This window comes from Lactococcus termiticola (assembly GCF_003116835.1).
GTDB classification, from domain to species: Bacteria; Bacillota; Bacilli; order Lactobacillales; family Streptococcaceae; genus Lactococcus; species Lactococcus termiticola.
Window position 1 is genome coordinate 57672 of the sequence record NZ_BFFO01000003.1, and the last position, 162863, is coordinate 220534.

A 162863-nucleotide genomic window follows, 5' to 3' on the forward strand; every position below is an offset into this window, starting at 1 on the left:
CAGTCACGGTAGTTTTTCTGAGCTTTCAGCCAGGGCTCAGTCTCTATGCTTTCATTATAAACTTGTTTGAGCCTTTTTTCAAGGTTTATATTGTAAAATCTTTGATTAATTTATGACGACAGGCAAAAAGCCTCGGACCTCCCAGGCCGAGTTTAAGACAGGTCTGTGACGACAGCTTAATTCAAAAAATCAAAATATCCTCCGCCTCCGCCCAAATCTCCTGAATCGATCTTCCCTCCCAATTTCCATGCTTCACAAAATCCTCCAGGTCTGCATATTCATTGGGCCACTTGTCCAACTCATAAAAGGAGATGGGCTTGCCTGATTTGGTCGGATAGTAGCTAATAATATAGTCCTTTCCTCGAGAGCTGAACTCGACTTCTCGTCGCTGTTTCACCTTGTCAATGAGCCTTTCAAAGCTGTATGCTGTTTTCTTTTTATTTTCCATACTTATTTATCCGTAAAAAATCGAGAATGTAAAAAAACACTGAAAAAATTTCAGTGTTCATTTAACAATTTCCTATTCCACATCCTTAAAAACAAACATCGCATTCTTAAAGTAATCATAGCCAGAATAAATCGTAAAGAAGAGGCAGACATAAAGCAAAATCGTCCCAATGTAAAGCGGGTCGCCAATCAAAAGAAAGATAATCGCTAGCATCTGTGTCGCCGTCTTAATTTTCCCAGGCATGGCCGCCGCAAGGACCGTCCCGCCCTGCTCGACAAGGAGCAATCGCAAACCAGTCACAGCCAGCTCCCGACAGATGATAATCGCAACAACCCAGGCCGGAGCCATGTGCAGCATAATCAGGAGGGCAAAGGCCGTCATGGTCAGCATCTTATCGGCCAGTGGGTCGGCAAATTTTCCAAAATTGGAAACGACATGCCACTTGCGGGCCAGATAGCCGTCCAGCCAGTCTGTAAATGAAGCCAGTGCAAAGACCACAGCAGCAACAATCCAGCTGACATAGGTCTCGCCAAGATGGGCTCCTCGGGGAATATAGAGCAAAATAATAAAGATAGGAATCATAAAGATTCGCAAAATCGTCAGTTGATTGGGTAATTTTTCTTTCATAGTCTTCCTTTTTTATGAGCTTGCGGTCGTCGCTGCTGCTACATTGACCGTGATGGTCCCAGGTCCTGTCATAGCAGACAAATCAACCGCTTTACCATTGATGGTCATGGTCAGGCCTGCCACAGCATTGACCGTGATGGCAGAGCTGGTCGCAGCAGCTGCCAGCGTGGCCGTAAGCGTAGGATTGCTGGCATTGATTTCCTGAGCTGTCGCCTGGTCTGTATTGGTCAGGCTGAGGACGATATCTGCATCCGCAGAGGCCGTAAAGGTCATCTTGACCGGCTGGCTGGCGTTCGTCAGATTGACAGTCAGGGCCGTGCCACTACCGCTGACAGCGACCTGGTTTTGCTCAGCAGGCTGACTGCTAGAGCTGGCCTTGCTGGCTGGCGATGAGGACGTTGGGTTTTGAGACGTTGATAGACTGTAGGCTGCACCATTGCTGTTGATCGACGGAGCCGGCCGGTTCAAGACCACAGCGACCGCGACAATAGCGACAATGGCAATGGCCGTTGCCGACAGGCTGATGATGGGAAGATAGTACTTCCAGCTAGGGACCTCTTCTTCGACCTCTTCAAAGCGTTCAGACGGTTTAATAAATTGATAAGTATCTTGAAGTTCTTCTTCCTCCTCGACACTGATGCCGGACTTACTTTCATGGGCCTGGAGGAGGATGTCTGAGTTCAGACCAAGTTTTTCTGCGTATTGTTTAAGATAAGCCCGGACATAAAAGTCACTGGGCATGGCCTTGTAGTCGTCTGTTTCAAGGGCGACAATATAGAGTTTTTGTACTTTGGATATCTTTTCTGCTTCAGCGAGACCGAGCCCGAGCTCTGTCCGCTTTTCTTTAAGGACCTGGCCGATTGTTTTTACTGCCACGTTTTCACCTTTCAATCTTTATCACATAGAATTTTTATTATAACGAGTAGAATTTTTTATTATTTAGATTTAGGATAGAGTGTATAGTCCAAAATCTGCATCTGACTGGTGAAGGCCTCTGCGTGTTTACTGATGGTTGTTAAGTCCAGATTTTTGAGAATGGCTTCCATGTCAAAGAAATTGACGTCGCCGTAGAGCTCGCTGGCAAACTGATTTGCGATGTATTCCAGTGAGTTCAGGGCTTGGAAATAGTCTCCGATCATCTCCTTTTTTATCAGGCTAAGGTGCTCTTCATTGAAGTCATCTTTTATTTTATAACTTTTTAGTTGAACTTGCAAAAGTTCTTCGACTTTTTTAGGCTCTTCAGTATCGACCGTCATGCTGGCAAAATGAAAGCGGGCATCCATGTCAAAAGCAAAGGCAAAAGAGTCGTCAATCAGGCCAGAATTGTAGTGTTCTTCATAGAAACTACTGGTCTTGCCAAAGAGCAGGCTAAGTAAAAGCTGAATCGAAAGCTTGTACTCCATCCGCTCTTTAGGGTCGGCCGGCAGGGCGTCTTCACCCCGGAAGCCCATGGCAAGCTTAGGCATGGCAAGCTCAAATTCACGGGACTGGCCAGGACGGGCAGGCTCGGCCAACAGAGGCTCAACCGCAATCTTCTTGGCTTCTGGGAAGCTCTTCTTGGCCTGATTTTCCCGGACCAGCCCAGACATTGCATCAATGTCAAAGGGGCCGGTCAGAAAGAGGTTCATATTGCTGGGCTGGTAGAAGGTCTCGTAGTTTTCATAGAGCTCATCGACCGCGATTTTCTGGATGGTCTCAGGACTACCGGCAATATCCGCGGCAAGGGCGGAAGCAGGATACATTTGCTCGAGTAAGCCACTAAAGAGGGCCCAGTCGCTGTCGTCCTGATACATCTGGATTTCCTGCTGGATGATGTCCTGTTCTTTGGCCACATTTTCAGCTGTAAAATAGGGCTCTTGGACAAAATCAAGGAGGAGCTCAACACAGGCTTCTGCATTTTCACGGGTGGAAAAGAGATAAGAGGTCCTTGAAAAGCTGGTAAAGGCGTTGGTCTGGGCTCCCAGGGCTCCAAACTTATACATGGCGTCGCCGTCTTCTTTTTCAAAGAGCTTGTGTTCAAGAAAGTGGGCAATGCCTTCAGGATAGGCCCGGCCGTTAAAATTGGTATCGAGCGAGCCAAAATTCGTCGTAAACAGCCCGTAGGTCCGGTTATAATCTGGCTTTAGCAGATAGTAAACCGTCAGGCCGTTGTCCAAGACCTCCTTATAGAGGACCTCGCCGAGATTGTCATAATTAAGCTTCTCCATAAGCTGCTCCTCTCATAAAGTATTGGGCCTGGAGTTCCAGGCGACTTGCGAGCTTCATGACATCTGCCTTGGTCACAGCATCAAGTCGTCGCAAAAATTCATCATCGTCAATGTGTCGCTCAGGCACCAGGGCTTCGACATAGGCCATCTCCAGCAGGTTGCCAGCTGAGTCTAGGCCAATGTAAAAGCTGTTTCTCAGCATGGTCTTGGTCTGCTCGACCTCATCGTCTGTGAAGTCGCCGTCTGCCATCGCTTGGACCTGGGCCTTGGTCAAACTGAGGGCCTGCTCATAATTTGAGGCATCGATACCGATGGCGATTTTCAAGAGACCACTAAAACTGTCAAAAGTCGATCCGGCAGAATACGCCAGCTGGGCCTTTTCACGAACATTCATAAAGAGCTTAGAGTGGGCAAAGCCACCTAAGAGGCCATTCATGACCTGGAGGGTCAGATAGTCCTCGTCGCCATAACTACAAGGCAGGAGATAGGCCAGCTGGAGGATGGATTGGGCGACCTCCTTGTCTTCAACCTCAGAGACCAGGGCTTTAGGATCTTGATGATAGAGGACTTCTGTCAACTCTTTACGCCCTTCAAAGGAAAAGGCCTGAAATTGTTGGACAACTTCATCTTCATTGACATCGCCCAGGACGATGATGTCAATATTGTCCTTGGCCAACATCTCTTGATAGTAGGCATAGACCGACTCAGGCGTTTCTGGCTCAAGGAGTTCACTATTGGCGACTCCAGGCAGGCCCTGCTCCTTGTCACTAAAGAAGAGGCTGGAGAGCTTGCGACTGGCATAGTAGCCCCTATCTTCATTCATGGCTTTTAGGTAATGGCTGAGATTACGTTTTTCCCGCTCGAAAACGGCAGGATTAAAACGTCCGGCTTTTTCTTCATCCACATCCGGCTCAAAAATCACGCTTTTGACAAAGGCGATGGCTTCTGCCAGGCTGTCCTCGTCGATAAAGGCCTGGTTGACAAAGGCCATATTGATGGTTAAAAGATGCTGGGTCCCTTTTTTGGCCACAGAGGTCGAAAAATTGGCCCCATACATCTCAGAAAGCCGGCGAGCAAAGCTCTGTGCCGTCGGATAGGCCTGGTTGCTGGTCTCCCAAAGATTAGAAATCAAGACCCTTTTAGCGAGTGTCTCCTCAGTTAAAAGGCCTCTGAATCGAATCATGAGGCGGACCGTCTTAAACTTTTTAGTGGGAATAATATGAAGCTTGACGCCTTCAGTTAATTTCATGTTTCTACCTGTCAATCCTTTATTTTATCTATTATATCAGAAAGGAATAGCTTTTTGGCCGGACTTCCCTAAAAAATGTTAAAATAAGAGCATGCAAAATTTTAGTCTTTATCAGGAATATTTAACACTGGGCCAGTTTCTCAAAGAGGCTGCCCTGATCAGCACAGGAGGCCAGGCCAAGCTCTTTTTAGCTGAGCATGAGGGCGGTGTTTTTGTCAATGGCGAGCTTGAGAATCGCCGTGGCAAAAAGCTCGTCCCAGGCGACCAGTTAGAAATCCCAGCCCTTGACCTCGCTGTCAGCTTCGTTGCTGCAAGCCCAGAAGACGTCGCAAGCCGTGAAGAAGAAAAGCTCGAAGAAGAGCGGGTACGGGCCCTGGTCAAAAAAATGAACGCCCAAAACAAGCCTGCTAAAGCTGAAAAATCAAAGAAGCCAAGCAAGCCCCGTAGCCCATTTAACAAAAAATGAAAATCGACAAGATTCGCCTTCATCATTTTAGAAATTATAAGGACCTCAGCCTGGACTTCCATCCCAATCTGAATATTTTTCTGGGCCAAAATGCACAAGGCAAGACTAATCTCCTGGAAAGCATCTATTTTCTGGCCTTGACCCGGAGCCACCGGACCAGTCATGACAAGGAATTGATCAGCTGGGAGGAAAAAGAGCTGTCGGTCTCAGGTCTGGTCTCTAAGCAGAACACGACGGTTCCTTTGGAAGTTCGCCTCAATCGCAAGGGACGCGAGGCCTATGTTAACCGGCTTAAAGAGGCCAGATTAGCAGATTATATCGGGCAGCTCAACCTCATCATGTTTGCCCCAGAGGATCTGGAGCTGATAAAAGGCTCTCCAGCCGTCCGCCGACGCTTTCTCGATATGGAAATCGGTCAGATTCGGCCAGTCTACCTCTATGACAGCCTCCGCTACAACCGGGCCCTCAAGGAGCGCAATGCCTATCTGAAATTTGATGAAGACAAGATTGACTTAAATTTTCTCTCTGTTTTAGACAATCAACTGATTGCCCATGGCGAAAAAATCATGGCCGAGCGGGAAAACTTTATCAAGAACTTGGAATACTATGCTCAAAGCATCCACCAAAAGCTGACCCACGGCAAGGAAAACCTGACCATCAGCTACCAACGCAAGGTCCAAGAGGACTTCCTTAAAGAGGTCGAAGGCCGGCATCGACTCGACATCATGCGGCATCAGACCTCGATTGGCCCCCATCGCGACGACCTCCTCTTCTTTGTCAACGGCATCAACGTCGCTGACTTCGGTAGCCAGGGCCAACAGCGGACCGTCGCCCTCTCTATTAAACTAGCCGAGATTGATTTGATTCATGCGGAGACCGGAGACTACCCTATTCTGCTGCTCGACGACGTCATGAGCGAGTTGGACAATAGCCGACAGCTGGACCTGCTCGAGACCAGTCTCGACAAGACCCAGACCTTTATCACAACGACAACGCTTGAGCACTTACAGCATTTGCCAGAGCAATTAAGCGTGTTTCATGTTGATGATGGAAATGTTGAAGTTGAAAATCAGGTCTAAGAAAAGTCGATTCCCTAAAAAAAGCAGTCTCTTAGAAAGACTGCTTTCTTGATTCACGCTGTTTCCGTGCATTCTTATTGCGCTCGGCACGGCGTTTTTTCTTGTTTTCTTCTTCTATTTGCCATTTAATCGCCCGCTTGTAGCCCGGCTTAACCTTTTTCTTACCCTTTGCAATGGCACCCCGGGTCAGGTTTGAAATCTCGGCAGGCGCCTTGGTCCTCTTTTCACGACGGTCCCGGTCATAAGAATCGATGATTTCGCCATTGCGAATAGCTTTTGGCTCAAATTTCACGCCCATTTTTTCAATCTCACGAATGCTGGCATCATCAGACGGCGCATAAATCGTAATCGCTGTCCCCTTAAGACCATTTCGGCCAGAACGGCCCACCCGGTGGACAAAGAAGGTCAGGTCTTGAGGAATCTCATCATTGATAATGTGACTGACGCCCTCAATATCAATCCCACGAGCCGCAATATCCGTCGCAATCACATATTGATAATCCAGATTCTTGATGGCATTCATGGTCCGCTTGCGTTCGCGAGGTGGGATGTCACCGTGAATCTTGGCAGCCTTGACGCCATTATTGGTCAAAAAGGCATGAATCTCATCAACCCGCCCCTTGGTATTGGCAAAAATCATGGCCATATATGGGTTGATGATTTGGGTCAGTTGGAGGATCAGCTGGTTGTTAGAAGCCCCTTTATTTGAGAGCAACCAGTTTTCAATCGTGTCAGAGATGACCGTCTTGTTGGCAATCTTTTCCATGACCGGATTTGACAGGTATTTCTTGAGGAAGGGCTGGAGCTTTTGGGGAATGGTCGCTGAGAAGACCAGCATCTGGACCTTGTCTCCAAAGCTAGCCGCAATCTTGTCAACCTCTGCCAAAAAGCCCATGTCCAGGGTCATATCAGCCTCGTCGACCACGAAAGTCTTCGCCGTATAAGCCTTGAGGCTGCCCTCGCTCATCAAATCCCAGAGCCGGCCTGGTGTTCCAATGACGATATGGGGCTGGCCAGCCTCGAGTTTTCTGATTTGACGGACCTTGTCGGTCCCGCCTACAAAGTTAGACACTTTAATCCGTTCATCAAATTTCACAAAGACCTTGGCAGCCTCATAAATCTGAGTCGCCAACTCACGAGAAGGAGCTGCAATCACAGCTTGGACTTCATCCAGCTCAGGATTTAGCTTTTGGAAAATCGGCAAAAGAAAGGTATGGGTCTTTCCAGAACCTGTCTTTGATTCGCCGACCAGGTCACGACCTTTGAGGATGATAGGAATCAGCTTTTCCTGGACCTCGGTAGGCTGGATGAACTTAATCGAGCCGAGGGCCTGATTGATATTATCGTTAAAATTAAAGTCTGTAAATTTCATGTTTCTCCTAGCCAGCTTAAAGTGGCCTTTTTCTAGTCCTACTCATTATAACAAATGCTGGCCTTTTTAGCTAATGGCCCAGGCTCCCATCCATATATAATGGCAAAAGAAAAACCAGCCTCAGCTGATTTTACTAAGAGAACTTATTTCGCAGCAGCGTAAAGTTCGTTGACCTTGTCCCAGTTGACCAGGTTGAAGAAGGCTTCAATGTAGTCAGGACGGACATTGTGGTACTTCAGGTAGTAGGCATGTTCCCAGACATCAAGGCCAAGAACTGGTGTTTGACCATCAGTGATTGGGTTGTCTTGGTTTGCAGTTGAAACGACTTTCAGTTCACCTTTTTCAACAACGAGCCAGGCCCAGCCTGAACCAAAGCGACCAGTTGCCGCAGCCTTAAATTGAGCCTTGAATTCTTCAAATGATCCAAAGGCCTTAGCGATGGCATCGCCGATTTCACCGTCTGCATGGTTTTGTGAGCCATCAGTATTAGGACGGAGCCAGTTCCAGAATTGGCTGTGGTTCAAGTGTCCACCACCATTGTTGCGGACTGCCATCTGGATGTCAGCTGGGACATCTTTCAAGCCAGCGACCAATTCTTCGATTGATTTTTCACCGAGTTCAGGATGCTTTTCAATCGCAGCATTCAAGTTTGTCACATAAGTGTTGTGATGCTTGTCATGGTGGAGCTTCATGGTTGCTTCATCAAAGAAGGGCTCCAAGGCATCGTAAGCGTAAGGCAGGTCTGGAAGTGTGTAAGACATGGGATAAATCTCCTTTTCTCTATTCTAATTCGATTATATGCCATTGGGCCTAAAGTTTCAAATAATAAGCTTAAAAACTTTTAATCAAAGCCTTTAATCTGGTCGATAAAGGCCTTAGCAGATGGGCTGTAGAGGAACTTCTGGCTTTGGAGTTCTTCCCAGTTTTTGGCCCCTTGAAGGAGATAAAACTTTGTCAAGTCCGCCTTCCAGGCTTGGATCGTCTTGGCCAGAGCCTCTTGGCCCTCAGTCATCAAGACTTTCAGGAAATAGCCAGCAGAGCTGACAAGATTGGCCCCTGATCCCAGGCTCTTAAAAATCTGCTCAGCCGACTGGATGCCACCCGTTGCGACAAGAGCCTTATCAGCTTTGACCTGCTTGGCCGAAAGCAAACTCTCGACCGTCGTCAGGCCAAAGTCCTGGAGGCTGAAGTCGCCCCCCCGGTCATGCTCGATTCGGGCAAAATTGGTCCCGGATTTCCCGCCAAGATTGATGCCGTCAATCGCTGTCTCTGAAAGTCTTTCGAGCATCTCTGGACTCATGCCAAAGCCGACTTCTTTGACGATGACGGGGACTTCTAGGCCTTCGGCAATCTTCTGGATATTGTCCAACCAGTAAAAAGCCCTGTCGCCTTCACCCTGCTTCATTGAAAGCTCTTGGGCTGTGTTGACATGAATTTCTAAAGCATTGGCCTCGAGCATGTCGACTGCCTTCTTGGCAGATTCTAAGTCATGGCCGGCACCGATATTAGCGAGGATAAAGCCATCTTTATGGATTTGTCTGACCCGGCGAAAGCCAGCTTCCAATTCTGGAAATTTGAGGGCAATCGACTGGGAGCCGACGGCCATCGACAGATTTTCTTGGCTGGCGACCTCGGCCAGCTCTTCATTGAGCCGGTCGCCCCGCTCAGAACCGCCGGTCATGGCCTCGATATAAAAAGGAAATTCAAAGCGATTTCCAAATACGGAAACAGACAGGTCAATGTCAGTCTCAGCCAGCTCAGAAAAACGAGGCAGCAGGCGAAGGTCGTCAAAAGAGAGGCCTGAAAAAGACTCTGGGCCCGTCTTCCACTGCTTCAAGGCCAATGAGAGATGCTCATCCTTGCGGTGTTGATGTATTGCTTTATCTGTGCTCATTGTCCTTCACTGTCCTTCGTTTGTCTTGCTAGCAATCTTTATTTTTTCAAGGATGATGCCTTGCTCGGCCAGCTTTTCAGCCAGCTTGGTCAGGTCTCTTCCATTTTTGGAGAAAAGAATAAGGTTCTCTCCAAAGCCAGAGCCTGAGACCTTGGCGACCAGGTCGGTTTCTTTATTGAGCGTTTCAAGTGCCAGGCTGAGCTTATCTGTCAGGTAGGCTTCGGGTAGGCTGTCAATCAGGAGCGCTTGATTTTCTATCAAGGCCAGCTTGAAGGCTTCAAAGTCAGCTGTCTGAATCGCCCTAGCAAGCTCTTCTACCAACTGGTCTGAACGCTCGAAAAAGCCTTCAGGCAGAGCAATCTTCAGCTTGTCGCCCGTCTTAACAGACTTGCCTGTCTTGACGATATAGGTCTCCCAGGCTGGCAGAAGCAGGCTGTCAATTTTCCAGTTTTGAAAATCAGCATCAGGCGACTGGTAGGCCATCAGGCCACCGGTCAAGATACTGGCCACATCCCCCATAGAGCCAGAGCCCTGAACCTCTCGGTGAGCCCGACCAGCGATCTCAAAGCAAGCCTTCTGGTCAAGGCCGAGCCCCAAAAAGCTATTGACAGCCTGGACTACAGCCACAACAACTGCGGCTGACGAGCCGTAACCCGTCTTATCCTCTCCGTAGCCCAGCGGGCTGTCAATCTCAATTCCCAATTCTGGAAATCCCTGTCTGCCTGAAGCCTTCAAGGTCTTCTGCAGGGCGGTCAGGGCAAAAGCCCATCCGCCGGCTTCGATTTCAAAGGCATTGATTAAAAAGTCATGGTCGGCTAAGGGCACATTGGTCCTAAGCCGTGAATGGCCTTGTCTCTCAGAAATCCTGACCTTCAAGCCGGTCTCGACTGCCACACAGATGGCCTTGCCATTGCTCCTCGTCACAGCATATTCTCCTGCGACAAAGAGCTTGCCGGGAATCGTCAGCTCAATCATAGCTCAAGCCTCCGCCAGCATGGGCAATTTCAAATGCCATATTTGGAAATTCATTCTTGAAACGGGCCAGAAGCTCAGTCTCGCTTGCCTTATCTGTAATGATTTTTACATTAGGCCCAGCATCCATGGTTGCAAAGGCCAAGAGGCCAGACCTATAGCAAGCCTCTGTAAAGGCCAGCACCTGCCGGGTTTCATCGATAAAATAGTCAAAAGGCTCCGGGCAAAGGCGGTTTTGCTCATGCATGCCGAGGGCATTATCCTGGGCAATCAGGCCGATTTGTTCAATGTCATGGGCCTGGACGGCCGACTTCATTTCCTTAAGCTGGCGGGCAGATTTTTCGACCCAGGCCCCATAAGATGGTGCCTTTTGGGCCAGCTGCATGCCACGGGTCGACGACATCTTCTTTTCCTTCTGGGAAATCTCGGCGACAATCATCGACAGGCCGATGTCCTCATCATAAAAGGGCTCGGCATAAGAGCTGGCATCGTCATGGCCCTTGTTCCAGATGGCGAAATTTCCAAAAATGGAACGAGAAGCAGAACCTGAGCCAATCCGAGCAATCCGAGACATCTCTCTATCGTTTTCAGGCAAGTCTAGCAATCTAACGAGGGCTCCGGTCAAGGCCGCAAAGCTTGAGGCACTTGAAGCAAGGCCTGCCGCCGTCGGCACATGGTTCTGCGAGTCAATCAAGAGGCCAGGAAAATCCTGGCCGGTCTTCTGCCGGACAAGGTCTAGAAATCCCTTGACCCGGGTCGCATCCGTCCCTTCGCCGTTCAAAATCAAGCGGTCTTGCCCTGACGCGTCAAAAGAGAGCTCGGTCGTCGTATAAAACTTGTCGAGTGTCATCGACAGGCTCGAGGTTGTCGGGATATTAAGGCTGACATCAGCCTTCCCCCAATACTTGATCAGGGCGATATTGGTGTGGGCCGTTGCCCGAACTTTTGCTTGCTTTATCATATTTCTAAAAAATTAAAATTGGTCGTAAATCCGGGTCTGGGCTTCTGGGTAGCTGGCTTCAAGCTCAGTCTTGAACTGGCTGCTGTATTTTGAAAAGATGATTTCGCTGTCAGCTCCTTTGCTTTCGCCAAGAGCGATTTTCAGCTCTTTGAGCGTGACCTGCTCAGCTTCTGGCAGGGCCTGTTTGATTTCATCAAAATAGGCGGTTGCCCTTGGCGATGCCCCAAAGTCGTGGCCCTGAATCAGGCCACCTTTTGTTTCGGTTAAAAAGAATGATTTCATGAGAAGCTCCTTTTCTTAGTGAATATCTGCTTCTATTATATCATGAAAGCAGGAAAAAAAGGCCGGAGCTCCGACCTTAGAAAGAATAGATCCAGGTGTTTTTAGCACCGGATTTCAGTAGTTTTTGGCTGATGTGAATCGCATCTTCTTCGTTTTTCGCCAGGGCAACCATGACGCCACCTAGGCCAGAGCCAGTCAGCTTGGCACCCAGGGCCCGGTTGGCCATGGCTGTCTGGACCAGTGCATCCAGGCGAGGGTGGGAAACGCCGAGGTTGACAAGCTTTTCATGGGCTTCGCTCATGACCTCGCCAAGGCAGGCCATGCTATTATTCATGAGGCAGTCCTTGGTTTCCTTGGCCAGCTGACCCAGCTTTTCGATGGAGGCTTCTGCTTCTAGCTTAACTTCACTGAGTTTTTCAGAAACCACGCTGATGGCCTGGCTAGTGTAGCCGTGGATGCCAGAGTCTCCGATGACTAAGAAGCCGGTAAATTCGTGGTCAAAGCCTTCGACAGCCTCTCCCTTGATGAACCAAAGGGGGCGTTCAGAGTTGACCGTCGCAACATCAATCCCTGATGAACGACCGTGCGTAATATTCTCAGAAAAATTAGCATAGGCCAGAAGGCTTTTCTCAGAAAGCTCTTCTTCAAAGAAGTCGTAGAAGGCCCGTGTAATGGCAGTAGCGAGAGCCGCAGAAGCGCCAAGGCCACGACCGAGCGGGATATTTGAGTCGATTTCCAGAGAAAACTGGAGCTCGCTTGATTTGAAGTGCTTCAATAGGCGAAGAATCAACTGTCTCACACCCTCAAACTCATCACCCATCAAATCTAAGCGTCGTCTGAATTCATTATTTTCAATATATTGCCCCCGGCGGATTTGGGAAATCGTGACGGTGGTCTTTAGGATTTTCACAGGCAGAGCAATCGCAGGCTGTCCGTAGACGACCGAGTGCTCTCCAATCAGGATGAGCTTGGCATGGGCCGAGCCAGAGCCTATTTTATTTTGTGTCATAGTTGTATGGCTGCAAGGCAGCTATCCTCCAAATGTGTTTTTTAATTTACTGCTTAAAAAACTTACTTAGCTATTTTACAAAATGAAGACCTTAAAATCAAGTCTCCTAAATTTTCGACCTTTCTCTGATATAATAGAGGCATGGAAAAAGCATGGGAAGACCTGATTTTAGGCATTCAAAAAATGGAAATCGTAAATCTAAGCTCAGCCGTCAAGGCGACCGGCCTCGACCGCCAAGCCATCGCCGATTTTGTCGCTTCTGAGCCCGGGATGCGGATTTTTGATGATCTAAAAGGTGAGTGGATTAATGAGAGTGTGGATGGGCATTGTTAAAACTGTCCGAGGGACAGTTTTAATCGATGGATAAAATTTGCGGGAGCAAATTTCCTTTTTCCAGAAGATGGAGGAGCGTCCCTTTGCTAGAAGTTCGTTCCGTTCCAGAAATCCCGCTCAGCCACTGTGAGGCCACAAGCGGAGCCCTAGGGCTTTCATTGCTAAATCATGAGCCCTTTCAGATCTCCTGATTTGCCTATTTTCACGGTGACTGGGCGGGATTTCTTGCACTGCACTTCTGCCAATTATTTTGCTTAATAAACTATCCTTTGAGCCGTTTGCACGATTCTTACCATGAAGCAAAATCTAGCTTTTGAATATATTTTTACCAGTGCAACGGAAGAAAAAACGCCAATTTGCTATGAAAAAGGCAATTCTGGAGACCAAAGGGCTCCAGAATTAGCAATGGAAGCCGGAGGCTTCGCTTGCGGCCCATAGCAAATTGGCGTTTTTTCTGTAGTGGAACGACTCCCCCAGCGCTATACATAAAGGTCGAAATCTCACAGCTCTTAGCCCTAAGCTCGTAGACTTCTCTGGAATAAAAAGTCGACATTCCTTTCAAAAGATGCTTAATAACAGCATTCTTCGAGATTAGAAAAAGTGTCCACTGGACACTTTTTTATTTGAACTGATCCGCAGCCGGTACATGGTCCGCCTTGAAGTACTTCTCAGAGAGTTTCTTCAGCGTCCCGTCTTCTTCCATTTTCTTGATTTGGGCATTCAGGTCTTTTTGGAGCTGACTGTCATTTTGGGCGAGGATAAAGTACTCGTAGGTCTTGAAGTATGAGTAGTCTCCAAGGTCGCTTGGGATATTGTCAACGACGCCGTTGATAGCGTGTTCCTTGATCAGGTTTTCAGCGGCACTCTTGGCAGCAAAGAGGAAGCCGATTTTACCACTGGCAACGTCTTGGAGGCGTTCTACCAGCGTGTTTTGTGAGTAGTTGATGGTGATCTTGTTCTTTGGATTTTCAGTATTCCACTTGCTCAGGATGTCGCCGTAGTTGGTTCCTGTAGGGATGGTGGTGTTGCTACCACCCAATTCTGAAATTTTCTTGAAATTATTTTTTGAACTTGAGAAAATTGCATTGACCCCTTCGAGGGTAGGATAGCTAAAGAGGTACTTTTCTTCCCGGGCCTGGGTCTTACCGAAGTTGTTGGCGGCAATGTCTGCACGGCCGGCATCAATCTGGGTCAAGAGGGAATCGTCCTGATAATTCTTGTAGACAAACTTGTACTGGGGCAGGTTAGCCGCAGCCTTTTGCAGGATATCATACTCAAAGCCAGTCATCTTGCCGTTTGCATCGGTGTATTCATAGGGATTTGAACTAGCTGAAATCGCTACGTTGACAGTCTTGACAGACTTGCCGTCTGATGATTTGTTGTCGCTCTTAGAATTGCCGCAGGCGGCAAGCAGGGCAACAGAGGCCATGGCCAGAGCTGAGATGCCAATAATTTTACTGATTTTCATCATTTCGCCATTCAATATATAAAAGTGTTTAGTCTTTTTTATGTCACTCATAGCTTAGCACAGAATAAAAAAAATCGCCATTGATTTGCTCATTTGAGCAAGGGCGATGTTTCTTTATAGATCGTGGTAGGCTTGATAGAGCTCCTGGCGGACCAAGTCCCGCTTTTTAGCGACCTCTTTGATGGCCTGATTGGGCTTCATGCCAGCATCAATCTTGCTCTGGACCTCTTCGAGCGGGCTCAGGGCCTCTTCTTCCATATTTGGCACTTCTCCAGAAAAACCAGAGACAATCAAGAGGCATTCCCCTTTGACTAGGTCGGTCGAGAGGCTCTCAATCAGCGCGCTGATTGAGCCACGTCGGTATTCCTCATAAATCTTGGTCAGCTCACGGACCAGGACGGCCTCCCGGTCGCCGTAGATGGCCTGCATGTTCTTGAGGGTATCCCCCAGGCGAAAGGGACTCTCGTAAAAAATCTGCGTCTCAGGATAATAGCGCTTGCTCTCAAAAAACTTCTTCTGCTCGCTCGCCTTTCTCGGCAAGAAGCCATAGAAGATATGGGGCTGTGGCACCAATCCAGAGGCAATCAGGGCCGTAATTCCAGCCGAAGGGCCGGGCAGGGCCACCACATCGATGTCCTCCTGAATCGCGGCCTTGACCAGGTCCTGGCCGGGATCAGAGATCGACGGCATGCCCGCATCCGAGACCTGGGCAATCGAACGACCGGATTTTAAGATGTCCAATAATTTAGGAATCTTCTCCTTGGCATTGTGCTCATGAAAGCTCTCCTGGCCGACCTTGATATCAAAGTGATTGAGGAGCTTTTGCGTATTTCTCGTGTCTTCAGCCGCAATCAGTTCGACGGTCTTTAGGGTCTCAAGGGCTCTCAGGGTCATGTCCTGCATGTTGCCAATCGGTGTGGGCACTAAAAAGAGCTTCCCTGAAGCTTTTTGAGACTTAAATGATTTTTGAATACTGGCAGTCATCGGTATAGAATCTCCTGGCAAATCAAGCATTCTTCGCCTTCTCTTGAGGTCCCAAAGAGGCTGTTGCAGATGTGTGAGCCCTTGTCGTAGTAGACACTCCTGAGGGTTGCGTTGACCGTCGGCTCTCGGTCGCCCTGTTCTTCATTGAAGCGGTTGCGGAGATTTTCATTTTCAACGCTGAGCTTGGTGTTTTCTGAGAGGGCGGCTTCAAATTGAAGCTTGATACTGCTGACTTCTTTGAGGGTTTTGCTGAGCTGTTCTTCTAAATTTTCTAATTGTTTTAATACTGGATCCTTAGGCATGAATGACCTCGATTTCTGAGAGGGCGAAGTCCTGGACACGCTCGGCTAAGCGGACCTTGACGCTCTCTCCTAAGATATTTAAGCCAATGACCTTGCCGTCGCCCATCGCTGTCTTGACCCGTTTGCCCCAGTCAGGAAAGGCGCGACTTGCTTCCTTATAAAAGTCGTCTTCATAGGTCAGACAGCACATGAGACGACCACAGAGGCCGTTGAGCTTGTTTTGCTTGAGTGATAGCTGTTGGTTTTTGGCCATCTTGATGCTGACATTGGGGAACTCATAGATAAAGGTCGAACAGCAAAGGGGACGACCACAAGGGCCCATCCCGCCTTGGAGCTTGACAGCATCTCTGGCTCCAATTTGTCTGAGCTCGATCCGGCTCCTAAAATTGCCGGCCAAGTCTTTCAAGAGCTCACGAAAGTCGACCCGCTTTTCAGCTGTAAATGAGATAAAGAGCTGGGTCTTTTCCATATTGTAGGCGGCGTGGATGATTTTCATGTCAAGGCCCCGCTGTGCGACCAGCTGACGGCTTTCCTTGACGGCTTCTTGGCCGTCGATTTCGAGTCGGTCGATGGCCTTCAAATCACGCTCGTCAGCTTCTCGGAGAATTTTACCTTCGGCCTCGTAGTTAGATGGCAGGTCTTTAAGCTCACGCAGGACCTTCCCCCAGCTGTTGCCCCGTTTTGTCCGGATGATGACAGTGGTCTTTGGCTGGTAGGCTTGCTCGGATTCCGCAAAAAGATTTTGCTCTCCATGTTCAAATTTTATTTCATAAATCATTTCTTCTCCTTATATTATAGGACAATCAGTGATAGGCTGGACTCAAAATTCACGTTTTGCTTCCAGTATTTTATGGCCTTGAAGGCCTTTTGCATGGCCGATTTCTGGCCTTTTTGATGCAAGAGGTTGAGGGTCATCTCAAGGGCCAGTTGTTGTTTGGCCTTGTCGTCAAAGACTTCAAGGAGGCTCCCCAGATAGAGATAGGCCTCATCCAGCTTTTGGCTGGCAATCAGGTCAGTCCAGTGCTGGAGCTTCTTTTGGCCGTCGATAAACCAGACCGCCTTGGCAAGGCTCAAAGCCTCGTCAACCGTGCTCGTAAGCTGGGCAAGGAGACTGGCCTGACTCTTGAGGAGGCCGGCTTCTTCGAGCTTGGACTCCATATAGGCGATGTTTTTAGGAAATTTGACCAGCTGGCTTCTGGAGCGGATGGTCGGCAAAATCAGATTTTCATTTTCTGTCAAAAGGAAGATATGGACTTCGCTTCTGGCCTCTTCCATCGACTTGAGGAGGGCGTTAGCCGCTGTAGCGTTCATTTTTTCCGCCTGACGGATGATGACGACAATCTGACTACCCTCCATGCCGGTCCGGCTAAAGACCTCGCTCAGGGCACGAATCTGCTCTGCCTTGATACTCTGGCCTTCTGGCTCAATGATATGGAGGTCGGCAAATTCAAGGTCGGCGACCAGCCGGCAGGCCCGGCATTGCTCACAGGGCAGGCCGTCAGCCGTTTTATTTTCACAAAAGCAGGACTGGGCCAGATAAAGGCTCATCTCAAAGCTGCCAAAACTGCCAGCAAAAAGATAAGCATGGCTGAGGCGATGGCTTGCGATGACCTGTTGAAATTGTCCTAAAATCTGCCTTTGAATCTCAGCAAGCTTCATGATAAATAATCAGCCTTCCTTCTTAAAAATTGTCTGGAAATCTTTCTTTGATGGCTACAATGCTGGCTTCAGCCACGGCTTCTGGGCTCATGCTGGCGTCGATTTTGATAAAGCGAGCCGGCTCTGCCTCGATCGCTGCTAGGTAGCCTTCTCTGACCTTGCGGTGCATCTCTGCCCGCTCGAGGTCAAGGCGGTTGACCTCGTCAGCCCGGTTTTTCATGATTCGCTTGAGGGCGACGTCGGTATCAATATCGTAGTAGAGGGTCAAATCAGGCTTGAGGCCGTCGGTCGCAAAGTCATTGAGCCAGTCGACCACGCCAAGGCCCAGGTCACGCCCGTAGCCCTGGTAGGCGACTGATGAGTCGATAAAACGGTCGACCAAGACCAGCTTGCCCGCCTCAAGGGCAGGCGTCAGCTTGGTCTGCATGTGGACACGACGGGCTGCCTCAAAAAGCAAGAGCTCGGTCTTGCTGTCGATATTGGTGTGCTTGACATCTAAGATAATGTCCCGGATCATTTCTGCAACGGGGACACCACCGGGTTCACGGGTGGTCACGAGCTCACGCTGACCTTCCCCAAGAGCCGGTAAAATATTTTCCAGTGCGGTAGATTTACCAGCCCCATCAGGGCCTTCTAGACTGATCAAAATTCCATTCATAACTTATAGTATAGCAAATTTTAGGCCTTTTTGCTGAGCCTTCTTTAGGACTTTCTGGCCTGTAAATTTTCTAAAAATTAACTCCGATTGTTTGCAAATTCTCCCCAAAAACTCTATAATATAGTGGATAAACTACTAGTAATAAAGGAAGATAGACATGGAAAGCAAAAAAATTCTCGTTGTCGATGACGAAAAGGCCATCTCAGACGTTATTAAATTTAACCTTGAAAAAGAAAACTTTGAAGTTTTGACAGCCTTTGACGGCGAAGAAGCCTTGGAAGTTTTTGAAGCTGAAAAGCCAGATTTGGTCCTGCTCGACCAGATGTTGCCTAAGATCGACGGGGCAGATGTCCTCCGTGAGATCCGCAAGAACTCTGAAGTGCCGATTATCATGGTCTCAGCCAAAGACTCTGAATTTGACAAGGTCATCGGTCTTGAGCTCGGTGCTGACGACTATGTAACCAAGCCCTTCTCAAACCGTGAGCTCCTGGCCCGGATCAAGTCTAACCTCCGTCGTTCTGTTGCGACACCAGCCCAGCCTAAAATCAAGGACAACAAGGCTGAAATCACCGTAGGCAATATCCACATCTCGCCTTTGCGTTATCAGGCGACCAAGCACGGCCAGCCTGTTGACCTGACTCACCGTGAATTTGAGCTCTTGCATTATTTGGCTCAACACCTGGGCGAGGTCTCAACCCGTGAATCGCTTCTTGAGACAGTCTGGGGCTATGACTACTTTGGGGATGTCCGGACAGTCGACGTGACCATCCGCCGTCTTCGTGAAAAAATCGAAGACACACCTAGTCGCCCTCAATATGTCTGCACCCGCCGTGGTATCGGCTACTATATGTCAAATCCTGAAGCATAAGCTTTGGCTTTGCTAGATTTGACTAGGAGAAGACGATGAAACTCTTTCATTCCATTCTTTTTAGGGGGGTAAGCTTTTACCTCCTTGCTTTTATTTTATTTATCATTCTCTATTTTAGGTTGTTGACTGAAGAGCCGACCAGCTTTATTCTCTTTGTCAGCTTTGGTCTCTTTGGCCTCTTTTTGGTCGTCTATATCCTGATGCGCTTTAAGATTTCAGCCCGCAAGGCGACCCGCCAGCTGAATCACTTTTTACCAGAGAATGTGGTCGACCAGCTCAGCAAAAAAAACCTCTCTGAGCTGGAGCTGATTTATGAGCAATCCCAGGCCCTCAAGCAAAATCTCTCACTTCCAACTGACCGACTGGAAGACCAGGTCCAACAGCTGGACAATATCCTCTCTTATATCACGGCAGGCCTGATTGCGACTGACCGCAAGGGCCAGATTATCCTGGCAAACTCGCCGGTCGAGAGCCTGCTGGATGTCGACATCCAGAGCATCAGCTGTTATAACCTGCTCGAGCTCCTCAATCTCAGCGACCAATACAGCTTCCACCAGCTGGTCGTTGAGCAACCTGTCATCAGCATCCCCAATCCTTCTGAGGACCGGGAGGGCGAATGGCTGGAAGTCCGCTTTACCAACATGAGAGACGGCTCAGGGATTCTCTCAGGGATGGTGGCACTGCTTCGTGACACGACCTTTGAAGTCCGGATTGAGAAAAAACGCCAGCTCTTCTTGAGTAATGTCTCCCACGAGCTGAGAACCCCGCTGACCGTGATTTCTTCTTATCTGGAGAGCCTGGACGACGGGGCCATCAATGACCCTGAGCTGGCTCGGACCTTCATCAAGACCTCTATCGAAGAGAGCAACCGCCTGATTCGGATGGTCAATGAACTCCTTGAGATCTCCAGAATCAATCGGGAAGACTTCCAGGAAAAGAAGGAAATCGTCAACCTGCAGAACTTTATGGACTATCATATCGGTCGCCTCCAGCAGGTCCTCCACAACGACCCGGTTTATTCTAAGCGGGGCTTCCGCATTGTGACCGACTTCCCCAATGAAGAAGTCTGGGTGGAGATGGAGACCGACAAGGCAGGACAGGTCGTCGACAACCTCGTGACCAATGCCCTGAAATACTCGCCAAACGGCGGGACTATCCGCATTGGTATGAAAATCGAAGGCGATCTCCAAGACAAGATCCATCTCTGGATCTCCGATGAAGGGTTGGGAATTCCTAAAAAAGAACTGCCAAAAATCTTCGACCGCTTCTACCGGGTCGATGCCTCCAGAAACTCCAAAATCCCAGGGACTGGCCTTGGCCTCTCCCTGGTCCAAGACATCATCGAGCTCCACAACGGCCGTATCTACGCCGAGTCCGATGGTGTCTCTGGCACGACCATCCACATGCTCCTCCCTTATGACCACCACCTGATGGATGATATTGACAATGACTTTTAGAAGGACAACATGACTGACGAAACAGGTTTCAAATATTCTATCTTGGCTTCCGGCTCGACGGGGAATTCCTTTTACCTCGAGACGCCAAAGCAAAAAATCTTAGTCGACGCAGGACTCTCCGGTAAGAAAATCGAGAGTCTTTTATCTGAAATCGACCGGGACATCAAGGATATCGATGCCCTCTTGATCACGCATGAACACAGCGACCATATCAAGGGTATTGGAGTACTCGCCCGCAAGCACGGCCTTGAGCTCTATGCCAACGAAAAGACCTGGCAAGAGCTTGACAGCAAGAGTATGCTGGGCAAGATTGATCCCGAGCGCAAGCACATCTTTGAGATGGGCAAGACCATGACCTTTGGCGACCTGGATATCGAAAGCTTCGGAGTCAGCCATGATGCGATTGCACCGCAATTTTATCGCTTTATGAAGGACAATAAATCCTTTGTCATGCTGACCGACACTGGCTACGTCTCTGACCGGATGCGGGGGACCATTGAAAATGCCGACGCCTACCTGATGGAGTCCAACCACGACGTTGAGATTCTCCGGATGGGTCAGTACCCCTGGAAGACCAAACAGCGGATTCTCAGCGACCAAGGCCACTTGTCCAATGAAGACGGGGCCGAAGCCGCCTTTAACGTCCTGGGCAACAAGACCAAGAAGATTTTCCTGGGCCACCTGAGCCTCAATAACAACATCCAAGAGCTCGCCCACATGACCATGAACGGCTTTCTGGCCCAGCACGATGTAGATACGCAACGTGAGGTCAAGATTATTGATACGAGTCATGAGCATGCAAGTAAGCTTTATGATATTTAAGAAAGTCGGGTCGGGAGATTCGGCTTTTTTATTATCATATAAAAAAAGGCAGTCCAAGTTCTGGACTGTCTTTTTATACTAAGGCTTAAATATATGCTTTCTCATAACACACGCTTCCACTTCTTTTTCATTTAGCTTCTCCCTTTTCGAAAAGTTCATATACTTTTTAATAGCCATGGATTAAAGCTTATTCTGCTGGTCAGCCCGCCAGACAATCTCTTCTGGGCTGTCCAGGCTGGTCTTTTGCTGGTGTGCCCCGTCTTTTGGCTCTTCGGCTGAGACTTCAAAGTCCAGCTCGTCAATCTGCCAGCTCTTTTGTTCAGGATTGAAGACGGCGGTCACGGTCACATTTTTGCGATTGTCCGAAGCTGACTTGCCGGTCTTCGATTTGAGGGTCAAGCTGTCGTCAAAGTAGACATCATAGATGACCGTCTCTTTATCAGTACTGTCATCGCTAAATTTCAGAGAGTCTGTATTAATGACAAAGTGCTGAAAGCTCTCTTGATAGCTGGCAAGCTCTGGTATAATCTCCTTCCAGCTGTCCTTCTCGCCAGCAATAAGAGCTGCTGTCGCACTCTTAATAGCTCCAAAATTGAAGTTCCCATTTACGCAATCTGCCCAGGAAGTATAATAATTGACCATCAGCTGAAGAAATCCCTTTTGCGTTTTTTCAGCTTCTAGGAAGCCCTGCTTTTCTTGAACGTCTAGGTTGCCATCTTCAGTGGTCAAGTCGATGCTTGCCTTTTCTTCAAATTTTCCAAAGGCATCTGAAGCGACCTGGTAGGTCAGCGGGTAATTCGCTGGGATAAAGTCCCCGACGCTCGCCCCGGTCTCAGCAGGCTTTGTCAGCTGATCTTTTCCTTGTAGAAAGCTGATTTTCGTCCCTTCCTCCTGGCTGGTCAGCCTGATTTTTCTGTCCTGGGGAAGGTACTGTTTGCTGGAAAAGAAGCCTCTGTCCTTCTCCTTGAAGGCCTCGCTCTTGATGAGCTGTTCTACTTCTCCAGATTTCGCCTGCCTTTCCGCGGTCACAAAGGCTTCAAATTCCAGTCGGCTGATTTTTTTGCCATTGCTAAAAGTCGGGACAAACTGGCTAAAGGCTTGATAATCCCTGCTTTGGATGGCCTTTTCAATGCCTTGAATCGCATGGGCTGCGCTACTCTTCCTAGAATAATAGCTGTAAAGGCCGATTAATCCTAGAAAAAAAGCGACAGCCACAATGATTCCGGCAATCTGCTTAATTTTTTTAGTCTGCATTTTTAGTAGTTTGAAACTCCTCCCATGAAGTCAGACTGGAGTTGCTTGAAGTCATAGTTTGAGTCAGAGTCTGTATCGTTGACCTTCCACTTGCCATCGCTTCCCTTGGTCAAAATCAGCTTTTCACCACCTGAACTCATCGTTGAAGGTTGGCTTGGTGTGATGGATGAGAATTTTGTCGGCAGGTTTTGAATCAGATTCTTCGCTGCTGCCTTCATCGCTGCATCATAGTCATCAAACTTGCCTTCATTGGCATTGACCCAATCAGTCGTGATAGAGTCTGCATTCAAGTCATCAAAGTCGAGGACGCTAGGAGATACCTTGACGACAGCATAGTCTGGGAACATGCTGCTGACCGTATATTCGACCGTGCCACGTTTGGCATTTTCAGCCTCAAAGCTTGTGACCACCTTATCCAACTCAGCTTGAGAAGGTTGATAGTAACTATCAATATTCAATTCCTTATCAAAGTTCTTTGCAAAGAGGCTATTAAAGTCGTTGTGGGCCTTCTTCAGGTCATTGCTTAGACCAGAAACTTCTGAAGTTTTAGCAAGAAAGACATTGTCAACATAGCCCTGGGCCATCTTCTTCAGATTGACTGTTGGGTCTGAGTACTTGCTACTATCAACTTTGACAACGATGTCTTTGGGTTTGTCCTTAGACGTTGGCATTGGCGAATAATGGAGCTCATATTTTTGACCCTTGTCAACCTGGAAGACCAGGTAACCGACCAGGTCCTTATCTGGAGCGAGGTTTCCCATCGACAAGGTCTTAAATTTTGAATCAGAGCCGTCAGCATAGACACTTTCTGTGCTGATTTGATTGCCCTTATCATCATAGAGCTTGAAACTGCCATCATAGATGCCGTCAATTGTTTTACCAGAAGTGTTTTTCATGTCGATGTTGAGGGCCAGATAGCCTTCGTCCGTATCAACATTCTTGCCTTCTTGCAGGACATAGGTCCCAGACTTGATGTCCAGCTTAGCTTCAGCCTTGTTTGAGTTGCCACAGCCTGAGAGCAAGCTCAATCCAGCCAGGGCAGCCGCTGCAAACATTAGGGAGTGTTTCATTTTCATTTTGTCAGTTCCTCTTCTATTTTGTTGAAGGCCTATAGGTTTCTCTGTTGGTACAACAGAGAAAGGCTAGCCTTTCTCTGTTGGTACAACAGAGAAAGGCTAGCCTTTGGTTTTTTATAAGCTCAATAGCTTAAAGTTGCTAACAATGATATTTCAGTCCTGAAAGGGCTTAACTTAAGTTTAGCATAATCTATATAATATTGCACGAATTTATTAAAAAGCTTCCGGCTGAAGGATTCTAAAAATAAAAAAAAGCCCTTGGCTAGAGGACATTTTAAGCAAGTGCTTGATAGCTTTTTTCAAAAGACTGATGGAGTTCCTGCTTCACAGCCTCAGCCACAAAGGCCCCATCAATCGCATAATGATTGATTTGCTCAAAGTCAGAAAGCTTGAAGTCCGGGTACCAGCCGGCAATTTTTTCATATTCCTGCTGGAGGTTGGTGTTGCTGACCGTGCGGTTGTCGGTGTTCAGCGTGACGTGAAGGCCCTTGTCATAGAGGGTTTTGAAGGGGTAGTCAGCAACCGTCTTGATAGCCTTGGTCTGGAAATTGCTGCTTGGAGCCATCTCAAGGACAATCGCCTTTTCCTTGAGGCTTGCTTGCTCGGCTTCGCTCAGGTCTTTGGTCATGATGCCGTGGCCAATCCGGCTAGCCCCCATCTTGACCGAGTCCAGGACGTTTTGGCTACAGCCTGGACATTCTCCGGCGTGCAGGGTGATATGAATACCTCGACTGGTCATCTCGCCGAGCAGGGGATCAAAGCCAATTTGCGGGAAATTCAGCTCGTCGCCGGCCAAATCGAAGCCGGCCAGTTTTGTTTCTTTTGATGAAAGCTCGTCAAAGATGGTCGTCAGCTCAGAGAGTGAGGCCAGGCTTTCTTGTCTGAGGCCACAGACAAGGGCATTAGCGATGACAGGAAAGTCTGCTTCTGCTTTTTTCAGGCCAGCAATCACGGCTTCTACTGCTGTGGCTAGGGTCAGACCCTGCTTAAGGTGTTGGCTTGGAGCAAAGCGGATTTCGATGTATTTGACATTATCAGCCGAGGCCTGGGCGACCACGTCGTAGGCTGCTAACTCAAGATTCTCAGCGGTCTGCAAGAGGGGAAGGACAAAGTCAAAGCGTTCGAGATATTCGAGGAGGCTCTGCGTGTGTTCAGGGGCCTGGGCCCGCTCCAGGATTTCCGCATCTGTCGCAGGCAAAGTGATCCCTGCATTTTCAGCCAATTGCTTGATTGTCCCCAAAGACAGTGAGCCATCCAGATGGCAGTGGAGTTCGATTTTGGGCATTTGAGCAATAAGGGCTGGGCTGATCATGGGCTTCTCCTGAAAAATATATTTTTACTATTTTAACACTTTTAGTTAAATTTGCAAGAAAAAAAACAGCCGAAGCTGTTTCTTATAAATAAATCAGTTTGAAGAGGGCTACAGCAATGATGGCTGCAAGGATTGGAGCCGCAACTGGCACCCAGCTGTACCACCACTTAGAATCGCCCTTGGCTTCGCCGAGGACTGCTTTTGGCAAGAGGCTGTGGACGATACGGGGACCAAGGTCACGGGCAGGGTTTAGAGCAGGACCTGTCGCACCACCAAAGGCGGCAACCAGGGCGAGGACCAGGAGTCCGAGCACCAGGTGAGAAACGGCCAAGCTTGGATATTGCACGCTTGTGATTTGGGCAAAACCTTGTTTGATTGAGTCGACAAGCGAAACACTGCCGAGGTTGATGGTTTGTCCAGATTCCTGGAGGGCTTTTTGGAGGCCTTTTGTCAATTCGCTACCGAAGAAGACCTTGGTCAAGCCCATCGCTCCAAAGAAGAGGATGAATGAGCCGACAAACTCGTTCAGGAAACCATTAATCATGGCACCTGTACGGCTAGCTGCTGTATTGTCATCCACATTGTCGATGGTAGAGAAGCTACCCAGGATGGCGTTTGGATTTTCCGTCTTGAGGAAGTAAGGGCGATAAACCATGACGATCAAGAGCTGACCGACCATTGCACCGAGGAGCTGGGCAATGATGTATTGGGCAACGTGTGCCCATGGGAAGAAGCCACTGATGGCCAGACCGAGCGTGAAGGCTGGGTTCATCTGGGCTGTGATGCTACCAAAGGCAACGGCTGGCAGCATAACGGCCATCCCGTAACCCCAGGCAATGATAATCCAAGACTGGCCGTGGGCCTTTGTCCCTTTGAGTTCTACGTTGGCAACTGAACCATTCCCCAGCATGACCAGAAAGGCCGTGGCGATAAATTCAGTGATGTACTTAATCATCCATGAGTAATCCATGAAATTCTCCTATTAAATTTGTTTTTTGTGCTTGAGTTCACATGCTTTTCTAGTATACAGAAAAAAAGGGGTGTCGTCAAGCCCTGTTATTGGAAGGGGTTGGGGAGCCGTTTCGCTACGAAAAAATTGCCAGCGAACTGTGGAGGCCACAAGCAGACAGCTTCGCTGTCTCATTGTTAAATCTGGAGCCCAAGGTCTCCAGATTTGCCTATTTCCACGGTTCGCTGGCAATTTTTTCTCCACTCCACTGTCAACACCTATTCCTCCAGCACTCCACGCCATCCCTTCTTTTATAATATTTTATAGATCAGGCACAAGTGAAGTTACAGCCTTCCGGGCAAACTGCTGTGAAAAGTGGCAAATGGCGAGACCTGAGGGCTCGACATTTAGCGATGAGACAGCAAAGCTGGCTGCTCGCGGCCCCACAGCAGATTGCCCGGAAGGCTGTAACGCAACGACCAACTCCCAAGAACCTCAACACCAGACCAGATGCCTTTTCCAGCGGATTTTGTTATAATAACATAAGAATATTTTCTTATAGAAAGAAGGGGACATGGTCACATTTAACCATTTTTCAATCGTTGAAAAGTCAATGGACGAAAAGCTCGCCGAGCTTGATCATCTGGGCTTTCACTGGTCTGTTTTTTGGGAGCCAAAGAAAATCCTTCGAGACTTTCTCATCACTTCTCCGGTCGATATGACCAAGCTCCTGGCCAGCCCTTCTCTGGCCTTGACTGACTTCTTGAAGCTCGACGTCGCCCTAGACTGGGAAATCTACTGGGCTATCAGCCTCCAGCTCCTGGGCTTTACGGCTAATTTTGAATACGACCTGAGCCATGCGGTGGATTTTGCCAAGAAAAGCAAGCTCCCCATGCTTGACGACGAGCTCGAGCTGACCTCAGAAGTTCTGATTGAAGGTCTTTATCTGCTCCTGGCCAGTCGCCGGAAAAACGGGATGACCCTCGTCGAGCAATGGGTCTCTGAAGGTCTGATTCCAGTCGACAATCAATTCCACTTCTTTAATGACAAGTCACTCGCCACTTTTGACACCAGCAAGCTCAAGCGGGAAATCCTCTGGGTCGAATCTAACGTTGACAGCTGGGGTCGAGGGCAAAAAGACCTCATCAAGCTCCAGATTATCCGGCCAAGTTTTGATGGAGGCAAGCTCCCTGTCGTCATGACGGCGAGCCCTTATCACTTGGGCATCAACGGCTGGGCCAATGACAAGCAACTCCACGACATGAAGGTCGACCTCAACGAAAAGGCTCAGGGCAGCCTACACGTCAACCCCGAAGCCATTCCCAGCCAAGAATACGGCCAGCAGGCTGAGGCTGAGACGGCCAGTGAAGCCAGCTACGACTTCACCCACGGCTGGACCTACTCGCTCAATGACTACCTCCTGGCTCGTGGCTTTGCTAGCGTCTACGTGGCCGGCATCGGGACCCGTGACTCTGACGGCTTTCAGACTTCTGGCGATTACCAGCAGGTCCTCTCGATGACCGCTGCCATTGACTGGCTCAACGGCCGGACCAAGGCTTATACTTCTAAGCGACGTGACCATGAGGTCAAGGCTGACTGGGCCAACGGCAAGGTGGCCATGACCGGCCGTTCATACCTGGGTACCATGGCCTACGGGGCAGCAACGACAGCTGTCGACGGTCTCGAGGTCATCCTGGCTGAGGCCGGTATCAGCTCCTGGTATGGCTACTACCGTGAAAACGGCCTGGTCCGATCTCCTGGTGGCTATCCCGGCGAAGACCTGGATGTCCTGGCCGAGTTGACCTATTCTAAAAACCTGGATGGGGCTGATTTTCTGGAAAATAACGAAGCCTATCAGGAAAAGCTCAAGGAAATGACCATCTCACTTGACCGGGCTTATGGCGACTACAATCAGTTCTGGGAGGCGAGAAACTACCTGCCTCATGCTGACGAGGTCAAGGCCGATGTCCTGATTATCCACGGCCTCCAAGACTGGAACGTCACGCCTGACCAGGCCTACAATTTCTGGCATGCCCTGCCTGAAGGCCATCGCAAGCACTTGATTCTCCACCGAGGCGAGCATGTCTACATCAACAGCTGGCAGTCGATTGACCTCTCAGAGCTGGTCAATAGCTACTTCTCTGCCAAATTGCTGGATAGAGCACTCAGCCTCGAGCTCCCTCCAGTCATCCTCCAGGAAAATGGCCGGGCTCAAAGCTGGTCGGCCAGAAGCGAATGGGGAAGCTCGGAAATCCTCCAGATTCCGCTGGCCAAGACTGCTGTTTCGATTGAAAAATTTGAGAATCACTATGATGAAGCCGACTTTGAGCGGTACAGCAAGGATTTCAAGGTCTTTAAGGAAGAGCTATTTACTGGTAAAATCAGCCAGCAGACCAGTGTCATCGACCTGGACATCCTCGATGAGGTCGAAATCAACGGTCGTGTCGAGCTCCAACTCAAGGTCAAAGTCTCTGACAGCAAGGCCCTCCTCTCTGCTCAAATCCTTGATTTTGGCAATAAAAAACGCCTGCCTGATCGGGCAAAAGCCATTGATATTAAAGCCCTTGACCGGGGTCGCAACTTTGCCCAGGAAGACCTGCTTGAGCTTCCTCTGGTTGACAGTCCTTATCAGCTGGTCAGCAAGGCCTTTCTCAACCTGCAAAACCGGGAGGGCCTCATGGAGCACAAGGCCGTTCGACCTGATGAATGGATGGAATTCCGCCTGAGCATGCAGCCCAATATCTATCGCCTGGAAAAGGGCGATAAGCTCCGGATCCTGCTCTATTCGACCGACTTTGAGCACACCATCAGGGACAACCGGGAGGTCAGCTACGAGATTGACCTGGGTCGCTCACACCTGATTGTGCCCTATAGCGATGGGGAATAGGACCTCATCTCATAAAGAAAATAAAAAAATAATTTTGGAGATACAATGTTAAAAGAATTCAAAGAATTTATCCTACGTGGCAACGTCCTTGACCTGGCTGTCGGTGTTATCATCGGTGGTGCCTTCACGCTGGTCGTGACTTCACTCGTCAAAAACTTGATTAACCCACTCGTCGGTCTCTTCTTACAGTCAGGCGCTTTGACTGGCCTGGTCCTACACATTGGCAAAGCAAAATTCATGTACGGAACCTTTATCAATGATGTGCTGAACTTTGTGATTACCGCTTTCGTGATTTTCATCCTCATCAAGTCCATCAACAAGCTCTTCCCTAAGAAAAACGGCGAAGATGCGGTGGTTGTCAATGAAGAATTGGAGACGCTTAAGGAAATCCGGGATTTGTTGTTAGAACAGAAAAAAGAAGGTTAGATTTGGCCTTCTTTTTTGTTTGTGCCGGTGTATTTGGTTTGTGTCTGGGAGTCGCTTCACTCCGCTCAAGGTGGAACTAATCGGCGGAACATGGTCTTTGTTCTAATTTGCCGATGATTTCCACACGCTGCGTTTCGCTTGGTTGCTACTGCTAATCTTTAGGCATCTTTATTTGTAAGCTAATTCTCTTAATGATTCACTGGGACAAGTAAGATGATTTAGCTATAAGAAACGCGACTAAGTGTAGCTGTGGGAAAACCGCAAGAAACTGTGTCATTAAGGCAAATTGGGAGACCTTGGGCTCCCAATTTAGCGATGAGACCGCGAAGCGGGCTGCTCGCGGCCACACAGTTCTCTTGCGGTTTTCCCACAGCGGAACGACTCCAAAGAAAAAAGCCCCAAACCAAGGGCTTTTCTTTATGCCTCAGGCAATTCATCAATCTGATGCATGTCCAATTCAACCGGTGTTTCACGACCAAACATATCGACCATGAGTTTGACCTTGTCGCCGACGACTTCTGTGATTGGGGCTTCAAATCCTGAGAAGGCTCCGTCGATGATGCGGACCCGTTTACCAGGCCAGACTTCAAACTTGATTTCACGGATGGCTTGACCCATGCCAACCAAGATGTCTTGGATTTCTTCTTCAAAGAGTGGTGTTGGTTTTGAACGGTTCCCGTGGGAGCCGACGAATCCAGTGACGTTTGGTGTATTACGAACGACAAACCAAGCTTCGTCGGTCATGTTCATTTCAACCAACACATACCCTGGGAAGAGGTTTTCTTCGACATCCTTCATCTTGCCGTTGACTTCTTGGCGGATGGTTTCGGTTGGGATTTCTACCCGAAGGATGTTTTCAGACATGTTGTAGAGCTCAGCCCGCTCCAGCAGGTCTTCTTTGACCTTCTTTTCATAGCCTGAGTAAGTCTGTACGACAAACCAGCCCTGGTCTAAGTTTACTGTTTGATTTTCGTCCATGATGGTCTCCTATTTTTAGTATAAGAAAAAGCCTGCTGGCCTTTTTTCTTATTATATCACGTTTATTTTGTAAATGGAAGTAGCCAGTGCACGATGGCCAAAAGCCCGTGCTGACTGATCCAGTCAAAGATAGCGATAAAGAAGAGCATGAAAATCGCATATTCCAGGACCTGGAAAAAGTCACGGATGGATTCTTTTCCTGTTGGCCAGGTGGTCAACTTCAATTCTTGTCCAATAGATTTAATAAATTTCATCTTTATCTCGTTTCCTTATGTAGTGTGTGCTTGCCACATGTCTTACAAAATTTCTTGACTTCTACTCGCTTTTCTTTGGCGTTTCCAGAGAGGTTCAGCGTATAATTTCTTGAACCACAAACGCTACATGCGAGTCCTGCTTTTTTTAACATAGTCTTATTCTATCAAAAATGAGGCCTGATTACAAATCTTGCTATCCAGCCAGGTCATTGACGACCAGCTTGGTGTACGCGACGGCTCCCGGTCCTTGCGGATGGATGTCGTCAGAGTAGAACCAGCCAGTCTGGCCGTTAGAGGTCCCGTGCCAGTCGACCAGATGCAGGTTCTTGTAGGTCTTCAGGTTGGCCTGGATCAGGCTGTTATTACCAGATTCCCAAGGCCGAGTTGGCACATGGAGATTAATCCAATAGACCGGCTTGTCGCCTGCCAGTTTCATGATGCCATCAATATCCGCTTGTTCAAGCGGGCCGTTGGTCCCTAGGCCAATGAGGATGGCATCAGGCTTAGGCGTTTTCGCCAAGAGACTCGTGAGCACGGATGGCCCGTCAAGCGCCTGACGGCCTACTGCCGCATCGATTTGCATATTTGGAAATGCCTCTTGCAAGTCGGCAGAACCCGCCACCATAACAGAGTCTCCGACAGCAAGGACCTTCATCTTGCTGGCCTTTTCAGCGACCAATGAATCAACGCCATATTTAGAGGCGATGGTCTTGGTCGAAGCCGAGACATTGGCCCGGGCCTGCTTGAGCTGTTGCTCTTGGAGGACCTTTTGTTGGGCCAAAATCTTGTCCTGGAGGAGTTGCTGGTCGTGAGGCGACTTAGGCGAAGCCAAAATCATCACGGTAGAAAAGAGGGCCAAAGCCACAATCACATAGGTCACAATGGCCTGACGGCTCTTCCAATGGGCTGTAAAAAAAGCCTTAAGTCGCTGGATTGGCCGGCTGAAATCAAAGGCGATGACCGGCTTTTCGACAAAGCGGTAAGAAAGCTCTGCCAGGCCCCATATGAGGAGGAGCTGCCAGAGCACATGATACCAGGCCGTCACATGGACAATCTTGCTGGCTGCCAATGCAAAGACCGGCAACTGCCAGAGGTAAATCCCATAAGAACGACTGCCGATATAGTCAAAGACCTTATTAGAAAAGATTTTCCCAGCAGCAAGGGACGGATGGGCGACCAAGGCAATCAAGAGCATGGAGAGCAGGCTGATCAACCACATGCCACCATAGTAGGTAAAGGCAGACTGGTCAGGCATAAAGAAGTAAGCCAGGGCAAGAAGGGCCAGGAGGCCAATGGTCACTTGCAGACTCAGCTTGTAGCCCCGCTTGTTGACCTTACCACCGAGCTTGTTCATCGGATAAATAAAGGCAAAACTGGCTCCTATCAGAAGGCTAAAGGCCCGGGTGTCCGTTCCGTAATAGACCCGGCTTGGGTCCATGCCCGGATGAAACATGGCCATCATCAAGACCACTGAAATCAGGGTCAAGACGCTTGTCATTACAAAAGAATGGAAGCGACTTTTGACAAACTTCAACAGCAGAAAGACAATCAGAGGCCAGACAATGAAGAATTGCCCCTCAATCGAGAGATAGTAGATATGCTTAAAAGGATTTTCGCCTCCGCTATTGGCAAAGTAGGACGAGCCTTGAGAAATCTGCCACCAGTTTTGGACCGTAAAGACGCTCGAGAGGAAGTTGGCCCGCAGGCCCTGGAGGAAGTTTTGCTGGAAAATCAGCAGGTAGGGCGTTACGACCAGAAAGACCGTAATCATCTGGGGATAGAGGCGTTTGATCCGCTTTCTATAAAAGCCCAGCACATCAATCTTACCACTTCGCTCAAATTCTCCGACCAGCGAATTGGTCACCAAATAGCCTGAGAGTACAAAAAAGAGGACAACACCAAGAAAGCCTCCCCTAAAGCCATGCGGGAAGAGGTGGTATAAAATGACGGACAGGACACCCAGTGTCCGGAGCCCATTAAAGCCATTAATATAACGCTTCATTGATGTGTTCTCTCTTTTTTCCTATAAAATCTTTTAGTGGTGGTTGAGGACCTTGCCTGTTCGGCTCAGCCTTGTCACATTAGTCATCTGTTACTTCTAATTTTACCATATATTTAATTTTTTTCGAGCCCTTTCGACAAATTAATTAAAAATATTTGAGGCCTTGTCCCAGAGGTCTTTAGCGGCGTTGCCGACGTCGTTTAGACCCTTTTTGATTTTCTCGCCGAGCTTGGAATCATTGCTAGAGCTGTCAGAACTATTGCTCCCTGAGCTTTGTACAGGGGCGTTGCCTGTTGTGTTGTTTTTATATTGCTCGGTCGCGACGATGTTATCCTGATTTTGCCGGGTCTGTGTCCAGTCGGCAGCAAGCGGACTGATGCCGTGGGCGGCGTAGGCATTTTCAGAGTTGAATTTCGTCCCTGGCGTATAAGGCAGAATATAGCTGGCCTCATCCCGGAAGATGACGGAAGTCTGACCTGAGGATGTGCCTTCGAGCTGATACTGAGCATTGCTTTCCTGAGGGAATCCGACCCAGAGGGCGATAGCGATGTCAGGTGTGTAGCCGATGACCCATTGGTCGGTGGTGTTGTTGGTCCCGGTCTTGCCGGCCATGGCATAGCTTGACGGTGCGGCGTTCCAGGCAGAGCCGTTGGTAAAGGTCCCCTGCATCATACTGGTCATTTTGTCGGCGTCAGACTCACTCATGACCCGGGTCTGGCTAACCTTGGCCTTATGGATGGTCTGGCCTGCCGCATTTTCGACCTTGTTGATGATATGAGCCGTGTTCATGACCCCACCATTGGCAAAAGTCGCATAGGCCTGGGCCATCTGCCAGGGATTAGTCTCGACCCCTGATCCCAGGACTGTCGGCAGGATGTTGTTCTTGTCAGTCAAATTCAGGCCAAAGGTCTTGCCGAGTTCATTCCCTTTTTCAGGGCCGATGCTCTGGTAGGTATTCAGGGCTGGGATATTGTAGGAATTAGCCAGGGCCTGGTACATCGGCAGGGTCCCGCTGGCGTAGTTTGTCCCATCGTATTGGCCGGTATGACCGGTCATGCCATCGTCATCTTTAGGCTCATAAGGATTGCTTGAGCTGCCAAAATTTTTGCCGACGTCTGAGAGGACTTTGTCTGTCGACCAGCCTGACTGGACAGCCGGCAGATAGGCAATCAATGGCTTGATGGTCGAGCCGGTTGACCGCTTGGACTGGGTCGCATAGTTAAAGTTCAAAAAGGCATTGTAGTCACCCGTGTCCACATTTCCGACCAAGGCCGACACACCGCCAGTCTTGGGGTCAATGGCGACAGAGCCTGACTGGGCATAGGTCCCGTCAGCCGCCTGAGGAAAGAGGGAAACATTGCTATAGGTCGCCTGCATGCCGGTCTGCATGTTGCTGTCTAGGCTGGTGTAGATTTTATAGCCATTGTTCATGATTTCCTGGAGGGTCATGCCAAATTTATTTTCAGCCTCAGTAATAACGGCATTAAAATAGCTTGGATACTTGTAAGACTTGGTCTGAGGGACATAGTTGTCCTTGAGCTCAGAGAGCAGGTCGACCTTGGCATAGCCATCCGCCTCATCTTGCTTGAGGAAGCCGGCATTGACCATGTTTTGAAGCACCGTATTCCGGCGAGGGACGGCGTACTGAGCGTTCTTATAAAGAGGATTGTAGATTTCAGGCCCCTTGAGCATGCCAGCAAGCGTCGCCGCCTCGTCGACCGTCAGGTCGCTGGCAGGTATGCCAAAGTACTTTTCAGAAGCGTCTTGAATCCCCCAGACCCCATTTCCAAAATAGGAATTATTGAGGTACATGGTCAGAATCTGTTGCTTGCTGTAGTGCTTGTTGATTTCAAGGGCCAGGAAGAACTCCCGAGCCTTCCGGTCAATGGTCTGGGCCTGGGTCAGATAGGCATTTTTAGCCAACTGCTGGGTAATGGTAGAACCACCCCCAAAACGGCCCAGCGTCACGGTTGCCAGGATAAAACGGCCAAGGTTGACCCCGTGGTTCTTGTAGAAGGTCCGGTCTTCGGTCGCCACGACAGCATTTTTAACATTGTCAGAAATCTGATTAAATTCGACCGATGAGCCCTTTGAGCCATAGAGCTCGCCGGCAACATTACCGTTTTTATCGATGATTTCTGTCTGGGCAGAAATCGAGCTCTGCAGGACAGAAACATTGGCCGACTTGGCCAGATAAAAGAGATAAGAGCCGGTCGCTACAACTAAGACAATCAGGGCAATCAGGCTGACCTTGGTCAGGCTGTATTTTTTCCAAAAACGACGAAAAGGACGCCAGACCTTACTAGCGTAGTATTTGACTGGGTTGCTTTCCTTATTGATGATGGTTTCTTTTTTGGCTGTCTTCGACTGGTCGCCTGTCGCCTTCTTCCGGCGACGGGTCAGTCTTTCTTGTTCTTCAGTCACACAAGATTCCTCAATTTCATTTGATAAGCTATTTTAGCAAAAAAAGGCTAATTTGGGCTAAAACTTTAGTATGATTGGCAGATTTTCTAAGAGGACAATGCGACCAAAGGAAGCATTGAAGGCCAGAAAATTCCAAGAATATCTGCGGATAGGGAAAGCGAAGCTTTTCTCTTTCGCTTTACTGATTCGTTTCGTTCCAGAAATCTGGCAAAGCTTAGTGAGGCCGACAGCGAAGCCTTACGGCTTCCATGTCTAAATCATATGCTCCTTTGAGTCTTCTGATTTTCCTTATGCCACTAATCTTTGCCAGATTTCTTCCACTCCACTTAGATTCCTCATTTTTGCCCATTAACAAAAGAGAAACATAGAATTCCTCTCTGCATACCCCTATTTTATCATTTTTCCGACAACTCATAGTAGAAAAATGAAAATGAAAAAATAAAGATGTGCTAAAATAAAGACATGAAAATTGAGATTCAAATCCAGGATAATATCAGCGAGCAGAGTATTGAAGAGCTCTTGATGACGAGCTGGCAACTGCCTAAGAAAATGCGACATTTGCTAAGGATGCAAAAAGGTCTGGCCGTCAACGGAGAAAGCCTCGCCTGGTCAAGCAAAGTCAAGGCTGGAGACTGCATCCAGATTAGCCTCAGGCCAGAAGACTTTCCTGAACCAGAGCTGCTCCCAGGTAATCCCGAGCTAGCTGACATTCTCTATGAGGACGAGCATCTCATAGTCGCCAACAAGCCTGAAGCTATGAAGACCCATCCAAATAGCCCTGGCGAATTTGCCCTGCAAAATCATCTGGCCAGTAAAATCGGACATCCTGTCTATGTTGTCCACCGGCTCGACACGGAGACCTCGGGAGCCATCCTCTTTGCCAAGCATCCGCTGATTCTGCCCATGCTCAACCGCCTCTTGGAAGAAGGAAAAATCCACCGCAACTACCTGACCCTAATTGAAGGCCAGCTCCCAATGCCTGAGATGACTGTCAACAAGGCCATTGGCCGTGACCGACACGACCGGCACAAACGCCTGGTTACTAAGTCCGGCCAGACTGCCATCAGCCATTTTAAGACCCTTGAAATTTTTAATAAAAAAAGCCTGGTCAGCTGTCTGCTGGACACAGGCCGCACCCATCAAATCCGGGTACATCTGACTTCTATGGGTCATCCGATCATCGGTGATCCGCTCTATAGCAAGGCCAAAGACCGGCTCATGCTTCACGCCCGGCAAATCAGCTTTCCCCATCCTTTTACTGGACAAGTCTTGAACATCTCAGCCTCTAGCAAAACGTTTGATGAGGGTTACCAAAAGGAAAAGCAGGATAAAAATCAGCGTGATAGCTGAGCTCGCCGGGGCATTGTAGTAATAAGAGGCGACAAGGCCAGCATTCATCCCAATAAAGCCGATGACCACTGAAAAAATCAGGACCTGCTTAAAGGACTTGCCAAAAATCATGGCAATCGAGGCTGGAAGGACCATGATGGCTGAAACCAGCAGGGCCCCACAGATTGGAATCATCAGGGCGATAGCAAGGCCAGTCACAACATTAAAGGCCAGCGACATCAGGCGGACCGGCAAGCCATCGACCAGGGCCGTGTCCTCGTCAAAGGTCATGACATAAAGTGGTCGCATGAAGGCGATAAAGGCCACTAAAACGATGACAGCAATCACAAAGAGCATGATGACCTGGCCAGAGCTAATCGTCAAAATCGACCCAAAGAGGTACTGGTCCAGGCTGACAGAGCTCTTAGAGCCTGCCATATTGATAATAAACAAAGCCAAAGCAAGGCCAGCCGACATCAGGATGGCCGTCGCCAACTCCATGTAGTTCTTGTAGACCATCCGGAGCCACTCCATAAAGATGGCGGCCAGGATGACAATAATCAGAGTCGTCCAGCTCGGATTGATGCTAAAGAGCACGCCAAAGGCCACACCAGCCAGGGAAACGTGAGAAAGCGTGTCCGATAAAAGCGACTGACGACGGAGGACCAGAAAAACTCCGAGCAGGGGGGCAAAGAGGGCAATGGCCGAGATGGCCAAAATTGCATGCCGCATAAAGGGATAAGTGAGGATTTCAAGCATCTTGAAGACCTCCTTTTTCTTTATGGTCCAGGTGGACCTCAAAGCAGCAAAATTGACCAGCTTTATCCCGGGCCAAATGGATATTGCGGTCCACATAGGCCTTGACCGACTCAGGGTCATGGGTAATCATCAGGACCGCCTTGCCATGGGCGTGGGCCGCATGGGCCATAAGCTCATAAAAGGCCGCTGTCGTCGCATCATCCATGCCGACCGTTGGCTCGTCTAAGATAAAGAGGTCCGGGTCACTGGCAAAGGTCCGAGCAATGATAACCCGCTGCTTCTGACCACCCGAAAGCTCGCCGATTTTCTTATCCCGATAGTCCCACATGTCCACTGCCTCCAGGGCCTTCTGGACATGTTCCTGGTCATGGGCCTTGAGCCGGCGAAACCAACCCTGCCTTGGATAACGACCACTGCGGACAAACTCAAGGACCGTTGACGGAAAGCCGGCATTAAAGCTAGAAATCTGCTGGGGCACATAGGCCATCCGGAGTTTTCGGCCCTGGGCGTCTTTTTTAGCCAGCTGGACCGTTCCTGTCTTAGGCTTTAGTATCCCCAGGGTCAGCTTAATCAGGGTGGACTTGGCCGCCCCATTTTCTCCTGTCAGTGTCACAAATTCGCCTGAATTGACCTTGTAGGAGACATGGTCGAGGACCGGGTCAGCGTCGTAGGCAAAGCTGACATTATTGACATTGATATATTCCATATTATTCGTTGAGTGTGCTTTCTAAAGTCTTCAGATTATCTTCCATAATTTTAATGTAGGTCTCACTGTCCATGCTGTCTTTGTCTGTGATAGACTCAAGGGTATTGAGCTCGACCAGCTTTGCCCCACTGCCTTCTGCCAGGGACTTGGCAATCTTGTCGTTGACGTTCATTTCAGTGTAAACGTATTTGACCTTATTTTTTTGAAGCTCTTCTTTGAGCTTGACCAAGGTCGCACTCGATGGCTCAGCTTCTGGGTCTACGCCAGCTACTGCGACATTTTTCAGGCCATAATCACGGGCCATGTAAGAAAAGGCGTCATGCTGGGTCACAATGACCTTCTGCTTGGTATCTTTGAGGCCCTTTTGATAGTCAGCATCTAGCTTTTCTAACTTTTTAATATAGGCTGTCTTGTTCTTTTCAAAGCTGTCTTTCTTGTCTGGAAAAGCCTTCTCCAAGCCTTCAGCAATGGTCTCTACCTCTGTGATTGCTTCTTTCGGAGCCAACCAGGTATGAGGGTCGCTCTCGATGGTCTTGATGGCTTCAGCCGCCTCGATCTTCAGGCCCTTGGTCTGGACGCCTGAGGCCCATTTTTCAAGGTCTTTGTCATTGTAGACCAGGGCTTTGGCATCAGTCATCTGGGCCGTTGCCTTGGCAGAGGGTTCAAACTCATGGATGTCCTGGTTGGACGGGAGGATGTTGACCACATTGAGCTCATCGCCCGCTACCGCCTTGGTAAAGGCATACATCGGGTAAAATGAAGTCGCAACAAGTGGCTTGTCATTGGACTTGCCGGCTTGACTAGAGTCACCCGACTTGGCACAGGCCGCCAGGCTGACCAGGGCAAGAGGGAGGGCAACAAGGGCGAGCAGAGCTTTCTTCATCATTCAAATTCTCCTTTGATTTCTTCCATAAAGCGACGGATGGTCGCCTGTTCTTTTTCATTAAAGCTTACGGCAATCTTGTGATAGACCGCCAGCGTCTTTTCGTGATGCTGATGATGCTCTTTTGCAATCGGCAAACCTGCCTGGGTCAGCTGGCAGAGGACCCGGCGTTCGTCTTTAGGGTCCTTTTTAGAGGCAATCAAGCCTTCTGCCTGAAGCTTTTTCAAGGCCTTGCTGACCGCAGCTGCTGAAATGCTGAGGACTTCAGCCAGTTCACTATTGGTCAGGCTCTTTTCAGCCAACAACATCAGTATATGCTCCTGGGTACTGGTCAGCTTAAGCTCACTCTCGCAGTGACCTAAGAGAATCTCATGCTTGTTTTCAGAGAGCTGTCGTAACCTGCTCAAGAATGCATCAATTTCAACTTCTAATTTTTCCATGTTGACCGTCCTTTTACTTTACCAGTTAATTATATCTTTTCAAAAGAAAATAGTCAACCAGTTAAGCTCTTTTTTTCAAAGTAAAAGAGCCGCTAGGGAGTAACGGCTCTTTAAGGAGTTTTATGAAAAGATTTTTAGGAAGGACTTTATTATACACCCACTCGCTTAAACCGAGCTTAACCGTGATTATTTTTTGACATTTTAATAATCCTTCCTGAAGAAAATTCGATAAGATAGTGTCGGGAAGGCCCATCTGTCAGCCATTTTAAGCTTCCCTTGTCAAAGCGGATTTCTCCTTCTTTTTCTGACTTTTTTGATGCGATGTTGACGAGGAGCTCGGCAGTCAGATTTTCCTTATGAAGGACAAGATTTTGCTTCGTCCTCAGATTGGACTCCAGATAGGCCTGCAAGAGTAAACTAAAAAGCAGGCTGATAAAGAGGACATAGAGCAGGATTCCTGCCCTTATTCTGGGGCGTGATAGAGAAATGTCTTGCTCCCTCCTTTTTCAAAATGAATCCGGATGCTAAGTTGCTGTTGGGATTTTTGAACGTCGACCGAGCGGACATGCTGAAGGAGTGGCTCATAGCCCCTGTGATTTTGATTGGACTTTCTAAAGTCATTTCCGCTAAAACCCTTGCCAAAGCGGAGTTTCTGACCCTGTTTGTCTAGGATAAAGGCGTCTGCCTTAACCTCGGCAATCCTCCCAGTGGCCAGTTCCTCTCTCATCTGGGCGACGAAGAGTTGCCAGTCCTGCTCTGTGTTTGTCTGGGCCCTGCTTATCTCTTGACTGAAAAGCTTGGTCAGGCCTGTAATGACTAAGATGGCACCGGATAAGACCATCAGGGTGACCAGCGTTTCTAGCAGGCTAAAGGCCTTTATCTTTTTCTTCCACATTGAGGATTAGCCTCCCTTGACCTTTGATTTGAAGGCCCTGGTCAGTTCTGGCGAGTTCGACCTGCAGACCCTTTTCCTTGATGCTCTCTTGCTCACTTTCCAGGAGATATTGAGCCAGGTTCAGAGCTTCTATGTCCTGGTTGAGCTCAGCCTCCTGCCCCCTGCTCTGGGTTAGACCGCTCAGCAGGAGGCTTGTCAGTGTCAGGAGAAGTCCCATAGCGATTAAGCCTTCTAGGAGCAGGTAGGCCTTAATCTTTTTTCCGTTTGATGTTGCCATTGCCGATGCCCAACTGATAGGTGATTTTTCTCTTTTCATGGCCCCATTCCATCTCGATTTTTTTCAAGGATGAGTTGCCACCCCGTTCGTTAAAAACTAATCTAAAGGGCTTGATAGAGAGCTCTTCCGGCAATCTTATCCGCCCTGTCGAAGAAGTCAGCCAGCCTGATTCTACGGAGAGTTCCTGCCTTTGTCTGAGCAAGCCCGCCCTCTGCTGGGTGGACTTATAGAGCCCTTCAAACCTGATAAGGAAGACCTGGACCCTGGCCTGCTCTAGCCCCTGCTTAATGCCTAGGGCAAAAATTTCTAAGCTGATAAGGACAAGCCCTAAAACAATCAGACTTTCTAAAAGGCTGAAGGCCTTAATTCGGAATCGAGCGGGATTCGTTCTTGTTTTTAGCATAGTAATCATTGTAATTGTCGGCCTGCTGCTGGCTGATAAGGCCGTTTGATAAGAGTTCTGATAATTTCACTTCTCCAGTATGGTCAATCCGGTAGAGCTCTGCCTGACTTTCTACGACTTTGACAATGGCCCGGCTTCCCGTCTCTTTGACCTTGTCTTTTTCCTTGACCAAATTCGGTACGAAGAGCAGGATGAGGACGGCGATGATTGCCAAGACAATCAACATTTCTATAAGCGTAAAAGATTTTATTCCCTTTTTCATTTCTCCTCCTAAAATTGATTGAAACTATTATATATCGGCAGTAGCATGGCCGCATAAATTAGTAGAATCATCAGGGCCACAAAACTGAAAATCAGAGGCTGGATGAAGAGCATGGCCCGGTTGAGCCTGTCAAAGAAGGCTTCCCAGCTCTCATCGGCATAGAGGCTGAGCTCTATGCCTAGTTTGTCTTTGAACTCGCCATATTCGATCATGAGGGCCAGCTCTGGCTTGAGATAGGGCTTGCTGGCGACAGAGGCCGAAAAGCTCTGGCCGGCCTGCATTTCTGCCTGGAGAGAATGGCCAACCTCCTGAAAAATTGGGCTCTTTTGATCCTGCATGACCTGGCTGATGGCCTCAAGTGTCAGACCTTGACTGATGAGATTCCCCCACTCTCTTGCGAAGAAGGCGGTCAGATAGGTCTGGATATAGGCCTTGAGAAAGGGGAGCTTCATCAGCTTTTCATAACGCTGGCTGACGGTCAATCGCTTGAAATAAAGTCGGACAGATACGACAAGCAGGGCGACAATAGCCAGAAAGCCGAAGCTAATTTCCAGCAAATGATTAATGATAAAGACAGCGAGCGTCGTCTCCATTTCCAGATTTGGAAGAAGATAGCTCTTCATGACGAAGATGATGACAAATAGGAAGAATAAAAGTATCAAGGGATAGGTCAGCAGTCCCAAGAGCTTCTGCTGGACTTTCAGCTTCTTTCTCAGCTGGGTTTCAATCAGAACAAGGGTTGAAGCCAGGTCGCCATGCTCTTCTGCCAGACTCAGCTGAGTTAGGACTAGCTTTGAGAAATCCAGTTCTTCTAAGATGTCGGAAAGCCTTTGACCAGACAGGAGTCCAGCCTGCATTTGCTCGACTAGTCGGTTTTCCGTCAGCCTTGACCGTCTCAAAAAATCGACGACTTCGGCCAGATGAAAGCCGGCCGAAAAAAGATTAGCCATCAGCTGAATCAGCTTCAGTTGCTCTTTCAGGCTTAATTTGCTCCGCCTCCAGCTGATGAGCTGTGAGATGTCCTGTTGCATGAAGCTCTGAAAGCTTTTGATTCCAAGCTTCTGGACTTTTAGTCTCAAAATTTTCCTTGGCAAGATCGACCAATCCTTTCCCAGCAATCAACCGCTGATAGAGCACACTTTTCAGGCTTGCCTTGATTTCCCAGTCTCTGAGGCCAAAATCCCTAAGACGACTGATCACGCCCGGAATAGAACCGGCATGAATGCTCGAGAAGACCGTCATACCAGTCAGACTAGCCCTGAAGACCATCCTGGCGGTTAGCGGGTCACGAATTTCCCCGACGATAAGAAGCTCCGGCCGATGTCTCAGAGCCAGCTTGATCAGGCTCTCATAGTCGCTGCCAATCACTGAATTGAGCTGGAGCTGGAGGAAGGCCTCCTCTCTGATTTCGACCGGGTCTTCAATGGTCATAATCTGCCGGCCGGCAAAGTCCTTTCTGGCCAGCTGGTACATGAGCGAGGTCTTGCCCGAGCCAACGGGACCAGCAAAAAGATAGAGGCCAGGAGCTTTTGGGAGCTCAGCAAAGAAGCTGTCGTCCCAATAATGAAGGCTCTGCTGGCCTGCTTCAGGCAGGAGGCGGATGACCATGCTCTCATGCCCTCTAAAGTCGCCAACAGTCGACAAGCGAAGGCGGACCTGGCTCTCGCTGAGCTCATAGCTCGTCGCTCCAAGCTGACTCCGCCTGTGCTCGCCCAGATTCATCCCGGCTAAAAACTTGAGATGGCTCATAAGGGCCAGGGCCTCTCCTGCTGGTAAGTGACTGCTTTCCTCTCTGGTAAAGGCCGTCCTGAAATAGATCTGATAGTGATCTCCCAAAGGCAGGAGATAAATGTCCTGAACCTGCTTGCTGACTGCTTCTTCTAGTAGATTTTTCGCGTAGATCTGTGCTTCAAATGCTTCCATGCTTTCTATCCGTTTTTATTGGGAGATGTCAATTTTTTGGCAAAGAAAAAATCAGCTTGTCTTCGTTTGAGGATATTAAAAAAAGCCCTATTTAAGGGCTTTTTCTAAACTGATTCAAGATTAGACGGTGCGGGTCAGGAATTCGTTCAGTGCCTGCTCATATCAATCTGATGCTTTGAGAAAATTTCTTTGGCATGACTGACTAGTTCTGTATTGGTAGGGAAACTGATTTGGGTGTTCTTTGTGATGTTTTCCGATGTAATAGGCTTTTATATCAAATCTTATGGCTCCGAAAATCTGAAAATAAAAAAGTTGAACAGCTTTACTAAGCAATCGTTCAACTTTTTTCTGCAAAATCTCAGCAGGATTCAAATCAAGCATTTCCTAGAAAAAATCCGCAAACAAATCCAACTGATTATCCTCAGGCAGATTGCCGAGAATGCCCATGTCGTCCATGGCTTCGACGGCGGTCTGGGAGACGCCAGCCCGCTTTCTGAGTTCCATTTTGCTGAGGAATTCACCTTCTTTACGGGCTTCCACAATTTGTTTGGCGACGTTTTCGCCTAGGCCATCCATCGTGACAAATGGCGGAATCAGTGTGTCACCCTCGATGATAAATTCTGTTGCTTCTGATTTATAGAGGTCAATCTTAGAAAACTTGAAGCCCCGCTCCAGCATTTCATTGACCAGCTCAAGGGTACCAAGCAAAGCATCTTCGGTCGCTGAAGAGTCAAAGCCCTTGTCTCTGATTTCCTTCATCTTGGCCTTGACGGCGTCGAGCCCTGCCCCCATGGTTTTGATGTCAAAGGCATTGGCACGAATCGAGAACCATGCACAGTAGTAATAAATCGGGTAATGGACCTTGAAATAGGCCACGCGCAGGGCCATCATGATATAAGCCGCCGCATGGGCCTTAGGGAACATGTACTTGATCTTAGAACATGACTCGATGTACCACTCTGGGACATCGTGGGCCCGCATTTCTGCCAGGTAGCCCTCACGTTCTTCTTCGTCCATCTTGCTCCACATCCCCTTACGGACACGTTCCATGATGTTAAAGGACATGGACTCAGAGAGGCCCTGGTGGATCAGGTAGACCATGATGTCGTCACGACAACCGATGACGTGACTGAGGTCGGCAATCCCTTGTCGGATCAAGTCTTGGGCATTACCCGCCCAGACGTCTGTCCCGTGGGAAAGGCCTGAGATTTGCAGGAGGTCGGCGAAAGTCTTTGGCTTGGCCTCTGCAATCATGTTCATAGAGGTGAAGGTCCCCATTTCAGGAATCCCTAGGGTTCCCAGCTTGACCCCAATCTGCTCAGGCGTCACACCCAGGCTCTCGGTCGAAGTAAAGAGTTTCATGACCTCCGGGTCATCCATAGGAATGTCTTGGGGCACGATGCCAGACAGGCTCTGGAGCTTCCGAATCATCGTCGGGTCCAAGTGACCCAGAATATCGAGTTTCAGGATATTGTCATGGATGGCGTGGAAGTCAAAGTGGGTCGTTTTCCACTCGGCATTGACATCATCTGCTGGAAATTGGATTGGCGAGAAGTCGTAAACATCCATATAGTCAGGGATAACGATGATCCCACCCGGGTGCTGACCGGTCGTCCGCTTGACGCCAGTCGCTCCGATAGCAAGCCGTTCAATCTCAGCCCCCCGGTACATCTTGCCATAATCACGCTCATAACCTTTGACATAGCCAAAGGCTGTCTTTTCTTGGACACCGGCAATGGTCCCGGCACGGAAAGCATGGTCTTCACCGAAAATATCGCGGACGTCCAAGTGGGCATCAGGCTGGTCTTCCCCAGAGAAGTTCAAGTCAATATCGGGCACCTTGTCACCTTTGAAACCAAGGAAGGTTTCGAAAGGAATGTCATGGCCGTCTTTGATGAGCTTGTGGCCACAATTTGGACAGTTATCATCAGGCATGTCATAACCAGAGCCGCATTCCCCGCCCTCAAAGGCATGGAAGTACTGGCAGTCAGGACAGCGATAATGGGGTGGCAGAGGGTTAACCTCGGTAATCCCAATCATGGTCGCAACCAGTGATGAGCCGACGGAACCCCGGGAGCCGACGACATAACCCCGCTCATTTGAGCGTTTTACCAGCTCTTGCGAGATGATGTAGACGACGGAGAAGCCGTTTCCGACAATCGAGCGGAGCTCTTTTTCAAGCCGGGCGTCAATCAGGTCAGGAAGTGGATTGCCATACCATTCGTGGGCCTTTTCATAGGTCAGGCGGACAATGCGTTCTTCTGAGGTCTCGCCACCTTCAAAGGTCATGTTTGGTGTATAGAGGTCATCACGGACGGGCGTGAGGACGTCAAACTCTTCAGCCAGGGCCTGGGTGTTGTCGACGACTAGCTTTTGGGCTGTTTCTTCGCCGAGGAAGGCAAAGGCCTCTAACATCTCGTCTGTCGTCCGGAAATGAGCCTTGGGCAGGGGTGCTGGCAGGGCGTGTTCGCCACGGCCGATGGGCCGGTTAATCATAGCCCCCTGGCCGAGCGATCGGATAATGATTTCCCGGTAAATCTCGTCTTCTGGGTTAAGATAGTGGCTATTGCCGGTCGCAAGGACAGGTTTCCCCAGCGTCTCCCCAATTTTCAATAGGTCGCGCAGTGCATTTTGCAGGGCTTCTTCGTCGCCGATTGTTCCCTGGGCAATCAGGGGCAGGTAGTATTCTGGTGGCATGATTTCAATGAAATCATAAAATTTTGCGACTTCTAAGGCCTGGTCAAAAGACTGGGTGGTAATGGCCTCCCAGACCTCGCCCTCAGAGCAGGCAGAGCCAACGATAATGCCTTCCCGGTGGGCCTCAAGGACGGTCTTTGGAATCCTTGCTACGCCAGAGAAGTAGTTAACATTAGAATATGAGACAAGCTTAAAGAGGTTCTTTAGGCCTTCCTGGGTCCTGGCATAGAGCGTCGCATGCTTGACTCTGGCCTTCTTGTAGGAATCCTCGGCGACCAGCTCGGTGTTGAGCTGGTTGAGGTTTTGGATGCCCCGCTCACGGGTCTCTTCGATAAAGATAAAGAGGAGACGGCCGGTCGCTTCAGCATCGTAGTTGGCCATGTGGTGGTGCTCAAGGCCGACGCCAAAACGCTTGGTCAGCGGGCCAAGGCCGTGTCGCTTAAAGTCCGGATAGAGATTGCGGGCGTATTCTAGCGTGTCAATGACGGGCTGTGTAATGACCGGCAAGTCATTTCTCCGGTAGTTTTCATTCATGAAGCCCACGTCAAAGGTCGCATTGTGGGCGACGAGGATGCTTCCTTCGCAGAAGGCCTGGAATTCTTCGAGGACCTGCTTGAGGGGCTTGCTCCCCCGGACATGCTCATTGGTAATCCCGGTCAGGTCGGTCGTAAACTCGCTCAGCGGGTGGCCCGGATCGATAAATTCATCAAATTCCTCGATGACATTGCCCTTATACATCTTGCTGGCAGCGATCTGGATCAGGTTGTTGTAGACGGCAGAGAGGCCGGTCGTTTCCACGTCAAAGACGACGTATGTTCCTTCATGTAAGTCGGCATCGACTTCATTGTAGGTAATCGGCACCCGGTCTTCGACCAGATTGGCCTCGACACCGTAGATGATTTTAATGCCATTTTTCTTGCCTGCCGAGTGGGCTTCTGGGTAGGCCTGGAGGCCTGCGTGGTCAGTGATAGCAATAGCTTTGTGGCCCCATTTTGCGGCTTGTGCGACGAGGTCTGTCGGCGTGGTCAGGGCATCCATGGTTGACATATTGGTGTGAGCGTGGAATTCGACCCGCTTTTTATCTTCCGGAGCCTTGTCATGACGGACATTTTGGGTTGGGATTTCTTCGATGTTATTGGCAGACATGATGATCTCATGCTTGTAGTTATCCATCTGAAGATTGCCTTGGACCTTAAGCCAAAGTCCCTTTTTGACCTTGTCAAACTGGGCAATGTCTTCTTCCTTCCGGCCCCATTTTTGGATGATATAGCTCGAAGAATAGTCGGTCATCTTGAACTCCAGCATATGGCTTTCCTTGCCGGTCGAGCGATTCTTGAAGGTCTTGTGCTCAGCGGCAAAGACGTAGCCCTGGAAGAGGACGTTGGACTCCTCGCCGATAACGTCCGCCATGCGGGAAATCATGCCCTTATTGCCGATGGGCCGGCCGAGTTGAATCGTGTCGGGTGCCTCGACTGGGGCCTTGTTGCTCTTGGACTTCTTAGGTTCTTGTTGGCGCTTGACCGCGACCTCTGCCTGAGCCATGCTTGCCTGCTCGAGCGTGGCCTGAAGCTGGGCCTCGTAGGAAGCCAGCCGCTCCTTGCTCAGGCTCTCGTCAATCATGGGCCGGAGCGTGATCTTTCCAAAGCCAAAATCTTCAAATCTTTTTTCCAAAAGTGGAAAATAGCGGACGATGAAATTGTCCATCATAGGATTGTCTTCGACGACCAGGTTGATCTGGACGCCTCGTTTTTCGATTTTGTAAGGCTTGAAAAGGCTGACAAAGGCTGGGTCATCGAGACCTGGCAGGCTGAGGGCATACTGGTAGTAGGCGTTGAGGGCTTCTTCATTAGCCTCTTGTTCTGTTTTGAGCTTGACGGCCACCTCGGTCTCAGCAATGTTTTGAAAGGCCACAGCGGTCAGCTCTCTGATCAGCTTGAAGTCAGCGACAGGCAGGAGCTCGTCAAAATTCAAGACAAAGCGCCAAAGCCCGCTCTGGGCATGGACTTCGACCGCCTCCAAGTCACCGGACAGAAAAAGACCCGCCCGTCTTTTTTCTTCAGGCAGCTTGATTTGATCCATCCATTTTTCAAAAAGATTTTCCATTGTAGACCTCGTTTTCCCCAGCTTTTTACTGAGAATCTTATCTTTAATTATAGCATATTTTGAGGAGGGGAATTTGGCTGGGAAGTCTGTTCATGTGGTCCGTTTTCGTTCCAGAAATACTACAAAGCACTGTGAGGCCGCAAGCGAACGCTTTGCGTTCCATTGCTAAAACTGGAGCCCTTCGGTCTCCAGTTTTGCCAATATTTCACAGTGTTTGCAGCATTTCTGGAACGAAAACTCCTAGCTGACTTTAGTCATCAAAAAAACACCTTGCCAATGGGCTGGGTGTTATCTTTTTTCCTATGCTAGAACATCGGCCCGATAGAAATCAATCCTGACCCGAGAGCTTGGTCTCGGAAGCTTCGAGCTCTGATCCACTTATAGAATGTCTGGAACAAAGCGGTTCTCAATCCATTAAGCATCCTGATTCAAAATCTTAACGGTATTCACCAGCTCTTCCTTATTGACTTCAATCGTCTCACCAGTTGCACGGATCTTGAGCTCGACGATACCTTCAGCTGCCTTCTTACCAATAGTTACTCGTACTGGCAGACCGATCAGGTCGCTGTCTGCAAACTTGACGCCGGCACGTTCGTTACGGTCGTCAACAAGGACATCGTAGCCTTCAGCCTTGAGCTCTGCTTCGAGCTCTTCTGTTAAGGCCATTGCCGCCTCGTCCTTGGTATTAACTGGGACCAGGTGGATGTCAAATGGAGCCAGGCTCTTAGGGAAGTTGATCGACCAGCTGAATTTGAAGTCTTCCTTCGGTGTCTTTTCAACATAAATCCGGGCAAATTGCTCGAGAATCGCTGAGAGCAGGCGGCTGACACCGATACCGTAAGAACCCATGATAATAGGAATAGCCTTGCCATTCTCATCAAGAACCTTGGCATTCATGGATTCAGAGTAGCGGGTACCGAGCTTAAAGATGTGGCCAATCTCAATCCCACGTGCAAAGGTCAGCGTACCACGGCCGTCAGGTGAGACTTCACCTTCTTTGACTGTCCGCAAGTCTACGAATTCATCCACATTGAAGTCGCGCTCAAGATTGGCATTGATATAGTGGAAGCCGTCTTCATCTGCCCCAACCACGCTATTGTTCATGATTTCAACTTCGCGGTCAGCAATGATCCGAAAACCTTCCAGCCCAACAGGGCCGAGGGAACCGAAGTGGGCGCCGAGTTTTTCAAAGACTTCATCTTCAGCAGCCGGCTCAAGGAAATCAGCCCCCAAGAAGTTGGTCAGCTTGACTTCATTGAGTTCGTCAGTTCCACGGAGGAGAACGACAACCAAGTCTTCATCAGCTTTATAGACCAGGGTCTTGATGAGCTTGCTGGCATCTACATTAAGAAATTCAGAAACTTCTTCGATGGTCTTGGCATCAGGTGTGGCAACCTTTTCAAGCTCGAGGAGCTCTGTATGTGAAGGATGGTTTTCAAACTGGCTAGCTGCCATCTCTAAGTTGGCAGCATAGTCGCCACCTTCGGCATAGACAATCGTATCTTCGCCGGCCACCAGCCACTTGTTGAGCTCGTCGACGATGTCATCTTGAACGCTGGCAGGAATTTCATCGATGCTAGCAATAGATTTATCCAAAATCAACCATTTGTTCAGGTCGCTCCGGTCGTCAGTCACGGCCATGAACTCTTGCGAGTCCTTGCCACCCATGGCACCACCGTCACCGATAATCCCCTTGAAGGTCAGGCCAGCCCGGCTGAAGATGTTTTCGTAGGCCCGCTTGTAGTCATTATAGGTCAGGTCAAGACTCTCATAATTGGCGTGGAAGCTGTAACCGTCTTTCATGATGAACTCACGACCGCGGAGGAGGCCGTAGCGAGGGCGTTTTTCATCCCGGTATTTTGGCTGAATCTGGTAGATGTTCAGCGGAAGTTTCTTGTAAGATGTGATTTCATCACGGACAAGTGCCGTCATGGTTTCTTCGTGGGTTGGGCCCAGGATAAAGTCTGAGTTATCCCGATTTTTCAGCTTGTAGAGGTCTTCTCCGTAGGTATCGTAACGGCCAGATTCCCGCCAGAGGTCGGCAGTGAGGAGGGCAGGAGCGAGGAGCTCGACCGCCCCGATTTCATCAAATTCTTCACGCATGATGCCTTTGAGCTTGCTCAGGACACGCTGGGCCAGGGGCAGATAGGCGTAAATCCCTGAAGTGACCTGGCGGACATAGCCGGCCCGCAAAAGCAGGGCATGGCTGATGACTTGGGCGTCTGAAGGCATTTCCCGGAGGGTTGGGATGAGCATTTTTGATTGTTTCATTGATGGATTCCTTTTTTATTGGTGTTGGGCTTGTTTGTTGATGATGAATTAATGGCCGAGGGCCCGCAGGATATCATTCCAGGTGACCGCAATCATCAGGAGAATCATGAAGACCACGCCGATTAGCGTAATGATTGATTCCTTTTCCTGTGACAGGGGCTTTCTGCGGATGGCCTCAATAATATTGAGCAGGATTTTACCGCCGTCGAGGACCGGAATCGGGATCAGATTGACAATCCCGAGGTTAATCGACAGCATGGCCAGAAATGACAGGACGGTCGTAAAGCCGCCTTGGGCCGCCTGGCCAGAAATCTGGAAGATGGCGACCGGACCGCCCAGCTGATTGAGCGAGGGCTGGGTGATCAGATGGCCCAGGGCCTGGAAAATCAGGGTCATGGCGTTGAGCGTTTGTGTAAATCCGCCCGTGAGCTTGTCGACAAAGCCAGTCTTCATGGCTTGACCAATGCCTAAACGATAAGCTCCGGCTTCTTTTTTAGCGGCAACATTGATGCTCTTCGACTGGCCGTTCCGCTCAATGTCGAGCTTCATCTCACGGCCGTCAGAAGCTGCGATGGTCTGTGCGACCTCGTTCCAGCTGATGGTGGCTGTGCCATTGATGGCAATGACCTTGTCGCCGGATTTAAGGCCGGCTGTATAAGCTGGCGTGTTTTCTGCGACGGTACCTACGACATTATCCGGATTGGGCACGCCCCCCTGGAGAAAGGCCAGGAGGATAAAGGCGACGAGGCCCAGGATAAAGTTGTTGAGCGGGCCTGCGAAGTTGGTCAGGATTTTACCAGGAATGCTGGCCGATTGATATTGAACGTCGAGTGGAGCTATCCGGAGCTCTGTCCCGTCTTCTTCAATGACAGTCGCATCATGCAAGACCGGATAGCGTTTGACTTCGCCGAAGACCTCACCTTCTATGAAGAGGGCCTCTTCAAAGTCGTATTCTGTGACCAGCATCGGGATGGCCTGCTCGAGGGTCAGCCGGTCAGACAAGTTAATCCGGCTGACTTTTTCATTTTCTAGAAATAAGGAAACCGGCTGGCCTTTTTTAATTTCTGTCGTATCATCGCCCCAGCCAGCCATGCGGACATAGCCACCAACTGGGATGATGCGGATGGTATAGAGGGTCCCGTCCTTGGCCCGGTGGCCAAAGATTTTCGGCCCCATCCCGACCGCATATTCCCGCACCAGGATGCCCGCCTTCTTTGCAAAGAAAAGATGACCATACTCATGGATGGACACAATGATTCCAAAAACAATGATAAAGGTAATGAGTGTGATAAAGAAATGGCTCATGGGCATCCTTTCTCAGGCTTAAAACAAGCCCAGCAAGTGCATGATAGGGAAGACGAAAATCAGATTGTCAAAGCGGTCTAAGATACCGCCGTGGCCAGGCAAGAGCTTGCCAGAGTCCTTGACACCAAAGTGTCGCTTGATGGCAGACTCGACCAGGTCACCGATTTGACCAACCACTGAGAAGATAATGGCAAAGATAATTAATTTAATAAAACCAATCTCAGGCAGGTCATGCTTGAAGAAGAGGAACATCAGGATGGTCACGACAACAGCCGCAGCGACACCACCGATAGAGCCTTCAATCGTCTTGTTTGGCGAAACCGAAGGAATCAGCTTGTTCTTGCCAAAGTACTTGCCGACAAAATAGGCTGCAATATCGGTCGCCCAGACAATCAAGAGGGCGAGAATCACGATGTATATGCTGGCATTTCTTGCCCCAAGCAGGCTCTGGAAACCAATTCCCACATAAAATGCAGAGAGAAATGGAAAGCCGACATCCTCAAAGCTGTATTTTCCTTTTGAGAAAACCATCCCAGCCAACATGGCAAAGAGGAAGAAGGTAAAGAGCATGAGGTGACCGTCAGCACCCGGGAACCACTGGTCGCTAATTGGCAGGGCCAGGCTCAGCGCTGCGAGCGTCGCCAGCACACCTTCAAAAGAAAGGATGCTGAGCTTTGCCATCTTGAAGAGCTCCTGCATGGCGATGATCACCAAGAGGGCTGTAAAAAGTTCAAACCAGGCACCACCAAGGACGAGCAAGGCAATAAAAATCGCTCCCCCGATGACTCCTGTAATAATACGTTGTAACATGTTTCCTCCGTAATAGAGTTAGAGTTTTTTCAGACTATAAATAAGGTCCTTTTCGTTCCAGAAATTCTACAAAAAGCACTGTGAGGCCGACAAGCAAAGCTTCACAACAATAATCTTAAAAATTTTAACTTACTTAGACAGGCCACCAAATCGGCGGTCACGGCTGGCATAATCCTCAAGTGCAGCGTCAAGTGCTCCCTCATCAAAGTCAGGCCAGGCTGTCTCCGTGAAATAAAGCTCGCTATAAGCCGCCTCCCAGGGCAGGAAGTTGGACAGGCGGAGCTCGCCAGAGGTCCGGATGACCAGGTCAGGGTCCTGTAGGTCACCTAGAAATGCGGTTTGTAGATGCTGGCTGATGAGTTCTTCTGTGATCTCCTCAGCAGGCAGGCCCGCCTTTGCAATGGCCTGCATAGCCAGGACCAGCTCACGACGTCCGCCGTAGTTCATGGCAAAATTAAGAATCATGCCGTCATTTTCACGTGTTTCTTCCATGGCCCGGTCGATGGCGTCAAGCGTTGCCTTAGGCATGGCTTCACGTTCGCCCGTCATCCGGATCTGGATATTTTCTGCCTTGAGTATCGGCAAATACTTACTGTAAAAGTCGATGGGCAGGCTCATGATGAATTTGACTTCATCCATAGGCCGGCTCCAGTTTTCAGTGGAGAAGGCATAGACTGTCATCGCCTGGATGCCCCGGCGGGAAGCATGGACTGCAGCCCGGTTCAAAGCATCCATCCCGGCCTTGTGACCAAAGATGCGAGGCTTGCCCTGAGCCTTGGCCCAGCGACCATTGCCATCCATGATGACAGCAATATGGCCCGGCAGGCGAGATTGACTTGTTTCATTTTTTTTCTTAAACATAAGACCTCTGTCAGCTGCAGGCTTCTTTTGCTTACAGTTAGTAGGTCTATTTTACCATATTTTGCTGGCTTTTTGTAGGATAGGCAAGTATTCCTGGCCTCTGATCTGGATAAAAATTAGGAAATCCTCCTAAAATATTAGCAGATAAAAATTTGTGTTGCTTTTACTCTAGCACAAAGGGGACTAAAACAGGGCTGAGAAGACATAAAGGCAGCTCCCTATTGCTAGGAAGCATGCCTTCTGATTTTTTTATTTTGCATACCAGGCAATGCCTTCGTATTTCCAGCCTCGTTTTTTAAGCGTGTCCCGCTCATTTGTAGATGCTGTCACAAAGTGGCTTCCCACGCCAGCTGCTGGATTGAAGAGGCGATAAATTGCCTTTCCTCCTCCTGAGTAGAAGGCAGTCCCTTCACGTTTCCAGCCATGCTTGCTGGTCAGGACACTGGCTTCATAGTTGTCTGTGGTATAAAGGTGCTCACCTGACTTTGGATTGTAGACACGGAAGACGCTCTTAGAGGCTGATTTTGGCGAATACCAGGCCACACCTTCATAGGTCCAGTCCACTGTTCTTTCTACAAGGGTCTGGGCCTCATTGAGGTCTGTCGTGTAGAGGTGCTCCATACTTCTTGTGTTATAGAGACGATAAACATTGTTGTAGCCTGCCGGTGGTGTTGGTGGCACAATCGAAGCCGAGAAGATGTTCTTGTAGTCAATCGATACATCTACTGGATTTGCTCTAAGATTGCCAGTCCCTTGGAAGTACATCTGACTAGAGTACTGCCAAGCCCCGTAAGCTGTGTTACGGAGGTCGCTTGCACTTGGCTTACCATAGAGGTATTGGGCGACCCACATGTTTTTCACACCGAGTGTATTCCCATTGATTTTGCCTGAATTAATCCAAGACGCTGACGCATAATAGCGAACATTGTAATATCCAGCAGACTTCAACGTATTTGCAAATGTTTGAGAGGCAGAGGTCCAGTTTCCTGCGTAGCCACTTTCTGCATCTTCAATCACTACCGTGCTGGTTGGTAGGCCAAGCGCCTTGGCCTGTTTGGCAAAATAAGCGGCTTCCCCTGCTGGGTTATTGTCAATTTCAAAACGAGCAAAGTGGTAAACAGCAACCCGGAGGCCTGCCGCACGGGCCATGGCAATCTGGCTTTTAGCGTAAGGATTGGTATAGGTCGTGTGTTCTGTCAGCTTCACAACAATCGTCTTTACGCCCGCAGACTTCAAGGCGTTAAAATCAGCCTGATTCATCCAAGACTGGTAAGAAGCGATATCTACCGCATCCTTACGTGGAAGACTGCTATCGCTGGAGCTAAGATTGTCTGGTGCATAGTCGCTGAACTGGACAACACTCCGCTTCGCTCTTGCAACTGCAGAACTGTCTTCAGAAGTCTGGGCTTGTGAGTCCTGGACTTCTTCAGCCTGGATAAAATCGCCCATCCTATGGTTTCCCACCGCTTCATCAGCGTGAACCGTCGAATAGCTCAATAGACTAAAAAGGACAATAAAAAATGACGTGATTACTTTTCTCATACACCCATTTTAACAAAAATAACATCAAATGCAAAAGCAATCATGTGAGATTTCTTTATTTCGATTTCTCAGACTTTTGTTTTATAAGCGTTAAGCCTTTGGCTAAAGACAATTAAAAAGCCCCACTAGGGAGCTTTTTGGATAAGTATGTTAACAGGATTGAGTTAGCCAGGAGTGGAACGAAAGGGACCACACGAGAAAGCTCACTACTTCTTCAACTCCTCAATTCGAGCCACCGTACTATCAAACTTCTCCTGATAATCCTCCAGCTTATCCTTCTCCTTCTGGACGACTTCAGGTTTGGCATTTGCTACAAACTTCTCGTTAGAAAGCTTGCGGTTGACCATGTCGAGTTCTTTTTGCCATTTGGCGAGCTCTTTATTAAGGCGTTCGATTTCTTCGTCGATGTTAATCAAACCAGCCAGCGGGAAGTAAAGCTCAGCCCCCGTGATGACGGCAGACATGGCCTGCTCAGGCACGTCGACCTGCTCAGCAATCTGGAGCTCAGATGGATTGGTGAAACGTTCGATGTAGGCAGATACAGCATTCAAGAAGTCTGCTTTATCAGATTTCACAAACATTGGCACAGCTTTAGAGAGCGGAGTGTTCACTTCTGCGCGGATATTGCGGACAGCTGTGATAAGCTCAATCAGCATGGCAACGCCGTCATTCGCTTCAGCATCATCAAATTCTGGACGCACTTCTGGGTATTTCGCGACCACGATAGAACCCGTGGTATTTGGCAGCTTCTCAAAGATTTCTTCTGTGAAGAAAGGCATGATAGGGTGGAGGAGACGGAGCACTTGGTCGAGGACATGCACCAGCACACTACGTGTGACTTCTTTTTCAGCTTCGTCTTCACCGTAAAGGACTTCCTTGGTCAACTCGATGTACCAGTTAGCAAATTCGTCCCAGATGAAGTTATAGAGCATGTGCCCAGCCACACCAAACTCGAACTTGTCCATTTGCTCAGTGACACGTTTCACCGTGTCATTGAGACGAGTGAGAATCCAGCGGTCTGTAACGTTACCTGCCGACTTTTCAGCGACTTTAGCGAGATTGCTTGCGACCATCTCCGCTGAAATTTCACCGACATTCATGAGAATGTAGCGGCTAACATTCCAGATTTTGTTAATGAAATTCCAGGCGGCGTCCATTTTATCATAGCTGAAACGAACATCTTGACCTGGTGCAGAACCATTTGAGAGGAACCAACGGAGGGCATCCGTCCCATATTGCTCGATGACATCCATCGGGTCAATCCCATTGCCGAGGGATTTCGACATCTTGCGCCCTTGTTCGTCACGAATCAGACCGTGAATCAGGACATTTTCAAATGGACGCTGATCTGTGAACTCAAGACTTTGGAAAATCATCCGTGACACCCAGAAGAAGATGATATCATAGCCTGTCACCAAAGTTGATGTTGGGAAGTAGCGTTTGAAGTCTGCCGAGTCAGTGTCAGGCCAGCCCATTGTAGAGAAAGGCCAAAGGGCAGAGCTAAACCAAGTGTCCAGCACGTCTTCTTCCTGCACCCAGCCTTCGCCTTCGGGTGCTTCCATACCAACGTAAGTTTCGTCGCCACGATACCAAGCAGGAATTTGATGTCCCCACCAGAGTTGACGAGAAATCACCCAGTCATGAACGTTTTCCATCCATTGCATGAAGGTGTCATTGAAACGAGGGGGATAGAAAGTGACCTTGTCGTCTGTGCCTTGGTTGTCAATGGCTTGCTTAGAAAGCTCATCCATTTTAACGAACCATTGAGTTGACAAGCGTGGCTCTACGATAACGCCTGTACGCTCAGAGTGGCCGACTTCGTGAACAAGCTCTTTTACAGAGACGAGTTGACCGAGTTCCTTGAGGTCCGCAACAATTTGCTTGCGGGCTTCAAAGCGGTCGAGGCCTTCGTATTTACCACCTTCAGCGTTGATGGTGCCGTCGTCATTCATCATGTTAATCATCGGCAAATCATGACGACCAGCGACTTCAAAGTCATTCGGGTCGTGAGCAGGCGTGATTTTAACGACACCGGTTCCTTTTTCCATGTCAGCGTGTTCGTCAGTGAGGATTGGGATTTTACGATTAACCAATGGAACAATCACATTTTTACCGACCAAATCCTTGTAGCGGTCATCGGCAGGATTGACGATAACAGCTGTATCTCCGAGCAAAGTCTCAGGACGAGTCGTCGCAATTTCCACCGTGCCTGAGCCATCTTCGAGTTTGTAGAGAATGTTGTAGAAAGCGCCGTTGACTTCTTTGTGGATTACTTCGATATCAGAAAGGGCAGTTTTGGCTTTTGGATCCCAGTTGATGAGCTTTTCGCCACGGTAAATCCAGCCTTTTTCATACAGTTTAACAAAGACCGTACGAACAGCCTTGTTCAAACCTTCATCAAGGGTGAAACGCTCTCTGTCATAGTCAACAGAAATCCCCATCTTCGCCCACTGCTCGTGGATGGTTTCAGCGTACTCATCTTTCCATTCCCAGACCTTGTCAAGGAATTTTTCACGACCAAGGTCATAACGCGAAATGCCTTGCTCTGCAAGACGTCCCTCAACCTTAGCCTGAGTCGCAATCCCGGCGTGGTCCATCCCCGGCAACCAAAGCGTATCAAAGCCCTGCATGCGCTTTTGACGAATGATGATATCTTGAAGCGTCGTATCCCAAGCGTGCCCGAGGTGGAGCTTACCCGTCACGTTTGGTGGTGGAATCACGATGCTGTAGGGATGACTTTCAGATGTTGAGCCATTTGAGCCCGGCTTGAATACGCCAGCATCAAGCCATTTTTGGTAGCGGCCGGCTTCTACTTCTTTTGGGGTGAATTTTGTGTTTAGTTCTTGCATAGTTTCCTCCGAAATTACATTACAATTATATTCTATAGCTCTGTATACTTTTTATTGTTATTCTTACTTTTTTCAACTGGATATTTCTTGTTATTTTTGACTAGTTTTTCTTTAATAATACTATCAATATCTAAATTCAAATTATCAGCCATCATATAAGAATATATTAAAACGTCCGCTAATTCATCCTTTAATTTTTCGATGTCTGAAATACCTTCACTAGCACTTTTCCATTGGAATAATTCCAATAATTCTGAGGCTTCAAGGGAAATAGAAATCGCTAAATCTTTTTCATTATGAAACTGTCTCCAATTCCTATCATCACGAAATCTATTGATATCATCTATTATCATGGCTTTTTCCTTTCTGGGCCTCAATCAATGCTTTTTGCAATGATTCGTCGCAGGCATAAATATAAAGTCCATAAACCCCTCGAGTTAACAAAACATTAAGTTCATTATTTAGGTTCCGTTTTATTGCAGCCTCTCCATGCTTTCTTTCGATTGCTTTCTTATTTTTCGACGCCCTTGCATCAAAAAAGATTTCCTTTTTTTGAGAATCATATTTGACGCTAGGACCTATAATAACTCCTGCAAAGTTTAAATCAAAGCCTTGGATTGTAAATGTGCTTCCAACTTCTTTAATTGATTCAACACTCTCTGCCCAGGGCAACTGATCCGAATTGCTCGTATAGTAGTAATTCCAAGGCATTGAAAATCCATCAATCTCTACAGACCACATTTGTTTATCACTTTTCCAATCCCAATCGTAAGAAGCAAGCATCCTTGATAATCCATATTCTGTATTTTTTGCCTTATTTTTTATTGCTTCATACATCTCTTCAGGTGTTTCAAAAATTTTCAATTCATACGTGTCATCCTCAGGAATTTTACCAATTTTATGTTTCCAGATAAAGTCATCTAACCAATTATTTGTTTCCTCCAACATCTGCATTCTATGCTGTTCCTGGAGCTCAATTAATTTATTTTCCAGATTAGCTTCATGTTTTAATTTCAAAACTTCTTCATTATCTACAAACTGTTCTCCAGTTAATATTTGGTTCTCATCAAAAACCAAGATAACTATTTTAGCTATTTTTCTCAGAGCCTCCAAATGCGTTGAACCAAATTTCTTGGGAAAAGCCTGGCCATTTCTAGTCGCAAGCAGATGTCCTTCATCCACAATAACAACGTCAACTTTTTTGCCCTGAAATTGCTTCAAAAATGAATTTGGCTTCATCACTCGCTGCTCATCAAACCCCAGTTTTTTTGAAATTTGCCGGTAGACAGATAATTGTTCATTATGGTTGACTAAAACAAATGGTGCCAAGCCATTTAGCAGGACGTTATCATCTCCTTTTGATTCAAGTTGCAATTCATAAAAAACATTGGACATTAAAACAGTTTTACCACTTCCAGCATTTCCCGTAACAAGTATTAAAGCATCCTCATCTCGAGAGAGTGACTCTTCAATTTTCATGATAATCTGTTTCTGAGCCCTTCTTTGTGAATCACTAAGCTCTTTAAAAGGTGATGACTTATATAAGGCAGAATTTTTCACATTATTCAAATCCGGGAAAAGTAGTGGTTCTTCCTGGCTTAATTTTTTCCAACTCTCTTCAAAAATTTCTTGAATTTTTTCTTTTGGATAATATTTCCCTTGCGGATTACCTTTACGATTATTAATTCCCCCATCACTTTTTATAGATTCTACTCCTAAAAAATAATTTATGAATCTATTCTCTAAATCAAGTGTCACTGATTTATTCGAAAATTCATTTCCCAAAACAAGCATTCGAGAAGAAGGAGATGAATTTAGTTTCTGCCAATCATTTCTTTTCTCAATTAGATGCTGCTTTGTCCTCCGAGAGATATCATTTGTCTCTCCAACATAAACAGTATACTTTGTGTCTTTAATATCATAAACAAAATAAACTGTTGGAAAATCAATTAAGAATCTATTATAGGAGGCATCAATCGATTGAAGGGCTTTACCAGAGTAATCTATTTTTTTAACAGCAATATCTACCATTATTCATTCTCCAAAATTCCAAATAAAATACCGCACCCAAACACCCTAAAAATAGGACGCTCACGCGCGGTACCACCTAAATTCCTGTCAAATTTGACAGACACTCATTCATATTTAACTGAAAACCCAGCAACCTTCAGTCCCGTCGACTAACGCTTTCCAGCAAACAGCGCCTCTCTTAAAGTCTAGGTGACTTACTCCTCTGAGTGATTTAACCTGATTATAGCATGAATAGATAGGCTTTTCAACTTTTGATAAAGCCTATGGTTGAGGCAATTTGTATTTTTGCAAATTGCTTTAGTCTCTCTATTTCGGCCGAATACTCTCCAAAAAGCCATTCAGCCCTTCCAACTGCTGAATCTGCCGGTTACACTGCTCACTATCCAGACAAATATAATTCCCCTGCTTGGTATAAGTCCCGTCAGCCCCAGACTTGGTCACAGCGAGAAACTGAGTTACCGCGCTGGTCTTCTGACAAATACTGCAGATGTTCTGAGTCTGACCAGAAATAGTCCCCCAGTAGCCTTGACCATCCCCAGTGACGATGTACTTGCGACCTGAGGCAATATCATTCCATGCGTAGAAGCTGTAAGCTTTCAGGTCAGTCATTTCCATATCTGGAACTTTTAATTTTTTGACCTTCTTAAAGAGCTTCGCCATATTGCCGGGCATCTCAAAGGCTTCGACCATAGGTTTCAAGCCTTCCAGCAGGCGCTCAGCCTGCTCGGTTGACAGCTTCTGGTCGCCGATAGCCTCGATAAAGTCGGCCAATTCATCGGTCAAGCCTTCAATTTCAGCTACGACTTGGGCGTAAACCGCTGCCAGCGTATCCTTGTCATTCACCGAATGATAGGCGTTTACCATGTCAAAGGTCAGATGCTTGATTCGGTTAAATTCATGATTTTTTAACATTTAATAATCCTTCTTGCCAAGGTCTGGCATTTCATGAAAGCCGAGCCCTTGCTCATAATTCTTAAATTTACTTTGAAGGAAGCGGTAGGCGTCCAGCCGGCTCTCATAGCGGATGGCCGCATCATGCTGCTTTTCAGACTCGGCCAGCTTTTGGGCGGTCTCCATCAGCATGGTCTGCTGCGCGATAAATTCTTGAAAATCTTTTAGAAATTCTTCTTCGTAAGTCATACTAACTCCTTTTGATAGGCGATTCTTACGCCGTTAATGTCGACAAGGCCTCGTTTGACAAAGCCTTCTCGCTCGAAAATATGCTGCATAATCAGATTGGCCGGATGGGTATCAACCCGAAAGTCCCGGTAGCCCTTGGCAGCCATCAAATTAAAAATGTTTGAAAATAGAAATTGGGTCAAATGCTGTCCCCGAAAAGCCTTTGATGCTGCAATCCGGTGGATGGTCACATAGTCGCGACTGCTATTGCTCCAACTTCCCTGCGTCATCTTGCTGTAGGCCGGCTCCTCGCCGGCAATCACCGAAGCGTAGGCAGCAATCTTGTCGCCAGAGACCAGCACATGGCCTTGCGATAGCAGCAAGTCGCGCTCGATGTCGGCCAGAGCCGGGTAAGCCCCCTGCCACTGGTCACTGCCCGAGGCCGCCAAAAAAAGCCTCGCCTCTTGGATCAGCTTCATAATCTCTGAAATATCCTTGGGCTCAGCCTTTCTTAGGTAAATCATTTTCTTGCTTTCTTTCTTGTCAACTTGACCACGGCCTCAGCACGGGCGGTGTCTGGGAACATGTCAATGGACTGGATGTATTCTACTTTATAGAGGTTGGCGAGGACAATCAGGTCCTTGGCCAGGGTTGACACATTGCATGAGACGTAAACCATCTTTTCAGGTGGGAATTTTGCAATGGTCTCAAGGAGTTCTGCGTCAAGTCCTGTACGGGGTGGGTCGACCAGCAGGGCGGTTGCCTTGTGTCCTGACTTGTACCAATTTGGGATGATGACCTCGGCACGCCCCGTCTCATAGTGGCAGTTCTTTAGGCCCAGACGTTTGGCATTATGCTTGGCGTCTTGAATGGCTTCTGGCGTGGTGTCCATGCCGTGGACGCTCTTGACCTTCTTTGCCACAGCAAAACCGATGGTGCCCACACCACAGTAGGCATCAATCACCCGGTCTGTCTTATGAGGGCTCAGGGCAGCAGCGGCTTCAGCATAGAGAACATTGGCCTGAGTGGGATTGAGCTGGTAAAAGGCCCGAGGCGAGAGCTCAAAGTCGTAGTCGAGGACACCCTCAGTGATGCGTTCTTTTTCATTGAAGAGGGTCTGGGTCCGGTCACCGTAAATCTCTGAGGATTTCTTCGGATGGTGGTTGACAGCGATGGTGACGATGTCTTGGAATTCTTCGGTCAAGTCAGACAAGATATTGTCCATCTTGACAAAGGATGCCCGCTGTTTCTTGGTTGGCTCATCACGAAGTTGTGGCCAGATTTGCCCGTCCAGTGTGATATTGGCTGAGCTCACAAAAATCATCTGGACCTCGCCTGTCTTTTGAGAACGGCGAATCATGACGGTCCGGATGCCGCGCAATTTACGTTCATCGTCAACCGGCAGATTGTACTTTTCAATGAGTTGGCAGACCCGGTTGATAATCTGCTGGCTGAGCTCTTCCTGGACGATACAGTGTTCGAGATTGACCAGATGGTGGGAGTTTTCCTTGTAAAGGCCGGCAATCACAGCCCCGCTATTGAGCCGGCGAACTTGATAAGTCAGCTTGTTGCGGTAGTGGCTAGGATTGTCCATGCCAATGGTTGGGCGGAGCTCATAGCTCTTCCAGCCGGCTGGCCGGTATTTCTCCAGAGCCTGGCGGACCAGGTCCCGCTTAAATTCCAGCTGAGCAGGATAGGCCAAGTGAGAGATATGGCTGCTTGAGAGCTCGTGATAAACCTTGTCTTTAGGCTCAACCCGGTCTTTTGAGCGCTTGTTGACCTTGAGCAATTTTGCACGTGAAAAATTTCTGGCATTTTCAGTAATCTCAACCAGAACTTCTTCTGTTGGGAGAGCATAAGGTACAAAGATTAGGCGGCCATGATATGAGGCGATGCCTTCTCCATTGATTCCCATCCGCTGGATATTCAGCGTAATTTTTTGTCCGATTTTTAATGTAATCATATGGCTTATTATAACGTAAAAAGGCGGAAACGACAATTTTCCGCCTTTTTACTAATGAGGTAGCCAGGAAGTTTACCCTAGCAACTTCCGTTTGCTTGTTGCTACTTTAGTAGCTTACAAACTTTGCTACTTATAACATAGTTTAGAGCTTCTTCTGCAGTTTCGTCCGGTCAAAGATGAAATAAAAAATGAGGAAGAAGACCAGCGTCGAGACTCCATGGGCTAGGTCAAAGGGCAGTCCGGCTAGCCAGTAGGCGTAGAAGGTCTGACCGTAGAGGCCGAAGAGGGCAGCAGACATGAGGTCGGTGCCTAGACCGTAGAAGAAGGGCAAGACAAAGGCAAGGCCAGCCATCAGCCAGATTGGGGCTTTTCGCTTGCTCAAAAGCCAGAAGACTAGCATCAGCAGGGCATAGACCAGGACTTGTCCGATGACCAGTGGGGAAAAGCCAAGCATGAAACCTGTGAGCAGCATGGTCAGAGTCATGATGATGAGACTGTCTGACAGGCCCAGAAATAAGATAAAGAGGAAAAAGAGGGCTGTGATTGGCTTGATGTTGGGGAGTTCGACCAGGGCGAGTCGGAGGATAGTACAGGTTGCGACGAGCAGGGCTATGGTTGTGATTCTTCGTGTAGTCATATTTTCTATTATAGCATGAAGCTGGAAGGCTTGAATTTCCTTATCTACAGCCTTCTTTGCGATGTTTTGGGCCTCAATGGCTATGACGAATGAGGAAAGCTTCGCTTTCCTTATCTCCCACCTTTTTTGCAGGCTTTTGGGAAAGATTGCTCCCCTTGGTCGCATTCTTTGCCTCAAAAGGCTAGCACGAATGAGGAAAGCTTCGCTTTCCTTATCTCCCACCTTTTTTGCAGGCTTTTGGGAAAGATTGCTCCCCTTGGTCGCATTCTTTGCCTCAAAAGGCTAGCAAAAAAGCCATGAAATCACAGCTTTCAAAATCTTTAGTTATTCAACGCAGCTTCAAGATTAGCTAGGCTCTGCTCTTTACCGAGGAGCTCAATAGCCACATGGAGTTCTGGACCATGCATCGAGCCGGTCGCGGCGATACGAATCGGCATCCAGAGGCCCTTGCCCTTGACACCAGTGTCTTTTTGGACCGCCTTAAATAATGGGAAAATATTATCTGCCACAAAGTCAGCTTCTGGAATCTCAGCCAGCTTATCTTTGAAGTCTTTGACAGCGACTGGGGCAGTCTCTTCTGCCATGATTTCTTTTTCAGCCTCGTCCCATGGGGCCAGGGGCTTGAAGAACATGTCTGTCAGCTCTACGATTTCTTCAGCTGAACGCAGTTGAGGTTGGTAGAGCTTGACAAAGCTTTCGAGCCGGTCATCGGCACGACCAGCTTCTTCCAAGAAAGGACGGCACATCTCTACGACACGGCCGAGGTCGGCATGCTTGATGTAGTCGTTGTTCATCCAGTCAAGCTTCTTCTGGTCAAATGCCGCAGGGGCCTTGCTCAAACGTTTTTCATCAAAGAGCTTGATAAGCTCCTCACGAGAGAAGATTTCTTCATTGCCACCAGGGTTCCAGCCGAGGAAAGCGATGAAGTTGAAGACCGCTTCAGCCATATAGCCTTTTTTACGATAATCTTCGATGAATTGCAAAGTGTTTGTATCACGCTTAGAAAGCTTTTTACCAGTCTCAGAATTGATAATCAAAGTCATGTGACCAAACTGAGGGGCTTCCCAGCCAAGTGCTTCATAAGCTACAAGCTGTTTAGGCGTATTGGCAATATGGTCGTCGCCCCGGATAACGTGGGAAATCTGCATGTCATGGTCATCAACGACAACCGCAAAGTTGTAGGTAGGATAGCCATCACGTTTTTGGATGACATAGTCACCACCAAGGTGGGCTCCCTCAAACTCGATGTCACCCTTGACCAGGTCAGTCCAAGTGTAGGTCTTGTCTTCAGGAATCGCAATACGGACGACTGGCTGGATGCCCGCTGCCTTGCGTTCTGCGACATAGGCTTCTTTTTCGCTGTCCGTCATGCCCTTGTACTCATTCACATAGTGAGGGGGTTGGCCGGCCGCCTCTTGAGCAGCGTGATCGGCCTCGAGCTCTTCCGGCGTCTTGTAGCTGTAGTAGGCCTTGCCAGATTCAAGGAGCTGGTCGATATATTTTTGGTAAAGGGGCAGCCGCTCAGACTGGCGGTAGTTCTCATGGGTCTCTGGGCTTTCATCCCAGTCCATGCCCAGCCAACGCAGGTTTTCAAGCTGGCTGCGTTCACCGTCTTCGACATGACGCTCCCGGTCAGTATCTTCGATACGGATGATGAATTTTCCGCCGTGATGACGGGCAAAAAGATAGTTAAAGAGGGCCGTTCTGGCATTCCCGATATGGAGCAGGCCGGTTGGCGATGGGGCATAACGGACACGAATTTCGTTTGACATGTTAATCTCCTGTATTTTTCGATCCCTCTTATTTTATCATATTTTAAGCGACTTGGCGATGGAAAAAAGCCTGGGCTCAGGCTTTCATCATTCCTTTTTTCATGTCTGATTTCATGTCCTTGGACATCTCCATATCCATGTTCATCTCTTTTTCTGCCTTCTCGATAAAGCTCAATCCCATCATCTTTGTGAGTAAGAGCGAGGTCAGGCCGGCAATCAGAATGGACATCATCGTATCGGTCATCCAATGGGCACCAATTCGGATGCGTCCAAAGGCCATGAGAAAGGCAAAGATGAGGCCGGCGTAGGCCAGGATTTCCTGGAGCTTGATGTTCTTCCGGTCAACGTAGAAGGGCAGGAAGAGGGCGGCAGCCCCAGCAATCGTGTGGCCGCTCGGGAAGGAGCGATGGCCGTTCTTGCCGTTAATGACCCACCAGTCCGTAAAGTGGCCCTTGCTGCCATTGACGACCTCTGTGACCTCATAAGGTCGCCAACGGCCCCAGTTGGCCTTGGAGATGTCGACGATGGACTCACTGAGGTAGATGAAGGCGACAGCTACGACCGACACCATCAGGAGGTACTTGAACTCCTCTGTTGTCTTATTGGCCAGCCAGCGGTAGGTAATGCCCAGGCCAATCAGGGTCAAGAGCAGCGTAATGAGGGCCTCAAGGCCAAATGAGTAAACGACCTGCTCTCCCGAGCCATTACCTGCAGCACCTAGGGGCTTGTGATTTTTGATATTGTCTAGGCTTGAGGTCGTGTAAGACATCCAGATGTCCACGCCCTGCCAGATGGACCAATAGCCAAAGCCAGCCCCCGAGATGGTCATGACAGCCTTGCCCAGGGGATGCTCGTGCTTGAGGCCATAATGAAAGACACTCGCCCCAGCAATAAAGGGAATCAGGGCCTGCGGAAACATCATGTAGGCCTGAAAGATATTGCCATAAATGGAATTTTGGTCAAACAAGGCTCGACCAATCGACAGGTCAGCAAAAGAGCCGACGATAAGGAGGAGCAGAGCTGCTCCAAACAGAATGCCAAGAAAACGGCTTTCTTTTTGATTCATGAAACCTCCCTAATTTCAAGAAATAATAATGGCTACAAGACTATTGTAACCTGAAAGTCGGGGCGGAAATGTAAACAGAAGGCAAATAGTTGGTAAATGGAATGTAACTGTTGTGGGATTTTCTTAGAAACGGGCTGTGATTTCGGGCTTAGCTTTCAGAAAACAGGCAAAGCATTTTTCATGCAATAGCCCCTTAAGCAAGGTATTCATCAGTAGTTTTCAAGTCCGCAAAGTTCTGAAGTGCTGATACAAAGGCGTTTTGGACTTCTTCTGCCTTCGTGACCTTGCCCTGATAAGCCAAGGCCTTGGTCGCCGTCGCATCGGTCACTAAAATTGGCTGATAGCCTAATTCTTTTGCCTGCCTAGTCGTAGAATCCACACACATGTGGGTCATCATCCCTGTGATGACCAGCTGTTCTACGTCGAGCTCCTTCAGTGTTGCTTCTAAATTTGTCTCTAAAAATGAATTTGGAAAGTGCTTCTCAATCACGATAGCATCTGAATCCACTGATAGGCCTGGATGAAGCTCAGCTCCTGGCGTCCCCACTTCAAAGAAATCTGCATTTTTCATGTGCTTGATGTGCTGAATATAGATGATAGGTTGTTTTTCAGCCGTGAAGCGGTCTTCCAGGCGATTAATCTGCTTGAGGGCCTCTTCTGGACGGTTCAGAGCCATCTTTCCATCTTCAAAATAATCATTTTGGATATCAATAATAAGCAGGGCTTGTTTCATCGCCTTCTCCTTTTTTCAAAAAAATCCCTTGTAACAAGGGATTTCGCAGTCATTATCACCCCACGGGGAATCGAACCCCGATTGCCGGAATGAGAATCCGGATTCCTAACCGTTAGAAGATGGGGCGGAATACCTCTATTATAGCACTCCTGAAACTAAAAGTGTCAGACAGGGATTTTAATCGCTTCTTCTGCCGGCCTATGCTAAAATGGAAGCATGACGAAAATTAGCTATGACACTGTAAAACCAAGTGACATCGATGCCATCATGGCCATCGAAGAGGCCGACTTCAGCCCGGAAGAAAGCCTGAGCCGGACAGCCATCCTGGAAGAAATCCAGTTGATTCCAGACAGTTTTATAGTGGCCAGAAATGAGACCAGCCAGGTCGTCGGCTATATCTCCGGTCCCACCTCCAAGGAGCGCTACCTGGTCGACGAGATGTTTGAGCACAATCAGGCCAGCAGAAAAGACGACGCCTATCAAATCGTAACCAGCCTGGCCATCCATCCGGATTATCAGGGGCTGGGAATTGCGACAGAACTTATGGAGCGACTGGCAGAGACAGCCAAGGCCAGCGGGCGACAAGCCATCAGCCTGACCTGCCACGACTATCTCATTCCCTATTACGAAAAGCACGGCTTTGTCAACGAAGGTCTTTCTGAGAGTAAATTCGCCGGCGAGGTTTGGTATAATCTTGTTCGAGAACTGTAATTATAAAGGCAAAACTGGAGACCCATAGGGGATCCAGTTTTAGGAATGAGACGCCACAGGCGCTGCCTCCGTCCCATAGGATTTCCGGAACGCAAGGACTCGCAAAAAAGCCCTCAGGCCCCTTAAAAATTCAAAACCTTAATCCCATCCTTAAAGTCTTCATAGAGGGCGGATTTGATAGTCATTTTAATGATCGCCATATTGACCGCATTTTCATGGAGGCTGACGAGGCTTGGCTCAAGCTCGATCAGCTGTTTATTGGCTTCGGCATCCTCAAAAACCTCGCAGACAGCTTGGTTAGAGGATAGGCGAGCCCCCGTCTCGAGGCCTTCAAACCAGCTCGTAAAGCTGACCTGGCCATTTTGCTTGAGGTTAGCGACCTTCTTGGCGTCGGGCTCAGCGACCATGTAGAGCACGCCTTCATCTTGAGCAGACTGGCTGAAACTCATGATGGTCGTCGACATCTTGTGCTCTTCATTTTGGACAGAGAGGGCAATATAGCCCGGCAACTTCTTCAGGATTTCCGCCAGCTCGCCCGCCTTAGGGGCAGCACCGACGATGTTTTCCTTCTTCCTAGCCTTGGCAATGGTCAAGATGACTAGAGGCAGGGTCAGGACGATATAGGCGACGATGCTTGCGACGATAAAGTTGACGACGCTATTGCCTGAAAAATTGCTCTCAAAGATGGCTACAAAGACCAGGGCGGCGACTAAAAATATCACAAATAATTGCACAAAACGCTTGAGGTACATGAAATTTTCTCCTTAACTTCTCTGTCTATTTTATCACAAAATAAAAAAGAGCACAGGGCTCTTTTTATTTCTTAACTAAATCTGCGAAAATCATCCGACCGGCAGAGGTCTGGAGGACCTTGGCGACTTGGACGGGCAGGGTCTTGTCAATCTTATCTGCCGTGTCTTCGACGACAATCATGGTGCCGTCAGGCATGTAGGCAACACCCTGCTGACGCTCAGAACCGGCCCGGATGATGGTCACGTCTATGACCTCGCCCACCACCAGCTGGGCCTTGACGGCATTGGCCAGGTCGTTGATATTGAGGACTTTCGTGCCCTGGATGGCGGCGACTTTATTCAAGTTAAAGTCGTTAGTCACGAGCTTAGCCCCTTCTTCACTGGCAAAACGCAGGAGCTTGGTGTCGACCTCTTTAATTTCCGGATAATCTTTATCAGAAATTTCGACATTCTCAAAATCCTTGAGCTTTGTCACCAAATCGAGGCCACGACGGCCCTTTGCCCGCTTGAGTGGATCTGAGCTGTCTGAAATCAGCTGGAGCTCGAGTAAGACAAAGTCAGGAATAATAAGGCGTTCGCTGATAAAGCCGGTCTTTAAGACATCATAAATCCGGCCATCGATAATCGTGCTGGTATCAACGACAAGCGGTGACACGACGTAGGCTGTGGGCTCTGCCTTAGTCGTAGTCACGACTTCTTCATCTACAAGTTCCATCGTCTCCCGGCGTTTTCTCGAAAGAAGTCTGAAAATCTCATCTCCCCGCCGATGAAAGAGCATGTAGCCCAGATAAGTCAGGCCAACAATCAGGATAAAGGCCAGGATATTGGTCAAAAGCGGGATGTGCAAGAGGCTCAGCGGAATGCTAATCAGCACCCCCAGGACCAGACCGATAATCGCCCCAATCAGATTAAAGACCAGGCTTGAAAGCTCGACTTTTGAAATTTTCTGGTCAATGCGTTTGAACAAGGCCAACAATAAGGTCGCGACAAATAAAAATGATAAAACAAATAAAATAATTGCACCGACGAAACCATTAAATACATTGTGTGAGGTCAATCCCGAATGAAAGCCGACCAGATGCCAGAAATCTGGTAGGACGGCGATCCCTATCGAGGCCCCGACAATCGCCATGACCAGGTGAATCATCCAACGTCTCATAAAATTCTCCTTTTTTAATATAAGCTTCAACTTCCTATCACGAAAGCGTACTCTCTTATTATAGTAACTTTTATACAAAAAAGCCAACTATAGCTGGCTTATTTGAAAACTTTTTTCAGACATTCATCAAGTGTGGTCACAGGGACGACCTTGAGTTTGGCGGGCACTTCGACGCCGGCCAGAGAATTTTTAGGGGCGTAGACCTTCTTAAAGCCGAGCTTGCTGGCTTCATTAAGGCGTTGCTCCATCCGGACAACCCGGCGAATTTCGCCGGTCAGGCCGATTTCGCCGATGAAGCATTCGTCAGCTGCCGTGGTCTTTTCCTTGTAGCTTGAGGCAATGGCGACGGCAACAGCTAGGTCAATGGCTGGCTCGTCCAGCTTGACACCCCCGGCTGACTTGAGGTAGGCGTCCTGATTTTGCAAGAGGAGGCCGGCCCGCTTTTCAAGGACGGCCATAATCAGACTGACCCGGTTAAAGTCCAAGCCTGAGGTGGTCCGCTTGGCATTGCCAAACATGGTCGGCGTCGTCAGGGCCTGAATTTCGACCAGAATCGGCCGGGTACCCTCAAGAGCACAGACGATGGCTGATCCGGTCGAGCCTTCCAGACGTTCTTCGAGGAAGACCTCGCTGGGATTGGTGACTTCAGCTAGTCCGTGACTCTGCATTTCAAAGATGCCGATTTCATTGGTCGAGCCAAAGCGGTTTTTGACCGCCCGGAGTATGCGGAAGCTGTTGTTGCGTTCCCCTTCAAAATAGAGGACGGTATCCACCATATGCTCCAGCATTCGGGGTCCGGCCAGCTGGCCCTCTTTGGTCACGTGGCCGACGATGAAGGTCGCAATGTCGTTGGTCTTGGCAATCTGCATGAGTTCGCCTGTGACCTCACGGACCTGGCTGACAGAGCCCTGGGTTGAGGTGATTTCAGGCGTCATGATGGTCTGAATCGAGTCAATGATGAGGAAATTCGGCTGGAGCCGCTCAATCTCTGCCCGGATGCTCTGCATGTTGGTCTCAGCGTAGAGGTAAAAGTCCGTATCAATGTCGCCCAGGCGTTCTGCCCTAAGTTTAATCTGCTGGGCTGACTCCTCGCCTGAGACATAGAGGACCCGGCCTCTTGAAGCCAGCTGGGTCGCCGCCTGGAGGAGCAGGGTAGACTTCCCGATTCCAGGGTCACCACCGATAAGGACCAGTGAGCCCGGCACGACACCACCGCCAAGGACCCGGTTGAATTCCTCCAGGTCGGTCTCGACCCGGGGCGTATCCATCAGCTCGACTTCATCAAGCTTCATCGGCTTTGAGCGTTCGCCATCCATTGAAACCCGCTGGTTCTTGACTTCAGCCACTTCTACTTCTTCAATAAAAGAACCCCAGGCCCCACAATCCGGACAACGGCCATACTTTGTGGCAAAACGGTGTTCACAATTTTCACAGACATAGGTCGTTGATTTTTTCTTAGGCATGATTTCTCCTTGTTCTGACATTATAACATAGTGCTTGGCTGCTGTTCCGCTCCAGAAATCTGAAGAAATGCTGTGGTGGCACGCAAGCAGACGCCTTCGGCGTCTCATTGCTAAATCTTGAGCCCTCACGGTCTCCAGATTTGCCTTATACCACAGCATTTCTACAGATTTCTTCCGCTTCACGCTATCAATCAAAAAATAGACAAAACAGCCAATCCGAATTGGCTGAATTCTAAATATAAATATTCAAATTGGTACTAGTGGAGTGGAAGAAATTCCACTATGCTTTTGCAGAATTTCTGGAACGAAACCAACCTCCAGAATTACTGCGTATTCTCAGTTAACTGACTCAACAGCTCCTCAAAGGCCAACTCATACTTCTGGATATTCCCAGCCCCCATGAAGACGTAAACCGCACGGTCGTGGTCGAGGAGGGGCGAGACGTTCTCAACATTGATAACCCGGGCAGGCTTACGGACCTTATTGGCCAGGTCTTGTGCTGTGATTTCATGCTTGTCGGTCTCACGGGCTGAGCCATAGATTTGGGCCAGATAGACCGTGTCTGCATGGTCGAGGACCTCTGCAAATTCATCAGCAAAGGCAATCGTCCGAGTAAAGGTATGGGGCTGGAAGACAGCGACAATTTCACGGTCTGGGTATTTTTGACGAGCTGCGTCAAGCGTTGCTTCAATCTCTGTTGGATGATGGGCGAAGTCATCGATGATAACTGTTTCATTGACTTTTTTCTCTGTGAATCGACGTTTGACCCCTCGGAAAGTCAGCATTTCGTCAGCGACTTTTTCCATGTCAATGCCAAGTTCATGGCAAACCGCCACAACAGAGAGGGCATTCAAGACATTGTGCTTACCGTAAGTTGGCACAACAAAGTGACCAATCAACTCGCCTCGGAAATAGGCATCAAATGAAGAGCCTCGGGTCGAGCGGACCAGATTCTTTGCCTGATAGTCGTCATTGTCCTCAAAACCATAGTAGAAAATCGGAGCTGGCGCTGTAATCTTGCGAAGATAAGGGTCTTCACCGTAGACGAAGATGCCCTTTTGGATGTTTTGGGCATAATCTTGGAAGGCAGCCGCCACATCATCAATGTCCGTAAAATAGTCGGGATGGTCAAAATCGACATTGGTCATGATGGTGTATTCAGGATGATAAGGCATGAAATGGCGTTCGTACTCATCAGACTCGAAGACAAAGTAGTCGCTGTCTGCCTTGCCACGGCCAGTCCCGTCACCAATCAGATATGAGGTGTCGACGATATTGCTCATGATATGGGCCAGCAAACCTGTGGTAGAGGTCTTCCCGTGGGCACCAGCGACACCGATGGCTGTGTGGCCCTTCATAAATTCGCCTAAAAACTCATGGTAACGCTTGAAGGCAAAGCCGTTTTTATCAGCATAGGCCACTTCGACGTTGTTGTCGTCACGAAAGGCATTGCCAGCGATAATCTCATATTCTGGCTTGATATTGTCCGCATCAAAGGGGAGGATAGGGACACCAGCCTGCTCGAGGCCACGCTGGGTAAAGTAGTAGTCGGTCGTGTCAGAGCCTTGGACCTGCCTGCCCATCTGATGGAGCATGAGGGCGAGGGCACTCATCCCAGAGCCTTTGATACCGATAAAATGATAAGTCTTTTCCATAATTCGTCGTCTTTCTTCACAAATCAAGTCTGCCCTATGAATAAGACAGACTTGTTAATTATAAACCGCGATCAAAGAGGCTTTCGCGTTTTGACTTGAAGTAGTCTTCTGAGGCCTTGGTGTCCTTGTGGACGACCGTGCCACGCTGCTTCATGTCTTGGATAGGATTATTTTTGATGTTGCCCAGCGGACGTTTGCCAGCAGCAGTGCTCCTGCGACTTGTGAAATCGTCCTCGTCACGGTCCAGGGGATGAACGTAGGCTTTAGGGCGTTTTGGTGGCACAGAGGCTGCCCGCTTGATGCGTTCACGAGACTCGTCGACACTGGTCTTCTTTGGTGCCTTTTCAAAGCCTGAAGCAGAAGAGTGGTCGGCGTTGAGTGGCCGGTGCTGGCTCTTGTAGCTGACCTTGGCGTCGAGCGTCCGGTTGTAGCCCCGGTTTGAAGCCAGACCAGTCGTCTTTGGTTCATTGTAAAATGGCCGTTCCACCTGCTCGCTTGGATTACGTGTAATAAGCTGTTCATTGGTCATGATAACCCGACTATCTTTTTCAAGAATTGAGTCATCTGGAATAATCGGGAAGCTTACTCTTCTTTCTGCCATAGTTGTCCTGCTTTTGTTTCTATTTTATTTCTATTTACCATTATAGCTTAATCTTGGGGATTTTGCAAAATTGATATGGGGGTTATTGGATGGGGGTCGTTTCGTTGCGGAAAGCCCGGCTGTTGGCCGTGAGGCCGCAAGCGAAGGGCTCCACCCTTCCATTGCTAGAACTAGAGCCCTTCGGTCTCTAGTTCTGCCTTTTTTCACGGCCAACAGCCGGGCTTTCCTCCACTCCACTCCTACCAATCAATTTTGGGCTGGTGTGGACGGACTTCCACAGCATTCCGAAAAGAAGGGCATGGAAAACTTACCAATTCCAGACCTAACAGGCACAAGTGGAGTGGAAGAAAATTTCTGTCGAGCCGTGAAAATAGGCAAATGGCGAGACCGATAAGGCTCGCCATTTAGCAATGAAACCGAAGGTTTGCTTGACCCATGCGACTAGTCGCTTTAGCGCCTTAGCGAGCATGGAGAGCCTAGTGGCGTAGCCATGAAGATGGCCTCACAGATCGACAGAATTTTTCTGGAACGAAAGGTCCTAAAGCCCCAGAATCTCCCGAATCTCAGACTCACTCAAACTACTGCTTGCCGCATCTCCGTCAAGGACGTTGGCAATCAGGTCTTTCTTGCGGTCTTGGATGGCAATCATGCGTTCTTCGATGGTGCCTTGAGTAATCAGGCGGATGACTTCGACCCGATTCTTTTGGCCCATCCGGTGGGCACGAGCGATGGCCTGCTCTTCGACAGCCGGGTTCCACCAGAGGTCAACGAGGATGACCACGTCAGCTGAGGTCAGATTAAGCCCTACGCCCCCTGCCTTCAGGGAAATCAAGAAGGCGTCCCGACTACCTGCATTAAAGGCCTGGACCATAGACAGCCGCTCTTTCGGCTGAGTAGAGCCAGTCAGCCGGTAATTACTCATGCCGAGCTCCTCAATCATTTTTTCAATCTCGGGGAAGAGCTTGGTAAACTGAGAGAAAATCAGTGGCCGATGGCCTGAAGCCTTCATGTTGACCAAGAGCTCACGCAGACTCTCCATCTTGCCAGAACCGCCCTGGTAGTCCTCGATAAAGAGGGCTGGCGTATCACAAATCTGCCTCAGACGGGTAATCCCGGCCAGGATTTCCATCCGTGAACGCGACAGGTCTTGACTGGACATGCCAGAGACTTGTGACTGCATGACCTGGAGCTGGGCCAGATAAAGCTTCTTCTGCTCATCTTCGAGACTGTTGAGGAGGACTTTTTCCATCTTGTCTGGCAATTCTTCGAGGACATCCTCTTTTTTCCGTCGCATGATAAAGGGCTGAATCATCCGGGCAATACTTTCTGACGGCATCTTATTGAATTTTTCCCGCTTGGGCAAGAAGCCTGGCATGATGACCTGGAAAATGGCCCAGATTTCTTCTATCCGGTTTTCCAGCGGGGTGCCGGATAAGGCAAAGCTGTAGTCGACATCAAGGGCCATCAAGGCCTTATTGGTCTTGCTCGAATAATTCTTAACGACCTGAGCCTCATCGAGCAAGAGATAAGTCAGCTCCTTGTCATTGTAGGCCTCAACATCCTTCAGGAAGCTACCATAGCTGGTGATATAGACCTGGTGGTCACTGGCAATCTTCTCGTCCCGCTCAGGCTTTGAGCCATCGATGACTTCTATATCAAGGCTTGGAGCAAATTTCTTAAATTCGCTGGCCCAGTTGTAGGTCAGGCTGGCTGGGGCTGTGATCAGCACTCGCTCGCCAGCTTTCAGATTGCTCAACAAAAAGACGATGGCCTGGAGGGTCTTACCAAGCCCCATATCGTCGGCCAAAATTCCACCTAAATTGTAATGACTCAGCATGCTCAGCCACTTGACACCGGTCTCCTGATAGGGACGGAGATTAGCATTGAGCTCTGCTGGCTTCTCATAAGGAAAGAGCTCTGGCTGGGTCAGCTGGCGATAAAAGTCCTTGAAGGCCTCAGAAAGCTCGCTACTACTCAGGCCTTCAAAAATCCGGGAGACCTGGAAGGTCCGGCTGGCTGAAATCGTCAGGTGATTGCCCTGAATCTCGTAGGCATCGTCCATCTCACGGAGGGCCGCCTTGAGCTGGTCAAATTCGCCAGAAAGCTGATAAAAACGACCTGATTCGCTGACATAGTAGTCAGCATCTTCTTGAAGCTTCTTGACCAGGCCTGAAAACTCGCTGTCAGAGACATTGGGCAGGTCAAAGGAGATGTCGAGCAGGCTCCCCTTGCGGTCAATTTCAATTTTTGGAATCTGGTCAATCCGGAGGAAACTCAAGTCACGACTGAGCTGAACTTGTCCCAAAGCCTCAAAGGCTGGCACCATCTCTAGGAAGAAGTCCTCAACAAAGCCAGGCTCAATCGCAATTTGACCGTGAAATGACCTCGGAAAATCAAAGCGGTCCATCAGGTCAAAAATCCGGGCTTCTTTTTTGAGGTCACGAGAAAAGTCGAGAGTCTCCAGCTCCTGAAAATGCTCGAGGATAAAGTCGCCATAGTCAAACTGGATATCGAGTTTCAGGGCTTTTTCGTCGTCAGAGATGCCAAAGGCAAAGGCCGGCTTGAAGTTTTTAATCCGGAAAAACTCAGCCGCATCAATCTTACCGATACTGGCCAGCAACTCGAGGCCCCGGGCCAGCTTGTCCTTATCAGCATAGGCAAAGAGGATTTTTGATTCGCCCTCAAAAGAGAGCAGGGACTGGTTGAGGAAGCGGATGAGCCGGTCCTGCTGGCTGTTGACATGATAAAAAACATGGTCAAAATAAAGGAGGCGTTCATCGTAAAAGCTCAGGAAGTCCTCTGCTGAGGCCTGGAGCTCGATGGCATCCTGCTGGCTCTCGACCTTAAATGAAAAGAGCTCTTCGGCCCCCTCAGCCCGGTCGCCCAATTCTAAATATGAAAAATAATTCAGCTTTCGGCCGTCGATCTCCAGCTCATGACTCCGCAGGTCGGCAAGAAGGTCAAGAATCGGCTCTACAAATAAGAGAGGCAGTCTTAAATAGCGGCCACTCTTTAATAGCAACTGTTGACTGAAGGCCTCATCCTCTTTTTCTGTGATGCTCAAGAGGAACTGGAGGAGGCTCTGGCTGGCCTCGTCAAAGAGGTCGAGACTCATCCGCTCAATCTGGAGCTTGGCAGCTGCGTAGCTTTCATTTCGCCTGAGGGCTATCAAAAAACTGTCGACATCCTTGATGACATAGGCCTTGTCAAGCTTTTTACTGCGGATACGGAGGTCGAGATAAAGGCTCCGTTGACGGCTAAAGACATCGTAGAGGTCCAGCGTGTCGCCGATTTTAGCTTCTAGCCGGTAGCTGTCATCTCGAGAAAAGACCGTCTGGTCTCTGGCCTCGAGGGCAGTCAAAAAGTCAGCCCCCGCCTTGTAGCTCTGCTCTTCGTCATTGTCAGCGGCATCTATAGCAGAAGCCTCTGCGTTCATCTGCTCTTCATTGGCCTTGAGAAATTCCTCGACCGCGGCGATATGCTTGCAATAGCGTTTGGTCCGCTGAAAGTCCTCACAGGAACAAAAGTCACTCGTCCCATCTAGGTCGTACTTGACCTGGGCATCATCGACGTCAAACTGGATGGCGTACTGCTCTTGGCTTAGCTCCGTCAAGAGGCCTTCCTTATAGAGGGCAATTCCCTCTGCCCTGACCTTGGCCGGCATCATTCTACTCATAAAAAATCTTCTCAATTCTCTTCACAAAATTTGGCCTTATTATAGCATTTTTCGGGCAATTTTACCATAGTCTTAATTTAATTTTTCTGTGAAGAATGATGACAAGAAATTTTGAAGCTGGTCGTTTCATTCCAGAAATCCCGCAACTTTACTGTGGACACGCAAGCGAAGCCTTTGGCTTCCATTGCTAATTGCCGAGCCCTTCGGTCTCTGCTATTGTCTTTTTCACAGTAAAGTTTCGGGATTTCTTCCATTCCACTAGTGCTAATTTATGATTAGCATTTCACTCATTCTTCCTTATTTCAATCCCTTCCGCCTTCGCTTCTGCGCCTGAATGATTTTTACTGCCCGCTTCCGGGTCTTGATATTGGGGCTCTTAAGCCGTCTGTAGGCCGATGATAAATCCGTCTTTTCCATAAAATCTCCCTTCATCGCAAGGCCCTACCAGCTGGCCTTTTTGACACCTGGCAGTTTGCCCTCGTGGGCAAGCTTTCTAAAGTTGACCCTGGACATGCCGAATTTTCGCATATAGGCCCGGGGCCGGCCGTCAATCCGGTCCCGCTTCTTCAAGCGGATGGGGTTCGCGTCCTTGGGGAGCTTTCTTAGCGCCTCATAGTTTCCCTCTTTTTTGAGCTGGCTCCTCAGCTCTCGGTAGTGCTCGACCAGCCTTTCTTGCCGTTCAAACTTTGCGATTTTTGACTTTTTTGCCATGAGCTTCTCCTTTTTATTTTAGTTAACCAATTAATTATAAAAGAAAGAGCGAAATTAGTCAACCAGTTAAGCTTTTGCTTTTCAAAAAGAAAAAGCCTGACTTTTTAAGCCAGTGCCTCTATAAAATCTTCTATCAAGCGATTCCGCTCTTCAATCCAGACAGCCCGCTCATCCTTGAGGTGGACCCGGTTGGACATGAAAATCACGGCCTGCTTGCTCGGCAGGTGCATCAGGATAAAGGTGCCCGTGTAGCCGGTATGAAGGAGCCAGTCGCCTTCGAGTAGGTCCCAGGCCAGGCTCCGCCTTCTTTCTTGGCCTGAATAATTTTTCAGGAGCTTGAGATAGCGGTCATCGCTAAAATAATAACGAACGATCTTGACCAGGTCGGCGACCGTAGAAAAGAGGCCAGCCGAGCCACAGTGAGGGCCGAGGACCCGAGCCTTGGGGTCGTGGACAATCCCAGCAGGTAAGTCATGCCAGGTCGGCACGGCATTTTCCACCGGTCCAAAGCTCGTTTCGTTCATTCCCATCTTGGCAAACTGGGCAGTGAAAATCTCGTCAAGCGGTAGTCTTAGGCGTTTTTCCAGCATCAGACCTAAGAGGATAAAATTCACATCGCTATAGAGAAAGTCATTGTTTTCTCGCAATTTTAGATGACACATCGCATCTATTAAGCCTTCGGCATCCATGCTATCCCGGCCGGGAATAAAAGGGTCTAGGCCTGTCGTATGAGTCAGAAACTGCCTGATGGTAATGTCTTTATGAATAAAGTCTGGATAATAATCCGCCAGCGGATAATCCAGGCCAATCCGGCCGTCGAGCAGGAGGTCAATCATGACCGCCCCCGTCCCAACCACCTTGGTCACAGAGGCCAAATCCCAGTGCATGCCTGCTTTGAGGGCTGTCACCTCAGGCAGAATGCTGGCCTGGCCAAAAAGAAAATGCTGTGTCTCATCATCTTCAGAGCACAGCATGACCTCGGCAGACGGAAAAACACCTGCCTGCAGGTAGTCTTCAATTCTTTGAATGGCCTTATCTAAATTTTTCATGATGATTTTACCAGCCAGACATCAATAGAGCCTGGGATTGTCAGCAAGAGGGTCTTTTCAGCCTTGTCGAGACTGGCTTCAAGGCTCGCTGGAAGACTGGCCTTGACTTCAGCCAGGTCCAAGTCCTTTTCGACCTCAAAGAGGAGGAACTCGATGTCCAGGACCTCTTCAGTATCAGCCGTCAGGTCTTCACCAGTCGCTTGGCTAAAGCTAAAGGCTGGATGTTGCCATTTTTCGCCACAAAGGCTGTCAAAGGCTGTCTTGACCTGGTCATCGGCGACATTGAGCTCAATCTCAAGAATCTCAAAGTCTGAGAGGAAGACAGGCTCATCGGCCTTGCCTGCTTCAAGCTTCAGCTGGTCTTTATCGAGCTCTTTCAAGCTGGATAAATCCTTATCAGAAAGGACCAGGAAGCGGTCATTTTCAGGTGAAAGGGCCTCGAAAGCCCAGTGCTTGCCCTGACTATAGACCTTGTCGACAGCTTCTATATTGCGGGCCAGCAGACCTGCGATTTCTTCAGCATCTGCCAGGACGACGGTTCTAGCGTGCTTTTTCAGACCTTTGACCACTCTCGCCTCAGGGCTTTCTTCTATAATCAGGCGTTTGGCTTTGGTTTTTTGACCACCGAGATAGCAGCAGGCCCCCTCTTCAAGGAGGACCTTAAAGCCTAGGACTTCCCGGTAAAAAGTCAAATTTTCCTCCCGGTCATGCACACGGTAGGCCGGCACAGAGGCCTTCAGTTGATCCAGTAATTTTTGCATCTTGCTCTCCTTATCTTCTATTCTAGTAAAATCAGAGGAATTTCGCAAAGAATTATATTTCTTTTTTCGAGGCTGTGCTATAATAAAGCCATGAATATTTTGCGTAAATACAGCCTGCTCATATCGCTCATTCCAGGCATTCTCCTTGGCCTGCTGGTCACTCAGGGCCATATCGGCCTGAGCCTGCTTTGGTCGGCCCTCTTCTTTTATGCGGCGAGCCTGCTGGTTATCCACCAAAAGCTCTACTGGCTGGCCCTCTTTGTCCTCTCGCTTTTGCCCATGCTCAGCATCACGATCATAAACCAGCAAAATCAACGGCAACACCAGCCCTTTAGTTTTTTAGAAATTTTAATTTTCCTGGTCATCTTTCTTTTTGCCCTGATTCTTTCTTATAGAATTGCCCGGAAGAAAGAGCTCATCGAGCCGATCCACATCAGCCGTTTTCCCCTTGGTAAAATCCTGATTGGCTTTCTCATGATTTTTGTAGCCAGCTTGCTGACTAGCTTTATCGGGAGCCTGCTCAAGGAGACCGGCACTGAAAATCAAGCCGCCCTCAATCAGCTGGCGACCGCTATTCCCACGATCGTCTACGCTATCGCCGTCGTCGGGGCCGGCTTCTTTGAAGAACTGACCTACCGGGTCGCCATCATGGACGGTGTCCTCAAGAAATACCAGCCCCTGGCCTTTCTCGCCGCCCTCCTCCTCTTTACCCTCATGCACAGCCCTAGCAATATCTACAGCTGGCTGACCTACGGCCTCATGAGCCTGATTCTGACAACCTTTTACTACCGCTATCGGAATTTTTATCTGAACATGGGAATCCACATGCTTTGGAACGGCTTTGGAATTTTGATTTCATTGTTGGTGCGTTAGGCGTTCCAGTCCAGAAAAGGGCTGAAGGACACTGTTAGGGACGCAATGGAAGCCAAAGTCTTCCAAGTCCCCTTTTTAACAGTGGCTTTCAGCCCTTTTCTTCCCTTTCACTGAGACACTTATAAGAAATCCCAAAAAACTTGCACTTGGAGCAGGATTTTTAAGCCTCGAACTTCCCCAACAGCGAAGTGGAGAAATCCAGGGGCATCTGCCCTGAAAAAGGCAGATTTGAAGACCAACAGGCTTCAAATCTAGGAATGGAAGCCGAAGGCTTCGCTTCCGGCCCAGGGCAGTATGAGCCTGGATTTCGCAACGTAGCGACTCCCTAGGTACTTCGAAAAGTCTAAACGAAAAGCCAAATCAAACGATTTGGCTTTCCTTATCTATTAAGCTTCCTTAACACTCAAAACCATAAAGCCTGATTTGCCATCTTCTGAGATAACAAAACCATTGTTATCTGCAACAAACTGGAGGGCGGCCTTAAGGTCAGCGAATTCTTTGGTCAGCTGATGGCTTTCAGCCACAGCTCCAACGAAGCTTTGTTCACTTCCTTCAAAGGCAGAAATTCCCTTAAAAACGAATTTTGTCATATGAATACTCCTGTGATTTATTTTACAACGGCAGTAGAAGTGATGGCTTCAACAGCCTTCTTCATTGCGATGTCGTGCTTAAGCATGTCAACTGGAAGAAGTTGTTCTACTTGTTCCACTGGCATGTTGTATTGACCAGCAAGGTCTTCGATTTCTGACTTCACTTCTTCATCAGAAGTTTCAAAGTTTTCTTTTTCAGCAATCGCTTCGATTACAAGGTTTGTACGAACACGTTTTTCAGCATCAGCTTCGTATTGCTTGTGGAGGTCGTCTTCAGTTGTACCAGTGATTTGGAAGTACATTTCTGGAGAGATGCCTTGTTGTTGCATCCCACCCAAGAATTCGTTCATCGCACGGTGTACTTCTTCGTGGATCATTTCTTCTGGGATTTCTTTGATTGTAGCATTTTCAACTGCTGCTTCGATAGCTGCAGTTTCTACAGCGTCATTATAAGCTGATTCTTTAGCTTCTGACAATTCTTTGCGGAATTTTTCCTTGAGCTCATCCAAAGTTTCCACTTCTTCGTCGATGTCTTTTGCAAGTTCATCGTCAAGTTCTGGCACTTCTTTTGCCTTGACTTCATGTACTGTTGTAGCAAAGACTGCGTCTTTACCAGCCAGGTCAGTCGCTTGGTAGTCTTCAGGGAAAGTCACTTTGACTTCTACTTCATCACCAGCTTTTGAGCCAACGAGTTGTTCTTCAAAGCCAGGGATGAATTGACCGCTGCCGAGTTCGAGGCTGTGGTTGTTCCCTTTTCCGCCTTCGAATTCTTCGCCGTCAACTGAACCTACGAAGTCAATCACGACAGTATCGCCGTTTTCAGCTGCTCCGTCTTTCACTGCAAGTTCTGCGAGGTTGTTTTGTTCGCGAGCGATACGGTCTTCAACGTCTTTATCTGATACTTCTTTTTCAAGATCAACAGAAACTTCAAGCTTTTGGTAGTCGCCGAGTTCAACTTCAGGTTTAACGATGACTTCTGCAGTCATTTCCCAGTCTTGGCCTTTTTCCATTGATTTCACGTCAACTTTAGGTTGAGCAACAGGTGTGATGCCAGCTTCTTTTACAGCTGCGTCGTAGGCTTGTGGCAATACAGCATTCAAAGCTTCTTCGTAGAGGGCTTCTTCACCAAACATGCGGTTAAACATTGTGCGAGAGATTTTACCTTTACGGAAACCTGGGACAGTGATATCTTTTTTCACCTTGTTGAAGGCTTTGTCAAGACCACCAGCGATTGTAGCTTGGTCGATTGAAAATGTGAGTGTACCGTTATTTGTACCTGTTTTTTCAAAACTTGCAGTCATTAATAGTTCTCCTTATTTTAAGCGTTCCGCTTAGAATTTCATACCTTTCAAGAATAGCATAAAGGCTTGATTTTTTCAAGTTTTTGTGCTGGTTAATAGGGTCGTTCCGCTACAGGAAAGCCGTTCCTTAGCTGTGAGGCCGGAAGCGAAGCCTTCGGCTTCCATTCCTAACTTTGGAGCCCTCCGGTCTCCAAAGTTGCCTTATTTCACAGCAACGGACCGGCTTTCCTGCAGCTCCACTCACACCTATTAAATATATTTTTTATAAAAAAAGAGCCTTGTTACAGGCACTAATGGAGTGGAAGAAATCTCGCCAAAACACAGTGTTATCAAGGCAAAATTGAAGACCACAGGGCTTCAATTTTAGCAATGGAAGCCAAGGGCTTCGCTTGCGGGCCACACTGTGCTTTTGGCGGGATTTCTGGAACGGAATGGTCCCTAATATCACTGATAACTGAGCGTCTTAATCGTATTCCCCGAAGCATCGGTCAGGTTAATCTGGACCTTAGGGTTTTGGGTGCCGGCTTGTCGCATGGCTTCTAGGGCCTTGTCGGCGATGGTTTTCATGGAGTCAGCATTGGCTGAGGCGACGGCAGCGGCTGTGACATTATTGAGCTTGGATGAGCTGAGGTTGTAGGTTAGAGTTGAGCCATTGACACTGGCCTGGGCAGAGTCCAAAAGTCCGGCTGAGCGGTCGATGATGCTCTGGCTGAGCTCGTTGAGTTTGCCGGCCAGCTGTTCAGGATTGGCCGCAGGGACAGAGCCCGTCGTCGCCCCTTCCAGGTTGTTGCTAGCCTCCAGATGATTGACAATTTTATCGGTCGCCTGCTTGACGACATAGCGTTCTGCAAAGTAGAATCCGGTCGCAAGGATTGCCAAGACAATGATAAGTCCGATGATAAATTTCAAAAAGCCGTGCTTCTTGCGTTTTTTAGGTGTTCTTTCCATTCTTGATTGAGCCATGGGCTCTCCTTTCTTGGCCGGCATTTCCCGGGCCATTCATTTTCTAGCCAAACATGAGCTTGAGCAAGAGATAGGGCAACAAGAGGACACCGAGGACAATCCGGTATTTCCCGAAGGCTGTAAAATCATGTCGCTTGACAAAGCTCATTAGCCAGCGGATGGCCAGCATCGACACGCCAAAGGCCACGGCAAAGGCGAGGATGAGAATCAAAAATTGCTCGCCCGTAAAGCCATTGCCAGCAGCAAAATATTTAAGCAGCTTGAGGAAGCTGGCTCCAAACATAATCGGCACGCCCAAGAAGAAGGTAAACTCAGCCGCAACAGCTCGCGAGACTCCAATCAGAAGGGCACCGACGATGGTTGCCCCTGAGCGGGAGGTCCCAGGCACCAGTGACAAGAGCTGGAAAAGCCCGATATAGAGGGCATAACGATAGCTCAGCCGATGCAGGTCAAAGACCTTAAAATCATGGCCGGGCACATAACGCCGTTCAATCACGATAAAGAGGACACCATAGATAATCAGGGTCAGGGCGACCGTCCCGATGTTCATAAAATGTTCTTCCAGCCAGTCATTGAGCGGAAAACCGATGATAACAGCAGGAATGGTCGCAATGATGATTTTGGCCCAGAGTTGCCAGGTCAACTGAACCTCTCGGGCTGACTTCTGCTTGTCTTTTTTGACCAGCTTGTTAAAGGGCATCAGCTGGTTCCAGTAGAGGACCACGACAGAGAGAATCGCCCCCAGCTGGATGACCACGTCAAACATGTTCTTAAAGTCCTGGCTTTGATTCAGGCGAATAAATTCTTGGGCAATCAAGAGGTGGCCGGTCGAGCTAATCGGCAACCACTCGGTCAGCCCCTCGATAATCCCTAAAATAATCGCTACAATAATATCCATAGTTTTCTCCAATTTTTTCTGCTATAAATTGATTATAACGGAAAAAGATAAAAACGACAATTTTTAGCCATAGCTCCAGACTTTGTCTGTTGCGTTCCAGAAATTCTGCAGAAAGCACTGTGAGGCCGCGAGCAGCCAGCTTCGCTGTCTCATCGCTAAATGTCGAGCCCTCACGGTCTCGCCATTTGCCTTTTTCTCACAGTGTTTATACAGGATTTCTTCCACTCCACCCCCGTCTATCTCCCAATCATAAACCTCATACATTCAAATTATTCATCAACTTTATTTATAAATTTTTAGCCCTCTTATGACCTCGTCAGATTCCCACTTGACAAACTCGGAATTTTAATGTAATATAGATAAATAATTATTAATTCAATAGAGGTCGCAAACAATAGGAAAGCCTGTCGAGCTGGAAGCACAGCTGAGACACAGGCCGGAGGAGCGTTTGCCGAAAGCCTTGAGCCGCTTCAGCTCAGGGTTTGGGCAGGCAGGGGGAACCCTGCTTGACTGTCGCAGGTCTTTTATATCCAGGCCTGCGGGGTGCTATTCTTCCTTTCATTATTGTCATTTGCACATGAAAAAGAATAGCAACTTCTCGATTGAAGTTGCTTTTATTTTTAAGAGTTGAGGCTGACTTTTCCTAAGTCGCCAAGCTCTATTCGCTTCCATAAAAAGGAGAACACTATGGAACAAAATGCAAACACTGAGGTTACACGTGGCCTCAAGACCCGTCATGTCTCGATGATCGCCCTGGGCGGAACCATCGGGACCGGCCTATTTTTGACCTCAGGCGAGGTCATCCATCAAGCAGGGCCTTTCGGAGCCCTCGCTGCCTACGTCCTGATCGGAGCCATGGTCTACTTCCTGATGACTTCGCTGGGCGAAATGGCGACCTACCTCCCAACATCTGGCTCATTTTCAGACTATGCTGGGCGCTATGTCGACCCGGCCCTTGGCTTTGCCCTGGGCTGGAACTACTGGCTCAACTGGGCCATCACGGTCGCTGTTGACCTGACCGCCGTGGCCCTGGCCATGCAGTTCTGGTTTCCCCATGTGCCGACCTGGATCTTCTCAGCGGTCGCCCTGGTCCTGGTCTTCTTGATCAATGCCCTGGCCGTCGGTATCTTCGGCGAGACCGAGTACTGGCTCTCTGCCATCAAGGTCACGGTCATTATCATCTTCCTGGTCGTCGGATTTGCTTCGATTTTTGGCATCATGGGCGGTCATATTGATGTCTTGAAAAATCTTTCTGTCGGCAACCACGGCTTTATTGGCGGTATCGGTAGCATTACCACGGGCGGTGGAATCCTCGGCGTCCTGCTCGTTGCCGGCTTCTCCTTCCAGGGGACCGAGCTTCTTGGAATCACTGCCGGTGAGGCCCATGACCCTGACAAATCCATTCCTAAGGCCATGAACTCTATCTTCTGGCGGATTCTGATTTTCTATATCCTGGCCATCTTTGTCATGGCGGCGATCATTCCTTTCAGCGACCCTCATTTGGCGGGCGGTGACTCTGCTGTGACTTCGCCTTTCACTCTTGTCTTTGAGCGGGTCGGCCTCTCGATTGCAGCCAGCGTGATGAACGCCGTCGTCCTGACTTCTGTCTTGTCAGCGGCCAACTCAGGCATGTATGCCTCTACACGGATGCTTTATTCACTGGGTAAACACGGCGGTGCCCCTAAGTTCTTTGGTAAAATCAGCCGGACAGGGATTCCTATCTTTGCCCTGATTGCCACGACGCTCATCGCCCTCCTGACCTTCATGACGTCAATCTACGGCCCTGAAATCTTTACCATCCTCGTCTCAGCCTCTGGACTGACCGGCTTCATCGCCTGGATCGGTATCGCCATCAGCCACTTCCGCTTCCGTCGGGCCTACGTCAAGCAAGGCAAGGACGTCAAAGCCCTGCCTTATCACGCGAAGCTCTTCCCATTTGGGCCGATTCTGGCCCTCATCATGACCGTCCTCGTCTTGATTGGGAACGGCTCGCCTCAAAACCTCTTTTCTCATAGTTGGTTGCAGAGTGTGATTATGTATGCGGCCCTGCCTTTGTTCCTCGTGCTTTATCTTGGCTATAAATTTACGCATAAGACCAAATTGGTGCCTTTGGATAAGGTGGATTTGAGTCGGGAATAATAGATATTTTTGAAACAGCTCTTGATGAGCTGTTTTTTTGACAGTTTCAATCTGCTTTCGGATAGTCAGGTATCAAAAAGAAAGTAGGTCACCCATGAAAGCAAAAAACACCCTCTTTATTGCAGTCGCTAGCCTTCTCCTTATCCTAGAAGCATTCCCTATCAAGGCAGAAGCCTTATCTCCGGCAAATCTCTCCTCTAATGACAACAGCCTCCCTAGACGAGACGCCGTCGACATCGCCTCCTACCAGTCCTGGATGACCCAGGCAGACTTCAATAGCCTCAAGGCCTCTGGTGTCAAGAGCATCGTCGTCAAAATTTCTGAAGGCAACTACTATATCAACCCCTATGCCAAAAGCCAGATTGACATGGCCAAGAGCGCTGGCTTAAATATTGCTGTTTACCACTACGCCCGCTTTGACTACAGCAATAACCCGACTCAAGAAGGAAATTATTTTGCCAGTGCCACAAAGGCTCTGGGACTGCCCGTCTCGACCGTCATGATCGAAGACGCTGAGCAGGATGGCTATAACGGAAACTGGACCATCGCCTCTCAGCAGTTTGCTCAAGCACTGAGAAATAACGGCTTTAAGAAGCCTCGCTACTACACCTCCCAGTCCTGGCTGGCCTCTGGTATCATGGATGCTTCTATCCTCGGAGCAAGCAATATCTGGGTCGCCCAGTACCTCTACGGCAAGCCCTCAGCCAGTCGCCTGCAAAACGCCGCCTACGGGGCCTGGCAGTACAGCAGTCAGATGTATTTCCAGGGGACCGCAAATCTCCAAAGGCATCCCCTCGACGTTTCCATCGACTATCAAAACTTTTTTGGAAGGCTTCAGCCTGTGATTCCAGCTCAAGAAAGGGCCGTCTATCGCCTCTATAATCCTGATAATCACGACCATCTCTATACCAGCAATAAGACTGAGGCCCAACAGCTCGCAGATAGTGGCTGGGACTATGAAGGCATCGCTTGGAAGACGGCCAAGTCTAATGGCCAGCCCGTCTATCGGCTCTATAGTCCTTCTGCTGCTTATCATTTTTATACGGCAAGCAAGGTCGAAAAAGATGCTCTGGAAGGTCGTGGCTGGAGAGCCGAGGGCTTTGGCTTCTATGTGGATGGTTCAAGTCCTGTTTATAGGAGCTATGAGCCGGGGACTGGCCAGCATCTTTTTACTAAAGATGCCTATGAGCATGGCAAGTTACTCCGGCGTGCTTGGAGGGATGAGGGGCTGGCTTGGCGGGCGGACTAGTCCTTGCTCTCCTGATCGCAAGCTCCAAGGCCTTAAAGTCCTCCTTAACAAAAAGAAGACTTTCCTTTACAAGTCTTCTTTTTGTTTTTTATTCTATCACTTATTTTGCTCTCCAAGAAACGCCTTCATAGGTCCAGCCTACTTTTTGAATTTCTGAGCTTTCATAGCTACTTGTTGTATAGATGTGCCATCCTGTGATTTTATTATAGAGTCGGTATACTGCTTTTTAAGTCACTTAAATAGATTTAGTTCTTTTTCAATATCTTATTAAGGTAAGGGCCAACAACAGGTTTTACAACTGGAATCACACCAGCCCTAAAGAGAAAGAGACAAACCACATAGACCAAAAATCCAGTAATGGCCTGAATCAAATAACTTACAATGCTAACAGGCATGATGTAATCTAAATAGAAAATTGCAGCGAAACTCAGAAAAGCTGAAAGCACATATTTCCAAAGACCATGGAAAAATTCACTTGGTCGGAACAGCTTTCTAAGAAACCAGAGTTCTGTAAAGGCTACCGCAGCTTCTGTTGCTATGGTTGCTATAACAGCACCCATTACCCCAATGATAGGAATTAAAATAATATTAAGTAGAACATTGGCAATCACGGCAGGAACATGGGCCAGAGCAAACTCCTTGTTTCGTCTTGCAGCGAGTAAATACTGTTGGCCTAGAACAAATGACCAGGCAATAAAAATAATCATCAGCGACTGAACAAACATGACATCACCGACTTCTTTGAATTCTTTACCAAAGAAAAAGATAGCAAAGCTGTGGGATACACCCATGATACCAGCAACAATAAAGAAGGTCAAAGCATTGCTAATTTCAAGTGACTTCAAGGACATTGCCTTTGCTTCATCTGTCTTCTTCTCAGATAACATACTTGAGAGACGTGGCAAGAAAGCCGCTCCAAAGGCAGTAACCAGAGTATAAGCCGCCCGTACAATCGAATCTGATTGAGCAAAGAAACCTGCAGATTGAACATTATCCAAGGCTCCCAGCATGCTTTTATTCAGCGATAAGTAAATTGAAATGATGATTGAAGGCAAAAAAAGAGCAAGCGTAGGTTTAAGGTGTCTCCAAACTTGAAGCTCTTTGATTTTTACTCTGACAAGCTCTCGCTTCAAGAAAGGCCAGACCGTAAGATTTCCCATCAAAGGTGAACCCGCAACCAATAAAATATAAATCCATAAGTCATGTGTCGACCTCACAAAAACAAAGGTAGCAACGACAAAAAGAACCTGAATGGCTGTGTTTCTAAGAACGATGATTTGAAAATTTTCGACGCCCATAAAATACCAAGAGCTATCGAATAAGACGGCTAAAATCGCTAAGCCCTGAAGTAGAAAGTAAAGCTGCCAGTGAGACTGAAATGCAATAAAAATCAAGTAACCTATCACTGCAATCAGAACCGTGATAAATTTCAAAATATTGAGCTCAAAGAAAATCTTGCTTCGCTCTTTCTGATCTCTTTGATGGTAGGCAATCTCCCGATTCCCATAAGTCTTAATGCCAATATAAGCAATTAAAACAAAGTAGGCAGCAAAAGAACTGGTAAAGGCGTTAATCCCGATACCTGTCGCTCCTAGAACCCGTGAGACATAAGGGATGGTTACAAGTGGAAGTATCAATGCCAGCATCTGATAAACCGTGCTGTACATCATGTTTTTTATTAGTTTCATATTTTTCTTTGTCTATAAAGACTAAAACTTGTGCTGTCCTGCACAAGTGCTCTTAGTTGTCCTTAAATTCCTTCTCCACAGCCTTCAAAGCCGCACCAAAAACCTGGTCCATATCATAATACTGGTAGTTACCAAGACGACCACCAAAGATGATCTTGTCTTGCTTGCCAGCCTCTTCCTTGTATTGCTTAAACAAAGTAGAGTTCTTCTCGTCATTGACAGGATAATAAGCTTCCTTGGTCCGGTCCCAGTCTTGTGGATACTCCTTGGTCAAGATGGTCTTGCCTTCGTCTGCCTTTTGGTCGAAGTGCCGCCATTCCATGACGCGAGTGAACGGTGTTTCAGCATCAGTGTAGTTGATAACCGCATTCCCCTGCTTGTTGTCTGAGTCAAAAGTCTCAGACTTAAAACGAACAGAGCGGTATTCGAGTTCTCCGAACTTGTAGTCAAAGAAGGCATCAATCATGCCGGTGTAGACGACTTTAGGAAACTCTTCAAGATAAGTGTCCTTGTCAGCCATGAAGTCCACATTGGTCTGGACGTCAATCAGCTCGCTGTCGAGCATTTTGTCAAAGATGGCGGTATAGCCGTCTACAGGTACCCCTTGATAGCGGTGATTGAAGTAGTTATTGTCAAAGATATAGCGGACAGGGAGACGACGGATGATGAAGGCTGGAAGTTCAGTGGCCTTGCGTCCCCATTGCTTTTCAGTATAGCCCTTGATGAGCTTGGTGTAGATATCTGTCCCGATGAGGGAAATCGCCTGCTCTTCAAGATTCTGTGGAGCACCAGAGATGCCAGCCGCTTCTTTTTGCTCAGCAATCTTGGCTGCCGCTTCATCTGGTGTCTTCACGCCCCACATTTGGTAGAAAGTGTTCATGTTAAATGGGAGGTTGTAGAGCTCGCCATTATAGTTGGCCACAACCTGGTTGATATAGCCATTGAATTCTGTAAATTGGTTGACATAGTCCCAGACCATCTTGTTGTCAGTGTGGAAGATATGGGCCCCAAAGTCGTGGACATTAATCCCGTTTTCCTTGTGGGTGTACATGTTTCCACCGACGTGTGGCCGTTTTTCAATGATGAGCGAGCGTTTGCCCCGCTTTGCTGCCTCATGGGCAAAGATAGAGCCGTAAGGACCGGCACCAACGATGAGGTAGTCGTAGTTTTTGGTGTTGTGTTTCATGTCAATATTATAACAAAAAAAGAGCTTTTTCGCTCTATTCTTATGTATTGATGAGGGAGAACCAGGTGCCAAAGACGAGTAAGCCATTCGTCAAGATGACAACAATAATCATCATGGTCACCAAAGAGGCCTTACTCGTCACTTTGAGCTTAAAGCCTTTATAACCGACGATAAGAGGAAGCAACAAGGCAGAAGGTGTAAAGTAACGTCCTTGAATTTCTGCAATTTGTCCCAAAATCATCCCTCTAGGAGTTGAATCATAGTTTGCTGCAAAATAGCCGTAGTAGACAGCTGCAATTCCTCCTAAGAATAGGACAAGGCTACTATAGGCAATCCACTTGCTCTTGATAAACTTCTCTTCCGAAAAAGCAATCAAGGCAATCAGAATAAACCAGAGGGCTGTTGCATAAAGTGGCACATGGTTGGCTAAACCAAGTGGAGATGCGAAGACCTGCATGATATTTCTGCTCAGCAATCGACCATCGCCCCAGAAATAAGTAAAGTTGACCAGGAGCCGGCCTAGCGTTGAGAAGATCCCTCCATATTTTGCTGTAATGATTTGTCCTATCAATAAGATAATCACTATGGCAACGAGACCAGCAATGAGGACCCTCGTCCTATTAAACTTCTGCTTGACTCCTTCATGCTTTAACAGGTCATCCTTTGGCTTTCTATTTGCCAGCCAGAGGCCGATGATTAGGATAGGGAAGAGGACGAGGAACAAAATTAGATTGGTCTTCAAAAAGAAGAAGGAAAGTAGCGAGATGACCAGCATCTCTGCAATGAGCCTAAAGCTGAGCTTTTCTCTAAAGCAGGCATTGATGGCAAAGGCGACAATCCCCGCCGCAAAGAGGTAACTGGTCATGTCATAACTCAGGCTGGCCATCTGGTTCATAATGGTCGGACTGAGGGCGACAGCTGCAAATAAAAGCTGGCCCCCCTTTAAGCGTTTGATGATGAAATAGAGGACAAAGCTCGAGATAAAGGTCTGAAGGAGCCTAGCCACAATAATCATTATCCCCATAGAAGGATAGATATGGTAGCCTAGCCAGACCCCAGCGGCCGGGATAAGATGACCCAAATAGTCAAAACTCAGAATAGGGCTTATCTTGTTAAGGCGAGGCAACTGACTCATGTCAGCACTATGGACTTTTTGAACGAAATAACGGTCAAAATAATCGCGGTCCTGAATAGCACTGGCCACACTTGAAAACCCGTTCCAGTTTGACGCACTTTCCCCGTAACTGGTAATATCTGTCGTCAAGCCCACCATGTTTGTCGCATCGACAAAGTGATACTGGCCGTCTGACTCATTAAATAAGGGGAGGCTAAAAGAAAGCAAGATACCGATTGTAATGGAAAGCAAGAGGAAGATTTTAGGGACATTAAATCGACCAACTGCCTTGGCTGCTGAAGCTTTCTTGGGCTTTGACCTCCGCTCTTTCCGAGAAGAAGCCGGAATACTGATACTATTTTCCAAGATATTTTTCCTCCTTACTTCTTCCTGACTAAGATGACCAGCATGGCAACAAGCATGATGATGACCATCCCTAAGATCAAGGCGATACCCTTAATAAGGCCCCATGAGATCAAGGCTTGCTTGCTATTTGACTGGGAGACGTCTAAGACATGGTATTCATTGTAGCCTGTCGCATAGTCATCGATTTTTTGGTTGAGCTCACTGGATTGGACACTTGCCCTTGAAATACTGCTTTCGATATTAAAACGGCCGTCATTTGGACTGAGCTTCTTAGACCAGTCAACAGAAAATTGGCTGGTTTTTGTTTGTAGGGCGTAGCCGTCTGCAGCAGTCACTTCCTTTAAGAAATAATCATTTGACTTTCCTAATCCATAGATCTGAATCAAGGAGGCATTGACCTGCTTTGCCCGGTCCGTATTAAAACCGATGATTTGTGAGTTAAATGGAATCGGATGAACGGCTGTCTGACTGATGACATAACGATTGCCACCATCGAGGAGCAAGAAGTTTGTTGGATTTAACTGGTCTAAGCTAGAGACCAGTGTCCATTGACCACTTTTATTATAAAGATAGTTTTGGCCGTTGACCACTTTGCCAAGGATATATGAGGCTCCTTGAACCAGCTTTTCCTTTTTCGCATCCGCCATGGCAAAGTTGATGCCGGATGTCGTCACTGACTCAGACTGAGCATTGACTGTACTATAATCACTCAGAGCTTGGGCAGAGGCTGTATAAATGGTATTCGTATTATTTTGATAAAAGGCTACGCCTGGGTCCATCGGCCCGATATGGGCATTGATATCCATCGTGAGGTCACTGTCTTGCGGAGCGACAGCAAACTGGTAAGATTTCACATTTGGATTTGTCGAAGGTATTATCGCTTCACCAAGTTGAGCTGGTGGATTGTCCAAAATAATATTCGCCGGAAAGGTAAGTGTTACCGTATTGTTTGCCGAGAGCTGCTCGCTGCTGATTTGGAGGTGATAGGTAAAGTTATCCCCTATCCCTACAACATAGGTGTCAGCTGCTCCCTTTGTTTTTCCATCTAAGTTTTCAACTTTCAAGGAAATATCTGAACTAGGATTTAAAGTGTCAATGGTCTGTTTTTTAGTATCAGAGTTGATGTTGACAAAGCCAACCACAGCAGGACTATCACTTGAGCCCCCATTCGCATCAATAATGACGGTCGGACCATCAGGAAGATTTGCTGAAAGCCGCCCGCTAGCATCCGTAAATTTCTTTGAGGTGACTTTACCTTGAAAGCCTCGAAATTGATTTTTAGGTGCCTGATAGGTGTTGATGGTGCCGCTGGATGTTTCATTAAGGCTTTGGATGAGTTTCGCTCTACCTTGGATAAGCTTGGTTAAGATGCCCTGAGTTTGGAAGTCATTGAACTTCTTACCAGGCCCAATATAAACATCTGGGTAAGAGACAGAAATAAAGTTAGGACCGGCAGGATTAGGAGCCTGTTGCAATGCTTCTTGATAGCTTGATGAGGCCATATCTTTATCAGAAAAATCACCATTCTTGATTTTTTCATAGGCCTTCGCATAGTTCAAAAAAATATAGGTCCTGTTTTTATTTGGAATTCCTGTTGAAGTAAAGGTAAAATCGACCTGGTGTCGATTTTGAAGCTCATCAGCTGAGCCATGGAGACTAGTAAAAATAGAGCTCGCAAAAAACAGCATCAGAATCAAAGCTGTGACTATAAGGGTTTCCTTTATCTTTATAATGCTTTTTATCAAAAGCTCTCTCCATTTCTAAACTTGTTTAATAATATTATATTATAATCTAATGACTTTTGGCCATAATAAGCAAACAGACCTCAAGCTTTCTTTCTCGATTGGATGATACTGGCAATCAAGCTGACAATTGGAGCCTTAATCAGATAAAGGACCAGGACATAGACTGCTGTTCCAGATAGAGCTTGAATCACAAAGCTGATTAACGTCGCCGAGCTGTGCTGATTGATTGATACCACCACTAGGTATGCAAGGCCGGCAGCAATCAAATATTTCCAGATTTGATGAAAGAGATCACGGTATCTAAAGTTTTGGCGAACAGTCCACAACAAATAAAAAGTTACCATAGCCTCAGTAAACATCACCGTAATGGTCGCCCCAAGTGCCCCTAAGAGAGGAATCAACGGAAAATTAAAAATGATGTTGATAAGCAGGGCCAAAATTGACGCAATTGTGATTTCTTTTGTCCTTCTCACAGCCATCAGGTACTGACTTCGCAATACGACGGCAATACCGAAGAAGAGTATCACAGACGCTTCAATAGCCATCAAGTTACCCACTGCCTCAAAGCCTTTACCAAAGAAGAAGACGGCGAAGTTGCTAGAGACACCGATAATTCCTGCTATTGCAAGGAAACTCATGACATACATCAGCTGAAGTGACTGGAGAATTAGCTTTTTTCCCTCTTCAATCTTTCCTTCTGAAAAGAGATTAGAAAGGCGGGGAAGAAAAGCAGCTGCAAAGCTTGATACTGCGGTGAAAGCTGTACGCACAATCATATCTGCCTGAGTAAAATAGGCTACACTACTGCTAGAATCCATCCAACCAAGCATGCTTTTATTGATGTTCATATAGGCGGTCGTTGCAATCTGAGGGACTAGCAAAGCAACAGCTGGTCCAATGTGGGGTCTCAGTTCAAGTTCCTTAATGCTTACTCTTACAAGTTCTCTCTTCAAAAAAGGCCAGACACTAAGATTTGCCAATAAGAAGGAGCCCATCATGAGTAGAATATAAATCCATAAGTCTCCCGGCCTTCTGACTAGGACAAATGTCAGGATTACAATGATTAAATTAAGAATGGTGTATCTAAAAACGATAATTTCAAAATTTTCAAGGCCCATAAAGAACCATGAAATGTTGACCATCGCTGAAACTAGGGTCAGAGCCTGCAATAAAAAGTAGACTTGATATTGTCTTTGAAAAGCTAAAAAAATAAAAAAGGCAAGAATAGCAATTAAGGACGCCGCTGCCTGAAGAATCACAAGCTCCCAGAATATCTTTGACCGGGCCTTAACATCATTTTGATGATAGGCAATTTCCCGGTTACCGTAGGCTTGAATCCCCAGCGCTGCAAAGAGGGCAAAATAAGAAAGGATGGAGGCCGTAAAGGCATTGATTCCAAGTCCAGAAGAGCCTAGAACCCTAGAAACATAAGGGGCTGTAACTAACGGAACAAGCACTCCCATCAACTGATAGAAAGTACTTAAGGTCATGTTTTTGATTAATTTCATAGATTTGCTCTTCCATATTGAACGGTTAAAGGAATAGAGCCTATCTAAAAATCTCAGTTTTAGTTAAGGCCTCGCTTTAACTACATTAAAGAGCCTAGGCTAGTATTTTACAGATATCCTAGAGCAAGAGCTCCTTTAGATTTTCCATTCCATGATTGACTTACCCCAGCCATTGGTCAGGTCTTCTTCAAAGAAGTGCTTAATGTCTTCGATAGAACGAATCTCTGACTCAATACCGACGAGGTTTTCATAGCGTTTTCTAGCCTGTGGATGGTCAGCTAAAAAGCGGATGCTATCTGAAAAGTCCTGGGCACTTGAGCGACTTGTCGCTGAAAAAGAGAGGCCTTTTTCAAGCGAGAGTCTGGTGTTAAATTCGATGGGTTCTTCAGAAACCCCCATCAAGGCCACTGAACCCATCGGCTCAATGAGCTCAATGATTTGCTCGAGGGCGTACTGGCTACCAATACCACCGACAGCTTCAATGGCATGAGAAACGCTCAAGCCTTCAGGGATATCATCAATCGTATAGGTCTCATCGACAAAGCTAAAGAAATTCAACTTTTCGGTATGCTTACCAAAGACGATGATCTTTGACGCTGGATAAAGCGACTTGGCCATATTGGCTGTGATATAGCTGAGATTGCCGTCTCCCCAGATACCGATGCTCTCAGGATTTTCATTCATGAGGCGGGACAATCGCTTGATGGCATGCATGGCCACAGAAATCATCTCTGTATAGGCCGCGACGTTGCTAGGCACCTCATCTAAAATCTTGACCAGGCGGTCAGGCGTCGTGACGACGTATTCTTGCATCAGGCCGTCAAATCCAGAAGAACGAAAGCTTGAGCTTGGGAGATAGTTCTCTGCAATCTCAGTATTTTCTTCTGTTGGCGTATTGGGCACAATCGCAACCCGACTGCCAACGGGGAAGGTCCCCGTATTATCACGCACGACCTCTCCCACACCCTCATGAATCAAGGCCATCGGGAGCTTCTTGCGAAGGACTTTCGCATCTCGTGAACCTGTATAATAACGCTGGTCAGCATGGCAGATGGAAAGAAAGGTAGGTCTTACAATCACTGAGTTTTCAGTGAGGCTTTCATCAAAGGAAACTGCTTCAATCTGTCTCGGAGCAGTCAGACGGTAGACGGTATTAAGCATTAGTGTATGTTCTCCAGAATCGCATTGGCAATCGTCAAATCATAAGGGGTCGTAATCTTGATATTGAAGACTTCAGAATCCACCATCTTGACTTTTTTGCCATCGAGCAACATGATTTTTGCAGAGTCAGAAAGCTCTTGACGTTTTTCGATACTGAGCTTCGACAGGCTTTCTTTGAGGGAGTTGATTCTAAAGCTTTGTGGCGTATGGCCTTGATACATGAGGTCACGGACAGGAATATTGCTGACTTCGCCGTCTTTTCCTTCAACGATGGTGTCGAAGGCAGCAATGACGGTGTCTGCTGCATCATAGTCTTCCAGAGCCTTGATATTGTCTTCGATGATACGGCGGGTAATAAATGGCCGGACTGCATCATGGGTAATCAAGAGGTCTTCATCAGTGAGGGCCTTATTTTGCTCGATGTACTTCAGGGCGTTGTCCAACGTGTCATTACGTTCAGCTCCGCCTGAAATCACGCGGAGCCTCTCATCAGTGACGGCATGCTTTTTCAAGATGTCTTCGGTATAAGAAATCCAATCTTCTGGCACAGAAACCAGAATAAGTTCAAACTCCGTGTGGAGAATGAACTTTTCAATCGTGTGAACGATGATTGGCTTTGAGCCAAGCATCAAGAACTGCTTAGGTAGAGGGACATTACCCATACGTTTGCCGATACCGCCTGCCATGATTTGTGCGTAGATCATTTTTCTTTTCCCTCTTTCCAGTACCATTTATAAAAGTCGTGGCTTTCTCTATCTTCCATTGGAGGCAACTTCATATAATCACCGTATAAGTCTCCAAGATATTTCTTATGATCTTCAATTTTTCTAACCGTCAATTGCTCAAAGCTAATATCTTCATAGAAATCAAAAATCTTTTTCGGAAAATGTTCATTTTTATATCTTGAGCGAATAAATCCCATAGAATTCGTCTCTTTTTTTTCATATTTTCTTGAATATTGAGTTGATTTTGAAACTAGGCTTTCGTACTTATTTTTCACAAAAAGATGAAGAAATTTCAGAAAGATATTTTTAAGAAACTTTCCTTTTTCCCACGGTCTTTTGATTACTGCCACTAGAAGTATATCTATATATTTAGATCTCATCCTAAATTTATTTGACTTTTTCTTTTCATCTGGCAAAGCATCATACGGAAACACATCAATATATACGCCAGATGCAGTATTCACATAATCTAGGTCACTTTCAAAATATGTTCTATTATCAAATATCTTTGCATAAGGTTGGAAGGCATTTTTATGTCGAAAATCCATCACGTCTAAGTTAGCTGGGAGCACGTCATCATTATACAAAAGCTCAAAAAGCTTTTCATAGTTATCTCTTGTAAGCATAATATCAATGTCATCATCCCAAGGAATGAATCCTTTGTGCCTAATCGCTCCTAAAAGAGAGCCACCAATTAAAGAATATTCTATGTTATAATGACGACATATTTCGTCTACATTTTTCAAAATATTTAATTGAATTTTATGAATTTCGGCTAGGCCAATTTCTTGATGCTTTTTTTCCATTCTAGAATTTCCAATCTAATAACGCAGAATAAGTTGTTTCAACCCCATCAAGCTCTTTGTCTAATTTCAGCTTATAAGTGAGCTTAAAGAAGAGACTATTTCCATTAATTATTTCATCCAGTTTACTTCTATCATACGGTTTTTCTAACATCTCCATCACTGAAAAAACATTCTCATTGTTTACTGGCAAACGGTCAAGTTCTTCTCTTACTGATTTAATGATATATTCATCTAGATTATCTTTCGATACTATAACTACTGTCCTACCATTACTGTTGTGTTTAATGCTTTCAAGACACTTCTTCACTATAGGTGGAGCACTATCTATGCCTTGCCACCAAAAAAACCATATTATTTGATTCCCTTGGCTTTCTTCTTTTTCAAAGTCTTCATTGTATCTTGAAATTGTCAAATTAAACTTTGAAAAAAGCTTCGCTATAATTTGTTTATCTTTTTTTCGGACTAATTTTTTTCCTAACTCTCGAAATCCCAACATTGTTAGGCTTAAAGAAAGCAAATCTAAAAACGGTATTATCAATCCAAACTCTCTAATTGATTTAATCCTATCTATTAGATAGTTTAAATAAAAATTTAAATTCTTCACTTTAAGTGCTTTCTAGGTTAAGTTAATATTTTTTTTGCTAATCCTCGTAAAAGATCACTACTATATATTAGGCCAACCAACTTAGAATATGTTTTATAAATTATCTTGGAGCTATAAACTGCTGCCCTAATGCCAGATATCTTGTTTGAAAAAAGTTTATTCTGCTGATAAAGCTCATCAAAAAGTTTCGCCGATATTCCGGATTTATCCTTCAAACAATTCATCGACACAAAATCATTCTCGTTTAGACAAAGTCGGTAAACATAAGTCAATAGCTCTGGCTCTCTTTCTTTCGCAAAAGCTATTTGCATTTGATTCTTATTGAAAACAGCGAAATTTTTCTCGGAAATCTTTGACTGAGTTAAGCTCCCTGCGTTAACACGGTAATACCAGTCCAACTTATCTACCAAGACTACTTTTTTAGCCTTATCCAATATGGGTAAAATCACAGCAGTATCTTCGTGAATTTGAAAATTAGGAAAGCGGATTTCATCAAAGATATCTCTTGAGTAAAGTTTCCCCCAGGGACTAAAGGAAGGGTATCCACTAGCTTGAATCAACTTGAGCTTTGCGAGCAGTTCCCCTGCCTCTTCCAAGTTTGGTCCAAAAGAGTTCCTCTTTTCAAACAAGTCACGTTCTGTCGTATACTTCGACATAGAAAAGCAAGACTGCTTATCTTTGATTGGCTCGTAAAGACCTGCCAAGGTGTCCGTGCGTATCAGGTCATCCGCATCCACGAAGAGGATGTAATCACCTCTTGCAATGTCAAGCCCTGCATTTCTTGCTAGACCTGCTGAGCCCCCTTCAATGCGTTGACTCCTAACACGACTATCTTTTTCTTGCCAGGCTTGAATCAGCTCTGGTGAACGATCACTAGAGTTGTCATCAATCAAAACAAGCTCAAAATTTTGATAGGTTTGGTCTAATATGCTTTGTACCGTCTCATTGAGAAAGGCTTCCGCATTATAAACCGGGACAATGATACTGATGAGTTGTGTTTGAGACATCATGCCCCTCCTAGCTTTTATTTTTTCATCCGTTTGACCGTGTTTAGTAGCCCCCGCTCAACACCCCGCCAAAGCTGATTATTCTGCATCATATTCCGGAACTTCACAGCTGGTGCAATGCTCCGCCCACCGGTCTTAATCAGCCGTTTGCTCAAGGCCAAAATATCCGCCTCTTGCTCGACCTGCTCAGCCTTGAGCCAGGCCGTAAACTCAGCTGTCTCAGCCTTCCGCTCTTCTTTTTGTGGGATTGACAGGTTGATGACATATTGAGCCAAAATCAGCTCTGAAAAACGCTGGAGGAGGACTTTTTTTACGCTAGCATGTGTGTTAGCAGGCAACTTCTTGATAAAGTCCCACTGGTGCTGGAGCATGGTATAGTGCATCTGGCGATTCTTGACCATGTTGCCGACGGCCATGCTTTGTGTGCCTGAGTTGACCCGGTAGACATAGACGGGGAAGTCCAGGTAGACCTGGCTCTCAACAAAGGGCAGGGGGTAGGTGATATACTCCACATCGACATAAAACATTTTTTCATCGATGCGGATGTTATGCTCTTTGAGAATCGCTGTCCGGTAGGTCACCGTGTGCATCGGTGGAATCTTGATGTTTTCGACAATCTGAGGGTAGACCTTGATTTGGCCTGTTGGGACGTTGAGGGCCATCATCAGGGTTTCTTCACGGGTCTGCTCATCGTGCTCGAAGTAGGGGTTGTTGATCAGGTCGACGTCGTTATTCCGAAGGAAGTTAACCAGACGTACCAGGTTGTCGGTCTTGACCCAGTCATCGCCGTCAACGACCTTGAAGTATTTCCCGGTCGCTTCTTGAATTCCCCGATTGATGGTCGAGCCGTGGCCACCATTTTCCTTGTCAATCACACGAATACTGTTCGGGTATTTTTCAGCCCAGCGGCTGGCCACAGCGACCGTATCGTCTTTTGAGCCGTCGCTCACAATCAGGAGCTCGACCTCGTCGATGATGGCTTCGTCGATGAGATATGGGAGACATTCATCGATGTAGGCGGCTGTATTATAGCTTGGGATGGTAATGGTTAAGAGTTTATTGGCCATCTTGGGGATCTGACTCCTTAACTTTTTTCTTTAAGATAGATACTTCTTGCACGAGTTTTCTGATTTGCTTATCTGCTGAGATCAGAGAAATCTGGAAACGCAGGCAGATGATAAGCAAGAGGCCGACCAGGATAAAGAGGGAGAGACTCGTCAGCGTCTTGATGCCCAAAAAATGGGCCACTTGTCCGCCAAGCTCTGGCAAAAAGCTTCCTAGTAAAATCACCAGGGCTAAAACCAGCCACTTGAGCATGTGTCGCACCTCTGCCCGGTCTTTTCTGACCAGACTGACGGTATAGACAAAGAAAAGTATGGCGAGGATAATGGCTAAAATTCTCAGTTGAATAGGCATCTTATTCTCCCCCTTTCAGTACAGATGTAGCTAGGATGGACAGAGAGACCGAAATCATATAGCTGATCCCCTTCCAGAAGTTGATACTGGACTGGCCGGTCTCACGTTCAAACATTTTCACGCCCACTTCTTTCACGACAAAATTTCGTGAAAAGAGATGCATGTAGCTTTCTGGCTCTGGATATTGGCTAGGATAGCGGTTGATAAATTGCTCGATGACCTTGCGGTTTCCCGCCCTATAGCCACTGGTCACGTCTTTAATCGTCACTTTTGAGGTCAGCTTGATCAGCCAGGACAAAATCGTGATGCCGGCCTGCCGGGCCCCTGTCGACTTAAACTCTGAGGTCGAATTTTCAACAAAACGTGAGCCGACCACAAAGTCAGCCTCGCCTTTAAGAATAGGCTCGACCAGCTTTGGCAGGCTCTCAATGTCGTGCTGGCCATCGCCATCAAACTGGATGGCGATGTCATAATCATGATCGGCCGCATAGATATAGCCGGCCTGGACGGCACCGCCGATACCCAGGTTTTGAATGAGCTCGACGTGGTTGATGTTGTGCTCACGCAGGACTGCTTCTTCATTATCTGTTGAGCCATCATTGATGACGACATAATCAAAAGCATAGGGGCTCTCTAGCCGATATGTTTCTACGCTATTGATGGTTTCTAGGATTCCTTCAGCTTCGTTATAAGCGGGAATAATCAGTAATATTTTTGACGTCATGGATTCTTTTCTATGTTGTTTGCTTAGTGACCGTCACAAGCAAGGTCTATCTACTTATTTTATCATATTTATGACATTTTCGGGAGTTGCCCTTGCAAATCCTTTAGACCAGGCCTTTTAGCCATTGAACAAAGTCAAGGAAGAAGCTGGCTCCAAAGCTTGGGGCATAGTTTACAAGAAGGCTTAGGATCAGGAAGTAAATCAGGTTGAAAGACATCAGCCCGATAAAGGCCTTCTTAACATATTGCTCTGAAATTTCAAAGCGAACATACTTTTTCAGCTTGATGAAGAAGGGCGTCAGGAGAATCAAGAAGGGCGTATAATAACGGCCTTGATTTCCGAGAGAGACGAGATATTCCTTGAAGCCCAGATTATTAATCATCCAGCTGATCATATAGACGGCCGTCATCAGAATGACCCCGATATAAATCAAGAAGCCTGACAGGGCAATCCGCCGGTCGAGACGGACCTCTTTTTCATTGAGCATCAGGGCAAAGAGGAAGGCAAAGTCAATAATAACAAGCCACTCTGGCAGGCGATAGGTTAGGCTGGCAAAGTTTCCGATGATTCCTGAGGTCAAGTCTGAGTCCAGACCCTTGTAGAGGTCAGGCCTGAAGAAGGTGTTAAAGAGGGCTTGAAGGCCTCTGACCAGACCGCCGTATTGCCTCAGCTCAAAGCTGACAGCAGCAAGGGCAAAGATAAGGATGAGGAGGCCTGAGAGCCATTTATGACGATACCAGAAGGCCCAAAACTTATCCAAGAAGCTTTTGAACCTTCCTGCGCCAAAGGAGTCGCTCGGGATGGTCAAAAAGTAGAGGAATAAGAGCAAAACAGCCGACTTGGGAATCAAGAGGGCAACCAAGAGGCCCAGGCCATAAAAGAGATGCCTGAGCTTCAGCTTTTCTCGCTTGACCCAAAGGTTTGTAAAGGCTGAAAAGACCAGAAAGACGACTGCAAAATAGCTCACATCATAAGAAAGCGACGCGGCCTGGGCAATGCTTGCAGGAAGCAGGGCGACTGCCGCCATGACCCACTGGCCAAGCTTGGCCTTTTTAATGGCAAAATAGATGATGCCAATGTAGACGGCCAGATTAAAGAGGCGACCAAGGACATACATGAGCCCGATGCTCGGATGAATGAAGCTGGCAAGTAAGATGCCCAGAGCCTGAGGCAACCATTTGATGCTACTAAAAGAAAGATGAAGACTCAAGCGGCCTGCTTCAGGCACTGTCGTCACAAAATAATCCTTAATGAAGGTCCCGCGACGATAAGGGGTCTGATAGGCTTCAGAAATCGGTGTCGTAAGCCCTGAGCCCTTATGGAGAAAGGGGTCGTAGTCGCTGACCAAGATGTTGTTTTGATTCAGTGCCTTAAACATCCCGTCCGCATCTCTATGAAAGATGCTATAGGCATTTCTAAAATGAATGGCCTCGTCAGGTGCAGAAAAGATGGGTTGAATAAAGACCGTCAAAAGGCCAAAGACAATGGCCATCATCAGGAATAGCTTTTCAATGCGAAGCTTTTTTTTACGGGTTTGAGTCATGATGTCCTTTCTTGGAAGAAGTTAGAGGCGTTTATGCTTTTCCTATAAGCTTCTTAATACGATATTTGATGAAGCGGACCGTCCGCTTGACAAAGAGTTTTGTGAGGACTCTGAGCGGGACGTCGTTGGCATTTTGTGGGCTGATGCTCCATCGTAAATTAAAGGTCTTTTGGTCGACGAAGGGCGTCATCTCGACCGGGTTCTTACTGATGGCAAAGTCCATGTCCTTACCCCAGGCCATGTAGACCAGGATTCGCTCGATGGCGTGGAGCATGGTGTTTTGAGGGAGTGGCTCTGGCGGAATCTCTGAAGGCTTGATTTCTACGGCAAAGAGGGGCTCGATGACCTCTGTCTTCGCCCAGAAGAACGTCCCGTAGCTCATGGTATAGGTCGAAAAGTCATGGAAGTTGACCTTACGGATGTCGCCCAGGCCCATCCGCTCCCAGAGGTTATTCAGATAAGGGGCAATCTTCTTATTTTCATTGTCTGGGTCAACAATCTTATTCAGCCGGAAGAAGCTTGGCATGTCAGCAATGACAATGCCGAGGTCAGGCCGGGCCTCAAAATTCCGCATGATATTATCTGCAGGCTTGAGAAGCATGTCCATGAGCTCAGTCCGCCAGGATTCGCCGGCAAAGAAGGCCGCTTCAAGCGAACGCTTAGTATGGAAGTGTCCGACAATGTCGTATTGTCTCAGCTGGTCTCGCAAGGCCAAGAAAGGCATGACATCCCGGCCAAAGTTTTCCGTCCGGATGACCTCGGCCTTGACAGCCCGCTCTTCCAGCTCTTTTTTGATCATCGCTTCTTTTTCATCCGTATTGGTCGTCAAGAAGAGGTCATAGGCAAAGCTAAATTCCCCGAAGGCTTCAAGGAAGTCAGCCAAAAGCTCTGGATAAAAGACATGGAGATGGACGGCGATTTTTTTATTGATGGCTGTCGTGTCCTGGACTTCTGGCAGGTATTTCCGGGTCAGGAGGTAAGGCTCGTCTGGGAAGGTAATCTTGGCCATGTGCTTGACAATCAGGTCAACAGGATAGTCGCTGTGCTCGTCAACGTAGTCCAGCATATAGCGGGCAACAGAGCGGTTTTCCAATGCCTGAAAGGCCTTGACCTTGATAAAGGGAACCTTTCTCTGCAAAATCACATCTGGAGCATAATATGAAAAGTCTGGATGCAGGATGTTTGAATCGTCCAGCTCTCTGGTGTCAAGAATGGTCTGGTAGCTAAAGCCGGCGTCCATAAAGACAGAAGTCGAGCGGATTTCATAGTGGTCAATGACCTCTTGGACATCACTAAAGTCTTCCACGCCCTGCCAAAAGTCTTTGAAGACCTGGCTTTGAAGCATTTTTTGACTGAAGACCTTATAGTAAGACTGGATGTGCTCAGCAAAGGAGTGGCCTTTAGACTCCTGATAGGCCCGGTGATTGGTAATCCCCCAAAAGTCGACTCCTTCGGCTTCATAGCCTTCATAGATAGGGGCCATGTCATAGAGAGGACCAAAGCAGGTGTCATTCATCAAAGTGACATTGTCATAAGCTTCGAGTACATCAAAGCCGACAAAGACCATCCCGTCTCGCCAGGCAGCAAAGTCAAAGCCGGTGTTTTTTCTTTGGATAAAGTCATCGATTAGGCCTTGCTTTTCGAGCCTTTCTTGGTCTGTCGCTTCAAACGGACTGTTTGAAATGAAGACCACCCGCTCAAAGAGGCCTCGCATCTGCTGGAGCTGATAGACCACATGGTCGCTCAGCTGATTAAATTTATTAAAATGAACGTAGAGCAGTAAGCGTTTCATGATTTTCCTTTTCTAAATTGTCTCAATTTTTCCATGAGGCGGTAGCTTCTTGAGGCCTTAATCAGGCCTAATTCTTCTTCGAGCTCTGATTTTTGCTCTCTGAGTTGGCTCACATCAGCCCTCAAGTCCAGAATCTTTTGACCTTCTTCAGCCAGCTGGCCTTTTAAGACGGCGACTTCTGCTTGAAAGTCACTGATTGCCTGGTTGTGGGTCGCTTCAATCTCACGGAGCATGAGGCGTTCGGCCTCTGCCTTGTCGTAAGATAGAGCAAGCTCACTGAGATTTTTTTGAAGGCCGCGAATGACATCGCCGGGAGCTTTGTTGACGTGTTTGCCTAAGACATAGCAATAGCTCTCATAATAACGGCCCCAATTTCCCCGCTCTGTCATCGAACTGTTAAGCAGGCGATAGTTCAACTTGGTATTCTCTGCAAAGACTGGTCTAGCCCCATTATTCAAAATCAATCGGAGCCAGAAATCATAGTCTTCCAGCGGTTTATTATTGAGCTGGAGGTCAAACGTCTCATCGCCAATAGCAGATTTTCTGACCAGGGCTGAGGCATCAATCAAATTGCCCTCAAACTCTTTTTCTAGGCTAAAGTCCATGTCCTCACGCAGGACATTTTTTTGCCCTTCAAAGTCCCAGAGTTGGCAGTAGGCGATGTCAAAGGGCTGATTGTCCAGGTAGCCAAGGAGTTTTTCGACATGGTCTTTGGATAGGAAATTATCACTGTCGACATAGAGGAGATAGTCTCCTGTCGCCCGCTCTAGGCCTTGATTTCGCATGTAGGCCAAGCCTTGATTGCTTGCCGAAGAGAACTGAGTCTGCTCAAAGGGACTGTCTGCCAAGACCTTCTCAATAACGGTCTTTGAGGCATCGGTCGAGCCATCATCAAAGACGATGAGCTCAATCTCCTGGTAGCTTTGCTCGAAAATCGAGCGGAGGCATTGTTCGATGTAGGCTTCGTGATTGTAGCAAGCGACTACAATCGATATTTTTGGACGAGCCATAGAATTTCCTTATCTAAAAATATAATGTGAGATACCTGAGCGGAACTCATCGGCCGGCAGTTGTAGCCAGTAAAACTTGAGCACAATTAGGCCAAGGCAGACGATAAGACTGACAACTGACACGGCGTAGGCCAGCAGTTGCAGTTTTGCATGAGCGCCTTCTCCTTCAATCCCTTTGGGCTGAAGACCGAGCCAGCCGCCAAATCGAGCGAGGACCGGTGCCAGCAAGAGCAGGTAGGGGGTAAAATAACGTCCCTGAGGGCCTGTGATGACATTGCCCACAAAGTGTGAATTGCCCGCATACTGGAACATGATGCCAAAAAAGTTGAGGACAACGAGACCGAGCCCTGTCCAGGCAAACGCCTTGGGCAGGCCCTCTTTTTTTTCTGTCAAAAAGACAAGGGCCAAGGCCAGATACTGGATTGGAAAGAGCCAGGCTGGTAGGCCGACCGTGTTGGTTCCTGAGATGACTTCTGTTGTCAAGACCGTATAATACGGCTCGAGCAGGCTAAAGGTCAGCTGCTTGCCCTCCAGCTTGATCTGGCTAAGGCCAATCTTGAAGAAGGCAACAATAAGGCCGATAAAAATCAGAAGGACAGGCCCATAAATCATCCATTGCTTCAGCCGTCTTGACTTGAGTCGCCTGTAGATATAGGCATAAACTAGCAACATCAAGGGAATAAAGAGCAGTTTGGAGTTAGTCTTTGAAAAGTAAAGACCGATAAAGATGATGGCGGTCAGAGGGACATAGAGCCACTTGTCAATTTTTGCCTTGCCATAAAAGGCCATTGAAAGATTGACCAAGAGAGCCGATGCAGCCGCAAAAATGAGATAGTTAAAATTATCATAAGACAGGCTGGTCGCCAGCTGAATCACGGTCGGTGTCAGCGAGACAAAGACGAAAATCCGCTTGTAGGCCTTGACCTTCTTGATGATAAAATAAAGGCCCAGCAAGAAGACGATCGAATTGAGGAGGCGGGCCGTCACAATCATCACACCCACAGAAGGGTAGATGGCGTGGCCTAGCTTAACCCCAATCGCTGGCACCAGGTGCATGAGGGTATATGAAAAACCTGCATTGATGACCCGCTTGTCAATCACCTGGTCCCGTGGAATCACGGGCAACTTTTGGACAAAAAGGCTTGAAAAATAAGTATGATTGCGTTTGAGTCCTGTCACTGTGTCAAAGGGCGTTGGCTCAGACATATAGTCTTCTGTCGGCATACCGACACTTGCACGATCAACGACGGTATGCGAGATATAGGTCGCACTGTCAAAATGATAGCTGGCGTCAGGTTCAATAAATAAGGGCTGAAAAAGACTAAAAGCCAGACAGAAAATAGCCCCTATCAAAAGGAAGATATTTTCCGGCTTGCTCCATCTTTTCGTCAGTTGTGTTCTCATGCCTGCATTTCCCAAATGCCGTTTCTTTGGATGAGCCCGGTTGCTGAATCTTTTGCACTCAGGTCATCTTCGGCAATGTCTTTGCGACTCACGATGATTTTCTTTTCGTCGTTGGCATAGGCAATCATCTGGTCTTTATCATTTCGGACAGAAACTTGAAGCTTGAGCTTTAAGTTATTGATGCTGTCCAGCTTACAGCTATATACCGCTGTTTTTTGGCCTTCGCCAGTCGTCATATGGTCCATTGAGTTATCATTGTAGATCCAGATGTTGCGGTCAACATCGGTCAATGAGAAGGCAATGTAGGTCTTGATGTCTTTTGTCAGCTTGTAAGACACTTCAAACTTGACCTCATCAAGAGGTGTCAGGCTCTCTTTAGAGAGGAGTTTGACCTCAAGGTCTTCGATAAAGTCACTGTCTGCGGCAACTTCAGGGCCTTTGGCTTCCTCTTCTTCTTGAGCTTGGACGCCTAGACGCTTCAAATTATCCAAACTATACTGATTCGCCACATCATCTACATCGCCTGCGACCTTAATTAGGCCTTTTTCGATAAGAATGGCCTTGTTACAGTATTTCTTGGCTGCGTTCATGTCGTGGGTGACGAGGATGGTCGTCAGGCCGCTGGCCTTGCGTTCCAGAAAGTAGTCATTACACTTGCGTTGGAAGGCTTCGTCTCCGACGGCAAGGACCTCGTCGAGGACGAGGACGTCGCCCCGGGCCTTGATGGCCACTGAAAAGGCCAGGCGGACCTGCATGCCTGAAGAGTAGTTCTTGAGCTTTTGATTCATGAACTCTTCAAGCTCAGCAAATTCGACGATTTCGTCGTACATCTCGTCAATCTCGTCTGTCGAGAAGCCCAGCATGGCCCCGTTGAGATAGACGTTTTCCCGGCCGGTCAGCTCAGGGTTAAAGCCGACACCGAGCTCGATAAAGCTGACGAGCTTACCGTTGACGGTCACTGTGCCTGATTCTGGGGTGTAAATTTGTGAGATGATTTTAAGAAGTGTGGATTTCCCAGAGCCATTTCGGCCGACAATCCCAAAGAAATCGCCTTTTTTAACTTCAAAATCAATGTCACGCAGGACGTGTTGTTCCTTGTAGCCTTTGATGCCTCGCAGGCGGTTGACCAGTGTGGTCCGCAAGCTTGAGCTTGCCTCAGTTGGCAGTCTAAAGAACTTTCCAACATGGTCTATTTTTACTGCAATATTGTCACTCATTAGATAATCTCCGCAAATTTATTGGCGTTCTTACTGAAGACCCAGAGGCCCAGCCCAAAAATAATAAATGGGATGATATAAGGGATGATAAAGTAAGGGGCATGAACCATCTGCCAGACTGTTGGATTGGTATTGTTGCTGTAGGCAAAGATATACCGCATGTCTTGGACGATTTGAGCCATTGGATTCATCATCAAGATCTTGGCCACGGTCGCATGGGTCGCTGAGACCTGCGTGATCGGATAGATGATAGGGGTCCCGTAAAGACCGGCCTGCATGGCCACTTCCCAGATAGGGCCGAGGTCACGGAAACGCACAAAGATCGTTGACAGGATAAAGGCAATCCCTGTCGCAAAGAGCACCAGCTCAAACAAGAGGGGAATCACCCAAATCACAGTCCAGGACAGGGTCACGCCGTTCAAGATAGAAAAGACAATGACCACGAGCAGACTGATCAAGAGGTTGATCATGGCGTTTGCCGCTACTGAAAAGACGATGATCTGCTTAGAGAAGCTGATCTTCCGCAGGAGGTCACCCCGTGAGACAATCGACAGCATGCCGACATTGGTCGTTTCAGCAAAGAAATTCCAAAGGGTCAAGGCGAGCAAGAGGGCAATCGCAAAGTGGGGCACGGCTGATCCAAAACGCAGGAAGCGGACAAAGACCAGATACATGATCACAAAGAGGAAGAGGGGCTTCAAAATCGACCAGAGATAGCCAATCGCAGAGCCCTGATACCTCAACTTAAAGTCTGTTTTAATCAATTCCCGGAGCAAAATCCGGTTTCTACGGTTAAAAAAGTTCATTGTATTTCCTTATTTCATTGACTTTCAATAATGGAAAGAGGCCTTCCCATTAGTCAAAGCCAATTAGCTTTGTTTTTTTGATATAGTCGGGGCGTTGCGTTCCAGAATTTCTACAAAAATACTGTGAGACACGCAAGCAGACCTCGCGGTCTCATTGCTAACTGTCGAGCCCTTCGGTCTCGCCAGTTGTCTTTTTCACAGTGATTTTTGCAGAATTTCTTCCACTCCACTCCTAAGACTTTTTACTAGACTGTGAAAAATCAACCTTGTTTTTTATAGGCCAGCTTGGTCAGGATCAATGTCCGAAAGACCAGCGCGTGGACGAAGCGGTTCTTCTTGAGCTGCTGGCTCTTAAGCAGCTGACGTCGCCCAGCGAAGTCCTGCTCAAGAATGCCAACATAGTCTTCGATGAGCTGGCGATTTTCAGCTGAGAGCTCAGAATTGGCCAGGAGCTTTGCTCCTTGCTTCTGCGAAGAAGTAATCAGCCACCAGTACTTCTTGAGCCAGTTATTGGTCCAGTTTTTGATGCGTTTAGAAAGCGTTCTGGCCCCCAGCACATTGTCGCCGTGCTGGCGGTAGAGGACGGTAGGCTGGTCAATGTAGACCAGCTCGCCCAGAGCCGCCGCTGCGACCGCCAGATACCAGTCGTGCATGATGACGTCATCCGTGTCCGTCCAGCTGTCAGCCAGCTTTTGATTGATCATCATGGTACAGCCTGTGACCGTGTTTTCAGTCAGTTCTTGATTCAGCCGGGTGTTGGCGTGGTCGGACTGGCTCTTGATCATCGAGTTGCTCAGGACATTGAGTTCCTTATCGACAACCTTGAGGTCAGTATAATAAAGGACCGGCTTGTCATTGTCATGCAGGTCGGCCGTGGCCAGGACCAGCTCGAGCTTGTTGGGGAGCCAGACATCATCCTGGTCGCAGAAGAAATAAAAGTCTGCGTCCTCAAGCTTTAAGGCTTCAAAAAAGGAGGGGATGACACCGACATTGGCCCCTTGGACCAGGCGGATGCGAGGGTCGCTCTCGGCAAGACCTGCGACAATCTCACAGGTCCGGTCTTTTGAGCCGTCGTCTCTAACGATCAACTGCCAGTCTTGGACGGATTGGGCTTGGATGCTCTTGATTTGTTCTGCAATATATTTTTCACCGTTATAGCTAGAGAGTAAAATATTAACTTTCAAGGAAGAGCACCTCATATTCTTGGCAGATGGCATCCCAAGTGTACTTGGTCTGGACCAGCTGCCTTGCCTTTTCCTGGTAAATCTTGCGGTCATAGTCAGAGAGCCCCGGCAGGGCAGAAAGCTTGTCCGGCAGGTTTTGGATGTTAAAGTAGAGGACCGCATCTTCTGCTGTCTTCCGGTTAAAGTCACAATCCAAGACCAGGCTGACCGGCGTTGACCAGAGGGCTTCAAGCAAACCAGGATTGGTGCCTCCGACCTCATGGCCATGCAGGTAGGCCACAGCGTGTTCACGGATAAAGCGGAGCTCTTCCTGATCATAGACGGTGCCCACAAACTTAATCCGCGGGTCTGCCTTGAAGCCAGTCAAGCGGTCAAGCTCCTCATAAAAAGGATTACCCTCATAATTGGTCACAATGACCAAGTCCTGCTTGAGCTGTGAAGTCACAAAGCTTCTGACCAGCATCTCATAATTGTTTTCCGGCACAAAACGGCCAACAATCAGAAAATAGTCGCTGACCTCAAACTTATCAAGTGTAGGCGAGCTCGTCAGGCGAGAACTCATCTGCTCAGTCCCGTAGGCGATGACCCGGGTCTTGACCTCGCCGTATTCGGCGGTCAGATAGTCGGCAATCCCCTGATTATCTGAGACAATCAGGTCGGCATGCTGTACCATCTTCTTTTCGGCATACTTGAGGTAGGCCCGCACAGGCCCAGACCACTTGGTCCGTCGCCACTCGAGGCCGTCAGGATTGACGAAGACAAGGCCACCGACCTTGTGAATCTTGCGGATGTACTTCTTGATAAAACCGCCGATGGTATTGCCTAAAATATAGAAAATCGGAGCTTCGATGTTCTCTTCCTTGATGTATTTCAAGGCCTGCTTGATGGCCCGGGCATCATAGGACATGACAGAAGCAGGGCCAAGCTTGGCCGGTTTGACCACGAAGCAGTCTGCCCCCTCATAATCAAAATGTCTGCCTTTTTCAGTCTTATCATGACTCAGACAGGCGACGTGATAGCGGATGTCTTTTGATTTTTGATTCTTCACGAGGTTTTCGACAAAGGTCTCAAAGCCACCGTACTGGGCCGGAAGCCCCCGGCTACCGATGATAAAGACGTCGCGCATCTCCGTCTCCTTTCTTAGATTTTGATGATTTTATTTTTTAATCTCGCCCTTGGCAGCGTCCTTGTTTTCACGAAGGTCGCCCTTGGCCATCATTGAGGCGAGGGCATCCTGCCAGCTTGGAATTTCAAAGCCAGTCGCCTTGGTCTTAGCCAGGCTCATGGTTGAGTTAAATGGCCGTTTCGCCTTGGCTGGGAATTGACTTGAGTCGACAGGCTTGACTTCAGTGTCTGTATCCTTGAGGATTTCCTTGGCAAAGTCATACCAGGTCACGTCTTCGCCAGGAGCCGCATCATTGGTCAGGTGGTAGAAGCCGTAAGCTTGCTTGCTATCGACCAGATAGGTCATGAACTCAGCAAGCGTACGGGTCCAGGTAGGACGACCGTGTTGGTCGTTGACGACTGTCAGTGTCGGATGGGACTTAGCCAGATTTTGCATGGTGAAGACAAAGTTGGCCCCGTAATTCCCAAAGACCCAGGCCGTACGGATGATGAAGTAGTTGACACCAGAATCCTTGACGGCTTCTTCACCCAGGTGTTTGGTGCGACCGTATTCTGACTCTGGATTTTTTGGAGCATCTTCCAGCCACTCTTCGCCAATCGGCAGAGTGCCACCAAAGACGTAGTCGGTCGAGATGTAGACCAGAGTTGCTCCCACACGGGCAGCTGCTTCAGCGATGTTTTTGGTCCCGTCGACGTTGATGAGCTCGTTCAGAGCCTTGCCTTCGTCTTCGGCCTTATCAACAGCGGTATAAGCCGCACAGTGGTAGACCAGTTCTGGTTTGTTGGCGTCAAAGAAGCTGTCAACCGCAGCCTTGTCAGTGATGTCCAGCTCAGTTGCATCTGTCGCCGTATAAGTGATATTGCGTTCGTCAAGCAGACGGCGGACTTCTGTACCGAGTTGGCCGTTGCCTCCTGTGATTAAGATCATGGTGTTTGTCTTATCCTATTCTGTGATGTACTGATATTTTTTGTGGAAATTAAAGGCGGAAATGTCCTTGATTTGCTTGCTTTCATCGTCATTCCCTCCCGGTTCATTCCGATAAATCTCTACTGTTTTTCCAAAATTTGATACTTCTTTGCAAAGCTCCTAGCAGAGACGATTTTACCATTGGTCAGGTCAATCACGTCCCCCAGGTCAGCCATTTCAAGCTGGCCAAAACCAGCGACATAACCTCCGACACCACCAGCAGCTCCTGCAGAGAAGCTCCTAGACGCCGAGGGCTTGAGATAGGCCCAGCGTAAGCGCAAACGATTGCCGACCCAGGTCAGGTTGCCCGCTTCAAAGGCGGAGCGGACCCAGTCGGGTTGCTCGCCCGTCTTTGAGATTTGCCAGACCTCGACTTCTTCTCCCTTAAAAATCACCTTCATAGGATGTCCTCCTAATTGCCGTAAATACCGATGTGCTCCCGCTGATGCTCGCCAGTGACGACCAGGTCAATCATGGCTGCAGCGTAGTCTTTATATGAGACTTCAGACTCGCCCTTGCTGTTAAAACGCAAGATATTGTCTGTGATGGTCACATCGCCCGTCTCTTCTCCGTCAGGATTGAGCAGGTCGGCTGGTGAAAAGTAGGTCCAGTTGAGCTCGGACTGCTTGATGATTTCGCTGGCCTTGGCAAGCTCACGAGGTGTGGCAATCCAAGGGGCATTTTGGTCCATGGTCTCCCAGTGCTTCTTGCTGTGGCTCTCGTCAGTATAAAGCGAGCCGGCCCCCCCATGATGAGGAGACGGACATTTGAACCCGTCAAAATCTCCTTGAGATGGGCAAAGAGCTTGTGGTAGCTCTCTTCGTCGCCTTCAGCCGCCCGATAAGCGACAATGACCGCATCAAAAGCGGTCAAATCACTGGCAGTGAGCTTGAAGACGTCTTTTTCGAGTGCCGGCACGTCCTGCTTTAATTTCTTAGCATCGCGGACGATGGCTGTGACATCAAGGCCTCTTTCGACAGCCTTGTCGAGCATGAGACCGCCGGCATGGCCGGTGGCTCCGATGACGGCGAGTTTTGTCATAAGGCGCTCCTTTACATGTTGGATCGATAGTTAGTTATTTGTTGTGTTCATCTTTCAGACTTCTTCGTCTTACTCAGCATAAATGCTGCAATCATCAACCCTGAGGCAACGAGCAGCAATAGGCCGCTGATGGCAGCTAAGCCAGAAAGCATCTCATAACAAGCCCAAAGGGCGTTAAAGATGCCGAGCAGTAGGGCAATTACCGGCCAGACCCCTCCCTTCTTAAAAAAGACAAAGGAGAGCCAGACGAGGAGAAATTGAAGGGCAGCCAGGAATAAAACTAAGCCTGCATTGCTACCACCCACCAATACTACGGGCCCGCCATTGATCAGCGTGCCGTTGGCTCCCCAGCTTCCAGCAGGACCAAGGCTTGCGAGCATCAAGGCCTTATAATTTTGATTGGACGTGGCCAAAAAATATAAGATAGCGGCCGCCAGCATGACGCCTCGGCCCGATGAGAACATTTGCCGATTGCTACGGCTTGCTGGATTATCTGCTAGACTGACCGGCAGGTCGTCATAAAAAGCTTGGAGCGAGAGGGGCAGGAGCTTGTGCTCAGCTTTCGTCTCAAGAAAAGCTTGAATCTTTTCAAGAATATAAGTGACGTTTGCCCCCTTTTTCTAGGGCCTCTTTACTTTTCAAAAGATAGTCACGTTCTTCAGAAGAGACTGCCTCGTCTAAGATAAGATTATAAAGCCTGACTAAAACTTCTTCTCGCTCCATCTTCCCTCCTCCTTTTAGAGGACTTTTTGAGTCTCAGCGTATTTCGCCTCAACCGCTTCCTTCTCAGCCTTCCACCAGTCTTCGTTTTCACGGTACCAGTCGATGGTTGCCTTCAGACCTGACTCGAAGTCAGTGTGCTTAGGTTCCCAGCCGAGTTCTGTACGAAGCTTCGTATTGTCAATCGCATAGCGGAGGTCATGGCCTGCACGGTCAGTGACACGGTCGTAGGCGTCAGACGCTTGACCCATTTCAGTCAGGATTTGCTCCAAGACTTCCTTGTTGTTCTTTTCGCCGTCAGCGCCAATCAGGTAAGTCTCGCCCAGTTTACCCTTAGTGAGAATCGTCCAAACCCCTGAAGAATGGTCTTCTGTATGGATCCAGTCACGGACATTTTTACCATCTCCATAAAGTTTTGGCTTGATGCCTGAGAGGATATTTGTGATTTGACGGGGAATAAATTTCTCGATGTGTTGGTAAGGACCGTAGTTGTTTGAGCAGTTAGAGATAGTTGCCTTGAGGCCAAAGCTGCGCACCCAAGCACGGACAATCAAGTCAGAGGCAGCTTTTGTTGAGCTGTAAGGGCTTGATGGATTGTAAGGAGTCTTGTCTGTAAACTTCTCGCCTTCGCCTTCGCCGTGACCTGGCAGGTCTTCTCGATAAGGCAGGTCACCGTAAACCTCATCGGTTGACACATGGTGGAAACGCAGGTCATACTTACGGGCCGCCTGGATCAGTGTATAAGTCCCGATGAAGTTAGTTTGGATAAACTCGTCTTGTGACTTGAGCGAGTTATCATTGTGTGACTCAGCAGCATAGTGGACGATAGCATCTGCCTTAGCAGCCACTTGGTCAACGATATCAGCGTCAGCAATGTCGCCAACGACGAGCTCTACCCGGTCGCCAAGGATTGAAGCAATGTTCGCCTTATTACCAGCGTAAGTGAGCTTGTCCAAGACCGTGATATGCACGTCTGGGAAGTTGTTGTAAACGTAGTGGACGAAGTTTGAACCGATGAAGCCTGCGCCTCCGGTCACAACGATATTTTTATATGGTGATTCAGTCATTGATAGCTTTCCTTTTTGATATTAACCTAAGAGGTCTTTTGTTAACGGCTTAACGTCTTTAAGCATGGGGTGATTCTTGTCCGCTTCAGAGACTTCAGCCTCGGCCAAATTCTCCCATTTCACACCGACCGCTGGGTCAGCGTAGTTGACAAAGGCGTATTTTGGCTTGAGTTCGAGGGCCCAGTAGTCATTGACCAGGTAGCTGTAAGACACCGTGTCAGAGAGGACCTGGAAGCCATTGGCTACGCCACGAGGGACAAAGATGCCCTTGCTGGCGTCGATGACCGTCTGGTAGGTCTGGCCAAAGCTCTCTCCTTCGCGCAGGTCAACCCAGGCACCGAGGACCTTTCCGCCGTCAGCAACAGAGATGTACTTGTCCCAAGGCTCAGCGTGAAGGCCGCGCAGGACGTTCTTGCGGGAAAAGCTGACATTGTTTTGCAGCTTGCCTTCAGCAAAGAAGCTCTCAGGAAAGCCCAGTGGCAACATCTTTTCTTTTTGGAAATTTTCCTTAAACCAGCCCCGGTTGTCGCCGTGGACAGGGATGTCAAACTCCAGCATGCCTGGAATCTGCTCGATTTTGCGAGCAGCCAGTGTTTTTTCAAAAAATTCTTCAGTCATATTTACTTTATTTCCTGTTAATGCTTATTTGTCGCCGACCAAACGGAGCAGATACTGGCCGTATTCATTTTTCTTAAGCGGTTGAGCAAGCTTGCGGACATCGTCAGCTGAGATGTAACCCACCCGCCAAGCGATTTCTTCAAGATTGGCCACTTGGACATTTTGCATGCGTTGGACAGTCTCGATGTATTGAGCGGCTTCCAGCAAGCTTTCATGTGTCCCGGTGTCAAGCCAGGCGAAGCCACGGCCCATGAGTTCGACTGAAAGGTCGCCGCGTTCAAGATAAGCCTTGTTCACATCTGTGATTTCAAGTTCACCACGAGGAGATGGCTTGATGTTTTTAGCGATTTCTACCACGTCATTGTCATAGAAGTAAAGACCAGTGACGGCATAGTTAGACTTAGGCACTTCAGGCTTTTCTTCGATAGAGACAGCGTTCATGTCTTTGTCAAACTCAACGACACCAAAACGTTCTGGGTCTGGGACCTGATAGCCAAAGACTGTCGCACCTTTTTCTTTAGACGCCGCCTTTTGGAGCATTTTAGACATGCCTGGACCGTGGAAGATATTGTCACCGAGAATCAAGGCAACAGAGTCATCTCCGATAAAGTCCGCCCCGATGATAAAGGCTTGGGCGAGGCCGTCTGGGCTAGGCTGTACGGCATATTCCAGATTGATACCAAACTCAGAACCGTCCTGGAGGAGGTCCTTAAATCTTGGAGTATCTTCTGGTGTAGAGATAATCAAGATGTCTTTGATGCCAGCCAGCATCAAGGTTGACAATGGATAGTAAATCATTGGTTTGTCGTAGATAGGCATCAGTTGTTTTGATGCCGCCCGAGTCAATGGGTAAAGACGTGTGCCGGATCCACCAGCTAAAATAATCCCTTTCATGAGCCACCTCATATTCATAGTTATTCAGGCTAATTATACCACAAATGCCATCTGCTGTCACAAATGCCATCAAAAACAGCTCGCAAAGCACCGCCCTTAAAGGCTTTCAAGCAATGAAAAAACACCTTCAAAATGAAGATGTCTCATTATTGCTTATTTCTAACCGTAGAAGTCGGAGCCATGGCAGAACGGATGTCATAGCGTTTCTTCAGCCACCACTTGAGGACCAAAAGAAGGACACCGACCAAGGCCATCAGCCAAGGGTTAAAGCTTGGATTGACAGAAGCTGGCAAAAGGCTAGCCCCAAGGGTCAGACCAAACCAGGCCGCTGTCGCAAGGAGGACCAGGCCGACACCCTTCCAAGACCACTTGTTTCCAGAGCCCGCTTTACTATAGAAGAAACGGTAGACCAGATACATAACCAGCCCCGCCATCGCTGCCATGACGACCGCCATGGTCAAGCCGTAAACACGGGCTCTTGGTGTAAACATCGTCATGACACCGTTCAGGAGCATGATGAAGCCGAGAAAGAGCAGGCTAGAGTCCAACCACATGAGCCAAGGGGTCTCGTTACTACCGACACGGCTACCTGCCGCAGGCTTGGCTTTTTTCTTGTCCGCTGTCAGGCTGGCCACAAATTCGGTCGGTGTGCCCAGGATTTTTTTAGCGAGCAGGCCGTTGCCTTGGCCTTCGATGATTTTTGGCAGGGCTTCAGAGAGAATCGTCTTGATTTCCTCGTCGCTTTTTCCAGCCAGGACCAGTTGCTTGGTCACGCTGTGGATGTATTCCTTGTTTTTTCCGGTTAATAGGTCGATTGATAGATTTTCCATAAGCCCTATTTTATCAAAAAATAGACTTTTTTTCATCTTCTTAAAAAAATATCTTGATTTTTTTCCCTGACTTTGTTATACTATTCCAGTATGTGATCTTTGATGAAGAGCATAGAATATGTATAGGAGGATAAGCACATGTCAAAAGTATGTTATTTTACTGGTCGCAAGACTGTTTCAAGTAATAACCGCTCACACGCGATGAACCAAACAAAACGCGTGGTAAAACCAAACCTTCAAAAAGTTAAAATCGTTGAAAACGGTAAAGTGAAAGAAGTTTGGGCATCTGCAAAAGCATTGAAGAAATTGCCTGCAGGCGTTGAACGTGTTTAATTAATAAATTGAAGCACCTTAGGGTGCTCTTTTTATTTTTCTCTGGGGCATTTGGTTCGCTGCGTTTCAGAAATCCAGCAAAAACATTGTGGGGCCCGCAAGCAGACTGCTTCGCAGTCTCATTGCTAAAACTGGAGCCCTACGATCTCCATTTTTGCCTTATTCCACTATGTTTTGCTGGATTTCTTACACTCCGCTTGTGCTATTTCTGACCTGAAAATCGGAATGCAAGGAAATCTAGGCACTAGTGGAGCTTCAGGGCAGTTGGGATCAAGCATGAAATTTGGCAGATTCGGAGACCCGAAGGGGCTCAAAATCTAGGAATGGAAGCCGAAGGCTTCGCTTCCGGCCTCACGCTTGCATCCCAACTGCCCTGAAGCGGAACGCCCCTATAAGCTCCCCTACTATATAATTTCTTAAAAATATGGTAAAATAAAGTGATTATTAAATCTAATATGGAGGAAAATGCAGTTTTTCACCTGCATGACTAAAGACATGACTGTTACGTTTAACACACAACAAGGTAATGTTGACATTGCCACAGAAGTCATCGCAACCGTTGTCGGTGCCAGCACGACTGAAATTTTTGGTGTCGTCGGCATGACCAGCCAAAATGCGGTCAAAGACAATGTCAGAAACATCCTTCGCCAAGAAAATTATTCTAAGGGCGTTGTGGTTAAAACAGAAAACAATGAAACCTCTGTCGATGTCTACGTCGTGGTCAGCTACGGCGTAAAAATCTCAGAAGTCGCAAAAAATATCCAAGAGCGTGTTCGCTTTAACTTGGAAAATCAGCTCGGCATTATGGCTGCTAAGGTCAATGTCTATGTACAAAACGTGAAGGTGGTCGAAGACTAGTGGCTAACATTAACGCAAGTAAATTTCAAGAAATGATTCAGGCAGCTTCTAGCCGCCTCAATGAACAAGCAGAATACGTCAACTCGCTCAACGTCTTCCCTGTCCCAGATGGTGATACAGGAACCAACATGGGAATGACAATCACAAACGGTGCTAAAGACGTCGCTGATAAGCCTGCCAATACCGTTGGTGAGGTGGCACAAATTCTCTCTAAAGGTCTCCTCATGGGAGCACGGGGGAATTCAGGTGTTATTCTCAGTCAAATCTTCCGCGGCTTCGCTCAATACGCCAAAACTTTTGAAGAGCTTGATGGCATCCATCTCGCTGCTGCTTTGCAATCTGGTGTCGAAGTGGCTTATAAAGCTGTCATGAAGCCCGTCGAAGGAACGATCTTGACCGTTTCTCGCGGTGCTGCTGAAATGGCTAACAAAAAGACAGATGAATCCGACGATGCCGTTGTCATCATGGAAGCTGCACTCGAAGGAGCCAAACGCGCCCTCGCTAAAACTCCTGATATGCTTCCTGTCCTCAAAGAAGTCGGCGTGGTCGACTCTGGTGGTCAAGGACTCGTTTACATCTATGAAGGTTTCCTGATGGCCTTGAAGGGCGACTTCGTTCCTGAAAGCCCTGAAGCTGCACTCGGTGCCATGGACCGGATGATCAACGTCGAGCACGAGCACAATGTCGCCAACGCTTCAACTAGCGAAATCGAATTTGGCTACTGTACTGAAATCATGGTTGAGCTCGGCGAAGGCCCTACAGCCCAACATGATTATGACCACGATACTTTCCAAGCTCATCTGGCCGGCATTGGTAATTCACTCCTTGTCGTTGACGATGATGAAATCGTCAAAGTACACGTCCACACTGAAGACCCAGGCCTTGTCATGCAAGAAGGTTTGAAATACGGACGTCTTATCAAGGTTAAAGTCGACAACATGCGCATTCAAAACGAGGGCGTAGCTGAAAAAGAAGCCGCTTCTTCAACTTCTGAGACAAAACAAGATTGGGGCTTAATCGCCATTGCAGCCGGCGACGGTTTAGCTGAAATCTTCAAAAAAATGGGTGTCAATCACGTTGTCTCTGGCGGTCAAACCATGAATCCTTCTACAGAGGACATCCTCAAGGCCATCGACCAGGTCAACGCAGAAAAAGTCATTATTTTACCTAATAATAAAAACATCTTCATGGCAGCTAAGTCTGCGGCTGATGTGGCTGAAATCCCTGTCGAGGTCGTAGCTTCGGCTACTGTGCCTCAAGGCTTCACCGCCCTCCTCAGCTTTGACCCAGCAGCCAGCCTCGAAGACAATGCAGCCGCAATGACAGAGGCCCTGTCCGATGTTAAATCCGGTGCGATTACTCACGCTATCCGTGACACCAACGTTGATGGCATCGAGATCCATAAAAAAGATACCCTCGGCATGCTCGACAACAAAATTGTCGCTTCAACCCGCAAGCCAGCAGATGCCATCTTCGCCGTCTTTGAAAAGATGATTGACGAAGACAGCGAAATCGCTGCGATTTACTACGGCGAAGAAGCTAAGAAGTCTAACGCTGAGAAGATTGCTAAAGAGCTCGAAAAACGCTATCCTGATTTGGAAGTGGAAGTCCATGAAGGCAAGCAGCCGGTTTATCCTTACCTCTTCTCAGTAGAATGATACTGTCTACAAGGACCGTTGCATTCCAAAAATTCTGAAATAACACTGTGAGGCCGCAAGCAAACCTGCGGTTTCATTGCTAAAAGGCGAGCCCTTACGGTCTCGCCTTTTGCCTTGCTTCACAGTGTTATTTCAGAATTTCCTCCATTCCACTCGGATCATTTTCTAAAATCTAATCCACTTTTAGTGTCCTTCCAAACACGCACTAATACTTCGTAAACAAATCTCCCAAAGACTTTCTCACTTTCTCTCCTTTTGCTGCTTCTTCCTGGTAGCCAAAGGCGGCTGCCACAACAAGCTGTTCATCAGCCTGCAGGAGGTCTTGCTTGATTAAAAGTGCTTCAATCTTAAATCGATCAAATCCTTCCATAGCGCAGGCCTGAATTCCTATCTGTCCTGCAGCCAGCAACATCTGCCCCAGAGGAATAAAGGTCTGACGGGCCAACCAGCCATCAAGTCCTTCTTCCGTGAAAATCCCTATGGCTCCGGCCAGCCGGTCGATGTGCTCATCCCGTTCAATGCCCTTTTTGGCGATAAAGAAAATGAACTTGTCGGCTGTCGCAAGTTGTCTGGTCATTCCGGGGGCATGGAGGGCAATCTTCTGTCTTAAGCCTGCATCATCCAGCTGGAGCAATCGCCAGAGTTGCCGTCCCTGGCTTGATACGGCCTGCTGGGCCACTGTGAGCAGGTCCTGCCAGTCTTCTTCAGGAATGGCCTCCTCCTTAAATTCTCTAATTGTTCTTGCAGCTAAAATTTTCTGAATATCCATCTTCTTCTCCTTTATGCTATAATCATAGCAGTTTCAAAACATCAGAAAAAGAAGGGAAAAAATAGTAAGCATGTCTGAAGAGCACTGTCTGGCCAGTGAAGCCATTAGCATGATTAAGGGCCGTTATTCGATTGAGATTTTAACCGCGATTTACCGGGGAAACCAGCACTACAACAGCCTGCTAAGAGAGATTCCTGGCATCAATTCTCGCATTCTCGCCTTGAGATTGCGAGAATTTGAGGATAAGGGACTCCTAACCCGGACCGTGCTTCGGGCGACAGCTCCTTATTCAATTCGCTATGAGCTTAGAGAGAAAGCATTAGCACTCGTCCCGATCATTCAGGCCCTGAGCGATTATGCAAAAAAAGCCTAGTTCTACAAGAGAGCTAGGCTTTTTTAGAATAGGAGGCCGATATACATCAAGACAGCCTGGACCAATGAAAAGACCATCAGGATTTTCACTGAGGAAATAAAGGTTTCCCGCTTGATTTGTACCTTCAAATAAGGCTTTGCAAACTTAATCATCAGCGGAATCAAGAGGACCATTGCCAGCATAGTCACAGGAATCAAGCCTAAGGCGACCGCTACAAAGATAGCAACAAAACTCAGGACAATCGCTGCAATCCACCAGCTCAAGGCCCCCTTACGTCCGATATAATGGACCACCGTGTAGCGATGATTGGCCTCGTCTTCATCCAGATCGCAGGTGTTGTTGGCCAGCATTAGATTCGCAATCAAGAGGATACTTGGGGCTGCAACCAGCAGGGTCTGGCCAATCGTCAGCCAAGACCAGCTGAAGGCTGGATAGGCTGAGATATAGACGGCGATCAAGAAAATCAAGTAGCCCATGGTAAAGCCAGAAGCGACCTCACCAACCGGCAAGCTTGAAAGTGGCTTCGGACCCGCCGCATAAAAGACACCGACAAAGTAGCAAATCAAGCCTAGCCAGAAGACCGGCCAGCCGGTCATCAAGGCAACGACAAGACCCAGGACCAGCGAGAGGCCAAAGAAGCCAGCTAGCAAGAGTTTAATTGTCGTCAGCGAGAGATTTTCTCGGCCGATGATATTGGTGTTCTGCTTATAGTCATCCTCGTCGACCGCATTGTGATAGTCATTGTAGTTATCCCAGATGTCCACAAAGCAGTTAAATGAAAACATGGCGATAAAGTAGATGATGAGGGGCAAAATATTGACCACCCCATAGTGAAAGAGGCTGTAGGCCAGGCCCAACAAGAAGGGGAAGACACTGGCTGTCTTAGCCTTGAGCTCGATTAGCTCTGCAAATATCTTAAAATTCATAGCATTCCTTATCTTATAAAAATGAAAAATGAGCCTGTGCCCATTTTGTGCTTAATAATTTCTTTCGAGCAAGGCTTTGACAGCCTTGATGAGTTCGTCTTTTTTCTCTGAATCCGGGAACTTCCCGATTTCTTCCAAAGCCTTGTCGGTCAGGAGCTGGGCCAGACCCAGACTCTCGTCAATCCCGCCTTCTGCCTTGACCAGGTCGGCCAGAGCCATCGCCTCAGCTTGTGTGAGTTGCTCGGGAGCCTCAAAATAAGGGGCCAGAGCTTCTGGATTGTTTTCCCTGGCAATCAGGACAGGCAATGTGAAAATCCCCTGCCTGAAGTCGGTCAGAACTGGCTTGTTCTCTTCTTCTAAATTTGGCGTGAAATTTAAGACATCGTCATAAATCTGGAAGGCCAGACCAATTGCAAGGCCTACCTTTTTCGATGCCCGCTGGAGCTCAAAGTCACCACCTGCAAAGAAGACCCCTTGGAGGCAGGCCAACTTCAGGAGCTCTGCTGTCTTGCCCGAGATGACCTTGAGATAGCGTCGAATGCTAACCTTACTGTCAAAGCTAGACGCCATCTGATTCAGCTCACCCTGGAGGATTTTTTTCATGGCCTGGGCGTTTTGTGCCAGCATCTTTGTCTCTGCCATGCTTTCAACCAGGAGCTCAAAGAAGACCGTATAGAGGAAATCGCCGGTGTAGACGGCTGTGTCCTTGCCAAATTGGGCTTCAATGCTGGGCAAGCCACGGCGGAGGGGCGAGTCGTCGATGATGTCGTCGTGGACCAGGGTGGCCGAGTGCAAAATCTCAAGCGAGGCTGCAATCTTGAGCATTTTTTCTTCGTCTTTGTTTTGGCCCTGCGTGACCAAATCGGCAAAGAAAAAGAAGAGTGCCGGACGAATCATCTTGCCACCATTGCTGACAAAGCTGTCAACCGCAGCTTTGACATCAGGAGAGCTGATGTCAAGTCTCGTCCGCATCAAGGCCTGGACTTTTTCTAATTTTTCTTGAAGCTCAGGGTAGTCCTGCCAGTAATTGTGCACTTTTTCTTATCTTTCTGTCTTGTTTTCTATATTTTATCAAAAAAAAGCTGAAATTTCAGCTTTGTTGGTGTTTTTTGGGAATTACTCCTGCATTCGCTCCAGAATTTTCACCCCTTTGCTGTGAGGCCGCGAGCGAAGCCTACGGCTTCCATCGCTAAATGGGGAGCCCAAGGTCTCCCCATTTGCCTATTTTCACGGCAACGGGGCAAAAATTCTTCCGCTAGGTCTTAATATTCCAAAGCTGAAATCCATGGAACTGGGAGATCCGAGAGTCTAGCGAATCTCAATGATCTCCTCTTGAGGCAGACGGTAGCTAGCAGTACCTTTATCCTCTGAGCTGCCAAAGGTAAAGATGAGCTCAGCCTTGTAGCGTTTATCGACTTCTAAGGCCTCATTTGCCACCTCAGAGCGGTCAAAGCCCATGATGATATTGCCGACGTAGCCGCGGTTGTAAATGGCGTAGGTCAGGTTCATGGCAACGAGACCGGCGTTGATGCCGAGGTAGTTTTCCTCACGGATTTCGTCAAAATCATCATAACGGCCTGGAAGAATACTGTTAAAGTAGCTGAGCATATCATCCGTCAGCTCTTCATTGCCTTGTTTTGCAATCTCTCTGGAGCGTTCGGCCAGGGCTGTGTCGCTAAAGAGGACGACGACCGCCCCTGCCGTCAGGATTTGCTGGGCGTTGCCTTCAGGGGCGAGGCTCGCCAGCTTCTTGATAGCTTCCTCAGACTCCGCAATCACAAAATGCCAGCTCTGGATGTTATTTGCCGATGGGGCCAGACTCGCCGCTGAGATAATCTGCTTGATATCGATGGTCGGGACTTTCTTGCCATCAAAGCTCTTGACTGCGTGCCGTTCCTTGTTGAGTTTCACAAAATCCATTTCATCTTCTCCTCTTTCTTTTCTAATCCTATTCTAACAAAAAACTTGGGATTAACAAACTAAACGACCTAATTTATGGCTTAGAGGAAAGGAGAAAAGCTCCGTTTTCCTATCTGCAACTTTTTGGGACAGTTTTGGGCCTCAATGCTCCCTCAAAACTTGTAAGAAAAAAGCCACCATAGCAGGTAGCTTCCCAAACAGATTACATTTGTTTGTTGTAGTATTCAACGATAAGAGCTTCGTTGATTTCTGGGTTGATTTCGTCGCGTTCTGGAAGACGAACCAATGAACCTTCAAGCTTTTCAGCGTCGAAGTTTACGAAGTTAGCACGACCTTTTGTAGCTTCAACAGCTTCAAGGATTGCAGGAACTTTCATTGATTTTTCACGAACTGAAATCACTTGACCAGGTTGTACACGGTATGATGGGATATCAACGCGTTTTCCATCAACGAGGATGTGACCGTGGTTTACGAATTGACGTGCTTGACGACGAGTAGTCGCAAGACCAAGACGGTAAACAACGTTATCAAGACGTTGTTCAAGCAAAGTCATGAAGTTGAAACCGACAGTTCCTTCTTTGATTTTAGTTGCTGCAACGTACAAGTTACGGAATTGTTTTTCAGAAACACCGTAAGTAAAACGAAGTTTTTGTTTTTCAGCAAGTTGCAAGCCGTATTCAGAAAGTTTTGAACGGTTGTTAGGACCGTGTTGACCAGGTACGTAGTTACGACGTGCAAGTTCTTTACCAGAACCTGTAAGTGAGATACCGTAGCGGCGTGATTGTTTCCATGATGGACCAGTGTAACGTGACATGTTTATGTCTCCTTCAAATTTGTTTTTTGAAGAATATTACCAACCCCGAATTCGTGCATTTTACTTTCGCCGTATAGCTTTGGTTACTCAGCTTAGTCATGCTTAACTGTAAACTGTTGACGAGCTTTCTGGTTGGAGGCTATATTCAACTTTTCTATTCTATCAAATTTATTTAGGAATGTCAAAGAGCTGAGCTATGGCTTACCGCCTGCTCCCCTCATCCATTGCTATTACTTGACTTGAATAAAGAGCACCTTCAGATAATCCCCCTCTGGGAAGCTATCAGCCACATGAAAATCAGCTGGCAGACTCTCCCTCTGGAAAATCTCATAGCTCACGCCCCGCTTAGCAAGTGCTGCCTTGACCATTTCCTCAAACTTCTTCGCTGAGACGTTGGCCGCATTGGTCGAGGCAATGATAATCCCTTTCTTGGCCAGGATGTCTACGGATTCCTCAATCAGCTCGCCGTAGTTCTTGGCCACAGAAAAAGTCTTCTTGCCGTTTCTCGCAAAGCTTGGCGGATCGAGGACGATAAGCTCATAGCTAAGCTTCTTCTTTTTGGCATAGTTGAAGTAGCCAAAGACGTCCATGACATAGATTTTTTGACTGTCGGGATCAATGCCGTTAACGCTAAACTGCTCGCGGGTCTTGTCCAGCGAACGTTTGGCCAGGTCGACAGAAGTCGTCTGACTGGCTCCACCAAAGGCTGCAGCGGCCGAGAAGGCTCCAGTGTAGCTGAACATGTTGAGGAGGCTCTTGCCGGCGGCGAGGCCATTGACCAGGCTACCACGGACATTTTTCTGATCGAGGAAGATGCCAGTCATCAGGCCTTCGTTGAGATAGGTCGCATAGTTCACCCCATTTTCCATGACCAGGAGGGGCTCCGGGGCTGATTTGCCGTATAACGGGGCACTTTCAAAGTCCAAGCCAGAAAATCTGATTTTTTCATAAGCACCCAAAATCTCAGGAAAGACCTGCCGGAAGGCCTCGACAATCGCTGTCTTCTGTGCATAAATAAAGCTGTTATACCAGCTAAAGACCGCAAAGCCAGCATAGTAGTCAACCGTCAGACCTCCCAGGCCATCGCCTTCACCATTAAAAAGTCTGAAAGCCGTGGTCAACTCATCCTCAAAAAAGTTCGCCCGCAAGGCCTTGGCCTCCGCAAACTTTTCCATATAAAAGGCCTGGTCAATTTGGATATCTGCCCGGCTGAGCAGCCAGCCAGCCCCCTTGTTTTGCTTGGAGAGGTAGCCGGTCCCCAGAAAATCAGGCCCTGCATAGAGCTTGACAAAGTCGTCTTTTGGCAGGTCACTCGTCAGGTCTTCGGCCAGAATCAGCGGGTAACCCCGCTTGAACTTCTTAATAGCTCGCTTGTTCACTTGGATTTTTTTCATAGCTCTATTTTATCAGAAAAAGCCAGATTCCTTAGAATCTAGCTTTTTAAGCCTTCACATGGTCGTGAAGATAACATGCTTCCGTATGGTATTGCTTATGTTCATCCTTGAAGCAGTCTTCACAGACCAGCATGAGCTGGTTACAGCTCACATCTTGGCAATTTTCAAAGTTCGACGTTGGCTTGCCGCAGTGCATGCACTTTCCGATGGTCTTTGCCTCATCTGTAAAGGTCATGACCTTGCGCTTGTCAAAGACCCGGAGGGCACCCTCCCAAAGGCCGGAGTCGCCGTATTTTTCACCGTATTTGACGATGCCGCCGTCAATCTGGTAAACATCGTCAAACCCCCGGTTTTTCATCATGACAGAGATGAGTTCACAGCGGACACCACCCGTACAGTAGGTGATGATTTTCTTGCCCTTCATATGGTCGTACTTGCCGGACTCCAGCTCACGCTCGAAGTCACGAGAGGTTTCGGTATTTGGGACAATCGCTCCCTTGAACTTGCCGACGGCAGCTTCTGGCTCATTTCGGCCATCAAAGAAGACCACGTCATCCCCGTATTGCTCGACCATCTCGTTGACCTTTTCAGGTGAAAGGTGGACACCGCCACCAATCACGCCGGTCTCGTCGACTTGAAACTCATCCGTCGTATTGCGGAAGCCGACTAGTTCCTTACGGACCCGGACCTGCATTTTTGGAAAATCATCACGAGAGCCATCTGACCATTTAAAGACGGTCTTACGGAAGCCTTCATAGCCACGGGTCGCTTTAATATAAGCTTTCACATCTTCCAGCTCACCGCCAAGTGTGCCGTTGATGCCTTGTTCATTGATAAGGATACGCCCCTTAAGATTCAAGCTATCACAAAGCAGTTTTTGCCATAGCTGAATGGCTTTAGGGTCTGATATGGGTGTAAATTTATAAAATAGAATAATCTTTTGCATGTTCTCATAGTAGCACAGGCCCTAGCAGTCTGACTGCAAATTGGCTTGTTAATTATTTATCAAAGCGCCCAAGCGGAAGGAAAGGAAATAGGCAACATAGTGAGAATAGGTAATTCTGGAGACCTTAGGCTCCAGAATTAGGGATGGAAGCCGTTAGGCTTCGCTCCCGGCCTCACCATGTTGCCTATTTCCTGGACTGGAGCGATTTCCAGACATAAAAAAACAGCTCAGAGAGCCATTTTCAAAAATTATTTGTCAGTCAATGCTGTCAAACCTGGCAAAGCTTTACCTTCGAGGAGTTCCATAGAAGCGCCACCACCAGTTGAGATCCAGCTGAATTTTTCAGCATAGCCAAGGTTGATCGCAGCAGCTGCTGAGTCACCACCACCGATGATTGATTTAACACCTGGTTGAGCAACGATCGCATCCATAACACCGATTGTACCCGCTTGGAAATCAGGGTTTTCGAAGACACCTACAGGGCCATTCCAAACAACTGTTTTAGCACCAGCAAGTTCTTTACCGAATTCAGCGATGGTCTTAGGACCAGCATCAAGACCGAGGAAGCCTGGGTCAACGTTTTGATCTTCAGTATCTTTCACTTCAGTGTAATCAGCAAATGCGTTTGCTTCTTTTGAGTCTACTGGCAAGATGAGTTTGCCGTTTGCTTTTTCAAGCAAAGCTTTTGCCAAGTCAAGCTTGTCATCTTCAACGAGTGAGTTACCGATTTCATAACCTTGAGCTTTGAAGAAGGTGTAAGCCATCCCACCACCAACGATAACCTTGTCAGCTTTCGTCAAGAGGTTTTCGATGACACCGATTTTATCAGAAACTTTAGAACCACCAAGGATCGCTACAAATGGACGTTCTGGAGCTTCAACGGCTTCTTGGATATAAGCAATTTCGTTTTCAAGCAAGAATCCAGCAACTGCTTTTTCAACATTTGCAGAGATACCAACGTTTGAAGCGTGCGCACGGTGAGCTGTACCGAAGGCATCGTTAACGAAGATGCCGTCACCGAGTGAAGCCCAGTATTTACCAAGTTCTGGGTCGTTTTTAGATTCTTTCTTACCGTCGATATCTTCGAAACGAGTGTTTTCAACGAGCAAGATTTCACCGTCAGCCAAAGCATTGATGGCTTCTTCAAGTTCAGCACCACGAGTAGTACCAGTGAAGACAACATCTTTACCAAGCTTTTCACCAAGCGCTTTAGCTACAGGTGCCAAAGATTTACCAGCTTTGTCAGCTTCTTCTTTCACACGACCAAGGTGTGAGAAGAGGATCGCACGACCACCGTTTTCAAGGATGTACTTGATCGTAGGAAGTGCAGCATTGATACGGTTGTCATTTGTGATGACACCGTCTTTTACAGGGACATTAAAGTCCACACGGACAAGAACTTTCTTGCCTTTAAGTTCAACATCTTTGACTGTCAATTTAGCCATTTGAGGTTCTCCTTTAATTTCTATGTGATAATGTAAATTATATCACATAAGGCTTTTTTTTGCTTTTGAGAAAGGCTTTTTTGATAAAAATGGCGAGATTTTATAAGGTAAATTTCTTGCTATAATAGGCTCTGGCACTAGCCAAATCTCAGACTGCAATGGGAGGAGGTGATTTTGTGTTAGGAGATATCTTCAAATTAGTCATCGTGCCAATTCTCGTTGGTGCAACGCTCGAGCTCTTCCGCCAGTTGCTCAGTCGCCGCTTGGACGACAAGAACGATGACAAGACTTAGTGCCCTCCAAGCTGAGTTGCCCTCGCAAGGCAACAAAAAAGCCGTAGGCCCGCCAGCCTACGGCTTCTTTGATTTTGTGTTTGAAGCGATATCTTCAAATTCGCTATCTTTATTATAGCATATTTCGGAAGGCAGTCAATCGCTTTGGGCTTCGGATTTATCGTTGCATTATAGAAATTCCCTGACCCATATCAGAGTCCTCAACCATTTTGCGAAGCAATTCGCCGAAGGAGAGAGCGAATCTCGTATACCAAGGGGATTTTCTAGTAGTGGGATTATGAGAAAGCTCCGCTTTCCCATAATCCGCACAGGGGAGATCCGCAAGTACTATTTCTTAGGCTGATGACGGCTCCCGTAGGGAGACTAAATCAGACTTAGAAATAGTCGAAGCTAGCTCACCGAGCACTCCACTACTGGAAACATCCCCACCCCGAAGGGAAAATCCGGCCACAGGCCACTAAAGAGCACAAAAAAAGCCCAGCGGCAACTGAGCTAAAAAATTAGAATTTTTTACGTTTACGAGCTGCTTCTGATTTGCGTTTACGCTTTACAGATGGCTTTTCGTAGTGTTCGCGTTTACGGAGTTCTTGGAGTGTTCCAGCCTTCGTTACTGAACGTTTGAAACGGCGGAGTGCGTCGTCGAGCGATTCGCTCTTACGTACAACTGTTTTAGACATATTCATTTCACCCCATTTCTTATTCAGATTTGCCAAGCGGCACTGTCATATAGAATAGCAAATTTCTTGAAGGCTGTCAAGTCCGATTTCCCTTATTTTTTCAAGGCCAGGGCTGGATTTTCCTTCCACATTGCCAGCCATTCTTCCATGCTTATATTCTTTGGATGCTTGCCCTTGTGCACTTCAATCTTATAATCTAAATAATTCATCGTCTCTTCCAAGGCCAAGATTTCAGCAGCCAGTTGCTTTCGCGTCGCCTCTAAAATCTCCAGATGAAAGGCGTCATCATCTGGACTATTAAAGATTTCCTTGATTTGAGCCAATGAAACGCCAGCCCGACGATAATGCATAATGGCGTAAATCCGTCTGAGACTGTCTTCATCAAAATCCCGAATCCCATTTTCATCCCGAGGCGGACGAATCAAGCCCTCTTTTTCATAATAGCGCAGTGTATAAGCCGTCATATTTGTTTTTTCAGCCACTTGAGCAATCTTTGCCATTTTTTATTCTCCTTTCAATCTTTTCACTTGCCTTAGAGTAACTCTAAGAGAATATACTAGCATTATAAATCTTTTGGAGAAAAAAAACAAATGAATACCCTACAAATCAAACGTTCTTCTCAAGCCTTGCTCTTTTCAAATCTCATGGTCGGTCTCGAAGGCACCATCATCGCCACTGCCCTTCCTGCCATGATGGCTAACCTACACGGGATTGCACTGATGAGCTGGGTCATTGCTATCTATATCTTGATGATGTCAGTGACGGGCCCTATCTGGACAAAGCTCGCCGACCGTTATGGCTATAAAAAGCTCTTTATCCTCGGCAGCCTACTTTTTATCGCAAGTTCTCTGGCTGAAGGTTTAGCCGTCAACATGACCATGCTCATTATTGCCAGGGCGATTATGGGCATCGGTGCCGGTGCCATGCAGCTCCTGCCTTTTGTTATCTACGGTGTGCTTTTTGATGCTGAACAACGCAGAAAGGCGACCAATAATGCGATTTCTGCCTATTCTATTGCTGCTGTCGTTGGACCCTTGCTGGGTGGTCTCATCGTGTCGAGCCTGGGCTGGCGTTGGGTCTTCTTTATTAACATTCCGATTGGTCTGATAATGATTGCTGTTTTTGCCCACTACTTTTTCCACGACTTTAAGCCCAGTATCAAGGCGATTGACTTTGCCGGTAGCGGCCTGCTTTCAGCCGGCTTAATTTTCTTCATGCTGGCCTTACAGTTCTTGGGCCAGGCCCAGCCAGCCCTCATGACCATCTTCAGCTTTCTTGCGACTGCCTTAGTGCTCTTGATACTTTTTTACTTCGTTGAACGCAGGGCGACTGACCCCTTGATTCCCCTCGAGCTTTTCAAAAATCGAGCCCTGATGGCCCGAAATCTCATGATGTTTCTCCAATACGGTTTCTTTGGCTTTTACAGCAACTACCTTCCAACTTGGGGACAGGGTGCCCTGGGCCAGTCTGCCTTTGTCGCTGGCCTGATTTTAGTGCCTAGCTCATTGATGCTTGTCCTATCCACCCAGCTTTTGAGTCGCCTGAGAGCTCGTTTTAGTGAAAAGAATATCGTGAGTACCGGCTATGTCTTCATGCTGGCTGGCGACCTCTGCCTGGTTTTTCAGGGCTTTATGGGCAATGCTAGTTGGCTCTTTGTTGCCGCCGCCTGCTTTGGAGTCGGCTTTGGCTTGACCAATCCAATCTTGCAGGTACAGGTCCAAGAAGTCGTCGCCCCAGCAGAGATTGGAGCTGCGACTGCCCTCAACGCCCTCATCCGGACACTAGGCAACGCTCTGGTCCTTTCCGCCATGTCTGTCAGCCTCAACAGCACTTTTTCTTCTGCTGTCCATGACAACCATCAGATTAGTTTCGACCTACTCAATAAGATTTCTGATGCCCATGCCCTCCATCAAATTCCAAGGGTTTTAGTCGAGCCCCTTCGTTACATTATCTACCATGGCATGCACAAGCTCAGCCTGATTGGCCTCTGCCTTATTATTGTTGCCATGCTGATTAATTTTTTGGACAAAGAAAAAAAGCATGCTTGATGCCTTAATTATAACGTTTTCCTAGGCCTTCATATCGCTTGATGGCCGACTTCAGGAGCTCCTCCATCGTCAGCTCACTCCCCTTTTGCCAGCTCTTAAAAGCCAGATTGTAAATCGCCCGGCCAATCGAGACAGCAAGCTCGGCATCCTCTGGCTCAAAGCTCTGAGACATTTCTTCCAGCAGGATGCCTTCAATCTTTTTGAGCTTGAGCAATTCACGTTCTTCTAGGTCGGGATGGCTATGAATAACCCGCTGTCTCAAAAGCGTTCGCTCTCTGTTCTCATCAAAGAAGACAGCCACGCCCCGGTAGCCGTCAAGGACCTGCTCGATGGGATTGCTGGCCTGAGAGCTCTGGATATGGTCAATAATCATCTCCGCAAAGCCATTGCCCGCATCAAAGAGGACATCCGCCTTGTCCTTAAACTGTCGGTAAAATGTCCGCTCGGTCAGCCCGGCCTTGTCGGCAATCTCCTGGACAGTCGTTTCGTCATAGCCCTGCCTTGAAATCAAGGCAATCGCTGCCTCATATAATTTTTCCTTGCTCGTTTTTTTCATAAGCTTATTTTATCACAAAATGTCAGAAACTGACAAAATTCTTGACAAGGGATTTTTGAAGTTGTAGAATAAGGTCAAATGTCAGAAACTGACATCTCCGAAAATGAAAGAAGGTATAATATGAAAATCACACTCCTCGGATCCCTCGGAAACATCAACCAACACACTATCCCCCGCCTCGTCACTGATGGCCACGAGGTCACGGTCGTCACAAGCTCTAGCGAGCGGGTCGCAGCCATTGAAGCACTCGGCGCCAAGGCTGCGGTTGGTCAGATGGAAGATGTTGATTTTTTGACCAAAACTTTCACTGGGCAAGACCTGGTCTACCTGATGATTGCCATGAGCGGCACGCCAAATGAAAAGGCTGTTGAAGAGCGGGCGGCCATCTATAGCCAAGCCATCAAAGACAGCGGTGTGAAGCAGGTCGTCAACCTCAGCTCTGTTGGTGCCCAGACGCCTGAAGCAGGCATCCTTTATCAATACCACCATATGGAAGATGCACTCGACGCTGTTGAGACGTCGACGGTTAGCCACATCCGCCCTGTCGGCTTTTATACTAATCTCTTTGCCCAGCTTGAAACTATCAAGAGCCAAGGCAAGATTTTTGATGCCATCAGCCCAGAGACCAAGCGGGCTTGGGTAGCAACGGAAGACATTGCTGATGCTGTCTACGCTAGAATCAAGGCCCTGCTTTCTGATGAAGAAGTCAGCAAATCTCAATATGTCCTCAGCGACTTTGCCAGCGGGCAAGAATGGCTAGCTGCACTGGCTGAGAATGGCGTCCAAGCTGACTATGTGAAAATTTCCGTTGACCAGCAGATTCAAGGTATGCTGAAGGCTGGCCTGCCAAAAGAAATCGCTGAAGGCTTTGGGCAGATGAGCCGGATTCAAGAACAGCCTGATCGACTCTATGAAGAAATCACTGCTGGCAACTATCATCAGGGTAAAGTAAAAATCACTGACTTTGCTAAAATCTTTGCGGCCGCCGTCAAGGCCAACTAAAGCAAAAAAGCTTTGCCAAGAGCAAGAGCTTTTTTATTTTGACCAATCAATCGGATCACGGCCCTGTTCTTCTAAGAAGCGATTGGCCTTTAGGAAGCTATCCGAGCCAAAGAAGCCCCGTCTGGCCGATAAGGGCGAGGGATGTGCTGATTCTAGAACCAAGTGTTTCGTCTTGTCAATCAGCTTCGCCTTCTTCCTAGCATAACCACCCCAAAGGAGGAAGACCTTGGGCCTGGCGTCTTCGCTAGCCAGCTGAATCAGGCGGTCAGTCAGTGGCTCCCAGACCTTGCCGGCATGACCGTTGGCCTGGTTTTCAGGGACGGTCAGGACAGCGTTGAGCAAGAGCACGCCCTGCTTAGCCCAGGCGGTCAAGTCTGTGTCCTGCTTGTCGAAGCCCTCTTCCTGAAGCTCTTTTTGAATGTTGACCATCGAGTCGGGCCGGCTGACCTTGAAGCTGTTGGGATAGGAGAAGGCTAGGCCCTGCGCCTTGCCAGCTTGGGGGTAGGGGTCTTGACCAAGGATGACGACCTTGGTGTCGGCGAGGGGGGTCAGCTCAAGTGCGGCATAGATTTTTTCTTTTTTAGGGTAGACGGGGCCAGACTGATAGACCTTCTCCACAAACTCATCAATCCCCCTAAAATCATAGTCGGCCAGTGCCCTTGCCCAATCTGTATTTTTCATGTCTACATTATAGCATAGTCCTTAATCTTCCGTTAAGACTGCTCTCAGTATCTTTTAAGCTGGTCAGGCTATACTAGATTTATTCCAAAAAAACTTTTTTCATTTCTTTACTCCTCAAAAGCAGGCCAGTGATGGGCCTGTTTTTTTGCATCTCATGAAGTAATCGCATAAGAAAAATCGAAAAATTAAAATAAAAAAGCCGTCCAATCAACTGGGACAGGCCTAAATCTTATGTTATACTAGCCTTGTAGAAGTTGAAGGACGGTAGCCTAATCTATCAGTCAGGAGGTATTGCCTATGGAGCTAATTCACGGGGCCGCCTCCCGATAGAAAGGCGAAAACTTTGTCGATTTTTGAAGCCTTGACCTTAATGATTGCTTTTGCAACGCTGATGGTCCTGGTTACCAATAAAAACGATAAAAAATAACCGCCCTAAACTTTAGCGAGTCGGCGGTTATTTTTTAACCCATTCAAGCTACCGTTCTTTAGACGGCTACAGGAGCACCTGTTTCGAGCAGGTGCTTTTTTTCATACCTTTATTTTATCAGAATCAAAGGAGCTTATCAATTTTTATTGATTTCTTTTTAGACCTGCTTAAAGATTCTCCACGTTATGGTAAACCTTCTGGACATCATCATTGTCTTCCAAGGCGTCAACCAAGCCTTCAAAGATTTCAACATCTTCTTCAGACAAGGTCACTTCAGATTGTGGGATGAGCTCGAGCTCAGTCGTTGAAAACTCGCTGATGCCTTTTTCACGGAGGGCTGAGATGGCCTTGTGGAGGTCAGTTGGCTCAGTGTAGACCACGATGTTTCCTTCTTCTTCCATGACGTCACGGACATCGATGTCTTGGTCAATCAGGTATTCAAAGATGTCATCTGTGTCTGTACCAGCAAAGACGATCACGCCCGTATTGTCAAACATATAGCTGACTGAGCCTGCGGCACCGATGTTTCCGCCATTTTTGTGGAAAATTGTACGGATGTCAGCGATAGTCCGGTTGACGTTTGAAGTCAGGGTTTCGCAGACAATCATTGAACCGTTGGGACCAAAGCCTTCGTAGCGGCCTTGTGTAAAGGTCTCTTCACCACCGCCTTTAGCCTTGTCGATGGCCTTGTCGATGACATGCTTAGGCACCTGGGCCTGCTTGGCACGTTCGATGACGAATTTCAGAGCGGAGTTAGACTCTGGGTCTGGCTCGCCCTGCTTGGCTGCAGCGTAGATTTCTACACCAAATTTAGCATAAACTTTTGAAGTAGCCCCGTCTTTAGCAGTTTTCTTGGCAACAATATTGGCCCATTTACGTCCCATAAATGAATTCCTCTTTCTTTGTTTGTGATAATCTTCTTCTATTATAGCAAAAAAGGCCTGAACTTTCAGGACTTTATGGATGTCAGCCTAGTATCAAGGGCTTACGGCCGTAGTTTTGCTCAGTAATAGCTGGATTCCCCAATCGGTAAATCTCGTCAGCCCGCTGTGTGACCGCATCCCAAGGGAACTGGCCAATCCGGCTACAGAGCTCGATATCAGACTTTCTGGCCCGGGCTAAAATTTGCCGGCCTTTTTCATTGAAGCCGAGAACCCTTATGGCTTCTGGCAGGACGGCTTTCTTGTCGACATCGTTGAGGATATAAGCCATCAGCCGACGGATGTGGCCCTTGGTATAGCGTTTCGTATAGACCTGCTCAATGAGGGCGTCAAGGCTGTCCGCCGTCTTGACCGCCTTTTTTATCCGGCTAGCCAGCTCATCATTGACCTGATAAATCCGGCGAATATCTGTGGCGATGATTTTGTATTTCAAAAGTGGCCAAAAGTCAGACCAGCTGATTTTTGGAGCCTCCTGTAAAATCGGCCAGATATTGGCAGGCACAAAGGACTCTGCCGTCTCTAAATGCTGACGAATCGCCGTCGCTGAGGCAAAAGTCTCGCCCAGCTCACTGTCATTGTAGGCTGTATTCCGCTGGATGGTCTTTAGCTGAATGCCCCGGCCTGCGACCGCCTTAGCATAGGCCAGGCCTAGGATATGGTTGGGTGTATTGCCATCAAACTGGACAGCGGCAAAATGCTCCCAGGCCTGCTGGGCCCGGACAGGATAAGAGATATGGCTGGGCAGAGCCTCGATATAAGCCTGCATCTCATCGGCTTTCTCAGCATAAAGCACAGCAATCTGCTGATAGTCTGTGTCAGATTCTGTCCCGAAGGCCAACTCATCAATCCCCAGTCGGCTCAGGATGTCCACGGCCCCCTTTGCAAAGAAGTCCGCCCCCTGGACGCTTGCCAAGAAAGGAAGCTCGACCACCAGGTCTGCCCCGTTTTTGAGGGCCATCTCAGCCCGCAACCACTTGTCAATAAAGGCCGGTTCCCCCCGCTGCATCCAGTTGCCACTCATGACGACGAGCTGTGTGCAGTCACTCCCTGCATCCAGCAGCCGCTTGTGGCCAAGGTGGAAGGGGTTGAACTCGGCGATGATTCCTCTTGTTTTTTGCATAATTCAAGTATAACAAAAAGCCGGCAGCCTCTGCCTGCTTTTTCATAAAATTAACCTTTCGCCACAAAAAACCAACGCAGACTCTCAGGCCCAGGAGCCTCATCCTCAAAGTCGGCAAAGACCTGTACGTCCTTAAAACCGACTTCCTCAAGCAAACTCCGATAGACCTCAATCGGATAAGTCCTCTCCTCATGAAGCTCGTCCTTTCGCATGAAACGGCCGTCTTCTTCTTTGACAAAGAAGGTCAGCTCGTGGGCTACTGAGTGAGGGACTTCGCCAGCGTAGGTATCCCAGACAAAGGCGAAGTCTTCGGCATTGTCATGATAGGCGTGGCCAGGGAAGACCTCGTCGGTCTGGTAGGTCGAGTGGACATCAAAGATAAAAGTCCCGCCCTCACGCAGGCCCCGGTAGACACCGGCAAAAGTCGCCTTGAGCTCATCTTCATCAGCCAGATAGCAGAGGGAGTCTGAAAAGCAGGTCACGGCATCGAAGTCAGCCTTAAAATCGAGCTTTCGCATGTCACCTAGCTCAAAATCGGCATTGCTGACCCGAGTTTTGGCCAGCTCCAGCATCTCAGGCGAGAGGTCGAGGCCGGTCAGTTCATAATGCTCGCTGACAAATTTTTCCGTCAGAATCCCAGTCCCGCAGGCCAGCTCTAAAATCTTGTGGGTATAAGGCGAAAAATGGCGGACGGAGAAGTCATACCATTTTTCATAGAGACTATCGTCCATGATGGCATCATAGACTTGGGCAAAGAGGGCGTAGTTTTTTTCCAGCTCGCTCATGCCTTATTCATCCACCCAGTCTGTCAGGTCGACGACTTCAGCATCGCTCCAAAGTTTTTCCAGGTTAAAGCGAAGACGGGAGTCAGCATCAAAGACGTTGACAATCACGTCACCGAGATCGATAAGGACCCAGCCGGATTGGGCGTTACCCTCGATTTTTCCGCCAACCAGGAGGCCGTGTTCTGCTGCAGCATCGTCTACTGCACCAATGATGGCATCAATCTGACGGCTGTTCATGGCTTCCATGACCACAAAATAATCAGCCACACCAGAGACAGTCGCCACATCAAGGGCAACAATATCACGGGCTTGCTTGGCATCAGCGGCCCTCACGACCACTTCTAATAATTCTTTAGGATTCAAATCTTTCTCATTTCTATTTCTATATGTGCTTTTTTTATTATAACATAATTGGGGGGTGGGGCTGGGGATGCCGTTCCGCTACAGGAGAGGCTGGATGTTGCCCTGGGCCGGAAGCGAAGCCTAACGGCTTCCATTCCTAGAACTGGAGCCCTTTGGTCTCCAATTCTGCCTTTTTCAGGGCAAATCCAGCCTCTCCTGTAGCTCCACTGTTTTCTAACAAATAATAAAAATTTCTTTTTACTGTCCAGCTGTTCAGCAGGTGGAGTTCCGGAAAGCAGGCCAAAACATTGTGGCAAAAGGCAGATTTGAAGACCGCAGGGCTTCAAATCTAGCAATGGAACGACGGAGTCGTTCGCTTGCGTGCCCCCACAATGCTTTTGGCCTGCTTTCCGGAACGGAACCCCTATCCCTGCAGATAAGCTATAAAACTGTTATAAGTCGCCATCGACTGGGGATAAATCCTCTGCCGGCCTTCAGATAGGTAGGCAATCAGGCGTTGGGTCTCGAAGGCTACAGCCTCATTGAGGTCGGCCTCAGCGATTCTTCTGGCCTCGACGACTCCTGGAAAACGCCGGCTGTCTTCGACGTAGTCGGCGACGTAAATCAGCTTGTCGAGCATGCTCATTTCTGGAGCTCCGACGGTGTGAATCTCGATGGCCCGGATGATTTCAGAGTCGGTCAGGCCCAGGTCTTCCTGGATTTTATAGACGCCGACCAGGCCGTGCCAGATGGAGCTGTTCCAGTTTTTCAAATCTGGGTCGAGTTGGTATTTGTCAATCAGACCAAGAAATTCCTCGTTGGAAAGTTCTTTAGCATAATCATGCAGGAGCCCAGCCAGAGCAGCCTTCTCAGGCTCTGGATATCCAAAGCGAACGGCCAGCTCCCTGGCCTTTTGCTCGACACTCAGACAGTGCTCAAAGCGACTGGCCTTCATCATGCCCTGCATTTTTTCTAAAATTTCTTCTCTGCTAAGCTTAATCCAAGCTGACCAATCAGACATAGAGCCCTTCCTTCAAGATATAGGCGAGGACCTTTGGAGCCAGTAGGAAATTTGGCTTAATCCCCCGATGAAATTGCTCCCGAATCAGACTGCCCGACACATCCATCAAGGGCACATCGACCCAGACAATCGGATAGGAGGTCCCTGACCGATAACGGGGCCTGCGAACGCCGACCAAGTGGACCAGCTCTAAGAATTCGTCGATATGCTCCCAACGCTCAAGGCCGGCAATCATGTCGCCCCCCACAATAAAGTAAAAGTCAACCTCAGGATGAGCCTGCTGTAGCTTGACGACCGTCTCGTAGATCGACGATGTCTGAAGCTGACAGCGACTGCTGTCGACCTCAAGGCCCTCCTTTCCCTCACAAGCCAGCTCCAACATCCGGCAGACATGGCCTTCCGTATTGTGCTCAGGCATAAAAACCACCTTCTCCAGATGAAGCTGCTGGCGGACCTGGTCAGCAATCGTCAGATGGGCAATGTGGACCGGATTAAAGTTCCCCCAAAAAAGCCCGATGGCACGCTTGTGCTCGACATTTTCCTCTTCGAGTTCAACTTTTGTAAAGGGAGTTAGAAGTTCTAAAGGCATGGTTTTCCTCACTTTTTAGTCAGGTTTTTTTCTTACTTCATCGCTTGTGGTGTTTAGAACCACTTGGTGGGACGCAAGTGGAGTTACAGCTCTTTTGCTTTAATACAGTGACAAAAGGGAAATGGAGAGACCGCAGGGCTCACCATTTAGGAATGGAAGCCGAAGGCTTCGCTTCCGACCTCACTGTGTTAAAGCAAAAGGGCTGTAACGCAACGTCCTTCAATAGAAGGCCCTACTTCACCAAATTCTTCACATCCACAGAAATCTTCCGATTTTCCTTCTTGTCGGCGACCTTAAAGACCACCAGATTTCGCCCGATGATTTGGACCACGTCAAGCCCCATCTCCTCGATGCTTTCAGCGACTTCGGTCGCTGTCTCATCTGAGTTTTGTAGGATATTGACCTTGATAAGCTCACGGGCATCACAAGCTGAGCGGATGCTCGTCAAGATTTCATTTGACAGGCCTGATTTCCCGATTTGGACGATGGGCTTGATATTGACTGCGAGGCTTCGCAGGTAGCGTTTTTGTTTTCCGTTGAGTTCCATAGTTTTCCTTTAATACTGGTCTAAGAGCCAGCTCTGTTCTGGGGCAATCAAGCCCTTTATTTTATAATGTGTGTCCAGCTCAATGACCTCGCTGACCAGGGCCTGTTTCCTGAGCTCTGGCAACTGATAGGCCTTGCTATAAGGCAGATCAATTTCAAAGCTTTGAAAAAGCTCGTGGAGCCTTTCTAAAATCCCTGACTTGAGCCACTGGAGACCACTAGCCTCCTTGATAGAAAGCTGGAGGGCAGGGCTCAGGGTCGGGATAAAGTCGCCCTTGACCAGGTCCATCTTGTTGTAGACATTCAGGACAGGAATGCTCCTCAGGTCCAGCTCATCCATGATGGCCTGGACCGTGCTCTCGTGGAGCTCGTGATAGGGATTGCTGGCATCGACCACGTGGATAAGCAGGTCAACATTGGCTGATTCCTCCAGGGTCGATTTGAAGGCCTTAATCAGCTCGGTCGGTAGCTTCTGGATGAAGCCGACCGTGTCGGTCAGCGAGACCGTAAAGTCTTCATGAAGGCGGACCAGCTTGGTCGTTGCATCCAGCGTAGCAAAGAGCTCGTCCTGCTCGTACTGGCTCTTGCTTTCACCAACCAGTGCGTTCATGATAGAGGACTTGCCAGCATTGGTATAGCCAATCAGGCCAATCTTGAAAATGCCGGACTTTGCCCGCTTCTGTCGCATGGTTTCCCGGGTCTGCTCGACCTTTTTCAGGGCTTTGTCAATGTCATCAATCCGCTTGCGGATGTGACGGCGGTCCATCTCAAGCTGAGTTTCACCAGGCCCTTTGGAGCCAATCCCGCCGGCCTGCCGGCTGAGCTGGATGCCCTGGCCGACGAGGCGAGGCAGGAGGTAGTTCAGTTGGGCCTGCTCGACCTGGAGCATGCCTTCGTGGCTCCTAGCCCGCATGGCAAAGATGTCAAGAATTAACTGCATCCGGTCGATGACCTTGACCCCTAGAATCTGCTCTAAATTTAGATTCTGCCGGGGCGTCAAGCGGTCGTTGAAAATAACCGTGTCAATCTCGCCGACCTCAATCGCCCAGCTCATCTGCTCAAGCTTGCCTGAGCCAATCATGGTCCTGGCATCCGGTCGCTCCCGCTTCTGATGAAATTCATCAATGACCAGGCCACCAGCCGTCTTGGTCAGCTCAGCCAGCTCTAGCATCTCGCTTTCAAAGCTGTCAGAAGTCTGGAGTTCGACACCGGCCAGAAGGACCCGCTCTTGTTTTTCTTGATTATCGATCAATCCCTTTATTACCGCCTTTGCTAGATTAATTATAGCACAATTTTTTATGAAAATTAGGGGAAATCCTACTGCATTTGGTCGCTCCAGAAAAAGGCTGATGACTAGTGAGGCCACAAGCGAAGCCTACGGCTTCCATTGTTAAAATTGAAGCCTAAAGTCTTCAATTTTGCCTTTTCTCACTAGTCATCAGCCTTTTTCTTCCGCTAGCTTTTCTTTCTAAACAAAAAGCCCTTCACAAAGAGCTTTTTTCATATCCTAGCCAATCAAAGCCTTCCGCACCACAAGGTCCACCCCTTCAGGCAACCAGGCAGCAACGACTGCAGGCCCGCTCACCCGGACCCAACCAAGGCCGGAGTAAACAATATCAGACTTCTCCTTAATCGAAAATTCCTTCCGCAGGAGCTTTCTGCCTTCGACGACAGGCTGCAAGAGCTCACCGGCATGCTTTTCGTAAAAGTCATCAGCACCGGCCAGCTTGGTCCGGTGGATGCTCAAGCCGTTTTCAAAGAAGGCGGTCATGCCCTGCTTTTCGCCTGAAATAAAGTCAAATCGGGCGAGGCCTCCCAAAAAGAGAGTCTGCTCAGGATTGAGCTGGAAGGTCCGGGGCTTGATTTCCTTTTTAGGAGAAACCAGGTCCAGGTCCTTCTTATCCAGATAGTGAGCCATCTGGCCACGATGGATAATCCCCGGCGTGTCGATCAGCTGGCTGTCATCATCAAGCGGGATTTCAATCTTATCGAGGGTCGTCCCTGGGAAACGGCTGGTCGTGATGACGTCCTGTGAGCCTGTCACATTTTTGATGATGGCGTTGATTAGCGTGGACTTGCCGACATTGGTCACGCCCACCACATAGACATCTCGGCCATGGCGGTAGTGCTCGATGGCCTCCATGAGCTCGCTGACGTCGTCTTTGTTTTTAGCTGAGGTCACGAGAATGTCGACTGGCTTCAAGCCGTGTTCTGAAGCCTCTCCCTTGAGCCAGGCCTTGAGCTTCCCGGCCTTCAGTGAATGAGGCAGGACATCTTTTTTATTGGCAACAAGCAAAACATCATTGCCTCCGGTGAGCCGGTGGAGGCCGGGGATAATCGAGCCGTTAAAGTCAAAAATGTCGACGACATTGACGATCAGGGCGTCTTCCTGGCCAATCTCATTGAGGAGTCTCAGGAAGTCGTCGTCTGTGAGACTTGTCGGCACAATTTCATTATAATGGCGAAGGCGGAAACAACGCTGACAGTAGATGTCTTCGTCGTTTTCCAGGCGTTTTTTCAGGGCCGAAGCCGGGAGAAAGCCCAGGGCTTCCTTGTCTTCTGCCTGGATACGGGCTCCACAGCCGATACAGCGGATTTCTTCTTCCATAAGCCTCCTTAAATCATGAGTTTGAGGGCCTGCTTGATATAGTCTTCAGCAGATAAGCCTTCTTCTTTTTCGAGTTTCTTTTCTACTTTCTTGAGCTCAGTTGCCTTGTAGCCCAGGGCTCCGAGGGCCTCCATGGCTTCGGTCAATTCAGCATTGGCAGTATTAGCAGGGCCACTGGCATTGACTGTGGGGTTGAGCTTGCCAGCCAGGTCCAGGACCATCTGCATGGCGGTCTTCTTGCCGACGCCTGGGAACTTGGTCAGGTACTTGATGTCATTATTGTCAATGGCAGTGACCAGTCCTGCATTGTCACTAGCTGCAATGATGGCCAGTGCCGACTTTGGCCCAATCCCAGTCACAGAAATCAGGCGGAGAAAGAGGCCTTTTTCTTCAGCATCCACAAAGCCGTAAAGGCTGTGGGCATCTTCACGGATGACCTGGTGGACAAAGATTTTATGCCCTTCATTAAGCTTGAAACTATAAGGATTGGCGACATTGAGCAGGTAGCCGATGCCAGCCACATCAAGCACAATATAGGTCGGGGTCACAGAGACAATCGTCCCAGATAGATATTCGTACATCTTTTTCTCTTATTTCTCGTTGATAAATTCTTGGACAATAAACCTTGGACGGGCCTTGACTTCAAGGAAAATCTTGCCGATGTATTCGCCAATGATCCCTAAAGCCAAGAGCTGGACGCCACCAAAGCCGACGATGGCCGCCATGATGGACGACCAGCCCCAGGCCGTGTTTTCTACAAAGTGCTGGATGACAATGATAACACCGAAGATCACTGCGAGTATAAACAAAATAAATCCAGCCCAGAAAATCAGACGGAGGGGCGTTGCTGACATGGAGGTAATCCCATCAATAGCAAAGCTCAGCATCTTTTTCAGCGGATATTTTGACTCGCCGGCAAAACGCTCGCCCCGCTTGTAGTAGACGGTGCTTGATTTGTAGCCGACCAGTGGCACCATGCCCCGCAGGAAGAGGTTGACCTCACGAAATTCAGCCAAGCCATCAAGGGCCCGCTGGCTCATCAGGCGGAAGTCTGCGTGGTTGTCGACTGACTCACTGCCAAGCTTCTTCATCAGACCGTAAAACATGCCGGCCGTCCCCCGCTTGAAGGCCGTGTCGGTATCCCGGTTATCACGGACACCGTAGACGACGTCAAAGCCAGCCTCGTACTGCTCAAGCATTTCATCAATGGCATTGATGTCATCCTGGAGGTCTGCATCCATCGAAATCACGCAGTCGGCCAGATCTTTAACAGTCATCAGTCCCGCCAGGAGGGCATTTTGGTGGCCCCGATTTCGTGAAAGGTTGACGCCTGAAAAGATTTTGTCTTCAGCGTGCTTCTCCTGGATTTTCTCCCAGGTCTTGTCACGAGAGCCGTCGTTGACATATACGACCCGGCTATCGGTAGAAATTTTGCCGCTAGCCATCAGGCTTTCATATTTTTCCTTAAGTCGCTGCGAGGTTTCATCGAGGACAAGTTCTTCGTTGTAGCAGGGTACAACCATATAAAGTCTAGTCATTTTTATTCCTTTATTTTAATCTGATAATTTCCAACTGCTGGCCTTTGAAAGATGGCTCTGCATGATCCGGCGGAACATTTTTTCCAGGTCTGTCCCGGTAAAATGCACCATGGTCGGCCGGCCATGCGGGCAGTTATATGGATTCTTACAGCTAGCCAAGTCAGTCAGGACCCGCTTGCAGGAGTCGGCGTCCAAGACATCATGGGCCTTGATTGAGCTCTTGCAGGCAATCATGATGGCCAGGTCTTCTCTGAGGGCCTTCACAGAGATCTCTCTTGAGGCCAGCAGGCGGTCGATCATTTCCTTGACCACTTCTTCGATACGAGCTTCTGGCATCCAGGTCGGATGCTCTCGCAGGATAAACTGCTGGTCGCCGTATTCTTCAAGGAAGACACCGGCGACTTCTAAGCCTTCTTTTTGCTCTAAAATCTGGATGAATTCGTCTTTGGGAAAGTCAAAGATATAGGGCATCAAGAGGCTCTGTTGTTCCATCTGGACCTCGCCAATCTTATCCCGCCAGTATTCGTACTTGAAGCGTTCCTGGGCGGCATGCTGGTCGACGATGTAGAGGCCGTCCTCAGCCTGGCAGAGGAGGTAGGTTGCGTGGAGCTGACCGAGAAATTGAAGGGCTGGGAACTGGGCCTTTTCTTCTGTTTCATCGAGAAACTGAGGCCCAGCATCAAAGAGTTCCTGGAAGATAACTTCCTCTTTTTGGGGAGAAAGGAGGGGCTGGGACGGTCTTTCTTCGACCTGGCTGATCGTCTCGGCGACCGGCTCTGCCGTCCAAGCTGGACGGGCGGGCTCAGGAGCCGCCGTCGGCTTCTCTTTGAGCTGGCCGTTAAGATTTTCCAGTGCATCGGGAATCAGGACCTCGTCGGCCAGTGTCTCTCGAATCGCCTGTCTGATGAGGTTTTTCAGCTCTTCCTTTTTAGAAAGCTCAACCTCTTGCTTGGTCGGATGGACGTTGACACCGACCAGGTGGGGATCCATGCTGATAGAAATCACAGCCAGCGGGAAGCGACCGACCATGAGCTTGCTCCCGTAGCCTTCGATAATGGCCCGGTTCAGGTCTAAATTCCAGATGTAGCGACCATTGATAAAGAGGCTGATGCGATTGCGGTTGGACCAGGTCAGCTCGGGCAGGCTGACAAAGCCAGTGATGCTGTGGTCCAGGTCTTCGCCCTGTATCTTGCGGATTTTCTTGGCCACCCGCATGCCGTAGACTGCAGCAATGACCTGTCTCATGTCCCCGTTGCCGGCAGTCCGGAGCTGTTCACGCCCTTCATTAGTCAGGACAAAGGCAATCTCAGGATGGGCCAGGGCCAGGCGGTTCATGATGTTGAGAATCTGGCTGACCTCGGCCTGGAGGCTCTTGATGAACTTGAGGCGGGCAGGTGTATTGTAGAAGAGCTCTTCGACGATGATTTTGGTCCCCCGTCGTTTGGCTCCAGGCTCATGGGTCAGGATGTCTGGACCCATGGCCACCAGCCTGCTTCCAGCACTTTCATCCGCCGTGCTGGTCTCGATGGTCATCCGTGAGATTGATGCAATCGAAGGGAGGGCCTCGCCACGAAAACCAAGGCTTCGGAGCCGTTGGAGGTCGCCGATGGCCTTAATTTTACTGGTCGCATGAGGGCGGATGGCCAGAGGCACATCTTCACCCAGGATTCCTGAGCCATTGTCGACGACTTCGATCTTTTTGAGACCGGCCTCTTCAATGGCCACTTCAATCCGGCTGGCACCAGCATCAATCGCATTTTCGACCAGCTCTTTGACAGCGTTGGCGGGGCGAACGACGACTTCTCCGGCGTTGATTTGGTTGGCCAGTTGTTCGTCTAATTCAATGATATTGCCCATTTTTTCCTCCTTTCATGTGCCTTGCAGGCGGCTTGTCCCTTCGGGTTGGGGATGTTTCTAGTAGTGGGTGCTCGCGGAACTAGCTTCGAGTGTTGCTAAGCCCTGCTTAGTCTCCCTGCGGGAGCCGTCGCATGGCAAAGCAACACTACTTGCGGATTTCCGCTCCGCGGATTATGGGAAAGCGGAGCTTTCTCATAATCCCACTACTAGAAAATCCCCTTAGTTTACGGCCTTCGGCCCCGCTTTGACGGGATTTCTCCGATGCGTGGCTATTTATTAGTTGCCGTAGTAGTTGTTGTTGAAATCTTGTAAGTTGTTGAGGCCATGCAAGAAGCTGGCAAAGACAGCGACAAGTAAGATGAGGCTGAGGACAGCGATAACAGCTAAAACAATGAAGGCGATGAGGCCTGCTATGTTCCAGCTGTCCATGACCTTGCGGAATTCTTCTTCGTCTCGGTAGTGGTTGTCCATGTTTTCCAGGGTCCACTTTTCAGCGTTGAGGCCGTAGATGATGGCCCATACTAAAGCGAAAATCTGGCCGATAAAGGGCACAAAGCCAAGAAGGACGAGGAGGCCCAGGTAGGACTTATTGCCGACGGCGAAGAATAGCGAGAGGCTGAAGGCTCCCCAGTTCCACTTCGTCTTGAAGGCGGCTTGTTGCTCTTCGTCCATCTTGGCAGTGGTAGCCTGCTGACTGGCTGGCATAGTTACTTCAGGCTCAACTTCTTTTTCAGCGACGACGATAGGGAGAGGTGTTTCGACTTTTTCATCCTCAAGCACTGGTTCAGCGACTGTTTCTTCAGTCCCGGCTTCGACCTTCTCATCCATTTCCACTTTCTTATCATCCAGGGGCTGTTCTTCGACTGCCTTATTTTCTTCGGTCATAAATTTCTCCTTCTTAGACGAGATCTTTAAGATCCCAGAGGCTGTTCATGGCTTCACGGGCCGTCATGTTATTGACATCCATGGCCTTTAATTTTTTGATAAGTTCACTTTCATTATTGCCCAGGTTAAAGAGGCTGAGTTGCTGGTCAGCTTCGGTCGCTCTACTGACAGGCTCCTGGCCCTCCAGCTCTTGGAGAATCAGGTCAGCCCGCTCGAGTAGACTGTCTGGGAGCCCGGCGATTTTACCGACATGAATCCCGTAGGACTTGTCAGCTGGCCCTTCCGTGATCTTATGCAGGAAGGTCACTTCACCGTCTTTTTCCAGGGTTGCCACATGGACATTGCTGAGATGTTCAAGGCTTTCATTGAGGGCTGTCAGCTCATGATAGTGGGTGGCAAAGAGGGTCTTCGCCCCAATCTTATCATGAATATATTCGATAATCGCCTGAGCCAGGGCCATGCCGTCATAAGTGGCTGTCCCCCGGCCGAGTTCATCAAAGATGATTAGGCTTTTAGATGAAGCATGTTGGATGGCCCGATTGGCCTCGCTCATCTCGACCATGAAGGTCGACTCGCCTGAGACCAGATTATCACTGGCCCCAATCCGGGTAAAGATGGCATCAAAGACAGGCAGGACCGCCGACTCAGCCGGAAGATAAGAGCCCATCTGTGCCATGATGACAAGCAAAGCAAACTGCCTCATATAGGTGGATTTCCCGGACATATTGGGCCCGGTAATCAGCTGGATATCACTGCCTTCAGGCAGTTCAATCGTATTGGGCACATAGTCTTGGAGGCCAAGCACGCTCTCAACTACAGGGTGACGGCCTTCTTCAATGGCGACCGCCTGCTCTGTCGTAAATTGGGGTCGGACATAGCCGGCAGATTCAGCCAGGCTCGCTAAACTCTGCAGGCAGTCGACTTCAGCGACAGTCTTGGCCAGGGCTTGCAGGCGGCTGATATAGCCTTCGGTCTCTTTCCTGACAGCAAGGAAGAGTTGGTATTCTAGCTTACTGGACTCTTCTCTGGCCTCCAACATGATTTCTTCGATTTCAGAAAGGCGTTCTGATCCAAAGCGCTCAGAGTTTTTCAGGGTCGCCTTCCTAAAGAAGTGCTCTGGCACCTGAGTGAGATTTGAGGCTGTGACATGGAAATAATAGCCGTCTTTGCGGTTAAAATCAATCCGGAGATTGGAAATCCCGGTCCTTGCCCGCTCTTCGACTTCGAGCTCAGCAATCCAATTGGTTCCTTTGCTAGAGGCTTCGCGGTATTTATCCAACTGGTCATTAAAGCCATCTTTGATAATACCACCCTCAGAAATCGTCCGTCCGCCCTCTTCTGAAATCGCTGAATCAATCAGCTTTCTCAGCTCTGGTAGGTCGTCTAGGGCTTGAGTATTTCTAGCAAAAATCTCAGGATCAATCGCAGTCAACAGCTCACGAATGGCCGGCAGATTCCCCAGAGAACGGGAAAGCTGAATCAAGTCCACCGGCAGGGCCTTGCCAAAGGAAACCCGGCTGGCCAGGCGCTCCAGGTCATAGACGCCTTTCAAGGCCTCAATCAAATCGGCCCGCTCCATAAAACTGCCGAGCATGGCCGTGACCGCATCCAGCCGGCCTTCGATGGCCGTCCGCTTAATCAGAGGCCGTTCAATCCATGCCTTCAGCATCCGGGTCCCCATGGCCGTCTTGGTCTTATCCATCAGGCCATAGAGACTGCCGGCTTTCTTGCCTTCACGGCTGTTAGCCGTCAGCTCCAGCGAGCTCTTGCTGGCAAAGTCCATCTGCAGGTAGTCTTTGATTTCATAATGCTCAGGCTCTTGGATATGGCTGAGGTCTCTTAGCTGGGTCTGCTTGACATAGGCCTTGAGTTTGCTAGCAACCTGCTCTTCTAGCGTGTCGACGACTTCTGGCAATTCCTGGACTTCAGAAATCAGGAGTTGCATCTGTCGCTCTAGAATCTGCCTTTCATTGGGCAAGAGCTCGTAACCAACGACAATCTCCTTGGCCCGCAGACCTGAAATCTCGCTCAAGAGACTTGCCAGCTCGCTGATGGTCGTGACCTTAAACTCTCCTGTCGAGAGGTCCATATAGGCCAGACCCCAGTCAGAGCCTGATTTGTCAATGGCGACCAGGAAGTTATTGTCCACGGTCGCTGTAATATCGACCGCTGTCCCTGGCGTGATGACCTGGGTCACGGCCCGCTTGACGATGCCGACGGCCTCTTTAGGGTCTTCAATCTGGTCAGCAATCGCGACCTTGTAGCCCATGTTAACCAGTGTCTCGATAGGGCCTGATACGGCGTGATAGGGGACACCTGCCATGGGAATCGGCTGTTCGGCGTTTTTATTACGGCTGGTCAGGGTCAGCTCTAAGATTTGAGCGGCGTTAACCGCATCCTCATAGAAGAGCTCATAAAAATCGCCCATCCTAAAAAGCAAAAAAGCATCAGGGTAGTTGGCCTTGATATCTAAATATTGTTGCATTCCTGGAGAAACCTTATCCGCCATATCCTTTTTAAGACCCTTCCTTGACTTTTTGATTGACCTGTCGTTCGATTTCGCCTGTGAGGTGCTCAAGCAAGCTATTGACCGGGGCCATCTTCTGGGCATAGTCCTGGACGAGCAGATGATTTTTGAGGATTTTTTCAAGCCGGCCTGCCTCACGCATGCTCTGCCTATAAGCTTCTGGCTTGCCAATCTTTTGAAAGAGGACTGCCTCTTTTTGAAGCTCCTTCATTTGTTGTTGGGCCTCAAAGACTCCAGGCTCAACCTTTAGGCGACTTTCCGCCTGCTTAAAATCTGAGACATAATCCAGCTCCAAGAGCATGGCCTTGAGCTCTTCTAATTTTTCCTGGGTCGCCGTCTGCATGCTTTTTCCTCTTTATGTATTGCTTCTATTATAGCATATTTCCAGCCTTTCTGCTCTCTGCCAAAAGAAAAAGAGCAGGGCATCTGCTTCTTACTTTCCTAATTTTGCGGACGTTTCCCATCTTCCCAGAAAAGCTTAATCAAGGCCTGGGTCCCGTCATTTTCAAATCCCTTGTTGGCCAGCTGATCATAGAGCGCCTTGGCCCCAGCTGTTGCAGGGAGTTCCAGGCCCATCTTTTCTGCTTCACTGAGGGCAATCCCCAGGTCTTTGATGAAGTGCTTGACAAAGAAGCCCGGTGTGAAGTCCTCAGCGAGGATTCTTGGGGCATAGTTGCTCAGGCTCCAGGTCGAAGCCCCGCCACCGCCAAGCGTCGTCAGGACCTTGTCCATGTCAAGGCCAGCCTTGTCGGCATAGACCATGAGCTCGACCATGGCGGTCATGGTGCCAGCAATCCCGATTTGATTGGCCATCTTAGTGTGCTGACCTGCACCTGCAGGTCCTTGTAGCATAATGGTCTTGCCGACCAGCTCAAAGAAGGGCAGGACTTTCTCATAAGCCGATTCATCGCCTCCGACCATGATCGTCAGAGTCGCATTCTTCGCCCCGATGTCGCCACCAGAGACCGGAGCGTCTAGACTTTCAGCCCCGACCGCCTTAGCCTTTTCAGCAATCCTGATGGCCAGGCCTGGCTCAGAGGTCGTCATGTCGACCAAGACCTTGCCCTTGAGCTCAGCCTCAAAAACACCATTCTCTCCAAAATAAATTTCTTCGACATCCTTAGGATAGCCGACCATAGAAAAGATGAGCTCTGCCTGCTCAGCTACCTCCTGAGGTGTCGCCGCATAGACCGCCCCAGCCTCGACCAACTCATCAGTCTTCGCCTTGGTCCGGTTGTAGACAAAAAGCTCGTTGCCAGCCTCCATCAAATGCCCCGCAATCGTAGCACCCATCACACCTGTGCCGATAAATCCAATCTTTGTCATCTCGATATCCTTCTTTCTGTTAATAGCTTCATTTTACCACAAATCTCAGCCACCGCATAGGCGAAGCCCCCGTCAAAGCGGGGCCGAAGGCCTTACCACCGAGCATTTCACTACTAGAAACATCCCCACCCCCGAAGGGAACAAAAAAAGGCCGAAAGGCCAAAATTAGTGGGGAAGAAGGGATTTGAACCCTCACATCCTTGCGAATACTAGCACCTGAAGCTAGCGCGTCTGCCATTCCGCCACTTCCCCAATGCATTACTTTAATATTTTACCAGTTTTATCCAATAATCGCAAGGATTTATCATGAAAGATAAAAAAGAGGCCAGCCTCAGAAAATCGGCTGACCCATTTTAATAAGTCGTCGTTGGGTATTGGTTGATAAGGCCGATAATGACTGTGAAGAAGAGGATAATGTAGATGACCAAAATCGCCAGGACAATGAAGAAGAGGACAAAGCCAGCCCGGTTATAAGTATCCATGATTTTGCGGAACTCTTCTTCGTCCCGGTAGTCATTAGCCGTATTTTCCAAAGCCCACTTCTCTGCGTGCGCAGCCGTCCAGAAAATCCAGAAGATGTTAAAAATTGGAATCAGGTTAAGGAAGGCCATCCAAGAGCGATTCCCAATCGCAAAGAACATCCAAGAAATAAAGGCTCCCCAGTTCCATTTGGTCCGCCAGCTCATTCTGTCGTTGTTTTCCATCGTTTTTCTCCTTGTATAATACATTTTTTATAGCACGGTAAATTGTAAAATGAATCTATCTAGTGGCTAACTTGCACTTGCAATTTGCAATTTATTATAGCACTAAAACAGGCAGAATTCTGACTCAATTCTTTTTGCCTGTCACTTTGAATGAGTTATTAGTCCTCAGGCATATCCTCACCACCAGCTACAAGCATAAGAATTCCTGAAATCACATTAATAAAAATAAGTGTGCAGACAGAAAGTGTCGTATGCTTGTAGTTGTCTTGACCTTTATAAATTTTCCAAATATTGAGATTCAATGGAATAACCCATGCAGCCATGATTAAACCAAATCCAGAAGTAACTAGTGCCCAAACTCCGAGTGATACCCAGTTTAAAATGAATGCGATGAGATAGAAAGTCTTTCTGTATTCATTACCTACACTTGTTCCCTCAGCGACTCTTTTGTTCTTTGTAATGACTGTTTTTTCATTATTTCTGAAGATTGTAACTTCGTCACCAACTTGTGGCGAATAATTGAAAGCTTCAAAGCCGAATTCTTGCAAGCTCCCATCGTCAAGTCCAACTTGCACTTTACCCATGCTAATTGATACAATTTTTCCCAATTTATTACCTACACTTCCTACACTTGTTCCCTCAGCGACTCTTTTGTTCTTTGTAATGACTGTTTTTTCATTATTTCTGAAGATTGTAACTTCGTCACCAACTTGTGGCGAATAATCGAAAGCTTCAAAGCCGAATTCTTGCAAGCTCCCATCGTCAAGTCCAACTTGCACTTTACCCATGCTAATTGATACAATTTTTCCCATTTTTTATTTCCTCCAACTTTGTTAAATTCATTATACCTTTTAATTGACATTAAATCAAAACTAGACACCAAAATAGGGCGAATTCCTATCCAATCCGGGTATTTTCACACTCCTACTTGTCTAAAATTGTAATATAAGTTGCTTGTCATTTCATCAGTAATTTCGCATAAAAAAACTTACTGACAGAAATTCTGTCAGTAAGTTTATTCACTTTAGCTTCTGAGGATGATAAGCTTCCTCTATATGATTAATTTCAGATAAATTTACTTTGATTGTACTTATTAAAGGTGCCAATAAATCTTTATTAGCTCTGCTCACTTCCCATTTTCTATGCCCAATCCCTTTAGGAAAAAATTCTAAAACTTCATCAGATATTTCTTTCGGATTTTTTCCAAAATAAGAAAATTTTTTTGAAACCAAAACATATTCACTATCATCTATTCCATGATTTGGCCACCATTTTTTATATGCCAGCGCATCTTGCCGGCCAAGTGACAAAGGACCAGTTAAATAATCTGTTCTTGAGATGACATCAGATATTTTCGCCACAAAAATTAAATGCTGATACTTTGGACTGATAAAGGCTCCACGTTTATTTCTGGTTCTTCCGTTATCTCTTGAATGACCAGCGATTGCCATGAGGTAAACATCGGCAGTTTCTTCCCGAATTTTCTCTCTCCATTCTCTGTAAATCCCTTTACGAATTCTTGACATACACCCACCTTCTGTCAGTAAATCTGGTGTAGGTTCATGCTTCTCCGTAAATGCACAAGGATTAATTCCATAGTCGTGCGTCATCCGATAGCAGTAAATAACTATTTTCCTATCCATTTTTACTATCTAATCCTTATAAACAACAGTCCAGTTTGGATTATTTGCCATCATTTCAGCGGATTGTTTATCCATAAATGGTCCTGCAATCACATTCCCGAAGTTATCAACAACATACCAATTTCCCATTATTTTTCTCCTCAAGTAGTTTATTTTGTTTTATATTACAAATTATACGCTATTTTATCATTTTTATCTAATCAGAACCTGATACAGGTCGACACAAGTGGAGTGGAAGAAATTCCGCAAAACACTGTGAAAAGGCAAATGGCGAGACCGAAGGGCTCGCCATTTAACAATGAGACTGCGAAGCAGGCTGCTTGTGGCCCACAGTGTTTTGCGGAATTTCTGGAACGCAACGGCCCCATCTCCAATACGACAGACAACAGAAGAAAGCTCTGCTTTCCCCATCCACCACCTTTTTTGCAGGCTTTTGGTCAGGATTGCTCACCTTGGTCGCATTCCTTCCTCAAAAGCCTAGCAAAAAAGCTCACCCACAGGCAAGCTCCTTATCGATAATCAGGCTTCGGCTGGTTGTTATAATAAACACCTGAAATCCGTTCTGCGGCTCCTGCTTCTGCTGTTTCCAGGGCACGAGAGATTTCGTCGAAGGCTCCGTTGTAGTTGTGGCCATCAAAGAGTTGCATGGCACGGCCAATCCCGTGGGCAACCTTGTCGTTGCTGGCCTTATAGCGGTTGGCGTATTGCATGAGTTGCTCAGCGAGGACAGCATGGCTGATAAGCTCATCTGTCGCATCCTTGAGGGTGTGCATGGCTTCAGTTGACACGTCGACGAGGTGGTTGACTGTATCGATATTGATACGGATTTTATCCAGTTCCTTGAAGAGGTTTTGCACCCGGTCGCTGGTGTTAAAGAAGAGCTCCAGATAGTCCTTTGGAAGGCCTGGCAGATTCTGCTTTTCAACATAGCGTTTGATGATGTGGAGTTCATTTTCGAACTTGTCAGCGATCGATTGAGCCGCCTGCTCTTCATCCTTGAGGTTGACCAGCTTATTACTGATTTCAAGCTGGTTCTTTTCCATTTCTTCAAGGGCAAGGACAATCGCGTTGACACGTTTAGCCAGTTGTGAATCTGGTTCAGCCTTTTCTTCGATAGCTTTTTGGACTTCAGCAGCATCTTCTTCCAGGGTTTCAAGATGTTCTTGATAGCCACGGACAAAGCCTTTTTCATTGCCAGAGAGGATGTAGGCCTGCATGATATGGTCAATCTCAAGCAGGAGGTTTTTATTGTTGGTCTTGGCATGTTCGATGTAGTCATCCAGGACCTTGGCACGTTTTTCTACGCTCCGACGAGAAGCGTATTCTTTTTCAAAAGTGCTATAGATATTGTCAATTTTTACTGAAACACTGTCAAGCTTAGCTTCAGCGTCTTCCAGCTCAAAGCTAGAGATAGAGGCCTTAGACAGGCTCATGAGTTGCTCAATGTCCTTGAGCTCAGCGTCCAGATTGACGCTTTCTGGCAAGACATAATTTTCATCCTCAAATTTTTCCTTGGCTTCCTTGACGTCAGCGATTTGTTGAGGATAGTCTTTTTCGACCAGGGTAATGTAATCTGGAATCCGCTCAGTCACGGCACGCAGGGCCAGTGTGTGATCTTCGGCAGCATCAAGCACTTCTGCTGCTTCGATCGGGTCACCGGTAGAGTTCAAGGTTACAAATTGAGAAAACTCAAGCTCGATATTGGCCAGTTGCTTCTGGATTTCGTCAATCGTGAAGCCGTAGACTTTTGAATTGTCACTGACTTCAGCCTTGAGCTCTTCGTAGAGGTCAAGAGAGTTGTCGATTTTAGCTGAGTTCCGGCGCTCTTGCTCAGTGAGCTCAGCCACGCCTTCACGGATGGCCTTGACTTCGTCTTCCATAATTTCAATTTGGGCTTCAGAGTCATTGACAGACTCACGGGCCTTGAAGAAGTGGAAGGAGTCGTTGAGTTGTTCTGCCTCAAAGATGTGTTCTTCCAGGTCAGCAAATGAATTTGACGAGAGGTCAATCCATTTTTGATTCCATTCACGGAACATGGTCTGGGACTGGCCGACCAGGTGCATCTTCTTGACGGCGTCCATCTCTTCTTGGACGGGCAGGTCAAAAAGGGATTCCTTGCGTTCTTCGAGGTCGAGGATGCGGTCTTCTGTTTTTTTACGCATGACCATGGCGAAGATATAAAAGGCAAGGATAATAACTACAAGAACTACTAGGACAATGATAATCGTGCTTGACATGTGGGCTCCACTATTTTTATTTTAATAATTTCTGATTTTGAATAGGTTTTTTTAGACGATAAAACCTCAAGCATAATTATATCATATTTCATCGAAAAAAAGGGAAACTTTTTTGGGCTGGGAAATGAGTGGGGGTGCTTAATTCGTTTCGGTCCAGAAAAGCCGGTGGCTTGCCGTGAGGCCGCAAGCGAATCCTTCGGATTCCATTGCTAAGTCTGGAGCCCTGCGGTCTCCAGACTTGCCTTGTTTCACGGCATGCCACCGGCTTTTCTGGACCTCCACTGTACTTGCTGTCTCATCATTTCCTTTTTGGAGATGGCATCTTGCTAATGAGTAACTAGCGGAACGGAAGGAAAAGGCCAGTGAATAGTGAACAAGGCAAACGGCGAGACCGAAGGGCTCGACGTTTAGCAATGAAAGCAAAGCTTTGCTTGCGGCCCCACTATTCACTGGCCTTTTCCTGGAGTGTAGCGACTTCCCAACACAAAATAAAAAAAACCAGGCCAAAACCCAGTTTCTAAAATCTTAATATTAAAGTCCAGCTTGAGCTGCAACTTCTGCTGCAAAGTCGTTTTCTGCTTTTTCAATACCTTCGCCAACTTCAAAACGTACAAAGCTGATTGCTTTAGCGTTTTGAGCTTCAAGGTAGGCTTCAACTGTCTTGCTGTCATCCATGATGTAAACTTGTGAAAGCAAAGTGTACTCTTGGTCAACCTTAGTATTGTCAAGCATGAAGCGATCCATCTTACCTGGGAGAATCTTATCCCAGATCTTTTCTGGTTTGCCTTCAGCTTTGAGTTCTTCCTTGATGTCAACTTCAGCTTGTGCAATCACTTCATCAGTGAGTTGTTGCTTAGAACCATATTTCAAGTGAGCAAGGGCTGGTTTATCAACCATAGCGCGAGCTTCGTTGTCTTGGTCAATCTTGTGGTTCATTTGAGCCAATTCATCGTGGATGAATTCTGGATCAAGCTCAGTATAAGACATTACTGTTGGGTGCATTGCTGCAACGTGCATTGAAACTTGCTTAGCAATGGTTTCGTCAGCCCCTTCAAGGACAGTGATAACTCCGATACGGCCTTGGTTGTGTTGGTAGGCACCGAAGTGTTGAGCATCAGTTTTTTCAACCAATGCAAAACGGCGGAATGAAATCTTTTCACCGATAGTTGCAGTTGCTGAAACGAATGATTCAGCCAAAGTTTCACCTGATTTAGTTGTCAAAGCAAGGGCTGCTTCTTGGTCAGCTGGTTTTTGATCTGCGATCAATTCTGCAGTTTCCTTAACCAAAGTGATGAACTGGTCGTTTTTCGCAACGAAGTCAGTTTCTGAGTTAACTTCGATCAATGCTGCGACGTTACCCTTAACGGCAAGACCTGTCAAGCCTTCAGCGGCCACACGGTCAGCCTTCTTTTCAGCCTTTGCAATCCCTTTTTCGCGGAGGACTTCAGCGGCTTTTTCCATATCGCCGTTGACTTCTTCGAGGGCTTTCTTGGCATCCATGATGCCGGCACCTGTTTTTTCACGCAATTCTTTGACTTGTGCTGCTGATACTGCCATTATTGTTCTCCTTAATTGTCTTTGTTTTTATAAAAAAACGAGAAAGGCGCAGCCGCCTCGCCCGTTATGTTTACTTGATTATTCAGCGTCTTTCTTGCCTTCAACCACTTCAACGAGGTCTTCAAGAGATTCTTCGCTGGCTGGAGCTGCCTTAGCTTCAAGGGCTTCTTCAACGTTATCTTCACCTTGACGGCCTTCGATGATGGCATCTGCCATCTTACCAGTGATCAATTTAACGGCACGGATCGCGTCGTCGTTTGATGGGATGATTACATCGATTGGGTCTGGGTCTGCGTTAGTATCAACCATCGCAACAACAGGGATACCCAATTTTTGAGCTTCTTGGATCGCGATTTGTTCGTTGTGTGGGTCAACAACATACATCACATCAGGGATGCGTGGCATGTCTTGGATACCACCCAAGAATTTTTCAAGGCGTTCGCGTTCTTTGTTCAAAAGAACAACTTCTTTCTTAGGCAATACGTCGAAAGTACCATCTTCTTCCATCTTGTTGATAGATTTGAGGCGGCTGATACGTGATTGGATCGTGTTCCAGTTAGTCAAAGTACCACCCAACCAACGATGGTTGATGTAGTATTGACCAGCGCGTTCAGCTTCTTCTTTGACAGCTTCAGCAGCTTGTTTCTTTGTACCAACAAAGAGGACAACAGCACCTTCTGAAGCAGCTCTACGCATGTAGTTGTAAGCATCGTCAACGAGCTTAACTGTCTTTTGCAAGTCGATAACGTGGATACCATTACGTTCTGTAAAGATGAATGGTTTCATTTTTGGGTTCCAACGACGCGTTTGGTGACCGAAGTGCACACCAGCTTCGAGGAGTTGTTTCATTGAAATAACTGACATTTGAATGTCTCCTTTTAAGATAGTTTTTCCTCTTTTGACTGTCAACCAGGCCCGCTACTATGGCTAGCACTACGAGACTGTCAGGTCAAAATGCGAGATGGTTGCTTTACAGCAACGTTTTAATTATACACTAAAGTTTGGGCTTTGGCAACTGGAAGGGGGGTGAAGTCGTTGCGTTCCAGAATTCTGGGGAGATGCTGTGGGGCCGCGAGCGAAGCTTCGCTTCCATCGCTAAATTCTGAGCCCTTGCGGTCTCAGAATTTGCCTTATTCCACTGCATTCCCCAGAATTCTTCCACTCCACTTGGACAGCCTAATACTTTTTGAAATCTCGTGTAAAATCGACCTCTTCTTCAATTTGGATATTTTTGAGGGCCGTTTCCATGGGCTTGAGTTTCTTTTTGGCTTTGGGCTGGGCGCTTTTGTCTTCGCTGAGTTTTGGCTTTGCTGAGGCGGGGGCTTTCTTTGAGGCTTTTTCTTTAGGGCTTGTCAGCTTGAGCTCGAAGCTTTCTTCCGGGAAGAACTCCCCGACTTTGGCTAGGATGGTCTCTAGGCCAAAGCTGTGGGCAATCCAGAAGGGTTTGCCTGTTGCCTTGGCGGCTTCTTTGGCAAAGCTGACGGAATGGTGGGCGACGTTTTGATTGCGCATGATGATGAGATCGGACTTAGCGACTAAACGTTCGATTTCAGCCCTGTTGGGCTTCTTTTTATCAAAACCCAAAAAGGCAAGTCCAGCTTTTGCCAGGCCTGCCTTGAGGTCACCCCAATATTTTGCTTCAGATAGGATGAGAATGGTTCGCATAATGCTCCTTTTTCAAAAGGAAGAGACGGGATTCGAACCCGCGAATGGCTTTCGCCATTACACGCTTTCCAAGCGTGCTCCTTCAGCCTCTCGGACACTCTTCCGAACCCTAATAGTATATCAGATTTAGGGGGTCTAAGCAAGCCGTTCCGTGTGCGAAAGCCGTTTCCCTACTGTAGGCACGCAAGCAAAGCCTTCGGCTTTCACACACTACACTGTATTATTAAAAATTAAATCAATTCTTCTTTATGAAAGGCATCCAGCACTTGAGCGCCGTCATTGAGCTTCTCCCATATCACTGCCCGGCCGGCAAGCTTCGATTTTTTAACGTCAATAATCCTCTGGTTAGCTGAGCCACGGAATTGCAAGGTCAGGTCCTTTTCCTCCAGGATAAAAGGCCCGTCCACCAGGATGTCAATTTCAGCCAACAACTCCTGCTTGTCCTGGCTTTCTTCCTGGAGCTCCTCCCAGCTATAGCCGGTCCAGGACCAGATGTCCTTGCCCGGTAGCTCTTTGCGGACTCTTTTGACCAGCGGCAACAAGATTCCTGTGTTCATAAAGGGCTCGCCACCCAGCAAGGTCAAGCCTTGAACATAGGGCTGGGCGAGATCAGCCATGATTTGCTCTTCGAGTTCGGCCGTATACGGCTGGCCATAGTCAAAGTCCCAGGTTGCCTGATTGTAGCAGCCAGGGCAGTGAAAAAGACAGCCCGACACATAGAGCGAGCAACGGACCCCTTCGCCATCGACAAAGTTAAAAGGCTTATAATCCGCAATCTTGCCCTTAGAATAATCTTGGGCTAGCTTTTTTTCATTCATTGCTCTCCTTGTCCTACATGTGTTTTACCCGGGCCACAATTTCAGAGTGGCGCCCGTGCACCATTGGCCGAGCCTGAGGATTACCAAGATAGCCACAGGTCCGCTTGACCACATCACAGGTCTCAGGGTTGCTGTTGCCACATTCTGGGCACTTGAACCCACGAGCTGTTGGGGCAAAATCCCCCTCAAAGCCACATTCATAGCAGTGGTCAATCGGGGCATTAGTCCCCAGGTAGCCGACCCGGTCGTAGGCATAGTCCCAGACGGCCTCAAGGGCCTTTGGATTCTGCTGGATGACCGGATATTCGCAGTAGTGGATAAAACCACCATTGGCATAGACAGGGTAATCTTTCTCAAAATCTAATTTTTCAAATGGTGTTGGATTCTTGCGGACATCATAGTGGAAGGAATTCGTATAGTAATCCTTGTCCGTGATGTCAGCCACCTCGCCAAATTTGGCCTTGTCCAGCTTGCAAAAGCGGTCTGTCAGGCTCTCAGACGGCGTGCTGTAAACGCTGAAGTGGTAGCCCATCTCAGCTGACCAATCGGCACAGCGGGCATGCATGGCCTTGACAATCTCAAGGCTGAAGGCTTTGGCTTCTGGATTCTGCTCCCAGGTCGGCCCGTAAAAGCTGGTCACAACCTCATAAATGCCGATGTAGCCCAGAGAAATCGTCGCCCGGTCATTCTTATAAAGACTGTCAACTTCTTCATTGGCCTCTAAACGTCCCAGTGCCCCGTTCATAAAGAGGATGGGAGCGTTTTTAGGTTCCGCCTCACGACAGCGAGCAATCCGGAAATCCAGGGCATCTTTAGCGATATCCAGGCGTTCATTAAAGATTTGCCAAAATTTATCCTTATTGCCAGAAGCCTCAAGGGCGATTCTTGGCAGGTTGACTGTGACCACGCCCAGATTATTTCGACCAGCTGTGACCTCGTTGCCCTGTGCATCCTGCCAGGCATGAAGGAAGCTCCGACAGCCCATAGAAGCCTTGAAGGAGCCCGTCAGCTCGACAATCTTGTCATAAGAGAGGACATCAGGATACATCCGCTTGGTCGAACATTCGACGGCTAGCTGCTTGATGTCGTAGTTTGCTGTGTCTGCCTCGAGGTTGAGCCCCCGCTTCAGCGTGAAAATCAACTTAGGGAAAATCGCTGTCCGGCGTTCCTTACCAAGCCCCTTAATTCTGACCTTGAGGATGGCCTTTTGGATTTCCCGGGCATAATAGTCTGTCCCTAAGCCAAAACCAAGCGTGACAAAGGGTGTCTGACCGTTCGATGTGAAAAGTGTATTAATTTCATACTCTAAAGACTGCATGGCATCGTAGATGTCTTTTTCCGTCTTTTCCTTAGCATAGGCTTCCTGCTTGCTAGCATCGTCAATCCAAGCCTTGGCATCTGTCAAATGCTTTTCATAATTGAGCTTGGCATAAGGGGCGAGAATCTCGTCTGCCCGGTCAAAAGAGCAACCGCCGTATTGAGAGCTGGCCACATTGGCGATGATTTGGCTGGCCTGGGCAGTGGCTGTCTGGATAGACTTAGGTGATTCTACTTGAGCATTGCCCAACTGGAAGCCGTTTTCAAACATGTTCTTGAAGTCAATCAGACAGCAGTTGGACATGGTTGTATAAGGACTGTAGTCCAGATCGTGGAAGTGGATATCGCCCTTCTGGTGTGCATTGGCCACATGGGCCGGCAGCATTTTCAGGCCGATAGCCTTAGCAACCGCACCCGCCGTCAGGTCTCGCTGTGTATTGAAGACATTGGCGTCTTTATTAGCATTTTCATTGACGACCGACTGATCCTTATTGACCAATTTTTCAATCGTGAAATTGATGTCCGTCGCCTTTTGACGGGCCAGGTCTCGCTGGGTCCGGTAGCTGACATAGGCCTTGGCCAGATCAAGCTCGCCTGCCTCCATGAGTTCGTGCTCAACGATATTTTGAATCTCATAGATTTTGACATCTTCATCAAAACGGCTAAAGAGCTCAGAGAGGACTTGTGCCTTTATTTTTTTCAGCTCAGCCTCTTTGATTTTCCCCTGAGCTGCTTTTTCTAAAGCATGAAGGATTTTATCCCCATCAAAATCAACCCGGCGGCCATCCCGCTTGATGACTTGAATGGTCTTTTCCTCTATCAAAACTTGCATCCTACTAACCTCATTTCACACATTCAAAAAATTGATTCGCTTTTAAAATTGTATCAAAATTCACAAAGGATTTCAACAAGATATTGTGTCTTTTTCGTTAAATCTCGATGAGAAAGCACAAGATGTGGGGCACCAACCTTCTCCAGACCTTTGATTGCTAGCAATAACTTTTTAGAACGCGAGAAACAAGACAAGAAAACCACTTTCTCATTTGATGCTCTAAATGTTTCAATTCGATAAAGCTATTATAACAAAAAACTCGCAAGACATATCAGTCTTACGAGTTTAACTCAATATTCGGGGCCAAGCCCTTAGATGCCGAGGACCGGTTTCGAACCGGTACGAAGGTTACCCTTCGCAGGATTTTAAGTCCTGTGCGTCTGCCAGTTCCGCCACCCCGGCTCAGTTGAATATCGGGAAGACAGGATTCGAACCTGCGACACCTTGGTCCCAAACCAAGTACTCTACCAAGCTGAGCTACTTCCCGGGTGATACTTATGTAATGCATACACCGAAGTGTAATGCAAGCGGTAGGATTCGAACCTACAACCGCCTGATTCGTAGTCAGGTACTCTATCCAGTTGAGCCACGCCTGCTTGTGTTGTGAAGTTGCGAGTAAGGCTTACGACCAAAGGAAGTAAGTATTGCCGCAACTTCCAAAACAAGGTTGCGGATAAGGAAAACGAAGTTTTCCTCCTTACAGGTAAAGGGCCATTAGGCCAAAGCGAACGACGGGATTCGAACCCGCGACCCCAACCATGGCAAGGTTGTGCTCTACCCCTGAGCTACGTTCGCTGAGCATTAGAGGAGCTGAGTCAAGAAAGCACTGCTTTCTTGACCATCTCCTCAATGCGAAGGTGACGGATAAGGAAAAGCGTGAGCTTTTCTTTCCTCTTTTCTTCGCTTGGTGTATACACCTGGTAATGTAAAGGAGCTTGTCTGCTTCGCAGTTTCGCTGCGCTCAGATGACTGCGTCATCACAAGCTCCTTTACATCAAAATTTTAGCGCGTTCGGAAAGCGAGCTTTCCAACGCTTATAAAATTTTGATGCCGACTACATGATTCGAACACGCGACCCTCTGATTACAAATCAGATGCTCTACCAACTGAGCTAAGTCGGCTTGGTTGGATTTAACTTTGCCAACTTCACTCAGTAGAGCATCTGCGAGGTGGAAAGCTACGCTTTCTTTATTCGCAACCTTGAAGCAGTGCTTCAAGCTCTACCAACTGAGCTAAGTCGGCTTGGTTGGATTTCATGGTTGGCCAATGCTTGAGACATTGACTAACCATGATGTTGAGTTTGGGGTGGAAAATGCTTCCTTTGGTCGCATTTTCTACGCCCAAACTCTAACATCATGCGGATGAAAGGACTTGAACCTTCACGCCCGAAAGCACTAGAACCTAAATCTAGCGTGTCTGCCAATTTCACCACATCCGCAATGACCCGTGCTGGGCTCGAACCAGCGACCCTTTGATTAAAAGTCAAATGCTCTACCAACTGAGCTAACGAGTCATTTCAATAGATTGAAAGAGGCATAAGCCTCTTTCAACGGTTCCGACGGGAATCGAACCCGCGATCTTCGCCGTGACAGGGCGACGTGATAACCGCTACACTACGGAACCTATGGGAGTTGAGGGGTTCGAACCCCCGACCCTCTGCTTGTAAGGCAGATGCTCTCCCAGCTGAGCTAAACTCCCATAAAGAAGAACAACTGTCCTCCTAAGCTGGTGGAAATCATCTCTGATTCCCA

The 162863-nt window shown here is 48.0% G+C and carries 158 protein-coding genes, 12 tRNA genes, 1 pseudogene, 1 riboswitch and 1 other annotated feature; of the genes and pseudogenes, 21 read left to right on the forward strand and 150 right to left on the reverse strand.

Going from position 1 to position 162863, the window contains the following annotated elements; genetic code table 11:
- Positions 1-181: 181 nt before the first annotated feature.
- The 5 genes from NtB2_RS02795 to yfmF all read right to left on the reverse strand — a co-directional run bounded on the left by NtB2_RS02795 (position 182) and on the right by yfmF (position 4531).
- Positions 182-448: a hypothetical protein gene (locus NtB2_RS02795; protein WP_109245431.1), complete on the reverse strand. Its 267-nt coding sequence runs from the start codon at positions 446-448 to the stop codon at positions 182-184.
- Positions 449-520: 72 nt separating this feature from the next.
- Positions 521-1075 carry a CDP-diacylglycerol--glycerol-3-phosphate 3-phosphatidyltransferase gene (gene pgsA, locus NtB2_RS02800; protein WP_109245432.1) on the reverse strand — a complete coding sequence of 185 codons (555 nt, stop codon included), beginning with the start codon at positions 1073-1075 and terminating at the stop codon, positions 521-523.
- 12 nt (positions 1076-1087) lie between these two features.
- Positions 1088-1951 carry a helix-turn-helix domain-containing protein gene (locus tag NtB2_RS02805; protein WP_109245582.1) on the reverse strand — a complete coding sequence of 288 codons (864 nt, stop codon included), beginning with the start codon at positions 1949-1951 and terminating at the stop codon, positions 1088-1090.
- Positions 1952-2010: 59 nt separating this feature from the next.
- The gene (gene yfmH, locus NtB2_RS02810; RefSeq protein ID WP_109245433.1) at positions 2011-3282 is read right to left on the reverse strand and encodes an EF-P 5-aminopentanol modification-associated protein YfmH; all 1272 of its coding nucleotides are present in this window, start codon (positions 3280-3282) and stop codon (positions 2011-2013) included.
- Entirely contained in the window at positions 3269-4531 is a 1263-nt protein-coding gene (gene yfmF / locus NtB2_RS02815) for an EF-P 5-aminopentanol modification-associated protein YfmF (protein WP_109245434.1), read from the reverse strand. The genes yfmH and yfmF overlap by 14 nt, the downstream gene beginning before the upstream one ends.
- 91 nt (positions 4532-4622) lie before the next feature.
- Here yfmF and yaaA point away from each other — a divergent pair, with 91 nt between their 5' ends.
- Together yaaA and recF are read left to right on the forward strand one after the other, a co-directional pair.
- On the forward strand, positions 4623-4997 hold the full coding sequence (gene yaaA, locus NtB2_RS02820; protein WP_109245435.1) for a S4 domain-containing protein YaaA: 375 nt from the start codon (positions 4623-4625) through the stop codon (positions 4995-4997).
- The gene (gene recF, locus NtB2_RS02825) at positions 4994-6076 is read left to right on the forward strand and encodes a DNA replication/repair protein RecF (protein WP_109245436.1); all 1083 of its coding nucleotides are present in this window, start codon (positions 4994-4996) and stop codon (positions 6074-6076) included. Before yaaA ends, recF begins: the two co-directional genes overlap by 4 nt.
- Positions 6077-6107: 31 nt before the next feature.
- On the opposite strand, the gene NtB2_RS02830 is transcribed toward recF, so the two are convergent.
- The 7 genes from NtB2_RS02830 to mvk all read right to left on the reverse strand — a co-directional run bounded on the left by NtB2_RS02830 (position 6108) and on the right by mvk (position 12566).
- Positions 6108-7448 carry a DEAD/DEAH box helicase gene (locus NtB2_RS02830; protein WP_109245437.1) on the reverse strand — a complete coding sequence of 447 codons (1341 nt, stop codon included), beginning with the start codon at positions 7446-7448 and terminating at the stop codon, positions 6108-6110.
- A 143-nt stretch (positions 7449-7591) separates the two neighbouring features.
- Positions 7592-8209: a superoxide dismutase gene (locus NtB2_RS02835; protein ID WP_109245438.1), complete on the reverse strand. Its 618-nt coding sequence runs from the start codon at positions 8207-8209 to the stop codon at positions 7592-7594.
- Between the two features lie 80 nt (positions 8210-8289).
- Positions 8290-9342: a type 2 isopentenyl-diphosphate Delta-isomerase gene (gene fni / locus NtB2_RS02840; protein WP_109245439.1), complete on the reverse strand. Its 1053-nt coding sequence runs from the start codon at positions 9340-9342 to the stop codon at positions 8290-8292.
- 6 nt (positions 9343-9348) lie between these two features.
- Positions 9349-10317 (reverse strand): mevalonate kinase family protein, encoded by a 969-nt coding sequence (locus NtB2_RS02845; RefSeq protein WP_109245440.1) that lies wholly within the window; start codon positions 10315-10317, stop codon positions 9349-9351.
- A complete protein-coding gene (mvaD, locus tag NtB2_RS02850; RefSeq protein ID WP_109245441.1) occupies positions 10310-11275 on the reverse strand; it encodes a diphosphomevalonate decarboxylase in 966 nt (321 codons plus the stop codon). The genes NtB2_RS02845 and mvaD overlap by 8 nt, the downstream gene beginning before the upstream one ends.
- Positions 11276-11287: 12 nt before the next feature.
- On the reverse strand, positions 11288-11557 hold the full coding sequence (locus tag NtB2_RS02855; RefSeq protein ID WP_109245442.1) for a hypothetical protein: 270 nt from the start codon (positions 11555-11557) through the stop codon (positions 11288-11290).
- A 76-nt stretch (positions 11558-11633) separates the two neighbouring features.
- Positions 11634-12566 (reverse strand): mevalonate kinase, encoded by a 933-nt coding sequence (gene mvk / locus NtB2_RS02860; protein WP_109245443.1) that lies wholly within the window; start codon positions 12564-12566, stop codon positions 11634-11636.
- A gap of 141 nt (positions 12567-12707) precedes the next feature.
- Here mvk and NtB2_RS02865 point away from each other — a divergent pair, with 141 nt between their 5' ends.
- Both NtB2_RS02865 and NtB2_RS08595 read left to right on the forward strand, forming a co-directional pair.
- Positions 12708-12899 carry a hypothetical protein gene (locus NtB2_RS02865; RefSeq protein WP_109245444.1) on the forward strand — a complete coding sequence of 64 codons (192 nt, stop codon included), beginning with the start codon at positions 12708-12710 and terminating at the stop codon, positions 12897-12899.
- Positions 12900-13193: 294 nt separating this feature from the next.
- Positions 13194-13337: a hypothetical protein gene (locus NtB2_RS08595; RefSeq protein WP_165814943.1), complete on the forward strand. Its 144-nt coding sequence runs from the start codon at positions 13194-13196 to the stop codon at positions 13335-13337.
- A gap of 181 nt (positions 13338-13518) precedes the next feature.
- On the opposite strand, the gene NtB2_RS02870 is transcribed toward NtB2_RS08595, so the two are convergent.
- From NtB2_RS02870 to tmk, 6 genes are all read right to left on the reverse strand, one after another.
- Positions 13519-14367, reverse strand: a complete 849-nt coding sequence (locus tag NtB2_RS02870) for a transporter substrate-binding domain-containing protein (protein ID WP_109245583.1) — start codon at positions 14365-14367, stop codon at positions 13519-13521.
- A 114-nt stretch (positions 14368-14481) separates the two neighbouring features.
- Positions 14482-15351 carry a 16S rRNA (cytidine(1402)-2'-O)-methyltransferase gene (gene rsmI / locus NtB2_RS02875; RefSeq protein WP_109245445.1) on the reverse strand — a complete coding sequence of 290 codons (870 nt, stop codon included), beginning with the start codon at positions 15349-15351 and terminating at the stop codon, positions 14482-14484.
- Positions 15348-15653 carry an initiation control protein YabA gene (locus tag NtB2_RS02880; protein WP_109245446.1) on the reverse strand — a complete coding sequence of 102 codons (306 nt, stop codon included), beginning with the start codon at positions 15651-15653 and terminating at the stop codon, positions 15348-15350. The genes rsmI and NtB2_RS02880 overlap by 4 nt, the downstream gene beginning before the upstream one ends.
- Positions 15646-16431, reverse strand: a complete 786-nt coding sequence (gene ricT / locus NtB2_RS02885) for a regulatory iron-sulfur-containing complex subunit RicT (protein ID WP_109245447.1) — start codon at positions 16429-16431, stop codon at positions 15646-15648. Before ricT ends, NtB2_RS02880 begins: the two co-directional genes overlap by 8 nt.
- Before the next feature lie 14 nt (positions 16432-16445).
- Complete coding sequence (locus NtB2_RS02890; RefSeq protein WP_109245448.1) at positions 16446-17312, reverse strand: DNA polymerase III subunit delta'; 867 nt, start codon at positions 17310-17312, stop codon at positions 16446-16448.
- 22 nt (positions 17313-17334) lie between these two features.
- Positions 17335-17970 carry a dTMP kinase gene (gene tmk, locus NtB2_RS02895; RefSeq protein WP_109245449.1) on the reverse strand — a complete coding sequence of 212 codons (636 nt, stop codon included), beginning with the start codon at positions 17968-17970 and terminating at the stop codon, positions 17335-17337.
- A gap of 157 nt (positions 17971-18127) precedes the next feature.
- Here tmk and yycF point away from each other — a divergent pair, with 157 nt between their 5' ends.
- From yycF to walJ, 3 genes are read left to right on the forward strand one after another with little or no spacing between them, the layout of a single operon-like run.
- Complete coding sequence (gene yycF / locus NtB2_RS02900; protein ID WP_109245450.1) at positions 18128-18838, forward strand: response regulator YycF; 711 nt, start codon at positions 18128-18130, stop codon at positions 18836-18838.
- A 35-nt stretch (positions 18839-18873) separates the two neighbouring features.
- Positions 18874-20295, forward strand: coding sequence for an ATP-binding protein (locus NtB2_RS02905; RefSeq protein ID WP_109245451.1), 1422 nt, complete (start codon positions 18874-18876; stop codon positions 20293-20295).
- A 9-nt stretch (positions 20296-20304) separates the two neighbouring features.
- Positions 20305-21117 (forward strand): exodeoxyribonuclease WalJ, encoded by an 813-nt coding sequence (walJ, locus tag NtB2_RS02910; RefSeq protein ID WP_109245452.1) that lies wholly within the window; start codon positions 20305-20307, stop codon positions 21115-21117.
- A gap of 180 nt (positions 21118-21297) precedes the next feature.
- Here the strand turns inward: walJ and NtB2_RS02915 are convergent, their stop codons facing one another.
- The 4 genes from NtB2_RS02915 to gla all read right to left on the reverse strand — a co-directional run bounded on the left by NtB2_RS02915 (position 21298) and on the right by gla (position 25729).
- On the reverse strand, positions 21298-22371 hold the full coding sequence (locus tag NtB2_RS02915; RefSeq protein ID WP_109245453.1) for a YvbJ-related protein: 1074 nt from the start codon (positions 22369-22371) through the stop codon (positions 21298-21300).
- A 2-nt stretch (positions 22372-22373) separates the two neighbouring features.
- Positions 22374-23447 (reverse strand): DUF4352 domain-containing protein, encoded by a 1074-nt coding sequence (locus tag NtB2_RS02920; RefSeq protein WP_109245454.1) that lies wholly within the window; start codon positions 23445-23447, stop codon positions 22374-22376.
- A 274-nt stretch (positions 23448-23721) separates the two neighbouring features.
- Complete coding sequence (add, locus tag NtB2_RS02925; protein WP_109245455.1) at positions 23722-24759, reverse strand: adenosine deaminase; 1038 nt, start codon at positions 24757-24759, stop codon at positions 23722-23724.
- An 82-nt stretch (positions 24760-24841) separates the two neighbouring features.
- Positions 24842-25729 carry an aquaglyceroporin Gla gene (gene gla, locus NtB2_RS02930; RefSeq protein ID WP_109245456.1) on the reverse strand — a complete coding sequence of 296 codons (888 nt, stop codon included), beginning with the start codon at positions 25727-25729 and terminating at the stop codon, positions 24842-24844.
- Positions 25730-26282: 553 nt separating this feature from the next.
- Between gla and NtB2_RS02940 the strand changes: the two genes are divergently transcribed.
- A complete protein-coding gene (locus NtB2_RS02940) occupies positions 26283-28595 on the forward strand; it encodes a Xaa-Pro dipeptidyl-peptidase (RefSeq protein ID WP_109245458.1) in 2313 nt (770 codons plus the stop codon).
- Positions 28596-28640: 45 nt separating this feature from the next.
- Positions 28641-29021 carry a large-conductance mechanosensitive channel protein MscL gene (gene mscL / locus NtB2_RS02945; RefSeq protein WP_109245459.1) on the forward strand — a complete coding sequence of 127 codons (381 nt, stop codon included), beginning with the start codon at positions 28641-28643 and terminating at the stop codon, positions 29019-29021.
- A gap of 417 nt (positions 29022-29438) precedes the next feature.
- On the opposite strand, the gene nusG is transcribed toward mscL, so the two are convergent.
- The 5 genes from nusG to NtB2_RS02970 all read right to left on the reverse strand — a co-directional run bounded on the left by nusG (position 29439) and on the right by NtB2_RS02970 (position 34598).
- Complete coding sequence (nusG, locus tag NtB2_RS02950) at positions 29439-29999, reverse strand: transcription termination/antitermination protein NusG (RefSeq protein ID WP_109245460.1); 561 nt, start codon at positions 29997-29999, stop codon at positions 29439-29441.
- 62 nt (positions 30000-30061) lie between these two features.
- The gene (secE, locus tag NtB2_RS02955) at positions 30062-30253 is read right to left on the reverse strand and encodes a preprotein translocase subunit SecE (protein ID WP_109245461.1); all 192 of its coding nucleotides are present in this window, start codon (positions 30251-30253) and stop codon (positions 30062-30064) included.
- Positions 30254-30255: 2 nt separating this feature from the next.
- Positions 30256-30405 carry a 50S ribosomal protein L33 gene (rpmG, locus tag NtB2_RS02960; RefSeq protein WP_109245462.1) on the reverse strand — a complete coding sequence of 50 codons (150 nt, stop codon included), beginning with the start codon at positions 30403-30405 and terminating at the stop codon, positions 30256-30258.
- A 41-nt stretch (positions 30406-30446) separates the two neighbouring features.
- Complete coding sequence (locus NtB2_RS02965; protein WP_109245463.1) at positions 30447-32255, reverse strand: acyltransferase family protein; 1809 nt, start codon at positions 32253-32255, stop codon at positions 30447-30449.
- 141 nt (positions 32256-32396) lie between these two features.
- Positions 32397-34598: a PBP1A family penicillin-binding protein gene (locus NtB2_RS02970; RefSeq protein ID WP_225867043.1), complete on the reverse strand. Its 2202-nt coding sequence runs from the start codon at positions 34596-34598 to the stop codon at positions 32397-32399.
- Between the two features lie 543 nt (positions 34599-35141).
- Between NtB2_RS02970 and NtB2_RS02975 the strand changes: the two genes are divergently transcribed.
- Positions 35142-36029, forward strand: a complete 888-nt coding sequence (locus NtB2_RS02975) for an RluA family pseudouridine synthase (protein ID WP_109245465.1) — start codon at positions 35142-35144, stop codon at positions 36027-36029.
- Here the strand turns inward: NtB2_RS02975 and NtB2_RS02980 are convergent.
- The 29 genes from NtB2_RS02980 to NtB2_RS03120 all read right to left on the reverse strand — a co-directional run bounded on the left by NtB2_RS02980 (position 35958) and on the right by NtB2_RS03120 (position 66442).
- Entirely contained in the window at positions 35958-36767 is an 810-nt protein-coding gene (locus tag NtB2_RS02980; protein WP_109245466.1) for a metal ABC transporter permease, read from the reverse strand. The genes NtB2_RS02975 and NtB2_RS02980 overlap by 72 nt on opposite strands.
- A complete protein-coding gene (locus NtB2_RS02985; RefSeq protein WP_109245467.1) occupies positions 36760-37473 on the reverse strand; it encodes a metal ABC transporter ATP-binding protein in 714 nt (237 codons plus the stop codon). The genes NtB2_RS02980 and NtB2_RS02985 overlap by 8 nt, the downstream gene beginning before the upstream one ends.
- Before the next feature lies 1 nt (position 37474).
- Entirely contained in the window at positions 37475-38359 is an 885-nt protein-coding gene (locus NtB2_RS02990) for a metal ABC transporter solute-binding protein, Zn/Mn family (protein WP_225867040.1), read from the reverse strand.
- The gene (locus NtB2_RS02995; protein ID WP_109245468.1) at positions 38356-38796 is read right to left on the reverse strand and encodes a zinc-dependent MarR family transcriptional regulator; all 441 of its coding nucleotides are present in this window, start codon (positions 38794-38796) and stop codon (positions 38356-38358) included. The genes NtB2_RS02990 and NtB2_RS02995 overlap by 4 nt, the downstream gene beginning before the upstream one ends.
- A 176-nt stretch (positions 38797-38972) precedes the next feature.
- A complete protein-coding gene (locus NtB2_RS08825) occupies positions 38973-39206 on the reverse strand; it encodes a hypothetical protein (RefSeq protein ID WP_109245469.1) in 234 nt (77 codons plus the stop codon).
- A 53-nt stretch (positions 39207-39259) separates the two neighbouring features.
- Positions 39260-39691 (reverse strand): competence type IV pilus minor pilin ComGF, encoded by a 432-nt coding sequence (gene comGF / locus NtB2_RS03005; RefSeq protein ID WP_109245470.1) that lies wholly within the window; start codon positions 39689-39691, stop codon positions 39260-39262.
- A complete protein-coding gene (gene comGE / locus NtB2_RS03010) occupies positions 39663-39968 on the reverse strand; it encodes a competence type IV pilus minor pilin ComGE (RefSeq protein ID WP_165814944.1) in 306 nt (101 codons plus the stop codon). Before comGE ends, comGF begins: the two co-directional genes overlap by 29 nt.
- Positions 39940-40371 (reverse strand): competence type IV pilus minor pilin ComGD, encoded by a 432-nt coding sequence (gene comGD / locus NtB2_RS08520; RefSeq protein WP_125194937.1) that lies wholly within the window; start codon positions 40369-40371, stop codon positions 39940-39942. The genes comGE and comGD overlap by 29 nt, the downstream gene beginning before the upstream one ends.
- Positions 40331-40633 (reverse strand): competence type IV pilus major pilin ComGC, encoded by a 303-nt coding sequence (gene comGC / locus NtB2_RS03015; protein WP_109245472.1) that lies wholly within the window; start codon positions 40631-40633, stop codon positions 40331-40333. Before comGC ends, comGD begins: the two co-directional genes overlap by 41 nt.
- Positions 40634-40641: 8 nt before the next feature.
- Positions 40642-41583, reverse strand: a complete 942-nt coding sequence (gene comGB / locus NtB2_RS03020; protein ID WP_263970105.1) for a competence type IV pilus assembly protein ComGB — start codon at positions 41581-41583, stop codon at positions 40642-40644.
- Positions 41576-42556: a competence type IV pilus ATPase ComGA gene (gene comGA, locus NtB2_RS03025; RefSeq protein ID WP_109245474.1), complete on the reverse strand. Its 981-nt coding sequence runs from the start codon at positions 42554-42556 to the stop codon at positions 41576-41578. The genes comGB and comGA overlap by 8 nt, the downstream gene beginning before the upstream one ends.
- 384 nt (positions 42557-42940) lie before the next feature.
- Positions 42941-47356 carry a PolC-type DNA polymerase III gene (locus tag NtB2_RS03035; RefSeq protein ID WP_109245476.1) on the reverse strand — a complete coding sequence of 1472 codons (4416 nt, stop codon included), beginning with the start codon at positions 47354-47356 and terminating at the stop codon, positions 42941-42943.
- Positions 47357-47770: 414 nt separating this feature from the next.
- Positions 47771-49627 carry a proline--tRNA ligase gene (locus NtB2_RS03040; RefSeq protein ID WP_109245477.1) on the reverse strand — a complete coding sequence of 619 codons (1857 nt, stop codon included), beginning with the start codon at positions 49625-49627 and terminating at the stop codon, positions 47771-47773.
- 48 nt (positions 49628-49675) lie between these two features.
- Positions 49676-50932, reverse strand: coding sequence for an RIP metalloprotease RseP (gene rseP / locus NtB2_RS03045; protein WP_109245478.1), 1257 nt, complete (start codon positions 50930-50932; stop codon positions 49676-49678).
- Between the two features lie 18 nt (positions 50933-50950).
- Positions 50951-51742: a phosphatidate cytidylyltransferase gene (locus NtB2_RS03050; RefSeq protein WP_109245479.1), complete on the reverse strand. Its 792-nt coding sequence runs from the start codon at positions 51740-51742 to the stop codon at positions 50951-50953.
- Positions 51743-51871: 129 nt separating this feature from the next.
- On the reverse strand, positions 51872-52603 hold the full coding sequence (gene uppS / locus NtB2_RS03055) for an undecaprenyl pyrophosphate synthase (RefSeq protein ID WP_109245480.1): 732 nt from the start codon (positions 52601-52603) through the stop codon (positions 51872-51874).
- A gap of 249 nt (positions 52604-52852) precedes the next feature.
- Complete coding sequence (locus tag NtB2_RS03060) at positions 52853-54145, reverse strand: GH25 family lysozyme (protein WP_225867041.1); 1293 nt, start codon at positions 54143-54145, stop codon at positions 52853-52855.
- Between the two features lie 206 nt (positions 54146-54351).
- Entirely contained in the window at positions 54352-56994 is a 2643-nt protein-coding gene (locus NtB2_RS03065; RefSeq protein WP_109245482.1) for a valine--tRNA ligase, read from the reverse strand.
- 32 nt (positions 56995-57026) lie between these two features.
- Positions 57027-57347, reverse strand: coding sequence for a nucleotide pyrophosphohydrolase (locus tag NtB2_RS03070; RefSeq protein ID WP_109245483.1), 321 nt, complete (start codon positions 57345-57347; stop codon positions 57027-57029).
- Positions 57334-59025 carry a DUF2075 domain-containing protein gene (locus NtB2_RS03075; protein ID WP_109245484.1) on the reverse strand — a complete coding sequence of 564 codons (1692 nt, stop codon included), beginning with the start codon at positions 59023-59025 and terminating at the stop codon, positions 57334-57336. Before NtB2_RS03075 ends, NtB2_RS03070 begins: the two co-directional genes overlap by 14 nt.
- Positions 59026-59074: 49 nt before the next feature.
- Positions 59075-59239: a binding site (T-box leader), on the reverse strand.
- A gap of 92 nt (positions 59240-59331) precedes the next feature.
- Positions 59332-59937, reverse strand: coding sequence for a FusB/FusC family EF-G-binding protein (locus NtB2_RS03080; RefSeq protein WP_109245485.1), 606 nt, complete (start codon positions 59935-59937; stop codon positions 59332-59334).
- Entirely contained in the window at positions 59938-60165 is a 228-nt protein-coding gene (locus NtB2_RS03085; protein ID WP_109245486.1) for a DUF1912 family protein, read from the reverse strand.
- Complete coding sequence (locus NtB2_RS03090) at positions 60162-60668, reverse strand: GNAT family N-acetyltransferase (RefSeq protein WP_109245487.1); 507 nt, start codon at positions 60666-60668, stop codon at positions 60162-60164. Before NtB2_RS03090 ends, NtB2_RS03085 begins: the two co-directional genes overlap by 4 nt.
- On the reverse strand, positions 60665-62107 hold the full coding sequence (gene rlmD, locus NtB2_RS03095; protein WP_109245488.1) for a 23S rRNA (uracil(1939)-C(5))-methyltransferase RlmD: 1443 nt from the start codon (positions 62105-62107) through the stop codon (positions 60665-60667). The genes NtB2_RS03090 and rlmD overlap by 4 nt, the downstream gene beginning before the upstream one ends.
- Before the next feature lie 142 nt (positions 62108-62249).
- Positions 62250-62744 (reverse strand): ECF transporter S component, encoded by a 495-nt coding sequence (locus NtB2_RS03100; RefSeq protein ID WP_225867042.1) that lies wholly within the window; start codon positions 62742-62744, stop codon positions 62250-62252.
- Positions 62745-63064: 320 nt separating this feature from the next.
- Complete coding sequence (gene gltX, locus NtB2_RS03105; protein WP_109245489.1) at positions 63065-64516, reverse strand: glutamate--tRNA ligase; 1452 nt, start codon at positions 64514-64516, stop codon at positions 63065-63067.
- A gap of 76 nt (positions 64517-64592) precedes the next feature.
- Positions 64593-65582 (reverse strand): phosphatase PAP2 family protein, encoded by a 990-nt coding sequence (locus NtB2_RS03110; protein ID WP_109245490.1) that lies wholly within the window; start codon positions 65580-65582, stop codon positions 64593-64595.
- A gap of 193 nt (positions 65583-65775) precedes the next feature.
- A complete protein-coding gene (locus NtB2_RS03115) occupies positions 65776-66315 on the reverse strand; it encodes a cysteine hydrolase family protein (RefSeq protein ID WP_109245491.1) in 540 nt (179 codons plus the stop codon).
- Positions 66316-66370: 55 nt separating this feature from the next.
- A tRNA-Glu gene (locus tag NtB2_RS03120) sits at positions 66371-66442 on the reverse strand.
- Positions 66443-66531: 89 nt separating this feature from the next.
- Here NtB2_RS03120 and NtB2_RS03125 point away from each other — a divergent pair.
- Entirely contained in the window at positions 66532-67026 is a 495-nt protein-coding gene (locus NtB2_RS03125; RefSeq protein ID WP_109245492.1) for a GNAT family N-acetyltransferase, read from the forward strand.
- A 122-nt stretch (positions 67027-67148) separates the two neighbouring features.
- Here the strand turns inward: NtB2_RS03125 and NtB2_RS03130 are convergent, their stop codons facing one another.
- The 10 genes from NtB2_RS03130 to NtB2_RS03170 all read right to left on the reverse strand — a co-directional run bounded on the left by NtB2_RS03130 (position 67149) and on the right by NtB2_RS03170 (position 78853).
- Positions 67149-67778: a pyridoxamine 5'-phosphate oxidase family protein gene (locus NtB2_RS03130; RefSeq protein ID WP_109245493.1), complete on the reverse strand. Its 630-nt coding sequence runs from the start codon at positions 67776-67778 to the stop codon at positions 67149-67151.
- 64 nt (positions 67779-67842) lie between these two features.
- A complete protein-coding gene (locus NtB2_RS03135; RefSeq protein WP_109245494.1) occupies positions 67843-68937 on the reverse strand; it encodes a PIN/TRAM domain-containing protein in 1095 nt (364 codons plus the stop codon).
- A 98-nt stretch (positions 68938-69035) separates the two neighbouring features.
- Positions 69036-70400: a DNA repair protein RadA gene (radA, locus tag NtB2_RS03140; protein WP_109245495.1), complete on the reverse strand. Its 1365-nt coding sequence runs from the start codon at positions 70398-70400 to the stop codon at positions 69036-69038.
- A 323-nt stretch (positions 70401-70723) separates the two neighbouring features.
- Positions 70724-72055 carry a UDP-N-acetylmuramate--L-alanine ligase gene (murC, locus tag NtB2_RS03145; protein ID WP_109245496.1) on the reverse strand — a complete coding sequence of 444 codons (1332 nt, stop codon included), beginning with the start codon at positions 72053-72055 and terminating at the stop codon, positions 70724-70726.
- 58 nt (positions 72056-72113) lie between these two features.
- Positions 72114-72656 (reverse strand): hypothetical protein, encoded by a 543-nt coding sequence (locus tag NtB2_RS03150; RefSeq protein ID WP_109245497.1) that lies wholly within the window; start codon positions 72654-72656, stop codon positions 72114-72116.
- Positions 72657-73194: 538 nt separating this feature from the next.
- Entirely contained in the window at positions 73195-76332 is a 3138-nt protein-coding gene (locus NtB2_RS03155; protein ID WP_109245498.1) for a DEAD/DEAH box helicase, read from the reverse strand.
- Between the two features lie 297 nt (positions 76333-76629).
- Positions 76630-76749: a putative metal homeostasis protein gene (locus tag NtB2_RS08600; RefSeq protein ID WP_165814945.1), complete on the reverse strand. Its 120-nt coding sequence runs from the start codon at positions 76747-76749 to the stop codon at positions 76630-76632.
- Between the two features lie 24 nt (positions 76750-76773).
- The gene (gene rpsN / locus NtB2_RS03160; protein ID WP_109245499.1) at positions 76774-77043 is read right to left on the reverse strand and encodes a 30S ribosomal protein S14; all 270 of its coding nucleotides are present in this window, start codon (positions 77041-77043) and stop codon (positions 76774-76776) included.
- A gap of 104 nt (positions 77044-77147) precedes the next feature.
- Positions 77148-78092 carry a serine hydrolase domain-containing protein gene (locus NtB2_RS03165; RefSeq protein ID WP_109245500.1) on the reverse strand — a complete coding sequence of 315 codons (945 nt, stop codon included), beginning with the start codon at positions 78090-78092 and terminating at the stop codon, positions 77148-77150.
- Positions 78089-78853 carry a CppA N-terminal domain-containing protein gene (locus tag NtB2_RS03170; protein ID WP_165814946.1) on the reverse strand — a complete coding sequence of 255 codons (765 nt, stop codon included), beginning with the start codon at positions 78851-78853 and terminating at the stop codon, positions 78089-78091. The genes NtB2_RS03165 and NtB2_RS03170 overlap by 4 nt, the downstream gene beginning before the upstream one ends.
- A 90-nt stretch (positions 78854-78943) precedes the next feature.
- On the opposite strand from NtB2_RS03170, the gene NtB2_RS03175 reads away from it, so the two are divergent.
- Positions 78944-79726, forward strand: a complete 783-nt coding sequence (locus NtB2_RS03175; RefSeq protein WP_109245586.1) for a type II CAAX endopeptidase family protein — start codon at positions 78944-78946, stop codon at positions 79724-79726.
- A gap of 386 nt (positions 79727-80112) precedes the next feature.
- Here NtB2_RS03175 and NtB2_RS03180 read toward each other — a convergent pair whose 3' ends face one another.
- The 4 genes from NtB2_RS03180 to NtB2_RS03195 form a co-directional block, all read right to left on the reverse strand.
- A complete protein-coding gene (locus NtB2_RS03180) occupies positions 80113-80316 on the reverse strand; it encodes a hypothetical protein (protein ID WP_109245502.1) in 204 nt (67 codons plus the stop codon).
- Positions 80317-80333: 17 nt separating this feature from the next.
- Positions 80334-81617, reverse strand: coding sequence for a trigger factor (tig, locus tag NtB2_RS03185; RefSeq protein WP_109245503.1), 1284 nt, complete (start codon positions 81615-81617; stop codon positions 80334-80336).
- A gap of 444 nt (positions 81618-82061) precedes the next feature.
- Positions 82062-82580, reverse strand: a complete 519-nt coding sequence (locus NtB2_RS03190; protein WP_125194939.1) for a hypothetical protein — start codon at positions 82578-82580, stop codon at positions 82062-82064.
- A gap of 43 nt (positions 82581-82623) precedes the next feature.
- Positions 82624-83478 carry an undecaprenyl-diphosphate phosphatase gene (locus NtB2_RS03195; RefSeq protein WP_109245505.1) on the reverse strand — a complete coding sequence of 285 codons (855 nt, stop codon included), beginning with the start codon at positions 83476-83478 and terminating at the stop codon, positions 82624-82626.
- A gap of 371 nt (positions 83479-83849) precedes the next feature.
- Positions 83850-84035, forward strand: a riboswitch (Lysine riboswitch).
- 130 nt (positions 84036-84165) lie between these two features.
- On the opposite strand from NtB2_RS03195, the gene NtB2_RS03205 reads away from it, so the two are divergent.
- Both NtB2_RS03205 and NtB2_RS03210 read left to right on the forward strand, forming a co-directional pair.
- A complete protein-coding gene (locus tag NtB2_RS03205; protein WP_109245507.1) occupies positions 84166-85617 on the forward strand; it encodes an amino acid permease in 1452 nt (483 codons plus the stop codon).
- A gap of 94 nt (positions 85618-85711) precedes the next feature.
- Positions 85712-86866, forward strand: coding sequence for a GH25 family lysozyme (locus NtB2_RS03210; protein ID WP_109245508.1), 1155 nt, complete (start codon positions 85712-85714; stop codon positions 86864-86866).
- A 100-nt stretch (positions 86867-86966) separates the two neighbouring features.
- Here NtB2_RS03210 and NtB2_RS08830 read toward each other — a convergent pair.
- The 32 genes and pseudogenes from NtB2_RS08830 to NtB2_RS03360 form a co-directional block, all read right to left on the reverse strand.
- Positions 86967-87077 (reverse strand): annotated as a pseudogene (locus NtB2_RS08830) (hypothetical protein); the annotation flags it as partial.
- A 34-nt stretch (positions 87078-87111) separates the two neighbouring features.
- Positions 87112-88554, reverse strand: a complete 1443-nt coding sequence (locus tag NtB2_RS03215) for an oligosaccharide flippase family protein (protein WP_109245509.1) — start codon at positions 88552-88554, stop codon at positions 87112-87114.
- 52 nt (positions 88555-88606) lie between these two features.
- Positions 88607-89740, reverse strand: coding sequence for a UDP-galactopyranose mutase (gene glf / locus NtB2_RS03220; RefSeq protein ID WP_109245510.1), 1134 nt, complete (start codon positions 89738-89740; stop codon positions 88607-88609).
- Positions 89741-89780: 40 nt separating this feature from the next.
- Positions 89781-91220, reverse strand: a complete 1440-nt coding sequence (locus NtB2_RS03225; RefSeq protein WP_165814947.1) for a DUF2142 domain-containing protein — start codon at positions 91218-91220, stop codon at positions 89781-89783.
- Between the two features lie 14 nt (positions 91221-91234).
- The gene (locus NtB2_RS03230) at positions 91235-92908 is read right to left on the reverse strand and encodes a hypothetical protein (protein WP_109245512.1); all 1674 of its coding nucleotides are present in this window, start codon (positions 92906-92908) and stop codon (positions 91235-91237) included.
- A gap of 137 nt (positions 92909-93045) precedes the next feature.
- Positions 93046-94473, reverse strand: coding sequence for an oligosaccharide flippase family protein (locus NtB2_RS03235; RefSeq protein WP_109245513.1), 1428 nt, complete (start codon positions 94471-94473; stop codon positions 93046-93048).
- A gap of 135 nt (positions 94474-94608) precedes the next feature.
- Positions 94609-95634, reverse strand: coding sequence for an alcohol dehydrogenase catalytic domain-containing protein (locus tag NtB2_RS03240; protein ID WP_109245514.1), 1026 nt, complete (start codon positions 95632-95634; stop codon positions 94609-94611).
- The gene (locus NtB2_RS03245; RefSeq protein ID WP_109245515.1) at positions 95634-96338 is read right to left on the reverse strand and encodes an IspD/TarI family cytidylyltransferase; all 705 of its coding nucleotides are present in this window, start codon (positions 96336-96338) and stop codon (positions 95634-95636) included. The genes NtB2_RS03240 and NtB2_RS03245 overlap by 1 nt, the downstream gene beginning before the upstream one ends.
- On the reverse strand, positions 96335-97165 hold the full coding sequence (locus NtB2_RS03250; RefSeq protein WP_109245516.1) for a LicD family protein: 831 nt from the start codon (positions 97163-97165) through the stop codon (positions 96335-96337). The genes NtB2_RS03245 and NtB2_RS03250 overlap by 4 nt, the downstream gene beginning before the upstream one ends.
- 1 nt (position 97166) lies before the next feature.
- The gene (locus tag NtB2_RS03255) at positions 97167-97769 is read right to left on the reverse strand and encodes a capsular polysaccharide synthesis protein (protein WP_109245517.1); all 603 of its coding nucleotides are present in this window, start codon (positions 97767-97769) and stop codon (positions 97167-97169) included.
- A gap of 17 nt (positions 97770-97786) precedes the next feature.
- The gene (locus tag NtB2_RS03260) at positions 97787-98779 is read right to left on the reverse strand and encodes a glycosyltransferase family 2 protein (protein ID WP_109245518.1); all 993 of its coding nucleotides are present in this window, start codon (positions 98777-98779) and stop codon (positions 97787-97789) included.
- A gap of 14 nt (positions 98780-98793) precedes the next feature.
- Positions 98794-99843, reverse strand: coding sequence for a glycosyltransferase family 2 protein (locus NtB2_RS03265; RefSeq protein ID WP_109245519.1), 1050 nt, complete (start codon positions 99841-99843; stop codon positions 98794-98796).
- Entirely contained in the window at positions 99833-100192 is a 360-nt protein-coding gene (locus NtB2_RS03270) for a DUF2304 domain-containing protein (RefSeq protein ID WP_109245520.1), read from the reverse strand. The genes NtB2_RS03265 and NtB2_RS03270 overlap by 11 nt, the downstream gene beginning before the upstream one ends.
- 1 nt (position 100193) lies before the next feature.
- Positions 100194-100916, reverse strand: a complete 723-nt coding sequence (locus tag NtB2_RS03275) for a glycosyltransferase family 2 protein (RefSeq protein ID WP_109245521.1) — start codon at positions 100914-100916, stop codon at positions 100194-100196.
- Positions 100917-101019: 103 nt separating this feature from the next.
- Positions 101020-102459, reverse strand: coding sequence for a DUF2142 domain-containing protein (locus tag NtB2_RS03280; protein WP_109245522.1), 1440 nt, complete (start codon positions 102457-102459; stop codon positions 101020-101022).
- A gap of 31 nt (positions 102460-102490) precedes the next feature.
- Positions 102491-104251, reverse strand: coding sequence for a rhamnan synthesis F family protein (locus tag NtB2_RS03285; RefSeq protein ID WP_109245523.1), 1761 nt, complete (start codon positions 104249-104251; stop codon positions 102491-102493).
- Positions 104248-105261: a glycosyltransferase family 2 protein gene (locus NtB2_RS03290; RefSeq protein WP_109245524.1), complete on the reverse strand. Its 1014-nt coding sequence runs from the start codon at positions 105259-105261 to the stop codon at positions 104248-104250. Before NtB2_RS03290 ends, NtB2_RS03285 begins: the two co-directional genes overlap by 4 nt.
- A 9-nt stretch (positions 105262-105270) precedes the next feature.
- Positions 105271-106665, reverse strand: coding sequence for a DUF2142 domain-containing protein (locus NtB2_RS03295; RefSeq protein ID WP_125194940.1), 1395 nt, complete (start codon positions 106663-106665; stop codon positions 105271-105273).
- On the reverse strand, positions 106662-107882 hold the full coding sequence (locus tag NtB2_RS03300; RefSeq protein WP_109245526.1) for an ABC transporter ATP-binding protein: 1221 nt from the start codon (positions 107880-107882) through the stop codon (positions 106662-106664). Before NtB2_RS03300 ends, NtB2_RS03295 begins: the two co-directional genes overlap by 4 nt.
- Positions 107882-108688, reverse strand: a complete 807-nt coding sequence (locus NtB2_RS03305; RefSeq protein WP_109245527.1) for an ABC transporter permease — start codon at positions 108686-108688, stop codon at positions 107882-107884. The genes NtB2_RS03300 and NtB2_RS03305 overlap by 1 nt, the downstream gene beginning before the upstream one ends.
- Positions 108689-108948: 260 nt before the next feature.
- Positions 108949-109872, reverse strand: coding sequence for a glycosyltransferase family 2 protein (locus tag NtB2_RS03310; RefSeq protein WP_109245528.1), 924 nt, complete (start codon positions 109870-109872; stop codon positions 108949-108951).
- Positions 109862-110998: a beta 1-4 rhamnosyltransferase Cps2T gene (gene cps2T / locus NtB2_RS03315; RefSeq protein WP_109245529.1), complete on the reverse strand. Its 1137-nt coding sequence runs from the start codon at positions 110996-110998 to the stop codon at positions 109862-109864. The genes NtB2_RS03310 and cps2T overlap by 11 nt, the downstream gene beginning before the upstream one ends.
- Positions 110999-111028: 30 nt before the next feature.
- The gene (gene rfbD, locus NtB2_RS03320) at positions 111029-111925 is read right to left on the reverse strand and encodes a dTDP-4-dehydrorhamnose reductase (protein ID WP_109245530.1); all 897 of its coding nucleotides are present in this window, start codon (positions 111923-111925) and stop codon (positions 111029-111031) included.
- Positions 111926-112044: 119 nt separating this feature from the next.
- Positions 112045-112365: a role in replication gene (locus NtB2_RS03325; protein ID WP_109245531.1), complete on the reverse strand. Its 321-nt coding sequence runs from the start codon at positions 112363-112365 to the stop codon at positions 112045-112047.
- A gap of 11 nt (positions 112366-112376) precedes the next feature.
- The gene (locus tag NtB2_RS08605) at positions 112377-112517 is read right to left on the reverse strand and encodes a hypothetical protein (RefSeq protein WP_165814949.1); all 141 of its coding nucleotides are present in this window, start codon (positions 112515-112517) and stop codon (positions 112377-112379) included.
- Positions 112514-113005: an NAD(P)H-binding protein gene (locus NtB2_RS03330; RefSeq protein WP_109245532.1), complete on the reverse strand. Its 492-nt coding sequence runs from the start codon at positions 113003-113005 to the stop codon at positions 112514-112516. Before NtB2_RS03330 ends, NtB2_RS08605 begins: the two co-directional genes overlap by 4 nt.
- Positions 113006-113052: 47 nt before the next feature.
- Positions 113053-113469, reverse strand: coding sequence for a hypothetical protein (locus tag NtB2_RS03335; protein ID WP_109245533.1), 417 nt, complete (start codon positions 113467-113469; stop codon positions 113053-113055).
- Positions 113470-113593: 124 nt separating this feature from the next.
- Entirely contained in the window at positions 113594-113728 is a 135-nt protein-coding gene (locus NtB2_RS03340) for a bacteriocin immunity family protein (protein ID WP_109245534.1), read from the reverse strand.
- A 14-nt stretch (positions 113729-113742) separates the two neighbouring features.
- Positions 113743-114792, reverse strand: a complete 1050-nt coding sequence (gene rfbB, locus NtB2_RS03345; protein WP_109245535.1) for a dTDP-glucose 4,6-dehydratase — start codon at positions 114790-114792, stop codon at positions 113743-113745.
- 21 nt (positions 114793-114813) lie between these two features.
- Positions 114814-115410: a dTDP-4-dehydrorhamnose 3,5-epimerase family protein gene (locus NtB2_RS03350; protein ID WP_109245536.1), complete on the reverse strand. Its 597-nt coding sequence runs from the start codon at positions 115408-115410 to the stop codon at positions 114814-114816.
- A gap of 24 nt (positions 115411-115434) precedes the next feature.
- Positions 115435-116304, reverse strand: a complete 870-nt coding sequence (rfbA, locus tag NtB2_RS03355; RefSeq protein ID WP_109245537.1) for a glucose-1-phosphate thymidylyltransferase RfbA — start codon at positions 116302-116304, stop codon at positions 115435-115437.
- 146 nt (positions 116305-116450) lie between these two features.
- Positions 116451-117134 (reverse strand): DUF1129 family protein, encoded by a 684-nt coding sequence (locus NtB2_RS03360; protein ID WP_109245538.1) that lies wholly within the window; start codon positions 117132-117134, stop codon positions 116451-116453.
- Positions 117135-117272: 138 nt separating this feature from the next.
- Between NtB2_RS03360 and rpmB the strand changes: the two genes are divergently transcribed.
- The 3 genes from rpmB to NtB2_RS03375 all read left to right on the forward strand — a co-directional run bounded on the left by rpmB (position 117273) and on the right by NtB2_RS03375 (position 119983).
- Positions 117273-117467: a 50S ribosomal protein L28 gene (gene rpmB, locus NtB2_RS03365; protein ID WP_109245539.1), complete on the forward strand. Its 195-nt coding sequence runs from the start codon at positions 117273-117275 to the stop codon at positions 117465-117467.
- A gap of 495 nt (positions 117468-117962) precedes the next feature.
- A complete protein-coding gene (locus NtB2_RS03370; protein ID WP_109245587.1) occupies positions 117963-118325 on the forward strand; it encodes an Asp23/Gls24 family envelope stress response protein in 363 nt (120 codons plus the stop codon).
- The gene (locus tag NtB2_RS03375) at positions 118325-119983 is read left to right on the forward strand and encodes a DAK2 domain-containing protein (RefSeq protein ID WP_109245540.1); all 1659 of its coding nucleotides are present in this window, start codon (positions 118325-118327) and stop codon (positions 119981-119983) included. Before NtB2_RS03370 ends, NtB2_RS03375 begins: the two co-directional genes overlap by 1 nt.
- Before the next feature lie 205 nt (positions 119984-120188).
- Here NtB2_RS03375 and NtB2_RS03380 read toward each other — a convergent pair whose 3' ends face one another.
- A complete protein-coding gene (locus tag NtB2_RS03380; RefSeq protein WP_109245541.1) occupies positions 120189-120752 on the reverse strand; it encodes a nitroreductase family protein in 564 nt (187 codons plus the stop codon).
- A 70-nt stretch (positions 120753-120822) separates the two neighbouring features.
- Between NtB2_RS03380 and NtB2_RS03385 the strand changes: the two genes are divergently transcribed.
- Positions 120823-121125, forward strand: coding sequence for a winged helix-turn-helix transcriptional regulator (locus NtB2_RS03385; protein ID WP_109245542.1), 303 nt, complete (start codon positions 120823-120825; stop codon positions 121123-121125).
- A 23-nt stretch (positions 121126-121148) separates the two neighbouring features.
- Here NtB2_RS03385 and NtB2_RS03390 read toward each other — a convergent pair whose 3' ends face one another.
- From NtB2_RS03390 to NtB2_RS03430, 9 genes are all read right to left on the reverse strand, one after another.
- Positions 121149-122051: a prenyltransferase gene (locus tag NtB2_RS03390; protein WP_109245543.1), complete on the reverse strand. Its 903-nt coding sequence runs from the start codon at positions 122049-122051 to the stop codon at positions 121149-121151.
- A gap of 51 nt (positions 122052-122102) precedes the next feature.
- Complete coding sequence (locus tag NtB2_RS03395; protein WP_109245544.1) at positions 122103-123086, reverse strand: polyprenyl synthetase family protein; 984 nt, start codon at positions 123084-123086, stop codon at positions 122103-122105.
- Positions 123087-123359: 273 nt separating this feature from the next.
- Positions 123360-123971 (reverse strand): nitroreductase family protein, encoded by a 612-nt coding sequence (locus tag NtB2_RS03400; protein ID WP_109245545.1) that lies wholly within the window; start codon positions 123969-123971, stop codon positions 123360-123362.
- Positions 123972-124173: 202 nt separating this feature from the next.
- On the reverse strand, positions 124174-124785 hold the full coding sequence (gene rpsD / locus NtB2_RS03405; RefSeq protein ID WP_109245546.1) for a 30S ribosomal protein S4: 612 nt from the start codon (positions 124783-124785) through the stop codon (positions 124174-124176).
- 230 nt (positions 124786-125015) lie between these two features.
- Entirely contained in the window at positions 125016-126179 is a 1164-nt protein-coding gene (locus NtB2_RS03410; protein WP_109245547.1) for a class I SAM-dependent rRNA methyltransferase, read from the reverse strand.
- A 46-nt stretch (positions 126180-126225) separates the two neighbouring features.
- Positions 126226-127125 carry an oxygen-dependent tRNA uridine(34) hydroxylase TrhO gene (trhO, locus tag NtB2_RS03415; protein ID WP_109245548.1) on the reverse strand — a complete coding sequence of 300 codons (900 nt, stop codon included), beginning with the start codon at positions 127123-127125 and terminating at the stop codon, positions 126226-126228.
- A 248-nt stretch (positions 127126-127373) separates the two neighbouring features.
- Positions 127374-128570 (reverse strand): phosphoglycerate kinase, encoded by a 1197-nt coding sequence (locus NtB2_RS03420; protein ID WP_109245549.1) that lies wholly within the window; start codon positions 128568-128570, stop codon positions 127374-127376.
- A 793-nt stretch (positions 128571-129363) separates the two neighbouring features.
- Positions 129364-129540, reverse strand: coding sequence for a 30S ribosomal protein S21 (rpsU, locus tag NtB2_RS03425; protein WP_109245588.1), 177 nt, complete (start codon positions 129538-129540; stop codon positions 129364-129366).
- Between the two features lie 92 nt (positions 129541-129632).
- Positions 129633-130040 (reverse strand): MerR family transcriptional regulator, encoded by a 408-nt coding sequence (locus tag NtB2_RS03430; protein ID WP_109245550.1) that lies wholly within the window; start codon positions 130038-130040, stop codon positions 129633-129635.
- 90 nt (positions 130041-130130) lie between these two features.
- Here NtB2_RS03430 and NtB2_RS03435 point away from each other — a divergent pair, with 90 nt between their 5' ends.
- Positions 130131-131588, forward strand: coding sequence for an MFS transporter (locus NtB2_RS03435; RefSeq protein ID WP_109245551.1), 1458 nt, complete (start codon positions 130131-130133; stop codon positions 131586-131588).
- A gap of 4 nt (positions 131589-131592) precedes the next feature.
- Here NtB2_RS03435 and NtB2_RS03440 read toward each other — a convergent pair whose 3' ends face one another.
- A complete protein-coding gene (locus NtB2_RS03440; RefSeq protein WP_109245552.1) occupies positions 131593-132144 on the reverse strand; it encodes a TetR/AcrR family transcriptional regulator in 552 nt (183 codons plus the stop codon).
- A gap of 120 nt (positions 132145-132264) precedes the next feature.
- Between NtB2_RS03440 and NtB2_RS03445 the strand changes: the two genes are divergently transcribed.
- Complete coding sequence (locus NtB2_RS03445) at positions 132265-133146, forward strand: NAD(P)H-binding protein (protein WP_109245553.1); 882 nt, start codon at positions 132265-132267, stop codon at positions 133144-133146.
- A gap of 33 nt (positions 133147-133179) precedes the next feature.
- On the opposite strand, the gene NtB2_RS03450 is transcribed toward NtB2_RS03445, so the two are convergent.
- A complete protein-coding gene (locus NtB2_RS03450; RefSeq protein ID WP_109245554.1) occupies positions 133180-133827 on the reverse strand; it encodes a uracil-DNA glycosylase in 648 nt (215 codons plus the stop codon).
- Positions 133828-134197: 370 nt separating this feature from the next.
- On the opposite strand from NtB2_RS03450, the gene NtB2_RS08885 reads away from it, so the two are divergent.
- On the forward strand, positions 134198-134254 hold the full coding sequence (locus NtB2_RS08885) for a hypothetical protein (RefSeq protein ID WP_439956806.1): 57 nt from the start codon (positions 134198-134200) through the stop codon (positions 134252-134254).
- Between the two features lie 167 nt (positions 134255-134421).
- Here the strand turns inward: NtB2_RS08885 and NtB2_RS03455 are convergent, their stop codons facing one another.
- The 36 genes from NtB2_RS03455 to NtB2_RS03635 all read right to left on the reverse strand — a co-directional run bounded on the left by NtB2_RS03455 (position 134422) and on the right by NtB2_RS03635 (position 162810).
- Positions 134422-135138 carry a YebC/PmpR family DNA-binding transcriptional regulator gene (locus NtB2_RS03455; RefSeq protein ID WP_109245555.1) on the reverse strand — a complete coding sequence of 239 codons (717 nt, stop codon included), beginning with the start codon at positions 135136-135138 and terminating at the stop codon, positions 134422-134424.
- An 82-nt stretch (positions 135139-135220) separates the two neighbouring features.
- Positions 135221-136315: a nucleotidyltransferase gene (locus tag NtB2_RS03460; RefSeq protein WP_109245556.1), complete on the reverse strand. Its 1095-nt coding sequence runs from the start codon at positions 136313-136315 to the stop codon at positions 135221-135223.
- Between the two features lie 50 nt (positions 136316-136365).
- Positions 136366-137091 (reverse strand): class I SAM-dependent DNA methyltransferase, encoded by a 726-nt coding sequence (locus tag NtB2_RS03465; protein WP_305775305.1) that lies wholly within the window; start codon positions 137089-137091, stop codon positions 136366-136368.
- Between the two features lie 12 nt (positions 137092-137103).
- Positions 137104-137463 carry a ribosome silencing factor gene (gene rsfS / locus NtB2_RS03470; RefSeq protein ID WP_109245558.1) on the reverse strand — a complete coding sequence of 120 codons (360 nt, stop codon included), beginning with the start codon at positions 137461-137463 and terminating at the stop codon, positions 137104-137106.
- Between the two features lie 403 nt (positions 137464-137866).
- The gene (yqeK, locus tag NtB2_RS03475; RefSeq protein ID WP_109245559.1) at positions 137867-138463 is read right to left on the reverse strand and encodes a bis(5'-nucleosyl)-tetraphosphatase (symmetrical) YqeK; all 597 of its coding nucleotides are present in this window, start codon (positions 138461-138463) and stop codon (positions 137867-137869) included.
- Positions 138456-139052 carry a nicotinate-nucleotide adenylyltransferase gene (locus tag NtB2_RS03480; RefSeq protein ID WP_109245560.1) on the reverse strand — a complete coding sequence of 199 codons (597 nt, stop codon included), beginning with the start codon at positions 139050-139052 and terminating at the stop codon, positions 138456-138458. The genes yqeK and NtB2_RS03480 overlap by 8 nt, the downstream gene beginning before the upstream one ends.
- 232 nt (positions 139053-139284) lie before the next feature.
- Positions 139285-139599: a ribosome assembly RNA-binding protein YhbY gene (yhbY, locus tag NtB2_RS03485; protein ID WP_109245561.1), complete on the reverse strand. Its 315-nt coding sequence runs from the start codon at positions 139597-139599 to the stop codon at positions 139285-139287.
- A 9-nt stretch (positions 139600-139608) separates the two neighbouring features.
- On the reverse strand, positions 139609-140850 hold the full coding sequence (hflX, locus tag NtB2_RS03490; protein WP_109245562.1) for a GTPase HflX: 1242 nt from the start codon (positions 140848-140850) through the stop codon (positions 139609-139611).
- 255 nt (positions 140851-141105) lie between these two features.
- Entirely contained in the window at positions 141106-142206 is a 1101-nt protein-coding gene (yqeH, locus tag NtB2_RS03495; protein WP_165814950.1) for a ribosome biogenesis GTPase YqeH, read from the reverse strand.
- An 8-nt stretch (positions 142207-142214) separates the two neighbouring features.
- Entirely contained in the window at positions 142215-142787 is a 573-nt protein-coding gene (gene ruvA / locus NtB2_RS03500) for a Holliday junction branch migration protein RuvA (RefSeq protein WP_109245563.1), read from the reverse strand.
- A 9-nt stretch (positions 142788-142796) separates the two neighbouring features.
- Entirely contained in the window at positions 142797-143744 is a 948-nt protein-coding gene (locus NtB2_RS03505; RefSeq protein ID WP_109245564.1) for a glycosyltransferase family 2 protein, read from the reverse strand.
- A 15-nt stretch (positions 143745-143759) separates the two neighbouring features.
- Positions 143760-145601: a DNA mismatch repair endonuclease MutL gene (gene mutL / locus NtB2_RS03510; protein WP_109245565.1), complete on the reverse strand. Its 1842-nt coding sequence runs from the start codon at positions 145599-145601 to the stop codon at positions 143760-143762.
- Between the two features lie 276 nt (positions 145602-145877).
- A complete protein-coding gene (locus tag NtB2_RS03515; RefSeq protein ID WP_109245566.1) occupies positions 145878-146486 on the reverse strand; it encodes a hypothetical protein in 609 nt (202 codons plus the stop codon).
- 13 nt (positions 146487-146499) lie between these two features.
- Positions 146500-148995, reverse strand: coding sequence for a DNA mismatch repair protein MutS (gene mutS, locus NtB2_RS03520; protein ID WP_109245567.1), 2496 nt, complete (start codon positions 148993-148995; stop codon positions 146500-146502).
- A 7-nt stretch (positions 148996-149002) separates the two neighbouring features.
- Positions 149003-149356 (reverse strand): YlbF family regulator, encoded by a 354-nt coding sequence (locus NtB2_RS03525; RefSeq protein ID WP_109245568.1) that lies wholly within the window; start codon positions 149354-149356, stop codon positions 149003-149005.
- 98 nt (positions 149357-149454) lie between these two features.
- Entirely contained in the window at positions 149455-150345 is an 891-nt protein-coding gene (locus NtB2_RS03530) for an NAD(P)-dependent oxidoreductase (RefSeq protein ID WP_263970106.1), read from the reverse strand.
- A gap of 163 nt (positions 150346-150508) precedes the next feature.
- Positions 150509-150591, reverse strand: a tRNA-Leu gene (locus NtB2_RS03535).
- A gap of 101 nt (positions 150592-150692) precedes the next feature.
- Entirely contained in the window at positions 150693-151043 is a 351-nt protein-coding gene (locus NtB2_RS03540; protein WP_109245570.1) for a ribonuclease G, read from the reverse strand.
- Between the two features lie 158 nt (positions 151044-151201).
- The gene (locus NtB2_RS08690; protein WP_201797348.1) at positions 151202-151855 is read right to left on the reverse strand and encodes a hypothetical protein; all 654 of its coding nucleotides are present in this window, start codon (positions 151853-151855) and stop codon (positions 151202-151204) included.
- Positions 151856-152062: 207 nt separating this feature from the next.
- Complete coding sequence (locus NtB2_RS03550; protein WP_165814951.1) at positions 152063-152686, reverse strand: Nmad2 family putative nucleotide modification protein; 624 nt, start codon at positions 152684-152686, stop codon at positions 152063-152065.
- Between the two features lie 509 nt (positions 152687-153195).
- Complete coding sequence (gene ezrA, locus NtB2_RS03555) at positions 153196-154923, reverse strand: septation ring formation regulator EzrA (RefSeq protein WP_109245571.1); 1728 nt, start codon at positions 154921-154923, stop codon at positions 153196-153198.
- A 531-nt stretch (positions 154924-155454) separates the two neighbouring features.
- Complete coding sequence (tsf, locus tag NtB2_RS03565; RefSeq protein WP_439956804.1) at positions 155455-156480, reverse strand: translation elongation factor Ts; 1026 nt, start codon at positions 156478-156480, stop codon at positions 155455-155457.
- A gap of 78 nt (positions 156481-156558) precedes the next feature.
- Complete coding sequence (rpsB, locus tag NtB2_RS03570) at positions 156559-157344, reverse strand: 30S ribosomal protein S2 (RefSeq protein WP_109245574.1); 786 nt, start codon at positions 157342-157344, stop codon at positions 156559-156561.
- Positions 157345-157656: 312 nt separating this feature from the next.
- Positions 157657-158145, reverse strand: a complete 489-nt coding sequence (locus tag NtB2_RS03575; protein ID WP_109245575.1) for a DUF2325 domain-containing protein — start codon at positions 158143-158145, stop codon at positions 157657-157659.
- A gap of 17 nt (positions 158146-158162) precedes the next feature.
- Positions 158163-158249: transfer RNA gene (locus NtB2_RS03580), tRNA-Ser, on the reverse strand.
- Between the two features lie 126 nt (positions 158250-158375).
- Complete coding sequence (gene nrdG / locus NtB2_RS03585) at positions 158376-158963, reverse strand: anaerobic ribonucleoside-triphosphate reductase activating protein (protein WP_109245576.1); 588 nt, start codon at positions 158961-158963, stop codon at positions 158376-158378.
- A 13-nt stretch (positions 158964-158976) separates the two neighbouring features.
- Positions 158977-161112: an anaerobic ribonucleoside-triphosphate reductase gene (gene nrdD, locus NtB2_RS03590; RefSeq protein WP_109245577.1), complete on the reverse strand. Its 2136-nt coding sequence runs from the start codon at positions 161110-161112 to the stop codon at positions 158977-158979.
- 316 nt (positions 161113-161428) lie between these two features.
- Positions 161429-161514 (reverse strand) — tRNA-Leu (locus NtB2_RS03595).
- An 11-nt stretch (positions 161515-161525) separates the two neighbouring features.
- Positions 161526-161599, reverse strand: a tRNA-Pro gene (locus NtB2_RS03600).
- Between the two features lie 35 nt (positions 161600-161634).
- Positions 161635-161708 (reverse strand) — tRNA-Arg (locus tag NtB2_RS03605).
- Between the two features lie 127 nt (positions 161709-161835).
- Positions 161836-161907: transfer RNA gene (locus tag NtB2_RS03610), tRNA-Gly, on the reverse strand.
- 253 nt (positions 161908-162160) lie between these two features.
- Positions 162161-162233: transfer RNA gene (locus tag NtB2_RS03615), tRNA-Thr, on the reverse strand.
- 235 nt (positions 162234-162468) lie between these two features.
- A tRNA-Leu gene (locus NtB2_RS03620) sits at positions 162469-162550 on the reverse strand.
- Between the two features lie 2 nt (positions 162551-162552).
- Positions 162553-162625: transfer RNA gene (locus NtB2_RS03625), tRNA-Lys, on the reverse strand.
- A gap of 37 nt (positions 162626-162662) precedes the next feature.
- Positions 162663-162735 (reverse strand) — tRNA-Asp (locus tag NtB2_RS03630).
- A 2-nt stretch (positions 162736-162737) separates the two neighbouring features.
- Positions 162738-162810: transfer RNA gene (locus NtB2_RS03635), tRNA-Val, on the reverse strand.
- Between the last annotated feature and the right edge of the window lie 53 nt (positions 162811-162863).

What these genes read in the sequence shown, in the direction of transcription:
- mvk (WP_109245443.1), bottom strand. Translation starts at nt 12,566, where the DNA reads ATGACACAAAATAAAATAGGCTCTGGCTCGGCCCATGCCAAGCTCATC.
- NtB2_RS02995 (WP_109245468.1), bottom strand. Translation starts at nt 38,796, where the DNA reads ATGGAAAAATTAGAAGTTGAAATTGATGCATTCTTGAGCAGGTTACGA.
- rseP (WP_109245478.1), bottom strand. Translation starts at nt 50,932, where the DNA reads ATGAGCCATTTCTTTATCACACTCATTACCTTTATCATTGTTTTTGGA.
- NtB2_RS03280 (WP_109245522.1), bottom strand. Translation starts at nt 102,459, where the DNA reads ATGACTCAAACCCGTAAAAAAAAGCTTCGCATTGAAAAGCTATTCCTG.
- add (WP_109245455.1), bottom strand. Translation starts at nt 24,759, where the DNA reads ATGATCAGCCCAGCCCTTATTGCTCAAATGCCCAAAATCGAACTCCAC.
- yfmH (WP_109245433.1), bottom strand. Translation starts at nt 3,282, where the DNA reads ATGGAGAAGCTTAATTATGACAATCTCGGCGAGGTCCTCTATAAGGAG.
- fni (WP_109245439.1), bottom strand. Translation starts at nt 9,342, where the DNA reads ATGAGCACAGATAAAGCAATACATCAACACCGCAAGGATGAGCATCTC.
- gltX (WP_109245489.1), bottom strand. Translation starts at nt 64,516, where the DNA reads ATGTCAAACGAAATTCGTGTCCGTTATGCCCCATCGCCAACCGGCCTG.
- NtB2_RS02985 (WP_109245467.1), bottom strand. Translation starts at nt 37,473, where the DNA reads ATGGAATATATCAATGTCAATAATGTCAGCTTTGCCTACGACGCTGAC.
- NtB2_RS03440 (WP_109245552.1), bottom strand. Translation starts at nt 132,144, where the DNA reads ATGAAAAAAACGAGCAAGGAAAAATTATATGAGGCAGCGATTGCCTTG.
- NtB2_RS02905 (WP_109245451.1), top strand. Translation starts at nt 18,874, where the DNA reads ATGAAACTCTTTCATTCCATTCTTTTTAGGGGGGTAAGCTTTTACCTC.
- NtB2_RS03370 (WP_109245587.1), top strand. Translation starts at nt 117,963, where the DNA reads ATGACTGTTACGTTTAACACACAACAAGGTAATGTTGACATTGCCACA.
- NtB2_RS03575 (WP_109245575.1), bottom strand. Translation starts at nt 158,145, where the DNA reads ATGCGAACCATTCTCATCCTATCTGAAGCAAAATATTGGGGTGACCTC.
- NtB2_RS03480 (WP_109245560.1), bottom strand. Translation starts at nt 139,052, where the DNA reads ATGCCTTTAGAACTTCTAACTCCCTTTACAAAAGTTGAACTCGAAGAG.
- rsmI (WP_109245445.1), bottom strand. Translation starts at nt 15,351, where the DNA reads ATGACTGCCAGTATTCAAAAATCATTTAAGTCTCAAAAAGCTTCAGGG.
- rpsN (WP_109245499.1), bottom strand. Translation starts at nt 77,043, where the DNA reads ATGGCAAAAAAGTCAAAAATCGCAAAGTTTGAACGGCAAGAAAGGCTG.
- comGF (WP_109245470.1), bottom strand. Translation starts at nt 39,691, where the DNA reads ATGTGGAAGAAAAAGATAAAGGCCTTTAGCCTGCTAGAAACGCTGGTC.
- ricT (WP_109245447.1), bottom strand. Translation starts at nt 16,431, where the DNA reads ATGATTTATGAAATAAAATTTGAACATGGAGAGCAAAATCTTTTTGCG.
- NtB2_RS08595 (WP_165814943.1), top strand. Translation starts at nt 13,194, where the DNA reads ATGAAGCAAAATCTAGCTTTTGAATATATTTTTACCAGTGCAACGGAA.
- NtB2_RS08600 (WP_165814945.1), bottom strand. Translation starts at nt 76,749, where the DNA reads ATGGAAAAGACGGATTTATCATCGGCCTACAGACGGCTTAAGAGCCCC.
- NtB2_RS03125 (WP_109245492.1), top strand. Translation starts at nt 66,532, where the DNA reads ATGACGAAAATTAGCTATGACACTGTAAAACCAAGTGACATCGATGCC.
- NtB2_RS03060 (WP_225867041.1), bottom strand. Translation starts at nt 54,145, where the DNA reads ATGAGAAAAGTAATCACGTCATTTTTTATTGTCCTTTTTAGTCTATTG.
- NtB2_RS03180 (WP_109245502.1), bottom strand. Translation starts at nt 80,316, where the DNA reads ATGACAAAATTCGTTTTTAAGGGAATTTCTGCCTTTGAAGGAAGTGAA.
- NtB2_RS03050 (WP_109245479.1), bottom strand. Translation starts at nt 51,742, where the DNA reads ATGTTACAACGTATTATTACAGGAGTCATCGGGGGAGCGATTTTTATT.
- rlmD (WP_109245488.1), bottom strand. Translation starts at nt 62,107, where the DNA reads ATGATTACATTAAAAATCGGACAAAAAATTACGCTGAATATCCAGCGG.
- NtB2_RS03340 (WP_109245534.1), bottom strand. Translation starts at nt 113,728, where the DNA reads ATGGAGCGAGAAGAAGTTTTAGTCAGGCTTTATAATCTTATCTTAGAC.
- tsf (WP_439956804.1), bottom strand. Translation starts at nt 156,480, where the DNA reads ATGGCAGTATCAGCAGCACAAGTCAAAGAATTGCGTGAAAAAACAGGT.
- NtB2_RS02845 (WP_109245440.1), bottom strand. Translation starts at nt 10,317, where the DNA reads ATGATTGAGCTGACGATTCCCGGCAAGCTCTTTGTCGCAGGAGAATAT.
- rpmG (WP_109245462.1), bottom strand. Translation starts at nt 30,405, where the DNA reads ATGTTAAAAAAAGCAGGACTCGCATGTAGCGTTTGTGGTTCAAGAAAT.
- NtB2_RS03445 (WP_109245553.1), top strand. Translation starts at nt 132,265, where the DNA reads ATGAAAATCACACTCCTCGGATCCCTCGGAAACATCAACCAACACACT.
- rfbD (WP_109245530.1), bottom strand. Translation starts at nt 111,925, where the DNA reads ATGATCTTAATCACAGGAGGCAACGGCCAACTCGGTACAGAAGTCCGC.
- NtB2_RS03460 (WP_109245556.1), bottom strand. Translation starts at nt 136,315, where the DNA reads ATGCAAAAAACAAGAGGAATCATCGCCGAGTTCAACCCCTTCCACCTT.
- comGD (WP_125194937.1), bottom strand. Translation starts at nt 40,371, where the DNA reads ATGCTAAAAACAAGAACGAATCCCGCTCGATTCCGAATTAAGGCCTTC.
- NtB2_RS03300 (WP_109245526.1), bottom strand. Translation starts at nt 107,882, where the DNA reads ATGAGTGACAATATTGCAGTAAAAATAGACCATGTTGGAAAGTTCTTT.
- comGB (WP_263970105.1), bottom strand. Translation starts at nt 41,583, where the DNA reads ATGGCTAATCTTTTTTCGGCCGGCTTTCATCTGGCCGAAGTCGTCGAT.
- NtB2_RS03190 (WP_125194939.1), bottom strand. Translation starts at nt 82,580, where the DNA reads ATGGCTCAATCAAGAATGGAAAGAACACCTAAAAAACGCAAGAAGCAC.
- NtB2_RS03170 (WP_165814946.1), bottom strand. Translation starts at nt 78,853, where the DNA reads ATGCAAAAATTACTGGATCAACTGAAGGCCTCTGTGCCGGCCTACCGT.
- tig (WP_109245503.1), bottom strand. Translation starts at nt 81,617, where the DNA reads ATGACTGCAAGTTTTGAAAAAACAGGTACAAATAACGGTACACTCACA.
- NtB2_RS03090 (WP_109245487.1), bottom strand. Translation starts at nt 60,668, where the DNA reads ATGATTTACCTAAGAAAGGCTGAGCCCAAGGATATTTCAGAGATTATG.
- NtB2_RS03195 (WP_109245505.1), bottom strand. Translation starts at nt 83,478, where the DNA reads ATGGATATTATTGTAGCGATTATTTTAGGGATTATCGAGGGGCTGACC.
- NtB2_RS03275 (WP_109245521.1), bottom strand. Translation starts at nt 100,916, where the DNA reads ATGACGTCAAAAATATTACTGATTATTCCCGCTTATAACGAAGCTGAA.
- comGA (WP_109245474.1), bottom strand. Translation starts at nt 42,556, where the DNA reads ATGGAAGCATTTGAAGCACAGATCTACGCGAAAAATCTACTAGAAGAA.
- NtB2_RS03525 (WP_109245568.1), bottom strand. Translation starts at nt 149,356, where the DNA reads ATGCAGACGGCGACCCAGGAAAAATTAGAAGAGCTCAAGGCCATGCTC.
- NtB2_RS02830 (WP_109245437.1), bottom strand. Translation starts at nt 7,448, where the DNA reads ATGAAATTTACAGACTTTAATTTTAACGATAATATCAATCAGGCCCTC.
- walJ (WP_109245452.1), top strand. Translation starts at nt 20,305, where the DNA reads ATGACTGACGAAACAGGTTTCAAATATTCTATCTTGGCTTCCGGCTCG.
- NtB2_RS03270 (WP_109245520.1), bottom strand. Translation starts at nt 100,192, where the DNA reads ATGCCTATTCAACTGAGAATTTTAGCCATTATCCTCGCCATACTTTTC.
- comGE (WP_165814944.1), bottom strand. Translation starts at nt 39,968, where the DNA reads ATGGCAACATCAAACGGAAAAAAGATTAAGGCCTACCTGCTCCTAGAA.
- NtB2_RS03285 (WP_109245523.1), bottom strand. Translation starts at nt 104,251, where the DNA reads ATGAAACGCTTACTGCTCTACGTTCATTTTAATAAATTTAATCAGCTG.
- mutS (WP_109245567.1), bottom strand. Translation starts at nt 148,995, where the DNA reads ATGGCGGATAAGGTTTCTCCAGGAATGCAACAATATTTAGATATCAAG.
- yhbY (WP_109245561.1), bottom strand. Translation starts at nt 139,599, where the DNA reads ATGGAACTCAACGGAAAACAAAAACGCTACCTGCGAAGCCTCGCAGTC.
- NtB2_RS03295 (WP_125194940.1), bottom strand. Translation starts at nt 106,665, where the DNA reads ATGAGAACACAACTGACGAAAAGATGGAGCAAGCCGGAAAATATCTTC.
- NtB2_RS03155 (WP_109245498.1), bottom strand. Translation starts at nt 76,332, where the DNA reads ATGAGTAGAATGATGCCGGCCAAGGTCAGGGCAGAGGGAATTGCCCTC.
- NtB2_RS02835 (WP_109245438.1), bottom strand. Translation starts at nt 8,209, where the DNA reads ATGTCTTACACACTTCCAGACCTGCCTTACGCTTACGATGCCTTGGAG.
- NtB2_RS03305 (WP_109245527.1), bottom strand. Translation starts at nt 108,688, where the DNA reads ATGAACTTTTTTAACCGTAGAAACCGGATTTTGCTCCGGGAATTGATT.
- NtB2_RS03175 (WP_109245586.1), top strand. Translation starts at nt 78,944, where the DNA reads ATGAATATTTTGCGTAAATACAGCCTGCTCATATCGCTCATTCCAGGC.
- NtB2_RS03115 (WP_109245491.1), bottom strand. Translation starts at nt 66,315, where the DNA reads ATGAAACAAGCCCTGCTTATTATTGATATCCAAAATGATTATTTTGAA.
- gla (WP_109245456.1), bottom strand. Translation starts at nt 25,729, where the DNA reads ATGGATTACTCATGGATGATTAAGTACATCACTGAATTTATCGCCACG.
- NtB2_RS03330 (WP_109245532.1), bottom strand. Translation starts at nt 113,005, where the DNA reads ATGACAAAACTCGCCGTCATCGGAGCCACCGGCCATGCCGGCGGTCTC.
- yfmF (WP_109245434.1), bottom strand. Translation starts at nt 4,531, where the DNA reads ATGAAATTAACTGAAGGCGTCAAGCTTCATATTATTCCCACTAAAAAG.
- pgsA (WP_109245432.1), bottom strand. Translation starts at nt 1,075, where the DNA reads ATGAAAGAAAAATTACCCAATCAACTGACGATTTTGCGAATCTTTATG.
- NtB2_RS03455 (WP_109245555.1), bottom strand. Translation starts at nt 135,138, where the DNA reads ATGGGACGTAAATGGGCCAATATTGTTGCCAAGAAAACTGCTAAAGAC.
- NtB2_RS03235 (WP_109245513.1), bottom strand. Translation starts at nt 94,473, where the DNA reads ATGAAATTAATCAAAAACATGACCTTAAGTACTTTCTATCAGTTGATG.
- rpsB (WP_109245574.1), bottom strand. Translation starts at nt 157,344, where the DNA reads ATGTCAGTTATTTCAATGAAACAACTCCTCGAAGCTGGTGTGCACTTC.
- NtB2_RS03205 (WP_109245507.1), top strand. Translation starts at nt 84,166, where the DNA reads ATGGAACAAAATGCAAACACTGAGGTTACACGTGGCCTCAAGACCCGT.
- NtB2_RS03135 (WP_109245494.1), bottom strand. Translation starts at nt 68,937, where the DNA reads ATGAGACGTTGGATGATTCACCTGGTCATGGCGATTGTCGGGGCCTCG.
- NtB2_RS03435 (WP_109245551.1), top strand. Translation starts at nt 130,131, where the DNA reads ATGAATACCCTACAAATCAAACGTTCTTCTCAAGCCTTGCTCTTTTCA.
- glf (WP_109245510.1), bottom strand. Translation starts at nt 89,740, where the DNA reads ATGAAACACAACACCAAAAACTACGACTACCTCATCGTTGGTGCCGGT.
- yaaA (WP_109245435.1), top strand. Translation starts at nt 4,623, where the DNA reads ATGCAAAATTTTAGTCTTTATCAGGAATATTTAACACTGGGCCAGTTT.
- NtB2_RS03325 (WP_109245531.1), bottom strand. Translation starts at nt 112,365, where the DNA reads ATGAAGGTGATTTTTAAGGGAGAAGAAGTCGAGGTCTGGCAAATCTCA.
- nrdG (WP_109245576.1), bottom strand. Translation starts at nt 158,963, where the DNA reads ATGAATGAAAAAAAGCTAGCCCAAGATTATTCTAAGGGCAAGATTGCG.
- NtB2_RS03165 (WP_109245500.1), bottom strand. Translation starts at nt 78,092, where the DNA reads ATGAAAAATTTAGATAAGGCCATTCAAAGAATTGAAGACTACCTGCAG.
- NtB2_RS02980 (WP_109245466.1), bottom strand. Translation starts at nt 36,767, where the DNA reads ATGCTTGAAATCCTCACTTATCCCTTTATGCGGCATGCAATTTTGGCC.
- NtB2_RS03210 (WP_109245508.1), top strand. Translation starts at nt 85,712, where the DNA reads ATGAAAGCAAAAAACACCCTCTTTATTGCAGTCGCTAGCCTTCTCCTT.
- cps2T (WP_109245529.1), bottom strand. Translation starts at nt 110,998, where the DNA reads ATGCGCGACGTCTTTATCATCGGTAGCCGGGGGCTTCCGGCCCAGTAC.
- radA (WP_109245495.1), bottom strand. Translation starts at nt 70,400, where the DNA reads ATGCCTAAGAAAAAATCAACGACCTATGTCTGTGAAAATTGTGAACAC.
- uppS (WP_109245480.1), bottom strand. Translation starts at nt 52,603, where the DNA reads ATGTTTAAGAAAAAAAATGAAACAAGTCAATCTCGCCTGCCGGGCCAT.
- nrdD (WP_109245577.1), bottom strand. Translation starts at nt 161,112, where the DNA reads ATGCAAGTTTTGATAGAGGAAAAGACCATTCAAGTCATCAAGCGGGAT.
- rfbA (WP_109245537.1), bottom strand. Translation starts at nt 116,304, where the DNA reads ATGAAAGGGATTATTTTAGCTGGTGGATCCGGCACACGTCTTTACCCA.
- NtB2_RS03245 (WP_109245515.1), bottom strand. Translation starts at nt 96,338, where the DNA reads ATGATCTACGCACAAATCATGGCAGGCGGTATCGGCAAACGTATGGGT.
- mvaD (WP_109245441.1), bottom strand. Translation starts at nt 11,275, where the DNA reads ATGATAAAGCAAGCAAAAGTTCGGGCAACGGCCCACACCAATATCGCC.
- NtB2_RS03070 (WP_109245483.1), bottom strand. Translation starts at nt 57,347, where the DNA reads ATGATAATAGATGATATCAATAGATTTCGTGATGATAGGAATTGGAGA.
- NtB2_RS02880 (WP_109245446.1), bottom strand. Translation starts at nt 15,653, where the DNA reads ATGCCTAAGGATCCAGTATTAAAACAATTAGAAAATTTAGAAGAACAG.
- NtB2_RS03540 (WP_109245570.1), bottom strand. Translation starts at nt 151,043, where the DNA reads ATGGAAAACAACGACAGAATGAGCTGGCGGACCAAATGGAACTGGGGA.
- yycF (WP_109245450.1), top strand. Translation starts at nt 18,128, where the DNA reads ATGGAAAGCAAAAAAATTCTCGTTGTCGATGACGAAAAGGCCATCTCA.
- NtB2_RS03215 (WP_109245509.1), bottom strand. Translation starts at nt 88,554, where the DNA reads ATGAAACTAATAAAAAACATGATGTACAGCACGGTTTATCAGATGCTG.
- NtB2_RS03410 (WP_109245547.1), bottom strand. Translation starts at nt 126,179, where the DNA reads ATGAAAAAAATCCAAGTGAACAAGCGAGCTATTAAGAAGTTCAAGCGG.
- NtB2_RS02940 (WP_109245458.1), top strand. Translation starts at nt 26,283, where the DNA reads ATGGTCACATTTAACCATTTTTCAATCGTTGAAAAGTCAATGGACGAA.
- NtB2_RS02920 (WP_109245454.1), bottom strand. Translation starts at nt 23,447, where the DNA reads ATGAAAATGAAACACTCCCTAATGTTTGCAGCGGCTGCCCTGGCTGGA.
- NtB2_RS03390 (WP_109245543.1), bottom strand. Translation starts at nt 122,051, where the DNA reads ATGAATTTTAAGATATTTGCAGAGCTAATCGAGCTCAAGGCTAAGACA.
- NtB2_RS03035 (WP_109245476.1), bottom strand. Translation starts at nt 47,356, where the DNA reads ATGGAAAATCTTTTTGAAAAATGGATGGATCAAATCAAGCTGCCTGAA.
- mscL (WP_109245459.1), top strand. Translation starts at nt 28,641, where the DNA reads ATGTTAAAAGAATTCAAAGAATTTATCCTACGTGGCAACGTCCTTGAC.
- mutL (WP_109245565.1), bottom strand. Translation starts at nt 145,601, where the DNA reads ATGGGCAATATCATTGAATTAGACGAACAACTGGCCAACCAAATCAAC.
- NtB2_RS02915 (WP_109245453.1), bottom strand. Translation starts at nt 22,371, where the DNA reads ATGCAGACTAAAAAAATTAAGCAGATTGCCGGAATCATTGTGGCTGTC.
- NtB2_RS03100 (WP_225867042.1), bottom strand. Translation starts at nt 62,744, where the DNA reads ATGACTACACGAAGAATCACAACCATAGCCCTGCTCGTCGCAACCTGT.
- ezrA (WP_109245571.1), bottom strand. Translation starts at nt 154,923, where the DNA reads ATGTCAAGCACGATTATCATTGTCCTAGTAGTTCTTGTAGTTATTATC.
- yqeK (WP_109245559.1), bottom strand. Translation starts at nt 138,463, where the DNA reads ATGTCTGATTGGTCAGCTTGGATTAAGCTTAGCAGAGAAGAAATTTTA.
- murC (WP_109245496.1), bottom strand. Translation starts at nt 72,055, where the DNA reads ATGGAAAAGACTTATCATTTTATCGGTATCAAAGGCTCTGGGATGAGT.
- NtB2_RS03420 (WP_109245549.1), bottom strand. Translation starts at nt 128,570, where the DNA reads ATGGCTAAATTGACAGTCAAAGATGTTGAACTTAAAGGCAAGAAAGTT.
- NtB2_RS02965 (WP_109245463.1), bottom strand. Translation starts at nt 32,255, where the DNA reads ATGAAGCGTTATATTAATGGCTTTAATGGGCTCCGGACACTGGGTGTC.
- NtB2_RS03380 (WP_109245541.1), bottom strand. Translation starts at nt 120,752, where the DNA reads ATGGATATTCAGAAAATTTTAGCTGCAAGAACAATTAGAGAATTTAAG.
- NtB2_RS03430 (WP_109245550.1), bottom strand. Translation starts at nt 130,040, where the DNA reads ATGGCAAAGATTGCTCAAGTGGCTGAAAAAACAAATATGACGGCTTAT.
- NtB2_RS03075 (WP_109245484.1), bottom strand. Translation starts at nt 59,025, where the DNA reads ATGGTAGATATTGCTGTTAAAAAAATAGATTACTCTGGTAAAGCCCTT.
- NtB2_RS03230 (WP_109245512.1), bottom strand. Translation starts at nt 92,908, where the DNA reads ATGCTGTTTTTTGCGAGCTCTATTTTTACTAGTCTCCATGGCTCAGCT.
- NtB2_RS03400 (WP_109245545.1), bottom strand. Translation starts at nt 123,971, where the DNA reads ATGGATTTTGTGAAACTCAACAAGGAACGGCACGCAGTCAAGAGCTTT.
- NtB2_RS03265 (WP_109245519.1), bottom strand. Translation starts at nt 99,843, where the DNA reads ATGGCCAATAAACTCTTAACCATTACCATCCCAAGCTATAATACAGCC.
- NtB2_RS03065 (WP_109245482.1), bottom strand. Translation starts at nt 56,994, where the DNA reads ATGCAAGAACTAAACACAAAATTCACCCCAAAAGAAGTAGAAGCCGGC.
- NtB2_RS02890 (WP_109245448.1), bottom strand. Translation starts at nt 17,312, where the DNA reads ATGAAGCTTGCTGAGATTCAAAGGCAGATTTTAGGACAATTTCAACAG.
- NtB2_RS03450 (WP_109245554.1), bottom strand. Translation starts at nt 133,827, where the DNA reads ATGAAAAATACAGATTGGGCAAGGGCACTGGCCGACTATGATTTTAGG.
- tmk (WP_109245449.1), bottom strand. Translation starts at nt 17,970, where the DNA reads ATGAATGGAATTTTGATCAGTCTAGAAGGCCCTGATGGGGCTGGTAAA.
- NtB2_RS03550 (WP_165814951.1), bottom strand. Translation starts at nt 152,686, where the DNA reads ATGGATAGGAAAATAGTTATTTACTGCTATCGGATGACGCACGACTAT.
- NtB2_RS03110 (WP_109245490.1), bottom strand. Translation starts at nt 65,582, where the DNA reads ATGAATCAAAAAGAAAGCCGTTTTCTTGGCATTCTGTTTGGAGCAGCT.
- NtB2_RS02975 (WP_109245465.1), top strand. Translation starts at nt 35,142, where the DNA reads ATGAAAATTGAGATTCAAATCCAGGATAATATCAGCGAGCAGAGTATT.
- rpmB (WP_109245539.1), top strand. Translation starts at nt 117,273, where the DNA reads ATGTCAAAAGTATGTTATTTTACTGGTCGCAAGACTGTTTCAAGTAAT.
- NtB2_RS02990 (WP_225867040.1), bottom strand. Translation starts at nt 38,359, where the DNA reads ATGATGAAGAAAGCTCTGCTCGCCCTTGTTGCCCTCCCTCTTGCCCTG.
- NtB2_RS03250 (WP_109245516.1), bottom strand. Translation starts at nt 97,165, where the DNA reads ATGGAAAAAAAGCATCAAGAAATTGGCCTAGCCGAAATTCATAAAATT.
- NtB2_RS03040 (WP_109245477.1), bottom strand. Translation starts at nt 49,627, where the DNA reads ATGAAACAATCAAAAATGCTCATCCCAACCCTCCGGGAAATGCCTTCA.
- NtB2_RS03290 (WP_109245524.1), bottom strand. Translation starts at nt 105,261, where the DNA reads ATGGCTCGTCCAAAAATATCGATTGTAGTCGCTTGCTACAATCACGAA.
- NtB2_RS03505 (WP_109245564.1), bottom strand. Translation starts at nt 143,744, where the DNA reads ATGACTAGACTTTATATGGTTGTACCCTGCTACAACGAAGAACTTGTC.
- rfbB (WP_109245535.1), bottom strand. Translation starts at nt 114,792, where the DNA reads ATGACTGAATCACCATATAAAAATATCGTTGTGACCGGAGGCGCAGGC.
- nusG (WP_109245460.1), bottom strand. Translation starts at nt 29,999, where the DNA reads ATGGACGAAAATCAAACAGTAAACTTAGACCAGGGCTGGTTTGTCGTA.
- NtB2_RS03080 (WP_109245485.1), bottom strand. Translation starts at nt 59,937, where the DNA reads ATGTTAAAAAATCATGAATTTAACCGAATCAAGCATCTGACCTTTGAC.
- trhO (WP_109245548.1), bottom strand. Translation starts at nt 127,125, where the DNA reads ATGCAAAAGATTATTCTATTTTATAAATTTACACCCATATCAGACCCT.
- NtB2_RS03385 (WP_109245542.1), top strand. Translation starts at nt 120,823, where the DNA reads ATGTCTGAAGAGCACTGTCTGGCCAGTGAAGCCATTAGCATGATTAAG.
- rpsD (WP_109245546.1), bottom strand. Translation starts at nt 124,785, where the DNA reads ATGTCACGTTACACTGGTCCATCATGGAAACAATCACGCCGCTACGGT.
- NtB2_RS03260 (WP_109245518.1), bottom strand. Translation starts at nt 98,779, where the DNA reads ATGATGTCTCAAACACAACTCATCAGTATCATTGTCCCGGTTTATAAT.
- NtB2_RS02795 (WP_109245431.1), bottom strand. Translation starts at nt 448, where the DNA reads ATGGAAAATAAAAAGAAAACAGCATACAGCTTTGAAAGGCTCATTGAC.
- NtB2_RS03360 (WP_109245538.1), bottom strand. Translation starts at nt 117,134, where the DNA reads ATGGAAAATCTATCAATCGACCTATTAACCGGAAAAAACAAGGAATAC.
- NtB2_RS08690 (WP_201797348.1), bottom strand. Translation starts at nt 151,855, where the DNA reads ATGGGAAAAATTGTATCAATTAGCATGGGTAAAGTGCAAGTTGGACTT.
- recF (WP_109245436.1), top strand. Translation starts at nt 4,994, where the DNA reads ATGAAAATCGACAAGATTCGCCTTCATCATTTTAGAAATTATAAGGAC.
- NtB2_RS03350 (WP_109245536.1), bottom strand. Translation starts at nt 115,410, where the DNA reads ATGACTGAAGAATTTTTTGAAAAAACACTGGCTGCTCGCAAAATCGAG.
- NtB2_RS03130 (WP_109245493.1), bottom strand. Translation starts at nt 67,778, where the DNA reads ATGTACCTCAAGCGTTTTGTGCAATTATTTGTGATATTTTTAGTCGCC.
- NtB2_RS03150 (WP_109245497.1), bottom strand. Translation starts at nt 72,656, where the DNA reads ATGGCAGAAAGAAGAGTAAGCTTCCCGATTATTCCAGATGACTCAATT.
- NtB2_RS03335 (WP_109245533.1), bottom strand. Translation starts at nt 113,469, where the DNA reads ATGTTCTCATCGGGCCGAGGCGTCATGCTGGCGGCCGCTATCTTATAT.
- NtB2_RS02855 (WP_109245442.1), bottom strand. Translation starts at nt 11,557, where the DNA reads ATGAAATCATTCTTTTTAACCGAAACAAAAGGTGGCCTGATTCAGGGC.
- NtB2_RS03515 (WP_109245566.1), bottom strand. Translation starts at nt 146,486, where the DNA reads ATGACCGAAGAAAATAAGGCAGTCGAAGAACAGCCCCTGGATGATAAG.
- NtB2_RS03240 (WP_109245514.1), bottom strand. Translation starts at nt 95,634, where the DNA reads ATGCTTAATACCGTCTACCGTCTGACTGCTCCGAGACAGATTGAAGCA.
- NtB2_RS02870 (WP_109245583.1), bottom strand. Translation starts at nt 14,367, where the DNA reads ATGAAAATCAGTAAAATTATTGGCATCTCAGCTCTGGCCATGGCCTCT.
- NtB2_RS03085 (WP_109245486.1), bottom strand. Translation starts at nt 60,165, where the DNA reads ATGACTTACGAAGAAGAATTTCTAAAAGATTTTCAAGAATTTATCGCG.
- ruvA (WP_109245563.1), bottom strand. Translation starts at nt 142,787, where the DNA reads ATGTACGAATATCTATCTGGGACGATTGTCTCTGTGACCCCGACCTAT.
- comGC (WP_109245472.1), bottom strand. Translation starts at nt 40,633, where the DNA reads ATGAAAAAGGGAATAAAATCTTTTACGCTTATAGAAATGTTGATTGTC.
- secE (WP_109245461.1), bottom strand. Translation starts at nt 30,253, where the DNA reads ATGAAATTTATTAAATCTATTGGACAAGAATTGAAGTTGACCACCTGG.
- NtB2_RS02865 (WP_109245444.1), top strand. Translation starts at nt 12,708, where the DNA reads ATGGAAAAAGCATGGGAAGACCTGATTTTAGGCATTCAAAAAATGGAA.
- yqeH (WP_165814950.1), bottom strand. Translation starts at nt 142,206, where the DNA reads ATGGAAGAAGAAATCCGCTGTATCGGCTGTGGAGCCCGTATCCAGGCA.
- rpsU (WP_109245588.1), bottom strand. Translation starts at nt 129,540, where the DNA reads ATGTCTAAAACAGTTGTACGTAAGAGCGAATCGCTCGACGACGCACTC.